The 162,453-nt window shown below is 37.6% G+C and carries 104 protein-coding genes (1 of these 104 cut by a window edge); 73 read left to right on the top strand and 31 right to left on the bottom strand.

Features of this window, described 5'->3' with window-relative positions:
• Positions 1-131: 131 nt before the first annotated feature.
• Positions 132-482, bottom strand: coding sequence for a winged helix-turn-helix transcriptional regulator (locus QM491_RS08030; protein ID WP_283326989.1), 351 nt, complete (start codon positions 480-482; stop codon positions 132-134).
• A gap of 91 nt (positions 483-573) precedes the next feature.
• Here QM491_RS08030 and QM491_RS08025 point away from each other — a divergent pair, with 91 nt between their 5' ends.
• Entirely contained in the window at positions 574-945 is a 372-nt protein-coding gene (locus QM491_RS08025) for a DoxX family protein (RefSeq protein ID WP_283326988.1), read from the top strand.
• Positions 946-961: 16 nt separating this feature from the next.
• Here the strand turns inward: QM491_RS08025 and QM491_RS08020 are convergent, their stop codons facing one another.
• The 8 genes from QM491_RS08020 to QM491_RS07985 all read right to left on the bottom strand — a co-directional run bounded on the left by QM491_RS08020 (position 962) and on the right by QM491_RS07985 (position 5,615).
• The gene (locus QM491_RS08020) at positions 962-1,699 is read right to left on the bottom strand and encodes an NRDE family protein (RefSeq protein ID WP_283326987.1); all 738 of its coding nucleotides are present in this window, start codon (positions 1,697-1,699) and stop codon (positions 962-964) included.
• Between the two features lie 35 nt (positions 1,700-1,734).
• Positions 1,735-2,241 (bottom strand): hypothetical protein, encoded by a 507-nt coding sequence (locus QM491_RS08015; protein ID WP_283326986.1) that lies wholly within the window; start codon positions 2,239-2,241, stop codon positions 1,735-1,737.
• Positions 2,238-2,732 (bottom strand): YceI family protein, encoded by a 495-nt coding sequence (locus QM491_RS08010; protein WP_283326985.1) that lies wholly within the window; start codon positions 2,730-2,732, stop codon positions 2,238-2,240. The genes QM491_RS08015 and QM491_RS08010 overlap by 4 nt, the downstream gene beginning before the upstream one ends.
• Positions 2,733-2,781: 49 nt before the next feature.
• On the bottom strand, positions 2,782-3,498 hold the full coding sequence (locus QM491_RS08005) for a hypothetical protein (RefSeq protein ID WP_283326984.1): 717 nt from the start codon (positions 3,496-3,498) through the stop codon (positions 2,782-2,784).
• A gap of 8 nt (positions 3,499-3,506) precedes the next feature.
• Entirely contained in the window at positions 3,507-3,962 is a 456-nt protein-coding gene (locus tag QM491_RS08000) for a DM13 domain-containing protein (protein WP_283326983.1), read from the bottom strand.
• 77 nt (positions 3,963-4,039) lie between these two features.
• Complete coding sequence (locus tag QM491_RS07995) at positions 4,040-4,735, bottom strand: Crp/Fnr family transcriptional regulator (RefSeq protein WP_283326982.1); 696 nt, start codon at positions 4,733-4,735, stop codon at positions 4,040-4,042.
• 41 nt (positions 4,736-4,776) lie between these two features.
• Positions 4,777-5,160, bottom strand: a complete 384-nt coding sequence (locus QM491_RS07990; protein ID WP_283326981.1) for a DoxX family membrane protein — start codon at positions 5,158-5,160, stop codon at positions 4,777-4,779.
• Positions 5,161-5,165: 5 nt separating this feature from the next.
• Entirely contained in the window at positions 5,166-5,615 is a 450-nt protein-coding gene (locus QM491_RS07985) for a YHS domain-containing (seleno)protein (protein WP_283326980.1), read from the bottom strand.
• 478 nt (positions 5,616-6,093) lie between these two features.
• On the opposite strand from QM491_RS07985, the gene QM491_RS07980 reads away from it, so the two are divergent.
• From QM491_RS07980 to QM491_RS07945, 8 genes are all read left to right on the top strand, one after another.
• Entirely contained in the window at positions 6,094-7,095 is a 1,002-nt protein-coding gene (locus QM491_RS07980; RefSeq protein WP_283326979.1) for a pectinesterase family protein, read from the top strand.
• A gap of 128 nt (positions 7,096-7,223) precedes the next feature.
• The gene (locus QM491_RS07975) at positions 7,224-8,861 is read left to right on the top strand and encodes a glycoside hydrolase family 43 protein (RefSeq protein ID WP_283326978.1); all 1,638 of its coding nucleotides are present in this window, start codon (positions 7,224-7,226) and stop codon (positions 8,859-8,861) included.
• A gap of 75 nt (positions 8,862-8,936) precedes the next feature.
• The gene (locus QM491_RS07970; RefSeq protein ID WP_283326977.1) at positions 8,937-10,130 is read left to right on the top strand and encodes a glycoside hydrolase family 88/105 protein; all 1,194 of its coding nucleotides are present in this window, start codon (positions 8,937-8,939) and stop codon (positions 10,128-10,130) included.
• A 27-nt stretch (positions 10,131-10,157) separates the two neighbouring features.
• Positions 10,158-11,135, top strand: a complete 978-nt coding sequence (locus tag QM491_RS07965) for an alpha/beta hydrolase (protein WP_283326976.1) — start codon at positions 10,158-10,160, stop codon at positions 11,133-11,135.
• 20 nt (positions 11,136-11,155) lie between these two features.
• A complete protein-coding gene (locus QM491_RS07960; RefSeq protein ID WP_283326975.1) occupies positions 11,156-12,076 on the top strand; it encodes an alpha/beta hydrolase in 921 nt (306 codons plus the stop codon).
• Between the two features lie 132 nt (positions 12,077-12,208).
• Positions 12,209-12,793 (top strand): Crp/Fnr family transcriptional regulator, encoded by a 585-nt coding sequence (locus tag QM491_RS07955; protein WP_283326974.1) that lies wholly within the window; start codon positions 12,209-12,211, stop codon positions 12,791-12,793.
• A gap of 461 nt (positions 12,794-13,254) precedes the next feature.
• A complete protein-coding gene (locus tag QM491_RS07950; RefSeq protein WP_283326973.1) occupies positions 13,255-14,190 on the top strand; it encodes a ring-cleaving dioxygenase in 936 nt (311 codons plus the stop codon).
• A gap of 80 nt (positions 14,191-14,270) precedes the next feature.
• Entirely contained in the window at positions 14,271-14,903 is a 633-nt protein-coding gene (locus QM491_RS07945; protein ID WP_283326972.1) for an alpha/beta hydrolase, read from the top strand.
• An 89-nt stretch (positions 14,904-14,992) separates the two neighbouring features.
• Here QM491_RS07945 and QM491_RS07940 read toward each other — a convergent pair whose 3' ends face one another.
• Positions 14,993-18,370: a glycosyl hydrolase gene (locus QM491_RS07940; RefSeq protein ID WP_283326971.1), complete on the bottom strand. Its 3,378-nt coding sequence runs from the start codon at positions 18,368-18,370 to the stop codon at positions 14,993-14,995.
• Between the two features lie 95 nt (positions 18,371-18,465).
• Positions 18,466-20,877, bottom strand: a complete 2,412-nt coding sequence (gene galB, locus QM491_RS07935; RefSeq protein WP_283326970.1) for a beta-galactosidase GalB — start codon at positions 20,875-20,877, stop codon at positions 18,466-18,468.
• Between the two features lie 682 nt (positions 20,878-21,559).
• Between galB and QM491_RS07930 the strand changes: the two genes are divergently transcribed.
• The 14 genes from QM491_RS07930 (at position 21,560) to QM491_RS07865 (ending at position 50,078) form a co-directional block, all read left to right on the top strand.
• A complete protein-coding gene (locus QM491_RS07930; RefSeq protein ID WP_283326968.1) occupies positions 21,560-23,197 on the top strand; it encodes a polysaccharide lyase domain-containing protein in 1,638 nt (545 codons plus the stop codon).
• Between the two features lie 128 nt (positions 23,198-23,325).
• On the top strand, positions 23,326-26,454 hold the full coding sequence (locus QM491_RS07925) for a DUF6298 domain-containing protein (RefSeq protein WP_283326966.1): 3,129 nt from the start codon (positions 23,326-23,328) through the stop codon (positions 26,452-26,454).
• 74 nt (positions 26,455-26,528) lie between these two features.
• Positions 26,529-27,914 carry a glycoside hydrolase family 140 protein gene (locus tag QM491_RS07920; protein ID WP_283326964.1) on the top strand — a complete coding sequence of 462 codons (1,386 nt, stop codon included), beginning with the start codon at positions 26,529-26,531 and terminating at the stop codon, positions 27,912-27,914.
• 2 nt (positions 27,915-27,916) lie between these two features.
• Positions 27,917-29,248, top strand: coding sequence for a four-carbon acid sugar kinase family protein (locus QM491_RS07915; protein WP_283326962.1), 1,332 nt, complete (start codon positions 27,917-27,919; stop codon positions 29,246-29,248).
• A 16-nt stretch (positions 29,249-29,264) separates the two neighbouring features.
• Positions 29,265-30,689 carry a sialate O-acetylesterase gene (locus tag QM491_RS07910; protein WP_283326960.1) on the top strand — a complete coding sequence of 475 codons (1,425 nt, stop codon included), beginning with the start codon at positions 29,265-29,267 and terminating at the stop codon, positions 30,687-30,689.
• Positions 30,690-30,788: 99 nt separating this feature from the next.
• Positions 30,789-33,563 carry a glycoside hydrolase family 2 TIM barrel-domain containing protein gene (locus tag QM491_RS07905; RefSeq protein ID WP_283326958.1) on the top strand — a complete coding sequence of 925 codons (2,775 nt, stop codon included), beginning with the start codon at positions 30,789-30,791 and terminating at the stop codon, positions 33,561-33,563.
• Between the two features lie 82 nt (positions 33,564-33,645).
• Positions 33,646-35,025: a DUF4974 domain-containing protein gene (locus tag QM491_RS07900; protein ID WP_283326956.1), complete on the top strand. Its 1,380-nt coding sequence runs from the start codon at positions 33,646-33,648 to the stop codon at positions 35,023-35,025.
• Between the two features lie 78 nt (positions 35,026-35,103).
• The gene (locus QM491_RS07895; RefSeq protein ID WP_283326955.1) at positions 35,104-35,949 is read left to right on the top strand and encodes a sugar phosphate isomerase/epimerase family protein; all 846 of its coding nucleotides are present in this window, start codon (positions 35,104-35,106) and stop codon (positions 35,947-35,949) included.
• Positions 35,950-36,350: 401 nt separating this feature from the next.
• Complete coding sequence (locus QM491_RS07890) at positions 36,351-39,086, top strand: alpha-d-galacturonidase (protein ID WP_283326953.1); 2,736 nt, start codon at positions 36,351-36,353, stop codon at positions 39,084-39,086.
• A gap of 138 nt (positions 39,087-39,224) precedes the next feature.
• Positions 39,225-40,775: an MGH1-like glycoside hydrolase domain-containing protein gene (locus QM491_RS07885; RefSeq protein ID WP_283326951.1), complete on the top strand. Its 1,551-nt coding sequence runs from the start codon at positions 39,225-39,227 to the stop codon at positions 40,773-40,775.
• An 876-nt stretch (positions 40,776-41,651) separates the two neighbouring features.
• Positions 41,652-43,232: a sodium:solute symporter family transporter gene (locus QM491_RS07880; RefSeq protein WP_283326949.1), complete on the top strand. Its 1,581-nt coding sequence runs from the start codon at positions 41,652-41,654 to the stop codon at positions 43,230-43,232.
• Positions 43,233-43,281: 49 nt separating this feature from the next.
• A complete protein-coding gene (locus tag QM491_RS07875) occupies positions 43,282-45,468 on the top strand; it encodes an alpha-L-rhamnosidase-related protein (RefSeq protein ID WP_283326947.1) in 2,187 nt (728 codons plus the stop codon).
• A 183-nt stretch (positions 45,469-45,651) separates the two neighbouring features.
• Positions 45,652-48,351: a family 78 glycoside hydrolase catalytic domain gene (locus QM491_RS07870; protein WP_283326945.1), complete on the top strand. Its 2,700-nt coding sequence runs from the start codon at positions 45,652-45,654 to the stop codon at positions 48,349-48,351.
• 176 nt (positions 48,352-48,527) lie between these two features.
• Positions 48,528-50,078 (top strand): glycoside hydrolase family 28 protein, encoded by a 1,551-nt coding sequence (locus tag QM491_RS07865; protein WP_283326943.1) that lies wholly within the window; start codon positions 48,528-48,530, stop codon positions 50,076-50,078.
• A gap of 289 nt (positions 50,079-50,367) precedes the next feature.
• Here QM491_RS07865 and QM491_RS07860 read toward each other — a convergent pair whose 3' ends face one another.
• Positions 50,368-51,264, bottom strand: a complete 897-nt coding sequence (locus tag QM491_RS07860; RefSeq protein WP_283326942.1) for a M48 family metallopeptidase — start codon at positions 51,262-51,264, stop codon at positions 50,368-50,370.
• Positions 51,265-51,583: 319 nt separating this feature from the next.
• On the opposite strand from QM491_RS07860, the gene QM491_RS07855 reads away from it, so the two are divergent.
• The 15 genes from QM491_RS07855 (at position 51,584) to QM491_RS07785 (ending at position 72,583) form a co-directional block, all read left to right on the top strand.
• The gene (locus QM491_RS07855) at positions 51,584-52,084 is read left to right on the top strand and encodes an Xre family toxin-antitoxin system antitoxin (protein WP_283326940.1); all 501 of its coding nucleotides are present in this window, start codon (positions 51,584-51,586) and stop codon (positions 52,082-52,084) included.
• Positions 52,084-52,554 carry an RES family NAD+ phosphorylase gene (locus QM491_RS07850; RefSeq protein WP_283326938.1) on the top strand — a complete coding sequence of 157 codons (471 nt, stop codon included), beginning with the start codon at positions 52,084-52,086 and terminating at the stop codon, positions 52,552-52,554. Before QM491_RS07855 ends, QM491_RS07850 begins: the two co-directional genes overlap by 1 nt.
• Before the next feature lie 289 nt (positions 52,555-52,843).
• Positions 52,844-53,929, top strand: a complete 1,086-nt coding sequence (locus tag QM491_RS07845) for a helix-turn-helix domain-containing protein (protein WP_283326937.1) — start codon at positions 52,844-52,846, stop codon at positions 53,927-53,929.
• A 75-nt stretch (positions 53,930-54,004) separates the two neighbouring features.
• Entirely contained in the window at positions 54,005-54,874 is an 870-nt protein-coding gene (locus tag QM491_RS07840; RefSeq protein WP_283326935.1) for a DoxX family protein, read from the top strand.
• A gap of 561 nt (positions 54,875-55,435) precedes the next feature.
• Positions 55,436-56,365, top strand: coding sequence for a PP2C family protein-serine/threonine phosphatase (locus QM491_RS07835; RefSeq protein WP_283326933.1), 930 nt, complete (start codon positions 55,436-55,438; stop codon positions 56,363-56,365).
• Positions 56,366-56,404: 39 nt separating this feature from the next.
• Complete coding sequence (locus QM491_RS07830) at positions 56,405-58,258, top strand: SEL1-like repeat-containing protein kinase family protein (RefSeq protein ID WP_283326931.1); 1,854 nt, start codon at positions 56,405-56,407, stop codon at positions 58,256-58,258.
• 45 nt (positions 58,259-58,303) lie between these two features.
• Positions 58,304-60,406 (top strand): hypothetical protein, encoded by a 2,103-nt coding sequence (locus QM491_RS07825; RefSeq protein WP_283326930.1) that lies wholly within the window; start codon positions 58,304-58,306, stop codon positions 60,404-60,406.
• A gap of 30 nt (positions 60,407-60,436) precedes the next feature.
• Complete coding sequence (locus tag QM491_RS07820) at positions 60,437-62,542, top strand: hypothetical protein (protein WP_283326928.1); 2,106 nt, start codon at positions 60,437-60,439, stop codon at positions 62,540-62,542.
• A gap of 79 nt (positions 62,543-62,621) precedes the next feature.
• The gene (locus QM491_RS07815) at positions 62,622-63,323 is read left to right on the top strand and encodes an FHA domain-containing protein (RefSeq protein ID WP_283326926.1); all 702 of its coding nucleotides are present in this window, start codon (positions 62,622-62,624) and stop codon (positions 63,321-63,323) included.
• Entirely contained in the window at positions 63,320-65,032 is a 1,713-nt protein-coding gene (locus QM491_RS07810) for a hypothetical protein (RefSeq protein WP_283326924.1), read from the top strand. Before QM491_RS07815 ends, QM491_RS07810 begins: the two co-directional genes overlap by 4 nt.
• Positions 65,029-66,540: an Hsp70 family protein gene (locus QM491_RS07805; RefSeq protein WP_283326922.1), complete on the top strand. Its 1,512-nt coding sequence runs from the start codon at positions 65,029-65,031 to the stop codon at positions 66,538-66,540. Before QM491_RS07810 ends, QM491_RS07805 begins: the two co-directional genes overlap by 4 nt.
• A gap of 15 nt (positions 66,541-66,555) precedes the next feature.
• A complete protein-coding gene (locus QM491_RS07800) occupies positions 66,556-67,191 on the top strand; it encodes a hypothetical protein (RefSeq protein ID WP_283326920.1) in 636 nt (211 codons plus the stop codon).
• 45 nt (positions 67,192-67,236) lie between these two features.
• On the top strand, positions 67,237-68,334 hold the full coding sequence (locus QM491_RS07795; protein ID WP_283326918.1) for a hypothetical protein: 1,098 nt from the start codon (positions 67,237-67,239) through the stop codon (positions 68,332-68,334).
• A gap of 48 nt (positions 68,335-68,382) precedes the next feature.
• Positions 68,383-71,247: a tetratricopeptide repeat protein gene (locus tag QM491_RS07790; RefSeq protein WP_283326916.1), complete on the top strand. Its 2,865-nt coding sequence runs from the start codon at positions 68,383-68,385 to the stop codon at positions 71,245-71,247.
• A gap of 13 nt (positions 71,248-71,260) precedes the next feature.
• A complete protein-coding gene (locus QM491_RS07785) occupies positions 71,261-72,583 on the top strand; it encodes an OmpA family protein (RefSeq protein WP_283326914.1) in 1,323 nt (440 codons plus the stop codon).
• Positions 72,584-72,668: 85 nt separating this feature from the next.
• Here QM491_RS07785 and QM491_RS07780 read toward each other — a convergent pair whose 3' ends face one another.
• The 4 genes from QM491_RS07780 to rbsK all read right to left on the bottom strand — a co-directional run bounded on the left by QM491_RS07780 (position 72,669) and on the right by rbsK (position 77,259).
• Positions 72,669-73,667, bottom strand: coding sequence for a GRP family sugar transporter (locus QM491_RS07780; protein WP_283326912.1), 999 nt, complete (start codon positions 73,665-73,667; stop codon positions 72,669-72,671).
• Between the two features lie 21 nt (positions 73,668-73,688).
• Entirely contained in the window at positions 73,689-75,248 is a 1,560-nt protein-coding gene (locus tag QM491_RS07775; protein WP_283326910.1) for an ADP-ribosylglycohydrolase family protein, read from the bottom strand.
• 66 nt (positions 75,249-75,314) lie between these two features.
• On the bottom strand, positions 75,315-76,259 hold the full coding sequence (locus QM491_RS07770) for a nucleoside hydrolase (RefSeq protein WP_283326908.1): 945 nt from the start codon (positions 76,257-76,259) through the stop codon (positions 75,315-75,317).
• A 103-nt stretch (positions 76,260-76,362) separates the two neighbouring features.
• Complete coding sequence (gene rbsK, locus QM491_RS07765) at positions 76,363-77,259, bottom strand: ribokinase (RefSeq protein ID WP_283326906.1); 897 nt, start codon at positions 77,257-77,259, stop codon at positions 76,363-76,365.
• Between the two features lie 373 nt (positions 77,260-77,632).
• On the opposite strand from rbsK, the gene QM491_RS07760 reads away from it, so the two are divergent.
• From QM491_RS07760 to QM491_RS07695, 14 genes are all read left to right on the top strand, one after another.
• Entirely contained in the window at positions 77,633-79,024 is a 1,392-nt protein-coding gene (locus QM491_RS07760; RefSeq protein ID WP_283326905.1) for a serine hydrolase domain-containing protein, read from the top strand.
• Between the two features lie 293 nt (positions 79,025-79,317).
• Entirely contained in the window at positions 79,318-81,843 is a 2,526-nt protein-coding gene (locus QM491_RS07755; protein ID WP_283326903.1) for an L-rhamnose mutarotase, read from the top strand.
• A 46-nt stretch (positions 81,844-81,889) separates the two neighbouring features.
• Positions 81,890-82,951, top strand: a complete 1,062-nt coding sequence (locus QM491_RS07750) for a Gfo/Idh/MocA family protein (RefSeq protein WP_283326901.1) — start codon at positions 81,890-81,892, stop codon at positions 82,949-82,951.
• Between the two features lie 103 nt (positions 82,952-83,054).
• A complete protein-coding gene (locus QM491_RS07745; protein ID WP_283326899.1) occupies positions 83,055-85,793 on the top strand; it encodes an alpha-L-rhamnosidase in 2,739 nt (912 codons plus the stop codon).
• 165 nt (positions 85,794-85,958) lie between these two features.
• Positions 85,959-87,086, top strand: a complete 1,128-nt coding sequence (locus tag QM491_RS07740; RefSeq protein ID WP_283326897.1) for a sialidase family protein — start codon at positions 85,959-85,961, stop codon at positions 87,084-87,086.
• Positions 87,087-87,109: 23 nt separating this feature from the next.
• Positions 87,110-88,264 (top strand): iron-containing alcohol dehydrogenase, encoded by a 1,155-nt coding sequence (locus QM491_RS07735; RefSeq protein ID WP_283326895.1) that lies wholly within the window; start codon positions 87,110-87,112, stop codon positions 88,262-88,264.
• A gap of 211 nt (positions 88,265-88,475) precedes the next feature.
• A complete protein-coding gene (locus tag QM491_RS07730; RefSeq protein WP_283326893.1) occupies positions 88,476-89,396 on the top strand; it encodes a dihydrodipicolinate synthase family protein in 921 nt (306 codons plus the stop codon).
• Between the two features lie 283 nt (positions 89,397-89,679).
• The gene (gene pdxA, locus QM491_RS07725) at positions 89,680-90,708 is read left to right on the top strand and encodes a 4-hydroxythreonine-4-phosphate dehydrogenase PdxA (RefSeq protein ID WP_283326891.1); all 1,029 of its coding nucleotides are present in this window, start codon (positions 89,680-89,682) and stop codon (positions 90,706-90,708) included.
• Positions 90,709-90,929: 221 nt separating this feature from the next.
• The gene (locus QM491_RS07720) at positions 90,930-92,096 is read left to right on the top strand and encodes a four-carbon acid sugar kinase family protein (protein WP_283326889.1); all 1,167 of its coding nucleotides are present in this window, start codon (positions 90,930-90,932) and stop codon (positions 92,094-92,096) included.
• Positions 92,097-92,116: 20 nt separating this feature from the next.
• On the top strand, positions 92,117-93,667 hold the full coding sequence (locus QM491_RS07715; RefSeq protein WP_166550775.1) for a sodium:solute symporter family protein: 1,551 nt from the start codon (positions 92,117-92,119) through the stop codon (positions 93,665-93,667).
• A 31-nt stretch (positions 93,668-93,698) separates the two neighbouring features.
• The gene (locus tag QM491_RS07710) at positions 93,699-96,479 is read left to right on the top strand and encodes a glycoside hydrolase family 95 protein (RefSeq protein ID WP_283326886.1); all 2,781 of its coding nucleotides are present in this window, start codon (positions 93,699-93,701) and stop codon (positions 96,477-96,479) included.
• A 374-nt stretch (positions 96,480-96,853) separates the two neighbouring features.
• Positions 96,854-100,309 (top strand): malectin domain-containing carbohydrate-binding protein, encoded by a 3,456-nt coding sequence (locus QM491_RS07705; RefSeq protein WP_283326885.1) that lies wholly within the window; start codon positions 96,854-96,856, stop codon positions 100,307-100,309.
• Between the two features lie 166 nt (positions 100,310-100,475).
• Positions 100,476-102,038: a sodium:solute symporter family protein gene (locus tag QM491_RS07700; RefSeq protein ID WP_283326883.1), complete on the top strand. Its 1,563-nt coding sequence runs from the start codon at positions 100,476-100,478 to the stop codon at positions 102,036-102,038.
• 29 nt (positions 102,039-102,067) lie between these two features.
• Positions 102,068-103,000, top strand: a complete 933-nt coding sequence (locus tag QM491_RS07695; RefSeq protein WP_283326882.1) for a dihydrodipicolinate synthase family protein — start codon at positions 102,068-102,070, stop codon at positions 102,998-103,000.
• Positions 103,001-103,089: 89 nt separating this feature from the next.
• Here QM491_RS07695 and QM491_RS07690 read toward each other — a convergent pair whose 3' ends face one another.
• Positions 103,090-103,959 (bottom strand): AraC family transcriptional regulator, encoded by an 870-nt coding sequence (locus QM491_RS07690; RefSeq protein ID WP_166550770.1) that lies wholly within the window; start codon positions 103,957-103,959, stop codon positions 103,090-103,092.
• 576 nt (positions 103,960-104,535) lie between these two features.
• Between QM491_RS07690 and QM491_RS07685 the strand changes: the two genes are divergently transcribed.
• The 3 genes from QM491_RS07685 (at position 104,536) to QM491_RS07675 (ending at position 110,488) form a co-directional block, all read left to right on the top strand.
• Positions 104,536-105,243, top strand: a complete 708-nt coding sequence (locus QM491_RS07685; RefSeq protein ID WP_283326881.1) for a DUF3826 domain-containing protein — start codon at positions 104,536-104,538, stop codon at positions 105,241-105,243.
• Positions 105,244-105,327: 84 nt separating this feature from the next.
• The gene (locus tag QM491_RS07680; protein ID WP_283326879.1) at positions 105,328-108,600 is read left to right on the top strand and encodes a SusC/RagA family TonB-linked outer membrane protein; all 3,273 of its coding nucleotides are present in this window, start codon (positions 105,328-105,330) and stop codon (positions 108,598-108,600) included.
• 58 nt (positions 108,601-108,658) lie between these two features.
• Positions 108,659-110,488, top strand: a complete 1,830-nt coding sequence (locus QM491_RS07675; protein WP_283326877.1) for a RagB/SusD family nutrient uptake outer membrane protein — start codon at positions 108,659-108,661, stop codon at positions 110,486-110,488.
• Positions 110,489-110,638: 150 nt separating this feature from the next.
• Here QM491_RS07675 and QM491_RS07670 read toward each other — a convergent pair whose 3' ends face one another.
• The 8 genes from QM491_RS07670 to QM491_RS07635 all read right to left on the bottom strand — a co-directional run bounded on the left by QM491_RS07670 (position 110,639) and on the right by QM491_RS07635 (position 121,204).
• Positions 110,639-111,556, bottom strand: a complete 918-nt coding sequence (locus tag QM491_RS07670) for a bestrophin family protein (protein ID WP_283326875.1) — start codon at positions 111,554-111,556, stop codon at positions 110,639-110,641.
• A gap of 193 nt (positions 111,557-111,749) precedes the next feature.
• Positions 111,750-112,862, bottom strand: a complete 1,113-nt coding sequence (locus tag QM491_RS07665; RefSeq protein ID WP_283326873.1) for a glycoside hydrolase family protein — start codon at positions 112,860-112,862, stop codon at positions 111,750-111,752.
• Positions 112,863-112,879: 17 nt separating this feature from the next.
• Positions 112,880-114,142 carry a bile acid:sodium symporter family protein gene (locus QM491_RS07660; RefSeq protein WP_283326871.1) on the bottom strand — a complete coding sequence of 421 codons (1,263 nt, stop codon included), beginning with the start codon at positions 114,140-114,142 and terminating at the stop codon, positions 112,880-112,882.
• 9 nt (positions 114,143-114,151) lie between these two features.
• The gene (locus QM491_RS07655) at positions 114,152-114,814 is read right to left on the bottom strand and encodes an aspartate/glutamate racemase family protein (protein ID WP_166550762.1); all 663 of its coding nucleotides are present in this window, start codon (positions 114,812-114,814) and stop codon (positions 114,152-114,154) included.
• A gap of 127 nt (positions 114,815-114,941) precedes the next feature.
• On the bottom strand, positions 114,942-115,853 hold the full coding sequence (locus QM491_RS07650; protein ID WP_283326869.1) for a glycoside hydrolase family 43 protein: 912 nt from the start codon (positions 115,851-115,853) through the stop codon (positions 114,942-114,944).
• A gap of 21 nt (positions 115,854-115,874) precedes the next feature.
• A complete protein-coding gene (locus QM491_RS07645) occupies positions 115,875-117,719 on the bottom strand; it encodes a sialidase family protein (RefSeq protein ID WP_283326867.1) in 1,845 nt (614 codons plus the stop codon).
• A gap of 108 nt (positions 117,720-117,827) precedes the next feature.
• Entirely contained in the window at positions 117,828-119,072 is a 1,245-nt protein-coding gene (locus QM491_RS07640; RefSeq protein ID WP_283326865.1) for a ribulose-bisphosphate carboxylase large subunit family protein, read from the bottom strand.
• Between the two features lie 101 nt (positions 119,073-119,173).
• Complete coding sequence (locus QM491_RS07635) at positions 119,174-121,204, bottom strand: aceric acid hydrolase (protein WP_283326863.1); 2,031 nt, start codon at positions 121,202-121,204, stop codon at positions 119,174-119,176.
• Between the two features lie 280 nt (positions 121,205-121,484).
• Here QM491_RS07635 and QM491_RS07630 point away from each other — a divergent pair, with 280 nt between their 5' ends.
• The 10 genes from QM491_RS07630 (at position 121,485) to QM491_RS07585 (ending at position 144,307) form a co-directional block, all read left to right on the top strand.
• A complete protein-coding gene (locus QM491_RS07630) occupies positions 121,485-123,812 on the top strand; it encodes a DUF5703 domain-containing protein (protein WP_283326861.1) in 2,328 nt (775 codons plus the stop codon).
• A 621-nt stretch (positions 123,813-124,433) separates the two neighbouring features.
• Positions 124,434-125,570, top strand: coding sequence for a glycoside hydrolase 5 family protein (locus tag QM491_RS07625; protein WP_283326859.1), 1,137 nt, complete (start codon positions 124,434-124,436; stop codon positions 125,568-125,570).
• Between the two features lie 95 nt (positions 125,571-125,665).
• Positions 125,666-126,712, top strand: coding sequence for a glycoside hydrolase family 43 protein (locus tag QM491_RS07620; RefSeq protein ID WP_283326857.1), 1,047 nt, complete (start codon positions 125,666-125,668; stop codon positions 126,710-126,712).
• A gap of 288 nt (positions 126,713-127,000) precedes the next feature.
• On the top strand, positions 127,001-129,028 hold the full coding sequence (locus QM491_RS07615; RefSeq protein ID WP_283326856.1) for a beta-L-arabinofuranosidase domain-containing protein: 2,028 nt from the start codon (positions 127,001-127,003) through the stop codon (positions 129,026-129,028).
• Between the two features lie 92 nt (positions 129,029-129,120).
• Positions 129,121-131,526 (top strand): glutaminase family protein, encoded by a 2,406-nt coding sequence (locus QM491_RS07610; protein WP_283326854.1) that lies wholly within the window; start codon positions 129,121-129,123, stop codon positions 131,524-131,526.
• Between the two features lie 262 nt (positions 131,527-131,788).
• Positions 131,789-135,694, top strand: coding sequence for a hybrid sensor histidine kinase/response regulator transcription factor (locus tag QM491_RS07605; RefSeq protein WP_283326852.1), 3,906 nt, complete (start codon positions 131,789-131,791; stop codon positions 135,692-135,694).
• A gap of 413 nt (positions 135,695-136,107) precedes the next feature.
• A complete protein-coding gene (locus QM491_RS07600) occupies positions 136,108-139,323 on the top strand; it encodes a SusC/RagA family TonB-linked outer membrane protein (RefSeq protein WP_283326850.1) in 3,216 nt (1,071 codons plus the stop codon).
• Positions 139,324-139,341: 18 nt separating this feature from the next.
• Complete coding sequence (locus QM491_RS07595) at positions 139,342-141,231, top strand: RagB/SusD family nutrient uptake outer membrane protein (RefSeq protein WP_283326849.1); 1,890 nt, start codon at positions 139,342-139,344, stop codon at positions 141,229-141,231.
• 19 nt (positions 141,232-141,250) lie between these two features.
• Entirely contained in the window at positions 141,251-141,949 is a 699-nt protein-coding gene (locus QM491_RS07590) for a DUF3823 domain-containing protein (RefSeq protein ID WP_283326848.1), read from the top strand.
• An 801-nt stretch (positions 141,950-142,750) separates the two neighbouring features.
• Positions 142,751-144,307, top strand: a complete 1,557-nt coding sequence (locus QM491_RS07585; protein WP_283326846.1) for a replication initiation protein — start codon at positions 142,751-142,753, stop codon at positions 144,305-144,307.
• 52 nt (positions 144,308-144,359) lie between these two features.
• Here QM491_RS07585 and QM491_RS07580 read toward each other — a convergent pair whose 3' ends face one another.
• Entirely contained in the window at positions 144,360-145,265 is a 906-nt protein-coding gene (locus tag QM491_RS07580) for a ParB N-terminal domain-containing protein (protein ID WP_166550752.1), read from the bottom strand.
• 2 nt (positions 145,266-145,267) lie between these two features.
• The gene (locus QM491_RS07575; protein ID WP_166550751.1) at positions 145,268-146,212 is read right to left on the bottom strand and encodes a ParA family protein; all 945 of its coding nucleotides are present in this window, start codon (positions 146,210-146,212) and stop codon (positions 145,268-145,270) included.
• A 913-nt stretch (positions 146,213-147,125) separates the two neighbouring features.
• On the opposite strand from QM491_RS07575, the gene QM491_RS07570 reads away from it, so the two are divergent.
• The 6 genes from QM491_RS07570 (at position 147,126) to QM491_RS07545 (ending at position 154,904) form a co-directional block, all read left to right on the top strand.
• Positions 147,126-149,411 carry a TonB-dependent receptor gene (locus QM491_RS07570; RefSeq protein ID WP_283326842.1) on the top strand — a complete coding sequence of 762 codons (2,286 nt, stop codon included), beginning with the start codon at positions 147,126-147,128 and terminating at the stop codon, positions 149,409-149,411.
• A gap of 37 nt (positions 149,412-149,448) precedes the next feature.
• Entirely contained in the window at positions 149,449-150,843 is a 1,395-nt protein-coding gene (locus QM491_RS07565) for an HmuY family protein (RefSeq protein WP_283326840.1), read from the top strand.
• A 52-nt stretch (positions 150,844-150,895) separates the two neighbouring features.
• The gene (locus QM491_RS07560) at positions 150,896-151,732 is read left to right on the top strand and encodes a heme/hemin ABC transporter substrate-binding protein (protein WP_283326839.1); all 837 of its coding nucleotides are present in this window, start codon (positions 150,896-150,898) and stop codon (positions 151,730-151,732) included.
• Positions 151,733-151,736: 4 nt separating this feature from the next.
• Positions 151,737-152,822 carry a FecCD family ABC transporter permease gene (locus tag QM491_RS07555; RefSeq protein ID WP_283326837.1) on the top strand — a complete coding sequence of 362 codons (1,086 nt, stop codon included), beginning with the start codon at positions 151,737-151,739 and terminating at the stop codon, positions 152,820-152,822.
• Between the two features lie 226 nt (positions 152,823-153,048).
• Positions 153,049-153,894, top strand: a complete 846-nt coding sequence (locus tag QM491_RS07550) for a heme ABC transporter ATP-binding protein (RefSeq protein WP_283326835.1) — start codon at positions 153,049-153,051, stop codon at positions 153,892-153,894.
• Positions 153,882-154,904 (top strand): hemin-degrading factor, encoded by a 1,023-nt coding sequence (locus QM491_RS07545; protein ID WP_283326833.1) that lies wholly within the window; start codon positions 153,882-153,884, stop codon positions 154,902-154,904. Before QM491_RS07550 ends, QM491_RS07545 begins: the two co-directional genes overlap by 13 nt.
• A 150-nt stretch (positions 154,905-155,054) precedes the next feature.
• Here QM491_RS07545 and QM491_RS07540 read toward each other — a convergent pair whose 3' ends face one another.
• Positions 155,055-155,501 carry a molybdopterin-binding protein gene (locus QM491_RS07540; RefSeq protein WP_283326832.1) on the bottom strand — a complete coding sequence of 149 codons (447 nt, stop codon included), beginning with the start codon at positions 155,499-155,501 and terminating at the stop codon, positions 155,055-155,057.
• Positions 155,498-156,661, bottom strand: coding sequence for a cytochrome-c peroxidase (locus tag QM491_RS07535; RefSeq protein WP_283326831.1), 1,164 nt, complete (start codon positions 156,659-156,661; stop codon positions 155,498-155,500). The genes QM491_RS07540 and QM491_RS07535 overlap by 4 nt, the downstream gene beginning before the upstream one ends.
• A 50-nt stretch (positions 156,662-156,711) precedes the next feature.
• On the opposite strand from QM491_RS07535, the gene QM491_RS07530 reads away from it, so the two are divergent.
• On the top strand, positions 156,712-157,248 hold the full coding sequence (locus QM491_RS07530; RefSeq protein ID WP_283326829.1) for a hypothetical protein: 537 nt from the start codon (positions 156,712-156,714) through the stop codon (positions 157,246-157,248).
• Positions 157,249-157,644: 396 nt separating this feature from the next.
• Positions 157,645-159,831, top strand: coding sequence for a TonB-dependent receptor family protein (locus tag QM491_RS07525; RefSeq protein ID WP_283326827.1), 2,187 nt, complete (start codon positions 157,645-157,647; stop codon positions 159,829-159,831).
• Between the two features lie 86 nt (positions 159,832-159,917).
• Here QM491_RS07525 and QM491_RS07520 read toward each other — a convergent pair whose 3' ends face one another.
• Positions 159,918-161,000, bottom strand: a complete 1,083-nt coding sequence (locus QM491_RS07520; protein WP_283326826.1) for a PepSY-associated TM helix domain-containing protein — start codon at positions 160,998-161,000, stop codon at positions 159,918-159,920.
• Between the two features lie 57 nt (positions 161,001-161,057).
• Positions 161,058-162,453: the 3' portion of a PepSY domain-containing protein gene (locus tag QM491_RS07515; RefSeq protein ID WP_283326824.1), read on the bottom strand. 152 nt of this gene lie beyond the right edge of the window; the window shows 1,396 of its 1,548 coding nt (coding positions 153-1,548); the start codon falls outside the window, past its right edge — the gene reads right to left on this strand; the stop codon is at positions 161,058-161,060.

The following is a 162,453-nucleotide window of genomic DNA, read 5'->3' as shown; positions in this document are numbered from 1 at the left end:
GACAAGCTTTCGCTATCGTCAAAAACAATACTGTGTTTCAGAATGATTTTCAGGCAAATAAAATTGCGCTCACAAAATAATATTTGCCTGAAAGTTTGATTTTTAATACAGTTCATCACTAAATTTAGGATTTACAACAACTCCATGACACGCTGACGGTGTTTAACACCCCATTGGTGCATGGACATGACTACTTCTGAAAGCGATTCGCTATATTCGGTCAAAGCATATTCTACTGTAACAGGTTTGGTATTACACACTGTTCTGGATACCAATCCATGACTTTCTAGTTCTTGTAACTCTTTCGATAAAATTCTAGGACTAATATGTATTTCCCGAGAGAGCTCATTAAACTTTCGAGGACCGTGCCTCAAGACTGAAATTAATACTAACTTCCATTTTCCTCCAACAACATCTAAGGTATCTTGAATGGCTAGTCTTGCTTGTTTACAAGATTTGGCGGTACGAATTTCTTCCATCATTTACTATTGTTTTTGATACTACTATCTATTTTGTAACTAATAACAAAAGTATAGTATATGGTTTTAATTTTGTAAAAAAATAAACAAAATTATGAATTCGACGATGAATAAAATTATTACTTGGGCACTTACGATTTTGGTAGCATTTGTTTTTACTGGAAGTGGATTATTCAAACTATTTGGTGGCGAAGGAACTGCCGAAATGGCCAAAACTTTGGGAGGACAAGCGCATCTTACCTTTCTTGGAATGTTAGAGTTAGTTATTGTTGTTCTCTGGTTTATTCCAAGAACAGGCGTTGTGGGCGCATTACTAGCCATGACTTATATGAGCGGAGCCATTGCTGTTCACTTTGTGAGTAATCAGCCTGTTGCTATTCCTGTAGCTATTGAGGTTTTGATTTGGATTGCAACAGCGGTAAGATTTCCTGAAGTAAAAAACCGTCTATTTAATACTGCTGCCTAAGCTTTGGTGGAGATAGTTATCTCCACCAAAATTTTTCTTCATGTTCCATAAAAACCCTATAATCATAAGTTTTTTCTTGAATCAAATCTTCATAATGAATCGTAAATTCATTTTTGGTAATGGTATATTGCGTTATAGAGACAGTTTTTAATAGATTTTCAAAATTGACTTTAAGATTGCTTTTTGCATGACCTTTTCCACCAAAATGATGAAAGTCTAATAAAGATTCTTTATTGGGTATTTCTTGTAAAAAATCTTTAAACCAATTCTCTCGTTGCTGAATTATTTCTGGCGAATAAAGGGTAACTGACGACCATATATGTGCTATATCTGCTTCTTTTTCTTGATACAAAATCTGCTCGCCAGTCCATCTGATTTCATGCAAAATTCGTTCTTTTTGACTTTCGATAATTACTAAAGTAAAGGGTTCAATTTCATTGAAATAATAGGTTTGAAGAAAAAATTGAACTGAATAATATTCAAAAAAATCTATAATGACTTTGCCACGACTTTGTCGATAAGGAGGTTGGGGGATATGTTTTTCAACGCCCCCATTCAGCAAACAAAGTGTAAAGTTTCCACAACTTCCAATCCAAGTTCCGTCTCCTTGTGGATCTTTCGGGAAAAATACATATTGCCCTCCAAGCTGATATTTTTTTGGTGGTACAGCCAAAACTCTTGAGACAGCCTCGTCTCTATTTGATGTCAATATAAATCCTTGATTTTCAGTCGGAATATAAGTCAGTACGCACATGAGTAATAAAGCAGAATATGAATGTAAAAAAATACTTATGCCGAAACACTTTCTCGATATTTAATGGTAGAATATGCTACGCCAAAGCTGTAAGGCAATGAAACCCCAGGGAAATTTTCTTGAATTCCAATGCGCACTAACGCAAAATGATGGATAGAATGCTCTATCAAATAAACCAACTCACGCTGGACATTGGAAATGACCATTTCTGGAATGATTTCATCGTAATAAGTCGCTATCAACATTAATTTTTGAGCATCAGATATTTCGAAAATTTGTGCCGAGATATTGTTCAAACAGGTGAGCGTATAGGCTAAGTCGTTTTCAATTTGCATGTCTCTTTTGCGAGCATCATAGTCAACAATCCCGCTTTCTAGCCCTTCGATTAAACATTGAAAAAACTCAACGGTATGACGTACATGTTGTCCCAAACTACTTCCATTAAAAACAGCTAAAGGCTTAGTGTACTGTGTTACATTTAAGCACGACAATACGTCTTCTAATTGTTTGATAATCTGTAGTGAAATGTCTTTGCTTCTCATAATGCTACTGTATTTAGGGTAACAAAAATTGTAACTGTATCGCCGAGCAAAGCACTTGATTCGCCGATGTCAAAATCGAGTCTGTTGATTTGAAAACTGGCTTTAAATTGCCCTGAGTTTGTGATTTTAATAAAACTAAATGGAATTTTGATACTCTTTGTCGTGCTTTTAATTGTCAAATCAAAACTTCCTATGTACTCATTTTCTTTAGTTCCATGCTCGATTTTGGTACTGGTAATTAATATTTTTGGAAATTTTTCTACCTCAAAATACTTAACCCCTTTGAGTGTTTTGTCTCGTAAGCCCAAACCTGTATCTATGGTTCGGGCTTCGAGACTAGCATTCATACTAGTTTTGGTTAATTGATTGGTGTCAAAATATATCGAACCACTAAAGCCCCCAATATTTCCTTCGGCTGTAGAGCCAAAAGCATGTTTGATTTTAAAAGTGATATAATTAGAAGCAACTTTCCAGTTTTGAGAAAGAGTCAAGTGGCTAAAAATCAGCAGTATTCCTGTAAAAATACTTTTATAATACAACTTATTTTTTATGACCAATTTGGTAAGATATTGCCAAAAATGGTTGCAAGGTTTTGTGTCTAAAGCGATCATTTTCAAAGGTTAGTAAACGGTCTGTTTTGTATTCTAAAAACTGAAAACTTAATCCTGTTCTCAAACTCCATTTTGAGTCCAAGTGATACGAAGCATATAGCTCTGAGTTTAAACTTCCTAAGTCGCTATCGCTAATCAAAAGCAGATTGAATACGCTTGGACTAGCTGATTGTATGCTATTGTTCAGAGATGATGATTCTGACGAAAGAAACTTACCCGTTTGCTTCCCACCAAAACTTATCCCAATCGCATCAATGTTAAAACCTACATCGAATCGTTTAAAACTGTATTGTAGTACAATTTTAGCATTCAACGAACCCAAAGAGGACTTTGATAATTGAAGCGTATCTATATTACTAACGAGGTCGTCGGAGAATAAGGCAAAAATGCTAGACTGTCCCGAGGTTAAACGAGCAGGTGCTGTTCTGTAATTTTTTTCTCCACTAAAAAAACCATTGGCTCGCAAGCCCCATCCAATTTTAAATCTTTTACTTTGTCCTAAGCCATAGAGTTTTTGATAGGAAAGTGAAGGTGCAAATGACTGACCAAAGGCAATCGATAAGTCAATATTTTCCTCTGTTTTGGCATATTGTCCAAAGGTTGTTATTGTGTATAAGGTCAATAACAGTGTGAATATTTTTTTCATAAGTTATTTTATTTGAGTTCAGCAACGCCAAAAAGTACCGAAAAGCTTTTGCACCATATTAAAACATGGTTTCTTTTCCTAAAATCTGTATCATTCGGAATGTCATATACGACATTTCCATGTTGAACTTTATCGGAAATTTGAATAAAATTGGTCACCGCCCGATCTTCCGCTAAATAAATTCTTAGGTCGGGACCAGCGTCGGTTCTAAAATTTTCGAGTACTAAGGCATAACTCTTCTGGGCTGAGTCAGCATAAATTTTAGCAATACCAGTAGTTTGATGAACAGCATTTTGAAAGCTACCCATGGCAATTAACTTCTTGTCCGAAGTGTAGCTTTTTGTGCCAATACTATCAAGTGTTTTTGGTACTACAATTGGATTATTTGTTATAGGAGCAATGTCTTGGGTACACGAAATCAACCCACCTCCAACACATAGCCAGAGGATTATCTGTTTTATCATAACTGATATTGAAAAATCTAAGGTTAACTTTATGAATCGTAATAGGCTAATTTAAAGTCGATGACTTAATCATTCATTTACTTTGTATTTACGCTTTTATGAGGCAAATCTATTTTTTTTAGAATAATCTCGTTTCTCGAATAATCCAAAACACCTTTATCCTTAAACTCATTAAATAATTGCGTAACAGTCTGACGTGTACTACAAATTAAACTAGCAATATCTTGATGTGTAAGATAATTATGAAGAACAATATCCTCATTTTGTTGTGTACCTTCTTTGGACGCCCATTCGTTCATAAAACTCATAAATCGAGTACGAACATCCTTGAACATCAAATTGGTATATCTATTTTGTAACCTTTTAAATCTAAAACCTATCCATTTTGTATAAGATAGCCCTAATTGAGGATTTTGCTCAAGGAGCTTTTCAAAATCATCCATCTTAAAACTACAGCAAATCACATTGTCTGATACCGCTACTGCATATTCGTCGCTATCGGATTCGGTTAGTGTAAACTCACCAAATATGTCGCCTTTCTGAATAATGTCCTTGACAATTTCATTTCCCTTGTCGTCAACCTCAACGATTTTTAGTGTTCCTTTTTTCAAGAAATATACCCTTACAGCTTCGTCATGCGAGAATAGGATGATTTCGCCCTTCTTTGCAGTTTTGAAGTTGGTAATCATGCAAATTGATTTTAATTCAGAAGAAGAAAGCACGCTAAAAAGTCTGTGGTCTCTTAAATACCAATATTTTGTGTCTAAATTCATAGGTATTTTGGGGATTGATGATTCCCAAATATACAAAATTGCTAAAGTATTGTATAAATAAATACTTTGAGAGCATCACGTCTTTGATAGAGAGTATAAGCACAACCAATAAGGGTAGCAAGAGCCATAAAAAATAGCTGTCCACCGTCGTCCATCACTTCAATACCCAATATAAACAGATGCGTAAAAATAGCACCAATCATAAGTCCAATACCTAAGATGGCACCCCAAATAGCTTGCCGATTAAACAATAATAAGAGTGAGGCAAACAGTTCTAATACTCCAGTAGCAATACGCCCCCATGGTTCTAATCCAACACTACTAAAGATATATACACTTTCGGGAGCCGCCGAAAACTTAAAGAATAAGGTCTGGAGCATGATAATAGCAGGAATTATCCTAGCCAAGAGATTCAAAGTTTTCATAAAGATTACTTAAAAATTTTGTTCCAATTTGTGTCTGCCTGTTTTTTCAACTTTACTTCCTCTTTTTTCCAATCGTCTAAAGTATTTGAGAAAAAATTCTTGTAGAACAAGAATAATTTTCCTTCATAAATACGATAGTTTTCTGGGTCTACTTCAACTTTTTCGCCTTTAGCTCCCATCGCATAAGCGCACCATCCTCCGTAAGCAGGTTCATATTTTTCAGGAGTTTTTTTGAAGTTTTCCAAATTATTAGGATTAGCAAATCGGTAATTAATGCCTTCATAATTGTAGGTCAAATTTGCTTTTCCTTTTAAAGGCTTATTTGAAAAATAGCTAACAGGATCATAGCCGCTGATGGCTGTATTTTTTTCAAGTAAAAAATGTTTTTGTCTGGTATTCTGTGCGTTAACTACGAATGAAAATAGTAGCAAAGCTATACATAATATGTTTTTCATTTGTTCTCTCTGTTTGTTTATGATACAAAGTTGAACAAAAGCCCAGAAGCTATTTGTCGGCTAGGTGACAAAGAAGAGATGAATTTGAGAATAGTTAAAATAAAAAAGGAGATGATTGCGATAATCACCTCCTTGTATAAACTATAATTTTATATTCAAAAACTCAATACAAAACATTTCATGGCAACGTTGCCGGCAACGATTGCGTAAAAAAATCAAAAACATTATTTGTGTGCACCAAACTTATATCTGAATTTCGAATTGTAAACCTATTTATAATTACAAAAAAACTTGTAATTCTTCCATAGCATTTTCTATTTCTCCAAAAAAATAGAGGTACGCATTAGGTCAATTTGTATTCCTCAAAATTCTACTTAATCAGATGATTATTTGTGGGTTATTTATAGCCTATTCAAAGAATAAAATATCATTTCCAGCTAGTTGAGATGGAATTATGTATTTAATATTTTCCTAAAAAATGAAAAAAAGTCTTATTTCAATGTTATTGTTTTTTTTGAGTTTATCGGTGGCGATAGCTCAAAAAACTACGACTTATCCGACTAAATTTACGGTTGCCTTAGACGGCTCGGGTGACTTCAAAAGTATCCAAGAGGCGATTATGGCTTTTCGAGATCATTCGCAACAACGAGTGATCCTGTTTATTAAAAATGGTACTTATCACGAAAAAGTGACCATTCCAGCCAATAAACCCAACCTACATCTTATCGGTGAAAGTCGCGAAGGGGTGGTAATTACCAATGGTGACTATTCTGGTAAAACCTATTCCAACGGGCAAAAAGATGCTGTAGGCAAAACGCAGTTTAGCACCTATAATTCGTACACACTTTTGGTTGATGCGCCTGACATTATTCTTGAAAACCTCACGATAGTTAACAGTGCTGGAAGAGTAGGGCAGGCAGTAGCGTTGCATGTGGAAGGAGATAGATTTGTTTGTAAAAATTGCACTCTCTTGGGAAATCAAGACACGCTTTATGCTGCCAGAGAGGGCACTCGCCAGTATTATGTCAATTGTCAAATTGAAGGAACTACCGATTATTTGTTTGGCAAAGCTATCGTTGTTTTTCAGTCATGTATCCTAAAAAGCCTTTCAGATTCTTACATCACGGCAGCAGCGACACCTGATTATCAGCCTTATGGATTTGTATTTTTTGACTGTAAACTCACAGCTGACTCCACTGCCAAAAAAGTATTTTTAGGTCGTCCGTGGCGACCAGCTTGTAAAACAGTTTTTATTCGTACTGAAATGGGTAGTCATATTTTGCCTATTGGTTGGAATAATTGGGGGAATCCAGCAAATGAAAAAACAGTATTATATGCCGAATATCAATCTACGGGCGAAGGTGCAAACCCTACCAAAAGAGCTACTTGGAGTCGTCAGTTGAGTAAAAAAGAACTACGAAATTATACATTGGAAAAGATTTTTGGTACAAAAGAACAAATTACAAACTGGTGGAACTGAGGTAAGTGATGATTTTGAAGTGGTGAGTTTGGGGTGTTTGGCTACTGTGTGATTACAGTTGAACTCTGTTATAAAGCCACTAATTCATAACTCTTACCCCTTTACATTTTCCTCATAATTAGACATTTATGAAATCATTTGGCAAATTATTAACTCTCTGTGCATTAGGGTTTTCATTAGGTACATTGGCACAAAATAGCCCAACAATTTCTAAAGTTTGGGTTTCAGATTTAGGTAATGGACAGTACAAAAACCCTGTCCTCGATGCCGACTATTCTGATCCAGATGCTTGTCGTGTGGGTAATGATTTTTATATGATAGCATCCAGTTTCGATGCAGTTCCTGGTTTACCTATTCTACATTCAAAAGACTTGGTCAACTGGACTATCATTGGTCATGCGCTAAAGCGTCAACCTCCTTTTGAACATTTTTCAAAAACTCAACATGGCAATGGCGTTTGGGCTCCTGCGATTCGCTATCATGCTGGGGAGTTTTGGATTTATTATCCTGACCCTGATTTTGGTATTTATTTGACCAAAGCTAAAAATCCTACTGGCCCTTGGTCTGAGCCTATTTTGGTGGAAGAAGGCAAAGGCTTAATAGACCCTTGTCCTCTTTGGGATACTGACGGACAAGTTTATTTGGCTCATGGTTGGGCTGGTAGTCGTGCAGGAATTAAAAGCGTCTTGACTATCAAGAAGATGAATGCCGAAGGTACCAAAGTTGTTGACGAAGGTAAAATTGTATTTGACGGTCATGAAACTGACCCGACTGTTGAAGGACCAAAGTTTTATAAGCGTAACGGTTATTACTACATTTTTGCCCCTGCTGGAGGCGTTTCTACTGGCTGGCAATTGGTGCTTCGTTCCAAAAGTGTATATGGTCCTTACGAAAGAAAAGTGGTCATGAATCAAGGAAATAGCCCTGTCAATGGTCCTCACCAAGGAGCGTGGGTAGATACACCAACGGGAGAAGATTGGTTTTTACATTTTCAAGACAAAGACGTATATGGTCGTGTGGTACATTTGCAACCCATGAAGTGGGTAAAAGATTGGCCAGTCATTGGCAATGACCCCGATGGTGATGGCATCGGCGAACCAGTGATGACTTATCGTAAACCGAATGTAGGTAAAACGTATCCAATTATTACACCTGCCGAATCGGATGAGTTTGAGGGCAATACTCTTGGTTTACAGTGGCAATGGCAGGCAAATCCGAAAGGAATTTGGCATAGTTTGACCAACAAAGGAAGCCTGCGATTGTACTCCCAAAAAGTCCCTGATAATGCTAAAAACAACTGGGAAGTACCTAATATTTTACTACAAAAATTTCCAACTGAGAAATTTACGGCTACAACTAAGTTAACCTTTACACCTAATCAAAAGCTTGAAAATGAGAAGGTAGGATTAATTATTTTAGGAAAAAGTTACGCACATATTGGACTGAAAAGTAAAGGTAAAGAGGGGATCTTTTTAATTTATGGAGAATCTCAAAAGGCATCTGAAGGTAAGCCCGAAGTTGAAACTATAACAGAGAATCCTATCCCTGCTAATACGCCAGTTTATTTAAGAGTTAAGGTTTTAGATAAAGCCCATTGTCAATTTAGCTATAGTCTTGATGGACAAACTTTTAAAAATATAGGAGAACCATTTCAAGCAGTCGTTGGACATTGGATTGGCGCTAAAATCGGCTTATTCTGTACAAGAAACACACAAATCAACGACTCAGGTTACGCCGATGTAGATTGGTTTAGAATTGAGAAATAGGCACTAGTTATCAGGGATAAGGCATTAGTTAAAAACTGATGCCTCATCCCTCCTTGCCTCAACCCTATATTTCCTATGCAACGAAGAACACTTTTACAGATGGCCTTGGCGTATTCTGGTACATCGGTATTGTACCCAGCCTTGGCACAAGATAAATCAAAAACAGCTTGGTCGGTTCGTATGGCCGATTCAGATATAAAACGAAACCCTGAGGCTTGGATGCTAGACTTTGCCAAAAAGCCTTTTTGGGGCTATTGTCAAGGATTAGTTTGTCTTTCACTACAAGAACTTTGGGAATACAATGGCGACATCAAGTACTATGAATATGTCAAAAAATATGCTGATGATTTGATTTTGGCTGATGGCACGATTACCACTTATGATAAAGAAAAGTACAATATCGATGCTGTAAACTCAGGAAAAATCTTATTTGCCATTTATGAAAAAACAAAGGAAGCGAAGTATAAAAAAGCATTAGATACTTTGCGAGATCAAATGCGTTCGCATCCTCGAACCACTGAAGGAGGTTTTTGGCACAAAAAACACTATCCACATCAAATGTGGCTTGATGGACTTTATATGGCAACCCCTTTTCTGGCTCAATATGCCAAAGTTTTTCAAGAACCTACGCTTTTTGATGATGTTGCCAAGCAAATTCTACTGATTGATCAACACAATAAGAATCAAGTCACTGGTTTGTATAGCCATGGTTGGGATGAAAGTAAACAAGAAAAATGGGCTGATAAAGAAACAGGAAAATCTGCTCATACATGGGGGCGTGGTATGGGATGGTATGCCATGACCTTGGTAGATACATTAGAATTTTTCCCAAAAAACCACCCTCAGTATAAAGCTATTTTAGCCATAACTCATCAAGTAGCTAAGACTTTACAAAAATATCAAGACACTTCAACTGGACTTTGGTATCAGGTGATGGACGTAGGAGCAAAGGAGGGCAATTACGTAGAAGCATCGGCTTCGACGATGTTTGTCTATACTCTTATGAAAGGAATACGTTTGGGGGCAATTGACAAAAAGTATTTAACCACAGCCCAAAAAGGCTACCAAGGTATTCTGAAACATTTTATTAAAGAACAACCCGATGGAGGAATCACCCTTGCTGAGACTTGTGCAGGAGCTGGTTTAGGAGGCAATCCGTATCGCGATGGAACTTATGAATATTACTGTAAAGAAGCCAAAAGAGATAATGATCCTAAAGCTGTTGGTCCATTTATTCTATTAGCTATTGAGTTTGAGAAAAGAAGTTAGTTTGAATTGACTATAAAACATAATGCAATGAAAATCAAATCATTACTTGCATTTATATTGGCATTTTCTGGTAAAATGTCAATAGCACAATACAAGCCAATTCCAAGAGATACTACTTATAATGTCAAGAAAGTGCATAGCCAAATCAAGAGAGATTACCCCTATGCAATTCCTGTGCCCGACCAAACACCAGCAAATGTGACTGAGGCAAGGGACTTGATTTATGCGCATTTACCACAAACTCCTTTTGGTCCAAGAGATTTACATCTGGATATTTTTAGACCCAAAAAGAAAGGAAAATACCCTGCGTTATTGATGATTCATGGTGGGGGATGGCGTTCTGGAGAAAAATCTATGCAAGTTCCTTTGGCACAATTAATTGCCAATAAAGGATTTGTGACCATTCCTGTTGAATACCAATTATCGCTCGAAGCACCTTACCCTGCTGCTGTCCACAATATCAAAGCCGCTATTCGTTGGGTAAAAGCTCATGCGCAAGAATTTGATATTGACACTACCAAAATGGCGATTTCAGGTTGTTCGGCTGGTGGACATTTGGCATCACTGGTAGGATTAACGGGTGGTGTACCTCGATTTGAAGGCACAATGGGAAATCATTTGGGGATATCAAGCAAGCTTCAGGCAATCGTAGATATTGATGGTGTAATTAATTTTTTGGCGCCATCGTCCCTCAATCTTGAGCGCAAAAGTGATTCTCCAGACGCAGCTTGGTTGGGAGGTGTATTTGCAGAAAAACCTTTAATCTGGAAAGAAGCATCACCTGCGTACTGGATTACTGAAAAGTCTGTTCCGATGTTGTTCTTGAATAGTGGCTATTCTCGTTTTCATGCAGGACAAGATGAACTAATTGGTCAATATAAAGAGTGGGGTATTTACCAAGAAGTTCATCAGTTCAATGTGAAGGTACATCCATTTTGGTTATTTCATCCTTGGGCCGACGAAACGGCACTTTATATGGCTGATTTCTTGAAAAAAGTACTTTAACATTTCTAATTTTTATTCTGATGAAAATCTCAAAGGCTTTACTGTATTCATTTCTCTGTTTGGCATCAAGCCAAACGTTATTAGCTCAAGAGTTTATTCCTTTATGGGAAAAAGGTAAAATGCCCAATTCCAAAGGCTTAAGTATCAAAGACAGCATCGCTAATGAACGGGTATATCGTGTTGGTACTCCAGGGATGTATGCTTTTTTTCCGTCAAATCAAGAAAATAAAGGCGCTGCTGTTGTGATTTGTCCCGGAGGTGGATATGAGCGTTTGGCTTATGTTATCTCAGGATTTCAGTTGGCAAAATGGTTTAATACCTTGGGTATTTCAGCTTTTGTGCTCAATTACCGCTTACCTAATAGTCCCGATTTAATCAACCGAGAGATTGGACCTTTGCAAGATGCCCAGCGAGCCCTCAAATATATTCGTAGTAACGCTAGCAAATGGGGAATCAAACCCGATAAAGTAGGTATTCAGGGCTCGTCGGCAGGAGGACATTTGGCTAGTTTGGCAGGAGTAAGTACAAAAGATATTGCTTCAGTTGGCGATTCGCTCGACAAATTTTCAGCACATCCCGACTTTATGATTTTGGTTTCACCCGTTGTGGATTTGGATAAATATGCTCATAAAGGCAGTAGAAAAAACCTTTTAGGCGAAAATCCCTCGCAGGAATTAGTAAAACAATACTCAATTCAGCATCAGGTAACGCCAAAAACTTGTCCTGCTTTTATCGTTTGTGCTTTTAATGACAACGCCGTTGATGCACATAATAGCTTGATGCTGTATCAGTCTCTTTTAGAAAACAAAGTAAGTAGCGCATTACATATTTTTCCACAAGGAGCGCACGCTATTGCACTAAGAAATAACCCTGGTTCGACAGAAATATGGACAGAGATTTGTGAAAAATGGCTTTCTGAAATAGGAATTCTGGTGCGGTAATTCTTAGCTACAAAATTCTTTTATGCGTTTTTAGGCGGATTTATCCGCCTTTTTTTATTTCAAAAATCTTTAAGATGTACTTTTGTGTATTACTTAACTTATCTCTTCAAGCCATATTGATCCAAAACTTTTATGAAAAATATATTTAAAGAATACTTACAAAAGTATATTCCCATTACCGACGAACAATTCGACCAGCTTTCTTCAGAATTGACTATCAAACACGTTAAGAAAAATACGATTCTCATCGAGCAAGATACCATTGATGATTCTACATTTTTTGTCTGTAATGGCTTGATTCGTGCTTATACCATCGACCATCAAGGCAAAGAGCATGCAATATTTTTTGCGCCAGAACATTGGTGGGTCAACGATAAGAATAGCTTTTACTTTTGTGAACCTTCCTTATTTTATGTAGAAACCTTAGAGGATACAGACTTGGTACAGATTTCTCGAAAATTCTATGATAAAGCGGCCATTTTGATTCCAGAGTTTGCCCCTTGGCAAACCAAAATTTTACATAATTCCATCAGATTTATGCAAAAGCGCATCAATCTATTACTAGCAGCACAAGCCGAAACTCGCTATCTGGACTTTATTAAAATGTACCCTAACCTCGTTCACCGTATTCCACAAACCATGATTGCCTCTTATTTAGGCATCACACCCGAATCTCTAAGTCGAGTTAGAAAAGTATTGGCAACTAAGGGAATTTGAAAATTTGGTAATTTGAAGATTTGAAAATGGATTATTGAACTAGTAATAGGTATTCTATAGCCACGAAAAAGAGCGCCGTAGGTGCGAAAGATTTCAATATAATTGTTATTCTTTCGCACCTACGGCGCTCTAAATTTTATTTCCATATTTATTCTACCAAACTATCGCTCCTACGGAGCTTTTATCACTGATAATAATAAAAATTTTGTTGTGAAAACATATTCAAATTCATCGTCTACGAGAATTTTCAGTAGATATTTACTTTGCCTTTGTAACTTAAATTTTGAGGGCAACCTATTTTAGGCAAGGACAAAGGACAACTCCAAACTCATCACTCCAAACTCAAAACTCTTAAGATTCCCCTCTTCCTTCATTACTTATCATACATCAATGCACAGCCCTGAATAAGCTAGTAATTTTGACTCATCAAACAACAACAATTACTAAACGACTTATTCATTATGGAATCATACATCAAAGGCATGCACCATGTAACAGCTATCGCAGGTGATGCAAAACGCAATCTACATTTTTATACAGAAGTATTAGGATTACGTCTTATCAAAAAGACTGTCAACTTCGATGACCCTCATACTTATCATTTTTACTTTGCCAATGCCAACGCAGATTTAGGCTCAGTATTGACATTTTTCCCTTGGGGTGATCGAGTAAAAAGAGGTCTTAAAGGAGCAGGTATGGCGACAGAAGTAAGCTATTCTGTACCAAAAGGAAGTTTAGATTTTTGGGTAAAAAGATTGGACGACAACAATATCTTTTACAGCAAACCTACTGTGAAATTTGGTGAAAGATATATTGCTTTTCTTGACCCAGATGGTTTGAAAATAGAATTGATTGAAACAGATATTCCTCAGGATACTTTGCCAGAAGTGTATAGCGTAAAACCTGAATATGCGCTTAATAGCATTTATGCTGTAACGCTTACTCTCAACAACATAGCACCAACCGCTTCTATTTTGACAGATGTTTTTGGTTATGAATTTGAGAAAAAAGAAGGTAATCGTACCCGTTATACCATGACAAAAGATGGCTTGACTTCTAAAGTTGACTTGGTTGAATTACCAAACGAATCGAGAGGCATAGTGGCTGGCGGTATCATTCACCACGTAGCTTTTAGAGTAAGTAACGATACCGATTTAATGAAAATGCGTGAGAAAATTGTAGCCTTAGGCTTGAATATCACCGAGCAAATAGATCGCCAATATTTCCACTCTTTGTATTTCAGAGAACCAGGAGGTGTTTTATTCGAAATAGCAACTGATAACCCAGGTTTTGACATCGATGAGGATGAATCAGAATTAGGACAGCATTTGATGTTGCCTTCAAGATATGAAGCTCAACGTGAACGTATCGAAAAAGCATTGCCAGTATTAGCATAAGGATTTGGACTATGGGCTTTTGAGCAAAGGGTTTTGCAGAAAAGCCCATAGTTTATTCTAACATTTAAACACGATTTATCATGGACTTTCAACCCTTAAAATATATTCTTGAGTTGTCAAAAAAACCTAATGCTCCCGTGCTTGTCCTCTTGCACGGAACGGGTGGCGACGAACAAGATTTAATACCTTTGGCAAAGGATATAACCAAAGATTTTCATTTATTAAGTTTAAGAGGAAATGTGAATGAGGGAGGTATGCCTCGTTTTTTCAGAAGAATCAGAATGGGAGTTTTTGATGAAAAAGATTTGGCTTTTCGTACTGACGAAATGAAGGTGTTTATAGAAAAAGTCTTGCAAGAAAACCATTTAGAAAATGCCAAGATTATCGCTGTAGGCTATTCAAATGGTGCCAATATTGCAGGAGCAACACTCCTAAAATATCCAAACTTCTTGGCTGGGGCTATCTTGTTTAGACCCATGTTGCCTTTTCAAGCACCTGAGTTAAGTGAAAAAGCACAGCAAGTCCCAGTATTTTTCTCGAATGGGAAAAACGACCCAACTGTTCCGCCCAAGGATACCACTACTTATCTGGAAATCTTAAAAGAACAAGGGTTTGAAGTGGAACATCATGCTTTGCCAACTAGCCATAATTTGACATACAATGATGTTGAACTAGCTAAAATATGGTTGGAAAAGTATTTCCCAATCAACTAGATAGCAAAATTTTAGGCGTTGCAATGCAACGCCTAAATCTAACTATCCCCAAATTAATTTAATGAATTTTTTGTCTATTTGAATCTCTTTTACTTTTCTGAAAGAATAACAACAGGACCTAGAAGTCCAGCTTTTTCTAAAGGTCTACCCTCTAATCTGAATGGCGCCGTGGTAAAAGTTACACGCTGATTTTGTGGTAAACGATTATCGCCAATCAGTCGGTTATGCCACGTATTACTTACCTCAATTTCGACAGTATTTTTCCCCTTCACCAATGCCTTCGATATATCAACTCTAAATGGTGCTGTCCATGCGACTCCACAATTTTTTCCGTTGAGTTTTACAGAAGCAATGTTGGTCACCTCACCTAAATCTAACCAATAGGCGGTGGAATTGTTTTCATTCCAGTCAAAGCTTTTGGTATAAGTGGCTGTACCTGAGTAGTATTTAATAAGTGAATCGCTACTTACACTCCAATCTGTCAACGTATTAAATAGCTGAGTCGTACTAGGACCTCCTTTTTCTTTTTCAAAATTTACCTGCCAAGAACCTTCAAGACTTTGTATTTTTTGTAGATCTCCAACAGTTTTTGTTGTTGTCAGTAATTTTTTGCTACCAATCATAAAAACAGAACCATTGGCAGGTAACGTAATAGTCAAGGTGCTAATTTCATTTTGCCTTTTTGCTTCTAAGGTATTCCAAGTATCTGTCACAGGATTATAGCTTTGAACAAATGGCATTTCCATACGCAAGTGATAAGTCAGCGTTCGTGCTGTATTGTGCTGATTGGCAATGAAATAGATTTCTTTATCAACCTCTTTGCGATGTGTCCAAGCAATATCTGTCGCATATTTTCCTGAAGATTCCACTACTTCTACATCTCGTTTGATACCTAATCCTTGCAAATCTTCTGGAATTATGGGCGAAAGAATGATTTTCCCTTTTCCTAAATTTTTTACCTGAAAACCATTAGTTTCTTGAAAGTTGCCTCCCCAAATCTGTTCGATTAATGAAGGTAAATTGGGAGAATTACTTTTACTCAAACTCACTGCGGGTCTTTCGCTGATTACTACATTTGCACCTGCGTGAATCAGTTGCAATATTTTTTGTAAAGTTGCCTCTGAAGTAGCATTCGTATTTGGACTCAATTTTAACGCTCTTGGCAATACCAATAAAGCATAGCAATTCCCATCAGAGAAACTCACTTTTCCATTGATTACTTTGGCGCTTTTTAAAGCATCAGGACTAAATGAATCGTAAGCATACCCTCGCAATGGATTGACCCACTGATCGGCATCGGCCATATTAGCAGAATTACCCACTCCCGCAGGCATCTGACGCATAGGTTGACCTTCATTGGCAAGACGTTTTTGTTCTTGAGCGACTTTTTCCGAACCAAATAAGCCAGTCAAAGTACCCACTAATCTATCTGGTAATACCGAGCGTCTTGGTAAATCATCACCAGTAAATACGGCTATATCTGCTACGGGTTTACCTTGTTGCAATAATTCCTGACAACGAGTGGCATAATCTACCCAAGCTTTTGCTGGCTTCCACCATGTTTGATTTCGTTGAAAATACAAGCCAACACCATCTAAAGTCATCCCTGGCTGTTTGTCAATCCATGGATTATGAGAAAAGACATGATACACTAATTTGTTGATTCCTAGCGCATAATTTCTATCCTGTAGCGTTTTCAACATGGCAGGGTGTTCATTCCAAGCCATACGAACTGTCGTAAAACCCTCTGCCTGAATGATGTTTTTTCCGTAAATATGAGCTGCTGAAATAGCATCCAACATATCGTTGGGCTTATCGTGAGTGGGACTATTAAGCCAAAATTCACCCATAGGAATATCTACCAACTTGTAATGTGCCAGTCCGTCGCTCATCATGGTTGGTGCAATACTTTCTGCGGTGAAAATCAAGCCTTTTTCGGCAGTAATTTTGCGTAAAGTGCCATAAAATTTTTCCAAAACCAAATCCACAATCGTTTGACGAATGTCAAATAAAACTTGTTCGGATACACGACGACTTTGCACGGGAGTTCCAGTATAAACCAACAAATAAGGCATTAAAGAATAGCCTCGACGCTTTGAGAATTCTTGAGCAAAATTCTTTGACCAATTTTGACTCCCGCATTCCCAACTATCTACGTGGAAATATCGTAAAACCTCCTTGCTCAACACTGGTCCAATTTGTTTTTGAGCTTCTCCAAACCAGTTATCAAACTGAATTTTTACAGCTTCTTCACTAAATTTATCACATTCAAGTCCCTTTCCCGCCCCAGCAGTTGCATTGGTATGTCCCGTAGAAGTATGTCCAATTCTTACAATCGTCCAAAGACCTTTGGGTGCCTTCCACATGAGATTTCCATCCTTATCAACAAAGCGACTGATATCAATAATCTTATTACTCGGAATACACAGATTATCAGCCAACTGTTCAGAGGAACTTTGTTTACTCATTCTCCAAATTTCACCTGTTTTACTTTCGTATTGATGAACTTGAGGTTTGGCAAAAAGTTGAAGTTCCAACAGTTTCAAAGAAGGTTTCCATTTGGCAGCATCCAAGTCTTCTGCGCCAGGTTCTGAGCCATTTTTATCATAAACAAAACGAAAATACTTTGCTGTGGTAGTGGGTATCGCATGTGTTACATCCGAGTCGGTATCTTGCCATCCATGTCGAGGGGGCTCTAGTTGGGTAACTTTTCTAAAATTGATACCATCATTGCTTACCTCTACCGTCAGACGATGTGCCTGATAAGTATTACTACCTGTTCGAATATAGATAGAGCGACAAGTGAAAGGCTTGTCAAAGGCATATTGAAACCACGCTTTTGTATCCGTTTTAAAACTCTCTTTATTGCCAACTTTAATTAATTGCTGTCCAGAAATATTGGGCAAACTACTTGTTATTGAGGGCTTAACAGATAATGTAGAAAGTGTATCTTCTGCCCAACGAGGATATGCCAACACAGCAATATCTTCATAATAGTTTTCCTTAGTAGGAGGTAATGGCAATTTTTGTTGAATCGTTTTTCCCCCTGATACATGCACAGAGGCAGATACCACTTTTTGCATAGATTGCTCAGGACGAATCCAAGGACCACCTGCCAAAGCAAATCCATCGCTAACGTGCATACCCATTTGCAAGCCTAATCGCTTGGCTTCGGACATCGAAAAACGAACCATTTCCCACCACTCAGGCGTGAGCTGTTGTACTGCAGGTGTATATACAGGTGGATTCGCAGGACCTTTGATGGGCATGAGATAGGCTCCGCCAATACCAACCTCCTTCATCGCTTCAAGATCGGCAGTTATACCAGCTTTCGAAACGCCACCTTGCATCCAATACCAAAATACCCATGGTTTGGCATTTTGTGAAGGAATGACTTGATAAGAGCTTTGTGCCGTAGTTTTGAAAAAAACAAAACCTAATACTATCAGAGTAAGCCTTTTAAACATATATTTTTTGATGATATTCTAAAAGTTAGTGGGCAAAATTGAATTCGTTTTACCCACTTTAAGCCTAATGCCTACGGCTTATTGCCTAAAGCATTTTATTTGGTAACAATCTCAATTTCAGAAGACTCCAAACCTTCTGCACTGGCTTTCAATTTGATTTTGCCTACTTCCTTAGTAGCTTGAAGTATAGCCAAACATTTACCATGGTACGCACTGCGATAAAGAGCTTTGAACGACTCAAGACTTGCTTGATAACCATTGTCTACGCCGACCAAATTGCCTTTTCCTTCTACAGAAAATTGTACTAAATGATTGGCATCTGGTACGATATTTCCTTTTTCATCAGTGATTTCTACGGTTACAAAAGATAAGTCCAAACCATCTGCTGAAATAGCTTTTCGGTCAGCTATCAAACGAATTTTTTGTGCTTTTCCTGCTGTAAATACTTCTTTACTAAGAACTTCCTTACCCGCTTTTCTAGAAATAATTTTCAGTATGCCCTCTTCAAAAGGTACTTTCCATGAAACATGAAACTCATCTTTGCCTTTTTTGAGGATTCCTTGAGATTTATTATTCACAAATAACTCAACCTCATCTGCTTGGTTGTAATACGCCCATACTTCTACAGTTTGTCCAGCCTTCCAATTCCAATGAGGCAAAAGATGAAGCACAGGCTTTTGCGTCCACTCGCTTTGGTACATATAATACACGTCCTTCGGAAAACCAGCCAAATCGATAATACCGAAGTATGAACTTCGGGCAGGGTAGCTATAAGGATGTGGTTCGCCGAGATAGTCAAATCCTGTCCACACATATAAACCTGCTACGTGAGGCGCATTTTTTACTGCCTTCCAAGACTCCTCGTGAGTCGTGCCCCAATAGGCAGCCGCAAAGTCATAGGCTGGGGCTGTCCAATCGGCATTACCTTCTACCAATGGACTTTTACTATCTTTTGGCCAAAGTTGAACTGCGGCTTTTGGTGTATCGTATTGTCCTCTGGTCTCTAATGCCGATGCCGTTTCGGTAGCGATGATGCTGTGGTTCGGAAAGCGTTTCGGAAATTCCGTATAGGCTTCATGTTTATAATTAAAACCAAGAACATCCAAAGCTCCTGATTGGAAAATATGGTTTTTATCTGGTTCATTTTCGGTAAGCGCTGAAGTAATGGGTCTGGTGGTATCAAATTTTTTAACAATTCCTGTTAATTCCTTTGCGTAAGTTCTGCCAGTGCTATCAAACTGTTCTCTAATTTCGTTGCCAATACTCCATACAAAAATCGAAGGGTGATTGCGGTCGCGTTTAACCATGGCTTCCAAATCACGAGCGTGCCATTCTTCAAAATATTGTCCGTAATCTTTTTTAGATTTCTTCTTTTTCCACATGTCAAAAGCCTCATCCATAACAATAAAGCCCATTCTATCGCATAAATCTAAAAGTTCAGACGCTGGAGGATTATGAGACATACGAATGCCATTACATCCCATCGCTTTTAGGATTTCAAGTTGTCGCTCCATTGCACGCACATTGACAGCCGCACCCAAAGCACCCAAATCATGATGCTGGCAAACGCCCAGTATTTTGGTAGGAACTCCATTTAAGTAAAATCCTGTAGCTGGATCAAACTTAAAAGTTCGTATTCCCAAGGGACTAAGCTGTGTATCAATAACTTGGTTTTTTTGAAGAATTTCTGTTTTTACTTGGTATAGATAAGGTCTATCAAGCGTCCAAAGTTGTGGTTGCTGTAAGGTCAGATTTTGAGTAAAATTTTGTAATGAATCTTTTAATAGAGAAATGCTCTCTTGTTTCGAAATCAGTATTTTTCCAGTACTATCAACAATACTCTGACGAATAGCCAAATCAGATTGTTGATTTGTTGTATTACGAAGCGTCGTCTGTACTTTTACTTCTGCCAAGTTTTCTGTCACCTTGGGCGTACTCACAAAAACACCATGATAATCTATCGCCACCGTCCCAGTGATGACCAATCTAACATTTCGATAAATGCCTGATCCTGAATACCAACGAGTATTAGGCTGTTCGCTATTATCTACTTTTACAGCAATGATATTATTCTTCGTCAATAAAAAGGGCGTTAACTCATATCGAAAAGCATTATAGCCAAAAGGTCTTTTACCTAAATAATGTCCATTAATCCATACTTGGCTATTTCTGTAAATGCCATCAAATTCTATATATACTTTTTTGTCTTTGGTAGCCGATGGAAGATTAAAAGTTTTGCGATACCAACCGATACCCGTGGGTAATGCTCCTCCTTGGTTGGTCGTTAGATGATTAGCCCCAAAAGGACCTTCAATACTCCAATCGTGTGGTAGCTGTAATACTCTCCACGTTCGGTCATCGAAAGAAGTGTTTTGGGCATCTTTTAAGTCAGCCTGTGCAAACTTCCAGTTATCGTTAAAGTTAAAAACAGTTCGACCTGTATTTTGAGAAAAACAGTTTGCATAGAGGTTAACTATGAAAAAGCAAACAGAAAAAATTTTGTACATGTCAGTCAATTTGCTGAATTAAAATGGGGATTCCTTATAGGATATTACTATCCAATACAAAGGTATTGGCATATATCTCCATTTTTATGTACCATTTTTCCCAACTTTTATACCATTTTATCTGGGTATATATCGACAAATATTGAGCTTTCGTTAGTTATTTCTTTAATAGAGGCAATAGGCTATTTTTATAGGTTTTTATCTTAGGTAATGAATTTTTAGTTTGAATTGCAGATTCTTTGAATGTAGCTAGTACTTAAGAAAATTGAACCAAAACAGTATTACATTGCCGATTTATTCCTAGTTTTTTCTTAAAATTCATATAAATAACTTTTCATTAGAAATCCATCAAATGAGTCTGTGAGGGTCTGTAGGGTAGTAGTCGCTGTCAAAATGATACAATATAAATTTGGATATAGCGTAAAAAGTATTCAAATTATTGTATAAACTTAGGTTTAAATCTGCATAAACATTCTTGAAATAGTACAAAGATAAAATCCTATAATTTATTGAGAAAATTGTATATCATGACCCTAGGGAATCCTTGTAATTTTGGCTCATCGAGTAGGGTTTTATTTAGTTAGAGAAGGACTAAAGAAAGAGCTCAGGTTTTGGGAGGTACTTATTTCTTGAAATGAAACAACCAAAATCTACCAACAATAAGCATAATAAAAACTGATACATGAAAAAACTGCTGTTAAACGCACTAATTGCGCTAGGTCTTGTGGTATTACAACAAGAAATATCGATGGCTCAATATCCATCGATTCCTGACGATATTAAAAAGGAGAGTGATGAGTTGATGAAAGAGACAACACGTTTGTCTGATATTGCTTGGCAAAAAGCATTGCCTATTATTCAGAAAGAAGCAAAAGCTGGTAAACCATATATTCCTTGGGCTGCACGTCCGATCGACTTACCACAAGCTGATATTCCTGCCTTTCCGGGTGCTGAAGGTGGTGGTGCTTATTCATTTGGTGGTCGTGGCGGAAAAGTATATGTAGTGACAAGTCTTGAAGATGACGGTGTTGGTTCATTGCGTTGGGCTTGTGAGCAGGGTGGTGCTAGAATGATTGTTTTCAACGTTTCGGGTATCATTCGTTTGAAAAGACCTTTGATTATCCGTGCTCCTTATATCACGATTGCAGGTCAAACTGCTCCTGGTGATGGGGTTTGTGTAGCAGGCGAGTCGGTTTGGATTAATACACACGATGTAGTGATTCGTTATATGCGTTTCCGTCGTGGCGAAACTAATGTGGGTCGTCGTGATGACTCTATCGGAGGTAACCCGATTGGTAACATTATGATTGACCACGTATCAGCTAGTTGGGGATTAGATGAAAATATGTCGATGTACCGTCACATGTATAATGATAGCACAGGTAAAATTGAAGATAAATTACCTACAGTAAACATCACAATCCAAAACTCTATTTTCTCTGAGGCACTAGATACTTGGAACCATGCTTTTGGTAGTACTCTTGGTGGTGAAAACTGTACCTTCATGCGTAACCTTTGGGCAGATAATGCAGGACGTAACCCTTCGATTGGCTGGTTTGGTATTTTCAATTTTGTTAACAACGTAGTATTCAACTGGGTACACCGTTCGATAGATGGTGGTGACTACCGTGCTATGTACAATATTATCAACAACTATTTCAAACCTGGTCCTGAAACACCTAAAAATACACAAATCGGGCATCGTATCTTAAAACCAGAATCGGGTAGAAGTAAGTTGAAATACCTTACGTTTGGTCGTGCGTACGTAGACGGCAACATCATGGAAGGTAATGAGCGAGTAACTAAAAATAACTGGGATGGTGGGGTACAAGTAGAAGATTTACCAAATGCAGGTAAATACACAGATTCTATTCGTTGGAATAAACCTTTGCCAATGCCAAAATTGACAATTTTGCCAACCAAAACTGCTCATGATTATGTATTAGCTAATGCAGGTGCAACGCTTCCAAAGCGTGATGCTGTAGATACCCGTGTAATCGAACAAGTAAGAACAGGTAAAATTACTATTACGCCAAATGTAAAATTGCCAGAAACGCAATTCAAACACCGTCGTTTGCCAATTGATTCTTACAAAAATGGTATCATCACAGATATTAGTCAAGTAGGTGGTTATCCAGAATACAAGGGTACTCCTTACAAAGATTCTGATAATGACGGTATGCCTGACGCTTGGGAAATCAAAAATGGCTTGAACCCTAAAGATGCCAACGACGCCAGCAAAGACCGCAACAAAGATGGCTATACCAACATCGAAGAGTATTTGAACAGTGTTGTGATCGTGAAGAACGTGAAACCATAAATATTTCTGATTGAGTCAATGAGTGATTTAGTGATTTTTTCTTTGATCATTAAATCACTCATTTACCCAATTATATTTCATTTAAAAAATCACCAATCACTCAATCACCGAATCACTCAATTTATCGTATGTCTCGTTTCTCCATAATCTTATCTCTTTCCTTAGGTCTGAGTGTTTTTTCAGTATTAGGGCAAAAGCCAAAAGTTGCTCCACCCAAACCTCCTGTATATCTGGATGATGCAGGAAATCTGGCATATACCCCTGAAAGTAAAGGAGATAGAATTCCTGATTTTTCTTTTTGTGGCTACAAAGCAAGCGAAGAAGTAATTCCATTTATAGCAGGAAAAGTGAAAGTAGAGGCAGCAAATGGCGATGCAACGACTCGTATTCAGGCTGCCATCGACTATGTGGCGGGTTTACCAGTAGATGCTAAAGGCTTTAGAGGTGCAGTCGTATTAGGAAAAGGTATTTTCGAAATAAAAGGAAATCTGCTTATCAAAGCCTCAGGTATTGTGATTCGTGGTGCTGGTCGTGGACAAACCATTCTGAAAGGAATAGGTATTTCGAGAGAGACGTTGATTAGTATTCGAGGAAAAGATGATAAAAAAATTGAGAGTTCCGAGAAAGTATTGGACGCTTATGTCTCTGTTGGACAAGCTTGTATAAGTGTAAATACTCCTGAGAAATATAAAGTCGGTGAGCGTATTTTGATACAACGTCCTTCTACCAAAGAATGGATTCAAGCTTTGAAAACTGACCATTTTGGAGGGGGAGTTACCGCTCTTGGCTGGAAACCCAATCAAAGAGATATTACTTGGGAAAGAACAATTACTCAAATTACAGCCAAAGGAATTTGTTTAGATATTCCTTTGACTACAGCGCTTGATTCGACTTATGGAGCGGGAACAGTGGTTAAATTTCAATGGAATGGACGTATCAATCAAATAGGTATCGAAAACCTTTCGCTAGAGTCGTCTTATGATACCAAAAATCCTAAAGACGAAAACCATCGTTGGATGGCAATTGGATTAGAAAATGTAAGTGACGCATGGGTTCGTCAGGTTGATTTCAAACATTTTGCAGGTTCTGCCGTATATGTACAAGCTTCCGCTCGCTGTGTGACCGTCGAAGATTGTATTTCTACCCAGCCTATTTCTGAAATCGGCGGACAACGACGTTATACGTTTTTTACCAATGGTCAACAAACGCTTTTTCAAAGAATTTATGCCGAAGAGGGCTATCACGATTTTGCAGTAGGCTATTGCGCCGCTGGTCCAAACGCTTTTGTTCAGTGTGAATCCAAACTTCCGTATAGTTTTAGCGGTACAGTAGATTCTTGGGCTTCGGGTGTTTTATTTGATATTGTCAATGTGGATGGTAATGCACTACGTTTTTCAAATTTAGGTCAGGATGGACAAGGAGCTGGCTGGTCGGCTGCCAATAGTATTTTTTGGCAATGTTCTGCCTCTCGTGTCGAATGTCAAAAACCACCTACCGCACAAAACTGGGCATTTGGTACTTGGGCTCAATTCGATGGAGACGGCTATTGGGATATGTCCAACGAGCATATCAAACCAAGAAGTTTGTTTTATGGACAACTTCAAAATCGCTTAGGTGCAGAGGTTCAAGCAAGAACTTTTTTAATGCCAACAGAAACAGAGGCATCAAGTAGTCCAAAAGTAGAGGTAGCTATGGCATTGACCAAAGCATCCGTTGAACCTGCCCGAACACTAAAGGAGTTTATCGAAAAGGCCTCTCAGAGATTATCTCTAAACACTGGAGAAAAACTTCAAAGTATAGAGCAAATCGGTATTCCTAAAATTATTACCCCAAATAAAGCACCTGATTTGCAAGTGCAAAATGGTTGGTTAGTACGTGGGAAATCTTTACAAACAGGCAAAAGACAAGAAGTTCCTTGGTGGTCAGGCGTATCCCGACCGCATGGATTAGCGACTAGCAAACCACATATTACTCGATTTGTCCCTGGACAAACGGGTAAAGGACTAACTGACGATTTAGTTGAATTAAGCGACTGGATGCAAGAAAGTCATGTGAAAGTGATGGATCATAATTATGGACTTTGGTACGAGCGTCGTCGTGACGACCATGAGCGTATTCGTCGTATGGATGGCGAAGTTTGGCCTCCATTCTATGAATTACCATTCGCCCGAAGCGGAAAAGAATCTGCGTGGGATGGTTTGAGTAAATATGATTTAACACAATACAACCAATGGTATTGGAGTCGCTTGAAACAGTTTGCTGATTTGGCTGACCAGAAATCTTTGGTACTTTTTCATCAAAATTATTTTCAACACAATATCATAGAAGCAGGCGCTCATTATGCTGATTTTCCATGGCGTCCAGCCAATAATATCAATCAAACAGGATTCCCTGAACCAGTGCCTTATGCTGGCGATAAGCGCATTTTTATGGCAGAACAGTTTTATGACATTAACCATCCAGTTCGCAGAAAATTACATCGTGCTTATATCCGTCAATGTCTAGATAATTTTACGGGAAACACAGGAGTCGTACAATTGATTAGTGCCGAATACACAGGTCCACTTCATTTTGTTGAATTTTGGTTGGATGTCATCGATGAATGGCAAAAGGAAAAACGCAAAGACGTCTTAGTGGCATTAAGCACAACCAAAGACGTTCAAGATGCGATATTAGCAGACAAAAAACGTTCGGCGGTGGTCGACATCATAGATATTCGTTATTGGCATTATCAATTCAACGGACAAACGTATGAACCTAAAGGTGGACAAAACTTAGCTCCACGCCAACATGCTCGTTTGTTGAACCCGAAACGTTCTTCGTCTGAACAGGTATATCGTGCCGTGAACGAATATCGCATGAAGTACCCTACAAAAGCAGTAGTTTATAATGGCGATAGTTTTGATGCAAATGGCTGGGCAGCTTTAATGGCAGGAGGCTCTATTCCTAGCCTGAGTTTTGATTTTCCTCAAGAAATTTCCACTCAACTTATTGGTATGCAACCGATTCAGTGGGCGAGCCAAGCAACTACGCAATGGGTTTTGGGTCAACTAGGACAAGGATATTTTATTTACAGCGAAAGTTCAACAGAAATTACCGCAGATTTAAGTAAAGAAAAAGGAACATTTGAAGTAAAATTTCTTTCTCCTAAAGACGGCAATTTCTTATCTAATACTGAAATCTTAGAGGGCGGGAAAAGCTACCAACTAAAAAATCCCACCAATGGTAGTATAGCGATTTGGATAAAGAAAAAGTAAGGTTTTAACCTGAAAAACTCTCATAGTCCACGAAAATGTTGCCACATAAACCTAATTAAAACAATCTGACATCCATGAAAAAAGGATTTTCGGCCTTTCTAATAGGCTTACTTCTCATCACAGGAAATATCACTAAGGCACAAGTGCCCGCTTTAAAAGTCTCTGATAACAAAAGATATCTTTCTACCAAAGATGGGAAACCGTTCTTTTGGCTTGGCGATACGGGATGGCTATTGTTTTCAAAACTTACACGCGAAGAAGTAGAAACCTACTTGGAAGATCGTCGCCAAAAGGGATTCAATGTGATTCAAGCAATGGGATTACACACGCTCAATGTGGTCAACATATATGGTGATTCGGCATTAGTGGGAGGCAATATTGCAAAACCAAAAGTGACCAAAGGTTCGGATATAGCTGATAATGAGGCTTATGACTTTTGGGATCATGTCGACTTTGTGATTCGCACCGCCGAGAAAAAGGGCATTTATATTGGCTTTGTACCTTTATGGGGAGGCAATGTGAAAGACAAAAAAGTAACGCCAGAACGTGCCAATATCTATGCAACATTTTTAGCCAATCGTTACAAAAAATATTCTAATATCATTTGGTTAAATGGTGGCGATATTCAAGGAAGTACAGGTAAAAAAGTATGGGATGTTTTCGGGAAAACCATTCGTGCCATCGATAAAAATCATTTGATTACCTATCATCCACGTGGACGTACTTCGTCTTCAGAATGGTTTCATAAGGATACATGGTTGGATTTCAACATGGTGCAATCAGGTCACCGCACGTATGCGCAGGATACTTCAGCTAAAGAAAAATGGCATTATGGCGAAGACAATTGGCGCTATATCCAAGCGGATTATCAACTCAAACCAACGAAACCCGTTATCGATGGTGAGCCTTCTTATGAAGGTATCCCTTACGGCTTGCATGATGTAAACCAACCACGCTGGACAGATGCTGATGTGCGTCGTTATGGATATTGGTCTGTTTTTGCAGGGGCTTTTGGTTATACTTATGGACAAAATTCGGTCATGCAAATGCACCGTCCCAAATACAATGATACTTCATTCGGCCCTCAAGAATATTGGTATGAGGGAATGGCAAAACCTGGTTCTTTTCAGATGAAACACTTGAAGGCGCTGTTACTATCTAAGCCATTCTTTGAAAGAATACCAGATCAAAGTTTGGTAGTAGATAATGGTCAAAAATATGAGTATGTAGTAGCTACTCGTGGCAAAAACTATGCGTTTTTGTACACTTACACAGGACGTACTTTCAAAGTGAATATGGGTAAAATTGCAGGGAAAACAGTAAAAGCTCAATGGTTTGACCCTCGTACTGGTAACTATCAAGCAATTGGAGAGATAGAAAACTCAGGAATTAAAACGTTTGATGCTCCACTTGAGCCTAAAGATGGAAATGATTGGGTATTAGTATTAGAAAGTAAATAAGTATGCAAATACCACAGTTATCTATTGCCTATTATGGCGATGATTTTACGGGTTCAACCGATGCCTTGGAGTTTTTGTCAAGAGCTGGACTAAATACCATTTTATTTTTTGAGGTTCCCTCAGTTGAAAAACTACAGCAATATCCTCAATTACAAGCCATTGGTATTGCAGGGCGGACTCGTGCTTTGGGTGTAGAGGCTATGCAAAAGGAGTTAGCACCTGCTTTTGAGGCGCTTGCTCAACTACCTCTTAAGCAGGTGCATTATAAAGTTTGTTCAACGTTCGATTCTTCTCCAGCAATAGGAAACATCGGCTTGGTGCTTGAGCTGGGTTTGGCTCAATTCAAAAATCAATGGACACCTATTTTGGTTGCAGCGCCATCTTTGGGTCGATACGCTGTTTTTGGAAATCTCTTTGCTCGTATGGGAATCGGTAGCGAGGGACAAATCTATCGTCTCGATCGCCATCCATCTATGAGCAAGCATCCCGTAACACCCGCCGCCGAAGCTGATTTACGTTTGCATTTGGGTAGACAAACTTCTGTAGAAATTGGCTTACTCGATATTTTACAAGTAGAAGCTAATAACTTAGCAAAAGCACATACTGAGCAAGTCTCAGCAGGCAAAAAGGCGTTGTTTATCGATGCCATCAATGAAAATCATTTACTAACAATTGGTGAATTTTTAGAGGAAAAAGCGCAAGAACAGTCTCACATCTTATTTTCAATTGGTTCATCAGGTATCGAAATGGCATTGGGTTCCTATTGGAACCAGCAAGGTGTTTTTTCACCTAAAAATACTTGGCAACCACTCGCAAAAGTAGATGCTTTGTTGGTGATTTCAGGAAGCTGCTCGCCTGTAACAAGCGCTCAAATTGATTGGGCAAAGCAACATGATTTTGTCGAAATTATCATTGATGCGCCACTAATTGCACAGGAGGAGTTATCTGATAATATCTTACAATCCTATATTAATCAAGCTATTAGCTATATAGAAAAAGGAAAATCTGTTATGATTCATACCCAAGGAGGCTCACAAGAAAGTATTCCTCTGTCATCCGAAAAGCTGGGAACTGCCTTGGGATTGATTGCTAAAAAAGTCATAGAATCAACGCATCTTACCCGTTTGTTGATTGCAGGAGGCGATACGTCGAGTTATGCAGCACGTGCACTTGAGATAGAAGCATTAGAAATGATTGCACCAGTGGTAAAAGGTGCGCCACTTTGTCGGGTATATTCTACCAACGAGGTCATCAATGGTTTGGAAGTCAATGTAAAAGGAGGTCAAGTGGGCGCAGCAAACTATTTTGGATTAGTTAGAGGGGATTTAGCTTAAAACTATTGAAGTTTTTATGAAAAAAATCAAATCATATATTCTGTTAATACTTAGTTTTTGCTCGATTTTTTCGGTAAAAGCACAAATTGTCTTGCCTCGAATTTTGGGGCATAATATGGTTTTTCAACAAAAAAAACCTATTCATATTTGGGGAAAAGCCTCTGTTGGAGAGCAAATTAATGTGCAATTTTCAGGACAATCCGTCAAAACAACAGCAGATTCTGAAGGAAATTGGCAAGTATGGCTCAAGGCACTACCAGCCTCAAGCATTCCTCAAGAGTTAAAAATTGAAGGAAAGGAAGTTATTACTCTTAAAAATATCTTAGTAGGAGAAGTATGGCTTTGCTCTGGTCAATCGAATATGGAATATACCATGCGAAAAAACAGCAAGGTAAAACGTCCTAATCTCCCAGATCCCAATCCTGTTGATGAGTTGGAGGTTGCCAAAAATCCACTCATTCGTATTTTTTTAGTCAACAGAAAAGAATTAGTAAAACCTGATCCACAGCACAAAGGGTGGAGTATCGCACAAGACTCTGCCTTGCGTTCTTTTTCGGCTGTTGCTTACTTTTTTGCTAAAGAAGTTCACCAGCAGACAGGCGTGCCCATCGGTATGATTTCGTCGGCTATCCCAGGCAGTAGAATAGAACCTTGGATTTCGGAAGAGGCTTTTGCTGGTTCTCCTTATTTCAAAGGACAAAAGGTAGAAGGTGAGCCTGCTAAATTTTATAACCCTATGATTCGTCCTTTAGAATCTTTTGTTATGAAAGGCTTTTTGTGGTATCAGGGCGAAAGTAATTGTTTTTTGAAAGATTCGGTACAATATACCAACAAGATGGAAACGCTGATTAGTAGTTGGAGAAAAGCTTGGAAAGACGATAAAATGCCTTTTTACTATGTGCATTTAGTCCCTTATCTCTACTCAAAAAGTACAGGTAAGGTAGTTTTGGAAAAGGAAACCCTTCCTACTTTTTGGCAAGCACAAGCCAATGTAACTCAAAGAGTAAAGTACACTGACTTTGTAACTACGACCGATTTGGCAGACACTTTGACCAATATTCATCCTTGGTACAAATGGGAAATCGGGAAACGTTTGGCACTTTTGGCTTTGAAGCATGATTACGGGAAAAAAGATTTAGTTGCCTCTGGACCCATTTTCAAAAAAATGAAAATCAAAAATGATAAAGCTATTTTATCCTTTGAATCTATGGGTGGGGGTTTGATGAGTAAAGATGGAAAAGACCTCAACTATTTTAGTCTAGCAGGTGCTGACGGAAAATTTTACGAGGCAAAAGCCATTATTGTAGGCACCCAAGTGGAAGTATTTTCCGAAAAAGTCCCAGAACCCAAAACAGTCAGATTTGCATGGCAAGAGGATGCAGAACCTAATTTTTTCAACAAAGAAGGACTCCCTGCACGACCGTTTACCAGTAAAAAGTAATATCAATGAACAGGTATAGGGCATAAAGGGAGCAAAAATTTGAAACGTTATCTCATTTTTCTATGTGCCTTTGTCCCTTATCCCTCATCAAAAACAATCATGAACAAAAGAATTGTACTTTTTTTCTTCTTAGTACTGAGTTTTAAGGCTCTCTATGCGCAAGAAACCCAAAGAGTTTATCTTTCTGGAAAAGGGCATGACCAAACGGTTCTTTGGGATTTTTTCTGTACCGAAGGCCGTAATGCTGGCAAATGGACAAGTATTCCTGTTCCATCCAATTGGGAATTGCAGGGATTTGGCAAATATAACTATGGCTTCGCCAAAGATAGCTCAAGAGGTAAGGAAAAAGGACTTTACAAATACCGTTTTCAAGCTCCCAAGTCATGGCAAGGTAAAGCATTAAACCTTGTTTTTGAAGGGGTTATGACCGATGCTGAAGTAAAACTCAATGGAAAGTCTGCTGGTGAAATTCATCAAGGAGCCTATTATGCTTTCAAATATCCAATTGCACAATTACTCAACTATGGCGCTGAAAATCTCTTGGAAGTAACCGTAAGTAAACACTCGGCAAATCAGTCGGTGAATGAAGCTGAGCGTAAAGGAGATTTTTGGATTTTTGGTGGAATTTTCCGTCCAGTTTATATAGAGGTTTTGCCTACTCAGCATATTACTCGTGTTTCTATTGATGCCAAAGCTAATGGAAATCTAAAAGCAGTGATTCGTACTACTTCAAGTAATACAAATCTTACTTTATCAGCACAATTACATACCTTAAATGGTCAAAAAGTTGGCACTCCTATTCAAGCAAATCTCAAAGCTAGTCAGTCTGAACTGACCCTTGAAAAGCTTTATCAAAACGTTCAACTTTGGACATCCGAAACACCTAATCGCTACAAATTGATTGTAAGTTTATTACAAAATGGGAAAGCGATTCATGTAGTTGAAAAGAAAATTGGTTTCCGTACCGTCGAAGTAAAATTGCGTGATGGAGTATATGTCAATGGGACTAAAATAAAGTTCAAAGGGGTAAATCGTCACTCGTTTTGGCCAACTTCTGGGCGTACTACCTCAAAGGCTGTGAGCTTACTCGACGTACAATTAATGAAAGACATGAATATGAACGCCGTTCGTATGTCGCATTATCCTCCCGATGACCATTTTTTGGATACCTGTGACTCCTTAGGTTTGTTTGTAATGGATGAATTGGCGGGCTGGCATGGCAACTATGATACGCCTACAGGTACCAAACGTCTTGAAGAATTAATAGAACACGATGAAAATCATCCTTCCATAATTTTTTGGATTAACGGAAATGAAGGTGGTCACAATTATGAATTAGACCCAATTTTTCCTCAAAAAGATTTACAAAAACGTCCTGTAATACACGCATGGGAAGATTTTGCAGGATTTGACACACAGCATTATCGCGATTATAACTACGGTATCGGTAATTATGACCACGGACATAGCATTGTTATGCCAACCGAGTTTTTGCATGGAATGTATGATGGCGGGCATGGAGCTGGTCTGGAAGATTACTGGGAGCATATATGGGCAACACCACTTTGCGCAGGTGGCTTCCTTTGGGATTTTGTTGACCAAGGTATAGTTAGAACCGATAAAAATGGCATCCTAGATACTGATGGTAATCGTGCTGCTGACGGCATCGTAGGTCCTTATCGTGAAAAAGAAGGAAGCTATTTTACCATCAAAGAAGTGTGGAGTCCAATCAAGTTTGAGGCAAAAGAAATTACTTCTGATTTTGATGGAAAATTTACTATCGAAAACCGCTATCATTTTACCAATACTAATCAGTGCCGTTTTACTTGGAAACTCAAATCTTTAGGGCTACATCAGTTGCCCGAACTTTCAGGTAAAGCCCTTTCTCCCAATCTGAAACCCTTGGAAAAGGGATCAGTAGTATGCGAGCAACTACCACAAAATTGGCAAGAATATGACGTTTTATATCTGAGCGCTTTTGATGCTTATGGGAAAGAAATTTTTACTTGGAGTTTTAAAATTACCTTGCCAAAAACAATGGCAAAGGCAATGGTGAAAACTTCAGGCAGTACCAAGCCTACGCTTCAAGAACAAGATTCGTTGTATGTAGTCAAGGCGAATGGTCTGACGATTAGTTTTTCTAAAAAATCAGGTTTGCTAAAATCAGTACAAACGGAAAAAGGAGTTATTCCATTCAACAACGGCCCAATAGTACAAGAAGGAAGTACCAATTTTAAAAATATTACTACTCGTTTTGAAGGTGAAAATGTAGTGATTGAATCTACTTACGACAAAAAAGAGGCATTCAACACACTGCAATGGATCATTTATCCATCGGGTTGGGTAAAATTGAAAGTTAAATATTTCCCAGCAGCTTATTTGACGAATTATTTTGGACTTAATTTTTCTTTTCCTGAATCTGAAATTAAAGGTGTTGAATATTTAGGAAATGGTCCATACCGAGTATGGAAAAACCGTTTGAAAGGAAATCAATTTGGTATTTGGAAGAAAGATTATAATACTACCGAAACAGGTGAAATACCTTTTGTTTATCCAGAGTTCAAAGGATACCATGCCAATATGTATTGGTGTAAGTTTATAACCAAAGGTCAGCCTTTTACCGTAGTCACAGAAACGGAAGATGTATTTTTCAGGTTGTTTAGCCCAGCCTTCAAAACTGATTCATATCAAAACTATGTGATTAATTTCCCAAGTGGCGATATTTCCTTTATGCAAGGTATTTCGGCTATTGGTTCTAAAACTAACCGAGCTGACAATACGGGTCCTATGAGTATGAAACACGTCTTTTATGACTACGAAAAAGAGCCTAAAAGAGCTGTTGAAATGGTTTTGTATTTTGATTTTTTAAAATAGGGGATAGGGGTTAGGCAATAGGCAAAGAGTTTAATTTTTTTTACTCCTTGCCTATCCCCTGTACCCTCAACCCTAAAAACTTATGAAAAATTTCCTCATCACTATCACTTTACTAACTTCTTGCTTTTTTACACAAGCACAGACGGCAGATCAGGCGTTTAAAAAACCTTTGAAAGAGGTTATATCGACGATTGAAACTCGTTTTAAAGTGAAAATTCGCTATCCTGAAGCCTTGGTGGCTAATAAACAGGTTACCTATGCCGAATGGCGTTTTAGACCTGATTTGGAAACAACGCTCCATCATATCATGGACTCGCAGGATATTACTTTTACCAAAGAGGGAGAGGGGAAATACAAGTTACAGGCTTTTCAATATCACCTCAAAACTCCAGAAGAAGGCAAACAGCAATTAAATTATCTGTCTACGCTTTCGCCTGATATTACTTCTTGGGAATTACGTAAAACCAATTTGAAAAACTGCATTTGGCAAGCACTCGAAATAGCAAAAGCGCCAGCCAAACCTCAGTCTCAAGCTATTATAACTTCCAAACGAATCATGGATGGCTACACAGTTGAAAATGTGGCTATCGAAACTTTGCCAGGGGTTTATGTAAGTGGCTCTTTGTATCGTCCTTTAAAATCAAAAGGTAAAATTCCCGTTATTCTGAATCCTGACGGGCATTTTGGGGATGGTCGTTATCGTGCCGATTGCCAGTATAGATGTGCAGCTTTAGCCAAAATGGGCGCTATGGCTTTTAGTTACGACCTTTTTGCTTGGGGCGAATCTACCTTACAGTTCAAATCTGAAGACCACCGTCGTAGCCATGCTCAAACAATTCAAATGCTTAATGGAATGCGTATTCTGGATTGGTTACTAACCCTCAAAGATGCCGATCCTACGCGTGTAGGCATTACGGGCGCTTCTGGCGGGGGTAGCCAAACGATGTTGTTAACTGCTATCGACGACCGTATCAAAGTAAGTGTTCCCGTAGCCATGATGTCCTCGTATCACAGTGGGGGGTGTCCTTGCGAAAGTGGCATGGGTGTACATTTGTGCGGAGAAGGTAGTAACAACGTAGAAATAGCCTCCATGGCTGCTCCAAGAGCACAAATGATTATATCGGATGGAAAAGATTGGACACAGTTTGTCCCACAGACTGAATTTCCTTTTGTCCAACGAATTTATGATTTATACCATGCTTCTAATAAAGTTCAGAATGCCCACTTTCCAAGCGAAGGACATGATTATGGAGCTAACAAACGTAAAGCAATGTATGGCTTTATGGCAAAAGAATTAGGCTTAGATCTTCAAAAGATTCAGGATGTAACAGGTAATATCGTAGAAACAGGTATAACGATTGAGCCTTTTCCAGCCTTATATGTTTTTGGTGAAAAAGGCGAAAAGCTACCTTCCAATGCCATCAAAGATTTTGAAATAATCGAGAAGATGTTTTCGAAATAGTGGCACAGGCAAAGAGGCACAAGGCAAGAGTTTTTTATTTACTCTTGCCTTGTGCCTGACTACTAACCCCTCAAAGAAATGCGTTTTTTATTGATTTTGTTAATGATAGCTAGTCAAGGACTGGCACAAACGACTCGTTACAAAGTAGGTTTGATTGACCTCATGTTGTTGAAACGACAAAAATTGGGAGCCATTACGCTCACACAACAAATTGGCGCCGACGGACTTGAATTGGATATGGGAGGTTTAGGGAAAAGACCCACTTTTGAGAATCAACTTGCCAACGATTCTATTCGTCAGGTTTTTATGAATAAGGCCAAAGAATTAAACCTTGAAATATGTTCCTTGGCAATGACAGGCTATTATGCTCAATCCTTTTGTGGTCGAGAAGAGTATCAACAATCTATTCGAGATTGTATAAAAACCATGAAAGCCATGAATGTAAAAGTGGCTTTTTTACCGCTTGGTGTGCAATGCGACTTAAAGAAAGACCCATCTATTCGTGATTCGGTTGTTAGCAGATTAAAAGTTGCTGGAAAAATGGCAGAAGAAGCAGGCGTGGTAATAGGCATCGAAACAGCATTAAGTGCCAAAGAGGAAGTGGCTTTACTCAAAGAAATCGGTTCTCCAGCCATTCAGATTTATTTTAACTTTTCTAACCCTCTCAAAGAAGGTCGTGATTTATATAAAGAATTAAAAATTCTAGGAAAAAACCGTATCTGTATGATTCATGCCACCAATAAAGATGGTGTTTGGCTAGAGAAAGATCCTGAAATAGATATGCTTAAGGTAAAAAAGACTTTAGACAAAATGAAATGGTCAGGCTGGCTAATCATCGAACGTTCGAGAGATGCCAGCAAGCCTAAAGATGTCAAAGGAAATTATAGCGCCAATACGGCTTATTTGAAAAAGGTATTTCAATAAAATGAGATGAGTCATTCATAATTTAGTGATTTGTGATTGAGTGGATGAGTGATTATTTTTTTTGACAATATTCTGCTTCTCACGAAATTTCAGTCAGGATATTTCGGTTTTTTGGGTAAAAATCATTTTGAAAATAATCACTAAATCACTCAATTGCTCAATCACTAAATAAAGGATAGCCCGTATCCTTTTGCTAATTTAGCAAGAACCCTCCCTATGCAAATATCCTATAATTTTCAGAGAAAATGGTAGATAGTCTGACCCTCCTAAGCATATACCTTTGTATGTGTTAAATCTGATTTATTCCGAAAAAAATACAAGATTTATTGAGCAGCAAGCCAATATTATATCAAAATACCTTTCGGATTAATCATAAGCTCTCAGATTCAGGACTATAAGTTATGTACAAAATTTCACTCATACTTTGTTACCTCTTCTTAAACATATCTCATTCTTTTGCTAGTACCACGAGCAATGAGGATGGAGTAAAGACGATCTATTTACAAGTTTCCCAACCATCACAACCTCGTATTGCTTACGGTGTTAGTAAACTCAAACTTGCTTTAGAATCTGTTGGATATAAGGTTTCTACAACCTCAAAATCTACGACCTCAACTATTTGGATTGGCACTCAACAAGGGTTAAACAATAGCAATACCTTATCCAAAAAGGAAAGTTTTCGTCTATTTAAATCTGCTCAAACTCCTTTGCAGGTCATTGGTTTTGATGAGTCGGGTGTCTTATATGGTTGTTTGGAATTAGCAGAAAGAATCAAACAGCAAAAGACTATCCCGCAGTCGCTGGTCTATCAAGACCAACCCGAAATGGTACTTCGTGGTACTTGTGTAGGTATGCAAAAACCCACACTTTTGCCTGACAGAGAGGTATATGAATATCCTTATACAGAAAAAGATTTCCCTTGGTTTTACGATAAAAAACTCTGGATTAGATACTTAGATATGATGGTCGAAAACCGTTATAACTCACTCTACATCTGGAACGGACACCCTTTTGCATCCTTGGTTCGGGTAAAAGAATACCCTTATGCCGTAGAGGTTGACGATGCCACTTTTAAGAAAAACGAAGAAATGTACCGTTTCTTGACTGAAGAAGCGGATAAAAGAGGTATTTGGGTAATTCAGATGTTTTATAACATCATTGTTTCCAAACCTTTTGCCGAACATCATAAAATCAAAACACAAGACCGTAATCGCCCAATTATTCCAGTCATCGCAGATTATACACGTAAGTCTATTGCGGCATTTGTAGAAAAATATCCTAATGTTGGTTTATTAATCACCTTGGGCGAAGCCATGGAAGGAGCAGGACAGGATGACGTTGATTGGTTTACCAAAACCATTATTCCAGGGGTACAAGATGGTCTAAAAGCTTTGGGTAAAACAACTGAACCTCCCATTGTGCTTCGTGCGCATGATACAGATGCTCCAAGAGTCATGAAAGAGGCTTTACCCTTGTACAAAAATTTGTACACGATGGCAAAATACAATGGAGAGGCTTTAACGACTTATACACCAAGGGGTTCATGGGCAGAATTACATCGCAAATTAAGCCAAATTGGCACGGTACATATCGAAAATGTGCATCTTTTGTCAAATCTCGAACCATTTAGATACAGTTCGCCTGACTTTATCCAGAAGTGTGTACAAGCCATGCACAGCGTTTATGGCGCTAATGGACTGCATTTATACCCTCAAGCTTCATACTGGGATTGGCCATATACCGCAGATAAAACGTCTGAAAGACTTTTGCAAATCGACCGAGATGCCATGTGGTACAAAACATGGGCAAGATATGCTTGGCGTGCAAACCGCCCTGCTACAGAAGAACAGCAGTTTTGGAAATCCTATCTTGGAAAAGAATATGGACTAGCGTCAAATCAAGCACAAGGAATCTTAGATGCCTACAACGAAACGGGAGAAATTGCACCTAAGCTTTTGCGTAGATACGGTATCACCGACGGTAACCGTCAGACTTTGACCTTGGGGATGTTGATGACTCAATTGATTAATCCTTATCGTTATGGGCTGTTCACGATGCTATATGAATCAGAAGCACCTGAAGGTGAGATGATTATTGAATATGCCGAAAAGGCATGGAAAGGACAAAAACACATCGGAGAAACGCCTGTGCAGGTAGCCGATGAAGTAGTAGTTCATGGGAGAAAAGCGCAGGAATCCATTGACAAAATAGCACAAAATGTCACTAAAAATACGGCTGAATTTAAGCGTTTACAAAATGATGTTCATTGCTACAATGCAATGGCGCAGTTCTTCTCTGAAAAGGTATATGCCGCTCTGGACCTAGTACGTTACAAATATTCAAATCAAATTAGTGATTTGGAAAAGGCATTACCACACTTAGAACGTAGCGTTGAGCACTATAGCAAACTGGTTGAATTGACAAAAGACACCTATTTGTATGCTAACAGTATGCAAACCAAACAGCGCAAAATCCCGATGCGTGGTGTCGACGCGACTTTCATTCATTGGAAAGAAATGCTACCCGTTTTTCAAAAAGAAGTAACGAGATTACATACTGTTATTGATTCGTTGAAGCAAAGTTCAGGTAAGGGCGTAAAAGCTATTCAATATCTCAAACCTGCTCAGGTACAACTTGAAGATGGCAGTTTAACAACCTATCCTTTAGCGAGCAATCAAAAAGTTTTTAACGATACCAGCATTGTGATTCAAGGCATAGCACCTGAACTAAAAAACCTTTCTGGTATTGTTTTATCTAAGAAAACACAGATTACTAAGGGCACTCAAATAACTTTTAAAACGGACAAACCTGTGAAAGTATTAGTGGGCTATTTCAATGAGAAGATAGGGATTTATGATGCGAAGAAAAGTAATTTTCTACCAAAACCACAACTTGAAATTGATGCCAGCGCCAATAACTTCGGACAAGCAGAAAGTAAGATTACCAATGCCCTGTTGCTAGGCGACTGGCCTCCTGTGAATATCCATACTTTTTCATTCGAGGCAGGAACACATACGCTGAGCCTTGCCAAAGGAACGTGTTTAGTATTAGGCTTCGTTGATGGCTCACAAGAGATAAAAATCTTCGACGCAGGTTTTGCAGGTAATCAAAAAAATATTGACTGGACAGTGGAGTAAGAAAACGATTGAGTGATTGTGCGATTGAGTGCATGAGTGATTATGTTAGATTGGAAGAGATATCAACCTTATAAAGGTTGGACTGATTATTTTATAAAAATCACTAAATCACTCATTTATAACTCACTAAATGAAATCATGTACATTAAAAAAATATTAAGCCTTTGGGGCTGTATTCTTCTGGGGTATGGGAGTGTGGCTCAGAAGACCGATTTTGTTGGGACCAAAACCTTAGCGTCGGCAGTTGAGCGCTACAATGCGCTTGATAAGGAAGAAGCTGTTATTAATTTTATTCCGAATGCACAATCATATAATTGGTTAGCGCAGAATATTCCTTTATTAGATTGCCCCGACTCTTTGATTCAGGAGATATACTATTATCGTTGGTGGGTATTGCGAAAGCACCTCAAGCAAACGGCTGATGGCTTTATTTTTACTGAATTCATCACCAAAGTAAATCACGCTGGTAAGCACAATGCCATCAGTAGTGCTTTGGGACATCATATTTATGAAACTCGTTGGCTCCGCAATCAACAGTACACAGACGATTATATTCGCTTTTGGCTTTATGTCGATCCCAAACACAATGTACAACGTTTTCACGCCTTTAGTAGCTGGATTGATGACGCTGTGTATCAACGTTATTTAGTCAATTTGGATAAATCTTTTTTAGAAAAAAACCTTCAGACACTCGTAGCAGATTATAAAAAATGGGAAGAAGAACGCCAATTACCAAACGGAATGTTCTACCAGTTTGACGTAAAAGATGCCATGGAAGAGTCTATTAGTGGGGGCAGAAAAGATAAAAATATTCGTCCAACCATCAATAGCTATATGTATGCCAATGCTAAATCTTTAGCCAGAATGGCAGAATTACTGGGCGATGCAAACACACAAAAGGTTTTTACAGATAAAGCTAATTTCCTTAGAAAAGCCGTTGAAGATACCCTTTGGGATAGTAAGGCCTCTTTTTTTAAGGTAAAATTAGAAAAAACAAAAGCTTTCTCAGACGCTCGTGAGGCTATTGGCTTTATTCCTTGGTATTTTAATTTGCCAGAAGATAAGGCAAACTATGCCAAACAATGGAGTCAACTTACCGACACTTTAGGCTTTAAAGCAAAATGGGGTATTACCACTGCCGAGCGTCGCCACCACTTGTTCCGTACACATGGTTCAGGACATGGTTGCGAATGGGATGGTCCACTTTGGCCTTATGCTACTACACAAACGTTGAAGGCGCTGTCCAATTTGCTCAATAATTACAAGCATAAAGGCGATATGACCCCTCAGGTTTTCTACGATGAACTAAAAAAATATGCCTTTTCGCATCAAATGAATGGGAAGCTTTACTTAGGCGAGTATCAGGATGAGAAAAATGGAGAATGGCTCAAAGGCGACAATCCAAGAAGTAAGTTCTATAATCACTCTGCCTATGCCGACCTGATTATCAGCGATTTAGTGGGACTCAAACCTCGTGAAGACCAAGTATTAGAAATCAGTCCTTTGATTTCGAGCAAACAATGGGCTTGGTTTTGTCTAGAAAATATTTCTTATCATGGAAAACTCATTACAATCCTTTGGGACGAAACTGGTAAAAAATACAACAAAGGCAAAGGTCTACAAATTTTTGCTGACGGCAAACTCATTGGCAAGTCCAAAAAACTCAAAAAAGTAAGATTTAGTATCTAGAAGCTGTAGGCTTTGCATCCGTGGTCAGTGTCTCACTGACCAACTAGCGACAGCAAAAACTCGCATATAAAGTCTTAAAATATCATAATGATAGTAAAGTCCGCTGTGCTAACGAAAGTTGTCGAGTGAGACACTCGACACGGATTGAGAAATTTGCATCCGTGGTCAGTGTCTCACTGACCAACTAGCGACAGCAAAAACTCGCATATAAAGTCTTGAAATATCATAATGATAGTAAAGTCCGCTGTGCTAACGAAAGTTGTCGAGTGAGACACTCGACACGGATTGAGAAATTTGCATCTGTGGTCAGTGTCGCACTGACCAACTAGCGACAGCAAAAACTCGCATATAAAGTCTTGAAATATCATAATGATAGTAAAGTCCGCTGTGCTAACGAAAGTTGTCGAGTGCGACACTCGACACGGATTGAGAAATTTGCATCCGTGGTCAGTGTCTCACTGACCAACTAGCGACAGCAAAAACTCGCATATAAAGTCTTAAAATATCATAATGATAGTAAAGTCCGCTGTGCTAACGAAAGTTGTCGAGTGAGACACTCGACACGGATTGAGAAATTTGCATCCGTGGTCAGTGTCTCACTGACCAACTAGCGACAGCAAAAACTCGCATATAAAGTCTTGAAATATCATAATGATAGTAAAGTACCGCTGTGCTAACGCAAGTTGTCGAGTGAGACACTCGACACGGATTGAGAAGATGTAGGCTTTAAGCAATAGGCATTAGGCAAAATACATCCTCGGTCAGTGTCCCATTCGACTCGGATTGCACTTTTAGCCTACGGCATAAAGCTTGAAGCCTAAAGCAGCCAAAAATAACTTGTTTCCCGTATTTATTACAAAATCCTCAACCCTAACTATGCTTTCACCTCTAGCAGAAAAACTCACTTGGCTTGACTATGCCATTGTTGCCGTTTATTTGGTACTCCTTTTAGTGATAGGCTATCGTGCAAGTCGCAAAAAAAATACTGACGAAACACTATTTCTAGCCAATAAATCACTGGATTGGTACAGTATCGGTTTTAATATGTGGGGAACAAATGTGGGACCTTCGATGCTTTTGGCATTTGCTAGTATTGGCTATAGCACAGGAATTGTGGCGGTTAACTTCGAGTGGTATGCCTTTGTATTCTTGTTTTTATTAGCCATTGTTTTTGCGCCCAAATACATCGCCTCAAAAGTATCCACCATGCCAGAGTTTATGGGTAAGCGTTACGGCGATTCTACCCAAAATATCTTAGCATGGTATGCGCTCATTAAGATTTTGATTTCTTGGTTATCGCTAGGTCTTTTTTCAGGTGGTTTTTTGGTAAGACAAATCTTAGGCATTCCAATGGCTCCTGCGGTAATTGTCTTGGTGCTTTTTGCAGGACTATTTGCCTATATGGGCGGACTCAAAGCTATTGCAAAGGTGAATGTTTTTCAAATGATTTTATTAATTGCGGTATCTACTACTCTAACGATTTTGGGCTTACAAAAAGTGGGTGGCATATCGACGATGTATCATCAAGTGCCAGCAGATTTCTGGACTTTGATTCATCCTGCCAACGATACCAAATACCCTTGGCCTGCTATTTTGTTGGGTTATCCTGTATCAGCTATTGCATTTTTCTGTACTGATCAAGCTATGGTACAATCGGTTTTAGGAGCGAGAACCCTTGAACAAGGTCAATTAGGAGTAAACTTTATCGCTTGGTTAAAAATCCTATCTCTACCGCTATTTATCTTGACAGGTGTCATTTGTCATATTCTTTTCCCTAACCTTACTGACCCATCTATGGCATACATGACGATGGTAACCAACTTATTTCCTGCTGGATTAAATGGTTTGGTCATTGTTGTTTTAATTGCAGTATTAGTCGGAACGATTGGTTCGTCACTCAATTCCCTGAGTACTGTTTTTACGATGGATGTCTATGTCAAAAAAATCAATCCAAGTGCTAGTAACGAACAAATTATCAAAGTCGGTCGCATGACAGTACTGGCAGGTTGCGTATTTGCGGTATTGATGGCATTGGCTATAGATTCTATCAAAGGGCTTAATTTGTTTGATGTCTTTCAGTCAGTCTTGGGTTTTATTGCACCACCACTTTCTGTAGTTTTCTTATTAACTGTTTTCTGGAAAGCCATGACACAAAAGGCCGTAAACGCCATTCTATCTTTTGGCTCTGCCTTCAGTCTCGGAGTTGGCGTATTGTACTTGTGGGTATTTACGCCCGACAAATACAGTTTTTGGCCGCATTATCTCTTGTTATCCTTTTTCATTTTTGCCTTTTTGGCATTTGTCGCAGTGATTATTTCTATTACTGACAAAAATCCAGTTATCTATCTTTCTGAAAAAGAGGCATCTAGTCATGAATTTAAACCAAGTACCAGAGTAATCACCCTTTGGACAGCCTTAGTGGTTGTGATGGTTTCTTTATATCTGTTTTTTAGTTAAAACAACCATTTCAAAAGCGAGAATTTTCGCCCCAAACCTCAATACATACATGAAACGTTTTTTCTACAAAAGCCTTTTACAGTCCCAGCTCATTTTGGGACTTTGGTTGTTTAGTGCAGGGCTAAGTCTTGCGCAACAAGCTACTTGGATTTGGTATCCAGGAGATTTCGAAATTTGGCTGGGTAACAAAATGCAAAATCGCCGTACCGAACGTGACGTATTTTTACCCCCCTTCTGGAAATTGGACAGTCATTATAACTTGATTGATTTTCATAAATCATTCACGCTCAATGCCCCAGAAGAAGTCTCGATTTTTGTAGAAGGACAATACAATGTTAAGATTGATGGAAAAGCCATTACTGGTTATCCAAAAAAAATTACGATGCCCGCAGGAAAACATAAGTTAAGTCTGAAGGTATTTTGCCAAGACCGTGTTCCTGCTATTTTCATCCAAGGAAAAAATGTCGTTTCTGACAGCTCTTGGTTGGTGACTTTTGAAGATAAAGAGTGGATTGACGAAACAGGAAAAGCTTCTGACCAATCGGGTACAACATGGCTCAATGCTGGTTCTTGGAATTTTAATACGCCAGCACAAGCACCTTCCAAATTTAGCTTGGCAACCAAAGTACAAAAACCTGTAAAAGTGGAAACACTAAAAGAGGGTACAATGATAGATTTTGGAAAAGAAACATTTGGTTTTGTTCAACTCAAAGGGTTGAAAGGGAAAGGAAAAGTTGAGATTTTTTATGGTGAATCAAAAGAAGAAGCCATGGATACCGAACACTGCGAAACACTTGATCAACTCACCATCAATCAGTCGATTGCCAAAGATTCGACAATGGAATTGACCAAGGCTTTTCGATATATTTTTATCAAAAAATCTCCTGCTGTATCCTTCAAAGAGGTATCTATGTTATATGAGTATATGCCTGAGAAAGAGCGCGGTAATTTCCGTTGTTCAGACGAGCAAATCAATCAGATCTATGATGTGGCAAAATACACATTTCAGCTCAATACCCGCGAGTTTTTCATAGATGGTATCAAACGTGACCGTTGGATTTGGTCGGGCGATGCCTACCAAAGTTATTTGATGAACTACTATTCCTTCTTTGATTCGCCTGCTGTTACTCGCACGCTCTTGGCTTTGCGTGGCAAAGATCCTGTAACTAGTCATATCAATACCATTATGGATTATACATTCTATTGGTTTTTAGGAATTTACGATTATTATTTATATACGGGAGATAAGACTTTTATCCAACAATTTTATCCTCGTATGCAAACGCTCATGGAGTATTGCTTGAGTCGTCGCAACAAAGATGGTATGATGGAAGGGCTTTCGGGTGACTGGGTATTTATCGACTGGGCAGAAGGTTTGAGTAAAAAAGGAGCTGTAAGCTTTGAACAACTATTGCTTACTCGTAGTCTCGAAACTATGACCTTATGTGCTAATATCGCCAATGATACCAAAGGGGCTACTCGATACAAGCAAATTGGAGAAGAATTGAAATCTAAATTTTTCTCAACTTATTGGAATGACAGCAAGCATGCTTTTGTACATAGTCAAGTAGATGGAAAACAGACCGATAACGTAACCAGATACAGCAATATGTTTGCGATTTTCTTCAATTATTTGGATGATGCCAAAAAACAAGGAATCAAAAATCATGTTTTGTTAAATGATAAAATTCAAAAAATCACTACGCCATATATGCGTTTTTATGAATTGGAAGCGTTGTGTGCTTTAGGTGAACAAAAATTCGTTTTAGACGAAATGAAATCCTATTGGGGCGGTATGCTCAAACTTGGAGCGACCTCTTTCTGGGAAGAATATAATCCAACAAAATCAGGAGCTGAACATTATGCCATGTACGGTCGTCCGTTCGGGAAAAGTCTTTGTCATGCTTGGGGAGCAAGTCCTATTTATTTATTAGGAAAATACTATTTAGGGGTAAAACCAACAAGTCCAGCTTATGAGCAATATGAGATTACTCCTGAGCTTGGTGGTTTGGCTTGGATGGAAGGAAGCGTCCCAACCCCAAAAGGTGATGTCAAATTGTATTGTAGCAAAGAATCTATCAAAATAACTGGTACCAATGATGGTGTTGGAAAACTTAAGTTTAAAAGTCAAACCACTCCAACTTGTATACAAGGAACGATTCAATCTATTGGCAATCAATGGTATGAGCTAAGTATTCCAAAAGGACAAACCATCGAGGTGAAGTATCAGCAGTAAGTTTATAGAGGGATTAGGCAAAAAGGCAACAGGCATCAGTTTTTAACGAAAATAACATGATTATCAACACTGGTGCCTAGTGCCTTTTTGCCTGAACCCTAAACATGTCAAACAATGAAATTCCATTTACGAAACTTTCCTCCATTAACTCACGTTATTTTATGTTTTCTGCAAATTCTGTGTATGAGCTTTCTTGGTAATGCACAAAATTTGTCGCTTTATGACTTGCGTTGTGAATATCTAAAAAACCCTATTGGTATAGATATTCGCAAACCACGATTGAGTTGGAAAATTCAGTCGGGGGGATATAATGTTAAGCAAACTTCCTATCAAATTTTAGTAGCAGATTCACCCGAGTTGCTACAACCTAACAAAGCCAATATTTGGGATTCTGGCAAAATTACCTCTGACCAGTCTATCCAAGTAGAATTTGATGGTAAAACGCTGGAAGCCACTCAAGTTTATTACTGGAAAGTTAAAATCTGGGATAATCAGGGGCGCTCGTCGGCTTGGAGTGAAGTGGCTACTTGGCAAATGGGGCTTTTCTCTGCTGGGGATTGGCGCAATGCCCAATGGATTGCTTACGAACGCTTGGCTGATAGTTTGGTGAATATTTTACCAACCGATGGACAAAAAGATAAGGTTTTCAAGAACAATATTTTACCGATGTTTCGTAAAGATTTTTCGGTAAAGAAAAAAGTGAAACGTGCTACTGTCTTTATCTCAGGCTTAGGACATTTTGAGTTGAGCTTAAATGGTAAAAAAGTCGGCGATAATTTTCTGGATGCAGGATGGACAAAATACGATAAACAAGCACTTTATGTAGGTTTTGACATAACAAAATCCTTGGAAGAAGGTAAAAATACCTTTGGGGTTATGCTTGGAAACGGCTTTTACTATATACCTCCTGTAAAAGGACGCTATCGCAAACTCAAAGGTATGTTTGGTTTACCCAAAATGATTTGTCGACTAAAAGTGGAATTCCAAGATGGTTCTGAGCAAAACCTTTACAGTGATAATTCGTGGAAAACTGCCCCAAGCCCTATAACTTTTTCAAGTATTTATGGAGGTGAAGACTACAATGCTAATCTGGAACAAAAAGGCTGGGATATGCCCACCTTCGATGAGAGTTTATGGCGAAATGCCATCGTGGTGGAAGGTCATACTCGTTTGAGTCCTCAGCTGATAGAACCTGTTAAAATCATGGAGTCTTTTCAGCCTATTCAACAGAAGCAAGTTGCCTCAGGCGATTGGGTATTTGATTTGGGACAAAATGCTTCTGGTATTATCGAATTAAAAGTAAAAGGTAATAAAGGCGATACGGTATGGGTTCGACCTTCAGAGTTACTCAATACCGATGGTACTGTCAACCAAAAGGCTTCTGGAAATCCCTATATTTTTAGTTATGTACTCAAAGGAGAAGGCATAGAAACATGGCAACCACGCTTTAGCTATTATGGTTTTCGATATTTACAAGTAAAAGGAGCCAAGCCCGAGGCTAATACTAAAACACAGTTAATCAGTATAAAAGGATTGCATATTCGTAATTCTGCCTCAACGATTGGGCAGTTTGCCAGCTCGGATACACTTTTTAACCAGACACATCAACTTATAGATTGGGCTATTAAAAGCAATATGACTTCGGTGTTCACCGATTGTCCACACCGTGAAAAATTAGGTTGGCTAGAACAAGTACACTTGATGGGATCTTCGGTTCGCTATCGTTACGATGTGGCTCCAATGTTCAAAAAGGCGGTTAAAGATATGCAGCTCTCGCAACTTCCTAACGGTTTGATTCCCGAGATTGCTCCTGAATATGTCAAATTTGAATGGGGGGGCGACATGTTCCGCGACTCGCCAGAATGGGGCAGTAGCAGCATTATTGTTCCTTACTATATGTATCTCTGGTATGGCGACACCCGCGTACTGGACGAAGCCTATCCCATGATGCAGCGCTATTTGAAATACCTCGCCAGCAAAGCTCAAAACCATATTCTTTCGCAAGGTTTGGGCGATTGGTATGATTTAGGGCCAAAACCTCCTGGCGTATCACAACTGACTCCTATGGGTGTAACAGGTACAGCGATTTACTATTATGATTTGCAAATCGCTGAGAAAATTGCCAAAATTTTAGGGCATGGCGACGACGCACAGGAATATGCTGATATAGCAGAAGAAGTCAAAAAAGCTTTTAATCAGGCTTTCTTTAATCCTGAAACCAAACAGTATGCTTCGGGTAGTCAAACCGCAAATGCCATGGCACTGTTCATGAATTTGGTTGAGCCAGAAAATCGTAAAGCTGTTTTACAACATTTGATTGATGATATTCAAACACGTAACTATGCCCTAACAGCAGGGGATATTGGCTATCGATATGTTCTAAGAGTATTAGAATCAGAAGGATGCTCTGACATCATTTTTGCGATGAACAACCGCTCAGATGTGCCGGGTTATGGCTATCAGCTCAAAAAAGGCGCTACCGCCCTTACCGAATCATGGCAAGCAGAGGGTAATTCTCACAACCATTTTATGCTTGGGCATTTAATGGAGTGGTTGTATAGCAGTTTAGCAGGAATCCGTCAAAGTGAAAGAAATGTAGCTTTTAAGGAAATCATCATCGCACCAGAAGTGGTAGGAAACCTTACACAAGCTGAGGGAAGTTATGAATCTCCTTACGGAAAAATAAGTACCCTTTGGAAAAAAACAAGCAAACGCTTTACCCTAAACGTAAGCGTTCCTGTCAATACAAATGCCAAGATTTTAATAGATCAACATTTAGGAAAAACCATTAAACAAAATGGTAAAATCATTCCCGCCGAAAAGCAGGGCAATAAATATCTGATTTCAGTAGGCTCAGGAAATTACCTTTTCGAATTGTATTAGTCCTTTTTATCCGTAGAAATGCAAGGCATTGGAGTTTTAGCAAATATTATATCTACGAATAATAGAAAAGGTTCTATTAACAATATTTCTGTAGTTTTTTTTGATAGTATCCATCTGATTATGAGTGCAATCTTATAACGGATATACTATTAACAAATAACTTATTTTTGAAAAACATGAGAAAAAATATCGGTCTTACCCTTCTCGTATTGGCGCTAGGTATCAGCGCACAAGCGCAGGTATATTTGAATGTATTGAAATTTGGGGTCAAAAATGATAGTTCTAAACTTGCTACAGAAGGCATCAAAAAAGCGATTGCCACTGCGGTCAAGCAAGGGGGAGGAACCATCTATTTTCCTGCAGGAAAATATAAAACTGGTCCTATCGAACTCAAAAGTAATATTACCATCTTCATTGATGCTGGTGCTGAATTGCATTTTACCGATGATTTTGACGCCTATCTCCCAATGGTTCCTTCTCGATGGGAAGGGACAGATGTCGTTAATTTTTCACCACTCTTTTACGCTTACAAAGCTGAGAACATTGCCATCAAGGGTAGAGGATTGATAGATGGTCATGGCAAAAAATGGTGGGCTTACTCAGAAGTGCATGTCAAAAATATCCCCACTTCTAAATGGCAAGAAGAGTTCAAACGACTCAATAAAGATGTATTGGCGCCAGACCTTCCAGGTTGGATAGAAAAAGGTTTTTTGCGTCCTCCTTTTATACAACCCATGTTTTGCAAAAATGTCCAAATTGAAGGTATCACGATACGAAATTCTCCTTTCTGGACAGTCAACCCTGAGTTTTGTGACAATGTAACCATTCATGGTGTTACCGTCGAAAACCCGCATTCTCCCAATACAGACGGAATCAACCCCGAATCTTGTAGCAATGTACATATTTCCAATTGTCATATTAGCGTTGGAGATGACTGCATTACCATCAAATCTGGAAAAGACCGTTCGGGACGAAAAAGAAATATCCCTGCCGAAAATTATACCATTACTAACTGCACGATGCTGTCGGGACATGGAGGTGTTGTAATTGGCAGTGAAATGTCTGGTGGTGTGAAAAAAATTGTGATTTCTAACTGTATTTTTGATGGTACCGACAGAGGTATTCGTATCAAAACAGCACGCGGTCGTGGGGGCGTGGTCGAGGATATTCGTGTGGACAATATCGTGATGAAAAATATTAAGGAACAGGCTATTGTACTAGATATGCAATACGCTAAAACGACGATTGAGCCCATTTCTGAACGCACACCTATTTTCCGCAATATTCATTTTAGCAATATTACCGCCCAAGGAAATCAAGCTGGTTATCTAAATGGACTTGAAGAACTACCTATAGAATACATCAGTTTTCAAGACCTAAATTTTGATACTCAATTAGGTTTTGTCATTAAAAACTCCAAAAATATCCAGTTTGACAATGTGCGTGTCAATACCGAAAGAGGAGCGGTCATTAAAGCCGAAAATAGTCAGCAAATCAGCATCAAACAGGTTTTGACGAATACGCCTCATACAGGAGTTCCTATCTTGGATTTCAGCAACTTACAACAAGTTTCTATCCAAGGAAATATACCTTTAGTGCCGTATGATATGTATTTAAAAGTTTCAGGAGAAAAGTCAGCTAATTATTTGATGGGAGATAACAATTTCAAAAACGTTAAAACGCCCATCCAAACAAGCCCAGAAGTTCCTGTAGGATTTAATCAGTAAAAATTCGCTAGCTGGTGCTGGATTCCTATCCAGCACCTATTTTTTCCAAGGATTCCAATCCTTGCCGTAGAGACGTAACATCTTACGTCTTCAAATGATTATCAAAATAGAACCCTGATAGGTAGACGTAGCAGTGCTACGTCTCTACGATGTTGACTGGTGCTAGATTCCTATCCAGCACCTATTTTTTCCAAGGATTCCAATCCTTGCTGTAGAGACGTAACATCTTACGTCTCCCATTGATTATCAAAATAAAAACCTAATTGCTAGACGTAGCACTGCTACGTCTCTACGACGCTGGTGCTGGCAGGACTTGAAACTGAATATTAGCCAATCGCTTTTCGATACTGGGATGCGTCATACTCCCTTGGTCTACAATATGTTCTGTGAGTTCAGAGAGTTTTAAAAGAGCATTTCCCATCGCCTGATTTGAAGTATGCTGTGCTCCATATTGATCAGCCTGATATTCTGCATAATGACTTATTTTGGAGAATATAATTATATAAAACAAACCTATCAAACATCCGTACCAAAAGATCAGATTGCCATCATTGAATGAAGGGTAAAATTGATGCACCAAATCGAAGAAAGGTTGTCTGAAACATCCCAAAAGAATACATTGTAAAACCACCACAAAATAAAACTTTATCAAATCGTAGTGTTTATGATGCCCCACCTCATGATACAAGATTGCTTCTCGTTCTTCTTGTGTTAGCTTTTCCATCAAACCTCGTCCTATGACTATCACTCTATTTTGTGGCAAAAAGCCTGTAGCAAAAGCATTGATAGTATCATTATTGGTGATATATACCGAGACTTTTTTCTGGAGATTCTCAGATAACGTTGCTGAATATTCGGGACTAAATGTTAGCCTACGCTTATCGTATTTAAGAACAAATGGATGAACTATAAAAAAGTACCCATTAATAATAAGTAAGCCAATGAAAAATAGAGGTGCATTTTGAATAGTCCAATCTCCCTCAAACCATTCAAATAGTTTTGCAAAATAGGTGAATACAAATAGATAAATTGTTGCAAATAAATAATCTCGAAAAGTAAAAAATAGCAACTTACGAATAATGTTTAATTGCTTCTTGCGCAGGAAAAGATAGGGAAACAGGGTGACAAACAACTGAATGAGGGACAAACCAAGTGTGAGCTCTAGGGCAGATAGTAGTGTTTTCATTTTAAATAAGTGTTAAAAATCATTTTGTGAAGAAATGTATAAATTATTTCTGAAAACCCTTCTATTTAATCTCCAATAAATTTTATTTCTCGCTGGTGCTGGATTCCTATCCAGCACCTATTTTTTCCAAGGATTCCAATCCTTCTCGTAGAAACGTAACATGTCACGTCTACAAATGATTGTCAAGGTATAAACCTAATTGCTAGACGTAGCACTGCTACGTCTCTACGGAATAAAGATAATTCTCTTATTTTTAGGCATAAAGAAACTTTTTATTATAGCATAATTGTTGTATATTAGTAACAAATATGTTATAGATATGGAAAAGTCAAGCATAAAAACAGGACGTTTTGACCCAAAACTCAGCATCAAACGTGCTCGTGAACAGAAGAAAGTCACCCTTGGGTCAACATTGGTAACCCCCACGCATACCTACACATGGAGTTCAAGCATGGAACGCTTAAACATTCTCCGTGAAGGAATTCCTTATGAGTCAATCGAAGTATTGAGTCAGCGCATCAATACCTCTGTCAAAGATATTTTGCAGTTGATTGATATGCCTCAAACCACCTATAATAAGAAAAAAAGAGAACAAGCGCTTTTGACGGGTCGTGATAGTGAAATTGTCTTGCTATCTATCGAACTGCTTGATTATGGTATTGATGTATTTAATCAGGAAGAAGACAAATTTCAACGTTGGCTCAAAAAGAATAATATTGCGCTTGGTGGTGTTACCCCCGAAAGTTTACTAGACTCTACCACAGGTATTCAAGAAGTGATGAATTGCCTCAACCGACTTGAATACGGAAATTTAGCTTAATGAAAGTTTATAGAATCGAACGAGAAAAGTATCTGTCCACCACGCTACAGGGGATTGGAGCAGCGCTTAGTAAAGGTTTTCGTTGGAATAGTCAAAATACCTATTTGGTTTATACCGCTGCCACTCGTGCATTGGCAATGCTCGAAGTAGCCGTTCACCTCGATTTGAGTGAAGATTTACCCAATGATCGGTATTATGTAGAAATAGAAATTCCTGACGACATAACCATTTTAGAATTAGCCAATGAAGATTTGCCTGAACAATGGGACGCAAAACCTCCATTGTTAGAAACCCAGTACATAGGCGACGATTTTGTCAGAAGTAATAGTGCAGCCGTTCTCAAAGTACCAAGTAGTATTGTACCTCCCGAATACAATTACTTGATTAATCCTAATCATCCAGAGGCTTCCAAAATTAGAGTTGTATCAACCCAAAAGCTCGCTTTTGATAACAGGCTGAGAGGAAAGTAAAATGTTGTTTCTACTGCATAGAAGTCATACTCAATGATATTTCAAGATTTCTATCAGTAGAAACAAAACTTAAATCAAATTTTGTAACCCATCTTTAGTAAATGAGTACTTGTCACAAATGAGATTCTTTAAAAGTATAGGCAGGTTCTATCTCAACAATAACTGAACAATGTTATTTTCATTTAGCTTTTATAGCTCGCTGTTACTCGTTTTTTTTATCCATTTGTTGGTTTATAGTTTTTTGTTTTTAATAAAATTTATTAAAAATCAACAACTGTCCAGTTTTTGGATGGGTCTTTTTTTGTTATTAAGCACATTATATATTACACCTTGGATGGTGGGGTTTGCAGGATGGTACGATACTCAACCCTATAGAGATTTTCTTTTTTATGTTCCTTTCCAACATTTATTTCTGCTAGGTCCAGTTTTGTTTTTCTATACTCAGAGCCTATTAAATCCAGCTATGAAGCTAAATATCAAAATGTTGCTTCATGGTATTCCAGCTATTTTATATTTATTTTACTGTTTAGCTGTGTTTATTTATGATAAAATGATTCTTCATGACTATGGTTTTCTTGCCAATGGACAAGATCCAGATTTTGATACTTGGTACCAGCTTTTAGGATTTGTGAGCATGTCTATTTATTTACTAATCGGATTCAGATACCACCAATTGTATCTTAAAAGCATCAATGAAGTTTTGAGTAATACCACAGCTTATTTGTATCCTTGGTTACCAAGATTCTTTTTTGCTTGCATTATGTTATTATTGACTAGAGGAATCTTAGCTGTAGTAGGACTCATTTGGGATATGAACTATGTCAACACCTGGTGGTACTTTTTATGTTATGCTATTTGCTGTTATTATATTGCTATATTGAGCTATAGCAATGCTGTTGAAAGTAAGTTATTGTTTCGTACCAATCTTTTGTCGACAAAAGAAACCTATTGGGCCTTGCCAGATACCATCGAAACAGAATATATCTCCATCCCAATTACGGAAAATACCACAACACAAGAATTAAGTGATGAACTTCTTGTTATCAAACAATCTCTACTTCAAGCTTTAGAACATCAAAAGGTTTTTCTTAATCCTGAACTAACCTTAGTTGAGCTTTCCAAACAACTTAATACTAATGCTTCAGTTTTGAGTAAGGTAATTAATAAGGGCTTTGGTCAAAACTTCAATGATTTAATTAATCAGTATCGTATCAATATTGTCATAAGCGCAATAGAGATGGGGCTTCATAAAAAACAAACATTATTGAGTATCGCATTTGATAGTGGCTTTAATAGCAAGGCGACGTTTAATCGTGCTTTCAAAAAAGTTACCAATTACACCCCTATCGAGTATATTCAACACCATTTATCCTAATAAAATAGGTTTCAAATCATAATTTGAAGCGATTATAGCCTCATACAGGGTCTACTTTTGACTAAAAAACATTTTATGCAAAAGTTATTCGACCTCCTTTTTCGCCCAATTCTAATGCCTCGCTGGTGGCAAGATGTATTTATTAGTATTCCAAGAATCATCTGCGGTTATTGGCTCAGCTCCGACTTTGGTGCCTCCAAATTTGGACTACCTTGGAGCCCTTCCGAGATTAATCTTGGCTTATTCGAAGTAGTATTTTGGTTTCCGAGCGATGTATCTGCGTATGGAGGCATCTTCAAAACATTCTCTGTTTTTCTTGCCTACATGGGAGCATTTAGTGAGGGTATCGGCGGAATAGCCTTTATACTTGGTTTTCAGACTAGGCTATTTTCATTTTTGATGGCATGCACAATGCTAGTAGCTGCTCTATGTCAACAATGGGACAATGGCCTTTGGTCGATGATGCCTGCACTGGGAATTTTATGGGTGAGTATGTTCCATCTCATAATAGGAAGCGGACGGTTCAGTGTAGATTATTTAATTTTTCAAAAACAAAACTTTCGAATCGGAATACTTAGTTTTCTACCAATCGTATTGGTTTTGTTGATGTCTGGAGTTCAATCAACAAAAATCCAAACGGTAACCGTACAAGTGACTTTGCCACACAAAACACCTGTGAGTACAATAGGAGTTCGAGGTAATGATTCTCCACTGAATTGGGATAGTGATTTTGCCATGAAAGAGGTGATTAAGGACTCCATTTATACAGCACAATTCAAAATAAATACGGGATTTAAGTTTACTAGAATCAAATTTGCCCTCAATGGAGACATCGAACTAAAAGACCAAGACAAACGATATATCTTGTTTGATGAAAAAACTACCAATACTTCGTACAAAGCAGTGTACAATTTGACACAGGAAAATAAAAACGATACAAACTAAACATGAGTCATCCCGAATTTAGGGATTGAGTGAATAGAGTGATTATTTTTAAGATGAATCTCACTCATAGAGATGCAATACTTTTCGTATAAAGAGACGTATTTAGCATATTAATATCATAAGGCGTTCGAAATTAGTTTTTCGAACGCCTTTTTTTAAAATATACCAAAATTCAGGACGACTCATGTTTATCAAAGATATCTCCAGCAAACAGGTTGCAAGCCACACGTAAGTAAATATTTTTACAAGCTATTCCCTATAATTTTCATCCTCAAATCTCTGCTAAACAATCAAAAAAGAAGTCTTTCTCTAAATTACCGAAAAATAAATATTTTTTAGGTTAATATACTATATAAATACCTGATTATCAAGATATAAATTACTAAAAAAGCACTTTTTTTTATTTACCGTATAATAAAAAAAAGTGCTTTTCTGGCGTATCCCTGATACTTTTACTACCTGTCTTTAAAGCTAAATTTCAGTTTCGACACAACCTTGAGGTAGTAAAATCAATAGATTATAGTATCAAAATAAATCACTAAAAATGAAGAAATATAATTTATGACTGATATAATTAAGATATCAAGAATTTATAGCCTCCTTAAACAGGGAAAACGAAATAAAATAGAAGATTATATATTTCCTTCTGATGTAACTCATAAAACTTCGAATCGAATATTTATTGTATGTGATGGAGTAGGAGGTGAAGCAAAAGGAGAAGAAGCCAGTAAGCTTGTAGCCGAAACTTTTGGTGAGATGCTCTCGTCGATGAATCAAGTATCTCAAGAAGATATATTGGCAATTTTGGAGGTTGCAGTTGTAAAAATACAAGATTACATAACCACTAATCCTGAAGCTAGCAATATGAGTACGACCCTCACTCTAGCTAGCATCAACAACGATGGAATACTATTGGCATGGTGTGGTGATAGTAAAATAATACACTTTAATAAAAAGCATATTAAGTGGAAAAGCCTTGACCATAGCTTTATACAACATCTGATTAATATCAATGAAATTTCGCCTGAAGAGGCCCTAAATCATCCACAGCGTAATTTAATAACACGGTGTATTAATAAAAATACAAATCAGAAAGATATAGACTTTCATGTAATCAAAGATATAGCTCCTGGGGACTATCTTATGTTAGCAACAGATGGCATATTTGAACAACTAAGTATTGATTTCTTACCTAACATAGCTTCAGATACGCACACCGACAAATCAGATTTGATAGAACAGCATTGTGCCAACAAAACTCGAGATAATTATTCTATGTACTTGCTGGCATTTGATAATAATAGTAAATCGAAATCTCTAAAATTACTGCTTGTGCTTGGATTCAGTCTATTTTGTGGCATTAGTATATTTTGGCAACACCATAAAGATTCTTCTAGAAAGATTTGGCTTTCGGATACAACACAAAAATATAAGACTCCAGCACAGTTGCCAATTATAAATAGCAAGAATGCTGATTCAAGTAAAAAATAAGAATAAACCACTAATAGCTAAAATACAACAACTTATAATATGGATTTTAAGAGTAGATATATCTATAATCTGAAAGAAGATTTAATTGGAAGAGGCGGATTTGCCAGAGTATATGTGGCAAAAGACACCCTCTTAGACCGAACTGTGGCCATAAAAGTATTCAATAAATCAGAAAATGGATATTATACTGTACTAGAAGAAATCAAAAAAGTAATTAAATACGAACACCCCAATTTAATAAGATATTATGATGTTGCATTGCTCGAAAACGTCAATGCTTTTGGAGAACGAGAAGAATTACAAATTGGGATAATGGAGCTAGCTAATGCTGGCGACCTAAAAACTTTTGTACAGAAAAACCCAGAGTCACCTCTAATAATCGATCTATTCAAACAAGTCCTCGAAGGACTGGGATTTCTCCATAAAAAAGGAATTATTCACCGCGACCTTAAGCCACAAAATATCTTATTGGTCAAGGATGCAGATAAATTTATTGCAAAAATATCTGATTTTGGGATTAGCCGAAATATAGAAGCCAATACCAATAGTGCTTCTATGACTATTGGTACAATCGAATACATGGCTCCCGAACAATTTAGCCCTCATAAATACGGAATCAATGGCAAAATTTCAACCAATGTAGACCTTTGGAGCTTTGGTATTATGTTATACGAATTGTTAGCAGCCGAGCCTCCATTTGGTCAGCGAAGTGGTAATACAACTGCCGAACAAATTATGAATTCTATTTTGTCGGCCGAATTACCACAAAAAATAGACTCAATAGAGGAGCCTTTCAAATCAGTGATAAAGAAGTGTTTAGTAGCAGACGCCAAATTGCGTGTGCAAGATGCTGAAGAACTCATACCTTTATTTGACGCAACTTATGTTAGTAACCCTAATGTGGATGCTTTTGAAACACAATTTATCAATTATAATGATAGTGCTTCAAGTACTACTCAAAATGAAACCTTGGTATTAAAGGATACCAACAATCAAAATACGTTAACACTCCCAATATCAAGCACATCAAATACAACACAAGTAATAAGTAATCAGGAAAATGTTAGGTTTGAGGCACAATCAAATAAGAATGAAGCCTCAAAGCAAGATGTTGTAACTAGACCTGTTCAGCAAAATAATTACGAAACCCAAGTAGCGATTTCTGATACTTCTGATGTACCATCTAATAAAATTATACCTGATACAACCCAAGCAAGTTCGTTAGTTACAACAAGACCTAAAAAATCTATTAATATACTATCCATTAGTGTTTTAGGCATATTGCTCACTGGCGCTATCATTTATTTTACAACAATGTCTGGTGGTTTTTACGAAAAAATTCAGGATTTACTCAACCAGAAACAATTTGATGAAGCACTACAACTATTAAATGACCCAACACAGTCTTCAAAACAGAGAAATAGTATTTCAGACAATCAGTTCTTTGAACAAATCTATCTTTCTAAAAGAGATACCTCTAAGGCACTTCCTTATATGCAACAATCTTTAGAGAATAATAATAATCAAAATGCCTATTTGTTAGGTCAGCTATATTACTCAGGGAGATTTGTGAAACAGGATTTTACAAAAGCCAAAAATATTTTTGAAAAAATTCCGACAGACGATCGTGCTATGACCATGTTAGGAAACCTCTATTTTATGGGCTTGGGTGTAGCTCAAAATTATTCCAAAGCTGTATCATATTATCAAGATGCGGCAAACAAAGGAAACTCTGTAGCTATGTATTCTCTTGGTTTAGCTTATTTGAATGGTGCTGGAATCAAAAAAAACAAACAAAAAGCTCTTGATTGGTTTTATAAAGTGATTCAAAAAAATGATAACCCCGATGCTTCAAACGCAGCTAAATCTGCCATACAAAGTTTAGATAATTAATAATTCAATCTCTTTTCGATCTCTCTATTTACCAATTCAAAAGCTATGACCATGACAGAAAATCAGATGTTTGAAGAGCTACAACTCATTCTTACTCAATCTATAAGTGTTCGTGATAGAATCAATGCATTATTGACCCAGCAAAATCAAGCACTCGAAAACATTTCTATTCATGAAAACACATTAAATAACTATTTAATTGAAGCAAAAAACAGTTCAGATATTGCTCGTCAAGCAGCCCTAGATGCCAAAAATGATGGTCAATTTGTTGAGCAAATCAAGCAAGAAGCAATTGCTGATTCACAACAAGTAGAGCAATTAAAGAATGATATAAAGGCGGATGCTATGGAAGTAGAACAAGCCAAAAGTCAAGCTAAAACTGATGCGCAAGAAGCTGAACAGGCGAAAAATGACGCAAAAGCTGATGCACAGGAAGCTGAACAAGCCAAAAATCAGGCTAAGACAGATGCGCAAGAAGCTGAACAGGCTAAAAATCAAGCTAAAACGGATGCACAAGAAGCTGAACAAGCCAAAAATCAAGCTAAAGCCGATGCTCAAGAAGCTGAACAATTAAAAAATCAGATTAAGGCAGATGCACAAGAAACTGAGCAAATAAAAAATGGCGCAAAAGCCGATGCACAAGAAGCTGAACAAGCGAAAAATGACGCAAAAGCTGATGCACAAGAAGCTGAACAGGCGAAAAATGACGCAAAAAATGACGCACTAGAGGCCGAACAGGCTAAAAATCAAGCTAAAGCCGATGCGCAAGAGGCTGAACAAGCCAAAAATCAGGCTAAAACTGATGCACAAGAGGCTGAACAAGCCAAAAATGACGCAAAAAATGATGCACAAGAAACTGAAAAAGCTAAGAATGATGCAAAAAATGATGCACAAGAAACTGAAAAGTCAAAAAATGATGCAAAAAATGATGCGCAGGAAATAGAATCATTTAAAGGAGACGCAAAAAATGATGCGCAGGAAGCTGAACAAGCCAAAAATGACGCAAAAAATGATGCGCAGGAAGCCGAACAAGCCAAAATTGACGCAAAAAATGATGCGCAAGAAGCTGAACAAGCTAAGAATGACGCAAAAAATGATGCGCAAGAAGCTGAACAAGCCAAAAATGACGCAAAAAATGATGCGCAGGAAGCTGAACAGGCTAAAAATGATGCAAAAAATGATGCACAGGAAGCTGAACAGGCGAAAAATGATGCAAAAAATGATGCGCAGGAAGCTGAACAAGCCAAAAATGACGCAAAAAATGATGCAAATGAGGCTGAACAAGCTAAAAATGACGCTAAAGCGGATGCACAAGAAGCCGAACAAGCCAAAAATGAAGCTAAAGCTGACGCACAGGAAGCTGAGCAAGCTAAAAATCAAGCTAAAGCAGACGAACAAGAAACTGAGCAAGCCAAGAATGAAGCTAAAGCTGATGCTAACGAAATAGAGCGAGCTAAAAACGAGGCAAAAGCAGATGCGCAAGAAGCGGAACAGGCAAAAAATGATGCTAAAAATGATGCAAATGTTATAGAACAGTTCAAAAATGACACTAAAGCTGATGCACAAGAAGCTGAAAGCTTTAAAAATGAAGCTAAAGCTGATACAGTCGAAATTGAGCAAATAAAGAATCAAGTTAAGGCTGATGCACAAGAAACCGAACAGGCTAAAAATGATGCTAAAAATGATGCACAAGAAGCGGAACAAGCTAAAAATCAAGCTAAAGAAGATGCAAATCTAGCCGATTCGGCACGTCAGGCAGCAGAAGATGATGCCAAAACTGCTGACAGAGCAAGACAAGACGCACAATCTGATGCAAGTGCAGCTGAAACCGCCAAAAAACAAGCTGAAGCTGATGCCACCGAAACCGAAAATATAAAAGTTCAAGCACAACAGGATGCCACAGAGGCCGAAACAGCAAAAGAACAAGCAAGGTCTTATGCACAACAAGCGCTAAGCTATTCAGACGCTACTTTGATGCATAAAAACAGTGCATACAGTATATTAACAACTATAGAGTCAGACGAAGGTTTTGTAAAAGAACACCTAAATACAGTTAAGCAACTCGAAGATTCTATTAAAGATATGTCTCACACGGCTGCTCAATATAGGGATAGTGCACACCAATGTGCCAATATTGCTTGTAACTAATAATTTATCATCTACCTATACAATTGCACAATGGATATAGCTAGCATATTATCTGAAGCCAAAGAGACATATCAGCAACTTGTTGATATTGAAAATACTTTATCAAAACAAATGACCACGTTTAAGCCTAATGATATCAATTTATTGTTGGGACAACTTAAACAATATAGCATAGTAGCCAAAGATTTTTCTCAAAACACAGAAATGGTAAAACAAGAATCTGTGGCAGATGCTCAACAAATCGAAATAGCCAAGCAAGTAAGTATTGCCGCTCGTCAAGAAGCCGAAACGCTAAAAAGTCAAGCCATAGCGGATTTGATAGAAACTGAAGAGCTTAAAAATTTCTCAAAATCTAGCTCTATCGAAACCGAAACCCAGAAAAGTAATACTCAAAACGATGCCCTAGAAGCTGATACACTAAAAAATTCGGCTATAGCTGATGCACTAGAGGCAAAACAAGCTAAAGGTATAGCTATCGAAAATAGCCATGAGACAGAACAGTCAAAAAATGCAATTATAGCTGATAGCCAAGAAGCTCAGCAGCTTAAAGGAGATGTTAGAGCTGACGCCCAAGAAATAGAACAGACCAAAGCTACTATACTTGCCAATGCACAAGAAACAGAGCAAATCAAAAATTTGGCAAAAAATGACGCTTTAGAAACTGAAAATGCTAAAAATCAGGCTAACACTAGTAAAATAGAAAGCGAGGAGTCAAAAAATATGGCTCTAGCTGACTTTCAAGAAGCTGAATTAGCCAAAAATACAGCAAAAGCAGATGCGCAAGAAGCTGAATTAGCCAAAAACACAGCAAAAGCAGATGCGCAAGAAGCCGATAAAGCTAAAAGTAATTCGCTTAATGATGCACAAGAAATTGAACAAATCAAAAATGATGCAAAAAATGATATTACTGAAATAGAACAAGCAAAAGTTCAAGCAAAAGAAAGTGCTTCTGAGACAGAAGTATTTAAAACCCAAGCAAAAGTAAGTTCACAAGAAGCTGAACAAGCCAAAAATGATGCAAAAAATGATGCAAATGAAGCTGAACAGGCGAAAAATGACACAAAAAATGATGCACAAGAGGCTGAGCAGGCTAAAAATCAAGCAAAAGTAGACGCACAAGAAGCTGAGCAAGCGAAAAACGATGCAAAAAATGATGCAAATGAAGCTGATATTGCCAAAAATCAGGCTAAAAATGATGCAAACGAAGCTGAACAAGCCAAAAATGATGCAAAAGTAGATGCGCAAGAAGCTGAACAAGCAAAAAGTGATGCTAAAAATGATGCAAATGAAGCCGATGTTGCCAAAAATCAGGCTAAAGATGATGCCCAAGAGACTGAAACTATAAAAAATAATGCTAAAGCTGATGCAGCTGAAATAAAGCAAATCAAAACTGATAGCTTGAGTGATATTGGACAAATTGAGCAAGAAAAAAATAAGACAAAAGCAATCGCTCAAGAAACTGAGAAAATAAAAGTAGAAGCTCAGAATGATGTCAAAGAGGCTGAACAAGCAAAAAATCAAGCAAAAGCATTTGCTACAGAAACAGAACAACTGAAAAACGATGCTAATGCAGATAAACAAGATGTTGAAAACAATAAAAATAAAGCTCAGTCACTTGCCAAAGAAACAGAAGATCTCAAACAAAATACTATTGGCGACGCCCGAGAGACAAGTCAAATCAGAAGCGCTAGTCAAACCTCTGCTACATTGGCAGAACACGCAAAACTTGCTGCATTAGACGATCGCTCACAAGCAGAACGAGCCAAAGAAAATGCCGAAGCCGATGCCACTGAAACCGAAGCTTTTAAAAATAAGGCACAAAATTCGGCAAAAGAAACTGAGTTAGCCAAACAAAATGCGCTAATAGATGCCGAAGAAGCTAATGGATTTGCCAACGACTCTTCTGTTCAAATGCTTAATGCCGAACGTTATAGAGATGAGGTAGAACAGTTTCATAAACGTTCTTCAGATGCCCGTGAACGCACTTTTAGCGATGTAGAACAAGCCAATTCTCTCATTAGTAGCGCACAGGAGCTTTTAAATGAAGCCGAAGAAGCCGTGAATGAAGCTCAAGACGATGCACATAGAGCTCGTGAGTGCCGAATTTATAAAGCATCAAGATGGGACAACTTTTAAGACAACCCAATTAGACTAAGTCTATCTGAGATTTTACTAACATATATCAAATAACATATAACTATAGCCAAAACATACGATGACTCGAAATGAAATCATTGATTTTTTGAGCCTCGCTCCAAATACAACAGACGATGAACTTTTGAAAGCTATTCTAGAAAAAGAAAGCTATTTCAAAAGCTTGGTTAGTAATGCTCCTACTAATCTTTTAAAGAAGGTTTATGAGAAAAATATCGACAAACTGAAAGAATTCCAAGTATTTATTGACAATTCTCGACAAAAACTTGAAAAACCCGCAATACAGTTAGATATCAACTCTCAAGAAAACTCTTCTCCTGATTTTACTATCTCAACAGCACCAACTTTAAAATACGAACCAGCTTGGCTGATACGCCATACCGAAAACAGTTCAACCATTTCTTTTGCACTTACAGAAGGAATCAATACAATCGGTAGGTTAATAGAAGGTTGTACTCTCAATGTTGGTATTGAAAAAGATATGTTTGTAAGCAGGCAACATGCTATAATCGAAATCATACAAGATAATTATATTCTATATGATATCGGAGAAATGGGTGTAAAATCCTCAAAAAATGGCGTGTTCGTTAATGGTAGTGAAAAACGCTTAAAAGGTAAATACTTACTAAAGGAAGGCGATACAATCCAGTTTGGTAATACAAAATTCGTTTTCAAAATCAATACACAAAGAAACATAGCCGATGTAGTCAACGAAGTAAGTCATTCGGATTATATGCGAACAGTGGTAATCAACATTTTATGATAAATAATTTAGACCCCATTTTTGAAAAAATAAACTCTATCCAAAAAGATATTGGATACACAAATCAGTATGGCTTTTTTGAGCTAATCAAACGAGATTTTGAAAATATAGAAAATCAACGTTTTCTTCCAATTGATATTATTGCTACAGAAAATACAAATCCCCTTAAGCAATATTTATTGAGTCAATTAGAAGCTCTTAATATGGTATTATCTTACAATACCTTCGAGGTTTTTCCTATTTCATATCCATCGCTTGTTGCTACGATTGCTTTTGTTTTCTGCGAAGATTTACCAGAAGAAAATATCATTCAGATTTTAGAAAGTAGATATAGCAACTACAAAAAAATATATCTAGTCTCTAGCGATTCCAACAACCACACAACAACTTCTATCAATGAGTTTTGTACCAAAAAACGTGTCCAAACTCAAAGTATTTTACTACAATCAGAAGATGGCATTAACAATTTTGTAAAAAATATTGATGTAGATAAACTTTTACAACTCTCCAAACTTAGTACACTCAAACCTGTAGTAGACTACATTAGCCAGATTGTAAAAACTGAAAATAAAATACTACTAAGCCAAAAGAGTCTCTTAGTGCAAGATTCTCATTTTTTAAGAAAAACAGATTCGAGCAGTTTCAGTGATATAAATAATATTGTTAGATATACCACCTTAAAAAATCTTCAAGAAGTAGAGAAGGGAATCAAAACAAAGTACGAAGAATATAGCAAGCCTAATTACGGATATTTTAGTGAACGTATCTCTTTCTTCTGTAACACCCTAAAATACACCGACCTAAATCAAATAGATGTAGCAGACAAATACGAAAAAATTGAATTAGGACTAAATAATGAGGTTTCACAAAGATTTTTTGCCTTCAATGAAGGTGAACTTTTGAAAGAATTCTCTAAAGATTTAAGTCTTCTCAATACCATTACACAATCAACATTTGATGAGCTAAATCAGCTTTTGGGTAGATTTAAGCTTCCCAAAATGACGATAGATAAGTTTGTACTCCCCGACCTTAATTCAACATTATTGGTTCAGGGCAACAATTATATGCAAAAAAACTTTAGAGGTGAAATAACCAAAGAAGGACGTAATGAATATTTAATCGCATTGAGGGATTATACAGGTATCATTATGGTGATTGTTGGGCTTTTGATGCCTCTTAATTTACTTATTCAAGGAGTTGATTTCTTTTCTGATGGCGAACAAGTACCCAAAACCTTAGCCGAAGTCAACAACGTGTACGAATACCTTGCGTTTTTTGCCAAAAAAACAAAGCTAGCAATCCTTTTAGTAACCTCAATCCTTTCGGGTATATTAATCTGGTATGGTGTTGTTGACCTCAAAGTAAGAATTCCTCGCAAAAGAATTGAAGAACGAGAACGAGAAACCCAAAAACTGAAAGAGCACGTTCAATCCGAAGCCAAGAGAATTTACAATGATAGTTACAAAGACTGGGTCAATAATATCTCTAATTATATCCGTGAACTTACTCAAAATATCACTTTTGAAGTAGATACAATCTTAAAGAATGCTACCAAAAATGCTCAAGAACAGACCAATTACAAAAAGCAACAGCTCAGTAATAGCCAGTCGATGATTGATAATAAACTAAAAAACTTACAATTAGCTGAAAGAACCTGCGAAGGGCTACAAAAAAGTATTACAGAACAAAAAGATAGAATATTGATATGAATTTGGGAATAGATTTAGGCTCAAGTAATACGTTGGTAGCAACTCTCACTAAAGATAAAACGCCAATTATTATACCTGACAACCTTGACAAAAATGCAGAAACTACTCCAAGTGCTATTATTATAGACAACGATAAAGTGATTGTAGGGAGTTTAGCAAAAAATATTTATCAGGCTTATCCTGATAAATATTTATATACCTTTTTTAAAAGACACTTTGGCTCTTATGTTCCTTTGGGGCACACACAACAGCAGTTACCAATATTTAGTGAAACCCTAGCTGCTATTATGCTCAAAAAGGTAATCTATGATGCTAAACTTTTTATCAATGAAGATATAGATAAAATTGTAGTCACAGTACCATCTCATTACAATGATTTACAACGTCGCTCAGTCATAGAAGCTGCAAAGCTAGCCAACATTCAATTAACATCTTTGCTCGATGAACCCATTGCAGCAGCATTATATTACATAGGCGAAAATAAAGCTGTCAATCAGGAATTAATTCTCATTTATGACCTAGGGGGAGGCACCTTCGATTTGTCTGTATTGACCAAAAATGATGAACAAATACACGTGGTAGCCAAAGGCGGTATCAATGATATTGGTGGAGAGGAGTTTGACCAAATAATTGTCAACAAAATCAAGCAAGTGTATTTTAACACATTTGGGGTAGCTATCAAAGATTCATTTTACAACAACAATCTTCTTAAAACATTAGCTGAAGAATGTAAAATTCTGATTAATCAAACCAATCAAGGTTTAGAAAAATGGTTTTATTTCGATAACAGATTTTTCAGAGTGTATTTCGACATAAAGGAGTACAATATGTTTGCGCTCGAAATAATCAAAAAAACTGAAAGTTGTGTTCGCGACACGCTCAAAAAACTAGGACTTGGTATATCTGATATTAATCAACTTATCCTTATTGGCGGTGCTAGTAATAGTAAGTTATTGTACGAATATTGGCAAAAGCAAATCAAACCTTCCTTTCAAAAAATCATCTATCATCAGCCTTTGACTAGTGTATCAAAAGGTGCTGCGATTTATGCCAATAGCTTTGCCAATGGACAAGAATCTATAAAGTCGAGCTTTAATCTCAAAAATGTAAGTTCTTATAATATTGCTATAAAAACCAAAGATTCAAAAGAACCAGAACTGGTTATACATAAAAATACTCCTTTGCCAGTAACTGGTAAAAAAATATGTCAATTAGACCCTAAATCAAGACGAACAGAATTCGAACTATGTCAGTATCTCGACTCTAAAGAATACACTCAGTACTTGGGGGTTGTTTCTATTGAACACGCAACATTGGGAAGAGAAGTAAGTATTGAAATTGTCCTTGAAAACAAAATAGATGGAACCGTCGGAATAAAGGTGTACAATCTTCATACAGGAACACCTATCAAATTTGATTTTATCAATAATGTTTCAGAAGCAAAATATGATTTTACACAACAAAAATCTCTTTTGGATTCATTGTTCATTAACAATCTAGTCGACTAATTTTCAGAAAATAATATGACACATCTTTTACTATTTTTCCAAATTTCAATCCTACTGAGTTTGTCTTCTGTTGGACAAGTATTGCCCGTCATAAAAAACGAAAATGCTAAAAACAAAATAACAAAAGTAGCCAAACCAAAGAAATCTCCTACCCACAAAATCTCTAGTTCTGTAAAACATATTGATGGATACTATGAGTATTATCCTGTGAGTGAAAAATATCTATATTCTGGCCTAATAAGAAATGGAAACCCACATGGACACGCCTACATTTATTCTAAAATAGACACGTCTTTACTTTATGAAGGCCTACTCAATAACGGCAATTATCAGCCCGATGACATAGACAAAAAAGTTGGCAATAATGCAAAAGGATATGAGTACTATTTGAAGCAAGGGGAACAAGCGCTACAACAAGACAAAAAAGAATTGGCCATTAGTGCCTTCAAAAAAGTAAGCCTAGCACTCGGAAGCGAGATAATCCTCAATTCAAAGTGTAAAGAAATTATCGCTATGGCTATACAAAACGGTGATAAACTTGCTGGGGTTGACGAATTCCAAACAGCATTAAGCTGGTACTTGATAGCACAATCGTTAAACAACAATAGTACAATACAAAAGAAAATCAATTATTGTAAAGCAAAACTATGATTGATAGTTTAAGCTTGGAGGCCATTAATTAAATTAAGATAACGCATGAAAAATTATAAAAATATTTCTTTTTTACTAATCCTGATATTATTGGCAATCAGGCCAATACACCTTGTTGCGCAAGACTACTTGTACACCAAGGATAATGAAGTACTAAATGTAGAGATTACAGAGTTTAATCAAAAAAATATAGAATATACCATTGAAGGTTCCACAAAAGTATTGAGCAAAAATATTAATGAAATCGCTTTAATCATCAATAATCGAGGGCGTATTATTTTACCAGAGGAGCTTGAATCAGAAGATAGAGAACTAGCTATAAACGAATATCTCAATGGCAAAAGAATATCAAGTAAATATGATTTGCTGGTTTATAAACAACCCATCGAAGTTATCAGATGCAACATAAGCTATGAATCAGATGAAATAGTAAACTTCAAAACCATTAAATCTGGCGACAGTCAGACAGAAAATAAGAAGAATTTACTAATGATATTATATGTAAACGGAAATCATAAGCTTTTGACAACTCCAAGCGATGTTACGTTATCACTCCTAAAAAAAAAGATTCAAGAAAAATCTGATGATGGAAACAGTAACATTATACCAAGCACTCCACAGCAGGTAATAAAACTATCTGAAAGCGAAATGCAATCTTATAGTAAAAAAGCTACCTTAAAAGTAGATGGCTTTAGTAATTTTCTTAATCTTATTGCCAACAAAGAATTATCCTCCGAAGAAAAAGATAAGGTAATAGAACAAGCCGTAAAACTATTTACACCAAATGCGACTATTCAGGTTTCATTTCGTAAAGCTGATGGAACAACTACCGTTGCTACTCGTAAAATAGAAGAATACTTAAAAAAACTAAAGCTTTCAAAGTATAATAGTGTAAGGATAGAATGGTCTGATATACAATATATTGGCAACTTAAAACAAGAATCCGATGGCAATTATTATGGTATAATTACTGGACAGCAACGTTTTTCGGGATATACCAAAAATGGAAAAGTTTCCTATAGCGACATTGTAAAAAAAGATGTTAAGGTAATGATTACAACCTACAAAAAAACAATTGATGCCGTCGAAAATCACCAATGGGAAGTATTTCTCGGTAATATCGGAATTGTAGAAGACAAATAACTGATTCAATTTAAGACAGATTCTTCCATTTTAAGAAGTTAAAGACACATGAGAAAAATATACCGTATTTCATTATTACTTGTAGTTACCTTGATTTATTCAACAGCTATAAATGCCCAAACCATAACCCAAAAAGAAAGCGAAGAAATCAAACTTGCCGCTAAGCGAAAAGTACAAAATGGTTTGAAAGATTTATTAAACTTTATCACAGATGAGTCAATTGGTGATGCAGAAAAACTTGCAACTATTAAGGATAGCTATTCAAGTAGTACTATTCAAGTCTTCTATAACAACCAAACAATCTTAGAAGACGACATTAACCCTAACTATTTTAATGGTAACAATATTCATGATATGTCTGTTGAAAAATATCTGAACACGTTAGATATTCTCTATACCAAAACCATAGAAAGCTCGATTGATATCAATGTATTGAGTGTTTCGAATGTCAAACAAGCAGCAGGGTTAATGTATATAAAAGTATATTTTGAAAGCCAGTTCAAAAACTCTCACAAGACAATAAAGTTAGCCTACAAGAAAACCCTTCGCGTTGCCGAACTACGTGTCGAACGTAGCGGTAAAAAATGGGTAGCCAATGTAACAAGAGTTGCTTTTGGAGATGCTGCCGACGAAAATGGTAAAAATGATATCGTACTCAAGGAAAATAATGACCCTTCTGTTAGCAACACAAACATTGAACCCGAAACTAACCAAGCAGAAGAATCTCAGAAAAAAGAACTCAATGAATTTACCCAGTTGCTAGCTGATGCCGACGATGCTTTCAAAACAAAAGAATATGAGATTGCACTTCAGGCTTACTCCGAAGCTCTCAAGAAAGAAAAAGATGAATATGGCAAAACTTTTTATATCAAGAAACAAGTTTCTCTAACAAAAAGAGAAATCCAAAAAGAACAAGAGCTAAAAAAACAAGAAGCTGAACGACAATTACAAAAACAAAAAGAACAAAACTATACAAGACTAATTAACGAAGCCAAATCTCTCGAACGCAGAAGAATATACGAAAAATCTATTCAGCAATATCAAGCAGCATTTCGAATCATGCCCGACTCTGCTTATTTGTATCAAGATGCTGTCAGAAATCTGAATAAAGAATTAAGTATAAAAACAGAAGCAGACGAGATGTTTCTGGCTGGTAATTTTAAAGAGTTAAAAAAGAAATACGACTCATATCTAAAGAAAGACCGCTCTAATCCAGATTATTTTCTGGGACGTGCCAAGTGTTCTATCCAGCTAGGAGACTCTCCTAAGTATATCTTAGAAGATTTGAATGAGGCCATTAATCTTGACTTTCAAAATACAGCTGCATTTATAACCAGAGCCGAGTTTTATGTATCTCAAAGCAATATTCCAAAGGCCATTGCAGATTACACTAGCTTCTTGAATATAGAGCAAGACAGTGCTTCTGTTTATGCTATTAGGGCATCGCTAAAAATACGAACCAATAATATACAGGGCGCCTTTGAAGATTATGATAAAGCCGTGATATTAGATAAAAAGAATCCAAAGTATTACTATGAAAGAGCTTCCCTGAATACTCAAAACGGCACTTGGCAAAAAGCGATTGCTGATTATTCAGAAGTAATTGCTTTGGATGCTAAAATGGTACTTGCTTATTACTACAGAGGTGATGCTTATTATAATCTAAAAAAATATAAAGAGGCAGGACAGGACTTTTCGCAAGCACAAAACATGCAAGTTGCAGAAAGCTTTGTTGATATTATTCGCCAACGTTCCGAAGAGTTCTTCGCAAGTGGTAATAAAGCCCTCGATGGTAAAGATATTGCTTTGGCATTAACAAATTTCACTAATAGTATTCTGATATTACCCTCTAACTATAGGTCTTGGTTTAAAATCGGTGAATGCTATCAGGAAAATAACAAATTTATCGAAGCAATTGAAAATTATACAACAGCAATCAAGCATAACGAAAATTACGACGATGCTTTTTACAAAAGAGGATTAGCCAAATATAGACTTGGACGTTATAACGAAAGTCTTGAAGATTTTCATAAAGCCAATGAAATAGTCTCAAATTACTATGATGCCATTTTTTATGAAGCAAGAACATTGATGCAGTTGAAGAATTTTAAATCTGCAATTACACTTTTCCAAAAAATTAAAATTGCCAAACCTACTATTGAAAAAAGCTTCTCTAAAGAGTTCTTTGCTAATTCTCACATGTACGCAGGTATTTCGATGATTGAAGAAAAGTATATTGCAGAAGCTAATAACGAGCTCAGTTTAGCTATTAAGTTAAACCCTAACTTGTCAGAAGCATATTATTATAGAGGTTTAACTTATAATGAACTCAATAAACAAGAGTCAGCCCTAAGTGATTTAAACCAGACAATCACACTTGGTCCTAATAACTATAAAAAAGAGATGGCTCGTGGTATTGCCCTTTTTTACATGGGTAACTATGCCCCAGCGGCAAGCGCATTTCAAGAATCAATTAATTTGGATACTCTCAAGAAGAATTACTACGATGGCTATAAAATGAAAGCTTATAGTCTATTCAAATTAGACCAACACACTCAAGCATCCGAAGCTTTTGTAAAAGCCTTGGAGAATAAATCAGATCAAGAAGGAGAAAGCCTTTTTCGTGATTTGGCAACTAGCTATCTATTTGACGGACAAAGCAGTAAAGCCTTAAGTATTATTGAACAGGTTCTGAAGAATAACCCTAACAATTCTGAAGTTAATTATCTTTTAGCATGCTATTATATCCAAACTCAGAAAATAGATGAAGCTTTGAAAGTACTCGAAAAGCTTCTTGTAGCTAATGCTATAGATAATTCTTTTATTAAAAAAGACCGTTTAATTAATATTATTGATAGCAATTTTAGGAGTTCAAAAGAATACAAAGCTCTTCTCAAAAAAGTTTCAAAGTAGTCTTGCACAATAAATGAGTTTAATTAGTTCAAAGTTTCGTTTAATTTTTATCTGCTTATTTTATTTGTTGAGCAACACCAGTTGGGCACAAAATACCCCCCAAAATATTCATATTAGGGGGGTATCTATTGATATATCTAACAATCGAGGAATTAAATCTAATATCTATTGGAGTTTTGCCGTCAACTCTTCTCTGGTTTGGAGCAGTGCCATATCAACTGATGCTGATGGAAAATTTGAATTGTTACTCAAAAATAAGCCTATAAAGTTAAAAATAGAGGCTCAAGGTTATAATTCAATCATCATAGACTTGGCATTAAATATATTGACAGAGCCTGAGTTTTTTTGTAAAATTCCCCTGCTTAAGCTAACCGAACACCAAACCAATAAAGTTTTTTCACAATCAACTACAAAGTCAGGCAAAACCCAAAAGAATCTAGAAAAGGAATTAGGCAGATATGCTGAAATTGAGTTTGTGGCTGTCAATGGCCTCACTAATGAGCCTATTGGAGCCATATTTAAGTTTGTATCTACCCATTCTACCAAAATAGAAAACTATCAAACACATATAACCAAACCTAGTTTTAATCTTAAATTTACGAATAATGATATTTATGCAGTAGAGATTTCAGCCCCAAGCTTTCAAACCTTTCTGGGCAACCTCATTATTGATCACCTAAATAATCGCAGTTTTAAGGATACCATTTATTTGGCAAAAGAATTAGCATTTTTAAATGTATTAGTCAAAAATCGTGACACACAAACAGGCGTATTTATTTCAAAAAATACCTCTAATAATACTTCTGCAATCCATAAATTAAGTGTGAACGACAATCTTTATTACGAAACGCTTGAAAAAAATGAATGGTATAAACTACAAATTGTTAGAAGTATCAATGACACCGTTAATCATGTTTTTCAGGCAACAGAGAGTATCCATACATTTGATGCTGAAATTTCACCTCAAGTCATTAATTCAATAGTTGACGAAAATAAAAAAACTATTTTATATTTTGAGCTCGGTGATTTTCGCTTAAAGCCTGAATCACAAATTCTTTTAAAACAAATTATTGCACAAGCCAAATCTCAAAATCACCTATTTATTGATATATACGCTTATACAGATAATGTAGGCGATTATCATACCAATATGTATCTATCTGAGATAAGAGCAATGTTTATTAAAAATGCTTTTTATGCTGAAGGCATTACAGACAAACGGATTAAATGTACAGCTATGGGTAGCAAAAACCCCATTACTAATAATAACGATGAGCTATCTAGAAGCCAAAATAGAAGAGTAGAAATTTTTATTTATAATTCTCAAAAAAAATAACTTGAACGATAAAACCTATCAGGTGCTAAATAAAATACAGCACCTGATAGGTTTTCAGTATTGTAGTTTAAACTTTAGTACCTTTTTATTTTGCTAAGATTAACAGTCCTAAACCAAGCATATAGCACAACAGCATGATATTAAGTATTGTGTTTGTACTTTGAGGTGCATCCTTAAACTCTTTCCAGATATAGATACCCCAAATCGCTGCTACAATGGTTGCACCTTGTCCTAAACCATACGAAATAGCAGGGCCAGCTGTACCGGATGCAATAATATTGAATGACATTCCGATGCACCAAATACTCCCGCCAACTATACCCATAAGATGGCTTTGACTTGTTCCTTTGAAGTAATCGGAATAATTTACAGGTGCTCCTACAAAAGGTTTTTTCATTAAAAATGTATTGAAAATAAAATTGCTTAAAAATATACCTACAGCAAAAAAAACAACGGCTGTATAAGGGCTCAATTTGCCATCTATAGGATTCGTAAAGTCGGGAAACATAGAGTTGGCAACATATTTATAAAATAGTCCCATCAACAAACCACTGATTACCGAAAGAGCAAGCCCTTTGCTCGACACAGAAGCTGTGTTCCCTGCAAGCATTTTGCGATAAGCATTGGCATTGAGCAAAATAGCAATTACAATAAGAGCTACTCCAGCAAAAATAAAAGTTGAATTGCCAATAGGAGCATCTATATAATTAACAATCACACCCACCACCAAAGCCAAACCAATTCCTACAGGAAAGGCAACTGACATACCTGCAATGGAAATGGCAGCCCCCAATAAAATATTTGCTAAGTTGAAGACAATCCCCCCAATAACCGCTGAGTAAATATTGATGGAATCTGCTTGGTTTATATCTACTAAAAAACTTCTTCCCCCTTCGCCTATACTTCCCAAGGTAAAAGCAAATAACAACGACGTAATGAGTATTCCGATGACATAATCCCAATAAAAAAGCTCAAAACGCCAATTGGACGAAGCTAACTTTTGGGTATTGGCCCATGAGCCCCAACATAACATAGTTACGATACAAAAAACCACCGCAGTGGTATAGTTTTCGATGATAAACATAATTTGATTAGGTTGTGGTTATTACTTTTTTGCGGTTGGTTTTCTCTGTCCAAATCGATAGATAGTCTGATTGGAATCATTGTTTGGACTATCACTATAAATCAAAACTTCGTTGATACGGCATTCATGCTCTTCCGATGGATTAAGCATTTTTAGTTTGACAGTATGCTTTCCTTTTGGTAGCAAATATTTCCAAAACAATTCGTGACGGCGTTCTTTAAAACTTGTTGGCAATGCCACAGTTTCTATTTTATTACCATCTAAGTATAATTCTACCTGAAAATTAAAAGTACTTTCCGACATCCATTTGGCGGTTTCTCCTTTTACAACGAATCCTGTTCCCTCAAACTCAAAGGTATATTCATCTTTCAAATTTTTGTAAACAAACTGTTTATCAATCGGATAAGTCCCATCAAAACTTTTCTCCATTTTGACAGGAACAGGAGTCTGTACTGCAATAATTACTTTATCTTCCAAAACTTTTCCTCCGTTACGCTCGATATTTAGCAGAGCATGTTTAGTGCCTATTTCATACACATCTGCCAAAGAAATTGTCGTATATTTAAAATCAATATCTTCTGCTTCTTTTAAACCCATTTTCCAATAAGCTGGAATTTTGTCATAGCCCAATACAGTTCCTAATATTCCTCCCGCTGATGAAGGATTACAATCTGCATCCTGACCACATCGGGTCGTAATTTCCATAGTTTTGGTAAAATCCCCATTGCCATAAAGCAACCCTAAAACCACATACGCCGAGTTGATAGTTGCATCGATATTGAATGGTACAAACACCCCATCAGGACAGCCAATATCCTGTGTCCATTTGTCTTGGAGCAAATACCATGTTTTCTTCCAATCACTTGGATACATTTGATGCCATTTGATTACATCTGCGATACATTTATAATAATTACTTTCTTTGGGTATAGTCTTGAGGGCTTCCGAAACAATATATTTAATGTCTTTAGAAGTAAAAGCTAAAGTATAACAAGCACCCAAATATACGCCACCAAAATAGCCATCACCATAGTTCATGATGTGTCCTATTTTATCTGATATTTTTGAGGCAGTATTCGGCATTGCTGGCGACATAAGTCCCGCAAAATCACATTCTATCTGGTAATCAATACAGTCGGCATGAGGATTATTTACCCAATATCCAGAAGCAGGAGGCATTATGCCATGCAAAATATTATATCTTCCTGCCTGATTAGCATGCCAAAGCGCATAGCCCGCATTGGCATAAGCCTTGGCATGTGACTCAACTGGAGCATCAAGTCCTTCTTTTTCAAAAACATCCACAAAAGTCAAGTCCATATATAAATCATCGTACAGACCTGGATTGTTTAACATGACATTCTTTAAATACCCGTCATACCACTGTATAGGCTGATATTCATTAATGATGGTGCCGTTGTATTTAAACTCAACGGGTCCTCCAAAGGTTACCCCGATAGTTTGACCTGCCCAGCCGCCTTTTATTTTATCTTTGAGCTGTGTTTTGCTCATGATGAGGTTTTTTTGTTGTGCCAATAGGGTATTGGTCAAAAACAAAATCAATAGAAATGTTTTTTTCATAGTATTAAATAGTCGACTATAAGAGGATTTATGAAGGGTAAATTGAGTACTAAATTTATGTATGACCTAACGTTCTAAATTTTGAAAAAGATAGCTTTTCATAATTCGATTAACAAATTCATTGGAATCAATCGAAACACCCACTTCGGCATTGGGAACTTGATTTTCATTGACTCTTGTAAAACCTTTATCATCTACCGAAATATTATTTTTTTTAGTCTTGAAAAGTTCAGGGTACAGAATCATACCAATAGCAACTGGGTCAAAAAGTGTAGGCGTTTCGTTACCCCATAGCACATACAAACCCGACAAGGCATTGGTCAAAACTGACTGTCGCATCAATAATATATCTCGTTTGACTTTATCGAGTTTTACCATCGCAGTTACATCTAAGCCCGCATAAACAATATTAGCACCCGAATTGACAAACTTCTTGGAAGCTGGAATATCCACTTTAACATTCCATTCGGCATCGATACTTGGGTGAGTATTATAGCCAATATAAAATGACCCAAACATCGCATAGACCTTCTTTGCTAATTTCAGTGCTTGGGGATCTTTGTCTATTACATCTGCCATATTAGTCACTGGACCAACCGAAATGATGATAACTTCATTGGGGTATTTTCTAAGATTTTCAATGATAAAATCCGTTGCTGATTGTTGGATTGGTTTTGATTTATTAAAATCCTTCGCCCAATAAAATTGTTCAGCATACCAATTAGCACGAGCATCTGTGTTGGAAGTATTACGTCCCAGAGCTACAGGAATTTTATCTTGTCCAGTTTCATACAACATTTTGAGGGCAACTTTTGCACGGTCATTAGTACGCCCATAGCAAGTGGTAATACCCAAAATATCCAATTTATCTTGATTGGTTAGAAGCATAGCTAAAGCAAAGGCATCGTCAATGTCATCGCCCAAATCACAATCAAAAATGACTTTTTGGCGCGTTTGTCCAAACAACATCAACGTCATGAAGGTCAACACAATCGTAAGTTTTAGTTTCATAGAAAATAGATTTATTAATAAAATACATCAAGCTATTAGTTGAATAATAAAGCAAAAGTGAAACACTAGATTAATTATCAGTAAAATACTCTATTACAGCACCTTACAATTCATCTCTCAATGGCATAGAAGCCTGCGCACCCATACGAGTTACAGCAATAGAGGCAGCTCTACAAGCAAATTTTACAGCTTCGGGAAGGGATTTATTTTCGAAAATTGCTACAGATAAAGCTCCACTAAAGCAATCGCCTGCGGCTGTTGTATCAACAGCAGTGACTTGAGGAGATTCAATAATTCCTTCAAAATCTGACGATTTTAAATATGCTCCTTTTGAACCTAAAGTAATAATAGTGTTTTGAACACCCAATGTTGTAAATATCTGACCAGCTTTTTGGGCACTTTCAAAATCAGTGACTTTCACCCCCGTAAGAATTTCTGCTTCGGTTTCGTTGGGAGTAATGGTATGAATACAAGGAAAAATAGATGGTGAAAGTCGAGCCGCAGGAGCTGGATTCAATATCACTTTTAGTCCATACTCATAGGCCTTTTGAATAGCGTACTCAACGGTTTCGATAGGCGTTTCTAATTGAATTAGTAGAATATCATTTTTTTCAAAAATACTTGAAGCTCTTTCAATATCATTAATTGATAAATGGGCATTGGCACCTGGAGCAACAGTAATGCAGTTTTCGCCTTTGGCATCTACATTTATTAGCGCAATACCTGATGGGTTTTCTGTATCAACCAGCACAAAATCTGTAATGATACCTTCCGTCTTAAATTGTTGAAGAGCCTGCTGACCAAAAATATCATTCCCAATTTTACAGATAAATACTGTGTGACAACCTAATCGGGCTACTGCAACGGCTTGGTTGGCTCCCTTGCCACCAGCATTCATCAAAAATTCTCCTCCAATAACAGTTTCGCCAGGTGCTGAAAGCTTTTCTGCTTTAATGACCATATCGGTATTTGAGCTACCGATTACTATAATTTTCTTCATTAGGTTATCGTCAAATTTGAAACATTCAAAAATATCTAAAAATAATATCAAAATTCAAAGTAATGTGAAAAGAACGTTTGTTGAAGAGAAAAAACACACTAAAATCAGGATATAGCATTGTATTGCAAAATGAAGTATAAGATAGGAATGCTTTGTACAATTTTTGAACATTCGCCAAATAGCTGTTATCCACTCATCTCACCAGTCATCATTTTATTTGTTATTGCTGGTCAAAAATCCAACAACTTGCCTGCCTCAATCATTTATTAATCCCTCTTTAGAAATGAAAAAATACCTTTTTTACCTATTCATTCTTGTAAGTAATGTTTCAATCGCTCAAGTGCCTAAAAATTCTGAGCTATTTAAAAGCATTATGAAACAAGACAGTCTATTGTTTAATGTAGGCTTTAATACTTGTGATATTTCACAATTTGAGCGTTTGTTGAGTGAAAAGTTTGAGTTTTTCCATGACGTCGATAGCATTTCGTATAAACCACAGTTTTTACAAAATATCAAAAAAGGATTATGTAAAACTCCAGATACCTATCAATCTCGTCGAGCTTTGGTGGAAGAAAGTACAGAGGTTTACCCATTGTACAAAAACAAGGTTCTGTATGGCGCTATTCAACATGGCGTGCATAAGTTTTATGAAAAAATCGCTGGCAAAGCAGAACGATTTGCCAGTACCGCTAAGTTTACTCATGTATGGTTACTCGAAAATGGCGCATGGAAATTAGCTCGTGGACTTAGTTTTGACCATCAGCAACAAGATATTCCTTTCAAAACCGTATCGATGTTTGATGACATTCCTGCTATCGAAAGTTGGCTTAAAGAAAATAAAGTGCCAACGCTGGGAATAGGAGTGATAAACGGTGGAAAAATTCAGGATATTAAGGTGTATGGAGAGCTAAAAAAAGGAATTTCTGCACCATATAATACTATTTTCAATGTAGCTTCTTTGACCAAACCTGTCACTGCAATGGTTACGCTCAAACTAGTAAGTCAAGGAAAATGGAATTTGGACGAACCCATTTACAAATACTGGACAGACCCTGACGTTGCAAAAGACCCAAATAGCAAAATTTTGACCACAAGACATCTACTGAGTCATCAAAGTGGGTTCAAAAACTGGCGTTTTATTAATCCTGATAATAAACTTCATTTTGATTTTACCCCAGGTACCAAATATCACTATTCGGGTGAAGGATTTGAATATCTGAAAAAAGCTTTGGAACACAAATTTCATAAAAGTTTGGATCAACTAGCACAAGAACTCATTTTTACCCCTTTGCAAATGACCCAAACCCAGTTGGTTTGGACCAACAAAATAGATATTTCAAGATATGCTATCGGCTACAACAAAGAGGGAGAAGCATATCCTATAGAAAAATATACCACTGCCAGTGCAGCCGACAATCTACTCACAACAATTGAAGACTATAGCAAATTTATGGTGAGTATCATGAAAGGAGAGGGCTTAAGCAAGGCTGTTTTTGAGGATATGATTAAAAATCAAGTTGTTACCAAAAAGGGGAAACATTTTGGCTTAGGTTTAGAAATCTATGAATTAGAAAATGGAGAATATGCTATTTCACATGGAGGAGCCGATAAAGGTTGCCAAACCATCATGTTTATTTTGCCTAAAACCCAACAAGGTCTAGTCATTTTTACCAATGTAGATGACGGATACAAAGTTTATGAGAAAATCCTTTTTCACTATTTGGGAGAAAACGGTAAAAAAATCTTTGATATCGAAACCAAGTAATCTTTGTCATGTAGAGACTCTATTCAATGGGGTCTCTACAATTTTATAAGTTGCCCTTCATTTTTAGGATAAATACACCTAGAATCCCAATAAGAAAAACTCCCAAAACTACATTACAAACCTTTTGTACAAAGTTGACCAAACATTTCAAATAAGTAATTAAAAGCACCTATATCTACGGCAAAATTGTATAATACATTGAGAAAATGATACAAATAAGACCCTACACTGTAGGCTATCTTTGTGATTAAATCATTCTCATTTTTTCAATTACCTCAGCGTACTAATTGCCAATGAAAAATAGCACTGGTAAGATATTTTTGGTCTTTTGTTGTACTTTTATTGTACTTTGTTCAAATTGTTTTGGACAAATATCCGAAGTATGGGTATCTCCCACTGGTTCGGACAGTAACACTGGTACCAAAGAACAACCACTTGCTAGCCCTTCTATGGCAGTAAGAAAGGTACGTGAGCTGAGAAGATTACAACAAACAGACCCTTCAAAATCTGTACATATTTATCTTAGCTCTGGCAGATATTTTTTAGAAGAACCTATCCATATTAGACCCGAAGATTCAGGTATATCAAATAACCCTACCATTCTAGAAGCAGCCCCTCATGCACAAGTTTCTATTAGCGGTGGCAAAGCCATTGTTAACTGGAAATTATTAAAAGAAAACCTTCCGTTTTTACCACAAAAAGCTAAAGGCAAAATTTGGGTTGCCGATTTGCCCGAAGGTATTTCATTGGGAATTCGTCAGCTGTGGGTCAACGGAAAAAAGGCGACTCGTGCCAAAAATACTGCTGGCATTGAGATGCAACGTATTCTTTCTTGGAACAAAAAAGAACAAACTTGTTGGATTCCTGCTCCCAAAGAAGCGCATTTGGAACAAGCCAAAGGACTTGAGTTTTTTATTCATCAGTGGTGGGAAGTTGCACAATTGCGGGTAAAAAAGATAGAAGTGCAAGGAGATAGCGCCAAACTTACTTTCTTCCAACCCGAAAGTCGTATTCAATCTGAACACCCTTGGCCAGCACCTTGGATTTCAAAAGAGACGGGGAATTCTGCTTTCTATCTGTGTAATGCTTTACAGTTTTTGGACGAAGCAGGTGAATATTATTGTGATCCTTTTGCGCAGAAAGTCTACTATTTCCCTTTCTCAAACGAGAACATGCTTCAAACAGAAGCAATTACTTCTCATTTAGAAAACTTAGTTCGCATAGAAGGAACCCCCGAAAAACCTGTACAACATTTTCATATTCAAAACATTAACTTTGAGCATACCGCTTATTGGCGACCTGCTACGAATGGGCATGTGGCACACCAAACGGGTATGCCTATGACGGACGCCTACAAACTGAAAATTGCAGGTACTCCAGAAAAGCAAACGCTCGAAAATCAGGCTTGGATTATTCGTCCGACGGCAGCGGTTAGTATCAACCATAGTCAAAATATTCATATTAAAGACTGTCTATTTACTCATACAGCCTCTACTGGCTTGGATTTGTACAAAGGTGTCCATCAAAGTTCGGTGACTGGAAATGTTTTCAAAGACATTGGAGGAAACGGTATTTTGGTTGGTAATTTTTCTGATGAAGCAACCGAAATACATTTACCTTACAACCCTACAGACCTTCGTGAAGTCAGTCACCATATCCAAATTTCAAATAACCTTATTTCCGATGCTACCAACGAAGATTGGGGAAGTGTGGGCATAGGCGTGGGCTTTGCATATGATATTCAAATTACGCACAATGACATTTCAAATATACATTATTCTGGTATCAGCGTTGGTTGGGGCTGGACACGTCATATAACTGTTTTGAAAAACAATCTTGTAAAGGCTAATAAAATTCGTCTTTACGGCAAAAATATGTATGATGTCGCAGGTATCTATACGCTCTCGGCACAACCCAATACCCAAATCATTGAAAATGTCATTGATAGCATTTATCGTGCGCCGTATGCGCACATTCCTAGTCACTGGTTTTACCTCTATACCGACGAAGGATCCTCGTTTATGACTATTCGTGATAACTGGACTACTTCTACCAAATACCTACAAAATGCGAATGGACCTGCTAATACGTGGGACAACAACGGTCCTAGCGTAGCAGATAGTATTTATCAAAAAGCTGGTTTAGCGCCACAATACCAATCTCTTTTACGTTTCGCCAATCCGTATGACGCTCGTTACGCCATCAATATTGAAAAACCAGTAATAGTCGAGTTGGTGACAGCCCAAGGAAAAACGCTTGACAAAGAAAAACTAAAAGTCATTTTAGGTAAAAGCAAAATCAGTACTTCATCGGTCTATCAGTGGCAAAATCACACAGTTATTTTCGATAAGGTACAGGATGTGTATTTACTGCAAGATCGCCTTAAAAATGCTTTTCCTGATGTAAAAATTAAAACTTATCATGATTTATTCTATGAATTTAATCGTGAAAAATGTGGCGAAAAGAAAAAGGAAGGCGCTTGGAAACATATTTTGTTAACTGCCAATTTGGTTGCTGATTCCAACAAACAAAAAGCGTATTTAGACGCTCACGCTACTCAATTTGAAAAATGGCCAGAAGTATCAAAAGGCTTTTGCAATGCAGATTTTCAACAACTCTTATTGTTTAGAAATGGGCGACAGCTCATGCTTGTGATTAGCATCCCAGCAGAGGCGGATTTCGAAAAACTGAATCCACGCACCACACTCAACAATCCACGAGTAAACGACTGGAATAATGCCATGAAAGATTATCAAGAAGGTTTGGAGGATGCTCCGAAGGGTGATACCTGGGAGTTTTTCAAATCATTCGAATTTTAAGATATACTGTTAACGAATAAAGTTATAAAAATAGAAAGTCAAGGTCATGTTAAGAATCGGCATTTTAGGACTAGGAGAAGGACGAAGCACCATGTCTGCTGCATTAGCCAGCTCAAAATTAGAATTAGTAAAAATCTGTGATTTGCGTTTAGAGCTATGTCAGCAGCGCGCCAAAGAATTTGATTTTCATGCTTATACTACCAATTTTCAAGAACTACTCGACGACGAAAGTATCGATATTATCGCCATTTATACCCCTGACAAATGGCATGCAACGCATGTAAAGCAAGCACTCTTACACGGCAAACATGTGGTATGTACAAAACCATTTATCGACAATTTGGCTGATGCCAAAGAGCTCATCGGGTTGTCTGAGAAAACAGGGAAAAAGGTATTTGTTGGTCAAAGTTCTCGTTTTTTCGAACCTATGAAAAAACAAAGAGCGGATTACGAAAATGGGCTGATTGGCGATCTTATTACGATCGAAGGCTATTATCATGCCGACCACCGTTGGTTTTTAGAAAAAGGCTGGTCATTGGAATCTGCATTCAAATGGTTATATGGCGGATTGAGTCACCCTGTAGACTTTATTCGTTGGTATCTGCCTAATATCGAAGAGGTAATGGGTTACGGTATGTTGAGCGCTAATGGCTTGAAGGGTGGACTCAAAAACCCTGATACTATGCACTTTATCTTCAAAGCGACCGATGGTCGTATTGCTCGTGTAAGTGGCTGTTATACAGGTCCTGTGCAACCAGTAGTGCGCGATAGCGAAATGAGTTGTATCCTGCGAGGAACAGAGGGTTGTAGTCAAGCTGATTACATGGATTTGAGATACGCTGTGACAACCAATACAGGCGAAGAAATAGTACAGACTTGGGAACATAAACTAAAACATTATTTCAGATTTGAAGGTAAAAGTCACCACGCTGGCGAATATCAAAATTATCTTGAATACTTTGTTGATTGCCTAGAAAGCGGACAAACTGCTTATCCAGATGTAAGAGAAGGAATTGGAACTGTGGCTTTATTACAAGCAATGGATCGTTCTTTGTCGACTGGTCAGCCTGTAAAAGTTGCTGATCTTTTAGCAGAATTTGACATGTAAATCTTAGTATAGAATCATGAATATAAGTTTTTAATTATCAGAAATTTACATTCATGATTCGCAATTCTGCATTATTACCTCCGTTTGACAAAATAGTAAAACCATGAAACACTATTGCTTACTACTGGCTTTGTTGGGATTGCTTTTTTCTAGTTTTAGAAAAGATGAAAAAGCTATTTCTGTAGAAAAAGCTCGTTGTGAATTTTTACAAAATCCTGAAGGCATCGACGTAGTACAACCACGTTTGAGCTGGCAAGTCAGCAGTAAACTAAGAGCTGTAAATCAAACGGCTTATCAAATTTTGGTGGCTTCTAGCAAGGAATTATTGGCACAAAACCAAGGTGATTTATGGGATTCTGGAAAAATCAATTCAGACGAGACCATTCAGGTACGCTATACAGGAAAAGCGCTTAAAAGTCGTAGCAAGTGTTTTTGGAAGGTAAAAATTTGGACAAATAAAGGTGAGTCAGATTGGTCAGAAACAGCTTCTTTTAGTATTGGTTTGCTCAATTATGTAGATTGGAAAGGACGCTGGATTGGTTTAGATCGTTCATTCCCATGGGATAACGAAGGTCAGTTTTCACGCTTATCTGCTCGCTATTTTAGAAAAGATTTTACCGTAAAGAAAAAACTCAAAAGTGCCACGGCCTATATCATCGGTTTGGGTCTGTATGAGTTATATCTCAATGGTCAAAAAGTTGGTAATCAGGTATTAGCACCTGTTCCTACTGATTATAACAAAGGCGTCAAATACAATACCTTCGACGTAACAACTCTATTGCAGCAAGGAGCCAATGCTGTAGGGTCAATTCTGGGGAATGGTCGTTACTACACGATGCGACAAGATTATAAACCTTACAAAATCAAGACTTTTGGTTATCCTAAAATGCTTTTCAATCTCGAATTGGTTTACGAAGATGGAAGCCACGAGACCATTGTCAGCGATGACACTTGGAAGGTGACAGCCGATGGATCTATTCGTTGCAACAATGAATATGACGGAGAAGAATACGATGCGACCAAAGAATTAGGAAATTGGAGTCAATCGGGTTATGCAGACACATCTTGGCTGAAGGCTCAATTGGTACAAGAACCAGGTGGAGATTATGAAGCGCAAATGACTGCAAACATGAAGGTTATGCAGACCATCAAACCCGTTTCGCTTAAAAAGCTCAATGCTCAAACCTATATTTTAGATATGGGTCAAAATATGGCTGGCTGGTTACGACTAAGTGTTCAGGGGAAAAAAGGTCAAAAAGTTACCCTTCGTTTTGCCGAAAGTCTACAACCAGACGGAAGTTTATATGTGCGAAACCTTCGTGATGCCAAAGTAACCGACATCTACACGCTCAAAGGAGAAGGCATAGAAACATGGGAGCCTCGTTTTGTCTATCATGGTTTTAGATATGTAGAAATCACAGGTTTCACTACCGAACCAAAGCTTGAGCAATTTGAAGGAAGAGTAGTATATGATGAGATGAGTGATGCGGGCAAATTCCAGAGCTCAAATACTACACTCAATCAGATATTTACCAACGCTTATTGGGGAATTCGTAGCAATTACAAGGGTATGCCTGTAGATTGCCCACAACGAAATGAGCGTCAACCATGGTTAGGAGACCGCACTACAGGAGCTTACGGAGAAAGTTATTTATTTGATAATCAAACACTTTACACAAAATGGTTAGACGATATTGAGCAAAGCCAAAAAGCAGATGGAAGCATCCCAGACGTAGCCCCAAGTTTTTGGAGATACTATGGCGACAATGTTACTTGGCCTAGTACCTATATCACGATTGCAGATATGCTTTACCAGCAGTTCGGGGACGCAGAACCCATCAAAAAGCATTATCCTTCTATGAAAAAATGGGTCATGTACATGGCCGAAAAATACACCGAAAACGGATTAATTACCAAAGATAAATACGGAGATTGGTGCGTACCACCTGAGTCAAAAGAGTTGATTCATGCGAAGGATGAGAGCCGATTGACTGATGGTAAATTGCTAGCTACAGCAACTTACATTCGGGTGCTGCAGTTAATGCAAAAATTTGCTCAAATCACCGACAATACCAAAGATTTGGAAGGTTTTTCAAAAAAAGAAAGTGACTATAAAAATGCTTTTAACCAAGCTTTTCTAAAATCTTCAAATTATGGAAATGGCACCGTAACCGCCAATTTATTGCCCTTGGTCTATGGCATTATCCCAACGGAAGAACGCAATAAAGTGGCTGAGCAATTGACACAAACGATTATTCAGAAAAATAAAAGTCACATCAGCACGGGCGTAATTGGTACCCAGTGGCTCATGAGAGGCTTGAGTAGCATTGGTCAAGGGGATTTAGCTTATACGATTGCGACACAAAAAGATTATCCGAGTTGGGGTTATATGGTCGAAAATGGCGCCACTACAATTTGGGAATTATGGAATGGCAATACCGCCAACCCCGAAATGAACTCGGCCAACCATGTGATGTTGCTAGGCGATTTGTTGATTTGGTATTACCAACATTTGGCAGGAATTAACTCCAGAGAAACCGCATACAAATACATTGAATTAAAATCAGATTTTCCAAAAGGATTGAATCAAGTACAAGCTAGTTATCAGTCTATTCGAGGAACTATTGAATCCCATTGGAAAAAAGAAGGCAACACTACTACTTGGCAAGTGAGCGTACCAGCCAATAGCAAAGCTATTATTTACCTACCAACTTCTGATTATCAAAACATTACAGAAGGAGGCAAAAATATTTCTCAGTATAAAGAAATCAAAATTATGGGATTGAGCAGAGAATATTCGATACTAGAAATTGGTTCGGGTTCTTACTCATTCGCATTTTAAATATAGGAATAGGGTACAAGAGCAAAGACTCAATTTTTCACTTTGCGCAAAATTAAGTTGAATAAATTAATGAGATAAAATATTAGTAATCAAAAAATTACACTCAAAACTCATCACTCACAATTCAGCACTCATACTTAACTGTTCCCTAGTAAAAAAGCATTTATGAAAAAATTACTCATAGGATTTATCTCATGCACACTAGCATTGCCCCTGACATCTGAAGCACAAGCTTGGAAAAAAGGGCTTCTGTTGGATGAATTTGTGGTAGAAAATCCACCTTTTCCCGAAAGTCATGCCTCTACAATTGCTGAAACACCCACAGGTTTAGTTTCAGCGTGGTTTGGAGGTACCAAAGAACGCAATCCAGATGTGTGTATTTGGGTAAGCCGCCAAGAGAATGGCAAATGGCAAGCGCCACAAAACGTTGCCAATGGCATCGTCAACGACACTCTGCGCTATGCTTGCTGGAATCCAGTTTTGTACCAAATTCCTAATGGCGAACTTTTACTTTTCTACAAAATAGGCCCAAGTCCTGCAAAATGGAAAGGTTGGCTAAAAACCTCTGCCGATGGTGGCAAAACCTGGTCAGAGGCAAGAGCTTTACCAGAAGGATATATCGGACCCGTGAAAAACAAACCTGTTTTGTTATCTAATGGAAATCTATTTTGCCCAAGCAGTACCGAAGGCACACTGGGCTGGCGTTTGCATTTTGAGGTGACCAAAGATGGTGGAAAAACGTGGAGACAAGTCGGACCTATCCAAGGAGATAAGGATACGCAAGGAATCCAACCAAGCATTTTAGATCATGGAAAAGGCAAATTGCAAATTTTAGCGCGAAGCAGAAATAGAGCCATTTTGACCTCTTGGTCGTATGACAATGGAGAAACTTGGACTCCTTTAGCAAAAAGTAATTTGCCCAATAACAATTCAGGTACAGATGCCGTAACAGCCTCAAATGGAAAACATTATTTGATTTATAATCACGTATTGCCTCCTGGAGATTTGGCGAAAGGACCAAGAACACCCCTGAATTTATCGGTTTCAAAAGATGGAATCAATTGGTCAGCCGCCTTGATTATCGAAGATTCTCCTATTAGTCAATATTCCTATCCATCTATTATTCAAACCAAAGATGGATTGTTGCATGTGATTTATACTTGGCGTAGACAAAAAATTAAACATGCTGTTATAAACCCAAAAAAACTTAAAGTTGTCAAAATTACTGATGGAAAATGGCCTATTGTAAAAGGTTATACTGCTCCGCAAGGAGGCGAAATCACAAAAGACTAATCCTCAGAAATACCTTAATTAATATGAATACGCTTCAAAATGTAAGTATTTACTTCCCGAATAAATTGGTGTTTGGTAGCGGTGTGATCAACCAAATTGCCGATGAATTGAGTGGATACAATGCCCAAAAAGTTTTATTAGTAACAATAGAACCTATTCTAAAAGCCTTAGAACCGCTTTTAGCAGATATAAAAACTCGACAAATCGAAATACAGATTGATACTAGTATTGTTCAAGAACCTACTTTCGAAGACTTTTTTACATTAATGAAAAAAGTAGAGCCATTCAACCCCGACGTAGTACTTGGTATTGGCGGTGGAAGTGTGCTAGATATTGCCAAATTAGTAGCTGCTCAGCTTGACAATCCCCAAGAATTAAGAGAATATGTTGGTATTGGATTGTTAAAACAAAGAGCCAAAAAGCTCATTTGTGCGCCAGCCACAGCGGGAACAGGAAGTGAGGTTTCACCCAATGCTATTTTAGTAGATAGTCTCGATAACCAGAAAAAAGGCATTATTAGCCCTTATCTAGTTCCTGATGCGGTATATGCTGACCCTTTGTTAACTGTAAGTGTACCAGCAGGTATCACAGCAGCCACAGGGCTTGACGCTCTTACGCATTGTTTGGAAGCCTATACCAACAAATTTGCCAATTTGTTTATCGATATGTATGCTTATGAAGGGATGAAGTTGATTGGAGCACATATTGTCGAAGCTGTACAAAATGGTAATAATGAGCACGCACGTGTACAGGTTGCCATGGGAAGTTTGCTAGGAGGTTTTTGTTTAGGTCCTGTCAACACGGCTGGAGTACATGCACTGTCTTATCCATTGGGAAGTTTATATCACTTACCGCATGGTTTGTCAAATGCCCTTTTGCTACCCTTTGTAATGGAATATAACCTTGTGGCAGCTCCCGAAAGATATGCTAAAGTGGCAGAAGCTCTTGGCTGTGAGCCTATTACTGACACCCTCGAAATGGCGAAATCGGGCGTAGCCAAAGTGCGAGAACTTATCAAGGCTTGTGGGATTCCTGCTACCTTACGTGAAGTAGGAGTATCTCGTGAAGAAATTCCGCAAATGGCGAAAGATGCCCTAAAAATTCAACGGTTATTAAAGAATAATCCAAGACCAATAGAAGAGACTGACGCTATTCAAATTTTTGAAGCCGCCTTTTAAACTCCTAATTAGGACTGTACGAAGGAATATAATACCTATCCATTTCGGATATCGGAAGTTGGATTTCGGAAGTGTAATCTACTATTTTTTGTAAAAAATAAAGGTATTGTATTTCCGAAATCAAAAATCCCAAATCTGCAATAGCTTGAAAATCTCCCAATCATAAATCCTTAAATCAACTGTTCTCGATGAACACGATATAAACTACCCCATGAGTATTCAAAAAAAATATAGCGGAATAGTGGTACCAGCGGTAACGCCTCTAACTGAAAATTTTCAGTTGGATCATGGTGCCGTCGAAAGTATGTTCGATAATTTCTATCGTAATCATGTTTTACCCTTTATTCTTGGAACCACTGGAGAGTCGGCATCTTTACCCTTTGAATTAAAGGCAGATTATGTGAGACAAGCCGGAAAAAATAAACAAAAGGGTACAATCTTGTATGCTGGTATTGCCTCTAATTGCCTTGAAGAATCTATCAAGCTAACCAAAATTAGCGAGCAGGCGGGCGTAGATGTTGTAGCTGCAACTTTGCCCTCTTATTATGCGCTGACCGAGAGTCAGATAAAGCGCTATTTTGAACAATTGGCAGATGCCATTCCTTTGCCATTGATTATTTATAATATTCCTGCCACCACGCATAGTTCTGTTCCTCTAAAAATTATCGATGAATTGAGCTATCATAGCAATATTATTGGCTTAAAAGACTCTGAAAGAAATATCGAACGCCTTCATGAATCACTTAACTTATGGCGTCACAGAGAAGACTTTAGTCATTTTATGGGATGGGCAGCCAAATCGGCTGAAGCCATGTTATTAGGGAGTGATGGCATTATTCCAAGTACAGGAAATTTTATTCCAAGCATTTATCACGAAATGCAAGAGGCTGTTATTCAAAATGATACTAACAAAGCCCTTCGTATGCAAGAGCTTTCTGATTTGTATGGAAGTTTGTATCAAAAAAGTCGTACACTTGGCGAATCTCTTTGGGCTTTAAAAGTATTAATGTCAACACATCAACTGTGTCAGCCAATTGTGATGCCACCACTACAAGGTTCATCACAGGAAGATTTATTAAGATTGCAAGAAGCTTACGCACAAGCACTCGAAAGTTTAGCATTGTCAGAATAGATACATACTTTAGGCAAAAAAGTTTACATTTTTTTATGTATAACACTTTTCAACTTTTAGCTTACTTCATAAAGCTTTGAGCCTATTGCAGGCAAAATTAAAGTCTTAATAGATTGATAATAAATCACTTATCCATGAATAATCAAACATATTGACTCATTAACTCATGTTATTTTGAAAAATAGAATTTGATTAAACTATCATATAAATAATTGATTATAAAACCTTTAATTCACCATTCACTCATTCATAATTCAACATTAAAAATTCTGCATTAGTACTTATGTCATCATTACCAATTATCGGAATCACCATGGGGGATCCAGCCAGTATTGGCCCCGAAATCGCCATAAAAGCCTTATTAGATCAAAATATTTATCAAACTTGTCGCCCACTATTGGTGGGTAGCGCCAAGGTTTTTAGCCATATCATTCAATTATTAGGTCTCAAAGCCTCGATTAACCCTATTAAATCGATAAAAGATGCGCAGTTTCAGTTTGGACAAATTGATGTCTATGACCTAAACAATGTGGATATGGATACCTTGCGTTTTGGCGAAATTTCGGCTATGTGTGGTGAAGCTTCTTTTCAAGCCGTAAAAACGGTTATTGAATTAGCCTTAGCCAATGAAATCAATGCGACTGTTACTGGTCCTATCAACAAAAAGTCTATCAACGAGGCTGGTCATCATTTTGCGGGACATACCGAAATTTATGCGCATTACACCAATACAAAAAAATATGCCATGCTTTTGGTTGAAGATAAACTAAAAGTAATCCACGTATCCACGCACGTATCGTTGCGTCAAGCTTGTGATTTGGTGAAAAAAGAACGCATTCTACAAGTAACAGAATTGCTACATACAGGTATGAAACGTTTGGGCGAAACCAATATGCGTATCGGTATTGCAGGTCTAAATCCTCACGCTGGCGATTCTGGTTTGTTTGGTACCGAAGAAGCTGAAGACATTGCGCCAGCAGTAGAAGAAGCTTTGCGTTTGGGCTATGAAGTAGAAGGTCCTGTTCCGCCAGATACTTTATTTGCCAAAGCAGCTACAGGTTATTATGGTGGGGTAGTAGCAATGTATCACGACCAAGGACATATTCCTTTCAAACTAACTGGTTTTAGATGGAATGCCGAAAAAGGTCAAATGGATAGTGTAAAAGGCGTAAATATCACACTAGGTTTACCCATTATTCGTACATCTGTTGACCACGGAACAGCTTTTGAAATTGCAGGAAAAGGCATTGCTAGTCCTGACGCTATGGCATTAGCTATTGAAAGTGCTATTCAATTGAGTAAGAATAAGTAAAACATAAGGGACAAAGGCACAAAGTTTTTCCTCTGTCACTCTATCACTTTTATTCATTTTCTAATAGTATTGTACGAAAGATTGTAAGAACGATGTTGGGTTTAAGAAGCATAAGCTTCTATTTTTTGTAAAAAATAAAGGTATTTTACTTTATTTCCGAAATCAAAAATCCCAGATCTGAAATAGTTGGAAATCCTTCGTACAGTCCTAATTTTCTAACTATGATTCTTGTCATTGCTGACGACCTCACTGGTGCAGCCGAAATAGCTGGGATTGGGTTGAGATATGGGCTCAAAGTAAGAGTTTGTACAGAAATTATTCAAGAAGCAACAGAGGATTTGTTAGTCATTTCAGCAGATACTCGTTCGCTAACTGAAAATCAGGCAATTGCCAAGGTTGAGTATTTAATTCAAACCAGTCAACAGTTTAAGCCTAGTTTGATTTATAAAAAAATAGATTCAGTGCTTCGTGGTCATGTTTTGGCAGAAATTAAGACTATTCAACATTCTCTTGGTCAAAAAAATTGCTTAATTATTCCTACCAATCCATCCATGGGGCGGAGAATACAGGATGGAAAATATTATATAGGTGATAAATTAGCACATGAAACGGCGTTTGCGCATGACCCAGAGTTCCCGATTCAGGATAGTGAAGTAATGAATATGCTTCGTGCCAAGCCAACTGATAACATACAAATATTAGCGCAACCTTTGTTACCATTACGAGGTACAATTATTGCTGAGGTTACTCAAAAAGAAGATTTACAGCAATGGGCAGCACAATTTGCACAAATTGACCTGTTGGTCGGCGGAGCTGAGTTTTTCGCCTCAATTCTATCAAATTTAGGGTATAAATCTATTTCGAAGGTCTTTTCAAAGAACAATACTGCTCAGAAATGTCTTTATGTGAGTGGAACAACTTTTAGTGATAGCGTTGAAAAAATACAAAAGTATGCCAATCAACAAGGTGGCGTTTGCTATTTACCCAAGGAGACAACCAGACAACCTGTTGATTTAAAAGAACTTAATCAATCATTAAACCGTTGGGCGAGCGAAATCGTACAATGCTTTAGTCAACATCAGGTAGTTGTTATGGCTATTCAAAAACAGTTGGATACGACCAAAATATCTCCTGCTGAACTAGCTAAATTAATGGCTAAAGTTGTCAAAAAAGTATTGAATCAAGTACATTTAGCAGAAATACTCATCGAAGGAGGTGCTACGTCAGCCGCAATTTTAGCAGAGATTCCATTACAGAACTTTCTTCCCACCGAAGAATTTGCTCAAGGAGTCATTCGTATGCAAAGCCTCGAACGTCCGAGTACCTATTTAACACTCAAACCAGGAAGTTACGCATGGCCACCAGCCGTGACGTATGCTCAACTGTAGAAAATCTTTATCACCAACCCATGAACCATACATTACATGCCATTGATTATGGCATTATTTTGTTTTTTTTAGGATTGACGTTATACTTCGGTTTTATTTTCGCCAACAAACAAAAAACAACTCAAAACTATTTTCTTGCGAAAGGTAAAGTACCTTCTTGGGCCATTGGTATGTCCTTGTTGGCTACTCTTATCAGTAGTGTAACTTTTTTGGGATACCCTGGTGAAGGTTATTCTTCCAACTGGATTTTATTGGTACAAGGCTTGATGGTTCCCATTGTTTTACTAGGAACAATATGGTTTATCGTGCCTATTTTCAGAAAAGTCATTGGACTCAGTACCTATGAGTATTTCGAGAAACGCTTCGGACGCTTTGCTCGTTATTATAGCTCCTCTTCATTTATCCTTCGTCAATTTTCGGGTATGGGAACGGTATTGTTCCTGATGGCAATTGCATTGGGCAATCTTACTGGACAATCTCCTTTACTAATCATGCTAGTGATTGGCGGAATTATCATTTTGGTCAATCTCAAAGGTGGTATAGAGGCCGTTATTTGGCTCGACGTATTCCAAGGTTTTATGCTTTTGGCAAGTGGTATTACCTGTCTAGTCGTTTTATTATATTCTATCAAAGGTGGTTTTTCGGAAGCATGGCAAATTGCCTCTAGCAAAGGTCACACAGGCTTTGGACCTTATGAACTAGATTTAAGCAAATTGACTTTTATCGTGATGGTAATCAATGGAAGTTTTTATGCTATTCAAAAATATGGAACAGACCAAACTGTTGTTCAGCGATATCTAACCGCCAAAACAGACCGTCAAGCTATCAGAGCCTCACTTATGGGTATTTTCTTAACCGTACCTGTTTGGATGATGTTTATGTTTATTGGAACGCTACTTTTTGTATTTTACCAACAAAATCCACTTCCTGAAAAGGTACAAGCCGACGCTGTATTTCCTTATTTCATGATGACTCAATTACCAACTGGCGTGGTAGGTTTTATTCTTTCTGCCCTAATATCAGCGGCGATTTGTAGCTTAAGTGCCGACCTAAATTCATTGGCTGCCGTGGGCGTAGAAGATTATTATAAAGTATTGCGTCCCAACCAAAGCGATGAAAGTTATTTGAAAGCCAGTAAATGGATTGTCGTTCTTTCAGGTGTCATTACCCTTCTTATTGGCGCTCTATATCTGAGCACTGGTAGCGAAGGCGTGCTTGGAATTGTATTCACACTTTATGCGATATTTTCAGGAGGAATTGTTGGTATTTTCTTGTTAGGCTTACTCAGCAGCCGTGCCAATACACAAGGAGTAAATATTGGTATTTTTGTCTGTATTCTCTTTACTGCCTACGCTTTTTTGACATCTACTCAAATTGGATTAGGTGACCAAAAATCATTACTATTAGATTTGGGAGCATACAATTTCCCACACCATAAACTCATGTTGGGCGTTTATAGTCACCTGATTGTGATAGTAGTAGGATATGTAGCAAGTCTATTTTTTCCAGCACCTAATTGTGATAGAAATTTATTGCTCAAAGGTTGGTTTGAGGATAGAAAGAAAAAATAATACCATAATCAATTTTCTAAACTTAAAGCTTATGAAAAAACTCCCTTTTTTGCTTTTGGGTTTATTTTTTGCCCATATTCTTAGTGCTCAAAATTATCAATTATGGTACGATAAGCCTGCTCAGAAATGGACAGATGCTTTACCAATGGGAAATGGGCGTATTGGAGCAATGGTTTTTGCAAATCCATCACAAGAGCATATTCAATTCAATGAAGAAACACTTTGGACTGGAGAACCTCGTGAGTATAATCGAAAAGATGCCTATCAATATTTGGGGCAAATTCGTCAGTTATTACAAGAAGGAAAACAAAAAGAAGCAGAGGCTTTAGCCGAAAAGCAGTTCATGGGGCTCAAAAGCAATGAAGGCAAGCGAGAAACTTGGATTGCAGAGATGTTGGCTTTGAAAGGAATATCTGGAAATCCTTCACAAATAAACTTTGATGACTCTTCATGGAAAACGATGACTGTGCCATCCTATGAAGGTTGGGAAGCGGTCGGCTATGAGGGGCTCGATGGAGCTGTTTGGTTTAGAACAACGATTGATATTCCAGCAGGTTGGGAAAATCAAACGCTCGTATTGGATTTGAATCGTATCCGAGATTATGATTATACCTATATCAACGGAAAGTTGATTGGTAGTTCACAGCATACTGAAGGGCGTAAATATCAAATTCCTGCCAATACTTTACACGTAGGAAAAAACTTGATAGCTATCCAAGTATTGAACTTTTCCGATAAAGGAGGTATAGCAGGCTACAAAGATACTTCTCGCCATATTGGTATATATCCTGTGGATCAAGAGGATAAAAAAATCTCTTTGAATGGTCAATGGAAATACTTTATTCAAAGCGATGAAGCGCCAGCAGTAGGCAAATATCAAGCAGATTACCAACCATTTGGTGATTTGTATATCAATCTTCTGCATGGAAAAGAATATCAAAACTACCGTCGCTCTCTTAATTTAGCGACTGCCGAATCACAAACTGAATATTCTGTTGACAATGTAGTTTTCAAAAGAGAGTATCTGGTAAGTCAACCTCATCAGGTACTAGCGGTGAGGCTTTCTGCCAACAAAGCTCATCAAATCAACTTAGAGAGTTTTTTGACTAGCCCACATAAAAACTATAGTTTTAAATCTCTCGGTAACAATACTTGGGAGTTGTCGGTCAAGGTTCGAAATGGCGCCTTATTTGGAAAAGCCTATTTACAGATCCAGCAAAAAAATGGCTCTGTAGAGGAGCAAGCAGGCAAAATCGTCATTAAAGGAGCAGATGAAGTCGTTTTTTGTTTGACCGCTGCCACCAATTTTATCAATTATCAAAATATTTCAGGAAACCCTCAAAAACGTTGCGAGGAAGTTTTTAGCAAACTAAAAGGAATATCTTACGAGCAAATTCGAAAGGCACATCAAGCAGAGTATCAAAAATATTACAAACGTTTTACCATCGAGTTAGGTCAGGATGCCAAAAGTCATTTACCTACGGATGTTCGTTTAGCGAATTTTGGCAAAGACAATGACCCATCTTTCGCAGCATTATATGTACAATACGGACGCTATTTATTGATTTCAGCTTCACGTGCAGGAACACAACCTTCTAACTTACAAGGTATTTGGAATGATTTGTTGGCTCCACCTTGGGGAAGCAAATACACTACCAATATCAATGCCGAAATGAACTATTGGCCTGCAGGTGTTTTGAATCTTATTCCTACTCAACAGCCTCTTATACAAATGATTACAGATTTGTATAAAGCTGGTAAAATTACGGCAAAAAATTACTACAATGCCCGTGGGTGGGTGGTTCATCACAATACAGATTTATGGCGAGGAACAGCCCCTATCAATGCCTCAAACCACGGTATTTGGGTGAGTGGTGCAGGATGGTTGAGTCAGCATTTGTGGGAACATTATCAGTACACGCAGGATAAAGAGTTTTTAAGAAAAACGGCTTATCCTATCATGAAATCGGCTTCAGAATTTTTTGTAGACTTTTTGGTAAAAGATCCTAAAACAGGTTGGCTTATCAGTACGCCTTCTAATTCACCAGAACAAGGTGGATTGGTAGCTGGACCGAGCATGGATCATCAGATTATCAGAGAGTTATATAAAAATACGATTAAAGCCTCGCAAATTTTAGGGATAGACAAAGCCTTTGCTGATACACTGAGTCGACAATACAAACAAATAGCCCCCAATCAAATTGGTAAGCATGGGCAATTGCAGGAATGGCTACAAGATTTGGACGATCCAAAAAATAATCACCGCCATGTTTCACATCTTTGGGGCGTACACCCAGGACATGATATTGGTTGGGACATCGATTCAACGATGATGAAAGCCGCTCGACAATCACTTATTTATCGTGGTGACGAAGGTACAGGTTGGAGTTTGGCTTGGAAAATTAATTTCTGGGCAAGATTTCATGAGGGCGAGCACGCTTTACAATTAGTCAAAATGTTACTCAGACCTGCCACAAGTGCTGGCGGTTCATACTTAAACCTATTTGACGCCCATCCGCCATTCCAAATAGATGGCAATTTTGGTGGTGCAGCAGGTATTGCCGAAATGCTTATCCAAAGCCAAACAGATATTATTGAGTTATTACCTGCCTTACCCAAAGACTGGTCAGAGGGGAAAGTAAAAGGCATACAGGCTAGGGGAGGATATATCTTGAGTTATGCTTGGAAAAATGGTAAAATCAAAGAATTGAGCCTTACAAGTAAGGAGACTACCACCTGCAAAATAAGAATTAATCAGGTTGTACATACCCTCAAGCTACAGTCTAATAAGCCCTACCTCATCGAATTTTAAACTTTTCTAGTAAATACTTCAAGAAGTTACTGAAGCGGTCTAAACTTTCATAAACTTGCTTGCGTAAGCAATGAATTTATATTGTTTGAGCGTAGCGAGTTTATAAATTCTTGAATTTTTTGTTACTTTTTGTTTCAAGACAAAAAGTAAGACGAAGAATCAATCAATGAAATATGTTTTTTGAAAAATTTAAATAGCTCCACTGTTAACACGAGATATTTTCATAAAAGTATCTCGTGTTAATTTTGTACAATACTTTGAAAAAATCTTACCGAAAACATCGCTTTTACCTACCTATTTTTGTACAATAATTCTGATAAAATTCATTTTACCGATATTTACCTATGTTCACCAGAAGAAGGTATTGTACAATCTTGATATTCTTTCTAGGATTCTTATTTTCTGCAAAAGCACAAAGACAAGATATTTCCCTCAATGACAACTGGCTAACCACCATTCATGAATCCAATATTCATACGTATGATGGATTTGAGAAAAACACGTTTTCAACTCAATCTTGGACATCTGTACAAGTACCTCATAACTGGGATCAATACGATGGTTATCGCCGTTTGACACATGGCAACAAACATGGATACGCATGGTATCGTAAAAGTTTCACCGTCAATTCTTCTCATAAAAACAAGCGCTATTTTCTTTATTTTGAAGGTGTTGGCTCTTATGCAACTATTTGGCTCAATGGAAAGTTACTAGGCACACATGCGGGTGGGCGTACTACCTTCCAACTAGATGCCTCGAACTATATTTTACTCAATAATCAAGAAAATATTCTGGCAGTACGCGCCGATCATCCTGCCGAAATTCAAGATTTACCTTGGGTCTGTGGTGGATGCAGTACCGAACGAGGTTTTTCTGAAGGCTCACAGCCGATGGGGATTTTTCGTCCTGTGCATTTATTGATTACAGAACCTATTCGAATAGCTCCCTTCGGCATTCATATTTGGAATGACACAACAATCACAACACAAAAAGCTCAACTCTATGGCTCAGTAGAAATACAAAATCTCAGTACTAAAAAATCTTCTATTAAAATTGTTCATGAACTACGAAATCAAGATAATCAACTGATTGTCAGCAGCAACAATATTCATTCTCTTGCAGCCAAAACAACAGAGACCATTCCCATTTCATTGCCAAGTGTTACCAATCCTAAACTTTGGTCGCCAGAACAGCCCTATTTGTATCAAATGGTGACGAAAATTTATGAAAATGGAAAACTATTAGACATCCAACAGACCTCTTATGGTATCCGAGTTATCAAATGGTTAAAAAAGCCAAACGGACAAAAGCAATTATTAGTAAATAATAAACCATTCTTTATCAATGGCATAGCAGAATACGAGCATCTTTTGGGCAATAGCCATGCCTTTAGTGCGGAGCAAATTAAGACTAGAGTTGACATGGTAAAAGCCGCTGGATTCAATGCTTTTAGAGATGCACATCAGCCTCATAATTTGCGTTATCAAGACTATTGGGATAAAGATGGGATTTTATGGTGGCCACAAATGGCAGCACATATTTGGTATGATTCGCCAGCGTTTCGACAAAATTTCAAGACGCTATTAAAAGATTGGGTAAAAGAACGCAGAAACAGTCCTTCCATTATTCTTTGGGGACTCGAAAATGAAAGTACTTTGCCTGAGGATTTTGCCAAAGAATGTACCCAAATTATTCGTGAACTTGACCCAACAGCTTCTTCCCAACGATTGGTAACAACCTGCAATGGAGGCAAAGGCACCGATTGGGATGTGCCTCAAAACTGGACAGGAACTTATGGTGGAGATCCCACAAAATATGCAGAAGATCTTGAAAGACAGGTTCTTGTTGGAGAATATGGCGCATGGAGAACGGTAGACTTACACCAAGAAAAACCAGTAGCAGGAACATTTAGCGAAGAAGCCATCGGAGAATTAATACAACTAAAACTTCGCTTGGCCGAAGCTGCCAAACAAAATTCCGTAGGACATTTCTTCTGGCTATTGACCTCTCACGATAACCCTGGGCGTGTTCAAAGTGGAGAAGCATTGCGCGAATTAGACAGAATCGGACCTGTCAATTATAAAGGCTTATTAACCCCATGGGAAGAGCCAGCCGATATATTCTATCTATTCAGAGCCACTTACGCTCCAGCTAAAACCCAACCAATGGTCTATATTGTCTCTCACACTTGGCCTGACCGTTGGACTCAAACGGGCATAAAATCAGGGATAAAAGTGTATTCAAATTGTGACGAAGTCGAATTGTTTAATGACCTAAATGTTTCACTTGGAAAACAAAAAAGAGGGGAAGAAAGCGTATTTACTTGGAACAAAGTTGCGATTCAATACAATATGCTAATTGCCAAAGGCTACGTAAATGGAAAAAAAGTGGCAGAAGATTTAATTCAATTACATCATTTACCAATGGCTCCTGATTGGTCTGCTCAAAAGAGTCTAACAAAAAGCATTATTACCCATAACCCACAAAAACACTATTTCTACCGTGTCAATTGTGGTGGCGATTCCTATACAGACAAAAACAAATCTATGTGGCTAGCAGACCAAGCCAAAACCAATCAAAACTTATGGGGGTACATTTCTTGGGCGAATGATTTTGAGGGTATTCCCAAAGCTTATGCGAGTCAAAGGAGAACCTTTGACCCAATCAACAATACCACAGACGATGAATTATTCCAGAGTTTTAGATATGGGCGAGATAAACTTTCCTATCAATTTGCCCTACCAGACGGTCATTATGAAGTGGAATTATATTTTATCGAGCCTTGGCATGGCACAGGTGGTGGTTATGACTATTCGGGTTGGCGTTTGTTCGACGTGGCATTTAACGGTAAAACTGTTCTCAAAAATTTGGATATATGGAAAGAAGTGGGTCATGAGGCAGTGTTGAAAAAATCAATTCCATTTCAAGTAAAAGGCGGAAAGCTAAACATTTCTTTCCCACAAATCGCCTCAGGACAAGCCATTATTTCGGCCATTGCCATTGCTAGTACTGAGAAGAAAAGTACCTTTTCTGCAAGTTCAAATACTTTGATTTCATCATCAAAAACTATCAAAACTTGGCTAGATACTGGCAAACCACTTTTTAAAGATTCACAAGAAAGTTATGTGGGCTTACCACCAGTTTTATACGGGGCAGAATACCTATTTTCTGAAAAAAGTGAAAAATTGTACAAACTTGCTCTGAATGAGATAGGAGATATTTATGTCGGAATAGATTCTACAAAGGCATTACCAAAGACTTTAGAGGCATTTGAAAATACCCAAAGTTATATTCAAAGCACCCAAAAAGTATATCGAGTTTTTAAGAAAAGAGTTCAAGCAAAAACAGAAGTGGAATTAAATTTTAACGCTATTGATGCAGAAGCACTCATTTTTGCCTTGCCAGCAAGTACTTTGCAACCACCATTTGACCTAAAAACTACGACAACCTACAAGGCTGTCGATGCAAAAGGAATAGGAGAGGGGATTCAAAAAAAGGCTTTCTTAGGCAAAGAACGCATGAGTATTGTCAAAAAAGGTCAAAATTCGATTCAATGGACTATTTCTACTGGTGTTGCTGATACCTATTCTTTAACCATCAAATATCATAATCCTACCTCTGAACCAGTTTATGGCAAACTAAGCATTAGTCTGATTGATGGCACCATTATCAAAAGTAATGAAAGGGTTACCCTAGCACCAACCAAAGCAGGTAAATGGAATTATGTAAGTACCACAACAGGAACAATGATTAATGCAGGGAAATATCATATTGTTCTAGAATTGGATGACGCAACAGAACTTCATTTGGATGCCTTGGATATCCAGTAAGATATATGCTAATATCGTATAATTTAATATAAAAATACTATAAATTTTACTAGATAAAGTACTATAATTTTGTATCAGCCTCCAAGGGAAGTTTGAGAAAAAGAAGCGTGGAGCATTAGTGACATAGTGAGACCTTTTAACTTTATGAAAATAATCTCAATACACTATGAACCACCAAAGCTTACCGCTTGTGGATATCTCTCTGATTATCATCTATTTATTAGGAATGATAGCAGTAGGATACCATTTTTCAAAAAAAAACCAAAACGCAGAACAATTTACCAAGGCATCGGGTAGTATCCCTGGCTGGGCAATAGGAGCATCTATTTACGCTACTTTTTTGAGTAGCAACACTTTTTTAGGTGTTCCAGGCAAAGCGTATTCAAGTAATTGGAATGCATTTGTTTTTAGTTTATCGATGCCATTAGCTGCTTGGGTAGCATCTAAATATTTTATACCATTTTATCGAGGAACAGGCGAAATTTCAGCCTATACCAATCTCGAAAAAAGGTTTGGAGCATGGGCAAGAACGTATGCTGTAGTGTGCTTTTTGCTAACACAACTAGCCCGAATGGGTTCTATCTTTTTCGGAATAGCACTCAGTTTGCAAGCCCTCACAGGCTATTCGATGGAAACGATTATGTGGGTGATGGGTATTTGCATTATTATATATACCGTGTTGGGAGGTATCGAGGCTGTGATTTGGACAGAAGTAGCGCAGGCATTTATCAAAACTTTTGGCGCCTTATTGATTCTGTACTTAATCATAAAGGATATGCCCGAAGGGACACAACAAGTAATCGAAATCGGCACAACAAAAAATAAATTTAGTTTAGGCTCATTAAGCTGGGATTTTACTAGCTCTACTTTCTGGGTGGTTTTATTTTATGGATTTTTAATAAATCTGAACAATTTTGGCATGGACCAAAACTATATTCAGCGTTATCATACTACCACCTCGGAAAGTGAAGCTCGAAAATCCCTCTGGATGTGCGTTTGGATGTATATTCCAGCATCCTTGCTTTTTTTCATTATTGGTTCAAGTTTGTACGCCTACTATGAGGTTCATCCTGAATTATTGAATCAACTCAAATTGGAAGTTGTCAAAGCTAAATTTCCCAATCTGAGTTCTTCTGAATTACTAGCTCAGGCGGCACAACTCAAAGTAGAAGATTATGGCGATAAGGTAATGCCACATTTTATGGTTCACAAAATCCCCGTTGGATTGATGGGACTCATTATCTCAGCATTATTGTCTGCGGCTATGAGCACCATTAGTTCTGGTATGAACGCCTCAGCCACAGTGTTTTCGATAGACATTTACCAACGATATTTTGTCAAAGACATAAGCGACAAAAGTAGCTTACGTATATTACATACGTCAACGGTTATTTTTGGCTTTTTAGGACTTGCCTCGGGTATGGCTATGATTGGTGTCAAAAGTATTTTGGATATATGGTGGCAACTATCAGGGCTATTTGCCGCAGGTATGTTAGGACTATTTTTATTAGGATTATTTAGTAAAAAAGCGAACAATCAGGCAGCCATTATTGCTACATTAATAGGGTTGGTGGTTATTTGTTGGGTTACATTCTCTGATATTTTACCAGCCGAATATGATGGATTAAAAAGTCATTTGCACAAGAATATGAGTATCGTACTTGGTACGATTACCATCTTTATTTTTGGAACACTCGTGAGTAAATTTTCAAGAAAAAATAGCTCGTAAATTCTAGCTCTTTCAATTCCTCTACAGTTATGATTACTACCAAAAAAGGATTTATTCCAGTAATGTTAACGCCATTCCATGAAAATGGCGAGATAGATTTCGAAGGTCTTGGTCGACTGACAGAGTTGTACGTAGAAGCAGGTGCAAGTGGATTATTTGCCAATTGTTTATCAAGTGAAATGTTTGAACTTACTGAAAATGAACGCCTTCAAGTAATCAAGCAAACCATAAAAAGTGCATCAGGACTACCTGTTGTAGCCACAGGAAGTTTTGGCAATAGCTTACAAGAACAAGCTGATTTTGTCAAAAAAGTACATGATACTGGCGCTGATGCCGTCATTATTCTGGCTAATGCCATTGCTGAAAATCAGGAATCTGACGAAGTTTTTGAAGACAGAATGATGGCTTTATTAGACTTAACTGAAAACATTCCCCTAGGACTTTACGAATGCCCTGTACCCTATAAGCGACTCGTTTCGGCTGATATATTATCGAGGTTAAGTCGCACAGGAAGAGTCATTTATCATAAAGATACCTGCTTAGATATAGAGCAAATAAAAGCTAAAATCAAATCCACAGAAGGACAAAATTTTGGACTTTATGATGCTTACATGGTTCATGCTGTGGATTCCTTAAAAGTAGGAAGTGCCGGTTTGTCTTGTATTCAAGGCAATTATTTTCCAGAGCTAATAGTCTGGTTATGTGACAATTATCATAAAGATGAGCTTTCAGTAGAAATCCAAAAAGTACAAGACTTTTTAGTGAAACAAATGGATGTCATGCACCATGTTTATCCAACTGTTTCTAAGTTATTTTTACAAAAAAGAAATTTTCAGATTTCGACATTTACACGACGTAACGTAGGGAAAATAAGCCCCTCAGTCGCAAACGATATTGAGGCTTTGTATCTGGCATACAAGGGCTTACAAGATACTATACCTTTACAGGAGATAGTTTGTTAATTAATTTGGGATGGAATCCCCCGCAATAGTTTTACTAGCGGGGGATTTTTTTTGCTCCTAAATATTCTTTCGTTACCGAAAGCCAACTGCTATTTCTTATGATATTTTCGCTTATACTCCAGCGGGGTAATACCCATTACCTTTTTGAAATGTCTATAGAAGTTCGACACATTATTGAATCCACAATCAAAGCAAATCACCTCTGTAGGTAGTTTATCCTCAACCAAAGCCCTACAAGCGTGTGAAATACGGATTTCAATCAAGAAATCATAATAGGTCTTCTTGGTCATGAGCTTAAAGTATCTACAAAAAGATGTGACGCTCAGGTTGCTAATTGCTGCTATTTCTTCGAGGGTAATATCCTTTTTGTAATTCATCAAAGTATAATTACACACCTTATTCAATCGCAATGTATCCGACTCGTTTGACTGGTAAAAAGCTTGTCCGCCCGCAATGGTCTCAAACTCATCACTTTCTGCCAAAAGATGCAGAATAGAAATGAGCAAAGAGATACGCTCTAAGTTTTTGGCTTGTGCAATTTTTACCATCAGCTCAGTCAGGCGTTCGCGGGTTTCGCCAATAATGACCATACCGCTTTTGGCCTTATCATACAATTTTGGGAGCAAATATGCCTCAGGTAATCCAAGCAAATATTTTCCAAGACAATCAGGCAAAAATTGTATAACCACAGCCTCTACATCGAGGTCATTATCAGGATAAAAATACTCCTCTTTACAACGCCAAGTATGAGGTAAGTTTTCGCCCACCAACACAATCTCACCATGCGAAAAGTTGCTGATATTATCACCAATAAAACGAACCCCTTCGCCTCTGATAATATAGTGCAACTCTAGCTCAGGATGATAATGCCAGATGCCTCCAAAGTTAGGTCGAACGTCATGTCGGACACTAAAGGAGCTTTCTAGCTTAACAGGAACTTTCTGGAAAAGTGGTTTCATAACTCAATATTATCAAAAAAATAGGACTATTCTTTTATTTCTACTTTCTCTAAAAAACGTTCTACTATCAAAAATTTTGTACAATATATTCAAATATGATGATTCCAATTTATTATATGACAATATCCTACACTAAGTTGGTAAAAAAATGCATAAAAATAGGACTATATATAGTGAAATTTGAATCGTAGAAACAACACAATTTTACTTGTATAAAAGAATATTACCAAATTATATAACTAATGTAATATAAAAAAAGTATAAAGTTGTCATACCTTATCTTGCCATAATAAAATAAATCTCTAATAATCAGACACTTAACCACAAAATAATTAGCAATACCAGTAAAACAATGTGTCAAATTAACACTTATTCTATCATACAGAAATCAGGTTTTGAGAATATAGAATACAATTCCATGATATTATGATAAAAGACTATAATAGATAGCCAAAAAAAATTACAAATAGCACTATTTTATCAAAAAGCTTTGCTAATAAATCATAATTATACAGGCTCTCTACAAGTGTTAAATATATTTATTAAAACCAACATAATAGATAAACGTACCTTATAATGTTCCAATTCCAATTTTTCTCGATTACCTCTTTGCTACTAGGATTTGTATTGTTTGGAAATGCGCAAAATGTACAAGATACTTCCGCAAAAGAAGCCGTATATATCAAAGCAATTACAGAAAGAGCTGATAAGATTGTACAGAAGCTTGAAGTGAAAAAAGAAAAGAAAGCACTCAAGGTAAGAGACTTAATTACCAATCAGTATCGTAATCTCAACGACATCCACGAGCAAAAAAAGAATAGCATCTTAGCACTCAAAAGCAATTCTTCTTTAAGCAAGGAACAGCTTACTTCAGAAATTCAAAAAGTAGAACAAAAAGCTGAAACAGATCAAAATACCTTACATGAAAAGTATATCAAATCGCTTTCGAAGGAATTATCAGACACTCAAGTTGAAGCAGTAAAGGATGGTATGACGTACAATGTATTACCTAACACTTACAAAGCTTATCAAGAAATGCTTCCTGATTTGACAAAAGACCAGAAGAAACAAATTTTGGATTATTTAACAGAAGCAAGAGAGCACGCTATGGATGCCGAATCATCAGAAAAAAAGCACGCTTGGTTTGGAAAATACAAAGGGAAAATCAATAATTATCTTTCAGCTCAAGGAGTAGATATGAAGAAAGCAGGGCAAGAGTGGGAGAAAAGAATTAAAGCTGCTGAGTCAGCAAAAAAAGAAGCAAGCAAAACCTCTGGACAATAATAATTAGGAAAACTCAAAGTAACTCGAACGCAAGTCGAAAACGTACAAACACTATTTAGTACTCAATTTAATGTAAGGAAAAATATGACATTTCATTTACAACCACAATTTGGCAAACGTAAAGGCACTAAACTTACCTGTACTTTGCTATTAGCAGCCCAGTTCATTGCGGGAGCTCCTTTTTTGGAGGCAGCTCAAGCTTCAAATCCTGCATTGGGTTCTGCCATTAAAACTAGTAATGCAGACCACACAGTGACAGGTTCTGTAAAGGACAGTGAAGGCGCACCATTGGCAGGTGTAACAATTCGTATCAAAAACAGCAAAACTGGTACAACCACTAAAGCTGACGGTACATTTACACTTAATGCCCCAACTGGCAAAGAAACGCTAATTATTAGCTCGATTGGTTATAAAACTACAGAAGTGACCGTTGCTGATCGTAAGATTATCAACATTGTTTTAGATAGTGAAACATCTTCGTTGGAAGAAGTAGTATTTGTTGGTTATGGTCAGCAAAAGAAAATTCACTTGACTGGTGCAGTTGCCCAAATTGATATGAAGGCCATTGAAGACCTTCCTGTAGGTAGCTTGTCAGCAGCTTTGACAGCTCAACAACCAGGAGTTGGTGTTTCAGGTGGTTTTGCTCGTCCTGGAGACCCCGCTTCCATCACTATTCGTAACCCTACTTTATTGTCAAAAGATGGCGGTACGATTCGTCCTTTGTATGTAATTGACAATGTAATTCGTTCGGAAGATGACTTTAATACACTAGACCAATCAGAGGTTGAGAATATCTCTGTGTTGAAAGATGCCGCAGCAGCTATTTACGGTGCTAGAGGAGCGTATGGGGTTATTGTCGTTACGACAAAACGTGGTAAAAGTGGTACTCCAAAAATTTCTTATAGCACTTCAGTGGGTCGTTCGGATGCTCAATTACCAAGCATGATGAATGGCTATCAATTAGCAACTTACATCAATGATTATAACATGAATACAGCCGACAAATCGGTATTGTATTCACAAGATGAATTGGACTATTACAAAGCCAATAGTCAATCTTGGTTAGAGCAAGCTTGGAAAGCATCTTATGTGACAAGACATACACTCAATGTAAGTGGTGGTAATGAGAAAGCAACTTATTTTGCTGGTATCACTTACAACCAACAAAATGGTAATTTCGACAAAATTAACTTTGACCGTTGGACATTCCGTGCTAGTGCTGATGTAAAAGTTTCGAAAAATGTGAAAGCAGGTTTAGGTTTATCAGGTGACTTATCAACGAAAGACCGTTACTTGTTGAAACAAGGTGGTACTGACAACGAAAAAGATTACAAATCTTTGTTGTATGCCGCACCTTTCAAACCAGCTTATTATAATGGTTATCCAGTAAACTTGAGTGGAAGTGGAAGTACATCTGAAAACTTCCACTTCTTTGAAGCCCAGAAATCAAACAATTACTTATTATCTAAAAATACGGGTATGAACTTAAACGTATATTTAGAATATGAAGCGCCATTCTTGAAAGGTTTGAAAGCGAAAGTAACTTACAACCGTAACTTAGAAAACAACTGGGGTAAAGAATTTGGTACAAAGTACAACTTGTACAACTTCAGTATGTTGGGCACAAACAAGCATATTGTAGGTGGTAACGTTCTTCCAACACCTGTTACAGTAAGCAATAGTAACCGTATTTATTATTCTCCTAACTACTCAGATGTTTATCAGTTAAACGGGTATCTTACTTTTGACCGTACATTCGGAAAACATAGCATTTCGGCATTAGCATTGGTAGAGCAGTCAGAAACATATTCTGATGGTATTACTTCTTATCTTGACAACTTAGTTGATGGTGCTCTTGACAACGCTGGATACGCTTTGGGTGGTACGGCATCGGGGGCTGGTGTTGGTACTATTGCAGAGTCTGAATCAGAAACTGGTCGATTGTCGTATGTAGGTCGTTTGAACTATGCTTATGCCAACAAATACCTAGTTGAATTTACAGTTCGTCGTGATGCTTCTACCAACTTTGCACCTGAAAATCGCTGGGGGACATTCCCATCATTGTCATTGGGTTGGGTTGTTTCTGAAGAACCATTCTTCAAAAACAATGTACATTGGGTAGACCAATTGAAGGTAAGAGTATCGGGTGGTCTGACAGGTATGGACAACACCAGAGCCTATAACTGGTTAAAAAGCTACAACTTAATTCAAACAGGTAATGGCCCAGTATTTGGTGGAAACCTTGACCGTGCAGGTATCTTACGTTTGAAAAATGCTATGCCAAACAGAGATATATCATGGGATGATGATACTAAATTGAATGGTGGTATCGATGCTTCATTCTTGAGAAACCGCTTGAACTTGACGATTGATGGATTCTACGATCATCGTTATAATATGTTAACATCACTCACTTCATCAGTTCCTTTGACTGTAGGTGCGGCGTTGCCATCTGAAAACTTTGCTACAGTAGACGGTTTTGGTACAGAGATTTCATTAGGTTGGACTAATAAAATCAATCAAGATTGGTCATACAAAGTACGTGGCTTTATGTCATGGAGCGACAACAAACAAGTAAAAGTTGACTTCGATAAAGGTTTAACTGGCACGTTCAGAGACCCTTCAGGAAGATCAACAGATATGGGTGCTTTAGGTTTGAAAAGTATGGGTATATTACGCACACAAGCTGACGTAGATGCTTTGTTGGCAAAATATCCAAACTATACTATTTATGGTACTAAACCAGCGGTAGGTATGTTGTACTACGATGATATCAGAGGTGCAAAAAATACGACTCCTGATGCCAATGGCAATTATACTTATGCAGCACCAGATGGCAAAATCGATGATAACGATTTACAATATTTGACAAATAAGAAAGATAACCACTACGGATTCGGTTTTAATTTCTCTACGAAATACAAAAACTTATCTTTCTCGTTTGCTTTAGGTGGCTCGTTTGGTGGACAAGATTTCTTAGAGTCAGGCGCACGAAGCTGGGGTACTTCAGCACAAGTAAATGCAAAAACTAACTTGCCTGTTAACTTAGTTGACCACTGGACAGTCGATAACCCAAATGCTATGTATCCTGCACCAGCATATCGTGCACAAAATGGATACGATTCTGATTTCTGGTTTGTAAGTTCGTTTAATATGTCGGTTCGTACATTGAACATTTCGTATGATATTCCTCAATCTATCACAGAAAAATTGAATATCAACGGCGCTAGAATTTACGTGACAGCAACAAACCCACTTAACCTTTATAACCCATACAGCTACAAGCAATACTCTGGAGCATTTGATGTGTATCCTACACTTCGTACATTCTCTGCTGGTATTAACTTGAATTTGTAATCGTTTCAGACGTTGGACAGGTCAACTGCGGTTGACCATTTCAAAAAAACTAAGAATAATGAAAAAGAAATATATTTTATGGACGGCACTTTGCTCAATGTTCGCATTAGCTAGTTGTGAAAGTGTACTTGATAAAACAGACTTAGGAGCGGCAGACCCAGATTTAGTGTCAGGAGACTCGGTTTTAGCCAATCTTTCTTTGAACTATATCTACAACCAAAACCTTCCTGATTGGGGTGGTTACACATCCATCAGTGGTTTGGGAAGTAGTACTTATACAGAGGAATCCTATAACCAAGGGTCTTCTCAAAACAAGTATCTTGAAGGTGCCATTGCAGAAAACGATGTAACAGATTTTGGTACAGCGTTGAATGCCACTAACAACTACGGTAAAATCCGTACTATCAACTCATTCATTTCGGATTTGCAACAAAATCCGAAAATGGATGCTGGTGCAAAAAATCGCCTTTTGGCACAAGCTTATTTCTTCAGAGCATGGCGTTATTTTGAATTAGTAAAACTTTATGGCGGTGTACCGTTGGTATTAACTCCACAAAATGCCGTTGGTATCGAAAATCGTGAAGCTACATTTTTACCAAGAAATACCACTTCACAATGTGTGAAACAAATCTCTGCTGACTTAGATTCTGCGGCAAAATACCTTCCTGCTACTTGGGCAAGTCCAGCGGCAAACTGGGGGCGCATTACAAAAGGGGGTGCTTTGGCTTTGAAAGGTCGTTTGTTATTATATGCTGCATCTCCGCAATTTAATCCAACAGATCTGAATACTAAATGGCAAACAGCTTATGATGCCAACAAAGCAGCGTATGATGCCTTGACTGCCAATGGCTCTAAACTGATTGCAGATTATGCAAAAATTTGGTTCACAGAATCTGGTAATACTGAAGCTGTTTTTGTAACTGGATATAACACTTCTGTGGGTGATCAACAAAGAAGAAACAGTGGTTGGGAAGCGTCAAACCGTCCTAAATACTCAACTGTATCGGGTGGCGGCTCAAACCTTCCATCTTGGGATATGATAAAAGCTTATCCAATGAAAGATGGTAAAAAACCTGGTGATTCAAAATATGCTTATTCTGACTTATTGTTCTTCAAAGATCGTGATCCTCGTTTTGAGAAAACTATCGCTTATAACGGTTGTACTTGGCCAATGAGCAACGTACCAAACAACAGACTTTGGACATACTATGCCGCTGGTAAAAGTGTTGAAAATGGTGGTGTAAACTTTAGCTTTACAGGTTTTTATTGCAAAAAAGCACTACAAACCTCTGATGTAGCGGGTTCAACTCTTGATCAATCAAATACGATTTATTCGGGAACTGACTGGCAAGAAATTCGCTTTGCAGAGGTAATGTTAAACTACGCAGAATCTGCTGCTGGTGTTGGTAAATTGGATGAAGCTTATACGCAACTCATCAACGTGCGCAAGCGTGCAGGTATCGAAGCTGGTTCAGACAACCTATATGGTTTGAAAGCCAATATGTCTCGCGCCGAAATGTTCAAAGCGATTTTGGATGAAAGACAAGTTGAATTTGCTTTTGAAGGAAAACGTTTCTGGGATTTGCGTCGTTGGAGATTGTTGGAATCAACGTTAAATGGTTCAAAAGGTACAAAAGTGCAAATCAACTTAAAAACTACAGGTGTTCCTGCTGACTTTGCAACTTCTCGTGATGGTATGAAATTAGAAGACGTTTATACCAACTATTTCACCATTACATTAACACCAAATGCTTTGATGAGCCGTACAGCCATTAACTATTTACCAAAATATTATTTCTTCGCTATTCCAACGTCAGCCATTGATAATAACCCATTATTGAAACAAAATGATGGTTGGACAAACGGAGCGTTTAATCCATTGGAGTAAAATATAATGTCACACAACCACTAACAATATAATTACTTTAGCATAATCGTCTGAAATTATTAAAAGCTGTTCTCGTTTGAGGACAGCTTTTTTTTGTAAAATATCGTCCTGTTCAGAAATAGCAATACATAACAAACCCTTCATTAATTTTTAATCCAAAATATATCCATCTAATTGAGGTTGCGCAGGAACAGGTTCTCCAATCATTTCAGACAAAGTTGTCTCAATTGTCAAACACATCGCATTGAGTGGTAAATCGTTCGGCTCTGTCCCAAATGGTTCTTCTAACTCGTCGGCAATGGTTTCAAAAGCGACGAAAGTATAGGCAATAAAAACAGTGATAATAGGAGTAAGCCAACCCAAGCTATCCACCAAACCAAATGGTAAAAAGAAACAATACAAATAGACTGTTCTATGCAAAAGCACCCCATAAGTATAAGGTATTGGAGTTGAATGAATTCTTTCGCAACCACCAACTATGGCAGACAATTGATTCAAATTTGCATCCATTGCCATTTGTCCTATTGAATCTATCTTGCCTTCTAATTTAGCTTTTTTAACCCAGTTTGCTAACTCGTATTGCAGTAAAGTGGGTTTGAAGCCGATACTTTTACTTCTTTCAAAAACCTCTGAAGATAGTCTTTTTTGTAAATCAATATCTGCATCAGTATGTCGAAGTTGATGTTTTAAGGCATACGAAAAAGCAATTAAAAGATTCGTAAATTCTTTAATCTGTGGGCTTTTACTATCGTAAGTTGTTAAACTCATCGCTTGTCTCAAGAGTGAACGCGAGTCGATAACCAATGCACCCCAGAGCTTTCGACCTTCCCAAAATCTATCATAGCTGGCGTTATTTCTAAAACCTAAAAACAAGGCAATAGCTAATCCAAACAAGGTAAATGGAGCAGGGTTTAAAGGGACTTTATAATGATATAGCGTACCATTAAAATAGACTATGATCATTGAAAAAACCAGCAATAAGCTCAATCGGGGTATTAATTGAGGTAAAACCGAACCATGCCATATAAACAGCATATAGAACCAAGACTTTTTCTTCCGTTGAATCATAGTTTTAATTTTTAGAAATCTTCAAAATTCGTGTGTGAATCGCGCCAAAGATATAATAATTCAAAAAGAGAAGCAATGACAAGGCTGGTATATATAAGTTATATAAATTACCTTATGTTAAATACAAAGCGCAAAACAAAAAGGCATACAAGAATCCTTATATGCCTTACATATTCAACCTTAAGAAACTAATTTATGGCTTTTTAAGCTCAACGAATTTTACTTTACTTTTTCCAAAATCTTTAGACGTCGCAACAGCAATACCTCTTTGGTCTCTTTTGTTTACTCCACAATAAAAGTGATATACCACACCTTTATACTTTAATACAAAAGATTTATGTGCATATAATTCATCGTACGCTTCAGATGACTGAACTAGATTTTCACCTTCCCAATCCGTCCAATGCAATAAATCATTGGACACAGCAAAGCGGTTGAAAGCACCTTTTCTATCTTTCCAAAATGCCCCAAAATAGAACATCACGTAGTTATCTCCTATCTTCTGAATTTGTGGATCGCCTGTAATTCCTTGCGAATGATACACTAAAGGCTCTTCTTGTATTCGCTTCCATGAAATCATATCGTCAGAAACTGCCATACCAATGCGTTCATACCAACGTGTCTTTTTGTTATTGACTGCCGAGTCTCCATTAGCATTGTAATACATCACAAACTCATGTCCTAAGTGCTTTTGTGGGTCTTGAATAACTGTGCTTTTGAATAACTTTCGATTTTCCCACCAACGAGTATCCTTATCTGTTGCGGTCAAAACGGGTTTTTCTAACCTTTGCCATTCATGTGCCTTACTTGGGTCATCGCTTGTGTATGCCATACTAATCGACAAATCGCCAGCTTCATATCCAGCAGCATTCCCTCCAAAATAGGACATCCAATATTTTCCTTTATACGGCTTTAGCGCATAGCTCCCTCCCCAAGTCATATCCTGAAGCGCCATATAACCCGCTTTTTGATTCGCATCCCAAATCTTTGTTTTAGTGGTATCCGAAAAAGACATCAATCTTTCTTTAGGAGTCCAATTCAACAAATCTTTACTTTCTGCCAACCAAGTCTCATAGCCTCGTCCGTTATAAATCAAGTAGGACATATACCATTTTTTTCCCTTTCGAAATACGGTCGGACAGTCCATTTTATGCTCTGTATCTTCGGGAACAAGCACCAAACCATATTTATACGGTGTTTTGACTTCTTCATAAATAGCTTTCATTTCTTGAGAAGAAATAGATTTTTGCCCAAATGAAGCATAACAAACTACCACAAATAGTAAGGCTAATAAACTCGTTTTCATACTCTTATTTATTAAATTTATTTATCAACTGCCCGTTTTCTCCAGAAATTTGCGAGAATAGAGCCAGAAATATTCATCCAAGGACTAAATACCGCTGCTGGCAAACCAACGGTTCCGAGCTTACCCATTGTACCTGCAAGTCCAGAAGCCATGCCTCCATTTTGCAATCCAACTTCAAAAGCAATCGTGCGAGCATCGGTTTTGCTCATGCCAAAAAGGCGAGCCAACCAATACCCAAAAAAATATCCACTAGCATTGTGAATCACCGAAACAACAAAAAGTAAACCACCTACTTTCAACAAGTTATCTCGACCAGCAGCAGTGGTAACGGTAGTAAAATAAATAATTCCCATCATTGAAATATAGGGCATCCACGTATCTAAGCAAGGTTCGAAAGTGGTTAACAGATGGTACACAACACCCATTACAAGTGCACCAAGGATAAAGCCAAATATCCCTAAAAATTCTCTAGGAGCACCTTGTATGGTATTTTGTTTTAGGAGAAATACAATGCCGAAGATGATTATCAGTGAAATCAGCGCTAATATTCGAGCTTTTTTTAGAACCGATTCATCCGAATTTTTCAAAAAATCATATAAAAGTGCTGCACCGATTGGAATCAAAACTATCTTGATAATTTCCATCATCATGCCTACAAAAGCGACCTGTATTAGTGTTCCTGCTAACAACTTCATGAGTAATGGCGTCAAAAATGGCGCTGCCAATGTTGCCATAGCAGTTACTACAACCGATAAAACGAGGTTTCCTTTTGCCAAATAAACCATTACATTCGATGCCAAACCAGAAGAGCACGAGCCAATCAAAATGATGCCAGCGGCAATTTCTGGGTCAAAATGAAAAATTCTTGTCAACAAAAAACCCATCAAAGGCATTACTGAAAAATGGCAAAATAAACCCACTAATACGCCTTTTCCTGTTGAACCAATTCCTGCAAAATCTTTTACCTTGATATGTGTCCCCATGCCAAACATCACAAATTGGATGATAATCAATATGAGAGTTTTGTCACGTAAGTTTACCCCTCCCCAAGACTTAAAAGCTTCAGGATAGAGCATTCCTGACAAAACAGCCGTCATAATCCAAGCCGTATATTGATAGTTTTTAAGAGATTCTACTTCTTTGATTCCTAAAGCAAAACACACAATACTAGCAATAGCCAAAGGAGATAACATTTCATTATTTCCTAAAAACCAAAGAAATACACCCGATATTAGCAATAGAAAAGAAAGAATCAAACAGGTTTTAAAGACAACTTTCATAGTGGTGAGTTAGGATAAAGCTTGTTGAGAAGCCAAATATTCAATCGCAATTTGAGGACTTGAAAGAATTGGGACTTTCTTTTCACTTGGATTCAAATTAGCAACTACACGTGCCATGGAAGCTTGCGCCAATACAATAACATCTACTTTTGAGGCTAATTGTTTGAGTACCTCCGTCACTTTCTGGTCATGGGTCGCAGCATCGCCACGCATTAGGGCATCGAAAGCACCTTCACACAAAACTGCCTCTAATTGAATTTTTTTACTCGCCACCTCAGCACGACGAGAAATCAAATCCGCTGTCGGTTCAAGCGTTGAGGACAAGGTCGCAATCACACCAATACGAGTGCCCATGGCGACTGCCTTGTCGGCCATCGGCTGGTCAACTCGCAACACTGGTATATCTACCAAATGCTCTGAAAGCTCTACCGCTGGACCAATCGATGAACAAGTTACTAATACTTGATCAGCGCCGCCCATTTGCGCAGACTCCACGTAACCCACCACTTGTTTGGCAATAGTAGGGGTAAGCGAACCTGAAGCAATGATATTTTTTACTAAAAAGTCATCTACAATATTGAACACTTGTACGCCAGGCAAAAAAGCTTGACATAGCTCCTGAAATACAGGAATTAAAGTCGCCGATGTATGAACTAGGGCTAATTTTTTCATTGAGTAATAAGGTTATTGTGTGAGTTAAAAATCTATAAGTTTAAGAAATGATATTCATCAAACGTCATCAGGCTTTGCACTTTCCAAATCATATCATTCTGTAAATCATTTACTTATATATGTTTTACTAGGGTTGTGATAAAAGGTTTTTTAAGACTTTTTTTGACACCTTCAGAATGGTTCCGTGTTTATGACCTTGCGGAACAGATACAATTTTCGAAACATCCTCAAATGTTTTAAAGTCTTTTGTACGCATAGCTTCATAGGTTTTACTTTGGTACGAATCAAAGTAAATGAGGTACTCCTCTCCTACCCTAACCACCGAAGGTCCTTCTGTAAATTTCTTGGTAAATGGTTCCGAAACATTACTGAATTCGCCCGTAGCACTTTTTCCGAAAGCTACTTTAATGTTACGATTTGGACGAGTATTGTCTTTTAATACCAATACATAATCATCCTTTTTGCGAGGAACAATTACTGCATCAATAACACTAAATTGAGGATCTAAAAATAATCTACTTGGCGATAATGTCTTGAAATCCTTTGTGGTTGTTACATACATTCGATGATTGTTTTCCTCATCTTCTATCCCTTTCTCAAAACGTTTGGGAATGCAGGAAGCCCAAATAATCACAAATTGTTTGGTTGCTTTATCATACAAAATCTCAGGAGCCCAAACGTTGACTGTACTTGGCTCATTTGCCATGACTGGAATAAATTGTTGTTCAGACCAATGAATCAAATCTTTAGATGATGCGTATCCAAAGCCCAAATCGCCTTTCCAGCTACTGGTCCAAACCAAGTGAAAAGTACCGTCGGGACCTTGCGCGATAGACGGGTCACGCATGACTTTTTGCTTTCCGATTGTGGGAGCCAGTAAAACCTTGTTGAGGTCTTTCCAATGATAAGCATCCTCGCTGTAAAGCATTCGCAAACCTTCATTAGCAGGTTCATGAAAAGAAGTAAAAATATAGACTTCTTTTTTACAAGAACTTGATAATAAAGTAATTAATATTAGAAATATTCCTATTCGTTTCATTGGTTTAAAGGCTATCCTTTATTATTTAACAATAAAGTTCTTGATATAAAAAATCGATTCAGGTGCTTGCTCTCCTGCTTTAGGCACGTCAAAATATTGGTCAGTTGGCGTGTCAGCATTAGGAAAACGGCGTACCTCTCCCGTACAGAAAACCACACGACGGAAAGATGCCACAGGCGCAAATTGTAGACGAGTTCCCTTTTTTTGACCGTTGATATAAATGTCATACATACGTTTATATCTATCCAATTCAACACGAATCTCATACGACTTTCCAGCCTCATACGCCTGAACACCTGAGTTACGATAACCAACTTTTGCTTTTAACGTACTATCTGAATCAAAAATCAAACGAGCGGCAGGCGTTCCTTTTTCATCTTGAAATTCAATATGTAGTAGACCTTTATTGTTTTGAGCAGGAATAACCGTGAAAGTAATAGTAGTCTTAGTTGCTTCAGGAATAACACGTTCCGCTTTGGCAAAGTCGAAAGTATCTTTATCATGTAAAGTCAGAGCTTTGGTACCATCAGGGGCTTTTTCAATACCTACCTTTGCCCAAAGAGGACTATAAATATTCCATAACTCTAGCTCTTTGCCTTCTGGCATTTTATCAAATGTCTCATTGATACTTCCATACACTTCACTAGCCACAGGAACAGGCACTTTACTCACCCAAATATCTTCTTTGTTCATGCTGTAGGTCAACCACATGTTTCCATCAGGCGGTGTTCCGTTCCCCTCAATAATACCTCGAACATATTGCGGACCATAAGATTTATAATTCCCACCATAGCGCATAGTTGAAATTTCTCCCGTCACTAACAATAAATTCTTGTAATCCAAGCCATTATCAGAAACAGAAATACCCAAAGGCCAACGAAACTCCGATGGATTATAAACAGTAGCATATTGTCCATTAGGTAATTTTTGACCCCAAATTTTCGCATTACTATTAACAAACCCTGGCGCACGCAAAGGACTATATTCCCAAGTTTTACCTTCGTCTTTACTGATGGAAGTCAAAGCATGTTTCCACAGCCCTACGACATTTTTATTTGGTAAATGATAAAAACTAAAAGCTTTTACTTCTTTCTTCAAAGGAATTAATTCGTCATCTCTATCTGCTTCTTCTACCCATTGTTGCATCATCAACGGAGTTGCCAATAATTCGTTACAAGCCTCAATAAAACCTTTATCTTTACTTTGCGTAAACATCGTATAAGGTGATTGTTTCAAATCCCAAGTGCGATTGGGGCGAATAAAATGAATCGGACCAAAGCTTCCATCTTTATATATTTCGCGCACCACACGACCTATTCCTTTTCCGTCGTTCGGGTCATCTTTGGCATCAAGGGCAATTCCGTAGTACGCCAAAGCCAGTAAACGGTTTTTCTTAGATACATAAAAACCCATACGTTGATGCATCACGGCATATAAATCTTTGGCTACACCTTTATATCCTTCCTTCGTCCAGCCATCAGGAATTTTATGGGGAGGAAACAAAACTACAGGGTTTGTCCAGTCCTTTCCATTAGAAGAAGTTTGTAAAAACGTTTGTCCAGGAGGAATATGCTCGCCCACAGGGTCGCTCAAAAACTCCAAGAAAAAGGTATTATTCCAATACGCCAACATTGGGGCATGGTTATAGGTCCATGAACTCCCGCCTGCCCATTCGGGGTGTTCACGGTTGGCTCTAAACGTTTGGTAATTATGAACACCAACTGCCAAAGGTAATTGCCCGTGATGATAATCGACATTCACCAAAGTTTTGCCAACATATCTTACGGTATCTTGGCAAATGGTTTTTTGAGAAAATAGGCTCAATAAAGCTATTCCCAAAAAATGTATGAAATTCTTTTTGTACATAAACAAAATATTTTTGGTAGAGACGTTGCATGCAACGACTAACGCAAATGTTTTAAATCTAAAAAGATGCCATCAGACATCTATATGAAGACGTTGCATGCAACGTCTCTACGATTTACCAAATTTCTCAACAGATTTTGCAAACTCTGGATATATTTTAGCGGCATCCTCTACAGACAAACCATCAACTGCCGCTTTCCAAGCTTGTTGCAAGGCCGTTACGCCAGCACTCGCGCCCATAGGATGTGCCATAATACCGCCACCTGCCATATACAGCAAATCGAGGGTTTGGGTACGACGATACGTTTCAGGTGCTTGTCCGCCCCATTGTCCCGACGATACTACGGGCAATACCTTATAACCACCCAACATCGGTTTTAAACACTGTTCTATTGAAGTCACGACCGAATCATCTGATTCCCAAAATTTATTTTGAATACCATTTACGTGCAATTGGTCAACCCCAGCCAAACGCCATAGTTTTTGATAGGCTGTAAATTCGATGCCTAACAAAGGATGACGTGTCATCATTCCCCAACCATTGCGGTGTGCATGGATAGCTAAAACACGCTGGTCACAGATTTTTTTGGTACCAGAAATACCTACACTATTGATACTCACCATAGCGCAAGTACCACCCGATGTTACGATTTTTTCATATCGACGAAGCATATCGTCTATATCACCACTGATATTAAAAGCATACATGACTTTCTTGCCTGTTTTATCAGCATGGCGATTAATCACATCCATAATGGCATCGACTCTTTTCTCGAATGGAGAATTGGCTGTTGAGCCCATCAATTCATCATCCTTTACAAAATCAATACCTGCTTCTGCCAGTACTTTTACGGTTGCGGCGGTATCCTCTGGACTCAATCCTACACTTGGTTTAATAATCGTACCAATCAAAGGACGGTCATAGACTTGGGTTAATTTACGACATCCCTCTATGCCAAAAGCTGGTCCTTCGAAATGTTCTGCAAAAGAGTCTGGCACTTCAAGAGATAGCAATTTCAAGCCTGTAAACTGTCTAATTTCATACAAGTTTCCCTGTAAAGTCGAAATCATGACAGGTAAGTTATATCCAAAATTCTCGATTGACCAAGACACCTCAACCAGCGCACGATGATATTGTCCTGTCGGACTTTCGGCACCTGGGATTGCTGGGGTATTTACGGTTTCGAGAAAAGTTACCTTTTCTACTCTCGCTGCAAAACGAGCTTTCAACTCTTCTGTCTCGCCAGGAACTGCGACAAAGGTTCCAGAAGATTGTTCTCCTGCTAATACCATTGCTGCTTTTTCAGGGGCAAATGGCGTTTCGATATAATATGTTGCAAAAATTCTTTCCATGGGTAATACTTCGTAATGCTGTATGCTTTAGGCAATAAGCGCTAAGCAAAATATTTTGTTTTTATCGCCTACAGCCTACGGCTGACAGCTTAAAGCTATTTCTATCTACTCACTGGCAACCACACACTCATTTCGGTGTCGCCACGGTTAGCCCAGGCGAAGTATGGTATCAACGAAACTTTGGTTGTTTGGGTATTGGTTGAAACAGGACGGTACAACGAATTTTTCCATTGATTATCTATAACCAATTTCACGGAGCCTTCTAATGCTGTAACTTCGGTATTTACAATTTTTTGTTTTTTAGGAATCCATCGAGTTGTGGTCGGAATTAGGATAGAAGACAGTTTTTGGCTTGAAGGCAAATCTGCTGATTCTAAACAATATACAATTGGGCCACGCTTTACAGCTACCTGATTTCGAGTCTCTTCAACAAGTGGATTGGACTCTAGCAACTGGGTAGGCATAGCCAAACGCAATGTTAGTTTATCGCCTTTTTTCCAATTTTGTTTAATTCCAACATATTCACCAATCGTAATAGTTCGATCTAGTTTTTTACCATTAACAAAAATTTCAGCCCCCGTTGTCCAGCTTGGAATCCGTAAATAAATTGTGTAATTCTGAGTAGGAATTTCTTTCAAATCTAAAATAATATTGCCTTCCCAAGGATAATTGGTTTGTTGTTCAATCCACAATTTTTGTCCATTTTCCAGCGTAGTTTGAAGTGCATTCCCACCATAAAGGTTGACATACAACCCATCTTTTGCCAAACTATACACATAATTGTTGACCTCAGCTACAGTACGCACCACATTGGGCGGGCAACAGTTTGATTTACTGATATAGGGCGAACGACCACCATGCCAACGCATCAAATAAGGGTAGTCTGTCGAGGCACTTAACGGATTGGTATAGAAGAACTTATTTCCTTCCAAATTAACCCCAGACAAAATACTATTGTACAAAGCCAGCTCCATAATATCGGCATATTTAGCCTCGCCCGTAAGTTGAAGCATACGCCAATTCCAGAGTAAATTTCCAATATTGGCACAAGTTTCGTTGTGAGCGGTATGATTTGGTAGCTGATAAGAACGCCCGTAAGCTTGATGCACTTTTTGTACAGTATCAGGTTTATAGGCTGTACCATCAGGAGAAACGCCATCATATAAAGCACCACAAGCACCTGTCACATACATTTTATGATTGATAACATCGTCCCAAAGGGCATTGAGAGGCGTTAACAAAGTGGCATCCCCCGTTTCGGCATACACATCTGCCACCCCTGCGAACAAATAGTTGGCACGCACCGCATGTCCAATTACTTTCGTCATTTTGCGAAAAGGAACACGGTCAGAATTATCGTCAGTACCTTCTGATTCACCACGAATTGTAATCAGTTTTTCGGCTAATGCCAAATAACGAGGCTCCTTGGTAGTTCGATACATTTCGATGATACCCATGTAGTGAGATGGACAAATCGCATTGCGAGCCTGTTCAGGAGAAGCAGTATTGTAAAAACCAATCAAAAAATCTGTCGCTTTTTTGGCAATATTCAATAAGCTTATTTTTCTAGTGACACGGTAATGAATACAAGCCGCCGTCATCAAGTGTCCAAAATTATAAGCCTCAAAACTTAGCTTATCATCAAACATTTGCGCTTTTCCACTAGCTTTTTGTTCGATAATCGATTTGGTATAAATATAGCCATCGGGCTTTTGCGCTTTACCAATTACCTCAATCGCATGGTCGAGCCATCCCTCCAATTGTGGATCTTTGGTAGAGGCATACATCGCTGCCACTGCTTCTAAAGTTTTGTAAAAATCTCCATCATGAAAAGAAGGTCCTCTGAAACGCCCTTTAGCCAGACCTGCCGCTACCTCAAAATTGTGAAAGGCATGACAACTTATGGTATCGTTATAGCGATTCCAGAGTGTGGGTACCATTGTATTTTTGCAAACCTCAAATCTATCTGCCCAAAAACCTTTAGTCCAAGATACCGACCCAATGTCAACACTTTGGAGTTTGGCATACTTACTATTTTGGGTATTAGTCAGCCCTTTGGTCTGTGAAAAAAGCGTTTGAGAAATCAAACCCAAACATCCAATTAGTAAGCCTTTTTGTAGGATATTCAACATAGTTTAGAAGATGTATATTTTTGGAATATATAAAATCTTATCATCAGTCAACAAAGGTACTAGGCTGTCAAAGTGTTTTTTTGTACCATTTTCTCCAAGTTTTATACCATATTGCCTTTCATTTAGTCAATATTTTCTTACAAAGAGCCAATATTGTATCTTGGCATAAGCTTCCTAAAAAATGCTATCAAAATAGACTTATTTTTAGAAAGCTATGATAATATCGTACTGATTTTTCAAAAGGTTTTTCCTCTATAACAACCTGATAAAATTAAGGAAAATGAAAAAATTACTATTCATTATTGGCTTGTGGTATTTATGTTTCACTGATATTTTGGCACAAAATACCTCTTCAAATATCGACCAATACAATGTAGTTTGGAATAGTCCAAGTCAGCATGCAGGTGAATCTATGCCTTGTGGGGGTGGAGATATTGGTTTGAATGTCTGGGTCGAAAAAGGGGATATTTATTTTTATATTGCTCGTAGCGGTACATTTGATCACAATAATGCAGTCCTAAAACTCGGAAGAATGCGTTTAACCATATCTCCAAATGTATTTGAAAACCCTAAGACTTTTACACAAATACTTCGATTACCATCGGGTGATGTCATCATAGAAGGAAGCAATGGCAAAATCAAAACACAGGTAAAAATTTGGGTTGATGTTTTTCATCCCAATATTTATGTAGAAGTCAATAGCAATCAATCCATTTCGGCAAAAGCACAATATGAAAACTGGCGCTATCAAGACCGTTTGACGAGCAAAGGCAAAGAAAATAATGCTAATTCCTATAAATGGGCACCACCACATCAGGTTGTTACTCGTAAAGATAGCATTCGCTTTGCCCCTAAAGGAATCCTATTTTATCATGATAATGGTGATGAAATCTCAGCTTTTGACGTAGCTATGAAACAACAAGGGTTAGATAGTCTGAAAAAACAGTTTTACAATCCTATCAAAAATTTAGTTTTTGGTGGTATCGTTTCAGGAAATAACTGGCAACAAGACGGTACTGAGCAAGGCAAATATCGTGATACAGATTTTAAAGCTTGGAAAATCAAAACCATAAAATCATCTCGCCAGCAACAATTCATGATCAGTTTGAACACTGAAACTACAAATAGTGTCACGGATTGGGAAAAACACTTATTACATACACAAACAGAGGGAGAAAAGAATATGCTAGTGGCTCAAAAAGCTACACAAAATTGGTGGAAAGAGTTTTGGAACAAAAGCTTTATTCATATTACTCCCGACCAAAAAAATAATAAAAGCTGGGAGCTCTCACGCAACTATCAGGTTTTTAGATACCAATTAGCTTGTAATAATTTTGGACAATATCCTACAAAATTCAATGGTGGCCTGTTCACCGTTGACCCCTATTATACTGATACAACCATGAAATTTACCCCAGATTTTAGAAACTGGGGTGGTGGTACGCATACTGCTCAAAATCAGCGTTTAGTCTATTGGGGATTATTAAAAACTGGCGACTTTGAAGCGATGAAACCTCAATTTGATTTTTATAAAAGAATTCTTCTCAATGCTGAACTACGAACTAAATATTATTGGGGACATCAAGGAGCTAGTTTTACAGAACAAATTGAAAATTTTGGTTTGCCCAATCCCGCAGAATATGGCTGGAAACGCCCCGCTGGCTATGACAAAGGCATGGAATACAATGCTTGGCTCGAATACGAATGGGATACGGCATTGGAGTTTTGTTCCATGATTTTAGAAATGGAACGATTCTCGGCAAAAAACATTTCCGAATATATTCCATTAATAGAAAGTTGTCTTCGATTCTTTGACGAACATTATCAATATTTGGCAAAAAAACGAGGTAGTAAAGCTTTGGACGGTAACAAACAGTTAGTGATTTACCCAGGGTCTGGAGCTGAAACTTACAAAATGGCGTATAATCCAAGTTCGACCATTGCAGGATTAAAAACGGTGTTGGAGCAACTCCTCTCCTCCCCTTCCCTATTGGCTGAACAAAAAAAGCCTTGGGAAGAAATGCTCCTGAAAATTCCTCCCATGAGTTTCAGACAATTTGAAAACCATGTAACCATAGCGCCTGCCAAAACTTGGGAGCGTATCAATAATGTAGAAAGTCCACAACTTTACCCTGTTTTTCCTTGGAATCGCTATGGGGTCAGAAAGTCGGGCTTGGACACTGCACGCAATACCTATTTATATGATACAGATGTAATCAAGTTTAGAAGCCATATCGGTTGGAAACAAGATGTCATTTTTGCGGCACGCCTTGGGCTAAGAGAAGAAGCCCAAAAGTTATTAGCGCTTAAACTACAAAATGCTCCCCGCCGATTCCCCACTTTTTGGGGACCTGGCTACGACTGGACACCCGATCATAACTGGGGAGGCTCAGGAATGATTGGACTACAAGAAATGTTATTACAAACCACAGATCAAAAGATATATCTACTCCCAGCATGGTCCAAAGAATGGGATGTGCATTTCAAACTTCAAGCACCCTACCAGACGAGCGTAGAAGTAGAATGGAAAAATGGCAAGCTCGAAAAGCTTATCGTCATACCCGAATCACGACGAGCAGACATTGTAGAAGCTTGGGATTTGAAATAGATATCTTGATATTTAGTGATTTGTGATTGAGTGGATGAGTAATTATTATTTGAATTTTAGGTGTCAAGACGCTACACTTTGCGTCTAAAGATATATCCAATTGGAATACTTTCTAGTCCAAGACACTAACTCGGCTTAAGACGCAAAGTATTGCGTCTCTACAGCAAGAATACAATATTTAAAATAATCACTCATCCACTCAATTGCAAATCACTAAATTGGAAATGACGTCTATTTTATTAGAAAAAACACCAATCTAATATATCCTTTTAATCCAATTCCAAAGATAGAAATCCTAAAGTTTACACCAATAAAGCAGTTCGAAACCATCTAAGACTAAATACTCATTTATCTCATAAAAATGAACAATTTCATAACACTATAGAACAGTTTTGACTAAAAATGAGCCAAAATAGGCTTTGCTAATTGTTCATCTAATTGATGATTTGAATAAAAAGCGCAAATTTGATACGTTTTGAATAATATTTGAATAGAAACATCAAAGAGAATTCACTTACTTTGTTTCAATAATTTATCAAATAAGTTCAATAAAATTTCAAAACAAGAGTTATTTGTGACGTTATTCCCAAATTAATTTATTTAAACGTATTAGAAGAAAACATGATGAAGTTCAAAGGAGGTTGGTACAAAGGCATTTCATTGGCAGCTTTAATGATGTGTGCTATATCCAACAACTCAACTGCCCAAGTGCGCAAGGTATGGACAAAAGAGCAGGCAAATGAATGGTATAAAAAACAAGGTTGGCTCGTTGGTGCAAACTACCTTCCAAAATCAGCTATCAACCAACTTGAAATGTGGCAAGCGGATACTTTTGATACAGAGAATATTGATAAGGAGTTAGGATATGCTCAGTCGCTAGGTATGAATACGATGCGTGTATTTTTACATGATTTGGCTTATGAAACAGATTCATTAGGATTTTACAAACGCATTGACACATTTTTGAATATCGCCCAAAAGCATAAAATTCGTCCTTTGATTGTGATTTTTGATTCATGCTGGGATCCATTTCCACAAGCGGGCAAACAACATGAACCAAAGCCTTATGTTCACAACTCTGGTTGGGTACAAAGTCCAGGACAAAAAGCCTTGCAAGACGAAAGTCAATATGTACGTTTAGAGAAATACGTTAGAGCAGTCGTAAGTCATTATGCAAAGGATAAAAGAATTTTGGGTTGGGACGTATGGAATGAACCAGATAATATGACTGGCCCTTCGTATGAAAGATTAGAAATCAAAAATAAAGTAGATATTATCACGAAATTGCTCCCTAAAGTTTTTACTTGGGCGCGTGCGGCCAAACCTACCCAACCACTTACTTCTGGTGTTTGGGCTGGAGATTGGTCTCAGGATACAAAATTAAAACCTATCGAAAAGGTACAATTAGAAGAATCGGATGTGATTTCGTTTCACAACTATGATAACCCAAGCATCTTTGAAAGTAGAATTAAAGAATTAAGTCGCTATGGAAAACCGATGTTGTGCACCGAATATATGGCTCGTCCCAACGGAAGTACATTCCAAGGTTCATTGCCAATAGCTAAAAAATACAAGGTAGCCATGTTCAACTGGGGCTTTGTTTCAGGAAAATCTCAAACGATTTATCCTTGGGATAGTTGGACTAAACAATACAACGCTGAGCCTCCTGTATGGTTTCACGATATTTTCAGAGAAGATGGAACTCCATACAAACAAGATGAAGTAGACTTTATCAAATCTATGACACAGAAAAAATAGAACCTTAAATAATTGTTCCGAGCATATAAATGCTCGGAACAAACCCTAACTAACCTATCTTAAACAACTGATAATCAAACACTAAATAATATAAGGTGAAAAAATTATTAACTATAATCCTTGCTTTAGGACTTTGTTCTTGTGGGCAAATGGATGTTTCGGCGCAAAATCAAGAAACATTCTCGAACCCCTTGTTACCCTCCGGAGCTGATCCTTACAGTTTTTATAAAGATGGGTATTACTATTACATCCATACGACGGGCAACCGTTTGGTTTTGTGGAAAACGAAAAACATAGCAGAACTAGCAACAGCACCCAAGAAAACTATCTGGACACCACCAGTCGGAACGATGTATTCTAAAGAAATCTGGGCGCCAGAAATTCATTTTATTCAAGGAAAATGGTATATGTATTTTGCTGCGGATGATGGCAAAAATGATAACCATAGAATGTATGTATTAGAAAATGCCTCTGCTGACCCTATGGAAGGTGAGTGGATATTTAAAGGAAAAGTGGCTGACAAAAATGACAAATGGGCAATTGATGGTGATGTTTTTACCCATAATAATCAGCTCTATATGATATGGTCGGGTTGGGAAGGTGATGTAAATGTGCAACAGAACATTTATATCGCTAAAATGAAAAATCCATGGACTATCGACGGTGAACGAGTTAAAATATCAGGATCTGATTACGATTGGGAAAAGCACGGAGATTTGAATGATGCAACCAATCCACCTCACGTAAATGTAAACGAAGGCCCTCAGTATTTGGCTCACGACAAAAAAGTATTTATTATCTATTCAGCAAGTGGCTGTTGGACAGACTTTTATGCCTTGGGTATGCTTACCGCTGATGCAAATGCTGATTTATTGAATCCTAACTCATGGAAAAAGTCAGCACAACCTGTTTTCAAACAATCATCTGAAAATAAGGTATATGCCCCAGGACATAATTCATTCTTCAAATCTGCTAATGGCAAAGAAGACTGGATACTTTATCACGCTAACCCAGAACCCAATCAAGGTTGTGGAAACCATCGCTCACCAAGAGCTCAAAGGTTTACTTGGAACTCCGATGGTACTCCCAACTTTGGAAAACCAGTAAGTACACAGGAACAAATAGCCTTACCTGCAAAGTAGGATATTTGCCCATTTCAAGATTTGAGAATGTAGGTCAATACGCTATCAAATCGAAAAGAATTCCAATTTTCTATGAGAACGCCTCGGGGGTGTTATGCCCTCGGGGTTATTTTAAAGTTATCTACCAATCTGTTTTCTAACATTACTCTCTACCAATGATTTGTAGTTCAGAAGTGTAAAATTTCAGAAAGTATAAATCAAGTTTTATAAAACCTTGATGATAAACATTTTGCATCCAATATATTTACTGATACAGAAACAATCCCTAGATAACTATTAACTATGAATATGATGAAAAACCGTTTACTTCTAACTTTAATCATTTTATGCGCTTGGTCAGGTTTGGCTCAAAAAGCACAGTATCAAGGAAATAAAGCGCCTTTAGCTCCTCTCAAATATATCGAATTACCTTTAGGAGCTGTAAAGCCACAAGGTTGGCTTCGTCAACAACTCGAAGTCATGAAAAAAGGGGCAACAGGGCATCTGAACGAATATTTCCCTAAAGTCCAAAACGACAATGGATGGTTAGGTGGCAAAGGTGATGCTTGGGAAGAAACCCCCTATTGGTTGGATGGCGCTGTACCATTAGCCTATTTGCTCGAAGATAAAAACCTCACTCAAAAGGTTCAAAAATATATAGATTGGACACTTTCCACACAAAGACCCAATGGTTTCTTTGGACCGTTGACCAACGAAGAAAGAGAAGGGAAATCCATAAGCTCTTGCGAACAAGGTGCTGACTGGTGGCCAAGAATGGTAATGCTTAAGGTGTTGCAACAATACTATACTGCAACCAAAGATGCTCGTGTCATTCCGTTCATGACCAAATATTTTCACTATCAATTACAATCCATCAAGGCTTGTCCGCTCAACAAATGGACAGATTGGGCTCGTGCTCGTGGGGGTGACAATATCATGTCTGCTTATTGGCTCTACAATCAAACTGGGGATAAATCTTTACTAGAACTTGCTGATATACTCTACCAACAAACCACTCCATGGACACAATACATGGCAGAAAGAAACTGGGTTATGCAGGCTTCAGCCAATCAAACGGGTGAAAGTTGGATGGATCGTCATGCTGTAAATGTGGGAATGGGTATCAAATTACCCGCTATTTATTATCAAAGTCAAAAAACCGACTATTATCTCAAAGCGATGAGCCAAGGTTGGAAAGACATCATGACTTTGCATGGTTTACCTCACGGAATGTTTTCAGGAGATGAAGATTTGCATGGAAACGAACCTTCTCAAGGTGTAGAGCTTTGTGCTATTGTCGAAACTATGTTTTCGCTTGAAAATGTCCTAGGTATCACAGGTGACCCAATGTATGCACAAGCACTTGAACGCATGACTTACAATGCTTTACCTACGCAAACAACAGATGACTATATCTCTCGTCAGTATTTCCAGACAGCCAATCAGGTGGAAGTTAGACGTGGTACTTATGATTTCTCATTACCATTTTACCGTGGCATGAACAATGTATTTGGTCCTTATGCTGGATACACTTGTTGTACTTCAAATATGCACCAAGGCTGGACAAAATTTGTAAGTCATCTTTGGTATGCAACGCCAGAAAATGGTCTGGCGAGCTTACTTTATGGACCATCAAGTATAAAAGCTAAAGTGGGGAATGGCGTAGAGGTTACAATAAACGAAAGCACTAACTATCCCTTTGAAGATCAAATTAATTTTGAATTGCAATCCGCCAAAACCGTCACTTTTCCTTGGGAGTTCCGCATCCCCGAATGGTGTCAAGAAGCTACCATTAGTATCAACGGAAAGGAATTCAAAAAAGGAAAAGCTGGCGAAATTGTAAAAATTCAACGTCAATGGCAGAACGGAGATAAAATAACCTTACATTTTCCTAGTGAAGTTCGTACAAGCGTATGGGCACATAATTCAAGAGTTGTCGAGAAAGGACCACTAGTTTATGCCTTAAAAATCGAAGAAGAATGGAATAAAAAGGAAATCAAAGAAGAAGGTACTTTTTATGAAATTCTCCCAAAAAGTGCTTGGAACTTCGGTATTCCTACTTCAGTAGCTGAAAAACCAAGCAAATTTTTACAAGTAACTACCAAAGGAATGCCGCAAGGTTATGTTTGGAATGCTCAAAATGCTCCGATAGAAATCAAACTTTCGGCCAAACAAATTCCAGCTTGGATCATCAATAACGACGGTGTTGCCCGCATTCCCGTTACCACCCGCGACGGATTCTATCAAGGTGCCGTCGATAACAAAGAACAAACCATCACACTTATTCCGTATGGTTGTAGTAAATTAAGAGTTGTAGCATTTCCTTTAATCAAATAATAGTAGAGAGTTTGAAAGAAATCAAGTGTTTTATCCCAAACATGAGATTTCTTTCTCACCCAATTCTCTATATCATGAATCAATTTTATCACATGAAAAAATCAATTGTTGCACTTCTGAGCCTTTTCAGCATTTCAACGCAAGCTCAACAGTTGCGTCCACCTGCTGTTCCACTCATTGCAAATGACCCTTATTTTAGTATTTGGTCTGTTACAGACAAAGCTAATGAGTCGGTAACAAGACACTGGACTGGCAAAAATCACTCTCTTCAAGGTATTGTCGAAGTTGATGGCAAAGCTTTTCAATTTTTAGGAATGCCTAAAATCAATTACAAAACTTACGCTACTACAGCCGCAGAAAAAGTATATCAAGCAAAATACACGTTGGATACGCCTGCTGCTGGTTGGGAAAAAGAATCATTCGACGACAATTCTTGGAAAACAGGTACAGCTCCTTTTGGTGACGGTGCAGGTAGCAATCCCATGCGTCCAAATACCGATTGGAAAACAAAAACAATCTGGTATCGTCGTGCTGTAGAACTTCCTGCAAAATTCAATGCTGAGAAATTAAGACTACAAGTAAGTAATGACGACGATGTTCAAATCTTCATCAATGGCGTTTTAGCTTATGAATGTGGTCCTTGTTATATTGCTGGATATGAGCAATATAAACTTTCTCCAGCAGCACAAAAAGCTATTAAACCTGGCAAAAATATTATTGCTGTACACTGTATCAATCCAATTGGGGGTGGCTTTGTCGATGTAGGTATTCAGGAGGAATTACCTCCAGCAACACCAGTAACAGCGGCAACTCAAACAAGTGTTCAGGTAAAGGCTACTAACACTATTTATACATTTGATGCTAATGGCGTTCAGGTAAAAGCTACTTTTACCTCTCCCCTATTGATGGACGAATTAGAGGTTTTGGCTCGCCCTGCTTCATATATCACTTTCGAAACAAGCTCTAAAGACGGTCGTTCTCACAAAGTAAAAGTGAAAATGGATGTTTCGGCAGACTTAGCCGTAAATATGACTTCTCAGGAAGTAGCAACAAAAGTATTACCAAATACCGCTGGTGGATTGAAATTGATGTCGGCAGGTTCAGTTGAGCAAAAAATCTTAGGAAAACGTGGCGATGACCTCCGTATCGACTGGGGATATGCGTATGTAGCAGCAAAAAATGCTACTTTTACCACAGGTACTCCTCAAGAAAGAGTCTTGAAAAGTACATTTGATTTTGGTACTGTTGGTCAAACTTCAAAATCTAATCACTTGATTTTGGCTTATGATGACATTTATGCAGTACAATATTTTGGAAAAAACTTGCGTGCATGGTGGCGTAGAGATGCTTCGATGACAGCAGAAAAAATGTTGGATGAAGCCGAAAAAGATTATACAAGATTGATGAGTAAAACTGCGGCTTTTGATCAACAATTGTACCAAGATGCACAAAAAGCTGGTGGAAAAAAATATGCAGACTTATGTGAACTAGCTTATCGTCAGGCTATTGCAGCGCACAAAACCGTTGACCGTGGAGATGGTACCTTGTTGTTTTTCTCGAAAGAAAACTTCTCAAATGGCTCTATTGGTACAGTTGATGTAACTTATCCTTCAGCACCGATGTTCTTGTTGTACAACAACACATTGATGAAGGGTTTACTAGAATTTATTTTCGAATATTCTGAATCTGGAAAATGGGCAAAACCATTCGCAGCACACGATGTAGGTACTTATCCATTGGCTAATGGTCAAACTTATGGAGAAGATATGCCAGTGGAAGAATGTGGAAACATGATTATTTTGTCGGCAGCAGCATGTTTGAAAGATGGCAACGGCGATTATGCTAAAAAACACTGGTCAACGCTATCTACTTGGGTAAAATACCTGGAAGAATACGGTTTTGATCCAGCCAACCAATTGTGTACTGACGACTTTGCTGGTCACTTGGCACGTAACATCAACTTGTCAGCTAAAGCTATTATGGGCATTGCATCTTATGCAAAAATGGCAGAAATGATTGGCGACAAAGCTACTGCTTCTAAATATCAAGCTATCGCAAAAGAAATGGCGAGCAAATGGCAAACGATGGCCGAAGATGGCGACCACTACGCCTTGACTTTCGACAAAAAAGGTACTTGGTCTCAAAAATACAACTTGGTTTGGGACGAGCTTTTGGGCTTAAATGTATTTCCAAAATCAGTAATGCAAAAAGAAATTAAGTATTACTTGAACAAACAAGAAAAATATGGCTTGCCACTAGATTCAAGAAAAACCTACACCAAATCAGATTGGATTATATGGACAGCAACAATGACCGAATCACAGCAAGATTTTGAGGCATTGATTAACCCAATTTGGCAATATGCTAATGAAACTACTTCTAGAGTTCCATTGTCTGACTGGCATGAAACTACAAATGCGAAGCAAGTGGGCTTCCAAGCTCGCTCAGTAGTAGGAGGATATTTTATCAAAATGCTAAAGGGAAAACTCAATAAATAAAATCGAGACTCTGTGGCTATTTGTTCTGCTGACTAATAGCCACAGTTTCTGAACAGAAAGAACTATAAATTTGGGATTTTAAATTGTTCATTTTTGTTCATTTTTTATTCAAATCTTCTCAATATAGCCTCTACACCTAAATTTACTATATTTACAATTTTCTGCATCTAGGAATTAAATTTATCTTTACCCAACAAAAAAACCTAGTAAATTGAAACTTAATCTTACAATAGTATTATTTGTTTTATGGTGCCAACAATTAATGGCTCAGTCTTTCAGTTTTCGTCATTATGAAGTAGAAGATAATCTTTCTTACAACTCAGTAATGTGTAGCATGCAAGACAGTAAAGGCTTCTTATGGTTTGGGACTAAAGACGGGCTCAACCGTTTTGACGGGTACTCTTTTAAGGTTTTTAGAAAAATAGAAAACAATCCCAAAAGCTTAGGAAACAATACTGTGTTTTCAATTTGTGAGGGAGACCAACAAACCATTTGGGTAGGCACTTACGCAGGAATTTATCAGTACAATACCATTACAGAACAATTTAGTTTATTGCCAGATACTAAAGAGCATTTTATTCGCACTATCAAAACAGATGACGAAGGCAATGTTTGGTTCATCAAAGATTACACCTTACAGATTTATAACCCCAAAACACATAAGACAGAAAGATTAGATACAGGAAAAGAACGAATAGATATTACTTCTTTTATCCTCAATAAACAACAGATTTGGTTAGCTACCACAGACGGTAATTTGTGGGAATATAATACGCTCAGCAAATCGTTGAAAAAGTACAATATGTTTGAGAAATCTGCTCCTGCTATTTCTCATTGGATAGACAAAATTTATGATACCAAGCAAAATGCGATTTTGATTGGTACTTCAAGTCAAGGGGTAAAATTATTTAATACCAAGACAAAAACTTATGAAGATATATTGACTTACAATTCCAATAAAACAGCCATCTATGTGCGAGATTTTATGCATCGTACCGAAGATGAATATTGGATTGCCACAGAGTCAGGACTGTATATTTATTATTTACAAGCTAGAAAATATATCAATCTAAAACATGAATATAGTAATCCTTACTCCATCTCAGACAATGCGCTGTACACACTTTCGAAAGATCGTGAAGGTGGAATTTGGATTGGAACATACTTTGGAGGTATCAACTATTTGCCTACTCAACACGTAGCATTTGATAAATATTTTAACCAAGGAGCCAATAATAGTATTACAGGAAATGCCGTAAGAGAAATTTGTGAAGACAAATTTGGAAATCTGTGGATTGGAACTGAAGACAATGGCTTGAATAAACTCAACCTCAAAACTCGTCAGTTTACCCATTTTAAGCCTGACGGAAAACCCAATAGTCTTTCCCACTCTAATATTCATGGGCTAATGACTGTTGGTGATAAGCTATGGGTCGGCGCATTTGAGTCTGGACTAGATATTCTTGATATTCCTTCTGGAAAAGTAGTGAAGCACTTTGTGGCAGGAAATGGGCCAAGAAGCTTGAAAAGTAATTTTGTAGAAACACTCTATCGAACAAAATCTAATATGATTTTGGTAGCCACATCTAACGGGCTGTTTCGTTTTCACGAAAAAACACAAGACTTTACGCCCCTTTGTGATCGAACTACCTACGGGCATTTTATTACAGTTACAGAAGATAAAGAAGGAAACATTTGGACAGGTACAACTCGTGAAGGATTACGCTGTATAGATTTTAAACATAATCGAGCAGTCAATTTTCGTTCAAGCGAAAACGACACTACCTCTATCAGTTGTAACGCTATCAATGGCATTTTTATCGACCATGCCAACCGTATATGGGTTACAACCGAAAATGGATTGAATTTACTGGATAGAAAAACAGGAAAATTCAGAAGATTTGGAACAAAAGACGGTTTTCCGAGCGATGTTTTTTACAAAATATTAGAAGACCAACATCATAAACTTTGGATAAGTACTTCAAAAGGCCTTTGTGCGTATGATTTTGAACGCAACAAACTAGCAACTTATACCAAATCAAATGGAATTTTGAGCGACCAGTTTAACTATAGCTCCGCCTTCAAAGACGATGAAGGACGAATGTACTTTGGAAGTGTAAAGGGTCTAAATAGTTTTACACCTGATACTTTTATGCAAAATGCTTTTGTACCCCCAGTATACCTGACGGGTATTCAAGTAGACAATCAAGAGTTAAAGATTGGGAATGAAAACTCTCCACTCGAACGCTCAATTTCGTTTACCAAAAGCATAACTTTAGACCATACACAATCCACTTTTAGTTTAGACTTTGCCGCCCTAAGCTATACCTCACCCCAAACCACCGAGTACATGTATATGCTCGAAGGCTTAGACAAAGGCTGGAATTTATTAAAAACTAACAGAAAGGTATATTTTACCAAACTTGCCCCTGGCTCCTATACGTTTAAGGTGAAAGCTTCGAATGGGAGTGGCATCTGGAGTGAAGAGATGGCCGTGCTAGAAATTGAGGTTAGTCCTCCTTTTTGGGCAAGCGGAATTGCGTATATACTTTACAGTATTGTAATTTTGTTGGCTATTTACTTTGGTATTCAAATGTACCATGAGTATATCAATCAGCAAAATCAGCGTAAAATTGATATGCTTGAAATTGAAAAAGAAAAGGAAATTTATGCCGCCAAAATTGAGTTTTTCACCAATGTTACTCATGAAATCCGTACACCACTGACGCTTATTAAGGCGCCACTGGAGGATTTGATAAAAAAAAATACTGAGAATAATGCGTTGTCGTCAGGCTTGCAGGTGATTGAGAAAAACACGGATAGATTGCTGGAGTTAACGAATCAACTCTTGGATTTTCGTAAAACAGAAGCCAACGGTTTTAGTTTGAATTTTGTAAAAATGAATATCAGCCAGTTTTTACAAGAACGCTTTGAGGAGTTTTATCCAATGGCAACATTCAAGCAAATAAGCTTTGAGCTACAACTACCCAATGAAGATTTTTGGGCGTCTGTCGACCGTGAGGCATTTCAAAAAATCATCAGTAACCTTATTGATAATGCAGTAAAATACGCTGAACATAAGGCGATTATCAAATTATATTCAATAGACGAAACTCACTTTTCGATTGAAGTTCAAAACGATGGCTTGTTAATTCCAGAAGATTATCGCCAGCGAATTTTTGAGCCATTTTATCGAATGAATAATGTAAAAAATCAACGAGGAACAGGTATAGGATTAGCACTTGCCCGCTCGTTGGCAGAGCTTCATGATGGAGTATTGAAGGTGATAGATTCAAAGAATATGAATATTTTTCTCCTAGAATTACCCATTCATCATGCCTATGAATTTGATATTCGAAAAGAGGTAGTTTCAGTAAGTTCTAATAATATTCCTCAAAAAATTTCACAAGACGAACGACCAACTATACTTTTGGTAGAAGATAATTACGAAATTGCGCAATTTATTGGCGAAAAGCTTGAAGAAAATTACCATATCTTACGTGCCAACAACGGGCAGGTAGCATTAGAACTCATTGAATCTGAGTCTGTTCAGTTGGTATTGTCCGATGTAATGATGCCTATAATGGATGGATTTGAACTTTGTAAATATCTGAAAAGTAACCAACAATACTCACACATTCCTGTGATTCTGTTGACGGCTAAAAATACTCTTCAGGCAAAAATTGTAGGTCTTGAACTTGGTGCAGATGCTTATATCGAAAAGCCATTTTCTTTAGATTATTTGCTCATGCAAATTTCTAACTTATTGATTAACAGAACTAAGGTTAAAGATTATTTTGCTAATTCGCCGCTGGTGCATCTCAAAAATATGGCGCATAGCAAATCCGATGAAGCGTTTTTAGAAAAGATTACAGAAATTATTTTCCAAAATTTAGACAATAATCAACTGGATGTAGATTTACTGGCCGAAACCATGAATATGAGTCGCCCAACACTTTACCGAAAAATTAAATCAGTAGCCAATCTTTCTCCCAACGAATTGATTATTGTAACAAGACTCAAAAAAGCAGCAGAGTTATTAGTTCAAAGTGATTATAAAATACAAACCATAGCCAGTATGACTGGCTTTAATTCGCAAGCACAGTTTGGAAGAAGCTTTTTAAAGCAATTTGGCATTCGTCCTTCCGAATATGCCAAGAAAAGATAGTGTACATTACTAAAAGAAAAATACCTTTAAATGAATAAGAGTAGTCGTGCAGAATGATAGTTGTTTGATTTTGAATGTAAAATAGTGATAATTAAAAAATTACACTCTCGATTTATAACTCATAATCCAGCACTAGTACTAAGCAATCCTTAAACTCTGAGGTTATAGAGTATAAACCTACTAAGTCGAGAGAAGTTCACTATTGTACCAATAGCTCCCCTAATCTAAGCAAGAATTTCTCTTTACTACATGAAAAAACTATGATAAGATAACGTGTATTTCAATCTCAAAAAAAAGTCAAGGATGCTTGTCCCATCCCTGACTGGTCGTTTGTTCATACTCAACTGATTGGCGTCAGTTGTGGATTTTTATTGCTCGAAAACTAAAACAATACGAACAAATCTTTCAAATTTATGAATCAATCTAGACTATTACTATCACCATGGATGAAAAAATCTGTGGTACAAATCCCTGTGGCCTGTTTGCTGCTCAACTTGATTGGCGTCAAGGATGTTACAGCAACAACAACTGCGGGATTTTTAAACAGTAATTCAAGTAATGTCAGTAGCCTTATCGCCGATCAGACGGTAAAAGGTAAGGTTGTTGATGAAAAAGGCGAGCCAATCGCTGGAGTAAACATTCTTGTGAAAGGAACACCCAACAAAGGAGCAAGTACCAATGCTTCAGGGGAGTTTACTATCAACGTAAGTAATCAAAATGTGACCTTGATTTTTTCTTCTATTGGCTTCGTTAGTCAAGAAGTAGCTATCAACAATCGTACGTTTCTCGAGGTAAAACTTTTAGCAGATGTAAAAAGTCTCGATGAAGTTGTAGTTGTAGGTTACGGTACTCAAAAGAAAGAATCTTTGACAGGTGCTATCTCAGTTGTAACTTCAAAAGATATTGAAAAAGTACACGGAGGGTCAACGGTAAGTGCGGGTTTGGCAGGTAAAATCCCAGGGGTAACTTTCCGTATGGCTGATGGTCGTCCTGGTGCAAGTGCCAACATCCAAATTCGTAATATGGGTGATCCCCTTTACGTAATCGATGGTATTCAACAAGATGCTGGTCAGTTTAACAACATTGCTCCTAACGACATCGAAAGTATCTCTGTGTTGAAAGATGCTTCCGCGGCTATCTATGGGGTTCGTGCTGCTAACGGGGTTGTTGTTGTAACTACCAAAAGAGGAAAAGCTGGTTCTAAAAATACCATTAATGTAGATACCTATACAGGATGGCAAAACTGGTCACGATTCCCAAGTGTAGTAAATGACTCTTATCAGTGGTGGTTGGGAAAAGTAGATGCTGATGTAAACCAATTTTTTACAACAGCTATGACAAAGACAGAGCTTGAAAAATATAAGGTTGGAACAGAATATGGTTATCAAACTTTCAACTGGAAAGACTTTATCATTCAAGGAAATGCTCCTCTTAATTCATTGAATATCAGTGCAACGGGTGGTTCAGACAAAATTACTTATTACTTATCTGCTACACGTTTAGCTCAAAGTTCGGTATTAGGTCGTGAGTTTACTTTCCAAAGAAGCAATATCCAAAGTAATGTAGATGCTCAAATCTCAAATCGTTTGAAAGTGGGTGTACAAATCAACGGTCGTATCGAAACACGTGACCAACCGGGTATCCCTGGAGCAGATGATTACTGGTTACCAAGATTTGCTATTTTGAGAAACCGTCCTTTCGAACGCCCTTATGCAAATGACAATCCAGAGTATTTGAACGATATTAAGCACAACGAAACAAACTGGGCTTATAACAACAAAAAATTAGGAGGTTACTGGCGTGAAGACTGGCGTGTAATGCAAGCCAATTTTACAGGAGAATACCAAATTCCGGGCGTGAAAGGTTTGACAGCCAGAGGTATGTATTCTTACTACATTGCTGACCGTGTTATGAATGGACATGAATATACGTATCAAGCGTATACCTATAACCCAACAGACAATAGCTATAAAGTAACTGGTGGTAGTACCAACCCTTGGCGTGAAAGAGGTACTCGCAAAGTAATGCGTAATATCTATCAAGGTCAATTAAGTTATAATAATACTTTCGGAAAACATAACGTAGGAGGAGTATTTGTAACAGAACGTCAGGAGCAAAGATACCAAGACCAGTGGGTTCACTCGGTGCCAAAAACAAACGTGTTGCCACTAGTGTATTTCACAACAATGGATACCTACAACGATACAGACAACGAGGAAGCTAGAATTGGTTATATCGGTCGTTTCAACTACAACTTTGCTAACAAATATTATGTTGAAGTTTCTGCTCGTCGCGATGCCTCATGGAAATTTACACCAGATAAGCGTGTAGGCGTATTCCCTTCTGCTTCAATTGGTTGGAGAATTACAGATGAGCCTTTTATGAAAAATATTCTAGGTTCAAAAAGCATTTTGGATGATTTAAAATTCAGAGCTTCTTACGGGGTATTGGGTGATGATAACATTGGTATTGGTGCTTATGACTACTTAACTGGTTATAACTACAATGCAGGAACTGTTATTTTGAGTGGTACGCCAGTAGTTACTAGCCGTGACAAGGGTCAACCAATCACAAACATTTCTTGGTTTAAAAGTAAGGTTACCGACATCGGTGCAGACTTCTCTTTGCTAGGCACAAAATTGACAGGTAGCGTAGATTATTTCCATCGTTTAAGAACTGGCTTGAGAGGTCGTAAATATGACATCTTAGTACCAAGCGAATTAGGCTATAGCCTTCCAGACGAAAACGTAAATAGCGACGCCCAATCAGGTGGTGAAATTGCCCTTCAATACAATAACAAAAAAGGAGATTTTAGCTACAGTATCGGAGGAAACCTTTCTTACGCTCGAAGCAAAACGGTTGAAACGTACAAACCAATCTTCAACAACTCTTGGGATAACTACCGTAACTCAATCGAGAATCGTTATACAGGTATTTTCTGGGGCTACGAAACCACTGGTCAGTTCAAAACTATGGAGGAAATCAATGCTTATCCTGTAAACATCGATGGTCAAGGAAACCGTACGCTACTTCCTGGTGATTTGATTTACAAAGACATCAACGGTGATGGTAAAATCGACCAATACGATGTTCGTCCGATTGGTTACACGACTACAGGTCAGCCAACGATAAACTTTGGCTTTAACGTATCAGTAGGTTGGAAAGGCTTCTCTCTAACAGCTGACTTCTCTGGTGGTAGCATGTACTCTTGGAACCAAAACTGGGAACAAAGATGGGCATACCAAAATGATGGTGCTTTAAACTCCCTTTTGACAGACAGATGGCATCGCACTGATCCTTTTAATATCAATAGCGAATGGATTCCGGGTCGTTTCCCTGCACTCAGATACAACAACGGTGGACATAGCAACTACAACCGTAACTCTACTTTCTGGTTGCAAAACGTAACTTACTTACGTGCTCGTACTCTCGAATTAGGCTACCAGTTACCAAAATCAATCCTAGATAAAGTCAAGGTTCAGAGAGCACGCGTGTATATCAACGCATACAATATGTTCTCTTTCGACAACCTGAAAGAATATGGTGTTGACCCAGAAATTGCTGACGACAATGGTTTGCAATATCCTCAAAGTAAGTTTGTTAACATCGGTCTTAACCTTTCTATCTAATTAATTTTGAATCCGAAAATGAAAAAAACGATATATAGTATTCTTTTGGCAAGTCTTGGAATTTGTTGGTCGTGTAATGATGATGCCTTCCTTGACAGAAAACCAACCAATATTTTAACAGAACAACAAGTATGGTCTAGTCCAGACCAAGCGCTGTCGGTTTTAGGCGATTTATATAACAGATACGTTGATCTTGGTACTGTAAAAAACTGGACAGCTATCTCTGACTTCAACGAAGCATTTTGGTCAGAAGCAGGACAGTATGGAAACTTCCAAAACACAGGCTGGGACTATGGTGCTTGGGGAGCTTGGGATTATGGTTACATCCGTGACTTAAATCTCTTTATCCAAAAATGTAATAATGCAACAGCCCTCGACGCTGCTTCCAAAGAACGATTCTTGGCAGAAGCAAGATTTTTAAGAGCTTCCTATTACTTTGAATTGGTTAAAAGAATGGGGGGGGTGCCGTTAATTCTTGAACCTCTTACTTATGACTTTAGTGGCGACCCTACATATCTGCGTAATCCTCGTGCTAAAGAATCCGAGGTGTATGATTTTATCTTGAAAGAATCCGATGACATCAAAGATAAACTTCCATCAAGTACTTCGGAAAAATCAAGAGCAACCAAAGGTGCCGTATTAGCCATGGCTTCTCGTGCTGCCCTTTATGCAGCATCTATTGCTCGCTATGGAACAAATACACCTGTTGTGACGCTCTCAGGCGGTGAAGTTGGGATTCCAAGTAGTTTGGCAACTGGTTACTACAATAAAGCCCTAGGTTATGCTCAAGACTTAATTTCTGGAAAAGCAGGGGCTTATAGCTTGTACAACAAAAAACCTGATTTGTCTGAAAACTTTGCTTCTATTTTCTATGATAAAGCAAATAACCCTGAGGTGATCTTTGTAGAAGATTTTAAACTACAATCTGGTAAAACTCACAATTTTACTGTTGTCAACCAACCACGTTATGGAGCTGAGGAAGAAGAAGGCGGACGCATTAACCCTTCTTTGAACTTTGTTCAAGCATTTGAAAAGTTGGACAATACTTATGCGCCACTTCCAACAACCAACAGCGACGGTACTCCTGTGTATTATTCAGGTATTAGCGACATTTTTGCTGGCCGTGATGCTCGTTTGGCTGGTACTGTTATTCTTCCTGGAAGTAAATTTAAAGGTAGAGCTGTAGATATTTGGGCTGGCTATCAGTTGGCAGATGGTTCTATTATCAGTGGTACAGACCGTGGTGCACAAAAGGTATTACCGGGTAAAACGCTAGCAGAACAAGTTGTAGGCTTTGACGGACCAATCGACGGCTTTGAATTTACTGCACAAACTGGATTTTATCTAAGAAAATATCTTGATCCTGCTGTTGGTTCTGGTCAGCGTGGGGTTCAATCTGAAGTTTGGTTTGTTCGCTATCGTTTTGGAGAAGTATTACTCAATGCAGCAGAAGCAGCATTCGAGTTAGGTCAAAAAGACTTGTCTGCTCAATACATGAACTCACTTCGTGCTCGTGCTGGTCTAACCAAAGCGCTTACAGCCAACGATATTAGCTTCGACCGTATTGCTCACGAGCGTCGTGTAGAGTTAGCATTTGAAGGTCATACGCTTTACGATATGAAACGTTGGAGAATTGCTCACCTAATTCAAGACGGGAATAGCATCTCCCCTACTGAATTAAACGCAGAACTTGATAAAGCGACCAAACGTAATACTCAGCCGTACTCACTTTGGCCGTATCGTATCTATGCGCCAAACACAGCTAACCATGACAAATGGATTTTCAAGGTGGTCAAATTGACACGTGTAACTGGTGCTGACCGTTTCTTGATGGGTAATTACTATTCAAGAATTGGTGACGATATCATCAGTAACAACCCTAAAATTGTGAGAAACCCAAATCAATAGACATTCAATTTAATTCAATATGAAAATTTTAAAATACTTCGTTGTGCTTGCCGGACTACTTTTGGTTGCCTGTTCAAAGGATAACTATGTAGCACCATCAATTACACTCAAAGGTCGCATCGTGTATGGAGGCGAACCTTTAAATCTCGAATACAGCCAAGTAGGTATGCAGCTTTGGGAGCCTGGTTGGGGAAAATTAGCGCCTATCGATGTAACCGTTTCGCAAGAAGGTACGTTTTCTTCTTTATTGTTTGCAGGAAAATACAAATTGATTATTCCTAAAGGTCAAGGACCGTTCATGACCAAAGCACAACAAGGTAGTTCATCCGATACTTTGTATGTTGATTTGAAGGATAATCAAAATATCGACATAGAAGTAACGCCCTATTATTTGATCCGTAATGCCAAATTTGCCAATGAAGCTGGAGTAGTCTCAACTACCTTCGATCTCAGCAAGGTTATAACGGACGCTAACGCCAAAAGTATTGAGCGTGTGAGTCTTTATATCAACAAGACGCAGTTCGTGGCTGGTAGCACAAATATCGCAGCCACAAACCTATCTGGTGCTAACGTAACTAATCTAACAGGTATCAAAATGTCTGTTAACGTTCCAACCATTAATCCAGATCAAAATTATGTGTACGCACGTGTGGGCTTAAAGATTGCTGGTGTCGAGGATATGATTTTCTCTCCTATCCAGAAAATTCAATACAAATAGTAGATACTCTACCAATGTATTGAAGCATCATCCCTTTAGGATATCGGCTGTTGGATTGCGGAAGTATCATCAACTTTATAAAAAAGTAGGTGTTTTTCAATATTTCCGCAATCAACAGTCCCAAATCCACCATTAATCATTCATATTATAGCCTCATTTTTCTGGAATAATCCGAAAAATGAGGCTTTTTTTAGTCATTTTACCATAACCAATTTCACGGAATTTGACCTAAAATCTTCGTTTTTGTAAAATATAAGCACTTTTTATACATAACCAAAATCACGATTTAATATAACCATTTTCACGGAACGGTTTTTTTATTTAACTAAATCATGCCAGCTACCTTTCATGTTCACACTATTTTTTTATTCATTTAAGAAATCAAAGAAGGACTATTTTTTTTAGAGTCGATTAAAAAAATAAACAAAAACTTTAAAAAAACAGCAACATCTTCTTTTGTTGTTTTTATTCTTTTTTATTCTTTTTTATGTTTAAAGGCTCTGTAACTATTTGATTTACAGTTTATTGTAGAGGTAACTATAACCAAAATCACGACAACTATAACCATTTTCACGATTAACTATAACTATAATCACGGATAACTATAACCATTTTCACGGACAACTATAACCATTTTCACGATTAACTATAACTATAACTCGACGGAGTTATAGTTATAGTTAATTCTTTGTATATTTGTTATAGAAAGTGATTATTACTCATGATAATAAGCGCTTTCTGAAATTCTCTAAGAAGATACTGAAATATCAATGTGTTGTTGATTAAACTCTGAACTGATTAATGACAAAGAAACGAACAATAGCTTTACGTAAAAAGCAAGATTATCAAGACCGATATATCATCCGAATGCAAGGTGGTAAAGCAGGGCTTGTGGAAGCTACCTCTAAAATGGACATCCATGAGTTTCGTGTATTTATGGCCATGCTCACGATGGTATTGCCCGACGATGATGATTTTGCAGAATACGAAATTCGTACGCAAGACATTATCAAATTATATTCTTTGAGTGATGATGGTCGATACTACGAGGCTATTCGTGATGCGGCAGAGCGTCTTTTTAATAAACGCTTTGTAATCTATGAAAAAAAGGAAGACGGCGAGATATACAAAACGACTATTCACTTAATAGACGAGACGAGTGAGCCTGTCAAAAAAAGTGAAAAAAATCGTATTCGTCTAAAGTTTAATCCAAAACTGAAACCCTATTTGTTAGAACTTCAGAGAGAGTACCTAACCATCGATATTCGAAATATTGCGAATGTGCAAAGTCCGACATCGGTAAAGATGTACTTGATATTAAAGCACCAATTTAATTTGGGAAATCGTAAGGCACGATATTCGGTTGCACGTTTGCGAGAAATTTTGGCGATTCAAGATAATGAATATCCGATGTACGGAAATTTCAAACAGAAGATTTTGCAGAAGACGGTCAATGATTTTGAGAAATATACTGACTTGGTTGTAACGCAATTAGAAGAAGAAAAAGTTGGTCGTGCTGTGGATGCTGTTATATTTCATTTAGAAGAAAAGAAAGCCCCGAAGCAACTGGAACAAATTTCGAAAAAGCTCACAAGACAAGTCATCAAATCAACGAATGGCAGTATTGTGGTAGCTTCAAGAACTCAGGATTTTATTGAAGAAATCACTCCTAGCGAAGTAATTGAGTCCACTCTCATTCAATCAGAAGAACGCATCAGTACGTTAGACCAGCTATACGAAAACGTCAGGCGCTTCAGAATTGCTAAAAATACCCTCAAAAAGTGGCTAGATAGTTATTCTGAAGAGCAAGTAAAGCGTTCGATTGACTATGTGATTGAAAAAATAGACAAGGGAGAAAAAATAAAAAGTGTCGGAGGCTATATCTTTAATCGTATCAAAGACGCTGATTGGGGAAATGAAGTAGTGACAAAAGAGATAAAAGTCAAAACTAAAGTTCCCTCTCCTATCGAGATTCAAAAAGCGAATCAATTACAAAGTGAATTGGAGAGATTGAAAGTTGACTTACAAAAAGATTATTTTCAAGAGCGATTGGGGCTCGTACAAACCTTGGTTCAGGATGAGCAAGCTTTGATTGCGCAATTGATGTTACAGCTTAAAAATGATAATGTAACTGAAAATCCGAATATCTTGGCTGAGCTTGCTCAAGCTAATTATCAGTTGTATCCAGAGTTGGATAATGTGCAAGAGTTTTTGGTGAACTTTGATAAAGGGGGAATTTTTCAAGGATATATGTTCGAGAAAGTAGAGAAATTATATCCATCAAAATTTGCTAAAATAAGAGAAGAGTTTCAAGCAAAAGCGTTAGCAAACGGACTTAACGCAAATACCTTTTTTTAAAGTTTGAAGGTCTATCAAATGGTCAAAATGACCATTTGATAGACCTTCATTTTTAGAATACTTTCTTAAAATTATTGAAAGATTTTTGAGCTTCGTCCAAATCTATCTTGCTTCTAGAGGCGAAAGCGATTCTTATTTTTTCCAAAACATCTTCATATAAAATCTCAATGGCTGGCTCTTCTATTGTTGTCTCAGAATTTAATATTTGCGTTTGAGATACAATTGCTTCAAATTGAGAAAGATCTTCAATTGGTTGTTCGACTACTTGCTTAGATAGTTTTTGAACCTTAGCCTTTTCGATTTTTGCTTTTCCAGAAAGAACTTCATTTCTTAATTGAGTACTGAATTTTTCGAGACCAGCAGCAAACTCAGCATCACGACGAATGGTTTTTTCCGAAACATTATATTCTTCCGCAAGCTTCTTGGCTGTAGAACTCTCTTGAGAACTATCAGCTATCAATTGGTCATTTTGACCATTTGATAGCTCCTTTTTGAAGTTCAAACCGACATTAATTTTTTCGGTTTGATAACGAAGTCCTCGAAGATAAGATGCTTGTTGAGGATTCAAATTACGACGACCCAATTGAAGGTCAATCATATATTCTTTGGCTTCTTTAATAGAGTCGAAAGGCACCAGCTGAACATTGAAATTAATCCCTAGCTCGCTACAAATATTGTAACGGTTGTGCCCATCTACTAATACATAAGCTGCCTCTTCTGCCGACCCTGTCCCAATGATTTCTTTGGTTGTTTCCCATACTAAAAGAGGATCTTTACAACCATCCTTTAGCAGGTTTGAACGTAATTGTTCATATTCCTGAGGTAATAGAGGTGGAATAAAGTCTCTAAGTTCATCGAGAATCGTGATATTGGTTTTGATTTTTTCGACATAACTAAAAGAGTTGGTAATAGCTTCCCTTGCTTTAGATTTCAAGGTGCTTTTAAAATCTTTTGCCATAATTAGAATAGGGTTAAATATTCGGCACAGAAGGTATCATAACATTTTGCAGCTTCCGAATCTTTGTCGTACATCCTGATAGGAATTTGCTCAATTTGGGCTTTTTGAAAAGCAATCAAGTGTCGAATTTCATTACTAAAAATACGAACATGATTAAATTCTTCACGAACTAAATCTTTGATTCCATTGTGAACGGTATTGTTACGAACCATTGTAAAAACAATTCCATCCACCTGCAAAGAAGGGTTAAAGATTTGTCGAGCTTCCGAAACACGTTCCAAAAGAGTATTCAATCCTTTCAAGGCTGACATTTCTGGAAGCAAGGTAATCAAGCAACTATTAGATGCCTGCATGGCACTCATCGTAAGGATATTCAATGACGGAGGGCAGTCAATCAAAATGAAATCGTAGTTTTCACTCAGTCTCGAAATGAGAATTTTAAGACGTTGCTCTCCTCCTACTTTATTGATTAATTCGGTTTCTGCCTTGGACAACTCAATATCTGATGGACAAATGTAAAGGTTATCTGCCACCTGATAACTAGGTAGGTCTTGAAGCTTTACCAAGCTAGTGTACACCTGTTTTTCGTCTTGAATATCAACGTCAAAAATCTGACTCAAATTGCCTTGTGGGTCAAGGTCGATAAGTAATACCTTAAAGCCTTTTTTGGCGATAGCTTCACCCAAATAACCAGTAGTTGTAGTTTTGCCTACTCCACCTTTGTGATTGATAACGGATACAACTCTGGCTTTCTCGAATAACTCTGGAGAGTAGCCATAAGCTGTCAAAACTGGCAATAAAGATTCTACGTGTTTATCACTTAGTTTTCTTTCACCTTTAAGTGCTTTTGCTATAGTATCTTTAGGTAAATTTGCTTCACGTTCAAGCGTAGCAATCGATAAGGCATTACGCCTTCTGATAAATCTAAGCAGTTGGTCTTGTATCATTTCTTTTGCATGTAATTATATACAAATATAATTATTTTGCATGATTTTTTATGCAAAATAATGAAGAAAATTTTTGCTTATCTATTGGTCATTTTGACCATTAGATAAGCTTCTTTTCTTTTGGGTGAATTGTAGAAATCTGTCAATAAAACATTTCTATCTAATGGTCATTTTGACCAATTGATATGCATCTCTCCTTTCGGGTGAATTGCAGAAATCTGTCAAAAACTATTTCTATCTAATGGTCATTTTGACCATTAGATGAGCTTCTTTTCTTTTGTGCGAATTGTAGAAACTTGTCAATAAAACATTTCTATCTAATGGTCATTTTGACCATTAGATGAGCTTCTCTTCTTTTGTATGAATTGTTGCAATCTGCCAAAACAACATTTCTATCTATTGGTCATTTTGACCATTAGATGAGCTTCTCTTCTTTTGTATGAATTGTTGCAATCTGCCAAAACAACATTTCTATCTATTGGTCATTTTGACCATTAGATGAGCTTCTTTTCTTTTGTGTGAATTGCGGAAATCGGTCAATAAAACATTTCTATCTAATGGTCAAAATGACCATTAGATAAGCTTCTCTTCTTTTGTGTGAATTGTAGAAATCTGTCAAAAACTATTTCTATATAATGGTCATTTTGACCAATTGATATGCATCTCTCCTTTCGGGTGAATTGCAGAAATCTGTCAATAAAACATTTCTATCTAATGGTCAAAATGACCAATAGATAGAACGGACATTTAACTAATGAATAAGGGTACTTGAAAAATTATTTAAAATGATTCTAAATAATACTTGACAATTCAATTCTTTTTTACATACCTTTGTGCAGTTATTTATATTGAGTCTAAATAAAAATAATGAAAGTGTTTAAGAATATTACTTATTTGAACTAGCGTCAAATCCATGAGATATAAGTGTGTTGTGTTATTGTTGCTGTGTTTGGCAGCAAGCTGGCAAGTATTTGCCCAAGAAATAATAGTAGAGGGAAAAATTACCAATACGGAGGGATTCCCAATAGAAGGTGCTACTATCCTAATGCTAAAATCTGGTAAAGGGACTGTGAGTAAATCGGACGGAAGTTTTAGTTTAAAAGTTACTCAAAAGCAAACGGAACGCATTAAAATTAGCTCAGTTGGATATGAAACTGTCGAGAATGCACTCGATTGGAAGAAACCTACGAAAATCCAAGTGTTATTAAAACCTTCGGTAAAGAACCTTGACGAAGTAGTTGTAACGGGACAACCACAGGGTCAAACGCTCCGTAATTCTGTTTATCAAGTAAGAGTTATCGATAGAGCAAGAATAGAACAGCGGGCGGCCACCAATGTAATGGGAGTTTTGAATAATGAAATAGGTTTCAGGTTTTCGAATGATATGGCTCTAGGTACAACGGATATTCAGTTGATGGGTATGTCGGGTAGAAATGTCAAGATATTATTAGACGGAGTTCCGATGCTTGACCGAGGAGATACACGAGAAAGCTTGAATCAGATAGATATTAACAGTATCGAAAGAATTGAGATAGTGGAAGGTCCTATGTCGGTCAACTATGGAACAGACGCCTTGGCAGGGGTAATCAATATTATTACGAAAAAAGGAAATGCCAATCATTGGAGTCTGTCAGCTAAAGTTCAAGAAGAAACGGTGGCAAATGAATACGGTTTTAGTAAAAATGTAGGCGATGTTTGGGATGGCATACATCTTCAAAGTATTACTGGAACGTGGCAACACAAGGCTCTCTCCTTTTCTGCAGGTTTGACCAATCAAAGTTTTGGTGGCTGGCAAGGCAATTCAACAGGAAGAAATAAAGAATGGTTGCCTAAAACACAAACCCTAGCGAATGCCAAGTTGGGTTATCGTTTTAAAAATGTAGAATTCTATTATCGATTAGATGGCCTTGATGAAGATATTGTCAATCTTGGGACAGTCAACATCAACACGAATCAAGTACGAGACCAGCGCTTTTTGACGACGCGACTAATGCACCAATTTCAAGGTAATTGGCAAGCAAATGAAAAACTGACTGTAAATTTCTTAGCAGCCTATACCGACTATCAGCGCAAAACACAAACCTCAATTTTGGATTTGAATACGGGTAAAAGAACGCTTTCGCTTGGTGCTGGAGAACAAGATATTTCAAAATTTAATAATGCTATGATGCGTGCTACGGCGTATTATCGATGGTCGAAGTTGTTGAATTTACAAGCTGGTTTTGAAATCAATGCAGACCGAGCTAGCGGAGCCAGAATTGAGGGGTCGCCCAGTATCAATGACTATGCACTTTTTGTGGCGCCAGAAATTAATCTTGACTCAGTTGTGTTGATTCGCCCTGGTTTTAGACTAATCAAAAATTCGGTATATGCTGCTCCCCCATTAATACCTGCGTTGAATGTGAAGATAAAATTGAGTCAACATTGGGATTGGCGTATGGCGTATGCACAAGGATTTAGAGCTCCTGCATTGAGAGAACTATACTTTAATTTCTTTGACGCAAGTCATTCAATCAAAGGTAATCCTAATTTGAAAGCAGAAAACTCAGACAGCTTCAATGCCTCACTGACTCGAATAGGCAATATTGGGAAGTTTCAACATAAATCAACTTTGACAGGATTTTATAATGATTTCAGAAATTTGATAAGCTATGGTACCGATCCAACGAATCCAAGTGTTTCGCAAACGATAAATATCGATAGATTTAAAACAACTGGTTTTACGATTGAACAAACGTTAGCAACTCAAAAATTACGTGCCAGCTTGGGGCTTTCATACATTGGCAGATACAATCAACTGTTGAGTGACGAGAGTTTGGCGAATACAGCTATGGAAAGTTTTTTATGGTCGCCAGAAGTAAATACCAATGTGAGCTATACTCTAGGTTCGGGAACTACTTTGGGTTTGTTTTATAAGTTTACAGGCAAGCAACCTGCCTATCAAGCCAGCACTGATGCACAAGGGAATGCTACTGCAAAGTTGACCGAGATAGGAAGTTTTCACTGGGCAGATTTTACCATAACCCAAAAACTAAAGCATGGCTTTCAGCTTAACGCTGGAGTCAAGAATCTAGCAAATGTTACACGCTTAAATAATACAGGTACTACCTCAGGCTCGGCGCATAGTACGAGCGGACCCGTGCCAATGAGCTATGGACGCTCTTATTTTGCAGGTATTACTTATCAGATTCATCAATAAAATTTTGTAACTCATTCTCATAAATTAAACAAAAACAATGAAGTATTTTTCTCAATTATTAGGAGCATTACTTTTAGGTGGTGCTTTGGTGGTATCGTCATGCAAAGACACAGAGATTGCTCTACCCGATAACCTAGCACAATTTGAAGCAACACAACAAGGAATTGATGCCGCTACAACAGAATCAGTGATCAAAGTAAAGCTTTCGAGAGCCGTAGAATCTGCGACTTCGGTTACTTTACAATTGGCGGCAACAGGGCTTACTTATGGAACTGAGTTTACAACAGAACCTGCCGCAAGTAATAACCAAATTACTTTACAAATCCCAGCGGGAAGTAGCGAGACATCTTTTAAACTGACCAAAAAAGCAGGTATTTTTCTGAGTGGCTCGGAGTCACTCGCTGTAAAAATTGCTTCAACGACCAATTCTATTTTGGTTGGAACTAATGCAGAATTGACCGTGAAATTTACAGCAATTGTGTCTGATGGCTCAACACTCAAACTCAATGGTGGAACTGGAGGTTCATCGGCAGTCAATTCTGTTTGGGTAGACTTTAGTAACAATAGCCAGACAGCTGTGGCTCGTACTGCTTGGGATTTGGGTTTTTATACAGGAAATACTTTTTCCGTAAAAATTAATAACCTGACTGCTGCGACAGCTATTGCAACAACTAAGACAGATATAAATCAAGTTTCCTCTGCCGATACAGTAGGTAAAAACTTGACACTCGGTTATGAAACAGCTCATTTTGCCTTGGTAGATGATGTGACAGGAGATATTTCTAAAACGGTGATAGCATCGGTTTCGGCAACCGATGCAGACAATAAAGTTTATATTTTGAATAGAGGAACTGGTGGGGCTATTGCCAAGAAAGACTTGATCAAACTACGTGTATTGAGAAATACATCAGGAGGATATACTTTACAATATGCCAAACTGAACGAAACAAGCTATCAAACTATGACGATTGCTAAAGATGCTTCTTTGCAGTTTGTGTACACCTCTTTCGATAGCACAAGTCCTGTTTCGGTAGAGCCAGCCAAAGAAAAATGGGATATTCAATGGACAGGAGCTTTGTACAAAACAGCACTATCAGCAACAGCAGATATTCCTTATTATTTCTCCGATCAAGTCTTTATTAACCATTTGGCTGGTGTGCAAGCCGCAGAGGTGTTGACTAGTACTGTAAGCTATGATGCCTTTGCCGAAAGTAATATTAGTACAGTAACGTTTAGCAATAACCGTTCGATAATTGGTGCCAATTGGAGAGCCACTACGGGAACAGTTGGTGTAAAAACGGATAGATTCTATGTAGTAAAAGATGCCACAGGGAATGTCTATAAATTGAAATTCTTGAACTTTACTTCTGCTGATGGTGGTGAAAGAGGCTATCCAAATATTGCCTATAAATTGGTAAAAAAAGCACAGTAGTTTAAAGAAGAAAAAATACCAAGTGTAAAAGAACTTTCACTTAGAAAAGGCTATGAAAAAACTCATTTTAGGGTATTTATTGCTTTGCAATATTTCTCTTTTCGCACAAACAAAAACACCAAGAATCGTCTCTATCAGTGGCGCTGTTACGGAGATATTGGTTGGTTTAGGTTTACAAAATCAGATTGTTGGCACAGATGTAACCTCCAATTATCCTGCCTCAATCGAGAAACTCCCAAAGGTAGGACACAACCGTGGTATAGGTGCTGAAGCAACTTTGGCATTGCAGCCTACCATTGTAATTGGGACAAAGGATGAAAAAGGAAGTTCTTTCCTGAAACCAGAAGTAGAATCTCAATTCAAATCGGCAGGAGTAAAAGTTCAGATGTTTACCCAAATCTATACCGTAGAAGGTACAAAGAAACTCATAGATGAAGTGGCGTCATATTTTGGAAAAAAAGCAGAAGCACAACGATTAAAACAGCAAATTGATGTGGCGCTGAAACAAGTCAAAAAACTTAAATCTCCGCCCAAAGTTTTGTTTATTTATGCACGAGGTATGGGAGCGTTGTCGGTGGCAGGTAATGGTACTTCTGTGAAAAGTTTGATAGAATTGGCAGGCGCCCAAAATGCTGTCAATGATTTTGAGAATTTCAAACCACTTACTCCCGAAGCCCTAGTAGCCGCTAATCCAGATTATATCCTATTATTTGATTCGGGTTTAGAAAGCATTGATGGCACAGCAGGATTATTAAAAATCCCTGGGGTCGCACAAACTAATGCAGGAAAGAAAAAGCAATTTATCACCATGGACGGAGCAATGCTAACGGGTTTTGGCCCGAGAGTAGGCTTGGCAGTTTTGGAACTGAATAAAAAAATTAACCTTTAAATCTATGAATAATTCTGCTGAAGCGCGGTTTGTAGACACGCTATTGACAAGCAAAACTAGCTCTTTTACCAAAAATGGACTCATTCTTCTTGGTCTTACATTGGTACTAATCACTGTAAGTTTGTGGGCAGCAGGCTTGGGTGCAGTAGCAATTTCATTCCGTGATGTTTGTTATATTTTAGGTCAAAAGTTAGGACTTGTTAGTGGTGCTGTCGACGACCAAGCCAGTGTAATCCTTACTGTAATTCGCTTGCCTAGGGTATTGATGGGGATTTTGATAGGGGCGGTATTGGGCATGACAGGAGCTTCCATTCAAGGTCTTTTTCGGAATCCATTAGCTGACCCGGGTCTGATTGGTATTTCGTCGGGGGCTTCGCTATTTGCGGTATCAATGATTGTGTTAGAACTTCATTGGTTGAGCGAATGGCAAATGCTCGGTCTGTTTGGGATGTCTATTATGTCATTTATAGGCGCTTGTTTAACGGCTTTTGGAGTGTATCAACTATCCAAAGTCGAAGGCAAAGCCTCTGTTTCCAATATGCTTTTAGCAGGAATCGCCATCAATGCACTTTGTGGAGCTATTACAGGCTTGTTGACTTATTTGGCAAACGATGCTCAGTTACGAAGTATTCAGTTTTGGGGACTAGGAAGTTTGGGTGGTGCTACTTGGGAAACACTTCAAGTGGGCGCAATAGGGTGTTTTTTGCCTTTGGTTGCCATTCCAAGATTGGGGAAATCGCTTAATGCCTTTGCTTTAGGTGAAGGTCAAGCACAACATTTAGGAATCAATGCCAAACGTTTGAAAATTCAATTGATTTTATTGACAACATTGGGTGTTGGTATTTCTGTGGCGCTTTGTGGTACAATCGGGTTTGTGGGTTTGGTTATTCCACACATCACACGTATGTTGGTAGGCTCCGACCATCGAATTGTTTTGCCAGCATCGGCGTTGATGGGCGCCATTTTATTGACTTTAGCTGATTTGATTTCAAGGACGATTGTTGCTCCTGCCGAGTTGCCTATTGGCATTGTCACCGCCATTGTTGGAACGCCAAGTTTTATTGCGATACTTATCAAAAATCGTCGATAGGAGAAATTGAGTTATTAGTTAATAGTATATAAGTTATTGGAATACGCTTGTAATCAGCAGAATATCTACAACGTATGTCATAGGAATAAGTATTCATGCAGAATTAGATTGTTTAGGCAACAGGCACAAGGTAAAGAGTGTTAGAATGTTTTAATAACCAAAGACATGCTTTTTCCAAAAGCCCACTGCCGAAAGCCGATACCTGATTGCCCAAACCCTTTATAACATGATTGAAGTTCAAAATATCAATTATAGCATTAACAAACGACAACTCTTGAGTCAGGTGAGTTTTAACTTTTCTGGTGGAAAACTCTTGGCAATCATGGGTGCTAATGGCGCTGGAAAATCAACTTTACTGAAAGTATTGAGTAAAGAACTGCCTTATCAAGAAGGTAAAGTTAGATTGGCATATCGTAATCTTAATACTTATCGCTCGGATGAACTAGCCCAGATAAGAGCGGTATTAGCACAACAAAATACCCTAGCATTTGAATTCAAAGTGGATGATTTGGTAATGATGGGTCGGTACCCGCATTTTACTTCTCGACCCAACGCCCAAGATCGAGCTATTGTGGAATATTGTTTAAACCAAACAGGTATCGCCCATCTTGCCAATCGTACTGTACATACATTATCGGGAGGCGAGCAACAACGTGTGTATTTGGCAAAAGTCATGGCGCAGTTGCTCGACTACGAATCGCTTTTTGATAAAAATTACAGGTCAGAGCAACCCAAATACCTGTTTTTAGACGAGCCTGTAACTGGTTTGGATTTATTTCATCAACAACAATTATTGACAACGGTAAAAGAGTTAACGCATAAAGGATTTTGTGTAGTAGCGATTCTTCATGATTTGAACTTGGCAATGCAATTTGCCGATTCGGTACTATTACTCAAAAAAGGAAAAATCGTGGATTACGGCGTCACACAAAAGGTTTTACAACCCGATGCTATACATGAAACCTTCGGGATTCAAGTAAAATTATTTCAGGATAGCCAATTGGATTATCCTTTTATTATTCCATTTCAAGAAAATATTTATCATAAAACAGCAAGGATATGTCAAGTGTAACCCTTTCTCTCAAAGAGATATATCAAAATTTTCAAAACGAAAATCCTAAAGTTAGAATAAGAGACGCCGCTAAGCAATTGGGTGTTTCTGAGGCAGAACTACTAGCCACCTCAATTGGTGAAGGTGTAGTACGACTTAGTGGGGATTTTAGGGAATTGATGAAACAAATTCCTTCGTTGGGATATGTTATGGCGCTGACGCGTAACGAAAGCTGTGTGCACGAACGCAAAGGAAAATATGAAAAGGTCTCATTCAACAACCATGTGGGGTTGGTACTAGGCGCAGATATCGATCTACGTTTGTTTATGAGCCATTGGAAGTTCGGTTTTGCTGTTGAGGCTCAAAATAAAAGCCTTCAGTTTTTTGATGAAAATGGAAATGCTGTTCATAAAATCTTTTTGCAAGAAAGTAGCAATGTAGCGGCCTACCAAGACATTGTTTCTACTTTTCGGGATACCGAACAATCAGAATTGTTGGAGGTGATTCCTGAAATTGAATTTATAGCTCCGCCAGCTAATCCTGATTTGGATGTTGAGGCGTTTCAGGAAGCTTGGTTAAAATTGGAAGATACCCACCAGTTTTTTCCTTTATTACAAAAATTTGGGGTAAATCGTCAGCAAGCTTTGGCTTATGCGCCAGAAGGATATGCGCAAAAAGTTTCGGTAGAGCAAGTAAAACAGGTGCTAGAAGAAGTATCAAGTACAAATACAGATATTATGATTTTTGTGTCGAGCAAAGGCTGTATTCAAATTCATACAGGGTTGGTGCAAAAGTTGGTATCTATGGGGCCATGGTTCAACGTACTGGATCCACAATTCAATCTACATTTGCGTGAAGATCATATTGCTGAAGCTTGGCTCGTGAAGAAACCAACCAACGATGGCATAGTTACAAGTTTGGAATTATTTGATGAAAATTTCCAACAAATTGCCTTGATTTTTGGAAAAAGAAAACCTGGCAAACCAGAATTACAAGCTTGGCGAGTAGCCTTGGAGAAATTTATAAACTAATGATTGATTTTGTAGATTCGGTACCGTTTGTGGTACCGATTTCTTTTTGAGTAAAAAGAGTAGAGAACTGTATAAGCAGTATGAAAGACTAAATTAGTAGTGCCTTTTGATAGTATCCATCTGATTATGAGTGTAATCCAATAACTTCATTTACTTAGCAAATTTTATCTCTAGTGAAGCCAATTCTCGAATCCATCTGGCTCGGCGTTTTTCTTTTGGGACAATCAATCTAAAAGTCCCTTCGTTGGGTGCAATTAAAATAGGTGAATCTGTGAACTCAGGGTCAAACTCGGTTAAGGCAAAAACCACTTCATAGCCATCAGAAGCTTTTGCAATAACGTATTTTGATAGACTCTCGCCTCGTAATTGATTTCCCAATGTAACGCCAGCGACTTTGAATAGCTCATAAACACCCACGGCGCTATAAGTTTTGCTTTGGTCTTTGTCTTTTACTTCAAAAATAGCAGAAGGATATTTACTCAACGCTTGTGCATCGAGGCTGATTTCTTGTTGTACTTCTCCGAAGATTCTTAACTTTTGGGCAGAAATAGAGTAGGAGAGCAGTACTGAGAATAGGATAAATAATGATTTTTTCATGGATTTGGTGTTTTATGAGGATTCGTAAAAGCGGGATTTTGAATAAAGCTTGAATCGGTGAGTGTATGTAAAAAAGCAATAATGTCCTGTTTCTCCTGAACGGTTAACACAAGACTTTTCCCATTCTTTTCGTTCGAATTATTTTTCAAAAAAGGACTTAAATTTGGCACATTCTCGATATGTTCGTTATAATGATCGAGCACATTTTCCAGTGTTTTAAATCTGCCATCGTGCATATAGGGTGCTGTGAGGGCTATATTCCTCAAAGTTGGTACTCTGAACCTTGCCTTATCAATGGTGTTTTGTGTAATTTCAAAACGCCCCAAATCTCTTTCATCAATGAGAAGTCCATTATTATGGAATAATTCGATATAAGTTTTGGCGCCACCGTGGCACTGGACACAACCAGCGCCACGAACGCCATTTTCAGGTTGAGGTAAGCTTGAAAATAGTTTTAATCCATTGGATTCTTGATGGTTAAGTGATATTATCCCTGCCAAATATTGGTCATATTTGGCATTGGCTGAAATAAGAGTTCTTTCAAATTGAGCAATAGATTTTGTAATGAGTTCGGGAGTAATTTTTTTAGTATGAAAAACCTCTAAAAATAGTGCTGGATATAATGGTGTATTTGCAAGTTTTTGGCATGAAATAGCTAGACTTTGAGCCATTTCATCAGGATGCGTAAGTGGTCCCATGGCTTGTTCTTCCAAGCTTGATGCTCTACCATCCCAAAATAATTGTCGAACCCAAAGCAAATTGGCGAGAGACATACTATTGCGTTTGGTGGTTTTTCCACTGACGCCAACGCTCAGAGTTTTTCCATCAGTAAAAGCTAAGGTTTGTTGATGACAACTGGCACATGAAATTTGGTTATTGGCGGATAAAAGTGGCTCATAGAACAGCATTCGTCCTAAGTAAACCACTTCTTTTTGCATTGGGTTATCGCTTGGAATAGAAAATCTATTTCCAAAGTTTTTGGGATATTCTAATAGATATTTGCCTCTCGGAATGAGCTCTGTCGAGACAAAAGCCATCAGTATTGTAAGTGTCGAACCCGTAAGTACGAACCATTTAAGCTTTTTCATTCCATATTCGTTATATTTGTACAAATATAACGAATATGGAATGAAAATAGAAAAGTTAATGATTTGAATCATTGGCGAAGATTGTTTAAAATGTTATTTTTGTTAAAATTTCAATCAAAATATTGAGAGCACTCACAAGCATATTTCTATTAATATTATTACTAAATTCTATTTTTAGTAAAAGTATTGCTTTGTTGATGGTTCATGAAGCTCCACAAATTGAACAAGAAGATGTTGTTTCTGAACGAATAGAAGTTGGTATGCCAATGATTTTGCCTTATACTTTTGACTTTCATAATAGGGTAGAAGGAAGAGCCTTGGTAGAGCACGATGGAAAGTTTTATAGTGTAGTGGAAAAAATCTATAGAAATGATAGTTTGATTACAGTATTACAATTGAATGAAAAAGCTACTCAAAAAATCAAACAAATAGCGCAAGAAGTAAAATTAGAAAATGGACAAACACCAACTTCTGGTCCAATCCAAAAAGCATTAGAACTCTGTAAAAACTTAGTAGTGGAATATTTACCGAATATTACCTATTCTGCCGTTTCTTTTTCTGAAAGTCATTCTTTTATTAATACAAAAAAGATCTTTTTTTATTCTACTTTGTATCATTTTTCCTATTATTTGAAACTCTTCAAACCTCCGTGTTTTTAGTTATATTTATAATTAATTTGTATTTTTAATATTAAAATATCATTCATAGTGATTTATAAATAATTTTGTTTTTAAATTCTATGGAATGGTTTTGCAATAATGAAGATGTTTAAGCTTTCGTAAAACTACTGGCGTAAGCAATGAATTTATACTGTTTGAGCGAAGCGAGTTTATAAATTCTTGAATTTTTTGTTACTTTTTGTTTCAAGACAAAAAGTAAGAGGAAGAGTTAAGCCAAATAGCCTATTTTGATAAAAGTTTTAGCAAATTCATTTTTAATGTTTATTAAATACAAAATAATTAATATGGAATTTTATTTGATTTTCGACTCATAAATTGAGCCGAGAGTTATGCTTTTATCCAATAAGTAAACTATTACATTTTTGAAGAGAAGAAATGAATTTAAAATATTTTACAACTACATTATTTATATCATGTTGGGCTATAAAATCAAATGCTCAAACGACTGATTCTACTAAATCTAAAGAGTTACAAACTATTACAGTAGAAGGAAAAAGTCTTCACGAGGACATAGGTCGTCTTTCTGGAATTACGGGTACGTATATCATGGAAGGTAAGAAAAACGAAGTGCTGAAAGTATCACAATTGAACGCCAGTATTACCGACAAAACAGGTCGTCAGATTTTTGCCAAAGTCCCAGGTGTATTTGTGTACGACATGGATGGAACTGGTAATCAGGTCAATATTTCGACGCGCGGACTCGACCCACACCGAGGGTGGGAGTTCAATATTCGTAAAGATGGCGTTATTACCAATTCGGATATGTATGCCTATCCTGCAAGCCATTATAGTGTGCCCATGGAAAGCGTAGAACGTATTGAATTGGTTCGTGGAACGGGTGCTTTGCAATATGGAGCGCAGTTTGGCGGGATGCTCAACTATGTTAGTAAGCAAGCTAGTGACCATAAAGCTGTTGAATTAGAGGCTATTTCGACAGCAGGCTCTTATAATCTTCTGAGCAATTATGTATCGTTGGGAGGAACACTTAAAAAATGGAAATACTATACTTATTTTCTTCAGAAATCTAGAGACGGATACCGTGATTATGAACACACCAACATGAATGCTCAGGGGGCTGTGGTGCAGTTTGCACCAAACGAAAAATGGAATTTTCGTTTGGAATGGGCACGTTCCAGCTATTTATACCGTATTCCAGGGCCATTAACGGATGCAATGTTTGCAACTGATCCGACTCAGGCAACACGTAGTCGCAACTATTTTAGCCCTACAATTAATGTTCCGTCGTTTAGAGCAACTTACCGTTTGAGTGCTAATACCACTCTAGAGTTTACTTCTTCGGCAGTTATTGGAACTAGAAATAGCGTGATGTTTGATAAACTAGCGACTATTCAGGATACACTAAACCGTGCGACTCTACAATACGCTAATCGTCAGGTAGATATTGACCGTTTTAATAGTTTTACCAATGAGTTGCGTGTCTTGAGTCATTACAAAATAGGTCAAATGGAAAACAATTTGGCAAGTGGTGTTCAGGTAATGAATAACGATTTGCATCGTACGCAACTGGGTAAAGGTACAACTAGCGATGATTATGATTTGACCTTAGTAGACCCTGTTTGGGGAAGAGACCTACATTTTGCTACCAATAACGTGGCTATTTATGCAGAAAATAGTTTTTATGTTCTGAAAAATCTGAAAGTCAATGCGGGAGCACGGGTAGAGATGGGAGAGAGTCGTATGAGTGGTACAATTACTTATTATCCAGAAAATAAAATTCCTGTATCCATCAAGCACCAATACCCTTTGTTGGGAGCAAGCTTTAGCTACAAGCCAAGTTTGTTAGGTGAAGTATATGGAGGATTCTCGCAAATGTATAGACCAATGATTTTTAAAGACTTAGTACCAAGTTCTATTTATGAGAAAGTCGACCAAAATATCAAGGATGCCAAAGGATATAACCTCGAACTAGGCTACAGAGGGCGCAAAGGCTTTTTGAGATGGGATGTTACAGGCTTTTTGTTGAGATATGATAATCGTTTTGGAACTTTAGGAATTACAGATGAGACAGGTACATTTATTACTTACCGTACCAATATCGGAAATTCTGAAACGAAAGGTTTAGAGATTTTTATTCAAGGAGATTGGAATTTGAGTAAAAAATCTTCTCTATCAATCTTTACTTCGACCTCACTGATGGATGGAAAATATGTTTCTGGGGAAGTCAAAACGGGTAATGCGAATATCTCGGTGGTAGGTAATAAGATTGAGAGTGTTCCTGCGGTAATTACACGCAATGGGCTTACTGTCAACATCGGTGCGATTAGCTCTACACTTTTGTATAGCTACACATCCGAAACTTATGCCGACGCGCTCAATACACGTACCCCAAATGCAAGTGGTGCTATTGGCTTGGTTCCTTCCTATGGTATTCTGGATTTGAATGCAGCTTGGAGACTCAGCGACATGATTCAGTTGAAAATGAATATCAATAATATTACAAATGAGCATTATTTTACCAAAAGACCATTATTCTATCCCGGACCAGGTATTTGGCCTTCGGACGGTCGTAATATGCAACTGTCTTTGACAATTAAGATTTAGTGAGTTGTGATTGACTGGATGAGTGATTATTTTGGAATGTATTTCACCCGTAGAGACGCAATGTATTGTGCCTCTACGGGTAATCATCACATTTTCACCTTTCTCCACCACAGCAAAAAGCCAGTAATTGACAATAGGGCAGGGCTGAGTCCCAGAATAACATAAAGTATTTTGAGTAAAATACCTCCGTAGTTTCCTACATGGAGTGGATAAAACAGCGCTTCGATTTTGTCCCAAAATTCCATTTCTTCAAACCGTCCCATACTACTGAATTTGCCTGTTTGTGCATCGAATTTTACAAAATTACCACCTGCAAATAAGGCATTTTGCCCTGCGATATTTCCTCTAACATTAAATTTCTTTTCTGGTTGTGTTGGGAAATACACATAATTAGGGACTAAATCGGGCATTTTTAGTCGGGCTTCATGATACATCTTGTCGATTGAAACTTTTACAAGGGTATTTTCAGGAGCTAATTCCTTTTCTACTTTCCATTTTTCAGTTTCAAAAGCAAATAAATTCATCCAAAAGCCCGTGAAAAACACGACTATATTGAAAAGCAAGGCCCAAACGCCGACAATTCGGTGTAAGTCTGAGGAAATAGTACGCCAGTTTTTGGTTTTTATCTGCACTTTGAAAGTAAGTACTTTCCAAATAAATTTTCGATAGACAATCAAACCCGTAATAATCGAAATAAGCATACAAATCCCCATAATGGCTGTTAGCGCTGCTCCAGGCATTCCTAAATGGAAAGAAAAATGGAATTGAAATAACCAATCCATTAACCCTGTTACAAAGGTGTCGCTTCGTCCTGTTCGGATGACTTTTCCTGTGTATTGATTGATATTCAAGCCTCCCAAATCATACGTCATCAATTTGGCATCGTTAAGGTATAAACGAAACTTATAGGATTCATCTGGCGAAGCCACAGGATTTATCCATGATGCCCCATCTAATCGAGGATATTCTTTGACAATTACCTGATAGAGCGTATCTAAAGAAAGGGGTTTACCTGTAGGAATTACCTTCGTAGATTCATGGTCTAGAAAGTGTTCTAGTTCGTCTTTGAAGACTAATAGTGAGCCACTTACGCCTAAGAATAATAAGAAAATTCCTGTTACTAGGCCAAACCATTTGTGAACACTATAAATATTTCGATAAATACGCATGATTGATGATGTTCCTAAAATTCGGTTATCAATTATCTGATAGCCGATAAATGAAAATTATTTAGTTTTAATAAAAATGGCAAGACCAAAAATACTTACCACCAGTACTCCAAAGGCTGCTAAAGTCATAACGCCATCTCTGATATCTTTTCCGAAACTTTCTAAACCATTGTATTTGTGTAAGAAAGCAAATGAAAATCCTTCACGGCGGTCAGCATCGGTCACTTTGGCTGCCAATCGATTGGTGGCAGGCTCAATATAATAAGTGGTGTGCTCTGGCGTGTTGTAAGCTAATTTTATGACAGGTAATCTTTTATTGACAAAGCCGTATTCTCCCGCAAATTTAGTGATGATTTTAACTTCCTTTAAATCTGCGTCACTCAATGACATAGACGATTTGTTATCCATCATTTCACAGCATTCTTCACCACCTTTTACCTCACGATTTGAAAATTGATTAGCGAGATATTCTGCATAGACTTTAAAACCATCCTTCAATGGTTTATGCTCATTGACTGTGAGATATTCAAAGCTCGTTTCTTTGGTCTCCCAGTTCTTTTTGATGAGTTGCCAATAAATTTGTTCATTCATTTTTACCAAAGATATACTACTAACGCCTTTTAGATTCACCAATGAATCTTGGGCTATCGCTTGAGTTTGAATGACTGGTTCGCTAATATATTTTAGTCTTTCATCAGGCGTAAATTTCCTAGTTGCATGATAAATTCCTGAAAAGGCGAAAGTAAAAGTGACAAAACTAGTCCAGAGTCCGATAGACCGGTGATATTTTCTAAATATGCTTACTTGATTGTCTTTTTTCGCAGGTTTGAATTTCCCCCACATAAAGCCATAAATCACCAGTCCACCCACCGCCGAGGCAATAATAATTGTTAAAAAAATCATCATTACAATGATTCTAATGGTATTGTTACTAATAGCATTCAGAAAATCCCAATTATGGAAAATATCAAAGATTTTAATGAAAATTTTCCTTTTAGTATCGTTGAAAACGATAAAGCGACTTTGCTCTGTTTCTACGTAAAGATCCATTTTATCTGGTCTGTCAAAGGATACTTTATAAGCAGGCAAAATTCGGTTTACATAAGGATACTCTTCTGTAAACTCTGTAAGTTTTTCTATGTTGGTAATTTTGCTTGTAGAATCATCCAACATAAAACGAGCGATTTGCTCAGCAAATAATACATCACCTTTTGGTAAAGGTTTTCCATCTAACGTGTTAAAATATAATAAGTTACCTTTTGTGTCCTTGACTTGATAATAGCTTTGTTTGCCAAACTTAGCAAAACGAATATTTTTGAAAGAAGTAATTTGATTTTGTGTGAGAGCTTGTCCAGCGGTTAGTTTTACCTCGTCTTGTTTAGTAGTTTCAGCTTTGTAAAATTCATTAGCAATTTTGGTTTTGAACCAATGAGACATAAACGGATGCATTACG

Origin of the sequence: Flectobacillus longus (genome assembly GCF_030056705.1) — a bacterium.
Taxonomy (GTDB): Bacteria; Bacteroidota; Bacteroidia; order Cytophagales; family Spirosomataceae; genus Flectobacillus; species Flectobacillus longus.
Note: the sequence above shows the minus strand (reverse complement) of the source record. Positions and strands in the feature narration are given on the sequence as shown.

Bases quoted from the DNA above. Each gene is read 5' to 3' on its own strand.
- QM491_RS07685 (WP_283326881.1), top strand. From the start codon at position 104,536: ATGTTCCAATTCCAATTTTTCTCGATTACCTCTTTGCTACTAGGATTT.
- QM491_RS07595 (WP_283326849.1), top strand. From the start codon at position 139,342: ATGAAAAAAACGATATATAGTATTCTTTTGGCAAGTCTTGGAATTTGT.
- QM491_RS07750 (WP_283326901.1), top strand. From the start codon at position 81,890: ATGTTAAGAATCGGCATTTTAGGACTAGGAGAAGGACGAAGCACCATG.
- QM491_RS07910 (WP_283326960.1), top strand. From the start codon at position 29,265: ATGAAAAAAATCAAATCATATATTCTGTTAATACTTAGTTTTTGCTCG.
- QM491_RS08000 (WP_283326983.1), bottom strand. From the start codon at position 3,962: ATGATAAAACAGATAATCCTCTGGCTATGTGTTGGAGGTGGGTTGATT.
- QM491_RS07805 (WP_283326922.1), top strand. From the start codon at position 65,029: ATGAATTTGGGAATAGATTTAGGCTCAAGTAATACGTTGGTAGCAACT.
- QM491_RS07540 (WP_283326832.1), bottom strand. From the start codon at position 155,501: ATGAAAAAATCATTATTTATCCTATTCTCAGTACTGCTCTCCTACTCT.
- QM491_RS07970 (WP_283326977.1), top strand. From the start codon at position 8,937: ATGCAACGAAGAACACTTTTACAGATGGCCTTGGCGTATTCTGGTACA.
- QM491_RS07840 (WP_283326935.1), top strand. From the start codon at position 54,005: ATGCAAAAGTTATTCGACCTCCTTTTTCGCCCAATTCTAATGCCTCGC.
- QM491_RS08015 (WP_283326986.1), bottom strand. From the start codon at position 2,241: ATGAGAAGCAAAGACATTTCACTACAGATTATCAAACAATTAGAAGAC.
- QM491_RS07775 (WP_283326910.1), bottom strand. From the start codon at position 75,248: ATGAAAAAAACATTTCTATTGATTTTGTTTTTGACCAATACCCTATTG.
- QM491_RS07890 (WP_283326953.1), top strand. From the start codon at position 36,351: ATGTACAAAATTTCACTCATACTTTGTTACCTCTTCTTAAACATATCT.
- QM491_RS07880 (WP_283326949.1), top strand. From the start codon at position 41,652: ATGCTTTCACCTCTAGCAGAAAAACTCACTTGGCTTGACTATGCCATT.
- QM491_RS07715 (WP_166550775.1), top strand. From the start codon at position 92,117: ATGAACCATACATTACATGCCATTGATTATGGCATTATTTTGTTTTTT.
- QM491_RS07920 (WP_283326964.1), top strand. From the start codon at position 26,529: ATGAAAAAAGGATTTTCGGCCTTTCTAATAGGCTTACTTCTCATCACA.
- QM491_RS07800 (WP_283326920.1), top strand. From the start codon at position 66,556: ATGACACATCTTTTACTATTTTTCCAAATTTCAATCCTACTGAGTTTG.
- QM491_RS07900 (WP_283326956.1), top strand. From the start codon at position 33,646: ATGAAAAATTTCCTCATCACTATCACTTTACTAACTTCTTGCTTTTTT.
- QM491_RS07950 (WP_283326973.1), top strand. From the start codon at position 13,255: ATGGAATCATACATCAAAGGCATGCACCATGTAACAGCTATCGCAGGT.
- QM491_RS07680 (WP_283326879.1), top strand. From the start codon at position 105,328: ATGACATTTCATTTACAACCACAATTTGGCAAACGTAAAGGCACTAAA.
- QM491_RS07975 (WP_283326978.1), top strand. From the start codon at position 7,224: ATGAAATCATTTGGCAAATTATTAACTCTCTGTGCATTAGGGTTTTCA.
- QM491_RS07565 (WP_283326840.1), top strand. From the start codon at position 149,449: ATGAAGTATTTTTCTCAATTATTAGGAGCATTACTTTTAGGTGGTGCT.
- QM491_RS08025 (WP_283326988.1), top strand. From the start codon at position 574: ATGAATTCGACGATGAATAAAATTATTACTTGGGCACTTACGATTTTG.
- QM491_RS07730 (WP_283326893.1), top strand. From the start codon at position 88,476: ATGAGTATTCAAAAAAAATATAGCGGAATAGTGGTACCAGCGGTAACG.
- QM491_RS07520 (WP_283326826.1), bottom strand. From the start codon at position 161,000: ATGCGTATTTATCGAAATATTTATAGTGTTCACAAATGGTTTGGCCTA.
- QM491_RS07605 (WP_283326852.1), top strand. From the start codon at position 131,789: ATGGCTCAGTCTTTCAGTTTTCGTCATTATGAAGTAGAAGATAATCTT.
- QM491_RS07860 (WP_283326942.1), bottom strand. From the start codon at position 51,264: ATGAAAACACTACTATCTGCCCTAGAGCTCACACTTGGTTTGTCCCTC.
- QM491_RS07600 (WP_283326850.1), top strand. From the start codon at position 136,108: ATGAATCAATCTAGACTATTACTATCACCATGGATGAAAAAATCTGTG.
- QM491_RS07875 (WP_283326947.1), top strand. From the start codon at position 43,282: ATGAAACGTTTTTTCTACAAAAGCCTTTTACAGTCCCAGCTCATTTTG.
- QM491_RS07980 (WP_283326979.1), top strand. From the start codon at position 6,094: ATGAAAAAAAGTCTTATTTCAATGTTATTGTTTTTTTTGAGTTTATCG.
- QM491_RS07645 (WP_283326867.1), bottom strand. From the start codon at position 117,719: ATGTACAAAAAGAATTTCATACATTTTTTGGGAATAGCTTTATTGAGC.
- QM491_RS07760 (WP_283326905.1), top strand. From the start codon at position 77,633: ATGAAACAAGACAGTCTATTGTTTAATGTAGGCTTTAATACTTGTGAT.
- QM491_RS07990 (WP_283326981.1), bottom strand. From the start codon at position 5,160: ATGAAAACTTTGAATCTCTTGGCTAGGATAATTCCTGCTATTATCATG.
- QM491_RS07940 (WP_283326971.1), bottom strand. From the start codon at position 18,370: ATGTTTAAAAGGCTTACTCTGATAGTATTAGGTTTTGTTTTTTTCAAA.
- QM491_RS07820 (WP_283326928.1), top strand. From the start codon at position 60,437: ATGGATATAGCTAGCATATTATCTGAAGCCAAAGAGACATATCAGCAA.
- QM491_RS07570 (WP_283326842.1), top strand. From the start codon at position 147,126: ATGAGATATAAGTGTGTTGTGTTATTGTTGCTGTGTTTGGCAGCAAGC.
- QM491_RS07745 (WP_283326899.1), top strand. From the start codon at position 83,055: ATGAAACACTATTGCTTACTACTGGCTTTGTTGGGATTGCTTTTTTCT.
- QM491_RS07815 (WP_283326926.1), top strand. From the start codon at position 62,622: ATGACTCGAAATGAAATCATTGATTTTTTGAGCCTCGCTCCAAATACA.
- QM491_RS07825 (WP_283326930.1), top strand. From the start codon at position 58,304: ATGACCATGACAGAAAATCAGATGTTTGAAGAGCTACAACTCATTCTT.
- QM491_RS07695 (WP_283326882.1), top strand. From the start codon at position 102,068: ATGATTACTACCAAAAAAGGATTTATTCCAGTAATGTTAACGCCATTC.
- QM491_RS07885 (WP_283326951.1), top strand. From the start codon at position 39,225: ATGTACATTAAAAAAATATTAAGCCTTTGGGGCTGTATTCTTCTGGGG.
- QM491_RS07555 (WP_283326837.1), top strand. From the start codon at position 151,737: ATGAATAATTCTGCTGAAGCGCGGTTTGTAGACACGCTATTGACAAGC.
- QM491_RS07720 (WP_283326889.1), top strand. From the start codon at position 90,930: ATGATTCTTGTCATTGCTGACGACCTCACTGGTGCAGCCGAAATAGCT.
- QM491_RS07955 (WP_283326974.1), top strand. From the start codon at position 12,209: ATGAAAAATATATTTAAAGAATACTTACAAAAGTATATTCCCATTACC.
- QM491_RS07985 (WP_283326980.1), bottom strand. From the start codon at position 5,615: ATGAAAAACATATTATGTATAGCTTTGCTACTATTTTCATTCGTAGTT.
- QM491_RS07925 (WP_283326966.1), top strand. From the start codon at position 23,326: ATGTCTCGTTTCTCCATAATCTTATCTCTTTCCTTAGGTCTGAGTGTT.
- QM491_RS07835 (WP_283326933.1), top strand. From the start codon at position 55,436: ATGACTGATATAATTAAGATATCAAGAATTTATAGCCTCCTTAAACAG.
- QM491_RS07610 (WP_283326854.1), top strand. From the start codon at position 129,121: ATGAAAAAATCAATTGTTGCACTTCTGAGCCTTTTCAGCATTTCAACG.
- QM491_RS07790 (WP_283326916.1), top strand. From the start codon at position 68,383: ATGAGAAAAATATACCGTATTTCATTATTACTTGTAGTTACCTTGATT.
- QM491_RS08030 (WP_283326989.1), bottom strand. From the start codon at position 482: ATGATGGAAGAAATTCGTACCGCCAAATCTTGTAAACAAGCAAGACTA.
- QM491_RS07545 (WP_283326833.1), top strand. From the start codon at position 153,882: ATGTCAAGTGTAACCCTTTCTCTCAAAGAGATATATCAAAATTTTCAA.
- QM491_RS07870 (WP_283326945.1), top strand. From the start codon at position 45,652: ATGAGCTTTCTTGGTAATGCACAAAATTTGTCGCTTTATGACTTGCGT.
- QM491_RS07945 (WP_283326972.1), top strand. From the start codon at position 14,271: ATGGACTTTCAACCCTTAAAATATATTCTTGAGTTGTCAAAAAAACCT.
- QM491_RS07830 (WP_283326931.1), top strand. From the start codon at position 56,405: ATGGATTTTAAGAGTAGATATATCTATAATCTGAAAGAAGATTTAATT.
- QM491_RS08005 (WP_283326984.1), bottom strand. From the start codon at position 3,498: ATGAAAAAAATATTCACACTGTTATTGACCTTATACACAATAACAACC.
- QM491_RS07810 (WP_283326924.1), top strand. From the start codon at position 63,320: ATGATAAATAATTTAGACCCCATTTTTGAAAAAATAAACTCTATCCAA.
- QM491_RS07640 (WP_283326865.1), bottom strand. From the start codon at position 119,072: ATGGAAAGAATTTTTGCAACATATTATATCGAAACGCCATTTGCCCCT.
- QM491_RS08020 (WP_283326987.1), bottom strand. From the start codon at position 1,699: ATGTGCGTACTGACTTATATTCCGACTGAAAATCAAGGATTTATATTG.
- QM491_RS07995 (WP_283326982.1), bottom strand. From the start codon at position 4,735: ATGAATTTAGACACAAAATATTGGTATTTAAGAGACCACAGACTTTTT.
- QM491_RS07785 (WP_283326914.1), top strand. From the start codon at position 71,261: ATGAGTTTAATTAGTTCAAAGTTTCGTTTAATTTTTATCTGCTTATTT.
- QM491_RS07865 (WP_283326943.1), top strand. From the start codon at position 48,528: ATGAGAAAAAATATCGGTCTTACCCTTCTCGTATTGGCGCTAGGTATC.
- QM491_RS07700 (WP_283326883.1), top strand. From the start codon at position 100,476: ATGAACCACCAAAGCTTACCGCTTGTGGATATCTCTCTGATTATCATC.
- QM491_RS07575 (WP_166550751.1), bottom strand. From the start codon at position 146,212: ATGATACAAGACCAACTGCTTAGATTTATCAGAAGGCGTAATGCCTTA.
- QM491_RS07525 (WP_283326827.1), top strand. From the start codon at position 157,645: ATGAATTTAAAATATTTTACAACTACATTATTTATATCATGTTGGGCT.
- QM491_RS07630 (WP_283326861.1), top strand. From the start codon at position 121,485: ATGAAAAAATTACTATTCATTATTGGCTTGTGGTATTTATGTTTCACT.
- QM491_RS07590 (WP_283326848.1), top strand. From the start codon at position 141,251: ATGAAAATTTTAAAATACTTCGTTGTGCTTGCCGGACTACTTTTGGTT.
- rbsK (WP_283326906.1), bottom strand. From the start codon at position 77,259: ATGAAGAAAATTATAGTAATCGGTAGCTCAAATACCGATATGGTCATT.
- QM491_RS07755 (WP_283326903.1), top strand. From the start codon at position 79,318: ATGAAAAATAGCACTGGTAAGATATTTTTGGTCTTTTGTTGTACTTTT.
- galB (WP_283326970.1), bottom strand. From the start codon at position 20,877: ATGTACAAAATTTTTTCTGTTTGCTTTTTCATAGTTAACCTCTATGCA.
- QM491_RS07535 (WP_283326831.1), bottom strand. From the start codon at position 156,661: ATGATTCAAATCATTAACTTTTCTATTTTCATTCCATATTCGTTATAT.
- QM491_RS07780 (WP_283326912.1), bottom strand. From the start codon at position 73,667: ATGTTTATCATCGAAAACTATACCACTGCGGTGGTTTTTTGTATCGTA.
- QM491_RS07550 (WP_283326835.1), top strand. From the start codon at position 153,049: ATGATTGAAGTTCAAAATATCAATTATAGCATTAACAAACGACAACTC.
- QM491_RS07960 (WP_283326975.1), top strand. From the start codon at position 11,156: ATGAAAATCTCAAAGGCTTTACTGTATTCATTTCTCTGTTTGGCATCA.
- QM491_RS07795 (WP_283326918.1), top strand. From the start codon at position 67,237: ATGAAAAATTATAAAAATATTTCTTTTTTACTAATCCTGATATTATTG.
- QM491_RS07650 (WP_283326869.1), bottom strand. From the start codon at position 115,853: ATGAAACGAATAGGAATATTTCTAATATTAATTACTTTATTATCAAGT.
- QM491_RS07660 (WP_283326871.1), bottom strand. From the start codon at position 114,142: ATGAAAGTTGTCTTTAAAACCTGTTTGATTCTTTCTTTTCTATTGCTA.
- QM491_RS07635 (WP_283326863.1), bottom strand. From the start codon at position 121,204: ATGTTGAATATCCTACAAAAAGGCTTACTAATTGGATGTTTGGGTTTG.
- QM491_RS07710 (WP_283326886.1), top strand. From the start codon at position 93,699: ATGAAAAAACTCCCTTTTTTGCTTTTGGGTTTATTTTTTGCCCATATT.
- QM491_RS07855 (WP_283326940.1), top strand. From the start codon at position 51,584: ATGGAAAAGTCAAGCATAAAAACAGGACGTTTTGACCCAAAACTCAGC.
- QM491_RS07690 (WP_166550770.1), bottom strand. From the start codon at position 103,959: ATGAAACCACTTTTCCAGAAAGTTCCTGTTAAGCTAGAAAGCTCCTTT.
- QM491_RS07905 (WP_283326958.1), top strand. From the start codon at position 30,789: ATGAACAAAAGAATTGTACTTTTTTTCTTCTTAGTACTGAGTTTTAAG.
- QM491_RS07930 (WP_283326968.1), top strand. From the start codon at position 21,560: ATGAAAAAACTGCTGTTAAACGCACTAATTGCGCTAGGTCTTGTGGTA.
- pdxA (WP_283326891.1), top strand. From the start codon at position 89,680: ATGTCATCATTACCAATTATCGGAATCACCATGGGGGATCCAGCCAGT.
- QM491_RS07665 (WP_283326873.1), bottom strand. From the start codon at position 112,862: ATGAAAACGAGTTTATTAGCCTTACTATTTGTGGTAGTTTGTTATGCT.
- QM491_RS07915 (WP_283326962.1), top strand. From the start codon at position 27,917: ATGCAAATACCACAGTTATCTATTGCCTATTATGGCGATGATTTTACG.
- QM491_RS07740 (WP_283326897.1), top strand. From the start codon at position 85,959: ATGAAAAAATTACTCATAGGATTTATCTCATGCACACTAGCATTGCCC.
- QM491_RS07845 (WP_283326937.1), top strand. From the start codon at position 52,844: ATGGGTCTTTTTTTGTTATTAAGCACATTATATATTACACCTTGGATG.
- QM491_RS07850 (WP_283326938.1), top strand. From the start codon at position 52,084: ATGAAAGTTTATAGAATCGAACGAGAAAAGTATCTGTCCACCACGCTA.
- QM491_RS07560 (WP_283326839.1), top strand. From the start codon at position 150,896: ATGAAAAAACTCATTTTAGGGTATTTATTGCTTTGCAATATTTCTCTT.
- QM491_RS07965 (WP_283326976.1), top strand. From the start codon at position 10,158: ATGAAAATCAAATCATTACTTGCATTTATATTGGCATTTTCTGGTAAA.
- QM491_RS07670 (WP_283326875.1), bottom strand. From the start codon at position 111,556: ATGATTCAACGGAAGAAAAAGTCTTGGTTCTATATGCTGTTTATATGG.
- QM491_RS07655 (WP_166550762.1), bottom strand. From the start codon at position 114,814: ATGAAAAAATTAGCCCTAGTTCATACATCGGCGACTTTAATTCCTGTA.
- QM491_RS07615 (WP_283326856.1), top strand. From the start codon at position 127,001: ATGATGAAAAACCGTTTACTTCTAACTTTAATCATTTTATGCGCTTGG.
- QM491_RS07625 (WP_283326859.1), top strand. From the start codon at position 124,434: ATGATGAAGTTCAAAGGAGGTTGGTACAAAGGCATTTCATTGGCAGCT.
- QM491_RS07770 (WP_283326908.1), bottom strand. From the start codon at position 76,259: ATGAAACTAAAACTTACGATTGTGTTGACCTTCATGACGTTGATGTTG.
- QM491_RS07580 (WP_166550752.1), bottom strand. From the start codon at position 145,265: ATGGCAAAAGATTTTAAAAGCACCTTGAAATCTAAAGCAAGGGAAGCT.
- QM491_RS07675 (WP_283326877.1), top strand. From the start codon at position 108,659: ATGAAAAAGAAATATATTTTATGGACGGCACTTTGCTCAATGTTCGCA.
- QM491_RS07895 (WP_283326955.1), top strand. From the start codon at position 35,104: ATGCGTTTTTTATTGATTTTGTTAATGATAGCTAGTCAAGGACTGGCA.
- QM491_RS07585 (WP_283326846.1), top strand. From the start codon at position 142,751: ATGACAAAGAAACGAACAATAGCTTTACGTAAAAAGCAAGATTATCAA.
- QM491_RS07735 (WP_283326895.1), top strand. From the start codon at position 87,110: ATGAATACGCTTCAAAATGTAAGTATTTACTTCCCGAATAAATTGGTG.